We start from the raw sequence: 224,096 nt of genomic DNA on the forward strand, positions 1-224,096 counted from the left end.
AGACCACCGACGTGCTCCCAACCCGGGAGATCCAGGTCCGGCAGTCGTAGGGCTCGGGCCGGAACAGGATCGGGCGCTTGTAGTCGACGTCGGTCTGGGCGACGACGAGGTGACGGCCCTCGCCCAGGTCGCCGCCGACCGCGACCAGCATCCGGATGCGTGCCTCCTGGAAGTACTCGAAGTACTTCACGTTGTTGACGTGCCCGTAGACGTCGACGTCGCTGAAGCGGACGTGCACGTCGTACTGGCCGCCGGGTGCCTCGAGGACCGCGGTCGCGGCGGGAGGGCGTACGGGCTCGTCGGGCTCGAGCAGCCGCGACAGGGACTCGCGCTCGCTGTCGTGGAGCCGGCGCGGACGCTCGGTGGCGAAGACGTAGGGCGTGAGGACGGTGCGGGCCCTCAGGTAGACGGTGCGCTCCCCCGCGGCGTCCTCGTCGAAGACCTCGTAGGCCATGGTGAAGCTGGCCGCGCGGATCTCGGTGACCCAGCACTCGATCGAGACGGGGTCGACGCCCAGCTCCAGCGAGCTGACGTAGGTGACCTCGTGCCGCACCACCACGACGCCCTCCGCGAGGTCCTCGGACCTGCTGTCGGGAGCATGGGTGCGGAACATGTCGACCCGCGCCTCCTGGAGGTAGTCGACGTAGGTGACGTTGTTGACGTGGCCGAGCAGGTCGAGGTCGGCCCACCTCAGCGGGCAGCGGTACAGATGGCGCACGCCACGATGCTCGCAGATCGGTGACGCCGGCAGGGCAGCGCGCGCCCGGGGTGGATCAGGAGGTGACGAAGTGCAGGCGCCCGTAGTACGCGGGGATGGACTCGCGGCGGGCCAGGCGCTCGATCCGGGTGGTGCGCAGCGCCGCGGGGAGGGCGATCGCGACGAGGGCCAGCGAGGCCAGGGCGGCGAGGCCGACGACGGCGAGGAGGAAGACGAGGACCGGGGTGGGGTCGAGGAGCTGCATGGTCGAACCTTTCTACAGATGTAGTTTCTACGTATGTAGAAGACTACTCTTCTACGCCTGTAGGGCAAGTCGGCCCTCGCGTGACCTCGATCACCGACGGAGGGAGGGCCGTGAGCCCCCGCAACGACGACCTCTCCCCGCGTCGCCGCGAGATCCTCACCGCGGCCACGACGGTGCTCGCCCAGCAGGGGAACCGCGGCCTGACGCACCGCGCCGTCGATCGCGCGGCCGGCATCCCGGAGGGGAGCTCGTCGGCGTACTTCCGCACCCGCGACGCCCTCCTCGGTGCGCTGGGCGACTTCGTCGCGGCGCGGCTCGCCCTCGACGTGGAGGCGCTGGGCAGCCGGCTCACCTCGTGCCCGGGTGACCACGAGCGCGCGGTCGCCGAGGTGTCGCGCCTGTTCTCGCGGTGGCTGGAGCAGCCCGACCTGCTCGCCGCGCGGCTCGAGCTCACGGTCGCCGCCACCCGCGACCCCGGCCTGGCCGACCGCTTCACCCGGTGGCGTGACGACCTCGTGGGCATGGTCCGCGGGGTGCTCGTCGAGGCGGGCAAGGACGGCGAGGGCTCCGCCGAGACGCTCGTGGCGGCACTCGACGGGGTGCTCCTCGCCTCGCTCCTGCAGCCGCCCCGGCGACGCCGTACGTTCGTGGCCGAGAGCGTCGAGCTGCTGCTCGCCGGCATCGGCGCCGACCCCCCGGTCTCCTGATCCGGCCCGGCGCTAGGGTGCCGGGAGACAGCCTGACCGACGAGTAACCGGAGTTCTCCATGCCCGAGGCAGTGATCGTTTCCGCAGCGCGTACCCCGATCGGGCGTGCCAACAAGGGCTCGCTCAAGGACTTCCGTCCCGACGACCTCACCGCGCTCGCCGTGCAGGCCGCCCTCGACAAGATCCCCGGCCTCGACCCGCACACGATCGAGGACCTGCTCCTCGGCTGCGGCCTGCCCGGGGGCGAGTCGGGCAACAACATGGCCCGCGTGGTGACCACCCTGCTCGGCCTCGAGGTGCCCGGCGCGACCGTCACCCGCTACTGCTCCTCGTCGGTGCAGACCACCCGGATGGCCTTCCACGCGATCAAGGCCGGCGAGGGCGACATCTTCGTCTCGGCGGGCGTCGAGACCGTCTCCCGGTTCGCCAAGGGCACCTCCGACCACATCCCCGACACGCGCAACCCGCTGTTCGCCGACGCGGGCGCCCGCACCGACGAGATGGCCAAGGGCGGCCAGGACTGGCACGACCCGCGCGAGGACGGCCTGCTGCCCGACATCTACATCGCGATGGGCCAGACCGCGGAGAACGTCGCCCGGCTGCGCGGCCTCGACCGCACGGAGCTCGACGAGTTCGCCGTGCGGTCGCAGAACCTGGCCGAGAAGGCCATCGCCGACGGCTTCTGGGCGCGCGAGATCACGCCCGTCACCACCCCCGACGGCACGGTCGTCACCGCTGACGACGGCCCGCGCGCCGGCGTGACGTACGACGCCATCGCGGGCCTCGACCCCGTCTTCCGCCCCGACGGCGTGGTCACCGCCGGCAACTGCTGCGCCCTCAACGACGGCGCCGCCGCGGTCGTGGTCATGTCCGACACCAAGGCCTCCGAGCTCGGGCTGACCCCGCTGGCCCGCATCGTCTCCACGGGCGTCTCCGGGCTCTCGCCCGAGATCATGGGCCTCGGCCCGGTCGAGGCCACGCGCAACGCGCTGAAGCACGCCGGGATGACCATCGACGACATCGACCTCGTCGAGATCAACGAGGCCTTCGCCGCGCAGGTCGTCCCGTCCTACCAGGACCTCGGCATCGACCTCGACCGCCTCAACGTCAACGGCGGTGCCATCGCCGTCGGGCACCCCTTCGGCATGACGGGCGCCCGACTGCAGAACACCATGCTCAACAGCCTCGACTGGCACGACAAGACCACCGGCCTGATCACGATGTGCGTCGGCGGGGGCCAGGGCATGGCCATGATCCTGGAGCGCACCGCCTGACGGGTTCCGGCGTCCATCCGCACTAGGCTGCCGCCATGACCACGACGGGTGAGCCGCGCTGGCTCGACGACGACCAGCAGCGCTCGTGGCGCGCCCTGATGATGGGCATGACCCTGCTGGAGGAACGCCTCGACGACGACCTGCGGCGTGAGTTCTCCATGTCGCTGACCGAGTACGAGGTGCTCGTCCGGCTCTCCGAGCGTCCCGGGCGCGCGATGCGGATGGCACAGCTCGCCGACGCCATGGCGCACTCCCGCAGCCGCGTGACCCACACGATCGCCCGCATGGAGGCGGTCGGCTACGTCACCCGCGGCACGACGCCGGAGGACGGGCGCGGCGTCGTGGCGACGATGACCGAGAAGGGCTACGACCTCCTCGTACGCGCCGCCCCGTGCCACGTCGAGAGCGTGCGGCGCAACATCGTCGACCTCGTTCCGGCCGAGGACTTCGCCGCCCTCGGGCGGGTCTTCGACCGGGTCGCCGACCACCTCGTCACCCGGCACCCGGAGTCGGAGATCCGGCAGTAACGGCCCCTGGAGTCACCGGATGTCCGGTGACTCCCCTGCTCGGCACCCCAGATCCCGGGTGCGAAGCACGGAACTCGGGTGCACGGCTCGCGGCCTCGCTCGACCTGGCCGGGACCCTGCCGCCCGCGGGTTCCTCGCGGGCGGCTGCACGTCACGTCAGTCGCGGGTCAGGCGGCGGTGCGTGACGCGGTGCGGGCGGGCGGCCTCGATGCCCAGGCGCTCGACCTTGTTCTCCTCGTACGCCGCGTAGTTGCCCTCGAACCAGAACCACTTCGCGGGGTCCGTGTCGTCGCCCTCCCACGCCAGGATGTGGGTCGCGACGCGGTCGAGGAACCACCGGTCGTGGGACGTGACCACGGCACAACCCGGGAAGTCGAGCAGCGCGTCCTCGAGCGAGGAGAGGGTCTCGACGTCCAGATCGTTGGTGGGCTCGTCGAGGAGCAGCATGTTGCCACCCATCTTGAGCGTCAGCGCCAGGTTCAGCCGGTTGCGCTCACCGCCGGAGAGGACGCCGGCCTTCTTCTGCTGGTCGGGGCCCTTGAAGCCGAAGGAGGCGACGTAGGCGCGCGAGTTCATCTCGAAGTTGGCGACCTTGATGAAGTCGAGCCCGTCGGAGACGACCTCCCACACGTTCTTGTTGGGGTCGATGCCGCCGCGGCTCTGGTCGACGTAGGAGATCTTGACCGTCTGGCCGACCTTGAGGTCGCCCTCGTCGGGCTCCTCCTGGCCGGTGATCATCCGGAAGAGCGTGGTCTTGCCGACGCCGTTGGGGCCGATGACGCCGACGATGCCGGCGCGCGGCAGCTTGAAGGACACGTCGTGCATCAGCGTGCGCCCCTCGAAGCCCTTGCCGAGGTCGTCGGCCTCCAGCACCACGTCACCGAGGCGCGGACCGGCCGGGATGTTGATCTCGGAGGTGTCGATCTTGCGCATCCGGTCGGCCTCGGCCGCCATCTCCTCGTAGCGCGCGAGACGCGACTTGCTCTTGGTCTGGCGGGCCTTGGCGTTGGAGCGGACCCACTCGAGCTCGCGCTCGAGGACCTTGGCGCGCTTGGCGTCCTTCTGGCCCTCGATCTTGAGGCGCTCCTTCTTGGTCTCGAGGTAGGTCGTGTAGTTGCCCTCGTAGGGGTGCGCCTTGCCGCGGTCGAGCTCGAGGATCCACTGCGCGACGTTGTCGAGGAAGTAGCGGTCGTGGGTGACGGCGAGGACGGCGCCGGGGTAGGACGCGAGGTGGCCCTCGAGCCACTGCACGGACTCGGCGTCGAGGTGGTTGGTCGGCTCGTCGAGGAGCAGCAGGTCGGGCTGCTGCAGCAGCAGCTTGCAGAGCGCCACGCGGCGTCGCTCGCCACCCGAGAGGTTGTCGACCAGCACGTCCGGCGGCGGGCACCGCAGCGCGTCCATGGCCTGGTCGAGACGGCTGTCGAGGTCCCAGGCGTTCGCGTTGTCGAGCTCGGTCTGGAGGTCGCCGGTCTCCTGCATCAGGGCGTCCTGGTCGGCGTCGGGCTCGCCCATCTCCATGTAGGCGTCCTCGAGGCGCTTCATCTTCGCCTTGAGGTCGCCGACGGCCTCCTCGACGTTCTCGAGCACCGTCTTGCCCTCGCTCAGCGGCGGCTCCTGCTGGAGCATCCCGACGGTCGCCTCGGGGTCGAGGATCGCGTCGCCGTTGTTGGCGTGGTCGAGCTGCGCCATGATCTTGAGGAGCGAGGACTTGCCCGTGCCGTTGGGTCCGACGACGCCGATCTTGGCTCCGTGGAGGAACGAGAGGGTGACGTTGTCGAGGACGACCTTGTCACCGTGGGCCTTGCGCACGTTGCGCAGCGTGAAGACGTACTCAGCCATGCGGGCGAGCCTACGGGGAAGCCGGCCGAGGCGGACAATCGCACCCGGGCCGTCCTAGGCCGCCTGCGGCTCGGCGGTCTGCGGCGCCTGCGCGACGGGCTCGACGGAGGCCTCGGCGACCGGCTCGGCGACCGGCTCGGCGACCTGCTCGTGGACCGGCCTCGCGAAGCTGGTCGTGCCGTGGGTCAGGTCGTGCCCGACGGAGGTCGCGACGACCTCGAAGGACGTCTGCGGCCTGCCGTCACGCTCCCACAGGTCGGCCACGAGGCGACCGTGCACGACCACCGGGTCGCCGCTGCGCACCGACGCCGCGACGTGGCGGCCGAGCCGGTTCCACGCCTTGACGGTGTGCCACGAGGTGGTGCCCTTGACCCACTCCCCGCCGCGCAGGTGGGTCGGCGTGCAGGCGACCCGGAACGTCGCGACGGCGCGCCCCTCCGCGACCTCGCGGAGCGTGACGTCTCCGCCGACCCATCCGGTCAGCGTGATCTGGGTGTCGTACATCGGTGTCTCCTCGGGTCCGGCGGCGGTGGGTCCGCCGCGATGACCCAAGGCTCCGCAGCCGGACCGACACCCGTCGCGGGACCCGCGCCGATGCTGTGGAGAACGACCTGGGACAGCGTCCTGTGGACGCTCTGCGGCCAGGAACGGTCGCGACGCGTCCCTGCACGACGGGCGGCGGGCGACGGGCGACGGGGTCAGCGCAGCGCGGTGGTGAGGCCGTCGCGGACCGCGGCGTACGACGCGAGCTCGGCCTGGATCGGCGCGACGACGAGCTCGCCGGAGACCTCGGAGATCGCGTCGCGCAGCCTCCTGTCGGCGGCGCGGGCACGCTTGCGTGCGGTCGCCGCGACCAGCCACCGGCAGACGAGGGCCAGGAGCAGCCCCAGCAGGATCCCCCCGACCAGCAGCAGGGTCGGCAGCGCGAAACCGCCGACCTCCGGCGTGGGCGGCTCGGGCAGGCGGGCGTACGAGCCGACGGCCAGCAGCGCCAGCCAGCCGGCCCCGACGAGGGCGGAGAGGATGAGGACGTACTGCAGGACGCGGACCGCACCGGCCCAGGCGGGGATGCGCGCGGCGCCGAGGTCGGTGTCGGCGACCGCACGGTCGAGCCGGTCGCCGAGGTCGGGGAGCCGCGAGACGGAGGCCGCGCGCACGGCGGACGCCCACGAGGGGGCCATCCCCTCTCCGACCTGGTCGGCGAGCGCACGCACCTCGGTGTCGACCCGGGCACGTTGGACGCCCGTGGCCTTCGGGACCGACGTCCGTGCGGTGCCGGTGAGCTGCTTGCCCGCGGCGCCGAGGTCGAGGTGCAGCCGCTTCAGCGGGTCGGGCTTCAGCCGGGAGAACCAGGCGGTGACCGGCCAGCCGGTCGCGCGGTTGGCGCGCATCCGGGTCGAGTCGCTGACGGCCTTCACGACGGTCGGCACACCCGCGGCGTCGGCGAACGCGTCGTCGAGGGCGGCGACCCGCTCCTTCGACAGCGTCGGGACCTTGCCGCTCCCGACGGCCTCCTCGAGGCGCTGCGCAGCCGTGCGCACGTCGGCCTCGAGCCGGGACCGGGTCGACTTCTTCTCCGCGACCCGGGCGGCGATCATCCCGCGCAGCTCGTCCACGCCCCAGCCGTGGCGGGCGCTGACGGGGACCACGGGCACACCGGCGAGGCCGTCGGCGTCGAGCAGCCGGCGGACGTCCTCGACCATGCTCACCCGCCGGTCCTCGGGGACCGTGTCGATGTGGTTGAGCACGACGAGCATGACGTCGCGGTGGCCCGCGAGCGGCTTGAGGAAGCGGTCGTGGATCGCGGCGTCGGCGTACTTCTGGGGGTCGAGGACCCACACGAGCATGTCGGCGAGCTGGACGAGCCGCTCGACCTCGAGGTGGTGGGAGACCTCGGTGGAGTCGTGGTCGGGCAGGTCGAGCAGCACGACGCCGCGCAGCTCGACGTCCTCGTCGGCCTTGGACAGCATCGAGTCGCGGGTGACCTGGTGGCGGGCCGGGATGCCGAGCCACTCCAGCAGCTCCTCCGCGCCCTGCTTGCCCCACACGCACGCGGTCGCCCACGACGTGGTGGGACGGCGTACGCCGACCGCGGCGAGCTCGATCCCGCTCAGCGCGTTGAAGGTGGAGGACTTCCCCGAGCCGGTCGCACCGGCGAGGGCCACGACCGTGTGGTCCGCGGACAGCTTGAGCCGGCTCGACGCGCGCGCCGCGACGGCGGCGGCCTCGTCGACCACGGCGTCGTCGACGCGTCCGCGCGCGCCCTCGGCGGCACGTTCGAGGCCGTCGACGCGGGCACCGACGTCAGAGCTCCTGGTGACCAGCTTCTTGGCCCCTTCGAGCAACGACGTCATGACTCCCTCACGGTCCCGGTTGGCTCCACCTGCGCCACCAGCCTAGGGGGCGGAGTCGCCATCCTCCGACACCCGGGCCTCCTCCGGATGCGCCTGGGTCGCGGCGTAGCGCAGGTCGTCGACCTTGCGGGCCGCCGCACGCAGCCGCTCCGGCGCCTCGGGCGAGATCTCGAGGCTGTCGAGCAGGTCGGTGTAGCGGCGTCGCTCGGCGTCGAGGAGGTCGCTCATCGAGGCCTCGAGCTGGCGGCGTGCGCGCTCGGCGAGGGAGCGTACGGCCTGGTCGCCGAAGACGGCCTCGAGGAGCTTCTGCCCGAGGACCGCCGAGCCTCCGGCGATCCCCGCCTCCGCGCCCACGAGCATGCCGCCGGTGTGGGCGAAGACGACGACCATCAGCGCCACCGCCAGGCCGTTGACCCCGAACGCGAGGAAGCGTGCGGTCGAGCGCTTGTCGGCCCCCTCGGAGCGGACCATCTCCAGCACGTCGGACTGCCAGTCGCGCACGGCCCGCTCGGCGCGGCGACGGAAGTCCCGCGACGCGCGACCGAGGTCCTCCCCCGCGTCGCGCAGCAGGACCTGGCCCGCGGCGGTGCTGCGCCACGACGCCTCGGCGCGCTCGGCGGCGGCCTCGGCGTGCTCCAGGATCAGGGTCTCGAGCCCGGACTCGACGGCGACGGTCACGCGCTCGGCCTGCTGCGGCTTGCCCTTCACGGCGTTGACGACGCGGTCGCGGATCCACCCGACGCGGGTCTCCAGGGTGCGCAGCAGCTCGCCGGTGCCGACGAACTCCTGCCACCGGGCGAGCACCTCGCCGCGCAGGAGGGTGCCGTCGGCGGACGCCTCGCCGACCGCGGTCACGGCGCGGTCGTAGGCGTCGTTGGCGTCCTCACGGAGCCGGCGCACGGCGTCGACCTGCTCGGTCGCGGCGTCCGCGACGGTGTGCGTACGCCGGCCGAGGGTGCGGATGGCGCCGTCCAGGGTCTGCTGGACGACCGCGCTGCGGGCCTCCTGGTCCTGCGCGAGCGCGCTGAGCCACTGGCGGATCTCGATGATCGACGAGGCGGGCAGCAGCCCCATGTCGGAGACCTCACCCTCCTCGACGACGAAGAGCGGCGAGTCCTTGAGGCCGCGGCTCGCGAGCATCCGGGCCAGGTGGGTGGAGATCGTGTCGACGGCCTCGGGCGGCGTGCGGTCCAGCACGATCGCGACGGCCGCCGACCGCTCCGCGGCCTTGCGGAGGAAGTCCCACGGCACCTGGTCGGCGTACCGGGCCGCGGAGGTCACGAAGAGCCACAGGTCGGCGGCGGCGAGCAGCTGCGCGGCGAGGAGCCGGTTCTGCTCCTCGACCGAGTCGATGTCGGGCGCGTCGAGGACGGCGAGGCCGGGCTCCATCACCGGGGACGGCACCAGCTGGAGGGCGGCGGGGTCGTTGGTCTGGCGGTCGACCCGTTCGAGCTCGGGCAGCAGGCGGTCCTGGCCGAACCACTGCGCGTCGGCCGGGTTGTGCACCAGCACGGGCGACCGGGTGGTGGGCCTCAGCACGCCCGGGATCGTCACGCGGGTGCCGACGAGCGAGTTGACGAGCGTCGACTTGCCGGCGCCGGTCGACCCGCCGACGACCGCGAGCAGCGGTGCGTCCAGGGTCATCAGCCGCGGGATGACGTAGTCCTCGAGCTGGTCGACCATCTCGGCGCGGGCCGTTCGCTGGTCGTCGGCGCCGGGGAGCTCGAGCGGCAGCCGTGCCTCCTGCAGCGCTCCGCGCAGGCGTACGAGGGCGGTCACCATCGCGGTCGTGGTGTCACCCGCACGCCGCCCGGCCGCCGCCGGCGCCCCCTGGTCGTCGGTCACGGCGGGCTCGTCGTGGTCGTTCATCGCGTGGGCACCACCTGTCCGGGGAAGGAGATGTAGGGGCGGATCCGGCGGAGCTCCTCGACGTGCTCCTGGCCGCGCACCGAGAAGTCGCTCGGCGCGGTGCCGCGGAGGTAGCGGTGGTGGAGGTAGCCCAGCTCGATCGCGGCCGCCTGGTAGGCGCGCATCCCGCGCTCGGCCTGGGTGCCGCCCTGCTGGCGGGCCCACCGGCGTGCGTGCCTCCGCGCGCGGAGGTCGATGAGCCACGGGATGTCGGTGGCCGGCAGCAGCCCGCGGTCGGCGGCGTCCTGCAGGGCCTGGGTGAGCAGCGGGCGCTCGGAGCGGCGGCGGTAGACGGCGAACGCGACGACCCCGACGAAGGCGGGGAACATCAGCGTGCCGTAGACGACGAAGAAGTGACCCGTGCCGGACAGCGTCGAGGAGTTCCACAGGCCGTGCAGGAACGCCGCGACCGCGAAGCCGGCGAGGGGAGCGAGGACCCGCACCCAGAGGTGCCGCGACGCGATCGCCAGGCCGACGCCGATGCCGATGAAGGCCGTGAAGAACGGGTGGGCGAAGGGGCTGATGAGGCACCGCAGGATGAAGGTGCCGGTCAGTGCGGTGGTGCCACCGGGGCCGAGCCCGTCGGTGCCGTCGTAGGCAGCAGCGAGGTAGAGGATGTTCTCGGTGTAGGCGAAGCCGATGCCGACCATCCCGGCGTACACGATGCCGTCGAGCACGCCGTCGAGCTCGTGGCGCCGCCACCACAGGAGCAGCATGAGGAACGCGCCCTTGGTCGCCTCCTCCGTCAGGGGGGCGACGACGGCGAGGCTGTCGCGCTCGCTCGCCCCGCCGGCGACGCCGATGCCCTGGAACACCAGGGCGGCCGCGGTCGCGACGAACGCGCCCCACAGCAGACCGGCGACCAGCAGGTTGCGCGGCTCCGGCTCGTAGCGGTCGAGCCACATGAAGCAGCCGACGAGCGGGCCCACCGGAACGGCGGCCAGCAGGGCCGCGAGCGCGAGGGAGCCGGGCGCACCGGACAGCGCGACGACGAGGGCCATCGCCAGGGCGCCGAGGAGGACCAGGATGCCCACCACGACGGTGAAGGCGACACTGTCGCGACGTCCCCGGTGCATGGTCCGACCCTAACGGAGCAGCGACGAGCGTCACTGCTCCGCCGCACCCCCTCGGAGGGGCGCCGAGGGCCTCGGTCGCGCCCGCACGCGCGTCGTACAGTGGCGGCGTGAGCGAGCCCACTGCCGAGAACCCTGCTGAGAACGTCACCGAGAGCACCGCCGGGACCGCTGGACCTGCCGCGTCCGACGAGCCGAGGACCGAGTCGCACGACCCGGCCGTGCCCGCGGCGTACGCCGCCTTCATGCGCACCGGCTGGGGAGACCGTGAGCTCGACGTGCCGCGCCACCCGGTCGCCGACCTCGCCGCGGCCCGCCGCTCCACGCTGGCCGCGGCCTTCCCCGACGACCGTCTCGTCCTGCCGGCCGGCACCTACAAGGTGCGCGCCAACGACACCGACTACCGGTTCCGGCCCGACACCGCCCACACCTACTTCTCCGGCAACCAGACCTCCGACGCGGTGCTGGTGATCGAGGACGGGGAGTCGGTCCTGTACGCCCGCCCGCGGTCCGAGCGCGACACCGACGAGTTCTTCCGCGACCGCCAGTACGGCGAGCTGTGGGCGGGCCGCCGCCCGTCGGCGCAGGAGATCTCCGACTCCCTCGGCATCGAGGTGCGCCACGTCAAGGACCTGCCGTCGTTCGACGACGACCGCAAGACCCGCGACCTGACCACCGACGAGGACCTCGCCCGCGTCGCCGACGAGCTGCGCCTGGTCAAGGACGCGTGGGAGATCGGCGAGCTGCAGGAGGCGTGCGACGTCACCGCGCTCGGGTTCGAGGACTCGGTGCGCGACTGGGACCGCGTGCTCGAGTTCGGCGAGCGCTGGATCGAGGGCACGTTCTTCAGGCGTGCCCGTGCGATGGGCAACGACATCGGCTACGACTCGATCTGCGCCGGGGGCTCGCACGCCACGACGCTGCACTGGATCGACAACACCGGCCGGATCGAGCCGGGCAAGCTGGTCCTGCTGGACATGGGCGTGGAGGGCCACAACCTCTACACCGCCGACGTGACCCGCACCCTGCCGGTCGACGGGCGGTTCACGCCGGTCCAGCGCGACCTCTACGACCTGGTCCTGAAGGCGCAGCAGGCCGGCATCGACGCCGTACGCCCCGGGGTGCCGTTCCTCGCGGCCCACCACGCGGCGATGGAGGTCCTCGCCCACGGCCTCGACGACATGGGCCTGCTGCCCGTGTCGGCGCAGGAGGCCCTCGACCCGGAATCCAAGGTCTACGCCCGCTGGACCCTGCACGGCACCTCGCACATGCTCGGCATGGACGTCCACGACTGCGGCCGCGCGTCCGCCGACATCTATCCCAAGGGCGAGCTCGCCGAGGGCATGGTGCTCACCGTCGAGCCGGGTCTCTACTTCCAGGAGGACGACCTGCTCGTCCCCGAGGAGCTGCGCGGCATCGGCATCCGGATCGAGGACGACATCCTCGTCACCGCCGACGGCAACCGGAACCTCTCCGCCTCGCTCCCCCGCACGTCGAGCGACGTCGAGGAGTGGATGGGCCGGCTGCGCTGAGGTGGAGTGCCACCACTACGACGCGCAACGCTGCCGCTCCTGCACCCTGCTGGAGGTCCCCCGGGCCCGCCAGCTCTCCGACAAGGAGGCGCACGCGCGGTCGCTGGTCGACTCGCCGGTGTGGTTGCCGACGGTCGCCGGCGCCGAGGCCGGGTTCCGCAACAAGGCCAAGATGGTCGTCGGCGGGACCGTCGGGTCACCGACGCTCGGCATCCTCGACCGTGAGCTCGCCGGGGTCGACCTGCGCGACTGCGGGCTGCACTCCTCCGGGGTCACGGCGGCGCTCGACCGGATCGGCGCGTGGGTCGGCGACGCCGGCCTGGTGCCGTACGACGTCGCGACCCGTCGCGGTGAGCTCAAGCACGTCCTGCTGACCGAGTCGCCGGACGGCGAGCTCATGCTCCGCCTCGTGATGCGGTCGACGGCGCTCGAGGCGCGCGTACGCTCGCGGCTGTCGTCACTGCGCGACGCGGTGCCCGGCCTGCGGGTCGTGACGATCAACGTCCAGCCCGAGCACAAGGCGGTCCTCGAGGGCGAGCGCGAGGTCGTGCTCACCCCGGAGGCGACGATGCCGATGAGGCTCGCGACCGGTGTGACGCTCCGGCTCGGTCCGCGCTCGTTCTTCCAGACCAACACCCCGATCGCCGAGGCGTTGTACGACCAGGCGCGCGCGTGGGTCGACGTGCTGCCGGGCGTGCGGACGGTCTGGGACCTCTACTGCGGCGTGGGCGGCTTCGCGCTGCACCTCGCCGGTGCGGGCCGCGAGGTCGTGGGGGTCGAGGTGTCCGACGAGGCGATCCGCTCCGCAGCCTCCTCGGAGGTCGCCGGCGCCACCTTCGTGGCGGAGGACGCGACCGCATGGGCGCTGCGCCAGGAGTCCGCGCCCGACCTGGTCGTCGTCAACCCGCCCCGGCGCGGGATCGGCGCCGACCTCGCCGGCTGGCTCGAGTCGTCGGGCGTGCCGCACGTCGTCTACTCGTCGTGCAACGCCGAGTCCCTGGCCCGCGACCTGGCGACGATGCCGTCCCTGCGACCCGTCGAGGCCCGCGTGCTGGACATGTTCCCGCACACCAGCCACTACGAGGTGCTGGTGCTGCTGTCGCGGTGAGGTCAGCCGCGACGGACCTTGGGGCTGCGCCCCACGCTCTTCATGCTCACGCCTCCACGGAAGGCGTCGTCGACGAAGCCGGCGACGTTGACCGAGCCGTCGGGCAGCGGGGTGAACGTCGTGCGGCTGACACCGGCTGCGACCTGCACCCACTCCGGGGATCCGAGGCAGGCCGTGGGCGCCGAGGCCGTCACGGTGTCGGCCACCCGTCGTAGCGGGCCCGCACGGTGCGGCACGGCTTCGTCCCGGAACCGGAGGTGACCGTGACCTCGTCGGCGAAGACGGCCGAGGTCCCGCGACCGGGGTAGAGCTCGGCGGAGACCTCCCCGCCGAACGAGGCGACCGAGAGGTCGTAACGGCCCTTCGCCGTGAGGATGCGGAAGTCGACCGAGGTCTCCTGGGGGGCGACGAGGTCGCGGAGCTGCACGGTCACGGTGAGCCGCTTCCTCGCGTGGTCGATGGTGGTCCGCACGACGTCCGACCCGGTCTCCGCGGGTGCGTCCAGGAGGAAGGGACCCTCCGTCGGCTGGCCCTCGACCAGCTCGCCGAAGACGGCGCCCATGTTGATGGCCCTCGCGTCCCCGACGACGTCCTCGACCGTGAGGCTGGCGGCGTGGGCGGAGGCCGGGACGATCGCGGCTGCGGGCAGGAGGACGGCGAGGATCCGCGTGGCGAGTCGAGTCACGGAGCGAGCAGTAGGCCACGGCCTCCCACCTGTGACCCGAACCACGGAATCCCCCGGACGAGCCGCGGGTTGTGCCGGACGTGCGTGCCCCGACGACCGTCCCCACGTCCGTGGGTGAGCTGCTGACGCAGCGTCGTGCCGTGGACCTCGCGCGTACCCAGAGCGCGCTGTGTCGCCTCTCCCGTGCCGTCGCCTGACCACGTCTGCCTCCACGCAGGCGCCACCACTGCGTCCACCCCGCCGGCACCCCGCGACCGCGGGGCGGCGTCGCGAAAGGTTATCTTTTCAGTATGAATACTTTTATTCAGGAGCGACAGCGGCCCACCCGCCGCTTCACGCTCCCCTCGTTCGGCGTCCAGGTCCTGATCGGCCTGGTCCTCGGTGTCGTCCTCGGACTCGTCGCCCGCAGCATGGGTGCGGACGGCGTGGACGCCGCGAGCGGCGAGGTCGACCCCAACTGGCTCACCGAGACGCTGTCGACGATCGGCGGCACCTTCGTGACGCTGCTGCGCGCGGTGGTGCCTCCGCTGGTGTTCCTCGCGATCGTCGCCTCGATCGCCAACCTGCGCGACGTGACCGGTGCGGCGCGGCTGGCGTGGAAGACCCTCATGTGGTTCGCGATCACGGCCCTCGTCGCGGTCGTCATCGGCATCGTGCTCGGCCTGGTGCTCCAGCCCGGCGACCACACCAGCGTCTCGTCGGACGCGGCGTCGGCGCCGGGCACGACGGGCTCGTGGCTCGACTTCCTCACCGGGCTCGTGCCCGCGAACGTCCTCGGCCTCGAGGGCTACGACAACGGCGACGGCTCCGTGGGCTTCTCGTTCAACGTGCTGCAGATCCTGGTCGTCTCGATCGCCGTGGGGATCGCGACGCTGAAGGTCGGCGAGGCCGCCGAGCCGTTCCTCGCCTTCGTGCGGTCCGCGCTCGCTGTCGTGCAGAAGGTCCTGTGGTGGATCATCCTGCTCGCCCCGATCGCCACGATCGGGCTGCTCGGCAACGCCGTCGCCAGCTATGGCTGGGACGCCCTCGGCTCGCTGGGCATGTTCACCGTCGCCATCTACGTCGGCCTCGCCCTCGTGATCGCCGTCGTCTACCCGACGATCCTGCGCCTCAACGGCCTCTCCGTGCGGCAGTTCTTCACCGGTGCGTGGCCGGCGATCTCGCTGGCCTTCGTGTCCCGGTCCTCGATCGGCACCATGCCGCTCACCGAGTCGGTGACCGAGCGCAACCTCGGCGTGCCCCGGGCGTACTCCTCCTTCGCGGTGCCGCTCGGCGCGACCACCAAGATGGACGGCTGCGCATCGATCTACCCCGCGATCTCGGCGATCTTCGTCGCGCAGTTCTTCGGGCTCGACCTGTCGGTCACGGACTACCTGCTGATCGCGTTCGTCTCGGTGATCGGCTCCGCCGCGACCGCCGGCGTGACCGGCGCGACAGTGATGCTCACGCTGACCCTGTCGACCCTGGGCCTGCCCCTGGAGGGCGTCGGGCTGCTCCTGGCCATCGACCCGATCCTCGACATGGGCCGTACGGCGGTCAACGTCACCGGCCAGGCGCTGGTCCCGACCATCGTGGCCAAGCGCGAGGGCATCCTCGACCAGGACGTGTACGACGCCCCGCGCGGAGGTCGCAACGCTTGGCGGGAGTCGGACGCGGACGTCGCAGGACAGCCGGCGACGGCCTCCGCCTGAGACATTGGACGAAGGTTCACCCTGGGGTCCTGCGGTCTGGACCTCAGGGCGAACCTGCATCGAACGTGCCCGACTTCGCCCGAAGCCACGGCGAAATCTGATCGTCCGCGTGGTGCACGGCCGGCGTCGGCGGAGCACCATCGGTGTCGATCCACGGGGAACTGGGGTACGAGGGCGGCTCGCGGGGGCGGGCCGCCCTCGTCGTGCGTCGTGGCACGCGAGTGGTGGCGCCCCCGGCAGGATTCGAACCCGCGGCCCAGTCATTAGAAGTGACTCGCTCTGTCCAGCTGAGCTACGGGGGCTCAGTCATCCACAAGTCAATCACGTGCCGCGCCCGGACGTGCACGCTCCACCTAGTGTTCACGGATGGCCGCGCACCACACCAAGGACAAGGGTGACCTGGGCACGGCCAAGGCGCACGCCGACCTCGTCGGACGAGGGTTCATGGTGCTGTTCCCCGCCACGGAGCACGCCGAGTTCGACCTCGTCGCGTATCGCGACGGGACCTTCCACCGGATCCAGGTGAAGTACCGATCGGCCCGGCACGGGACGGTGTCCGTCAGGTTCCGGTCGGTGTGGGCGGACCGTCACGGCACGCACACGAAGCCGTCGGACAAGGCCGAGGTCGACGTCGTGTGCGTCTACTGCCCGGAGACGGACGAGTGCTACTACCTCCGCCCCACCGACCACCGCGAGGCAGTCACCCTGCGCGTGACGCCCAGCCGCAACGGGCAGGCGCGCGGAGTCCGGTACGCGTCGGGCTTCCGCACGTTCCCCGCCCCGCCCGGCTGAGCGCGGAGGGGCGACACGCCCCGCGACCTCCCCGACCGGAGGAGCCGACCACGTCAGGATGTTCTCAGGCCCCGCCACGTATGAGGTTGCGGGGCCGTTCCACGTCTCGGGGCCGGTTCATGGGCCCTCCAGCGTCGTCGCGGTCCCCGGTGTTACGGCTCGGACCGGATGGGCGCGAACTTCCCTCCGCGGGGGTGGGAGGGCGCGGGAACCGTTCATGCCGGTCCACCGGGCGGGTACGGAGCCGCTCGACCGTCCCCCCACCGGATCGAGGCCCGATGTCCAACGACCTGTCCATGACCGTGTTCTCCGTGCTCGGCGTGCTCGGCGGCATCGCCGTGCTGCTCTACGTGATGACGGTGCTCGACCCGACGACGGTCCGCCGCGGCAAGGCGTCGCACCGGGCCACCCGCAAGTAGCCCAGGGCCTCAGCCTGCGGCGTACGCGTCGATCTCCCCGCGGATCCGCGCCTTCACGTCGTCCGGCGCGAACGACGCGTCCACGGCGACCCGGGCCAGGTCCGCGACGCCCTGCTCGTCGAGCTCGAGGAGGCCGGCCGCCACCTCGTAGTCGTGGTTGAGCGAGGTCGCGAACATCGGCGGGTCGTCGGAGTTGATGGTGACGGTGACCCCCGCGTCGACGAACGTGCGCAGCGGGTGGTCCTCGATGCGGTCGACCGCGCGCGTGGCGATGTTGGAGGTCGGGCACACCTCGAGCACGACGCCGGTGTCCGCGAGATGCGCGAGCAGCTCGGGGTCCCGGGCCGCCGAGACGCCGTGGCCGATGCGCTCCGCACCGAGCAACCGCAGCGACTCCCACACGGTCTCCGGCCCCGTGGTCTCCCCGGCGTGGGGCACCGACCGCAGCCCGGCAGCACGGGCGGCGTCGAAGTGCGGTCGGAACTGGGCGCGCGGCACCCCGATCTCGGGGCCACCGAGGCCGAAGCCGACGAGGGCGTCGGTGCGGTGCCGGAGGGCGTACTCCACCGTGGCGTCGGCGGCCGGGATGCCGGACTCCCCCGGGATGTCGTAGATCCAGCGCAGCACCAGGCCGAAGTCCCGCTCGGCGGCCACGCGCGCGTCCTCGATCGCCTCGGTGTAGTCCTGGATCGCGATGCCACGCACCACGGAGGTGTACGGCGTGCAGGTCAGCTCGGCGTACCGCAGGTTCTGCCCCTCGGCCATCTCGCGTGCGACCTCGTAGGTCAGCAGCCGGACGTCCTCGGGCGTGCGGACGAGGTCGACGACCGCCAGGTAGACGTCGATGAAGTGGGCGAAGTCGCGGAAGGTGAAGAACTCCCGCAGTGACTCGGGGTGCGCGGGCACGCCGGCGTCGGGGTGGCGCGCCGCGAGCTCGGAGACGATCCGCGGCGACGCCGACCCGACGTGGTGCACGTGCAGCTCGGCCTTCGGGAGGCCCGTGATGAAGTCCTGGAGGCTCACGCCCCGGAGTCTGTCAGTTGCCCGAGTCCGACCACGACTGGACGAGCGTCGGGAACTGCGAGACGTCGACGACCTCTCCGTCGACCAGCACGGTGGGCGTGGAGTCCACGTCGGCGTCACCGGCCGCGTCACCGGCCGCGTCGACCCAGCCCTCGAACGCCATGTCCTCGATGCCCGGCCGCACGGCGTCCTCGTCGGCGCCCGCCTCGACCGCCAGCGCGACGAGCTCGTCGTCGTCGAGGTACGGACCCCTCTCGGCGGGCTGGTTGTCGTAGAGCAGGTCGTGGTAGGCCTTCGCGACCTCCGGCCCGGACTCGTCGAGGACCACGGCGAACGCGTTGGCCGCCCGGGGCGAGTAGTCGCTGATGCGCGAGAGGAAGGGCAGCGGGCGGTACTCGACCGACGTCTCGCCCGCCTCGACCGCGGCGTCGAGCTGGTCGCCGACGGTCTGCTCGAGCTGACCGCAGAACGGGCAGAGGAAGTCCTCGTAGATGACGACGGACCTGGGGGCATCGGCGTCGCCGGTGACCAGGCCGAAGTCCTCGCTGGCCCCGGCCGGAGGGGTGTCGGGCTTGTCCGAGCCGAGGCTCGTGACGAAGAAGTAGCCGCCGACGAGAACCACCAGGACCGCTGCGACCACCCCGAACCGGGTCAGCTGCTGGCGGCGCTTCGCGGCCTTGCGGCGCTCCTCGGCGACGGCCTTCGCCCGCTCGTTGCGCGCCTGGCGCTGCTCCCGCCTGGCCTGCGCGGCGGCCTTGTCCTCGGGGGTCCGGTTCTTCTTCTGCGCCATCGAGCTTCCTTCGTCCGTCCTGTGCTGAGGATCCGTGGTGACACCCGAAGGTTATGAGGTGAGCCTGAGTCGACCCTGAGAGCGGCCCACGTCGTGGTCGGTGACGGTCGGTAGGGTGGCTCGTCGTGAGCGACAGACTGGTGTGGATCGACTGTGAGATGACGGGCCTCGACCTCGGGGCGGACGCGCTGATCGAGGTCGCCGCCCTGGTCACGGACTTCGAGCTCAACGTCCTCGGTGAGGGCGTCGACGTCATCATCAAGCCGTCGCAGGAGTCGCTGGACCAGATGGTCGAGTTCGTCCGGTCGATGCACGAGAAGTCCGGCCTGCTCGACGAGCTCGCGTCCGGCACGACCCTCGCCGACGCCGAGGAGCAGGTGCTCGCCTACATCAAGGAGCACTGCCCCGACGGCAGCCGACCCCCGCTCGCGGGCAACACGGTGGCCACCGACCGGTCGTTCCTCGCTCGCGACATGCGGGCGCTCGAGTCCTTCCTGCACTACCGCATCGTCGACGTCTCCTCCATCAAGGAGCTCTCCCGCAGGTGGTACCCGCGGGCCTACTTCGCGGCGCCGACCAAGCGGGGCAACCACCGTGCGCTCGCCGACATCCAGGAGAGCATCGAGGAGCTGCGCTACTACCGCGAGGCCGTCTTCGTGCCCCAGCCCGGGCCGGACAGCGCGCGGGCGCGCGAGATCGCGTCGCGTCACGGTGGGCAGCTGACCGGTCTCGGCCCGGACTCCGGGGGCGATTCCAGCCCCACGGCCTGAGTGCCCTACACTTCTCGACGTCCTTCGCGTTCGCGCGGAGCTCGATGGTGGGTATAGCTCAGCTGGTAGAGCGCCGCCTTGTGGTGGCGGATGTCGCGGGTTCAAGTCCCGTTACTCACCCCAACGAGATCGAGGCCCCGGCTCCCGAGCCGGGGCCTCGGCCGTTACCGGAGCACCTCCGGCAGCCGTACGCCTCGCCCGCGCGCCGACGTACGCACCGGCGAGCGCCAGCGCCGCCGCGACCGCGACGGCCGGGCCGCTGCCGTACGAGGAGCGCAGCACGTCGAGGCCCGCGGAACCGACCGCCTGGCCCACCGCGAGCGCCACGAAGAGCACCGCGGTGCCCGAGCCGCCCGCATCCGGCGAGACCGCGCGTGCCCACAGGATCAGCACGCCCGACAGGCACATGTAGCCACCGCCGAAGAGTGCCATCGCGACGTACGCCGGCCACGACGCCGCGAGCACGATCGCGAGCGCGAGGAAGGCGTGCGCGACGACGGCGACGCCGACGAAGAGGGCCCACGCGCCGCGCAGGCCGAGGCGCTGGACCGCCACCCCCGTCACGGGCCCGAGGAGGCCACCCAGCCCGAGGGCGATCCACAGCCAGCCCACCCGCTCCTCGGGGACCCCGCCGTCCGAGACGGCGACCAGGGGCCCGAAGCTCCAGACGAGGGCCGAGCCTGCGCCCACCACGGCGGCGGCGGTCGCCGGGACGCGCAACCCGCCCGACCACCAGCCCGGGGTGCCCCGCTGCCCGCTCCGCTCCGCGCCACGTGCCGGTCGGCCGACGAGCACGAGCAGGAGGACCGCCGACCCGGCACAGATGGCCGCCATCGCCCCCCACGCGGTCGCGACGCCCACGGTGGCGAAGGCGACCACCCCCGCGCCCGCCACCCCGGCGGCCGTGCCCGAGTTGACCAGGGAGTGCGCGGTCTCGCGTGCGCGCTCCGTCACCAGCTCGTCGACGAGCCGGACGAGGGCCGGGGAGGCGAGACCCGCGCCCGTACCACCGACGAAGACCGCACCGACGAAGGTCGCAGGCTCCGTGGCGACGGCGACCCCGAGGGAACCACACGTCGCGGCGACGCCCGCGACGGCGAGGGTGGTCCGCGGCGCGTGGTCGCCCCAGCGGGCGGCGAGCACGGCGGCGAGGGCGTACGAGACGAACTGTGCCGAGGCCGCCGTGCCGACGACGTCCCCGAGGGCCGGGCGCTGCTCCACCAGCCGCGGCGCGAGAAGGCCGACGCCGAACCGTGCCATCCCGTAGGTCGAGGCGATGACCAGCATCCCGGCCAGCGCGACCGCCCAGCCCGAGGCGGAGCGCTGCGCATCGGGCGACGTCGGGACCATAACGATCGTTATAGCAGAACGGTCGTTATAGTCGTGTCGTGCCCACCACCACCCGCGACCGGGTCCTCGACGCCGCCGAGTCGCTGTTCTTCAGCCGCGGCATCGCGGTCACCGGGGTCGACCGGGTGGCGGACGCCGCCGGCGTCGCGATCGCGACGCTCTACAAGCAGGCCGGCAGCAAGGACGGTCTGCTCGCTGCCGTCCTCGAGCGACGGCTGGCCGACTGGACGGCCCACTGGGACGCCGCGCTGGCCGCCGCTGCGACCGACGAGGACCGGCTGCTCGCGCTGTTCGACGCCCTGGTCAGCTATCGCGCACAGGCCCGGCCCACGCAGTGGTGCTGCTTCCTCGCGACCGCGTCCGAGCGTCCGCGGCAGCCGGGTGCCGACGTCGTCCAGGACCTGCTGGACCGCGACACCGCCCTGCTCACCCGACGCCTGCGCGAGCTCGCCGAGCCCCTCTCCGACGACCCGGACGAGCTCGCGGCCCAGCTGCTCGTGGTCTACGACGGGGCGCTCGCGAGCCTGCTCCGGCAGGCGCCGGACGACGCGCTCGTGCGGGCGCGACGCGTCGCCGCGGCCGTGGTGGGCGCCGTGCGCCGTCCGTGATGCCCCGCCTCACGCCCGCGGTGCCGGCAGCCGGATCCTGAGTCGTCGTCCCGTGATCGGGTTGGCCGCGGCCACCTCGTCCATCGCGTCGATGATGTTGCGCAGGTTGATGATGAGCGCGCCGTAGACCGGCCACTCCGCCGACCGCTCGGTGCGTCGCATGTCCTCGCTCAGCGCCACCAGACGCCCCCGCGCGCCGACGAGGCCCTCCGGGTCGGCCTCGACGGCGGCGCGGCCGACGTCGGCGAGCACGGAGATCCAGGGGTCGGCGAACGCCTCCCCCCAGGTCTCGCGGTGGGCGCTCTGGCCACCGAGGGTGCGCGCCAGGCTGCGGGTCTCCGCGACGGCTTGCTCGAGGCGGCGCAGGAGCTCGTGCCACTGGCGCGGGTCGCGCATGCTGCGCGCCGAGCGCCGCGGGTTCATCCGCGCGCTCTCCTGCGCCTGGCGCACGAGCGCCCACGCCTGGTCGAGGTCCTGGTCGAGGTCGCGGGTGCGGTCGATCCACCCGGTGACGTCCTCGTCCTGGCAGCCGTCGCCCAGCCCTCCGGCGATGTCGACGAGCAGCATGCCGATCCCGTCGTCGACGGCGTCCAGCGCCTTGGCCGCCGTGTGCCGGCGCAGCGGCGGCCACACCATCACGTTGACGAGCAGACCCACGACGACACCGATCGCGGTGTCGTAGAGCCGCGAGAGCAGCATGACGTCGTCGTCGAAGCCCGTGGTCAGCACGACCAGCCCGGTGGTGGCGATGGTCGTCGCCTCGGCGCCGAGCCAGGGCACGGACCCGAGCACGAGCGCCACGACCAGGAGCAGGGTGATGGCCCACGTGCTGAGGCCGAACGCCTCACCGACCAGCGTCGCCAGGAGGACCGCCACCACGGTCGCCGCGACCTGCTGGGCTCCCTTGGAGAACGTGCGGTAGACGGTCGCGTGCACGACGAGCAGCGCCGCCCACGGCGCCAGGAACGGCTGCGGCAGGTCCAGCACGCTCGCGGCGATCACCCACGCCGCCACCGCGGCGAGGACGGTCTTGGCCAGCTGCAGGACGTCGTTCCACCAGATCGGGTCACTGATCCGGTCGTCGATCCGTTCCCTCAGCCCCCGGCTCGATCCCTCCCCCATCACGCCTCCTCACTCCCCCGCCGAACGACACTACGGGCGCCCCGCGACACGCGCTCACCCGTGGGGATGTGCTCGCCTGCGGCACCGCTCCAGGGGCTACGTTGAGGTGGTGCAACCCACCAGCAGCAGCTACGACGTGGTCGTGGTCGGCGGCGGTCACAACGCGCTCGTCAGCGCGGCGTACCTCGCCCGGGCAGGCCTCTCGGTGGTCGTGCTCGAGCGCCTCGGGCACACCGGCGGCGCCGCCGTCTCGGTGGAGCCCTTCGCCGGCCACCCCGCGCGCCTCTCGCGCTACTCCTACCTCGTCAGCCTGATGCCCGAGCAGCTGATGGCGGACCTCGACCTCGACGTACGCCTCGCCTCGCGCACGACCGCGTCCTACACCCCGTGGACGCGCGGCGACCGCTCCGGCGGGCTGCTGGTGGAGCGTCCCGAGGGCGAGGCGACGCGCGCGTCGTTCCGCGAGCTGACCGGTGACGACGCGGAGCACGCCGCGTGGCAGGACTTCTACGGCGACGTCGGCCGTCTCGCCGAGGTCGTCGCCCCCACCCTCATGCAGCCCCTGCCCCACGAGCGCGACCTGCGCTCCCTCGTCGACGAGCGGACCTGGGCCGACGTCGTCGAGCACCCGCTGGGGCGGGCGATCACCGCGCGCTTCAGCGACGACACGGTCCGCGGCGTCGTCGCCACCGACGCCCTCATCGGCACGTTCGCGTCGCTCGACGACCCGTCCCTCATCCAGAACCGCTGCTTCCTCTACCACCTCATCGGCAACGGCACCGGCGAGTGGCGGGTGCCCATCGGTGGCATGGGCGCGGTCACCGACGCGCTCGCGCGCGCAGCCCTCGACGCCGGCGCGGAGATCGTGACGGGGGCGGGCGTCAGCGCCATCGTCCCGGGTCCGGACGGCGCCGAGGTGGCCTTCCACGACAGCTCCGGCGAGCACCGCGTCACCGGACGTCGGGTCCTCTCGGGGGTGGCGCCGTGGGTCCTGCGGATCCTGCTCGACGAGGGCGAGGACCCCGACACGAAGCCGTCGGGCTCCCAGCTGAAGATCAACGTCCTCCTCGACCGGCTGCCGAGGCTGAGGTCAGGCGTCGACCCCGGCGTGGCATTCGCCGGGACGCTGCACCTCGCCGAGGACTACTCGCAGCTCGAGCGGGCGTACGCCGCCGCCGCGGGCGGTGCCGTGCCCGACCCCATGCCGGGTGAGGTCTACTGCCACTCCCTCACCGATCCCTCGATCCTCGGCGACCGGGCCGGCTCGGCACACACGCTGACCTACTTCGGGCTGCACACCCCGACCGGGCTCTTCGACGCCGACCCCGGCGCCAAGGACGTCGCCGTGCAGCGCGCGCTCGCGTCCCTCGACGCCGTCCTGGCCGAGCCCCTCGCCGACTGCCTGGCCCGCGACGCCGACGGCAACCCGTGCGTCGAGGCGAAGATCCCGCAGGACGTCGAGCGCGACCTCGCGATGCCCGGCGGGCACATCTTCCACGGCGACCTCGAGTGGCCGTGGGCACCGCACCGGGCCCGGCTCGACACCCCGGCCCAGCAGTGGGGCGTCCACACCGAGCACGACACGGTCCTGCTGTGCGGCTCGGGGGCGCGCCGCGGCGGGGCGGTCTCCGGGCTCGGCGGCCACAACGCCGCCCAGGCGGTCCTCGCCGAGCTGTGAGCGCAGGGGTGGTCCCGATTTCACCTGTCGGTCGCGACGGGGTAGTGTTCCTCTCGCTTCACCGCCTGCGCCATTAGCTCAATTGGCAGAGCAGCTGACTCTTAATCAGCGGGTTCGGGGTTCGAGTCCCTGATGGCGTACACGAAGCTGAGAGCCGGCCCCTCGGGGCCGGCTCTCGGCGATTTCCAAGCGGTACCTCGAGCGGCGCGACACCGACTGGGCCGGCGTCCCCTTCGCGTCATGAGCGGCCATATGACCGCTCATGATGCGGAATTCCGTGCGACGAGCGACCACATCGGCTCATGAGTCGACCGAGCTCTCAGGCGCCCTTCCCTCGTCTCTTCGTCGCCGGTCCCGTCATCCTTCGGTCTCCCACCGGCACCGGTCCAGTCCTGGGTCGCGCGGAGGTCGTCGGCCGTTCACGCAGCGCCCCCCTCCGGGTCACCCGGCTCCACTCTCATGCGTCGCGGACGGCGTACGTCGTCCCCGCGCCGTCGGCGCGGGCAGCCCGTGAAAGGGAATGATGAATCCGACCGTGGCCCCCAACGGCCGACCGCGACGCCTCGCCTCGATCCTGGTGTCGACCGGCGTCGCCTCCGTGCTCCTCGCGAGCACGACCACCCTCGTCGCCAGTGACCCGGCGGTCGCCGCCGTGTCGACCGACCCGCTCATCAGCACCACCGACACGACGTGGCGCTACCTCGACGACAACACCGAGCCGCACCGCGGTGCCGCCGACGTGCTCGCCTGGACCGAGGCGTCCTACGACGCGTCCTACTGGAAGTCGGCCACCGGATCCTTCGGCGCGATCCGCGGTCAGCTCGGCTCCGTGAGCGGCTACACGCCGACCACCCTGCTCGACCAGTACGTCGACGGCACCAGCGCCCCCAACGTGCGACGTTCTTCTTGCGTACGACGTTCGACGTCGACGCCGCGACCATCACCGGTATCGAGGGCCTGGCCGCCGAGGTCGTCTTCGACGACGCGCTGCGGGTCTACGTCAACGGCAACCGCGTCTACAACGCCGTGGACGAGCGCGCGACCGACACCACGAAGAACCTCCAGTTCGCCGGCGACTCGGGCGGCGCCCCGATCACGGGGAACTTCACCATCGCGCCCGAGGCCCTCCGACCCGGCATGAACACCGTCGCCGTCGCCCTCTACCAGGACCGGGAGACCAGCAGCGACATCTACTTCGACTTCAAGGAGCTCGTGCCCGTCCTGGCCGAGGCTCCGGCGATGCCCCCCTCGCGCGTCATCCTGACCCCGACCGAGGACACCAGCCGGTCGCAGTCCTTCTCCTGGCTGGCCGGCAACGAGGGCGAGACGGTCGGTCGCGTCCAGGTCCAGGCAGCCGACGGCGGGCTCACTCGTACGCTGCGCGGCTATCCGCAGGGCGCTGTGAACAACAACCCGCTCGAGCACTTCTCGGCGACCGTCTCCGGCCTCGAGCCCGGCACCGAGTACCGCTACCGCGTCGGCAACCCGGCCGCCTGGAGCGAGTGGTTCACCTTCACCACCGCGGACCCGTCCGTCACCGACTTCTCCTACATCTACTACGGCGATGCGCAGATCGGCCTCGACTCCACCTGGCCCGAGGTCGTCGACCAGTCGCTGGCGACCGCCCCCGACGCGATCGGGTCCGTGCACGCGGGAGACCTCATCGACACCGCCAGCAACGAGACCCAGTGGATCAACTGGTTCAAGGGCATGGAGACCGCCGCCGCGACGAAGAACATCATGGCCGCGCCGGGCAACCACGAGTACTCCGGCGACAAGCAGCTGAAGGCGTGGAAGGCCAACTTCGAGTACCCGCTCAACCAGCCCACCACCGAGACGATCGGCGACATGGCCGAGCTGGCCGTCGGCGACGACGAGGTCGCCGCCCAGTACCGCGCGTACTTCGAGCACTGGTCGGAGCTCGCGGCCGAGACGGTCTACTTCGCCGACTACCAGGGCGTCCGCTTCATCACCGTCAACGCCACCCGCGACGCGGCGTTCCTCGCTCCGGACGACCTGCCCGCCTGCACCGTCGCCGCCTGCCCGTCGACCAGGGTCGGCGACCTGTGGACCGAGTTCCAGGCGAACTGGCTCGACCACGTGCTGTCCACGTCGGAGTCGAAGTGGAACGTCGTCACCTTCCACCAGCCCGTCTACTCGACCAGCGCCGGTCGCAACGAGCCCGTGCTGCGCAAGTACTGGGTCCCGGTGTTCCAGAAGCACGACATCGACCTCGTGCAGATGGGCCACGACCACACCTATGCGCGTGGCTACAACAACGACGACCGCACCGCGGACCCCGGCATCACCGACGGCCCGGTCTACATCGTCTCCAACTCGGGCGCCAAGCACTACGAGCTCGAGACCGACGAGCGCAACGTCTGGACGCTCAACGGCGCCACCCAGGTGCTCCGAGGCGCCGGCGTGACGACGTACCAGGTCATCGAGGTCTCGAAGGACCAGCTCGTCTACACGTCCTACCTGGCCGAGAAGACCGCCGACGCGACGACCGGCCTCCCGATCGGCGCCGTCTACGACGAGTTCACCGTCACCAAGACCGACGACGGACGGAAGTGGGTGACCGAGGCCGGCGTCGCCGCGCCGGTGCCGGCCCCCGAGCCCACGCCCGTCCCCACGCCCGTCCCCACGCCCGATCCCTCACCGACCCCGGCGCCGACCCCGGTGCCTTCGGCCCCGCAGGTCGTGGCACCGGCGCCGCTGCTGAGTGACGTACGTCCGCGCGTGTCCCACCTGCGCGTGGGCCGCAAGGCGGTGGTGGACGTACGCGCGACCGCCGCAGGCACGGTGCGGATCACCGCGAGGCGCGGCAAGGTTCGGGTCGTGCGCGCGGTCGAGGTCGACGGCGCGGGGCGGACGTCGGTGAAGCTGCCGCGACGGCTCACCAGCAGGCCCGGGCGCGTCGTCGTGCAGGTGGTGCTGACGCCCGAGGCGACGACCGACCTCCCGTCGCGCTCCACGGTCCACATGGTCGTATGCCGCTGACCCCGGCCCCGGACGCGTCGAGCCGGTCCCCTCCGGGGGGACCGGCTCGACGTGTCACAACGTGGTGGTGCAGCTACTTGAAGATGCTGTACCCGCCCGGGCCGACCGCGAGGCCGACGATGATGAGGACGATCCCCCACAGCATCTGACCCCGGATCAGCGAGACGATGCCCGACACCACGAGGATGACGGCCAGGATCCACAGCAGAAACATCATGAACATGCTCCCTTCAGTTGTGTCGCCAACCTAGCCCTCGCGGCGCGGCGCCGAAAACCGGCCACACCCCTGGGGAGGGCGGGTCTCAGCCCTCTTCGCGCAGGCGCGGCGGGGTGAAGCCGTCGGGCCGGAACCCGGTCTTGTCGGCGTAGAACTCCCGCAGCACGTCCATGTCGGCGCCGACGTCCCCCGTCGGGTGGAAGGTCGGTCCCCAGCCGACGGTGCGCGACGGCGCGTCGAGGAAGGCCAGGGTGATCGGGAGGCCGGTCTGCCGGGAGATCCGGTAGAAGCCCGACTTCCAGTACTCCGCGCGCGAACGGGTGCCCTCCGCGGCGATGCCGAGCAGCCACGGGTCGTCGCCCTCGGCCTCGACCAGCAGCTCCTTGACGGTGGCCGCGGGGTTCTTCCGGTCGAGCTCCACCGCACCCGTGCGGCGCAGCAGCCAGCCGAGCGGACCGACGAACAGCTCCTGCTTGACCAGCAGGCGGATCGTGATGCCGTACCTCCACGCGAGGAGCATGGTCAGCACCCAGTCCCAGTTGGACGTGTGCGGCGCACCGACGAGCACACCGCGCTGCGGCACCTCCCCGACGGCCTTCCACCGGGCGGCGCGCAGCAGCAGCCCGGCGAGGTGGCGGCGGAAGCTCCTCATGCGACGGCCCTCACAGGTACAGCCCGGTGGAGCCGCCCTCGAGGCGCTCGGCGGCGACGGCGTGGACGTCCCGCTCGCGCATCACGACGTAGACCTCGCCGTGCACCTCGACCTCGGCCTTCTCGTCGGGGTCGAAGAGCACCCGGTCGCCCACCTCGACGGCGCGGGCGTGCGGGCCGACGGCGATGACGCGGGACCAGGCGAGGCGGCGCGCGCCCATCGCCGCGGTCGCGGGGATGACGATCCCGCCGGTGGAGCGGCGCTCGCCGGCCTCCTTGTCGACCTCGACGAGCAGGCGGTCGTGCAGCATCTTGATCGGGGCGCTGCCCGGCGACATGCCGTTCAGCTCGCGACCCTGCGGACGATGGCGAACAGGACCACGACGCCGACCACGGCACCCGCGACCTTGAGGATGTTGTCGGTGCGCGGGGCGCCCGTGTCGAGGTCGACGAAGCTCGACTTCACCGTGGTCACCTGGCGACCGACGATCGTCTTGGGGTGGGCGCGGTGCGCGAGCTGGTCGATGGTCGAGGCGAGCCGCTGGCGCGTCTCCTCGATCTCGCGCTCGAGCGCGCTCATGTCCTGGGTCACCCGGGAAGGCTATCAATGCGCCGGGGATCGAATCCCCAGGGCAGCTCGAGCCTGTGGGCGGACATCAGCTGCTCGTCGGTGAGCACGTCGAAGGTCCTCCGGTCGGCGACGACCACTCCCTCGCTGAGCACCACGCTGCGCGGGCAGAGCTCGAGGGCGTACGGCAGGTCGTGCGTCACCATCAGCACGGTCACGTCGAGGCTCCGCAGGATCTCGGCGAGCTCGCGACGCGAGGCCGGGTCGAGGTTGGAGGACGGCTCGTCCAGCACGAGGACCTCCGGCTCCATCGCCAGGACGGTGGCCACGGCCACCCGCCGACGCTGGCCGTACGACAGGTGGTGCGGTGGCCGGTCGACGAAGTCCGCCATCCCGACGCGGTCGAGCGCGTCCATCACCCGGCGGTCGAGCTCGGCGCCGCGCAGGCCGAGGTTGGCGGGCCCGAACGCGACGTCCTGGCGGACGGTGCCGAGGAAGAGCTGGTCGTCGGGGTCCTGGAACACGATGCCGACGCGTCGGCGGATCTCCTTGAGGTGCTGCTTCTCCACCGGCAGGCCGCTGACGGTGACCGTTCCCTTGCCGTGGCCGCTCGACGCAGCGCCGAGGATGCCGTTGAGGTGGAGCACGAGGGTCGTCTTGCCGGCGCCGTTGGGCCCGAGGAGGGCGACGCGCTCCCCCTCGTGCACGTGGAGGTCGACGCCGAAGAGCGCCTGGTGGCCGTCGGGGTAGGCGAAGGCCAGCCCGCGGACGTCGAGCACGGGGGTGCTCACCGGCGCTCCGCCTGGGGCAGCGCGCCGTCGTACCCGCGCGACAGCATCGCGAGGTGGACCCGTTCGCCGCGCTCGTAGGAGCGGATGAAGAGGGCCCCGAGCGAACGCGCGAGCACCGGCCAGTGGCGCGGCGAGCGCGGGTCGCAGCCCCGAGAGCGCAGCGCCGTCATCATCCGCCCGAGCTCGGCGGTGACCACGTCGAGGTAGCGGATCATGAAGCCCATGATCTGCACGACCAGGTCGGGCACCCGCAGCCGCTGCAGGCCGCGCAGCAGGTCCTGCGGCTCGGTGGTCGCGGCGAGGGTGAGGGCGGCGAGGACGCCGATGCTTCCCTTGACGAGCAGCGCGACGCCCGCGACCAGACCCGGCTCGGAGACGCTGACACCGAGCACCTCGGTGCGCGGGCCGTGGGAGATGAACGGCACCAGCAGCGCGAACACCGCGAACGGGACCTCGATCACCATGCGCGGCAGCAGGTAGGTCAGCGGCACCCGGGACAGGAGCACCACGGCGAGCAGCACCGCCGCCTCGACGGCGAACACGGCGTACGCCTCGCGCGGGGTGGCGACGACGACCAGCATGAAGGCCAGGAGTCCCAGCACCTTGAGGTGCGCCGGCGCCCGGTGGACGGGGCTGTGGCCGTGGAAGTGGAGGCGGTGCCCGTGCCCCGCGCCCATCAGTCCCTGCTGTCGGCGGGCTCGCGGCGACGGATCAGCCAGAACAGCCCGGTGCTGAGCAGGAGCATCACGAGGACGCCGATGACGCCGGCCACGCCGCCGCTGAGCCGGGCGTCGTCGATGCCGGAGGTCTGGTAGTCGGCGAGCGGGCTGTCAGCCGTGGCGGAATCTTCCGCCGAGTCGATGAACCCGGTCTGCTCGGCGACGTGCTCGAGGCCGTCGGGGTGGGCGCTGGCGTAGTAGCTCGCGACGCCCGCCACGAGCAGGCTGACGAGCAGGGCGACGACGAAGAAACGCGTGCCGGAGGTGCGGGTGCTCATGCGACCTCGACCTCCCGGGTCACGAGCTCGCGCTCGGCGGTCAGCGGGCGGGCGCCGTGGACCAGGTCGGGACGCGTCGCGACGACGCTGGCGACGACGAGCCCGGTCACGACCGCCTCGCCGATGCCGATGAGCGTGTGCCAGCCGAGCATGGTCACGGCCACGGCGCCGAGGTCGACGGGGGCGTTGCCGCCGACGGCGAAGAGCCCGGTGAACACCAGCGCGGCGACCGGGACGCTGAGGAAGGCGCCCGCGGCGGCGGCCGGCGCGACGACGGAGAGCCGCTGGGGCAGCACGCGGCGCAGCAGCGCGAAGACCGCCCAGCCGACCGCGACCGTCACGATGCCGATCAGGGTGATGTTGGTGCCGAGTGCCGTGATGCCACCGTCGGCCATCAGCAGCCCCTGCACCAGCAGCACGACCGACAGGCAGAGCACGGCCGTCCACGGCCCGACGAGGACCGCCGCGAGCGCACCGCCCATGAGGTGACCGCTCGTGCCCGCGCCGACGGGGAAGTTGATCATCTGGGCGGCGAAGACGAACGTCGCGACGAGGCCCGCCATCGGGGCGGCACGGTCGTCCAGCTCGCGCCGCGCGGCACGCAGCGACACCGCGATCGCAGCGGCTGCCACGACCCCGGTCGCCACCGAGGTGGGGGCGTCGAGGAACCCGTCAGGCACGTGCACGTCGGTTGCTCCTGTGCTGGTTTGATGTCTGGTGGCCGGCGCGGACACCCCCCGATGCCGGCCGGCACCCTCCGACCTTATTGCAATCGTCTTGCAACAACCACTCCCGACCACGTGCACAGGAGATCGAGATGTCCGACCGCCTCTCCCCCGGCGACGCCGCGCCCGACTTCACCCTCACGAGCGACACCGAGGAGCAGGTCACGCTGTCGGACCTGCGCGGCACGAAGGTGATCGTCTACTTCTACCCGGCGGCGATGACCCCCGGCTGCACGAAGCAGGCGTGCGACTTCTCCGAGTCCCTCGACTCGCTGCGCGGGGCCGGCTACGAGGTGCTCGGCGTGTCGAAGGACAAGCCGGCCAAGCTGGCGAAGTTCCGCGAGCGCGACGCCCTCACCCTGACGCTGCTGTCCGACGAGGACCTCGCCGTGCACCGGGCCTGGGGCGCGTACGGCACCAAGAAGCTCTACGGCAAGGAGGTCGAGGGCGTGATCCGCTCGACGTTCGTGCTCGACGAGGACGGCGCGGTCGAGCTGGCGCAGTACAACGTGAAGGCCACCGGCCACGTCGCCAAGCTGCGCCGGGACCTGGGTCTCGACTGAGCACGCCGCACGTGCGGCGGTCCTGGCCCCCGGTCAGCCGTCGCGAGGGCCGCACCCGCCGCACGTGTGAGGATGGGCCCGCGCGCTCGTAGCCCAATTGGCAGAGGCACCAGGTTTAGGTCCTGGCCAGTGAGAGTTCGAGTCTCTCCGAGCGCACTCGACCTAAGTCTGCTCTTCGCGCCGATCGTTCCCGTGTGACCCCCGTCACCACTAGGGTCCGCGCATGGATTCCGCGCTGACCACGGTCGGACTGCCCCTCGCGCTCGCGATCATCATGTTCGGCCTCGGCCTGGACCTGACGGTGGGCGACTTCAAGCGGGTCGGACGCACCCCCAGGGCCGTCGCCGTGGCGCTGGCGTGCCAGGTGCTGCTGCTGCCGGCGATCTGCTTCGGGCTCGTCGTCGTCCTCGACCTGCCCGCCCTGCTCGGCATCGGCATGCTGCTGCTCGCGGCCTCGCCGGGCGGGACGACTGCCAACCTGTTCAGCCACCTGTTCCGCGGCGACGTCGCGCTCAACATCACGCTGACCGCGATCAACACGGTGATCGCCGTCGTCACCCTCCCCCTCATCACCGGCCTCGCGATCGCGTACTTCGACCGCCAGGACGACGTCTCGATGCCGCTGGTGGAGATCGTGAAGGTGTTCGCCCTGATCCTGCTCCCGGTCGGCGTCGGCATGCTCGTCAACCAGCGGGCGCCCGGCTTCGCGCGCCGCATGGACAGGCCGGTACGCATCGGCTCGGCCGTGATCCTGGCCGTCCTCGTCCTCGGCATCCTGCTCGACCAGATCGAGGACGTCGGCGACTACCTCGCCGACGTCGGGCTCATCGCCGCGCTGTTCTGCGCGATCAGCCTGGTGGTCGGCTACGTCGTGCCCAAGGCGTTCGGGGTCACCGGCCCCCAGGCGATCGCGTCCTCGATGGAGGTCGGGGTGCACAACGCCACGCTCGCCATCTTCGTGGCGGTCGAGGTCCTCGACGAGGTCGAGATCTCGGTGCCGGCCGCGGTCTACTCGCTGGTGATGTTCCTCTTCGCCACGCTGTGGGGCATGTGGGTCAGCAGGCAGGTCGGCGCGCGCGAGGACGTGTCAGTCGGCTGACAGGTCCGCCGCGACGTGGGGCGCGAGCTCGCGCAGCGCACGCCCCCGGTGGGAGATCCGGTCCTTCTCGGCCGGGTCCAGCTCGGCGGAGGTGAGGCCCTTCCCGTCCGCGTCGGCGGCGTGCTCGTCGGCCACGAAGAGGACGTCGTAGCCGAAGCCGCCGCTGCCGCGCTGCTCGCGGATGATCCGGCCGTCCATGCGGCCCTCGACCACACGTTCGCGGCCGTCGGGCATCACCCAGGCGACGGCGCACGCGAAGTGCGCCCCGCGGCGCTCGTCGGGGACGTCGTGGAGCTGGTCGAGCAGGAGCCGGTTGTTGCGGTCGTCGGACTTGTCCGCGCCCGACCACCGTGCCGACAGCACGCCCGGCATCCCGTTGAGCGCGTCGACGCACAGGCCGCTGTCGTCGGCCACCGACGGCAGGCCCGTGGCCGCGGCGCCGGCCCGGGCCTTCAGCAGCGCGTTGCCCTCGAACGTGGGCTGGTCCTCGACCGGCTCGACGTAGCCGTCGACGTCGGCGATGCCGAGCACCTCGACGTCGGGGACGTGCTCGGCGAGGATCCGCTGCATCTCGAGGATCTTCTTGGCGTTGGCGGACGCGAGGAAGACCTTCATCGGGCGAGTGCCTCCTGCTGCAGGCGCGTCAGGTCGGCGCAGCCCTTCTCGGCCAGGGCCAGCAGGGCGTCGAGCTCGGTGCGGTCGAAGGCGGCGCCCTCGGCGGTCCCCTGCACCTCGACGAACTTCCCGTCGCCGGTCATCACCACGTTCATGTCGGTCTCGGCCCGCACGTCCTCGACGTAGGGCAGGTCGAGGCGCGGCACGCCGTCGATGATGCCGACGCTGACCGCGGCGACCGACCCGGTCAGGGGCTCGCCGGTGAGCGCGCCGTTGCCGCGCAGGTGGGCGACGGCGTCGGCGAGCGCGACGTAGGCGCCGGTGATGGCGGCGGTCCGGGTGCCGCCGTCGGCCTGGAGCACGTCGCAGTCGAGGACGATGGTGTTCTCGCCGAGCGCCTGGTAGTCGATCACCGCGCGCAGCGAGCGTCCGATCAGTCGCGAGATCTCGTGGGTACGCCCGCCGATGCGGCCCTTGACCGACTCGCGGTCCGACCGGGTGTTGGTCGCGGCCGGCAGCATGGCGTACTCGGCCGTGACCCAGCCCAGCCCCGAGCCCTTGCGCCACCGGGGCACGCCCTCGGACGCGGAGGCGGCGCACAGCACCTTGGTGCCGCCGAACTCGACCAGCACCGAGCCCGCCGCGTGGTCGAGCCAGTGTCGGGTGATCGTGATGGGGCGGAGCTCGTCGTCGGCGCGGCCGTCGGCGCGGGCGCCGGACGTGGGGGCGGCAGAAGTCATGCCACGACCCTAGACGGGCGGGCGGACAGGGACGGACGTGGCTGAGCCGGGTCCGGTCACCCCCGTGTGTCACCGGCCCCGGCTCGAAGCCCCTCCCCCAGTGGGACCGTACTGCTGCGCGGCCCACGCCGCGCGGCTCCCTCCGCGCGGTCTGGTCCACCCAGCCTCCGCCCTGCCCCCGGCGGGCGCATCCACCCACGGGTCCGGTCGGGCAGACCAAAGTAGGTCGTGCGATGGCTACCCTGAGCGCCGTGGAGACCCGTCCGGACACCCAGCCGGACACGTATCTGGACACGCATCTGGACACCCAGCCCGCGCTGAGCTGGGTGTCGCACGCGTGGCGGTACGCCGTGTGCCTCGCGTTCTCGTTCGCGGTCTGGCAGACCGCCGCCGGCACGGAGTGGCGCGAGAACCGGCCCTTCTTCTACTCCGAGGTCGCCCTCGGGGTCGTCTCGTTCACCCTCGTGCACCACCGTCGCCGGGCCCCCGTCCGGGTGGCGCTCCTGGTGGCGGCGGTGAGCGCGTTCTCCGGCCTCGCCGCCGGTCCGGCGACGCTCGCGGCCGTCTCGGTCGCCACCCGGCGCCGCGTGAGCGAGGTGGTGCTGGTCGGCGCCACCAACATCGTGGCCGCCCAGGTCTGGACGACGCTCGCGCCGATCGAGGACCAGGACTACCTCCTCACCACCCTGGTCAACCTCGTGGTCAACGCGGGCGTGATGGGCTGGGGGCTCTACATCGGGTCCCGCCGCGAGCTGCTCTGGAGCCTGCGCCACCGCGCCGAGCAGGTCGAGCTCGAGGAGGAGCTGCGGCTGACGCAGGCCCGCTCCACCGAGCGCGCGCGCATCGCCGGGGAGATGCACGACGTCGTCGCCCACCGGATCACCCAGGTGTCCATGCAGGCCGGCGCCCTGGCCTTCCGCGACGACCTCGACGTCGACCGGCTGCGCGAGGGCCTCACCCAGATCCAGCAGCAGGCCAACGACGCGCTGCACGAGCTGCGCGACGTCCTCGGCGTGCTCCGCGAGAACGACACGAGCCCGCCCACCGCGCGCCCGCAGCCGACGTACGACGACATCGCGGCGCTCGTCGACGAGGCGAGGGACCTCGGGCTGGACGTGGACTACGTCGACGACGTCGACGTCAGCGCGAGCGTCCCGCCGGCGACCGGCCGCACCGTCTACCGGATCGTCCAGGAGGGCATCACCAACGTCCGCAAGCACGCGCCGGGCGCCGGGCTGACGATCCGCTCGTCGGGCGACCAGCGGCACGGCATCACGGTGCGGCTCACCAACCCGCTCGGCGAGCGGCGCAGCGCTGCCCCCGGCGCCGGTCTGGGCCTCGTCGGGCTGCGCGAGCGCACCGAGCTGCGCGGCGGTCGGCTGGACCAGCGGACCGAGGGCGCCACGTTCGTGCTGGAGGCTTGGCTACCGTGGACCGCGTGATCCGCGTGCTGCTCGTAGACGACGACCCGCTGGTCCGGTCGGCCCTGTCCCTCATGCTGGGCGGCCAGTCCGACATCGAGGTGGTCGGCGAGGCGCCGAACGGCGAGGCCGGCCTGGCCCTGGTGGGCGAGCACCGGCCGGACGTCGTCCTGATGGACATCCGCATGCCCGTGATGGACGGCCTGGAGGCCACGCGGGTGCTGCACTCCCGGCCCTCACCGCCCGCGGTGGTGGTCCTGACGACCTTCGACGCCGACGACCACGTCCTCCGTGCGGTCGCCGCGGGCGCCGACGGCTTCCTGCTCAAGGACACGCCTCCCGGCGACATCGTCAGCGCGATCCGCACGGTCGCCGCCGGTGACCCGATGCTCTCTCCGTCGGCCACCCGCAGCCTGGTCTCCCGGCTGCGCAGCACCACGCCGACCGATCGGACCTCGACGGCGGCCGACCGCCTGACCGTCCTCACCGAGCGCGAGCTCGAGGTGGCCGTGTGCGTCGGTCGCGGGCTCAGCAACTCCGAGATCGCCTCGGAGCTCTACCTGTCGATCCCGACGGTGAAGTCGCACGTCTCCCGGCTGCTGACCAAGCTCGACAGCACCAACCGGGTGCAGGTCGCGATGGTCGTGCACGACGCCGGCCTCGTCTGAGGCCGCGCCTCAGAGCTCGTAGGTCGCGCCGGGCCGCGCGAGCTCGACCGGGCCCGACCACTCGGCGCGCGCCTCCGCCTCCGCGTCGGCGGCGTCGTGCCACGGCGGGACGTGGGTGAGCACCAGCCGCTCAACGCCGGCCCGCGCGGCGGTGCGCCCGCAGTCGGCGCCGGTCATGTGGAGGTCCGGGGGGTTGTCGTCGCCGCTGCGGAACGACGCCTCCGCGAGCAGCAGGTCCGCACCCGCGGCGACCTCGTCGAGGGCCGGGCACGGGCCAGTGTCGCCGGAGTAGACGAGCGTGCGGCCGTCGGCGGTGACCTTGAGGGCGTACGCCGTGACGGGGTGCACGACCTCGCGCGCCTCGACCCGGAAGGGCCCCAGCTCGACCGCGTCCCCCGGCACGCCGGAGTGGTCGACGAAGGCGAACTCCTCCGTCATGCCCGGCTCCGTCGGGAGGTCGTACGCCCGCGCCATCCGCTCGGCGGTCCCGGCCGGGCCCCAGACCGGGATCCGCGGCTGCGCGCCGGTGGGGTGGTACTTGCGCATCACGTAGTAGCCGCAGAGGTCGAGGCAGTGGTCGGCGTGCAGGTGGCTGACGAAGACGGCGTCGATCGTCAGCGGGTCGACGTAGCGGTGCAGCTGGCCGAGGGCGCCGTTGCCGAGGTCGAGCAGGATCCGCCACGTGCGGGTCTCGCCGCCCGACGTGTGCTCCGCCTCCACGAGGTAGCAGCTGGCGGCGGACTCCGGCCCGGGGTAGGACCCGGAGCAGCCGACGATCGTCAGTCTCACCGGATCCCTCCGGCGAACTGGCTCGCCCCGAGCAGCTCGGAGCCGAGGAAGCGTCGACCGATGGTGGCGAAGTCCTCCGGGCTGCCGGTGGTCGCGAAGGTGTAGTCGGCCTCGCCGCTCTCGCGCATCAGGCCGGTGCGGGCGAGCATCTTGTAGACGTCCTTCGCGCACTCCTCGGCCGAGCTCACTAGGGTCACCTCGTCGCCCATGACGTAGGAGATGACACCGGTCAGCAGCGGGTAGTGCGTGCAGCCCAGGATGAGGGTGTCGACGCCCGCGGCGGCCAGCGGGTCGAGGTAGTCGTGGGCGGCCGCCAGGAGCTCGTCGCCGCCGGTGACCCCCTGCTCCACGAAGTCCACGAAACGCGGGCAGGCCCGGATGTGGAGGTCGAGGTGGGGTGCGGCGGCGAACGCGTCGTCGTACGCCATCGAGCTGGCCGTCGCGCGCGTGCAGATCACCCCCACCTTGCGGTTGCGGGTGGCCGCGGCGGCGCGGCGGGCGGCGGGCAGGATCACCTCCACGACGGGCACGTCGTAGCGCTCGCGGGCGTCGCGGAGCATCGCCGCGCTGGCGGAGTTGCAGGCGATGACCAGCGCCTTCACGCCCTGGGCGTAGAGGTGGTCGAGGCACTCGAGGGCGTACTCGCGCACCTCGCCGATCGGCTTCTGGCCGTAGGGCTGACGTGCCGTGTCGCCGAGGTAGACGACCGACTCGTGCGGCAGCTGGTCGATGACCGAGCGCGCGACCGTGAGGCCACCGAAGCCGGAGTCGAAGATGCCGATGGGCGCGTCGGCGCTCGTCTCGGGCGTGGGGGTCGGCACAGGCAGCAGGCTAGGCGGTCCGGAGGGCACGGGTCACGCCATCGGGGGCGTCGGCCCGGTCACACCGCGGCGGGCGGGTTATCGTCGGGCAGTGCTCCGTCGATCCCGGGTGACCGCGCCCCTCGTGTCCCTGCTCGCCTCCACCAGCCTCGTGCTCGCCGCCACGCAGGCGTGTGCGGCGACGCCGGCCGGGGACCTCGCGCGGCCCGCCACCTCGGCGGCGTCGCCGTCCGGGGCGTCGACCGCGGTCAGGGCCGCGACGAGGGCGGACGCCGAGTCGGTGCTCGCGATCTCCATCGACGGCATGAGCGTCGCGTCGATCCGCAGGCTCGGGAAGAAGAAGCTGCCGAACCTCTACCGGTTCATGCGGGCCGGTGCCTCGACCCTCAACGCGCGCACCGAGCGCGAGATGACGGTGACCCTGCCGAACCACACCGGGATGGTCACCGGGCGGCGCATCGACGCCGCGACGGGTGGGCACGGCGTCACCTGGAACGACGACAGGCCCACGCCGAGCACCGTGCAGGCCGCAGCCGGCCACGACGTCGCGTCCGTGTTCTCCGCGGTGGACGCCGCCGGGGGCTCGACGGCGCTGTTCGCCGCGAAGACGAAGTTCAGCCTGTGGCAGCGCTCGTGGCCTGACGCCATCGACCGCACCACGATCGACCTCGACAACAACCGTCTGGTGACGTCGCTCATCGCCGACCTGCCCACGGACCGCGACTTCCGCTTCCTGCACCTCTCCCTCCCCGACAACGCCGGCCACAAGCACGGCTGGATGTCGAAGCCCTACCTCAAGGCAGTACGCCAGTCCGACGCCCTCGTCGGTCGCGTCGTGAAGGCCGTCGACGCCGACCCCGTCCGCCGGGCGGGCACGACGATCCTGCTGACCAGCGACCACGGCGGGCACGGTCCCTCGCACGACCGGGCGACGGTGCTCGACAACTACCGCATCGCCTTCATGGCGCGCGGGTCCGCGGTGGGACGCAACGTCGACCTCTACGCGATCAACGCGACCTACCAGGACCCGGGCACCCGCCGCACGGTCTACGGCCAGCGTCGCCCCCCGGTGCGCAACGGGATGATCGCCAACGTGACGCTCGACCTGCTCGACCTCCCGCCGGTCGAGGGCAGCGAGTTCGACGTCGAGATGGACCTGCGGCTCACCGCCCCCTGACGGCCGCGGCCTCGCGCTCGAGCGGCCAGGGGTTGAACCGGCAGCCGCCGGTCCCCTTGGACTGCTGCATCATCACCGGCGCCTTCCCGCCACGGCACGAGGCGTGACCGAGCCCGAGCCAGTGGCCGGTCTCGTGGTTGACGACCATGTGCCGGTAGTCGCGCAGCGACCGGCCGGCGGCGTTCCACGCGGGTGACGCCTGCGTCCACCGGGTCTGGTTGATGACCACGTGCCGTCCGACGCGGCACGACCAGTGCGCGGAGCACCCGGAGGAGAACGACGGCAGGGTGCCGGCTGCGGCGAGGACCAGCGTGAACTGACCGCCCCGACGGACCCGGCGGAGCTCGACGCCCCCGGCGCGCCAGCCACGCGGGTCGTCGAAGGTCTCCTGCGCCAGCCGCCGGAAGTCCTTCAGCGACGCGGTGATCCGCCCGCGGGTGGTGACGGAGTACGTCACCCGCCGGCGGACCGGGACGGCGTACCCCTCGGCGGTCTCGGGGTGGGTCACGCCGGGCGTACGCCGGCGCAGGTGCCCCTCGTCGTGCGCGGCCTGCGCCGGGGCCGCGAGCAGGCCCGGCAGCAGCGATATGACGACGAGGACGGCGGCCAGGACGGCGAGGACGCGGGCGACCCGGGGCATGGGGGGAGCCTAGGCCCAGAGCTGGCCGTCGAGACGGTCCTCGGCCTCGTCGACGGTGCCCTCGTAGGCGCCGGTGGAGAGGTACTTCCAGCCCCCGTCGCACACGACGAAGACGATGTCGGCCCGCTCGCCCGCCTTCACGGCCTTGGCCGCCTGACCGAGCGCGGCGTGGAGGATCGCGCCGGTCGAGATGCCGGCGAAGATGCCCTCGAGCTCGAGCAGCTCCCGCACCCGGCGCACGGCGTCGCGGGGCCCGACGCTGAAGCGCGAGTCGATCAGCGAGGCGTCGTAGAGCTCGGGGACGAACCCCTCGTCGAGGTTGCGCAGGCCGTAGACCAGCTCGCCGTAGCGCGGCTCCGCGGCGACGATGCGCACGTCGGGCTTGGCCGTGCGGAAGAACCGCGAGACGCCCATGAGGGTGCCTGTCGTGCCGAGGCCGGCGACGAAGTGGGTGATCTCGGGCAGGTCGGCGAGGAGCTCGGGACCTGTGCCCTCCTCGTGCGCGAGGGCGTTGGCGTCGTTGCCGTACTGGTAGAGCATCACCCAGTCGGGGTGCTCCCCCGCGATCCTCTTCGCGACCCGGACGGCCTCGTTGGACCCGCCCGCGGCGGGCGAGGACACGATCTCCGCGCCCCACATCCGCAGCAGCTGCCGGCGCTCCTCGGAGGTGTTCTCCGGCATCACGCACACGATGCGGTAGCCCTTGAGCTTCGCGGCCATCGCGAGCGAGATGCCGGTGTTGCCGCTCGTCGGCTCGAGGATGGTGCATCCGGGACGCAGCGTGCCGTCCTTCTCCGCGCGCTCGATCATCTTGAGGGCCGGCCGGTCCTTGATGGAGCCGGTCGGGTTGCGGTCCTCCAGCTTGGCCCAGATCCGGACGTCGGGGCTCGGGGAGAGCCGCGGCAGCCCGACGAGCGGGGTGCCGCCGACGGACTCCAGCAGGCTGTCGAAGCGCATGGCCCCAGCATGACATCCACCGATCGGTGGATGGCCACGAGCGCCGGTTGCCCGATGTGCGAGACGGCCCGCGCGACGAGGCTGGACGCATGATCTCGATCTCCCACCTGCGCAAGGCCCACGGCTCCAAGATCGCCGTCGACGACGTCTCGTTCGAGGTCGCCGAGGGCGAGGTCCTCGGCGTCCTGGGCCCCAACGGCGCCGGCAAGACCACCACCGTCGAGTGCGTCGCCGGCCTGCGCGTCCCCGACGCGGGCACGGTGCGCGTCGCCGGGCTGGACCCGCTGGTCGACCGCGACGCCCTCACCCGGCTGCTCGGCGTGCAGCTCCAGGAGAGCCGGCTCCAGCCCAAGATCACCGTCGGCGAGGCACTGCGCCTGTGGTCGGCGCTGTACGACGACCCCGTGCCGTGGGGCGGCCTCCTCGAGCGGCTCGACCTGGTCGACAAGGCCGACACGACGTTCCGCGACCTGAGCGGCGGCCAGCAGCAGCGGCTGTCCATCGCCCTGGCGCTCATCGGCCGTCCCCGGGCGGTGATCCTCGACGAGCTCAGCACCGGCCTGGACCCGCGGGCCCGGCGCGAGGTGTGGCAGATCGTGCGCGACCTCCGCGCCGACGGCGTCACGGTCCTGCTGGTCACCCACTCGATGGAGGAGGCACAGCAGCTGTGCGACCGGATCGCGATCATCGACGCGGGACGCGTGCGCGCCCTGGACACCCCGGACGCGCTCATCGCCGGCGCCGCTGCCGCCACCGTCACCTCCTTCACCGCCGACGACGCGGTCGACCTCGAGGCCCTGCGCGCGATGCCGTCGGTGTCCGCGGTCCGCGCCGACAACGGCCGGATCGTCGTCGAGGGACGTGACGGCGCAGCGCTCGCGGTGCTGGAGGGGCTGCGTCGGCAGAACGTCGTGCCCGCCGCGCTCCGGGTGGTCGACGGCACCCTCGACACCGCCTACCTCCAGCTCACCGGCCCCAGCACACCCGAGGAGTCCCGCGCATGAGCCCCACCGCCACCACCTCCCCCACGGCCGCGGTCGTCCGCACCGAGGCGACCCTCTTCGCCCGCGAGCTCGGCTCGCTGTTCTGGATCCTGCTCTTCCCGACGCTGCTGCTCGTGGTCATCGGCCTGGTGCCGGACTTCCAAGAGCCCAACGCGTCGCTGGGAGGTCAGCGGATCATCGACCTCTACGCCTCGGTCGTCGTCGTGCTCGCGATGATCATGGCTGCGATCATGGCGATGCCGCCGGTGATCGCGGGCTACCGCGAGAGCGGGGTCCTGCGTCGGCTCCGCACGACGCCGATGCACCCGGCAGCCCTGCTCGGCGCGCAGATCGGCCTGCACGCGGTCGCCGTGCTCGCGTCCGTCGTGCTCGCCCTCGGCACCGCCCGGGTCGTGCACGACGTCCGGCTCCCGGGCCACCTCGGCTGGTACGCCCTCGCCCTCCTGCTCGCCACCGCATCAGCGTTCTCCGTCGGCGCCGTCATCACCGCGGTCTCCTCCAGCACCCGCGTCGTGCAGACGGTCGGCACCATCGTCTTCTTCCCGATGATGTTCACCTCGGGCGTCTGGATGCCGGTGCAGACGATGGAGGGCTGGCTGCGGGTGACGGTCGTGTCCACGCCGCTCGGCGCGGCCTCGGAGGCGCTCAACGACGCGTTGCAGGGCATCCGTCCGGAGGTCGTCGACCTCGTCGTGATGGGCGGATGGACCGTCGCGCTCTCCCTCGTCGCGATCCGGCTCTTCCGGTGGGAGTGACGCACGACTGTCAGGATGACGGCGTGGACGACGACCTCAGGTGGCTGCACCGGATGCCGTTCGTCCTGCTCGCGCTGGCCACTGCCGTCGCCACGACCGCGGCTCCCTCGCTCGGCGCGGCGGCCGTCGACGTACGCATCACGCTCGTCGGCAGCCTCGTCACCGCGATCTGGATGGTCGCCACCCCCAGGCCGAGCGCGCTCCACTGGGTCGGACGCACGGCTCTCGCGTTCGTGCTCTGCTGGCTCAACCCGCTCTACGCGATCTTCGCCTTCTTCGGGTTCATCGACGCCTACGACTCGTTGCGCGGCCGCTGGATGTACGTGGGCCTGCTGGCGGTCGGCATCACCCAGGCGGGCTCCCAGTCGGGCGGCCTCCCGCCACGGGACGCCGTCCAGCTCTGGGTGTTCCTCGCACTGGTCGGCGTCAACGCCGGGCTCGCGAGTGCCTTCATGAGCATCTCGCTCAAGACCGAGCGCCGGACCGAGGACCTCGAGCGCCTCAACGCCGAGCTGGAGACGGCGCTCGCGGAGAACCAGGCGCTCCACGCGAGGCTCGTCGAGCAGGCCCGGGCGACGGGCGTGCAGGAGGAACGGGCCCGCCTGGCCCGCGAGATCCACGACACGACGGCCCAGAGCCTCGCCGGGATCGTCACCCAGCTCGAGGCCGCTGTCGGCGGCGAACGCCACGAGCGTGCTCTCGCCCTCGCCCGGCACGCGCTGGCCGAGGCACGCCGGTCGATGCTCGACCTGTCCCCGTCCGACCTCGACGGCGCGAACCTGCCGGACGCCGTGCGCGGCGTCGTCACCGCCTGGTCGACCGAGCACGGCGTCCGCGCCGAGGCCGTCGTCGTCGGCGATCCCGTCCCACTGCACCCGGAGGTCGAGGCGACGGTGCTGCGCATCGCCCAGGAGTCGCTCACCAACGTCGCCAAGCACGCCGCCGCCGGCCGCGTCGGGGTCACGCTCTCCTACGACGGCGACGAGGTGGTGCTCGACGTGCGCGACGACGGCGCCGGCTTCGATGTCGACGCGCCCACCGGCCCGAGCTCGTTCGGGCTGCGCGGCATGCGCCAGCGGGTCGCGCGGCTCGCCGGTGACCTCACCCTCGAGTCGCGCGCCGGCCGCGGCACGGCCGTCTCCGCCCGCCTGCCCGCACTCGCCCGGGAGGCGGCGTGAACCCGATCCGGATCGTCGTCGTCGACGACCACCCCGTCGTCCGCGACGGCGTGCGCAGCATGCTCGCGGCGGTCACCGGCTTCGAGGTCGTCGGCGAGGCGGCGAGCGGGCCCGAGGCCGTCGACCGGGTGCTGGCCACCGAGCCCGACGTCGTCGTCATGGACCTGCGGATGCCCGGCGGCGGGGGCGTCGACGCCGTGCGTGAGCTGCGGGCCCGCGGATCTCGTGCCGCGGTGCTCGTGCTGACGACGTACGACACCGACTCCGACACGGTCGCGGCGATCGAGGCGGGGGCGACGGGGTACCTGCTCAAGGACACCCCCGCCGAGACGCTCTTCGACGCCGTCCGGGCGACCGCGGCCGGCGAGACCGTGCTGTCCCCCGCCGTGGCCTCGCGGCTCGCCTCGCACGTGCGCCGCCCCGCCGCGTCAGGCGTGCTCAGCGCCCGCGAGCGCGAGGTGCTCGCCCTGGTGGCGCGGGGCCGGTCCAACCGGCTGATCGCGGACGAGCTGTTCGTCAGCGAGGCGACGGTGAAGACCCACCTGGTGCACGTCTACGAGAAGCTCGGCGTGAGCGATCGCGCGGCCGCCGTGGCGACGGCGTACGAGCGCGGGATCCTGGGCTGACCGGGATCGGTCAGCCGCCGGCGACCGCCGGCAGCACGACGACCTGGTCGCCGTCGGAGAGCTCGGCCTCGAGGCCGCCGATGAAGCGGACGTCCTCGTCGTTGATGTAGACGTTGACGAAGCGGCGCAGGTCGATCGACCCGGACTTGTCCTCGACCAGGCGGTCCTTGATGCCGGGGTGGTTGCCCTCGAGGTCGTCGATGAGCTCCGACAGGGTGCCGCCGGCGGCCTCGACGGCCTTGGCGCCGTCGGTGTAGGTGCGCAGGATGGTCGGGATCCGGACCTCGATGGCCATCAGGGGGTGCTCTTCTCTCCAGTCGTGATCGTGACCTCTTCCTCGGTCACGACTCCGTCGATGATTCTGTACGACCTGAACTCCACGGGGCCGTCGATATTCCCCCCGTCCTCGTCGAACAGCTCACGCGTGCTGACGAGCACGTAGTGCGCGTTGGGCTCGCTGGCCAGGTCGATGTCCGTACGGCTCGGGTAGGCCTCGGTCGCGGTGTGGGAGTGGTAGACGACCACCGGCTCCTCGTCGCGGGCGTCCATCTCCTTGTAGAGCTGGAACAGCTCGGTGGAGTCGAACTCGTAGAACGTCGGGCTCCCGGCGGCGTTGACCATCGGGATGAACCGCTCCGCGCGGTCGCTCCCCTCGGGGCCCGCGACGACGCCGCACGCCTCGTCGGGGTGGTCGCGCCTGGCGTGCGCCACGATGGCGTCGTGGATCTCCTGGTCGATGGTCAGCACGCCGCCAAGGGTAGGCCGGGCCTCGATGCGGGTCGCACACGTCTCAGGACATAGCCTTCGCGACGTGTCGTCGTCCCGGACCGACGCGCCGCTGACCCGGCGCGGGATCCCCCTCGAGCGGGACCTGCGGGTCCTCGCCCTCGGGTCGTTCGCGAACCGCTTCGGCGCTGGCGCGGTGATGACGACCAGCGCGCTCTACTTCACCCGGCAGGTGGGCTTCTCGGCCGCCGAGGTCGCCTTCGCGCTCGCGGTCGCGGCGGTCGTCGGGATCGTCGTGCAGGTGCCCGCCGGGCAGCTGGGCGACGCGCGCGGCCCCCGTCGCACGCTCACGTTCTTCATGACCGGCGCGGCGCTGACCAGCGCGCTGCCCGTCCTGGCCCGCACGCCGTGGCAGCTCGCGCTGCTGCTCGGCCTGCTGGCCCTCTTCGAGCGGTCGGCGGGGTCGGTGCAGCAGGGCGTGATCGCGCAGCTGGCCACCGGTGGGCGCGGCGTGCTCTTCAAGGCCTACCTGCGGGCGGTCACCAACACCGCCATCGGCCTGGGCTCGGTCTTCGGCGGCGCGGCGCTCGTCGTCGACGAGACCTGGGCCTACGTGTCGGTCTTCGTGCTCAACGCGGTCTTCACCGCCTTCGCCGCGTGGAACAGCACCCGCCTGCCCGAGCTGCCGGCGTACGTCCGCGTCGAGGGCGAGCCCCGGCTCGCGGTGCTGCGCGACTGGCCCTACGTCGTGGTCGTGGCGCTCACGGGCCTGTTCTCCCTCCACTTCTTCGTGATGGAGCTCGGCCTGGCGCTGTACATCTCCGAGCGCACCTCGGCGCCGCCGGTGATGGTGGCGATCCTCCTGGTGCTCAACACGGCGTGCGTGGCGCTCTTCCAGGTGCGCCTCTCCCGCCGCGCCGACTCGGTCGAAGCGGGCGCCCGCGCGCTCGTGCGGGGCGCGGTGTGGATCGCCGCCGGCTTCGCCATCGTGGCGCTCGCCGACCGCGGCGACGCGACGTTCGCCGTGGCCGTGCTGGTCGTCGGCTCCCTGGTCCACGTGGTGGGCGAGATGATCGGCTCCGGGGGCCAGTGGGGGCTCCAGATGGGGCTCGCCCCGCACGAGCGGCAGGGCCAGTACCAAGGCTTCGCCGGGCTGGGCTTCAGCGTGGTGGCCGTCATCGGACCGCCCCTCGTGACCCTGCTGTGCGTCCAGATGGGCGAGACCGGGTGGCTGGTGCTCGCGGCACTGATGCTCGCGATCGCCCTCGTCTCGGTCCCCGTGTCGCGGTGGGCACTGGCCTCGCGTGAGCGCTACGGCGTGCTCACCCACTCGGGCTGACGGGGGCGCCGGGCGGCGCAGGGCCGCGGAAGAGAACTTGATTGACGTCAATCAAGTGTCCGACGGAGGGGTGTCGTCGCCTGTGGACGAAGCCCTCCGGCCCGGGGCGACCTGCTGTGCTGGTGTCCATGGCGCCCCACGACCGTTCGATCCCCCGCTCCGGTGCGATGTTCTCGCGGGCGAGCCTGGCGAAGGCCGACCTCGCGACGAACCTCGCGATCCCGCTGTTGGCCGAGGGCGGGTGGGCGGCCCTGACCCTGCGCGCTATGGCGCACGCGTCCCACGTGACGCCCCAGGCGATCGCCGCGTGGTTCCCCTCGGTAGCGGCGATGCAGGCGGCGGTGGCCGGCCGCTACGGGGACCGATGGATCGCCGAGCGTAGCTACCTCGCTCGCCGGCGGCTGCTCGAGCTGCAGCCCGCGCAGACGACACCCGACGCTGTCGTCGCGGCCCTGCTGCCGCAGTCGCGGCTGGAGGAGGTGTTCGACGGCGTCTGGCTGACGATCCTCGAGGCGAGCCGCTGGGACGACGGTCTCGGTGCGGCCGTGGCGCACGTCCTGGCCCGCGAGAAGGAGGTGGTCCATGACCTCGTCAGCACGTCGCAGGACCCCGGGCCGGTGCTGGAGCAGGTGCGCGGCGTACGCGCGGCCCGCGTCGTTCACACCCAGATCGCCGCAGGGAGGCCGTCGGAGAACACCTCGGGCTCGGCGGGGTAGGAGTCCGAGAGCCCGCGCGCGTGGCGTACGGCCGTCCACGCGACCGCGCAGGCGTCGAGCAGGTCGTCCTCGCCGAAGCCAGACCCGCGGAACCATGCCGGGGCCACGATCCCGTGCGCGGCGAGCGCCTCGCGCCGGGCACGTACGCCGTCGGGGTCCTTCTTGCGCGCGAGCACCGGGGCGCCGGCCATCCGGGCGAAGCTCACCTCGGGGTGCACCTCGATCACCCGGTGCCGGGACGCCCGCGCACCCAGGCGTCGACCTGGAGCACCTTCTCGCGCAGGGCGTACGCCTGGGCGCTGACGCTGGTGCCTCCGTCGGTGGCGGCGAGGTTGGCAGCCCGCGCCTGCTCGTAGGTCGCGGCCTCGAGCGCGGCGCGCACCGGCGTGCTGAAGACCGAGGACGCCTTCCCGGTCAGCGCGCGGCGGGCCTCGGCATCGGCGCGGCGGCCGGCGGCGTCGGGCAGCCCGATGGGGATGTCGATGGCCACGACCACGACGTCGTGCTGCTCGCGGACGAGCGCGACGAGCGACTCGATGGTGGCGGCCACGAAGACGGCCGGACGGCGCTCGGTGTCGAGCACCACCCCCACCCAGCCGCTCGGGCACGCATCCACGCCGAGCACCGGTGCGGGCGGCGCGAGCACGGGCGGCGCGTCGGTGTCGTCCTGGCCGGCGGGCGGGACGAACCTGGCCTCGCGCTCGTCGGCGAGCGCCGCCTCGATCCGCCCGAGCATCAGCTCGCTCATCGGTGGCAGGCCGGAGAGCGGCCACCACCGGACGTCGCTCGACTCGTCGTCGGCCACGTGCGCCTCGCCCTCGAGCCAGGTGCAGGCGAAGGTGAGGTCGAGGTAGGTGGCCCGGTCGCCGTTGGCGTGGACGATCTCGCCGTGGACCCCCGTGGCGGCGAGGCGGTCGACCCGGACGACCACCCCGGCCTCCTCGAGCGCCTCGCGCGCGGCGGCGACGGCGGGCTCCTCGCCCGGCTCGGGGATCCCGGTGACGGGGGTCCAGGCGCCGTTGTCGGCGCGCTTCACGAGCAGCACCTGGTCTCCGCGGCGGACCACGGCGGTGACGCCGGGCAACCACAGCGGGTCGTGGCCGATCTTCTCGCGGATGGAGAGGACGAACTCGGGGACCGGGCTCACCGGGCGCCCACGCCGGCTCGGGTCACGAGGTCAGGGCCTCGATGATCGTCTCCTGGAGGTAGCCGACCCACTCGTAGATGTCGTGCGCCTGCGCCCGGGGGTCGTCGTCCGGCAGGGAGTGCCAGTAGTCCTCGTCCCCGGCCTTGACGCCCAGCCTCGTCGCGAGCGCCAGCCGGATGTCGGTGAAGGCGCGCATCCAGGTCTCGGCGTCGGCGCGGCTGAGCTCGACGTCGATGACGAGCCCGTCCTCGGTCAGCTCCGGCGGCAGGCCGGCGTCCTCGAGGGTGTCGATGATCAGCCCCGACGCGGCCGCCTTGCCGTCGCGCAACCCGCCCTCGGTGAAGCGGCGGAAGTCCGAGGCCGCCTCCTCGTCGTCGGGGTAGGCCGTCGGGAAGAGCCGGGCGAGGACGGGGTCCTCCGGGATCGTCGTCGCGCCCGAGAACTCCGCCATCATCGCCTCGAACGGGTCGGCGGCCGGCGCCGCCGGCTCGGCACGCTCGTTGCGCAGCAGCTCGACCATCTGCGACGCCAGCGAGCGCAGCAGGTCGGCCTCGAAGCCGCTGAAGGTGGCGATGACCGCCCCGGACTTCCGGTGGTGCTCGAAACCGCTCACCTCAGGAGGCCTTCTCCATCGTCGCCCAGAGGCCGTACTCGTGCATGGCCTGCACGTCGCGCTCCATCTCCTCGCGGGTGCCGGTCGAGACGACGGACCGGCCCTCGGTGTGCACCTCGAGCATGAGCTTCTCGGACTTCGCCTTGTCGTAGCCGAAGTACTTCTGGAACACGTAGGCGACGTACGACATGAGGTTCACCGGGTCGTCCCACACGAGGGTCACCCACGGCTTGGCCAGGAAGGTGATCTCGTCGGGAGTCAGGGTCGGCTCGACCTCTACGGGACTGGCGGCTGACACGGACCCATCGTGGCACAGTACGTGTCGTGACCGGCCCATCCCCGTCCTCGACGGCGCTCCTGACCGACCACTACGAGCTGACGATGGTCCAGGCCGCCCGGCAGTCCGGGACGGCCGGGCGACGCTCGGTCTTCGAGCTGTTCCCACGGCGGCTGCCGCAGGGTCGACGCTACGGCGTCGTCGCGGGTGTCGGGCGTGCCCTGGATGCGCTGGAGGACTTCCGCTTCGACGCCGCGACGCTCACCTCGCTGGAGGGCGTGGTCGACGCCGGCATGCTCGACTGGCTCGGGTCCTACCGCTTCTCGGGGGACGTGTGGGGGTACGCCGAGGGCGAGGCCTACTTCCCGCACTCACCGCTGCTGGTGGTCGAGGGGACGTTCGCCGAGGCGGTGCTGCTCGAGACGGTCCTGCTGTCGATCTACAACCACGACTCCGCGATCGCGTCCGCCGCGTCCAGGATGACCCTCGCCGCGGGCGAGCGGCCGTGCATCGAGATGGGCGCGCGGCGCACCCACGAGGAGGCGGCCGTCGCGGCCGCGCGCGCGGCGTACGTCGCGGGCTTCGAGGCCTCCAGCAACCTCGCTGCGCGGGCGAGGTACGGCGTGCCGTCGACCGGCACCGCCGCACACTCGTTCACGCTGCTCCACGACGCCGAGGCCGACGCCTTCCGCGCTCAGGTGCAGACGCTGGGTGTCGGCACGACCCTGCTCGTGGACACCTACGACGTGGCGGAGGCCGTACGCCTCGCCGTCGAGGTGGCGGGCACCGGACTCGGCGCCGTCCGCCTCGACTCCGGCGACCTCGGGGAGGTCGCGCGGGAGGTGCGGGCCCAGCTCGACTCGCTCGGTGCGACCTCGACGCGCGTGGTGGTGACGAGCGACCTCGACGAGCACGCCATCGCCGCCCTGGCCGCCGCGCCCGTCGACGCCTACGGCGTCGGCACCCAGCTCGTCACGGGCTCGGGCCACCCGACGTGCGGCTTCGTCTACAAGCTCGTGGCCCGCGAGGGCGACGGCGGCGAGATGGTCTCGGTGGCCAAGAAGTCGCACGACAAGACGTCCGTCGGCGGCCGGAAGTACGCCCTGCGCCGCCGCGACGCGCGCGGGACCGCCCGCGCGGAGGTCGTCGGCATCGGCGCGGCGCCCGCGGACGATGCCACCCCCGAGGGCTCCAGCGACCGCGCCCTGCTCGTGCCGCTGGTGCGCGACGGCGAGGTGGTCGGACGGGCGACGCTCGAGGAGGCACGCGCACGCCACCGCGCCTCGATCGCCGAGCTGCCGCGGGCCGTCACGATGATGAGCGCCGGCGAGCCAGCGATCCCCACGGTGTTCGTCTGAGCAGTCGTCCGGTCCCGGGCCGCGCTAGTCTCCCGACATGGCACGAGCGCTGATCGTGGTCGACGTCCAGAACGACTTCTGCGAGGGCGGGTCCCTCCCGGTCGCCGGGGGTGCTCGCGTGGCGGCGGACATCCACGACGTCCTGCAGCACTGGCACTCCCGCGCGGCGGGCGGGCCGGCGTACGACGTGGTGGTCGCCACCAAGGACCACCACATCGACCCGGGCGACCACTGGTCGGTGAAGCCCGACTTCGTCGACTCGTGGCCGGTGCACTGCAAGGTCGGCACGGAGGGGGCGGCGTTCCACCCCAACCTCGACCCGCAGCCCTTCGACGAGGTGTTCTACAAGGGCGAGCACGCCGCGGCCTACTCCGGGTTCGAGGGGCGTACGGCCGCGGGCGAGGCACTGGGCGACTGGCTGCGGGCACGGCAGGTGTCCGAGGTCGACGTGTGCGGCATCGCGACCGACCACTGCGTCCGGGCGACCGCGCTGGACAGCGCGAGCGAGGGCTTCGCGACCCGGGTGCTCACGGCGCTGTGCGCGGGGGTCGCCGAGGACTCCACCGCGGCCGCGCTCACCGAGCTGGGCACCGCGGGCGTCGAGATCGCCTGAGGCGCTGCGCCCTCAGCACCACTTCTCGGTGACGGTCCGCAGCACCTTGATGGTGCGTGCGGTCCCCTGGCCGAGCGCGTTGAACTGCCTGGAGGAGAGCAGCTTCGAGGTGTGGATGTCGCCCCCGAGCAGGACGTGGGCGGCACGCCCCTCGACGACGACCGTCTCCTCCGCGTGCTCGAGCGCCTGGACCTCGGCGACGGCCGCGGCGCTCGGCGCACTGGCGTACAACGTGACGTAGTGGTTGCCGATCTCGCCGTCGTGGCCGGCGTGCACCTCCTCCGCGCGGGCCGTCAGTGCCGCGAGGTCCCGCGTGGTGAAGACGATCGTCGGCACGTCGAAACCGGCCTCGGCCGCGTAGGCCTCCTCCAGCGCGGCCCGGACCTTGGCGACGGAGCGAGCGGGGTGGGTCAGCCGGACGTTGCCGGTGTTGATGTACGTCTCGACGTCGGTGCCGCCGGCGGCCTCGGTCGCGGCCTTGATCGCGTCCTTGCGGAACGTGCGGTTGCGGCCGAGGTTGATCGCGCGGAGGAAGGCGACGTAGGTGGGCACGCTCCGATCATGCCCGAACGCGGGGGGCGGGAGTCAGCCCTTCTTGCACTGGGTGGGCGGGGTGACGGCCGGGTCGAAGACGTACTTCGGGGGCACGATGCTCGAGTCGTCCTGCGACTCGCGCATCGTCATCGCCCACCAGCCGGCCTTGCGCGTGTCGAAGGCGGCGCGCTGCTGCTTGGACAGCTTCTTCCACATGCCCCGGACGTCGAGGCCGACCTCGATCAACGGGCCGTGCGGCGAGAGCACGCCCTGCGCCTCGGTGTCGTAGGAGACGTCGGGCAGCGCGGTGAACAACCCGCGCGGCATGCCCGCCACCACGTCCTCGAACGGGACGGACATGACCACGTCCTCCCCGTCCAGCTCGAGCGCCCGCGACGTGCTCAGCGGCCAGCCCGGGTCGAGCTCGGCGGGCAGGGCCCACGTACGGGCAGGGTCGTCGCTGATGTCGGCCCAGCAGTCCGCGGCCGCGGGACCCCAGACGTCGCTGTTGAAGAAGGTCCGCCCGTTGATGACGAGGTAGTCGACCTGCTGGACGTTGCCGTCGATGGCCGAGTCCATGGCGACCTCGCTGTAGCCGGTCGAGGGGCTGTAGCGCCCGTCGAGGTCGAAGATGCGCTCACCGCCGTCGGCGGGGTTCTTGGTGAGGAGCTGTCCGTGCCACTCCACGATGCCCATGCGGTCGACCTGCTCGACCATGCTCTCGAGCTGCTGTCCGAGCAGCACGGTCGCCGTGGGCTCGCTCGGTGTGGCGGCTCCCGTGCCCCCGCAGCCGCTGAGCGTCACCAGGATGCCGGCGCCCAGCGCGGACATCCATGCCGTGGTGTGACGACGTGCCACGTCTGCCTCGATCCATCAGTGGCCAGCACGGTGCTCGGCCTCGCCACGAGGGTAGGGATCCGCGCGGGGCCGTGTCCGACGATTACGAGATCTTTGCCACAGTCTCAGCCGGCCATCCAGCCGCGGGCCGCCGCGACGACGGCGTCCGTCAGGTCCGCGACGACGGACGAGCCCAGGCGCCAGTGCTGCCAGAACAGCGGCACCTCCGGTCGTCGACCGGGCACCAGCTCGACCAGGTCGCCGCGCCCCAGCTCGTCGACCACGTCGGACTCGGGCAGCAGGCCCCAGCCCATGCCGATGCGGACGGCCCGGTCGAACTCGCGCACCGACGGGACGTAGGTCACCGGCGGGGCGAGGTGGCGACGGGTGAGGCGGCGGATGAAGTCGTGCTGCAGGGAGTCGTTGCGGTCGAAGGCGACGATCGGCGCCTCGGCGAGCGTGGCGGAGCCGACGCCGTCGGCGAAGTGGGCCGCGTGGAAGTCGCGGGTGGCCACGGCGGCGTACTTCAGGCGACCGAGCCGCACCACGCGGCACCCGGGCACCGGCTTCGGCTCCCCCGTGATGGCTGCCATCACCTCACCGCGACGCAACCGCTCGGCCGTACGCGTGTGGTCCTCGCGCACGACCTCGAAGACGACGCGGTGGCGGGTCTGCACCTCGGCCAGCGCGTCGACGAACCAGCCGTAGAGCGCGTCCGCGTTCACCGCGATCGGGAGGGAGGTGTACGCCGTCCCGTCCGCGTCGTCCTCCTCGACGAGCTCGGCGACGGCCTCGCGCTCCAGGACCTCGGTCTGCGTGGCGAGCCGGACCAGCACGAGACCCGCCTCGGTGGCCTCGAGCGGCTTGACCCGGTGGAGCAGCACGCGGCCGATCCGGGTCTCCAGCGCCTTGATCCGCTGGCTCACCGCGGAGGGGGTCACGTGCAGCTCGCGGGCGGCCGCCTCGAAGGTCCCGAGCCGGACCGCGACGGCCAGTGTGCGCAGGGCCACGGGATCGAGCTGGGTGACGTCTCTCATACTTAGCGATTCTAATCATTCCTCAGAATCGTTCGCTGGATTGAGGCACCTGGGCGGCCTACCGTTGAGGCATGTTCCAGGTTGCACTCACCGGCCTCCTCACCGGACTCGCCCTCATCGTCGCCGTCGGCGCGCAGAACGCCTTCCTCCTGCGCCAGGGGATCCGCGGCGAGCACGTCCTGCCCATCGTGCTCACGTGCCTCGTCTCCGACGTCGTCGCGATCACGGCCGGCGTCGCCGGGTTGGGCGTCGTGCTCGAGCGCTGGCCGGGCGTCCTCCCGGTGGCCCAGGTGCTCGGTGGGCTCTACCTGATCGCGTTCGGCGTGCACGCCGCGATGCGCGCCTGGAAGCCCGGCGCCCTCGAGGCGGGCGAGGGCACCGCCCTCACCCCGACCAAGGCCGTGCTGGTCACGCTGGCGCTGACGTGGCTCAACCCGCACTTCTACCTCGACGCCGTCCTCATGCTCGGCACCGTCGCCAACAGCTTCGGCACCGACCGGTGGTGGTTCCTCGCCGGCACGCTGGTCGCCAGCCTGCTGTGGTTCTTCGGCCTGGGCTACGGCGCCCGGCTGCTGCGCGGGCTCTTCGCGCGGCCCAAGGCCTGGCGCGTGCTGGACTCGGCGATCGCCGTCGTCATGGGCACCCTCGGCGTGGGGCTGATCGTCCACTGACGGTGTCGGGCGTGAGCGTGGTCACGATCCGTGGATCTACATAGTTTCCCTATGTAGTGTCGACGTCGTGAGCGCTGATCTGTCCCTGCTCGCCAGCGACCTCGTCGTCCTGGCCTCGCGCCTGACCCGTGCGGTCCGCCGCGAGGTCGACCACCCGGCCGGCGCCCGCGCCCTGTCCCTCCTGGACGAGCACGGGCCATCCGGCGTCACCGCGCTCGCCGCCGCCGACCGCTGCAGCCAGCCGACCATGACCGCGACGGTGAAGGTCCTGCGCGAGCAGGGACTGGTCGACCGGCACCCGCACCCGACGGACGGCCGGGCGCACGTCGTCGCGCTCACCGAGGCCGGGCGCGCCGAGCTGGCGCGCATCCGGCACGCCAACGCCGAGCTCGTCACCGCGCGGCTCGGCGCGACCCACACCGCCGAGGAGGTGGCGATCGCCGTCGCGGTCCTCCGGGACGTCCTCGACCTCCGCCCCGGCCCGAGCGACCAGGAGGACGCCACCCCGTGACCGGCCCCACCACCCGCACCGCCCCTGCCGACTCCACCGGCACCAGCGCGGCGCCCTCGATCCTCCGACAGCCGCGCGCCGTGTGGGCCGTCGCCTTCGCGTGCGTCATCGCCTTCATGGGCATCGGCCTCGTCGACCCGATCCTCAAGGAGATCGCCGCACAGCTCCGGGCGACGCCCAGCCAGGTCTCGCTGCTCTTCACCAGCTACATGGCCGTCATGGGCGTCTCGATGCTGGTGACCGGCGTGGTGTCCAGCCGGATCGGGCCCAAGCGGACGCTCCTGGCCGGCCTCGCGCTCATCATCGTCTCGGCCGCCCTGGCCGGCATGTCCGACAGCGTCGGCGCCGTCATCGGCTTCCGCGCCGGCTGGGGGCTCGGCAACGCCCTCTTCGTCGCGACCGCCCTCGCGACCATCGTGAGCGCCTCGGCCGGGTCGGTCGGTCAGGCGATCATCCTCTTCGAGGCCGCCCTCGGGCTCGGCATCGCCTCGGGCCCCCTCATCGGCGGCGTGCTGGGCCAGGTGTCCTGGCGCGGGCCGTTCTTCGGAGTGTCGGTGCTCATGACCATCGCGCTCGTCGCGACGGCGTTCTTCCTGCCGTCGACCCCGCCGACCGGACGGCCGACCTCGCTGCTCGACCCGTTCCGTGCCCTGCGCCACCGCGCCCTGCTGCTGCTCGCACTCGTCGCGATCTTCTACAACCTCGGCTTCTTCACCCTCATGGCCGCCGGACCCTTCGCGCTGCCGTCGTACTCCATCATGGGCATCGGCTGGACGTTCTTCGGCTGGGGGCTGCTCCTCGCCCTCACCTCGGTCTGGCTGGCCCCGGTCCTGCAGCGCCGCTTCGGGACGCTGCCGACCCTGACCGCGGTGCTGGCGCTCTTCGCCCTCGACCTGGCTGCGATGGCGCTCGGCGCGGACCACGAGCCGGTGGTCACGGCCGGCATCGCGCTGGCGGGCGCGTTCCTCGGTGTCACCAACACCCTCGTCACCGAGGCCGTGATGGGCGCGGCACCGGTCGAGCGGCCCGTGGCGTCCGCTGCGTACTCGTTCGTCCGCTTCACCGGCGGCGCGGTCGGCCCGTTCGTGGCCCTCAAGCTCGCGGAGCGGGTCGACCTGCACGCACCGTTCTGGTTCGGCGCGGGTGCTGTCGCCGTCGGCGTGGCGGTCGTCGCGCTGGGGGCGCGGACCATCGCCGCCGCCCTCGACCGGAGCCCGGCCCCGCACGGCGTCACCGAGGCCGAGAGCGAGCTCGTCGGCGACCTCGCCTGAGCGGACCGGGTCACTCCCCCGCGAGGGCCAGCCCCTCCTCGGCCAACGCGTCGCGCAGCCGGGTGATCGCGATCGGCCCGACGCCGTGCATCGCGGAGAGCTGCCCCGCCGAGTACGCCGTCACCTGCGCGAGCGTGGTGACCCCGGCCTCGCGCAGGGCCCGGGTGGCGGGAGCGCCGATGGTCCGCGGCAGCGGCGTGCCCGTCGTCCGCGGCGCGCGCACCCGCGGCTCGGGCAGGGTCGCGTCGACGACCGCCTCGCCCCGCGGGGACAGCAGGTAGCCGATCGCCAGCGACTCGGTGAGGCCGAGCTCCTTGAGCTTGCGGACGTCCTTCTTGAAGTCCTGGGTCTCCCGCCCGACCTGTGCGGCCAGGTCGGGGGCGCGGACCGTGGGGTTGAGGTCGATCAGGTCGAGCGTCGCGCGCGTCCACGGCCCGACGGGCGACGACGCGTCGAGCCGGTCGAGGCGGGCGTTGATCGCGGCGAGCTCCGCCTCGTCGGGGACGGTGGCCCGCAGCGCCTCGCGCGGGTCGGGGCCGGCGTACGCCAGCCCGATCCGCCACGCCGGGTCGTCCGGACGCGCCGCCAGCGCCTCCTTCAGCGCCGTGAGCGACGTTGCGCCTGCGCGACGCGCGTCCTCCGCGCGCAACCGGGCCGGGCTGACCTGCTCGACCGAGGTCACCTCGATCAGTCCGACGCTGGTGCGCATGCGGGTGCCGACGACGACCCGCGGCCTCGCCCAGCGCCGGAACGCCAGGTCGATCGCGCCGGCCTTGATGGCGGCCAGCTCGGCCGGGCGGATCATCATGGGAGCAGCCTAGGAGAACCCGCCGAGCGGTGCGTGAGCCACGTTTCCGGGCCGGAAAAGGTGTCTCACGCACCGCTCGAGGTCATGGCGTCACAGGTTGCCGCGCTTGTCCTGCTCGCGCTCGATGGCCTCGAAGAGCGCCTTGAAGTTGCCCTTGCCGAACCCGAGCGAGCCGTGGCGCTCGATGAGCTCGAAGAACACCGTCGGCCGGTCGCCGAGCGGCTTGGTGAAGATCTGCAGGAGGTAGCCGTCCTCGTCGCGGTCGACGAGGATGCCCCGCTTCTGCAGCTCCTCGATCGGCACGCGCACCTCGCCGATGCGCGCGCGCAGCTCCTCGTCCTCGTAGTAGGAGTCGGGGGTGTTGAGGAACTCGACGCCGTTGGCGCGCAGCGCGTCGACGCTCGCGATGATGTCGCCGGTCGCGACCGCGAGGTGCTGGGCGCCGGGGCCGCGGTAGAACTCGAGGTACTCGTCGATCTGGGACTTCTTCTTCGCGATGGCCGGCTCGTTGAGCGGGAACTTCACGCGGTGGTTGCCGTTGGCGACGACCTTCGACATGAGGGCGGAGTAGTCGGTGGCGATGTCGTCGCCGATGAACTCGGCCATGTTCACGAAGCCCATGACGCGGTTGTAGAAGTCGACCCAGTTGTCCATCTCGCCGAGCTCGACGTTGCCGACGATGTGGTCGAGGGCCTGGAACAGGCGCTTGGGCTGGTCCTCCTTCTTCCCCCAGCGCGGCTCCACGGCGACGTAGCCGGGGAGGTACGGCCCGGCGTACGCCACGCCGTCGACGGTGCGCTGGACCAGCGTGTGGCGGGTCTCGCCGTAGGTCGCGATCGCGGCGATGCGGACGGTGCCGTGCTCGTCGCTGACGTTCTCCGGCTGGCGGAGGACGGTCGCACCGGCCTTGACCGCCTGCGCGATGCACTGGTCGACGTCGGGCACCTCGAGGGCGATGTCGACGACGCCGTCGCCGTGCTTGGCGTGGTGGGCGATGAGGTCGCTGTCGGGCGACACGGCGCCGCTGACGACGAACTTGATCGAGCCGGACTTGAGGACGAACGACTTGTGGTCGCGGTTGCCGTTCTCCGGGCCGGAGTAGGCGATGAGCTCCATGCCCCAGGCGGAGGCATAGTAGTGCGCGGCCTGGGTCGCGTTGCCGACCACGAAGCAGATCGCATCCCAGCCCGTGACCGGGAAGGGGTCGGAGTCGGCGTCGTACTCGACGAGGCCGACGAGCTGCTGGAGCTGCTCGAGCGAGAGGTCGGCCTTCATCTCGTCCACGGTCAGGGCGCCACCGGTCGAGGCGATGTCAGTCGTCATGGGCGTCACCCTCCCAACCGCGGGCAAGGTGTGCAACAGTACGACGAAACGCTGGGCAAGTTGTCCAGCCGGGGAGGCGCAGATGGACGAGATCGACGGCAAGGTGATCGATCTGTTCGCCACCGAGCCGCGCCTCGGCGTGCTGGAGGCCAGCCGACGGCTCGGCATCGCGCGCGGCACCGTCCAGGCCCGCCTCGACAAGCTGGCCGCCGCCGGCGTCATCACCGGCTGGGGACCCGACCTCTCCCCCGACGCGATGGGCTATCCCGTGACGGCGTTCCTCACCCTCGAGATCCGGCAGGGATCCGGTCACGACGCCGTCGCCGCGCACCTGTCCGGCATTCCCGAGGTCCTCGAGGCGTTCACCATCACCGGCGCGGGCGACATGTGGGCGCGGGTCGTCGCCCGCTCCAACGCCGACCTCCAGCGGGTGATCGACCTCGTGCTCACCGAGCCCGGCATCGAGCGGTCGACCACCGTGATCGCCCTCGCGACGCAGATCCCCTACCGCGTGGTGCCGCTCGCCCGCGAGGCGACCTCCCGCACACCGCTGCGGCCCTGACGGCTGCGGCCCAGGCGGCTGCGGTCCCGGTGCTCAGCGCAGCCGGTCGCCGACCTCGCCGGCCGCGGCGATCACCTGCGGCGCGACGACGTCCTCGTCGATCGCCCCGTCGAGCGTCACGATCCCGACGCTCGCCCGCAGCCCGTCGACCCCGCGGACCGGGGCCGCCAGCCCGCGGGCGCCGGACTGCAGCTCGCCGCTCGTGACGGCGTACGAGTCCTCGCCGTCGAGCAGGCCGATGGCCTTGCCGGCCGCGCCCTGGGTCAGCGGGTGCCGGGCCCCGACCCGGTAGGACACGTGGAAGTCGGTCCAGGTCGGCTCGACCACCGCCAGCGCGAGGGCCTCGTCGCCGTCGGCGACCGTGAGGTGCGCGGTCGAGCCGATCGACTCGGCGAGCCGGCGCAGGACGGGCATCGCCAGGTCGCGCAGCAGGGGCTGCACGCCACTCGCGAGGTGGAGCACCCCCAGCCCGACGAAGAGGCGCGAGCGCGCGTCGCGGCGTACGAGCCCGTGCTGCTCGAGCGTGCTGATCAACCGGTAGACGACCGTGCGGTTGACCTCGAGGCGGTGCGACAGCTCGGTCACCGTGAGCCCCTCCGGGCTGCCGGCCAGGACCTTCAGGACCCGGAGGCCGCGATCGAGCGTCTGGGAGGTCTCCGAGGCCATCCACCCACTATGTCAGGACTTCAGGAGGTCTGGCGGACGGCCCACTCGCGGATCCGGTTGATCCGCTCGTGCAGCTGCTCGGCGTTGGCGACCGCGGCCGGCGGACCGCCGCACTCCTTGCGCAGGGCGTTGTGGGTGATGCCGTGGGCCTGCCCGGTGCGGTGGTGCCAGGCCGCGACGAGGCCGTTGAGCTCGCGGCGCAGGACGCCGAGCTGCTGGTGGGTGCTGAGCTCCTGGACGGAGTCGACCACGCGGTCGCCCACCCCGTCGGACCTCTGCTTGCGGGCCCGCTCGCTCTGGCGCGAGTGCAGCAGCTCGCGCACCTGGTCGGGCTCGAGGAGACCGGGGATGCCGAGGAAATCCATCTCCTCCTCCGACCCGACGTGCACCTCGCCCGAGTGCCCGAACTGGGCGCCCTCGTAGAGGACGTGGTCGAACGACGCGGTCGAGCCGAGCGCCTCCCACGACATCTCGAGCTCGTCGGAGGCCGACTCGCCCTGCTGGGCCTGGGCGAGCAGGTCGTCCTCGGCGGCGAAGATGTCGTCCTCGTCCTGCACCCGCCGACCGAGCACGTGGTCGCGCTGGGCCTCCATGTCGGAGGCGAACTCGAGCAGGTGCGGCACCGACGGCAGGAAGACCGACGCGGTCTCACCGCGCGACCGGGCACGTACGAAGCGTCCGACGGCCTGGGCGAAGAAGAGCGGGGTCGACACCGTGGTCGCCCAGACGCCGACGGCCAGTCGCGGCACGTCGACGCCCTCGGAGACCATCCGTACCGCGACCATCCAGCGGTCCTCGGAGTGGGTGAACTTCTCGATCTTCTTCGACGAGCCCTTCTCGTCCGAGAGCACCACCGTCGGCGTCTCGCCGGAGATCTTCTTCAGCAGGGCGGCGTAGGCGCGCGCCGACTCCTGGTCGCCCGCGATGACGAGGCCGCCCGCGTCCGGGACGTGCCGGCGTACCTCGGACAGGCGCGTGTCGGCGGCCTCGAGCACCGCCGGGATCCACGAGCCGCGCGGGTCGAGGGCCGTACGCAGCGCCTGGGCGTGCATGTCCTTGGTGAGCGGCTCCCCCAGCCGGGCGACGACCTCGTCGCCGGCGCGCGTGCGCCACTGCATCTCGCCGGAGTAGGCCATGAAGAGCACCGGGCGTACGACGTGGTCGGCGAGCGCGTGGGCGTAGCCGTAGGTGTAGTCCGCGGCCGAGGTCGGGATGCCGTCGTCACCGGGCGCGTAGCTCACGAACGGGATCGGGTTGATGTCGGAGCGGAACGGCGTGCCGGTGAGCGCGAGTCGTCGGGTGGCCGGGTCGAACGCCTCGCGCACCCCCTCGCCCCACGACAGCGCGTCGCCGGCGTGGTGGATCTCGTCGAGGATCACGAGCGTCTTGAAGCGCTCGGTGCGGATCCGCATGGCGAGCGGGTTCACCGCGACCCCGGCGTACGTCACCGCGATCCCGACGTAGTCGTCGGACGTCCGGCCCTTGCCGGCGGAGTAGGTCGGGTCGATCGGGATGCCGGCGCGCGCGGCGGCCTCGGCCCACTGCGTCTTGAGGTGCTCGGTCGGCGCGACGACCGTGATCCGGTCGACCACGCGACGGCTCAGCAGGTCGGCGGCGACCGTCAGCGCGAAGGTGGTCTTGCCGGCACCGGGGGTCGCGACCGCGAGGAAGTCGCGGGGCTGACGGGACTGGTAGGTGTCCATCGCCGCCTGCTGCCAGGCACGGAGGGAGGGCGCGGTGCCCCAGGCGGCCCGGTCGGGCCACGCGGGGGGCAGCGGCGCGTCGGGGCGCCCCGTCACTCGCCGGAGCCCGAGCCGTCGTTGCCGCCGGAGCCGCCGCCCGGCTTCATCTGCTCCCAGATCTCCTTGCACTCCGGGCAGACGGGGTACTTCTCAGGGGACCGCGAGGGGACCCACACCTTGCCGCACAGGGCGATCACGGGGGTGCCCATGACCATCGCCTCGGTGAGCTTGTCCTTGGGGACGTAGTGCGAGAACCGCTCGTGGTCGCCCTCGTCCGTGGGCACCGTCTGACGCTCTTCGACGGTCTGGGTGCCGGGAGAGAAGCCGATGGTGCTCATGATGGGAGAGCCTAACCGGCCGTCCAGAGATAGACCTGCTCGACGTCGGTGTACGCGCCGGGAACGACGTCGTACCCGACCGCGCCGAACGCGACCCCGCGCCCGCCCGGCGCCGCCGAGACCGATGCGAGCTCGTCGCCGTCGACGAACCGGTCGACGTCAGCGTCGACGTGCGTGGGGAGCCACCGGGGAGCACGGAGGAGCCGGCGGTCGGTCCCGCCGACCGGCTGGAGCCGGACGGTGCGGTCACGCCCCACCCACGCCCATCCGCTGGCGTCGGCCGCGAGCGAGACCTGTGGACTCCACTGGTCGAGCGGGCGCATGCCGGAGACCTCGAGGGGCCGGCTCTCGCGGTAGCGGTCGCAGTAGCGGTCCTCCACGACGTACCGGCCGTCGTCGGACACGCTCGAGACCTCGCTGCGGCAGTAGTCGGGCGACGCGGGGAAGTCGCCGCTCGCGACCGCCGTCCGCAGGACCGTGTCCCAGATCCGCAGGGTCGCGCCGTCGACGAGGGCCAGGAACCTGCCGTCGGGCGACGCCGCCCGGAAGCCGGTCACGCCGAGGTCCTCGACGACCCCGGTGTCCGCGTGCCACCTGCGAGTGGCGCCGCCGTCCGCGAAGGTCACCGTGCGTCCGTCCCGGCCCAGGCTGGCGGGGCGTACGACGTCCTGGGGGGCGGCGACGGGGACGGCCTGCGACGTGCCGGCGACGCGGTCGCGCAGCCACGTGATGCCCGTGTCGGGGTCACGGAAGAGCACGAACCTGCCGGTGCCCGACACCCGGACGTCCGACGCGCCGACAGGAGAGCCGCCGGCGTCGACGCTCACCAGCTCCGTACGGCCGGTCGTGGCGTCCCACGCGTACGCCCGCGGCCGGACCCGTCGTTCGGCCGACCTGTCGCCGCGCACGAGGTTCGTCGCCGTCGACAGGTAGACCACCGCGCGGGCGTCGTCGGAGACTGCGGCGCTCCATGCCGGGGCGTTGGCCGGTCGCGCGTCGACACCGCGGCTGACCAGGACCGTGCCGCGCTCGGCCGCCTGCCGCCGCGCGTCGAGGACCACGGTCACGGGACGGCGCACGGCAGGCGCGACGGCCTTGCTCCACACCCGCAGCCGGACGGCCGTACGCCCGTGGGGAGCCCGGCCGACGAGGTGCCCGCGGGAGATCCGCAGGCCTCGTGGCAGCGTGCGCACCGCCTCGGCCCGGACCCCGCGCACACCCCGAGGGCTCAGCGGTACCCGCACCTGACGCCCGCTGATCGCCGGCCAGGTGGCCTTCTCGGCGATCACCATCCGGCCGGCCTGTCCGACGAGGGAGGTCGGATCGTAGGCGTCGTGGTCCGTCAGGTCCTCCGCGGTCGGCACCTGGCCGCGCACCCCACCGCAGACCGGGTCGTTGCCCACGCACGACGACGCGAGCATGCCGGCCCGCCGGACCCACCTCGGCACCTCGGGTCCGCGCCCGGCCAGCACCCCCTCGAGCACCTGCTGTCCCTGGACCTCACGCTGCTTCTCCAAGGGGTCGCCCAGCAGCCAGAGCGCGCCGAGGTGCCGACGCGCGGCAGCGTGGCGGGAGCCCGACAGCCGTCGCGCAGCCTCGCGCGCGGCGACGGCGCCCTCCGAGTGCCCCCCGAGCACGAGCATGGTCCATGGGCACGTCTCGGCGGACCTGTCCAGGGTGCGGAGCGCCCGCCGGGCGTGGCCGCGCCAGCCCTCGAAGTGGGGGTGCCGGAGCCCTTGCCGGCGGATGTCGTCGAGGTCGGCGAGCGAGAGCATCGGCGCCGGTGCCGCCACGGCCGTCACGGACACGCGCTGGCCCGGCACCCGCCGCAGCTCGCGGACTGCGGCGTCCCGCGCCTGCCCTCCGGCCCAGACGACGCGGACGTCCGGGCACCCACCCGGCTCGGTGAGCGCTGCCGCGGCCGACGCCGGGGCGGTCGTGACGGTCAGCAGCCCTGCCAGCAGTGCAGCCGCGAGCGCTGCTGGGCCCGTCCGTGCGACGCTGGTGCGCACCTGTCCGTCCATGTCGTCCACCCGTGATCCGTTCCGCGCGCCCTTGCGCGCACCCGGGAGACGCGGACGGCACCGGGAAAGTTGCGTGGAGCCCCGATCAGTTCAGGTCGGGGTCGACGGGCCGGTTCACGTGCCAGGCGAGCATGCCGGGCTGGCGCCTCATCACGTCGCGCCACAGCACGTCGGGGTCCATCCCGAAGGCGTCGCCGGCCTCGCTGGTCACGACGTACCAGTCGCCGCGCCCGACCTCGCCGTCGAGCTGCCCGGCGCCCCACCCGGCGTACCCGGCGAAGACCCGCATGGCCGTCAGGGAGCCGTCGACCAGCTCGGTCGGTGTGTCGAGGTCGACCATCCCGAGCAGCCCCGCCACCGGACGCCACCCCACGGGAGGTTCCTGCGGGTCGCGGAGGCGCGCGACGGCGAGGGCACCGTCGGTGCCCACGGGACCGCCGCGGAAGAGCACCTCGGGCTCCGCGACGACGTCGCGCCACGGCTCGAGGACGTCGGCGACGAGGACCTGCGAGGGCCGGTTGAGCACGACGCCGAGGGCGCCCTCGTCGTTGACGTCGAGCAGCAGCACGACCGTGTCGGCGAAGTTGGGGTCCTGCAGGGCCGGTGTCGCCACCAGCAGCATCCCCGATGCCAGCTGCTGCATGCGTCCCACTATGGCAGGAGACCGGTGCCGCGGGTCAGCCTCCCCAGGGAGGGGCGGAGCCCACCCCGGCGGCCGGGACTACTTGGCGAAGGTGACGTTGCCGTTGACCGCGGGGACCAGCTCGACCCACACGTGCCCGGCGGGGACGACGAGGTCGCCGTCCTTGGTCGACAGCTCGATGGCGCCGTTGAGGCCGTCCTTGGACCAGGTCCCCCGGATGACGCGACCACCGTGGAAGAGCATCGCTGCACCCTTGCCCTCGAACTTCGTCTCCGGCACCGGGTAGCCGGCGGGGTCGCGGTAGCCCGCGTCGCCGACCTTGACCCGCAGCACCAGCACGGAGTCGGCCGGGAACTGGTCGCCCTGCGCGGCGTACGAGTCGGTGTTGACGTAGCCGCCCTTCTGGAACGCCCAGCTCGTCGAGTGCGCGCCGAAGTCGGCGGTCAGCGTGGTGGCCTTGCCGCCCTTCGGCAGGTCGGCCTCGGTGCCCCACGGGAGGTACGGCGGGGGCTCCTCATCGGCCTTGAGCCGCTTGGCGATGTCGGCGAGCCCGGCGAAGAGGTTGTACGGGGCGTAGCGCGAGGTCTCGCGGTAGACGCCCGCGTCACCCTCGGTGATCCACGGGATGCCGGCGCCGTTGATGCGCTTGATCGTGATCGGGGCGGCGCCGCTGGTCACCACGGTCGCGCCCTCGGGGACGATGCCGATGTCGCTGGCACGCATGGAGCGGACCGGGCCGATGGCCTTCGGGACCTTGGAGTAGTAGAACGCGGCGAGGCGGGTGTAGCCGCCCTCGACCAGCTCCTCGACGACCATGTCGGCCGCGCCGAGGCCCACCTGCGGGGCACTCGAGGAGGTGTTGTCGACCTTGGTCACGATCACCGGGTGTCGGGGGGCGTCCGTGGTGCGCTCCAGGCCGGTCAGCGGCCAGTAGGTGGGCTCCGGCGGCTCGCTGGTCTCGGCGGCCGTGGGCTCGGGGCTGCTCGGCTCGGCCGTCGGCTCGTCGTCCCCGCCGCTGCAGCCGGCGAGGAGCAGCGAGGCGGCGACGAGCGCGGCGACGGCTGCCCGGGACGGGGAACGGTGGGGACGGTGACGCACGGTGGAGCTCCGATCGAACGGGGGTGTCGATGCCTTGCAGTGTGGGGGCGCGCCTCCCCCGATCGGGGAAGGCGCGCCACAGGGTAGATCAGCAGGATGTGCCTACCAATCCGAGCCTGTCACCCGGGTGTCGCCCGGGGATCAGGCGCGGCGCAGGGTCCCGCCGAACCACTGCGACGTCCACGGGACGGCCACCCGCACCCGCTGCCCGGAGCCCGGCGCGTGCACCATCACGGCGTGCCCGCGCGCCCAGCGCAGGAAGATCGCGGCGTGGTAGACGCCGCTGCTGCCGTGGAAGAACATCAGGTCGCCGGCGCGCATGTCCTTCTTCGCGATCCGGCGGGCGAACCCGGCCTGGGCACCCGACGTGCGCGGCACGCTGAAGCCCGCGCGGCGGAAGCTGTAGTAGACGAGGCCCGAGCAGTCGAAGCGGTCCGGACCGGCGCCGCCGTAGCCGTACAGGTCTCCGCGCTGGCGCATCGCGGTGTCGCGGGCGCTGAGCACCCGCTGCGCGACCCGGCGCTTGGCCGAGCGGTGCTTCTTCGTGCCCTTCGTCTTCGAGGTGGTGGTCGTGGTGACCTGGGTGTCGCCGCCCCCGTGGGACGCGGCGGTGGCGGGCAGGGCCGTCATCGTGGATGCGGTGAGGCCCAGCCCGGCGAGGGCGAGCGCGCAGGCTCGCGCCGTACGAGTGGTCGCAGGCATGGTCGTTCCTTTCCCACGCCTGTGAGGTGAGCTGTCGGGTTGGGTCTGGAAAGTGCCCCGCCCCCACCCGTCTCGACGGGTGGCGGCTTCACCCCGAGCCGATCGCAGATCGGCGTGGAACCTGTGGGTCCCCCACTCCTGCCCTCGATGTCTCGGGGGGTCGTCCCGGCCGGGCAGGACTCGGCGTAGTCCGGGACGGTTGGGTCTTTCGACCGCACCCCAACGTGACAGACGGGTCCGGTGCCTTCAAGTTGGCACCCGCCGGGATCAGCCGAGCTTGCGCCCGCCGTCGACGTACAGCGTCTGCCCTGTGATGAACGACGCATCGTCGCTGCACAGGAACGCGGCGGCTGCGGCGATGTCCTCGGGCTGGCCGACCCGGCGTACGGGCGTGGCCTCGGCGTTGAGCCGCTGCAGCTCCTCCGGCTCCATCTTGAGGCGGCGGGCCGTGGCGTCGGTCATCTCGGTGACGATGAAGCCGGGCGCGATGGCGTTCGCGGTGATGCCGTAGGGGCCGAGCTCGATGCCGAGGGTGCGGGTGAGGCCCTGGATGCCCATCTTGGCGGCGGAGTAGTTGGCCTGGCCGCGGTTGCCCAGCGCCGAGACGCTGGAGAGGTTGAGGATCTTGCCGTACTTCTGCTCCACGAACCGCGCCTGCGCGGACTTGGTCATGTTGAAGACGCCCTTGAGGTGGACGCCCATCACGAGGTCCCAGTCGTCCTCGGTCATCTTGAACAGCAGGTTGTCGCGGGTGATGCCGGCGTTGTTGACGAGGATGTGGATGCCGCCGAGCTCGTCGACCACGCGCTGCACGGCGGCCTCGGCCGCGGCGGAGTCGACGACGTCGCAGCCGACGCCGACGGCCCGGGCACCGTCGACCAGGTCGAGCCGGCCGGCCGCCTCCTGGGCGGCGGCCTCGTCGAGGTCGAGGATCGCGATGGAGGCGCCCTCGCTGGCGAAGCGCTGGGCGATGCCGAAGCCGATGCCTCGGGCTGCTCCGGTGATGACGGCGACGCGGCGGTCGAAACGACCCATCTCGGTGACTCCTAGGTCTGTGACTCGGGTGACTGGCTGTCGCCTCGGAGGGTAGCCCTCACCAGATCCAGGCCCGCACCTCGGTGGTGGGCAGCACCTCGCGCCACGACTCGCGGCGGCCCAGCCGCGTCAGCACCGTCTCCTCCCGCCCGACCGGGTCGAAGAGGGAGAGCACGGCCCGGTCCGGCCAGGAGCCGCAGTCGGTGCGCTGCAGGGCCAGGAGGAGGTCGTCGCCGCGGGTGCCGAGCAGTGTCGCCGGGCTGTCCGGACGTCCCGGCACGCGCACGACCCGGACCCGGCCCCGCGCGTCCTGCCGCGTGAGGATGCCGCCGCCGCACCCGGCGTACGACTCGTACCAGCTGCGCCCCTGGACCGTGCGCACGTCGGCGTCGCCGAAGATGCCGACCCCGTTGTCAGCGGGCTCGCCGCGGTGCCGGGCACCGAGCCGGGTGGACCGGCCGTCGAGGGCGATGGCCCGCAGCTGCTGCACCTCGGCCCGCTTGCCGGAGATGCAGCCGGCGAGGACGCGGCCGTCCTCGAGCCAGCGCACGGGACGGCAGTCGCCGGGCGTGGCCACGCTGCTGCTGGTGCGCGCGACCGGGTCGACGACCCACCAGCGACCGGCACCCCCCTCGCTCGTCACCAGCGTGCCCCCGTCGGGCGAGGCGATGGCGGAGTTGTCGGACCGACCGGGGATGCCGGTGCGGACGCCGGCCCACGACAGCAGGGCGACCCTGCCGGCCCGCCGCTGGGCGGGCCAGGTGCTCATCAGGACTCCCCGACCCGTCGGGTCGAGCCCGACGGTGCTGGCCTGGCGCGGCAGGGGCACCTCGCGCGCGGATCCGGTGACGACGTCGTACGCCACGGCCAGGTCCGTCTCGGGGCCGCGCGAGACGCGCAGCAGTGCGGTGTGCAGCTCGGGGCGCCAGTCGGCGAGGACGAAGTCGCCGCGGAACCAGCCGTCGCGGTCCTCGTGGACGTCGACCGACCAGACCGGGTGCCGGTCGCCGTCGGGGGTGATCACCTCGAGCGACCGGGCGAGGCCCTCGGCCCGCAGCTCCTCGAACCTGCCGCGGGAGACGACCGCGAGCACCGACCCCGGTCCGAGCTGGTCGACGGTCACGGTGGCGGTGGTCGGCACGGGCGTCGGTCGCGCGCGCTCGGCGTCCGGGAGCGCCGCGCCGGCGGGCGCGGCGGTGCTGACGAGTCCGGCGCAGGCGAGCGCGGCAACGAACGATCGGATCCTCATGTGTCCCCCTCGGTGTCTGCACAGGGAGACGTCGCACTCAGCCGTCTGGTTGCGTCAGCGCGTCGCGCAACCGCTGGGCGTACGTCGCGGCCTCGCCGTCGGCGTACGTCGTGCGGGGCCAGAAGAAGCCGCGCAGCCCGTCGCCCTTGGTGCGCGGGACGACGTGGAGGTGCAGGTGCGGGACGGACTGGCTGACCGTGTTGTTGATCGCCACGAACGAGCCCTGCGCGCCCAGGCCCGCCGTGACCGCCACCGCGAGCCGCTGGGCGGCCTCGAGGAAGCCGTCGCGCAGCCCCGCCGGGAGCTCGGGCAGCGTCTCGACGTGCTCGCGGGGCACGAGCAGCACGTGGCCCTTGAAGACCGGACGGGTGTCGAGGAAGGCCACCAGGTCGTCGCTCTCGAGCACGACGTGGCCGGGCAGGTCACCGGCGATGATCCGGCAGAAGACGCAGTCGTCCATGCCCGGCATCGTGGCACGCCGCTCCGACACCGCCCGGCGCTCCGGGTGCTCCAGGCGCTTCCGGGGACGGAGGGCTCAGGCGACGGTGAGCGCGACCTCGATGTTGCCGCGGGTGGCGTTGGAGTAGGGGCAGACCTGGTGCGCCTTCTCGACGAGCTCCTCGGCGACCGCGCGCTCGACGCGGGGCAGGGTCACCTCGAGGGCGACGGCGAGGCCGAAGCCCCCGGCGCCGTTCTCGCCGATCGACACGTCCGCGACGACCTCGGACTCCGAGACGTCGGCGCCGGACCCGCGCGCCACCGTCCGCAGGGCGGAGTGGAAGCACGCGGCGTAGCCCGCGGCGAAGAGCTGCTCGGGGTTCGTGGCACCGCCCTGGCCGCCGAGCTCCTGCGGGACCCGCACGTCGACGGCGAGCAGGCCGTCCGTGCTCTCGACCCGACCGTCGCGGCCCTCACCGGTGGCGACCGCGCTTGCTGTGTACAGAGTCTTCATGCCCACAAAACTATTGCGTGCAATTGAATTGCGCAAGGCGTACGATGTGTGGCATGGCCGACACGATCGACTACCCGCAGCTCGCGCTCGACGACCAGATCTGCCTGCCGCTCTACGCCACGTCGCGGGCCGTCACGCGCCGCTACGCCGACCTGCTGTCCGAGGTGGGCCTCACCTATCCGCAGTACGTCTGCCTGCTGGCGCTGTGGGACGCCGACGCGCCCCTGGCCGTGGGCGAGCTGGGCGCCCGCGTCCACCTCGACTCCGGCACCCTCACCCCGTTGCTCAAGCGCCTGGAGCAGGCGGGGCTGGTGACCCGCACCCGAGACGCGGCCGACGAGCGGCGCGTGCGCATCTCCCCCACGGAACGGGGGTGGGACCTGCGCGCGCAGGTGGCGGACGTGCCCGCACGGCTGGTCGCCGGCCTCGGCGTGACCGAGGGGGACGCGCGCACCCTGCGCAGCCTGCTCGACCGGTTGCTCACCGGCCTCGAGGCGCCCGCGCGCTGACCAGCCCCGTCGTCGGGGTGGGGCGCAGGCCCTCCCGCTCTGCCTAGGGTCGAGGAGGTGCAGACGTTCCTCCCCTACCCCGACTTCGCGGCGTCGGCCCGCGCGCTGGACCAGAAGCGGCTGGGCAAGCAGCGCGTCGAGGCCATCCAGGTCGTTCGCGCCCTGACCGTCCCCGACTACGCCTGGCGCAACCACCCGGCCGCCCTGATGTGGCGGGGCTTCGAGGAAGCACTCGGCAGGTACGGCTTCGCGTGCTGCGAGGCGTGGCTCGAGCTGGGCTTCGGCGACACCTGCGCGGCGACCATCGCGGCGGACCTCGCGGCGGCGGGCGTGAGGACGGTGCGCACCCAGGACGAGCTGGCCGGGGCCGGCGCGCTGCCGCCGTGGCTGGGCGACCCCGACCTCCACCTGAGCCACCGCTCCGCACTGGTGCGCAAGGACCCCGACTTCTACCGTCCGCTCTTCCCCGACGCCCCCGACGACCTCCCCTACGTCTGGCCGGTCCGCTCCGAGGCAGTCGTCGAGGCCGAGCGGCGCCGTGCTGAGGCCGCCGTACACCGCGAGCAGCGGGCCGCCGAGCGCCTGCTCGCCGAGGCGGAGCGGGCGAGGAAGCGGCGCAGCCGGGCCGCGAAGAAGGCCTGGGAGACGCGGCGGCGCAACCAGCGCGAGGGCTAGCCTCGCCGCATGATCCTGCCGGAGGTGCGCGACCCCCGGCTGGTCACCGAACGCCGGGGCGGGACGCTCAGCGACGAGCACAACCACCTGCTGGCCCTGTGGGCGGCGAAGTGCGCGGAGCACGTGCTGCCGCTCTTCGAGGCCGAGCGGCCGGACGACCCGCGGCCCCGCGAGGCCCTCGCGGCGGTCCGCGCGTGGGTGCGGGGCGAGCTGGCGATGATGCGGACCCGGGCCGCGGGCGGGCAGGCGATGGGCGCGGCCCGCGACCTGCGCGGGGCGGCGCGGTTCGCGGCGTACGCCGCCGGTCAGGCCGCTGTGGTCGCCCACGTCCCGGAGCACGACCTGGGCGCGGCGGCGTACGCGATCAAGGCCGTGGTGGCCGCTGCGCCCGAGGGGCAGCAGGAGCCCGCGCGGCTCGCGGAGAACCGCTGGCAGCGCGATCGGCTGCCCGACGCGGTCCGAGACCTCGTGCTGCAGGACCAGGCCCGGCGCAACGACATCTGCTGGCGGGTGTTCGACGTCTAGGGTCGGGCTCGTGCGCATCGTCTCCCTGATCCCGTCGGCCACGGAGATCCTGTTCGCGGTCGGCGCCGGCGACGACGTCGTCGGCGTCACCTTCGAGTGCGACCACCCGCCCGCCGCGCGCGAGCGTCGCGTCGTGTCGACCTCGGCCTTGCCGGAGGGCCTGTCGCCCCGTGAGACCGACGACTTCGTCGCCGCGGCCGTCTCCGCGGGCGAGGACCTCTACCGGCTCGACGCCGGTGCGCTGGCCGAGCTGGACGCCGACCTCGTCGTCACCCAGGATCTGTGCGCCGTCTGCGCGATCGACGTCGGGACCGTCGACGAGGCGCTGGGGTTCCTCGGGTGCCGCGCAGAGGTGGCCACGATCGATCCCCACACGCTCGACGACGTGCTCGCCTCCATCACCGAGGTGGGTCGGCTCACCGGACGGCAGTCCGGTGCCGCCGGCCTCGTGACGTCGCTGCGCACGCGACTCGCCGCGGTCGAGGCGCGCGTCTCGGGTCGTCCGCGACCGCGCGTGCTGGTGCTGGAGTGGACCGACCCGCCCTTCGCGCCCGGCCACTGGATCCCCGAGATGGTCGCCCGCGCGGGCGGCGAGCCCGCGCTCGGTGTCGCCGGCACCCGGTCCACCCGTATCACGTGGGAGGACGCCGTCGACTCACGCCCCGACGTCGTCGTGTGCGCCCCGTGCGGCTTCGACCTCGACGGCAGCGCCGCGCTTGCCGCGGAGGTGCGCGACCGGTTCCCGGGCGTACCCGTGTGGGCCGTCGACGCCGACGGGCAGTTCGCCCGACCGGGACCGCGCCTGGTCGACGGGGTCGAGGCGCTGGCCGCGATCCTGCACCCGGACCCGGACTCAGGCGTCGTGCCAGGTCACGACGTCGTCGAGGTCGGCGCGTGAGGTGCGGAAGCCGTTGACCGGGTGGTCGAGGTCGGCGTACCCGAACGAGATCCCGACCACCACCTTGCGGTACTCCGGCAGCCCGAGGTGCTCGCGGAGCAGTGACGGGTAGCCCGCCAGCGCGGCCTGGGGCGCCGCGGCGATCCCGAGGGCCTGCGCACCGAGCAGGAACGCGTTGACCCACAGCCCGCAGTCGATCGCGCCGTAGGTGCCGAGCTCCTCCTCCGTCGTGACGACGGCGACGTGGGGCGCGTCGAAGAACTCGAAGTTGCGAAGCATCTGCTCGAGGCGGCGCTCACCGTCCTCCTTGGCGATCCCGACGCTGTCGTAGAGCTGGAACCCGCACTCGCGCCGGCGCTGCTGCTGGACACCGGTGTACGCCGCCGGGAACGCGAAGTCGGGCTCCTGCGGGTGCGCCATCACGTGCTCGGCGTACGCCGCGCGCAGGCGCGCGGTCGCCTCGCCGCGGGTGACCTCGACCCGCCACGGCTGCGTGTTGCACCACGAGGGGGTGCGCTGCGCCAGCGTCAGTAGCCGCTCGACGTCGGCCCGCGGCACCTCGTCCGGCAGGAACTGGCGACAGGTCCAGCGCTCGTCGAGCAGGCGGGCGAGGGTCTCGAATGCTGTCGTGCTCACCGCGCCATCCTGCCGCCCGCCCCCACGGATCTGGCCAAAACCGCACGCGCGGCGGCGCGCTCGCCCACCATGGACGTCGCCATGCCACGTCTGTCCACGCCCCGCGCCCTCGCCACCCTGCTCCTGCTGGTGGCCGCCGCTGCCGCACCCACGACCGGAGCGGCGTCGGCCGCCGTGCCGACCGAGCGGCACCGCGCCGAGCGCGCCTCGACGCTACCCGTGTGGGTCGCACCGGCCGAGCCGCATGCGGAGAACCCGACCAACCCGCTCGCGCACCGGCTGTGGGGCGTCTACCGGGGGCCGCAGGACCAGGTGTGGCGGCCGTACATGTCGTCGAAGGGCACGGCCCGGACGGCGCTGGCGGCCATCGCGGAGCGCCCTCGGGCGAAGTGGTACGCGAGGTACCTCCCGGACAACCAGGTCCGGTCCCGGGTGGTCGACTACGTCGCCTCGTCGCAGGCCGGCAACCCGGAGACGCTCTCGCAGATGGCGGTCTTCCGGATGCAGCCGTGGGAGGGCGAGGCGTGCAAGCGCCCCACCACCGCAGCCGAGGCCGCGAGCTACCGCACGTGGATCCAGGAGCTGGCCGCCGGGATCGGCGATGCGCACACGCTGGTCGTGATGCAGCCCGACGGCCCGTTCCTGCTGTGCGCCCCCGACCGGGCGGTGAAGTCCGAGCTGCTCACGTGGGCGACGCAGACGCTGAGCGCGCTGCCGAACACGAGCGTCTACATCGACGCGGGCGCCGCCGACTGGTGCCAGAACGGGACGGCGCAGGAGTCGTGGCGGTGCGCGAAGATCCTGCAGCTCAGCGGAATCCAGTACGCCCGCGGCTTCGCCCTCGACTCCACCCACTACACCGGGCCCGTCGAGAACATCGACCGCGGCATGGAGATCATCGCCGAGCTGGTCGCGCTGGGCTACGAGGCACCGCACTTCATCGTCGACACCGCGAAGTCCGGTCGGCCGACGATGTGGCGCGACATGATCTCGGCGACGCCGAAGGGCCTGCGCAACAACGCCCGCACGTGCACCACCCGCGCGATGAAGCGCTGCGTCACGCTCGGCATCCCGCCCACGCCGCGCCCGGCCGACCCCCAGTGGGGCCTGCCCGAGCCGCAGCGCGCCCAGGCCGCGGCGTACGTCGACGGGTTCGTCTGGTTCGGCCGCCCGTGGCTCTACAACCAGGCCGACCCCTTCGTGAAGAAGCGCGCGCTCGCCATGGCCGCGAGCACGCCGTGGACGGACACCGGCCCGCGCTGAGGCGCGGAGCCCGACACCCCGGGACACGCCCCGCTTTCACGTCACGCACTATCCGAAAACGTGCGTCAGGTCGCGGGGCAGGTCACTAGATTCGGCGCACTTCGACACGCCAGGGGGACCGCACATGCGTCGCGTCATCATCACCGTCCTGCTCGTCATCTGCTCCGTGACGCTGCACCCGTCGGCCACGAGCGCGGGGACCGGCGACGCGGCGGCATCGCACCGCGGGTCGCTGCTCGCGAAGGCCCGGGTACGCGTCACCCTGACCACCTCGACCCCGTGGGTGAAGAAGGGCGACGACGTGTCGCTGAAGGGTCAGGTCAAGGGCGCCCGGGGTCGGCAGGTCGTGCGGATCATGCAGCGCACCAAGGGCTCGCGCAGCTGGGTGGTGGAGGCGACGAAGAAGACCAACCGCAAGGGGGCCTTCCGCCACCGCGAGGACATCAACACCGGCGACCGTTCCTACAAGGCCTGCGTCGGCGGCGCCTGCAGCAAGCCCGTCACCGTGCGGATGGGCACGCCGCCCAAGAAGTCGACCTCCGTCGCGATCGCGGCCGTCTCGCCGACCACGGTCGAGGCCGGCCAGGCCTTCACGGTCTCGGGCTCGGCCAGCTCCAACCTCGAGGGACGCACCGTGCAGGTCGAGGCGTACGACTCCGGCACCGACGCGTGGAGCCCCATCGGTTCGGCGATCGTGCGAAGCGGAGCGTGGACCGGCTCCGCGTCGGTCTCGACCGCCGGGAGCGCGGTGCCGCTGCGGGCGTCGTTCGCCGGTGGGATCGGCCTGGCACGTTCGAGCAGCACCGCGACCTCGATCGCCGTGTACGGCTGGTTCCACCTCCGCAACCGGGAGTCCGTGTCCGACAGCAACGGGCTGACCGGCGGCTCGTACAACGTCAACGGCGTGACCTACCCGCAGTCCGTCGGCGTGTGGTTCTTCAGCTCGCGCACGTCCTACGTCGAGTACGACCTGTCCCGCTCGTGCACCCGGTTCGCCGCGACCGTGGGGGTGGCCGACTACTCCCCCAGCGACGAGAAGGTCGCAGGCGCCCTGATCGTCGACAACGTGACGAAGTGGAGCCGCACCGGGATCGGGCTCGGTCAGTCCTACCCGCTCGACATCGACATCACCGCCGGGCTGCGCCTGCGCATCGAGGGCACCCCCGAGGTCTACGGCAGCGACGCCGACCTGATCTTCGGCGACGCCCGCGTGTACTGCGCGCCCTGATCGGCACGTGCGCCGCGCACGTGCGGCGGATGTGACCGCCCCACGCCGTCTCCGGGGGCCACATCCGCCGCACGTGCGGCGGGCGCGGCCGCGAGGCAGCCACACCGTCGGAGCAGGGGGTGCGGGTGGCGAAGCCCCCGCCCGCCGCGCGAAGCGCGGCATGACATGACGAACCGACGTGGCCTGCGCGTCAGCGCAGGCACACGTCGGCCAGAGGTGAGTGGAGCTGCGGGGAATCGAACCCCGGTCCTCGAGCGTCGAACCAGGTCTTCTCCGGGTGCAGTCTGTGCTGTCGCTTTTCTCAGCCTCGGCGCTCGCACAGACACGTCGCCGACAGGCTCAGTCAGGATTGAGTCCCGGTCACCCCTCCTGACAGAGAGTGACCAGCAAGTCTCCTAGATGAGGCCTGGGTCCGGGACGGAGACGGATGCCCGGTCAGACCCTTCGATCACTGCTCAGGCAGCGAGAGCGAAGTCGTTGCGCTCAGAGTTGGCAACTATAGGTTTCCAGCGATCGTTTACGAGATGACGCTGGCTTCTCGACCCGCTTCCCCTGGAACTAACGTCCCAAGTCGAAACCGATCAGCCCCTCTTGTGTTGTCAATGCCGACCCCACAGCAGCGGTGCCGACAGGGACAGTCTAGGTGGAGGAACCGACAGACCGCGAACGCTATTCCGTCGGGGCCGTCGGGGCCGCCGGCCGGAGCGGCTCGACCTGCCACTCGCCGTCGTCGAGTCGCCAGACCTCGCGGTCGTTGCCCTCGGCGATCTGGGCGGGGACGTCGTGGTCGTACTCGAGGCCACCCGCGCTGACCGCCTCACCGTGCCGCGCCCAGCCGAGGCGGTAGTCCTGCTCGATCTCGGCGCGCTGCTCGGGCGTGGCGTCCTCGGGGTACGCCATCCCCTCCGCGGGCACCTCGATGTCCGCGTCGGCCAGCTCGCCGTCGGCGGTGATGGTGAAGATCCGCTCGTTGGTCATCCGGTGCCCGGCGCGCACGAGCAGCGAGCCGTCGTCCTGCCAGCGGAAGCGTACGGACCAGCCGGCTCCCTTGACGTGGCCGTCGGTGTGGTCGGCGACCGCGGCGTCGGGGAGGAACAGGCCCCAGGCGGCGAAGTAGCCGGCGAAGGCGTCCTGCTGGGCGGTCGCACGTCCCTCCCCCGCGCCGTCGACGGGAGCGGTCACGGGCTCGTGCAGGCGCACGCGCGTGATGCGGTGCCCGTCGACCTCCGCCACCTCGAGCGGCCGGTCGTCGACGAGGACGACGTCGCCGACCTCGGCCATCCGCGCGAGCCGGTGCAGGACGTAGCCGGCGACGGTCTCGTAGGGGCCGTCGGCCAGCTCGACGCCGGTGCGCTCGTCGAACTCCTCGATCGTGAGGCCCGCGTCGACGGTCGTCGGGTCGCCGGCGGCCGCGATCTCGGCGTCGGTGTCGTACTCGTCGTGGATCTCGCCGACGAGCTCCTCCATGAGGTCCTCGAGGGTCACGATGCCGTCGGTGCCGCCGTACTCGTCGACGACGAGCGCGATGTGCGCGCCGAGGCTGCGGAGCTGGTCGATGGAGGGCAGCACGCGGTTGGTGCGCGGCAGCACGGGCAGGTCGCGGGTGATCTGGGCGACGGTGGTGGCGGTGTCGTCGGCGCGGCCGAGCACGTCGCGCAGGTGGAGGTAGCCGAGCACCTCGTCGAAGGACGAGCCGGTGACGGGGTAGCGCGTGTAGGGCTGCTCCACGATGATCGCGGTGGCCTCGGCGAGGCTGATGTCGCCGCTGAGGAACACCACGTCGCCGCGCGGCTTCATCACCTCGCTGAGCGACCGGTCGCCCGCCTCGAAGACGTCGTCGACGAGCTTGCGCTCGCCCTCGGGGATGTCCTCGTGCCCGGAGATCATCATCCGGAGCTCCTCCTCGTCGACCTCGTCGCCGGCGGCGTCGGGGTTGCCGCCGAGGAGTCGCACGAGCAGGTTGGTCGAGAGCGAGAGCAGCCAGATGACCGGCGTCATGACCCGGGCGAAGGCGCCCAGCGGCGGGGCGAAGAGCTTGGAGACCCCGACCGAGCGCTGCAGCGCGAGGCGCTTGGGCACGAGCTCGCCGAGGACGAGGGAGAGGTACGACACGACGAGCGTGGTCACGACCAGGGAGACCGTGTCGGGGGCCGGTGCGCCGAGGCTCTCGAACGCCGGCGCGAAGGACGGCGCGAGCGTCGAGGCACCGAACGCGGCCGAGAAGAAGCCGGCCACGGTGACGCCGATCTGGACGGCGGAGAGGAACCGGTTGGGGTCGCGTGCCAGCGACGCGACGGCGTGGCCGCGGCCGCCCTCCGTCTCCATCCGGTCCACCTGGCCGGCGCGCAGCGAGACCAGGGCGATCTCCGTCGCTGCGAACACACCACCCACGAGGATGAACGCGAGGACGAGCAGGACGTCGATCCAGGTGCCGGACACGGCGACAACCTATCCGGACGCCACCAACGCGGCACCCGCCGCCGCGACGGGGTAGTGGAGCGGGACCATGCTGAGCCGGTCGGCCAGGCCGAGCGAGGCGAGGAACGGCGAGCCCTCCCCCAGCGCCCGCAGCTGGCGTACGACCTCGACGCGCAGCGGCTCCCCGACCTCGCTGACACCGCCGCCGAGGACGATGCGCTCGGGGTCGATGGTGAGGCCGAGGGCGCGCACGGCGCTCGCGACGCCCCAGCAGAAGCGGTCCCGCACGGCGATCGCCTTCACGTCGCCGGCAGCCGCCGCGGCGAACAGGTCGGCGGCCGGCGGACCGTCCGGGGTCGGCCACGCCCGGGCGAGCGCGCGACCGGACGCGATGGTCTCCAGGCACCCGGTCTGGCCGCAGCCGCACTCGGCGCCGGCGGGGTCGACCGGGAGGTGCCCGATCTCGCCGGCCGCGCCGTGCTCGCCACGGCGCAGGCGGCCGTCGATCACGAGCCCGGCGGCCAGCCCGGTGCCGACGCTGAGGTAGACCACGTCGTCCGCGCCCGACAGCGCCCGCGCGGCGAGGGCGGCCGCGTTGACGTCGTTCTCGAGCACGACGGGCACGCCGAGACGGTCGGCGAGCAGGTCGCGCAGCGGCAGGTCGTCGCCGTTGACCCCGAGGTTGACCGCGTGCCGGAGCATGCCGCGACCGACGTCGACGAGACCGGGCACACCGACCCCGACCGGCAGGGTGAGCGGCTCGCCGACGTCGCGCCGCAGGGCCTCGAAGACCCGCTCTGCCGTGTCGACGACGCCCTCGGCGCCCGACCGGGTCGACTCGCGGACCTGGGCCAGGATCGAGCCGTCCTCGGCGAGCACGACGCCGTGCGTCTTGGTCCCGCCGATGTCGAGCCCGACCGCCCGCGTCCCGGCACCTCGGGCGTCCCTGGGGGCGATCACCGCGTCCACCCTGCCTCTCGCAACACCTCGACGACCGTCGCGACCATCGGACTCGACGAACCGCGCGTGCTGATTCTCGCAAGGCCGACGTCGTAGGCCGCAGGCCAGCCCCACTCCACCACCACGGCCGTCCGGCTGGACCCGGCCAGCGCCCGGAGGAACGCCAGCACGTCGGGCCGCCGGTGCGCGTCGCGCACCTGCACGACCAGGGGTACGCCGGCCGGCAGGCCCTCGGGCACGCCCCCGGCGGAGAGGTCCGCAGGGGCGACGCGGGCGTCGGGTGCGATCCCCCACGGCACGTCGCCCACCGCGATGTTGGCGACGGTCTCCACGCTGACGACGGCGGCCCCGGTGAGGTCGGGGAGGTCGCCCTCGACGACGAGGGCGGACGCGGCGGCCGCGCGCTGGCGTACGCCGTCCGGCGCCTCCGGGGCGGTCGCGACGGGCAGCCGTCGCATCCCAGCGACCCGCGCCGCCGCGTCGGCGAGCCGATCCGGTGACAGGCGGCCCTCGTCGACCGCCGCGACGACGGCCTCCTGGACCTCCACGACGAGCGAGGCGGGCTTGTCCGGTCCGATGCAGAGGAGGTCGCAGCCGGCGACGAGGGCGCGTACGGCCGCCTCGGGGATCCCGGTCGCGGCCGACGCGCCGGCCATGTCGAGCGCGTCGCTGACGATCACGCCGTCGAAGTCGAGGACGTCGCGCAGCATCGCGAGCACGACGGGGCTCAGGGTCGCGGGGCGTTCGGGGTCGAGCGTCGGGACCACGATGTGCGAGGTCATCACCGCGACGGTGCCCGCCTCGACGGCCGCGTCGAACGGCACCAGCTCGCGGGCGGCGAGGGTGTCGGCGTCGACGTCGATGCGGGGCAGGTCGAGGTGGCTGTCGGTGGCGGTGTCGCCGTGGCCGGGGAAGTGCTTCGCGCAGGCGCCGACGCCGGTCGACTGCAGGCCCCGGGTCCACGCGGCCACGTGGGCGGCGACCTGCTCGGGGTCGGCGCCGAAGCTGCGCGTGCCGATGACGGGGTTGTCGGGGTCGCTGTTGACGTCGGCGTCCGGGGCGAGGTCGAGGGTCACCCCGACCGCGGCGAGCTCGTGGCCGACCCAGCGGCCGACGGCCTCCGTCAGCCCGAGGTCGGCGCCCCCGCCGAGCGCCGCGGCGCCGAGGACCGGGCTGGGCTCGCGGGTGTGGAGCCGGCTGACGTCGCCGCCCTCCTCGTCGACGGCGACCACCGCGGCCGGGTTCGCGGCGGTGATGGCCGCGCTCAGCGCGGCGAGCGCCTCGGGACCGTCGGCGGTGTTGCTGCCGAAGTAGCAGATGCCGCCGAGGCCCTGCTCGAGGAGTCGCCGGTAGTCGTCGGGGAGCGTGGTGCCCGCGAAGCCGGGCAGCAGCACCTGCAGCGCGAGGGTGCGTACGGCCGTCGTCACCCCTTGACCGCCCCTGCGGTCAGCCCGCTGACCATCCGGCCCTGCACGACGAGGAAGAAGATGATCACCGGCACCGCGATGAGCGTCGAGCCGGCCATGATCCCGCCCCAGTCGGTGCCGCTGTTGACATCGGTGAAGGTCGACAGCCACAGCGGCAGGGTGCGCTGGTCCTCGCGGGTCATCACGACCAGCGCGAGCGTGAACTCGTTCCAGGCCTGGATGAAGCCGAAGACGCCGGTGGCGACGAGGCCGGGCGCCAGCAGCGGGAAGGTGATGCGGAGGAAGGCCTGCATGCGGGTGCAGCCGTCCATCATGGCTGCCTCCTCGAGCTCGTAGGGGACGCCGGCGACGAAGCCGCGCAGGGTCCAGATGGTGAAGGGCAGGACGCCCGCGACGTAGACGATCGTCAGGCCGAGGACGGTGTTGAGCAGCTCCATCGTCTCGAGCATCTTGTACTGGGAGATGAACAGCCCCTCGACCGGGATCATCTGGATCACGAGCAGGGTGACGATGAACGACATCCGGCCCTTGAACCGGAAGCGCGAGACCGCGACGGCCGCCACGAAGGCGAAGGCGAGCGCCACCACGATCGTCAGGCCGGTGACCATGAGGCTCGTCCTGAGCGCGTTGACGAACTGGTCGGTCTCGAAGACGGTGCGGAAGTTGTCGAGGTCGCCGCCGAAGGGCACCCACGTCGGCACCGGGTTGCGGATCTCGTTGCGGTCGAGGAAGGAGCTGTTGACCATCCAGTAGACGGGGAAGGCGGCCACCACGAAGGTGACCACGCCGACGAGGTTGGCGCCCACGCGGGCGGGACGGGTGGTGGATCGCGACATCAGGCCTCGGTCCTCTCCTGGCGGATCATGGACCAGACGTACGGCGCGGTGAGCACCACGGTGAGCGCGAGCATGAAGATCGCGACCGCCGCAGACGTGCCGAAGTCACCGCCGCCGATCCCGAGCCGGTAGATGTAGGTGCCGAGCAGGTTGGTGTCGGTGGCGCTGCCGCCGGCCTTCTGGAGGATGTAGATCTGCGCGAAGACCCGCAGGTCCCAGATCACCTGGAGCAGGCCGACCACCATCAGCACCGGACGGATGCTCGGCACGATCACGTGGCGCAGCCGCTGGGCGCGGCCGGCTCCGTCGATCTCGGCCGCCTCGACGAGCTCGTCGGGCACCTGCATCAGCGCGGCGTACACCGTGAACGCGACGAAGGGGACGCTCATCCAGACCACGACCACCGTCGCGACGAAGTAGAACGAGAGCGGCCTGAGGAGCCAGCCGTGGCCCTCGAAGTCGCCGCCGAGCGCGGTGAGCAGGTAGTTGATGACGCCGTACTGCGTGTCGAAGAGCCACTGCCACACGGTCAGCGACGCCACCACCGGCATCGCCCAGGCGAGCAGGAGGCCGGTCTGGGCGAGCAGCCGTACGGGGGTCGACATCGCGCGCATCACCAGGGCGAGGCCGACGCCGAGCACCATCGTGGCCGCCGCGTTGACCAGGCAGAAGACGATCGTGCGGAGCGTGACGCGCCACAGGTAGGCGTCGGTGAAGAGCTGCTCGTAGTTCGCGAGCCCGACCCACTCGGGCGGCTGGCCGAACTGCTGGGCGAGGCCGAACTCCTGGAACGACAGCAGCACCTGCCGCACGAGCGGGTAGCCGAGGGCGAGCCCGAGCGCCAGCACGGCGGGGGCGACGAGGAGGTACGGCAGGGAGGAGGCAGCCCGGCGGCGGTCCGGTCGGCGCGGGCGGGCCGGGCGTACGGGAGCGGTGCGGGTGCCGGTCACGGACACCGTCGCCTCCTCTCGCGCGGACGTGGTCGTCATCATGCTCGCTCTCACGGGTCGGGGGCAGGCCTCGGCGGGGGCAGCGATGGTGCCGCCCCCGCCGGAGCCGTCTGTGGGTGTGCCCTCCTGGGGTGGAGGTCAGCCGTTGAGCTGGCCGCTCATCTGCTCGTCGGCCTTCGCCGCGAGGTCGGCGACGTCGCCGCCCTGGGCGATCGCGCTGAACAGGTCCTCCAGCGCGCGGGAGCCCTCGACGTTGGCCCATCCGGGTGCGGCCGGCGTGAGCTTGGCGTTGGACGCGGCCTCGATGGTGGCGGCGGCGTACTCGTCGTCACCGAGGAGGGAGGCGAGCGAGTCCTTGGCCGGCGTGAGGCCGGCCTCGGCCATGATCGTCTGGTAGTCGTCGCTCAGCATGAGCGCGACGGCCTTCTCCGCCAGGTCCTGGTTGGCCGACTTGGCCGCGATGGCGATGTCGGAGCCGCCGAGCAGCACGGGAGCGGGCTCGCCGTCGCTGCCGGGCAGCGCGAAGACGCCCATCTGCTTGGCGAACGTGTCGGGGCAGCCGGTCTCCGGGTCCTCGATCAGGCCCTTGACCCAGCCAGGGGTCGACATCATGCCGACCTCGCCGGCGCAGAACGGCGTCCAGGGGTCGGCCTCGTTGCCGTCCTTGGGCGCGCCGGACGCCTCCATGAAGAGCCGCTGGGCGGTCTCCAGTCCCGTGATCGACTCCGGGGAGCTGAGAGCGGGGGTCCACTCGCCCCCCTCCTCGGTGGCCAGGTCGCCGCCGGCGTCCCAGACGAACGTCGCGCCGTTGCGCCAGTCCTGCCCGGGGAACCAGAAGCCGGAGAAGTTGGCCGGCTTGGGGTTGGCCTCCTTGAGCGCGATCGCCGCGTCGACGAACTCGTCCATCGTGGTGGGCACCTCGAGGCCGGCCTTCTCGAGGAGGTCCTTGCGGTAGAAGATGTACTTCGAGCCGGCGTAGTAGGGCACGGCGTACGTCTCGCCGTCGACCGTCGCACCCTCGACGAAGCCCGGCAGCAGGTCGTCGCCGCCGAGGTCGCCGAGCATGTCGGTCATCGGCGCGAAGGCACCGGCCGAGGTGAAGGTCGGGGCCTGGGTGTTGCCGATCTCGACCACGTCGGGCGTCTCGGACTCGCTCGAGAGCGAGGTGGTGAGCTTCTCGACCAGGCCGTCCCACTCCTGCTGCTCGATCGTCAGCGTCGAGCCGGGGTTCTGGTCCTCGAAGGTCTCCTTCAGCCAGTCGCGGGCCTCCTGCGGGGTGTCCGTGCCGTTGAGCCAGACCCGGATGTCGGCGGTCTCCGGACCGCCGTCCGCGCTCGACGAGCCGCCGTCGTCGTCGCTGCCGCACGCGGCGAGCGTGGTCAGCGCGAGGGCGGCGACCGCCGCGCCTGTCAAGGACTTCTTGATGCGCACCACTGTGTTCCTCTCATCGATGGACCGAGCTGGTTCGGGGGTTGGTTCGGGGGTTGGTGTTGCCGGGTGGGCACTGCTGACCGGGTCGCTCACGAGACGCCCAGCTCTCCGGCGAGCACGAGCACGACCGCTCCCACGACCACGACGTCCTCGCCGAGCTTGGAGGTGCGGACGGCCAGCCCCGTGGAGCTGATCGGCATCGTCCGCTCGCGGATGGTGCGGTCGGCCGCGTCGAGCAGCGGTCCGTCGAGCAGCTCCGCGGGGCCGCTCAGCACGATCTCGTGCAGGTTGAGGGCGGCGACGACGGGCGCGAGCACCTCGCCGAGCCGGGTGCCGACGTCGGCCAGCACCGAGGGCCCGTCCACGCCGGGCTCGGCGACGCTGCGGCGCAACGTGGGCGCGGACAGCAGCGTCTCCAGGCATCCGGTACGCCCGCACGCGCAGGTCTCGCCGGACGGGTCGACCACGACGTGGCCGATCTCGCCTGCGGCGCCGAGGTGGCCGTGGAGCAGCGAGCCGCCGAGGACGAACCCGGCGCCGACACCGGTGCCGACGCGCAGGACCATCAGGCCGCCGTCGCCGGACTCACCGAAGGTGTGCTCGCCCAGCACGGCGGTGTTGGCGTCGTTGGCGACGAAGACGGGCAGCTCGAACGCCTCGGCCAGCCGGGCTGCCAGCGGGGTGTCGGTCCACGCGAGGTTGGGGGCGTCGATCACGGTGCCGAGCGTGTCGACGACACCGGGGCTGCCGACCCCGATGCCGAGCACGGGGCGGTCGGTCATCGCGACCAGCTCCGCGGCGAGGCGCTGGACCAGCTCGACGGCCTGCTCGCCGACGGCGCCGTCGACGTGCACCTCGTGGCGGGCCACGACGGTGCCGGCGAGGTTGACCACCGCGCCCGACATCCGGTCGGTCTCGGACAGGTCGAGGCCGATGATGTGGTGCGAGTCCGCAGCCAGGCCGACCAGGGTGGGCGGCTTGCCCACCCGGCTCTCGGCGGGGGCGCCGAGCTCGCTCACGAAGCCGTCGGCCAGCATCTCGCCGACCAGGTCGGAGACCGTGACCCGCGTGAGCCCGCTGGCCCGCGCGAGGTCGGCACGGCTGGCCGGACCCTCGCGGAAGAGCTGCTGGAGCAGGAGCGAGCGGTGGTGGCGGCGGGCGTCCTCCTGGAGGAGCTTGCCCTGGGGCCGGAGCGGGCGGCCGACGGGTGTGTGCGGGGTCACATTAGTTAGTTCAGCGCACTTACTTATCTGTCGTCAAGCCCCTCCGCCCCACTTTCACCGGGTCGTCTGGACCAGCGGTGCGTGAGCCACGTTCTCGGGCCGCAGAACGTGGCTCACTCACCGCCCGCAGTCCTCAGCGGTGCGTGAGACACGTTTTCGGGCCGCAGAACGTGGCTCACTCACCGCTCGGGGGACCGAGCAGCGCCAGCGGGTTGTCCCAGCACACCGCGCGCAACCACTCCTCCCCCAGCCCGAGCCGCTCGAGCGCGTCGAGCTGGGTGGCGTACGGGTAGGGGATGTTCGGGAAGTCGCTGCCGAGGTGCACCTTCCCGGCGAGGCCGAGGTCGCGCAGCCGGGGCAGCAGCGCGGAGGGGTACGCCCCGCCCATCTCGGTGAAGAAGTCGGTGAACGCCATCGTGGTGTCGAGCCCGACCCGCTCGTACGCCTCGGCGAGCGCGAGGAACTCGGCGTATTCCGGCGCGCCCGCGTGGGCGATGACGAGCCGCAGCCGCGGGTGCCGTCGCAGCAGCTCGGCCACCGGGACCGGCCCGGTGTGCTCGGTCGGGACCGGACCGCTGCCGGCGTGCAGCACCACGGGCGTACCCGTCTCGGCGACGACGCCCCACGCCTCGTCGAGCAGCGGGTCGGTGACGGTGAAGGCGCCGACCTGGACGTGCACCTTCCACACCTCGACGTGGCCCGGGGACGGTGCGCTGCGCCGCCGGACGTACGCCGTCACGTCGGGCTCGGGGAAGAAGGTGCCGCACACGGCCGCCTCAGGAACGCGCGCGGCGAAGCCGGCCGCCCAGACGTTGAGGAACTCGGCCATGTCGGGCTTGTGGGCGTACGGCAGGGCGGTGAAGCGGCGTACGCCGAAGGAGCGCAGCGTCTCGACGAGCACGTCGTCCCCGTCGCGGTAGTGCAGGGGCCACGGCCGGCCGATGAGCGGACCGGCGGCGTCGAACTGCGCGCGCACCTTCGCCATCACCCGCGGCGGGAGGAAGTGGGTGTGCAGGTCGGCCAGCCCGGGCAGCCCGAGCCGGTCGGCGAACGCGCGTGGGTCGGTCGTCACCGCAGCACCCGCGCGCCGTTGGCCGCGAGGACCGCGATCAGCTCGTCGGCGTAGCCGCGCTCGCGGATCGACTTGAAGTCGTTGGTCACCACCCGGTTGAGGTGCTCGCGCGAGACGCTCAGCAGCAGGACGCCCATCGGCCCGGCGAGCTCGAGGTCGGCGCCGTCGAGGTTCACCAGACCGCGCTTGCGGACCTCGACCGTGTGGCACGGCACCTGCCACGCCGGCTGGGCGGCCCCGTCGGGGACGAACGCGATCTGCCGGCCGGTCACGTCGACGACCCCGACGTGGGCACCGAGGCCCGCGCCGAGCAGGCCCTCCCCCACGACCTGGGCGTTCCAGCGGCCGTACGGCGGCGCTCCCGGCGCGAGGTCGGCCGGCGGGACCGCGCCGGGCTGCTCGAGCTTCTTGTTGAACCCGACGACGAGCAGGATCGCGAGGACGACGGCGAAGACGAGCCCGACCGCGAGCGGGACGAGGAGGAACAGGACGGACGCGTCCACGGCAGTCAGGTCGGTCCGCGACGCTCAGTCGCGGTGGCCCTTGAGCCGGCGCTGGACGGCGTCGACCTTCTCGCGGTTGGCCTGGCGCTCGGCCAGCGTGTGGCGCTTGTCGTAGGCCTTCTTGCCCTTCGCGAGCGCGATCTCGACCTTGGCCCGGCCGTCCTTGAAGTAGAGCGCCAGCGGCACGATCGTGTAGCCCTTGTCGGTGATCTTGCGCTCGATCTTGTCGATCTCCGAGCGGTTGAGCAGCAGCTTGCGGCGACGGCGGGCGGAGTGGTTGGTCCAGGTGCCCTGGCTGTACTCCGGAATGTGCACGCCGAGCAGCCACGCCTCGCCGTTGTCGATCTCGGCGAAGCCGTCGACGAGCGAGGCCCTGCCCTGCCGCAACGACTTGACCTCGGTCCCCATGAGGACGAGCCCGGCCTCCCAGGTGTCCTCGATGTGGTAGTCGTGGCGCGCCTTCTTGTTCTGCGCGACCATCTTCTGGCCCTGCTCCTTCGCCATGGGTCCATTGTCCCAGAGCGTGTCCAGCCAGTTCGTCCGCGCGGTCGCGCGAGCGGTCAGAAGAACTGCATCGGGTCGACGGCGGTGCCGTTGGCCATCACGGTGAAGTGCAGGTGGCAGCCCGTGGACCAGCCGGTGCTGCCCTCATAGCCGATCACCTGACCCTGCTCGACGGTGTCGCCGACGCCCACGGTGTAGCTGGTGGCGTGGTTGTAGATCGTGGCGATGCCGCGGCCCGCCAGGGCGCCGTTGTCGATGACCAGCCGGTTGCCGTAGACGCCGCTGAAGTAGGAGGAGACGACCTTGCCGTCGGCGGCCGCGCGCAGCGGCGTGCCGCAGCCACCGCCGAAGTCGACGCCGTCGTGCAGGCCCCAGTAGTGGTAGATCGGGTGGGTGCGGTAGCCGAAGGGCGAGGTGACGTATCCGTCCGTGGGGTGCATCAGCACCCCGGTCGCGGGGCCGCTCGCCCCGGCCTGCGACCGCGCTCGTGCGCGGCGCAGCGCCGCGAGGGCCCGCTTGCGCAGCATCTCCTCGATCTTCTCCTGCTCCTTCTCCAGCTTGCGGAGCTTGGCGAGGTCCTTCTGCCGGGCCTCGCGGGCGCCGACGCGCGCGTCGCGGCGCTCGAGGACGAGGCTGACGACCGAGTCCTTCGCGGCCTGCTGCTCGGCCTCGAGGCCCTGCATGAGGGCGAGGTGCTCGGCGGCCGCCTCCCGCTTGACCGCGACCGCGTCGCGCGCCTCGCTGACCTGGACCTCGCGGACCTCGAGCAGCACCTCGGCGGCCTTCAGCTCGTCGTACTCGCGTGCCTCCTGCCCGATCACGACGTCACGTACGCCGTCGCGGCGGGTGAGCTCCTCGGTCGAGTCGGCGTCGAGCAGCGAGGCGAACGCGATCAGCTCGGGGTCGCCCTCGGAGTACATGTCGGCGACCGTCCGAGCCACCTTGGCGCGCTGCGCGTCCCGGTCGACGCCTCCCTGGGCCAGCGCCGCCTCCGCCTCGGCGAGCTCCTGCTCGGCCGTGGCGAGCTCGGCCTGCATCTGCGCGTCGGCCTCCTGCGCGACCTCGACCTTGCCGCGTGCGGTGGCGAGCCGGGTCTTGGCGACACCGAGCTGCTCCTGCGCGGCGGCGAGCCGCTCGCCGGCCTTGCGCAGCTGGGCGCTGGACTCGTCGAGGTCCTGGTGCGCGCCCTTGAGCTCGCGCTCGACCTCGTTCTTCTTGTCCTTGAGGTCGTCTGCATGTGCTGCGGACACGCCCAGCGCCATGACCGCGACGAGTGCGGCAGCCATGCGTCGGTGAGCAGTGCGGGGGAAGGAACGCACCGGGGAGCCTTTGCATCGGGGAAGCGGGGAAGGTGACGTCCCGGCCGGCTCGGCCGGGGCGACGCCTAGACGCTAACCTCCGCGACTCAGACTTTGAGGTATTTCCGCGTCAGCACGAGTGTCGGCAGCAACGTCAGCACCGGACCGAGGATCGCGATGGCGAGCGCGGCCACCCGGAACTCGGCCCAGCCGATCCACGGGACGAACCTGAGGTTGGACGCGAGGTCCCCGATGGCGAAGTGGAGGAACGCCGCCAGCGCCCCTCCGGCGAGCGCCACGCTGATCAGCGCGGTGACCAGCGCCTCCAGGAGGAACGGCAGCGCGATGTAGAGCGTGGAGGCACCCACCAGGCGCATGATGCCGATCTCCTTGCGGCGCGCGAACGCCGCCAGGCGGATCGTGTTGGCGACGAGGAGCAGCGCGGCCAGCACGAGCAGCGCCGCGGTGCCGAGGGCGTACGTGCGCATCTTGGTGATCGTGGTGAGGATCGGCCCCACCTGCTCGCGCAGGTCACGGACCCGCGAGACGCCGTCGAGCCCCTGCACGGCGCTCGTGATCCCCTCGTACTGCTCCGGGTCCTCCAGCGTGATCCAGATGGTCTGCGGCATGTCCTCCGCGGTCAGCGCCGGGTTGTCGCCGGAGAACAGCTCCTCGCCGTAGAGCTCCTTGGCCTTCTCCAGCGCGACCTCGCCGGACTCGAAGCGGTAGCTCGAGACCTCGGGGTTGTCGTCGACGACGGCCTCGATCTCGGCCTTCTGCGCGTCGGTCACCGGGTTGGGGCAGACCGGGTTGGAGTCGTTGAGCCGACAGAGGTAGACGGTGATCTGGAGCTGGTTGCCGAAGTGGTCGGCCGCCCGGGTCGCCTGCTGCTGGAAGAGCAGGCCGATGCCGACGAGCGTGAGCGACACGACGAGGGTGAGGATCACCGCCAGGTGCATCGTCAGGTTGCGGCGCAGGCCCTGGCCGAGCTCGGAGTAGACGTAGCGAAGCTGCATGGAGTGGGGGCTCTCGATCCGTTCTGGGTCGGGTCTGGGTGAGGTCCGGGTCAGCTCTGGTGGCCGTAGACGCCCTGCGCCTGGTCGCGCACGACGTGGCCGTTCTCGAGCTCGATGACGCGCTTGCGCATCTGGTCGACGATGCTCGAGTCGTGCGTGGCCATCACGACGGTCGTGCCGGTGCGGTTGATGCGGTCGAGGAGCTTCATGATCCCGACCGACGTGGTGGGGTCGAGGTTGCCGGTGGGCTCGTCGGCGATGAGGATCATCGGCCGGTTGACGAAGGCCCGCGCCACGGCGACGCGCTGCTGCTCGCCGCCGGAGAGCTCGTCGGGCATCCGCTCGCCCTTGCCGCCGAGACCGACCAGCTCCAGCGTCTCGGGGACGACGTCCTTGATCTCCTTGCGCGACTTGCCGATGACCTGCAGCGCGAAGGCGACGTTCTCCGAGACCGTCTTGTTGGGCAGCAGCCGGAAGTCCTGGAACACGGTGCCGATGTCGCGGCGCAGCCGGGGCACCTTCCAGCTCGCCAGCCGGTTGATCTCCTTGCCGGCGACGTAGACCCGGCCCTGGGTCGGACGGTACTCGCGAAGCACGAGTCGCAGGAAGGTCGACTTGCCCGAGCCGGACGAGCCCACGAGGAAGACGAACTCCCCCTTCTCGACGTCGACGGAGATGTTGTCGAGCGCCGGGTGGGGGTGGCCGGGATAGGTCTTGGTGACCTTCTCGAAGCGAATCACGGCGTCGAGGCTACGTGAGGGGTGGACGCGATCGGCGAATCCCGGGCGCGCCGCAACCTGTGAGGCTGCACGCACGTGTGGGGTGGGTGAGGACGCCGACAGGGGCGCCCTGACGAGCCGGACGAACGGGGACAGCGGCATGCCGGACGCAGCCGAGCGCGACTTCGAGGAGTTCTACGCGGCCACGTGGCCGCGGACGCTCGCAGTCGTGTACGCCCTCACCGGGGACCGGGGGTCCGCCGAGGAGATCGCCCAGGAGGCCTACGTCAAGGCGTGGTCGCACTGGACGAAGGTCTCGCGCTACGACCAGCCGGCCGCCTGGGTCCGCCAGGTCGCGACCCGTCTGTCGGTCAGCCGCTGGCGCCGCGGCAAGGTCGCCGCCGCGTGGCTCGCGCGGAACCGGACCGAGCAGGTGTCACCCGCGCCGGACGAGACGTCGACCGCGCTGGTCCAGGCCCTCCTGCGGCTGCCCGAGGCCCAGCGGCGCGCCATCGTCCTGCACCACCTCGCCGACCTGCCCGTCGACGAGGTCGCTCGCATCGAGCGATGCCCCGCCGGGACCGTCAAGGCCCGCCTCTCCCGAGGGCGCACCGCCCTCGCCCACCTGCTCAGCGACGACCCGGCTGACGAGACGAACGGAGCCCCGACCCATGTCTGACCTCGACCAGCTCGACCGCGCGTTCGACGCCCTGACCCGCGACCTGGCCCACACCCCCGGACCCGGCGCGGTCGCCGCGATCGCCACCGCGCGGAGGCGAGGGCGTACGCGCGTGGGAGCCGTCGCGCTCGCGGCGCTCGTCGTCGTGGGTGGCGGGCTGGCCGTGCCACGCCTGGTGTTCCCCGAGGGTGGCGTGGCCGCCCACGGCGGGTCGGCGCGCTTCGACCGGGCCGCGCTCGCCCGGGCCACGGACGGCTGGATCGGCGAGTGGGAGGACTGGGAGCGCTACTCGCCCTGGGGTGGCGGGGGCTTCGGTGCGGCGTCGTGCTCGTCGCTCACCGGGCCCGGCGGGCAGTCGGCGCCCGAGCCCGCGAGCACGGGCTCCTCGCGCTTCGTCAGCCACTCCGGCGCGTCCGCCGTCCTCGTCGTGCAGCAGTTCTCCGACGCCGGACGCGCCGCGTCCGCGCAGGCCCTGTCGAACCCGGCTCCCGACACCTGCGGATCCACGACGACCTACGACGTCGACGGGGTCCAGGTCCGCCACGACTCGATGGCACCCGAGGGCGACTCGGTCGACCAGATGTGGCTCGGCGACATCTGGAGCGTGCAGATCGGGACCGGCCGAGCGCAGCTCGAGCTGGTCAACGACACGGGCACAGCGGACGGCGCCGTCGCCGAGGACGTCGCCGAGGCCCTCGTCGCCGGCCTGCGCGACGGACGGACGCAGTCGGGCATGAGCGAGGTCGAGCCGGTGCCGGAGGGAAAGGGACAGCTGCCCGCGTGGCCCGACGTCGACCTCGAGGGCGCCCTGCACGGGTGGCGGTCAGCGTCCCGGATGAGCGCGACGGCGACGCCGAACACGCCCTGCCTCGACGAGACGCTGGGCTCCGGTGGGGTGTCGTCCACCGGCGGCGGCACGCCGCGCGGGTTCACCCACCGCATCGTGGGCTTCGACGACGACTCGACCGGGCCCGCCCTGGTGGAAACCATGCTGGCGCAGCTCCGCGCGTGCGTCGACGCCGACATGCAGGTCGAGACGCTGCCCAACGGCGTCCACCTCGCGACCTACGACTCCGGCGGAGAGGCGGGTCGCGGCGCCCTGTGGTTCGCGGCCTCCGAGGACCGGGCGGGTCTCGTGGCGGTCGACGGCGCCGGCCGCCCGATGCCGGTGGGGACACGGGAGGACGTGGCGGACGCACTGCACGAGATCCTCCGCCTGCCGTGGAAGTGACGGTGCGCGAGCCTCAGAGAGGCATGGCCTCCACGGCGTCCTTGGCCTCCTTGAGGCCGACGCCGGTGCGCTCGCGGTAGACCTTGATCGCCTGGATGGTCTTACCGGACCGGCGCAGCTCGCGGACCTCGCCCATCCAGCCGTCCGTCGCGACGTCCGCGGCGGCCGCGGCCACAGCACCGGCCGGCGTCGCGGCCAGCTGGGCCAGCTGCCCCTCGAGCCGGGCGACGCGCTGCTCGAGGGCGGCGAGCCGGGCGCGGGCGGAGTCGTCCCCGTCCGGACCGATCACCTCGGGCTTGCTGAAGAATCCCATGGCGTCAGCCTAGGACCTCAGGCGTCGACCTTCTCCGCACCCCGGCGCCAGCGGATGCCGGCCTCCATGAAGTCGTCGAGGTCGCCGTCGAAGACCGCGCTGGGGTTGCCGGACTCGTAGCCGGTCCGCAGGTCCTTGACGATCTGGTAGGGGTTGAGGACGTAGTTGCGCATCTGGTCGCCCCAGCTCGCTGCGACGTCGCCCTTGAGGTCCTTCTTGAGCGCGGCCTCCTCGGCCTTCTTCTGCGCGAGCAGCTTGGCCTTGAGCACCACCATGGCGGACGCCTTGTTCTGCAGCTGGGACTTCTCGTTCTGGCAGGACACGACGATGCCGGTCGGGATGTGCGTGAGGCGGACCGCGGAGTCGGTGGTGTTGACCGACTGGCCGCCGGGGCCGCCGGAGCGGAAGACGTCCACGCGGACCTCGTTCTCGTCGACCTCGATCTCGTCGGTCTGCTCGAGCACCGGGACGACCTCGACCGCGGCGAAGGACGTCTGGCGCCGGCCCTGGTTGTCGAACGGGCTGATCCGCACGAGGCGGTGGGTGCCGGCCTCGACCGACAGGGTGCCGTAGGCGTAGGGCGCGTGGATCGCGAACTCGGCGGACTTGATGCCCGCCTCCTCGGCGTACGACACGTCGTAGACCTCGACGCCGTACTTGTGCTGCTCGGCCCAGCGCGTGTACATCCGCATGAGCATCTCGGCGAAGTCCGCGGCGTCGACGCCACCGGCGCCGGAGCGGATCGTCACGATCGCCTCGCGCTCGTCGTACTCACCGGAGAGGAGCGTGCGGATCTCGAGCGACTCGACGGCCTTCTTGATGCGGCCCAGCTCGGCCTCGGAGTCGGCCAGCGTCTCGGCGTCGCCCTCCTCCTGCGCCATCTCCACCATGAGCCCGAGGTCGTCGACCCGGGTCTCGAGGGAGGTGAAGCGGTCGAGCTCGCCCTGCAGCGCGGACAGGCGACCGGTGACGCGCGTGGCGTTGTCCTGGTCGTCCCACAGGTCCGGGGCCGCGACCTGCTCCCCCAGCTCGGCGATCTCCGCGCGCATCCGGTCCAGGTCGAGGACCTGACCGATGGTCTTCATGGTCGCCTGGAGCTGCTTGATCTCTACGTCGAAGTCGATGCCTGCCACAAGGAGCAAGGGTACGGGCTGGGCGGCGGAGGTCAGAACTGCAGGACGACGCGGCCGTTGCCGCCGCGGCCCGCGGTGCCGGCGCCCTGTCCCCCGTTGCCGGCCGCGACCGGGCCGGTCACCCCCGTGACGTTGGCACCGCTCGCGCCGCCGGTGTAGCTCGACCCGGCTCCGCCGGCACCACAGACGTCCGCGACGCTGCCGGCGAGCAGGGAGCCGCTGCGGACCCCGCCCGAGCCCCCGCCCGCGTAGCCTCCGCCACCACCGCCCGAGCCCGCGCCCGCCCGCGGCACGCCGTTGGCGCCGTTGCCGCCTGTGGCCGGCACGTTGGCTCCGCCCGTGTTGCCCGGCGCTGCGGTCGGAGTGAGTCCTCCGCCGCTCCCGCTGCTGCCGGCCGCACCGGGCGTCGTGGGCCCGCTCGGAGAGCCCGACGCGCCGCCACCGCCGCCCGCCGAGAAGGAGTTCAGGGTGTAGGTCACGCTGGCGTCCCCGCCGGCGCCTGCAGTGGCGGCCGACGCGCCCCCGTTGCCCGGATTCGACGAGTTGGCGTTCTGGGCGGACACCGCCCCTTTGCCGCCTCCGCCGCCTGCGACCGCGATCGGGGTGCCGGCGATCAGGACGGCGGACCCGCCGCCTCCGCCGCCGCCGACGATGTTCGTGCCGCGGCCACCGGCTCCGCCTGCGCCGTAGCCGCTCCCCGAGGTGCCGGCCGTCGCGGCGTTGCCCGCTCCGTCTCCGCCTCCACCGCCGACCACCACGGTCAGCGTGGTGCCGGAGGGGTTGGAGGGCAGGGTGATCGTGCCCTGCACGCGGGCGCCGCTCCCGCCGGTGTAGCCGGCACTGCCGCCTCCGCCACCGCCGACGATGTCGAAGACGATGGTCCGGTAGCCCGCCGGGATGGTGACGGCGAAGGTGCCGGGGTCGGTGTAGGTGTTGGTGAAGCTGGCCGCGAACGCCGGCGCTGTGGCCGCGACCGAGATCGCGGGAACGCTCCACGCGACCCCGCGCGTGAACGTCCGGCGACTCACCTCGCGTCGGCGTCCCGGGTCCTGCTGGCGCTCCACTGTCTTTCCCCCTTGGTGGACAACTCGTTGCCACTGCAACGATCAGTCTACGAAAAGGTAACAGCGCGGACGTGATCCGGGGCCTGTACCCGGATCACGCCCGCGCTGGCGTGAGGTGCGCGATCAGCGCGTGCAGAGCACCTCGGGGGTGCCCACACCGACCGTGGCGGCCGGCGTGGCGCTGGTGGTCGCGTCGATCTTGATGCGGAAGGCGCCCGTGAGGTCGAACAGCTCGTCGGCGACGATGGTGCCGACCGAGAGCGAGTGCGAGGCCAGGGTCGAGCCGTCGGCGGACACGGTCACGGCGCCGCTCGAGCCGCTCTCGGAGGCGTCGGTGAGCGCGAAGGTCGCACGCATCGAGGTGCACTTGCGACCGAGGGTGTACTCGATCGTGGACGGCGTGCCCGCGGTCGTGGTCGCCAAGCTGGCGCCGTAGTACTCGGTGCCGACCGTGATGCCGGCCGGCGCGAAGTTGGTGGCGACCGGCGTGCGGTAGGCCAGCTTCTCCCAGCGGTAGACCTCGACGCCGACGGACTTGCTGAAGCCCTTCTTGATGCCCTTCGAGGCGGGCTTGAGGACGCGGTACTCGCGCGAGCCCGGCGTCGACGGCTTGTCCGTGAGGACGTACGTGCCGTTCTTCTTCACCTTCGCGCTGCCGGTGACGGTCCACTTCTTCTTGTTGCCGACCCGCTGCTGCAGGACGACCTTCTCGCCCGCGGCCTTCGGCGTGACGCGGCCACGGACCTTGACGGTGTCCTCCTTCGCGACGGCGACCTCGATGTTCGCCTTCGCGGTGACCGTGTAGGTCTTCGCCTTCGCGGGAGCGGCCGTGGCGGGCGCGACCAGCGCGAGCGAGCCGGCGGTGAGGGCCGCGGCGGCGGCCAGGGCGGTGATGCGGTTCATGGGGTTCCCCGTCGTCTGGGGCCCGGTGGGGCCCGTTCGGTCAGGGAGATGCGGCGGATCAGGGGAAAGTTGCCACCGGACCCAGCAGAATTCCGGCGTGGGCCGGGACAGACGCCGTGCCCGCGCTCAGACGCACCCCCGCAGGGGTGGTGAAGAGGACCTCGCGCTCGCCCACCTGCACGACCGCCTCCGTCTCGCCCGTGTTGACGACGACGAGGAGGTCGCCGCGCCGCATCGTGAACAGCCGCCCCTCCACCGAGCACGACACGTGCCCGAAGGACGGGTCGGTCAGCTGCGGGAGCTCCCGGCGCAGCCGGGCGAGCCGGCGGTAGCAGTCGAGGACGACCGCGTGCCGGCCGGTGGACCGCTCCTCCCAGTCGAGGCGGGAGGCGCGGAACGTCTCGGGGTCCTGCGGGTCGAGGACGTCGGCGGGGTCCCAGCCCATCTTGGCGAACTCCTCGATCCGGCCCTCCGCGGTCGCCGTCCCGAGCTCCGGCTCGGGGTGCGAGGTGAAGAACGCGAAGGGGGTCGAGGCCGCCCACTCCTCCCCCATGAAGAGCATCGGCGTGAACGGGCCGGCGAGCGTGAGGAGCGCGGCGCAGGCGAGCTGGTCGTCGTCGAGGTGCTCGGCGAGGCGGTCGCCACGGGCGCGGTTGCCGACCTGGTCGTGGTTCTGGTTGGCGACGACGAGGCGCCACGTGGGCATCGTGTCGGTGTCCACCGGCTTCCCGTGCTCGCGCTCGCGGAACGACGACCACGTGCCGTCGTGGAAGAAGCCCCTCTCGCACACCTTCGCGAGCGCCTCCAGCGGCTCGAAGTCGGCGTAGTAGCCGGTGGTCTCCCCGCTCAGGGCGACGTGCACGGCGTGGTGGAAGTCGTCGCTCCACTGGGCGTCGAGGCCGTGGCCGCCGGCCTCGCGGGGGCGTACGAGCGTCGTGTCGTTGAGGTCGGACTCGGCGATCAGGGTCAGCGGACGGCCCAGGTGCGCGGACAGCGCGGCGGTCTCGATCGCCATCTCCTCGAGCAGGTGCACCTCGGAGGTGTCGCTGAGCGCGTGCACGGCGTCGAGCCGGAGGGCGTCGACGTGGTAGTCCTCGAACCACATCCGCACGTTGTCGAGGATGTAGCGCCGCACCTCTGCGGAGCCCTCGCCGTCGAGGTTGACCAGGTCTCCCCAGGTGTTGCGCCCGTCCTTGAGGTAGGGCCCGAAGCGGGGCAGGTAGTTGCCCGACGGCCCGAGGTGGTTGTGCACGACGTCCTGCACGACGCCGAGGCCGGCCGCGTGGCAGGCGTCGACGAAGCGCCTGTAGGCGTCCGGGCCGCCGTACTCCTCGGAGACGGCGAACCAGCCGACGCCGTCGTAGCCCCAGTTGTGGGTGCCGTTGAAGGCGTTGACCGGCATGACCTCGACCAGGTCGACACCGATGTCGAGGAGGTGGCCGAGCCGCTCGATCGCCGAGTCGAGCGTGCCCCCGGGCGTGAACGTGCCGACGTGGAGCTCGTAGATCACCGACCCGGCGAGCTGGCGCCCGGTCCAGGCGTGGTCCTGCCACTCGTACGTCGTCAGGTCGCGCCGCGAGAGGGCGTGCACGCCGCCCGGCTGACGGTGCGAGCGCGGGTCAGGCAGCGCGTCGGTGTCGTCGTCGAGGACGTAGCCGTAGTCGACGTAGTGCGGGCCCTCGCTCATCGGCGGCAGGGCCTCGGCGGGGGTCCACCAGTCGTCGGCCCCGCGCTGCATCTCGACGAGCCCGCCGCCCGCGTTGTCGCCGCAGAGCAGGCGGACGCGCTGCGCACGCGGCGCCCAGACGTCGTACGGCCCACGCACCGCGGTCACCGGTCGGCCCTCACGAGCAGCGCGACGGGGTGGACGGCGAGCAGGTCGGCCAGCCGGCCGTCGGTGTCGAGACCGGTGAGCAGGTCGTGCCAGCGACCCTCGGGCAGGTCGAGGACGGTGTCGCCCCAGCCGCCGGCCGCTGCGAGCCCGACGGGGAGCCGGGTCGCGACGGTGATCGCGCCGCCCCGGTCGAACGCGACGACGTGCCCCGCCCTGTCACCGGTGGCGGTGACGGCCGCGTACTCGGTGAAGAGCTCCGGGCGGTCGCGGCGCAGCGTGAGCGCGGTGCAGGTGACGTGCAGCTTGGTGGCCGCGTCGTCCTCCGCCGTGCCCGCGAGCACCGCGGCGCGGTGGTCGAAGTCGACCGGCCGGCGGTTGTCCGGGTCGACCAGCGAGGTCTCCCACAGCTCGCTGCCCTGGTAGACGTCGCAGACGCCCGGCATCGTGATCGCCAGCAGCTTGGCGGCGAGGGAGTTGGACTGGGCGGGCTCGTCGATGCGCGTGGCGAGGTCGACCAGCACCTGCCGCACCTCGTCGGACTCGAAGACCGCGTCGACGGCGGCGTGGACGGCCTTCTCGTAGTCCTCGTCGGGCTCGGTCCACGTGGTCCGGTCCCCCGCCTCGCGCATCGCCTTCTCGGCGTAGCCGTGCAGCCGCTCGGGCAGGTCGGGCAGGTGGTCGGGCGTCCAGGCGCCGAGCACCGCCTGCCACAGCAGCGACCCGAAGCCCTCGTCCGGGACGGGCGCGAGCCGCAGCAGCTCGTCGAGCGCGCGCTCCCAGTGGCCGGGCTCCTCCGCGAGGGCCGTGATGCGGGCGCGTACGTCCTCGCCGCGCTTGGTGTCGTGGGTGGACAGCGTGACCATCGCGTCGGGCCAGTCGCGCTGGCGCGCGGCCATCGCGGCGTGGAAGTCGCCGACGCTCAGGAAGAAGACCGACGGGTCCCCGCCGACCTCGTTGAGCGAGGTGAGCCGCGACCAGCGGTAGAAGGAGCAGTCCTCGACGCCCTTGGCCATCACCATGCCGGAGGTCTGCTGGAAGCGTCGGGCGGGCTGGCCCCACTCGTCGTGCAGCAGCGGCTCGAGCACGTCGAAGGTGGCCGCCAGGTCGGGCCGCTCCTCGCGAGCGCGGGCGAACGCCTGGTCGAGGTGGTCGCGGCCCTCGGGCAGGTAGGAGCGGTAGACCGGGAAGCAGGCGAGCAGCTCCGCGACCGCGTCGGCCACCCCGTCGTCGTCGGCGCTCTCGGTGCGCGACTCGAGGACGCGCCCGACCTCGCGGGTGATCCGCAGGACCTCGGAGTGGAGGATCCCGTCGGCGACGGCGCGCTTGTTGTCGTGCACCATCCGCTCCCAGTCGACGGCGGTGCCGCGCAGCCGGTCCTCGAGGGCGGTCAGTGGCGCCTCGCCCGCCGGATCGGTGAGCACGCGGTCGATGAGCGCGAGCGCGTCGTAGCCGGTGGTGCCGGAGGTCGCCCAGTCGGCCGGCAGGTGCTCGCCCGGCTCGAGGATCTTCTCGACGAGGACGTACGCCCCGCCCGTGAGCGCGGCGAGGTCGTCGAGGTAGCGCTTGGGGTCGCGCAGGCCGTCGGGGTGGTCGACCCGCAGACCGTCGACGAGGCCCTCGTCGAACCATCGCTTGATCTCGACGTGCGTCTCGGCGAAGACCTCGGGGTCCTCGACGCGGACCGCGGCGAGCGTGTTGACGGCGAAGAAGCGGCGGTAGTTGAGGTCCTCGTCGGCCGCGCGCCAGCTGACCAGCTCGTAGTGCTGCTCCTCCAGCGTGGTGGTGCCGGGCGCCATCGGGAAGCGCTGGTCGTGGTAGACGACCTGGCCCTCGCCCGTCGTGCCCGTCTCGATCCGGATCGCGTCCTCGTCGTCGTCGCCGACGACGGGGATGAGGATCCGGCCGTCGCCGGCCGCCCAGTCGACGTCGAAGGCGTTGGCGTGCTCGGAGCCGCGGCCCAGCCGCAGCACGTCCCACCACCAGGGGTCCTCCGCGGGGGTCGCGACCCCGACGTGGTTGGGCACGATGTCGACCAGGACGCCCATCCCGAGGCGGCGTGCCTCCGTGGACAGGGCGTCCAGTCCTTCCGCCCCGCCACGCTGGGGGTCTACGTGGTCGAAGGCGACGACGTCGTAGCCGTGCGTGCTGCCGGGCTCGGAGGCCAGCAGCGGCGAGAGGTAGACCCAGTCGACACCGAGGTCGTGGAGGTACGGCAGCACCCGCGCTGCGGCGTACAGGTCGAAGTCGGGGCTGACCTGGAGCCGGTAGGTGCTGCGGGGTGTCCTCACGGGGCCTCTGTTCCCGTCGCGGTGCTCAGCGATGCGGACACCGAGCGGTCCGTCTCCTCAGGCTCGGGCTCGACGTGCTCGCGCAGCACGAGCGTCGACCGCTCGCCCATCGGCACGGTGGCGCCGGCCGCGACGGTGCCGCGCTCGTCGGCCACCCCGCCGGTGTCGATCAGCACGTCCCACGCCTCGGCGTACTCCGCGGGCGGGAGGGTCACCTCGCACTCGCCGTCGGCGTTGAACCACAGCACGAAGTGGTCGTCGGTGATCGGCTTGCCGCGGGAGTCGCGGGTGTTGATGGCGTCGCCGTTGAGATACATCCCGAGCTGGTTCTGCCCCGAGCCCCAGTCGCCCTCCTCCATCGCGCGGCCGTCGGGGTGCAGCCAGACGATGTCGTCGAGGCCGTTGTCGTCGACCGTGCCGGTGAAGAACTGCCGGCGCCGGAAGGTGCGGTGCTCGCGGCGCAGCCGGGACACGGCGGCGGTGAACTCGACCAGGCCCTGGTCGGCGTCGTCCCAGTGGACCCAGGTCAGCTCGTTGTCCTGGGCGTAGCCGTTGTTGTTGCCGTCCTGGGTGCGGCCGAGCTCGTCGCCGTGCAGCAGCATGGGTACGCCCTGGCTGAGCAGCAGCGTGGTGATGAAGTTGCGCTGCTCACGCGAGCGCAGCGCCTGGATGTGCTTGTCGTCGGTGGGGCCCTCGACGCCGTGGTTCCACGAGCGGTTGTGGCTCTCGCCGTCGTTGTTGTCCTCGCCGTTGGCCTCGTTGTGCTTCTCGTTGTAGGACACGAGGTCGCGCAGCGTGAAGCCGTCGTGGGCGGTGACGAAGTTGATGCTCGCGAACGGGCGGCGACCGGAGTTCTCGTAGAGGTCGGAGGACCCGGCCACGCGGGAGGCGAACTCACCCAGCGCCGGCTCGCCGCGCCAGAAGTCGCGCACGGTGTCGCGGTAGGCGCCGTTCCACTCGGTCCACTGGGGCGGGAAGCCGCCGACCTGGTAGCCGCCGGGGCCGACGTCCCACGGCTCCGCGATCAGCTTGACCTGGCTGACCACCGGGTCCTGCTGCACGAGCTCGAAGAAGGTCGAGAGCTTGTCGACGTCGTAGAACTCGCGGGCCAGCGTGGAGGCGAGGTCGAAGCGGAAGCCGTCGACGTGCATCTCGGTGACCCAGTAGCGCAGCGAGTCCATGATCAGCTGGAGCGAGTGCGGGTGCCGGACGTTGAGGGAGTTCCCGGTGCCGGTGTAGTCCATGTAGTACTGCAGGTCGTCCTCGACGAGGCGGTAGTAGGCCGCGTTGTCGATGCCCTTCATGCTCAGCGTCGGGCCGAGATGGTTGCCTTCCGCGGTGTGGTTGTAGACCACGTCGAGGATGACCTCGATGCCCGCGGCGTGGAGCGCCTTGACCATCGCCTTGAACTCCTGGACCTGCTGGCCCAGGCCCTGGGTGGAGGCGTACGACTCCTGCGGGGCGAAGAAGCCGATCGTGTTGTAGCCCCAGTAGTTGCGCAAGCCCTTCTGCACGAGCGCGTCGTCCTGGACGAACTGGTGCACCGGCATCAGCTCGATCGCGCTGACGCCGAGGCGGGTGAGGTGCTCGACGACGGCCGGGTGCGCGATGCCGGCGTACGTCCCGCGCAGCTCCTCGGGCACCTCGGGGTGCAGCTGGGTGAGGCCCTTGACGTGCGCCTCGTAGATCAGCGTGTCGTGGTAGGGCGTGCGGGGGCGGCGGTCGCCCTCCCAGTCGAAGAACGGGTTGATCACCACGCCGAGCATCACGTGCTGCAGCGAGTCGTCGTCGTTGGTGGTCTCGGGCTCGTCGAAGTCGTAGGAGAAGACCGACGGGTCCCACTCGTACTCGCCGACCGTCGCCTTGGCGTACGGGTCGAGCAGCAGCTTGTTGGGGTTGCAGCGCAGCCCCTGCTCGGGGTCCCACGGGCCGTGGACGCGGAAGCCGTAGCGCTGGCCGGGCTGCACGCCGGGGAGGTAGGCGTGCCACACGAACGCGTCGACCTCGGTGAGCTCGACGCGGGTCTCCACGCGCTTCGTCTCGTCGTCGGGGTCGTCGCCGATCAGGCACAGCTCGACGCGCTCGGCGACCTCGCTGAAGAGCGCGAAGTTCGTCCCGCTTCCGTCGTAGGTCGCACCGAGGGGGTAGGCCGATCCGGGCCAGGTCTCCGTCATGCGCTCGACGCTACCGGCGACCGGTCGGTAGCCCCTCTTCGCACCACTCCACGGGGTGGGGGCGGTGGCCACCGTCACCCGGTCCTGATCGTCACCGCCGCCGTGCTGCTCGCTCCGACCACCGGCCTGCTCGGCGAGCCGGGGATGGTCAGGGGCAGGTCGAGGGGCGCGCGGAGCCGGACGGTGACCGAGCGGCCGACCGGGTCGACGCGGACGCCGACCTGGATGCCGGGGTACCTCCCGCCCGCGTCGGCGCGGGCGAGGTAGTCGCGCACCGCCGACTCGACCGCGGCCGCCTGCTGGGTGAGCCGTTCGCCGTCGAGGCCCTGCTCGTAGATCCCCGCAGAGCCGAGGTCGGCGCCGTGCAGGGCGGCGCCGTCGGCCAGGTTGTCGAGCCCCTGGCGCTGGAGGTAGGCGGCGGACGCGTCGACGACGACCACGATCGCCATCAGCAGGATGCCGGCGAACCCGATGATGAGCAGCGTCACCTGTCCCTGCTCGTCCCGCCGGCTCGTGCGCCTCACCCGCCCTCCCCCGGTGCGGCCTCGACGTACTGCCCGATCGGCACGGTGTGGGTCGCGTCGAGGGAGAAGACCGCCGCGCCCTTGCCGAGGATCGCCGGGAAGAACGGGAGCTCGACGCCCGAGTCGACCCGCACCGTGATCACGGACGTGCCGGCGTGGCAGTCGTCGCCCGGCGCCTGACAGGTGACGGTCACCCGCGCCCGCTGGCCCGGCGTCCCCTGGTCGGCGAGGACCTGACGGACCACCGCGCTCGCCCTGGCCTCGCCCGTCGCGTCGTCGGGGGCGAGGGCGTACGCCCTCCCCGCGGCGCGCGCCGCCGCGCTGGTGGCGAAGGCGCCCTGCTGGACCTCGAAGACGGAGATCACGACCCAGATCAGCGGGACGAGCAGGATGATCGCGAGCCAGCTGAGCTCGACGAGGGCCGAGCCGCGGTCGTCGCGCACCCGCCTCACGGTGATGCTCCCTGTTCCGCGTCCTGCCCGGCGACCTGTCCGGCGACCTGCTCCGCCACCGCGTGCCCGGTGACCCGCACGTGGACACCCGCTCCGCCGAACCCGAGGAGGCCGACGTCGGCCTCGACCACGGCCTCGTAGCCCGGCACCCCACCGACGAGGGCAGGGCGGACGCTCACGGTGCGGACGAACTCCTGCGACAGGGCACCGCTGACGAGCTCCTGCACCTTGTCCTCCCCGGCCGGGCCGGACGAACCCGCCACCGCGGCGTGGCGGGCACCCTCGGCCGCGGCCGAGGCCAGGGTGTTGCGCACGTGGAGCACCAGGGCGAGCTGGAGGATGCCGACCACCAGCGGCAGCAGGACCAGCAGGACGAGGACGAAGTCGACGACCGCTGCCCCGCGCTCCTCGTCGCGGGCGCGTCGGAGCACCGGCCTAGCCGCTCACCATCGAGAAGGCCCGCTCGAGCAGGGCGCGCAGCTCGTCGCCGACGAAGGGCGTCAGGGCGGCGACCACGATGGCGGTCATCAGGGTGACCATCACCCAGCCCGGCACGTCGCCGCGGTCGTCGCGTGGGCGTGCCGCGAGGGCGTACAGGTGTCCCGAGATCGGTTGCATGAAGGGTGTCCTCTCGTGGTGGAACGGGCTCGTGGGGGCGGGTCAGGGCGTGGTCAGGCGCAGGCCGAGCACGCCGGGGTAGAAGGCGAACAGGATCGTCACCGGCAGCACGAAGAACACGACCGGCGCCATCATCGCGATCTCCTTGCGGGCGGCCGTCTCGATGAGCAGGCGCCGCCCGGCCTCGCGGACGTCCGCCGCCTGGGCGTGCAGGACGTCGGCGAGCGGGGTGCCGCGCTCCATGGCGACCGTGATGCCGGTCGCGAACCGGGCGACGACCGGCAACCCGGTGGCGCGGGCGAGCGACTCGAAGGCGACGCCCACCGGCTCCCCCGTGCGGATCCGGGCGAGGACCTGCGCGAGGTCGTCGGACAGCGCGCCGTGGCTGCGGCGCACCACCCGGTCGAGCGCCGACACCGGGCTCTCCCCGGCCGCGACCGAGAGCGCCAGGAGCTCGGCGACGGTGGGGAACTCGGTCAGGACCTGCCGCTCGCGCTCCTTCACCTGGCTGCTCAGCCGGTTGTCGCGCAGGAACACCCCGCACACGAAGCCGAGGACGCAGAACACGATCCCCGAGCCCGCACCGCCGACCCCGCCGAGGGCGCGGAGAAGGACGACGGCGGCCGCCGCACCGAAGCCGACGAGGCCCCACACGACCTGCTCGATGCGGAACTCCTGCACGGTGCGGTCGAGGCCCGCGCGCTGCAGGCGGCGCCGCACCGACGCGGTGCCGCCGAGCACGCGCTCGACGAGGTCGGCCGCAGAACGCAGCACCGGACCGAAGATGCCCGCCGCCGCGGACGTCGGCGATGCCGCGGCCGACCGCAGCACCGGCGTGTGGTCGCGCTCGGGCAGGTCGCGGAGGTAGGGCAGCACACGCACCGACAGCTGCGGGCGCCGCAGGACCTGGAGCCTCAGCACGACCAGGAGCAGCCCCGCGCCCGCCACTGCGCCCAGCACTCCGCCCCAGAGCGCCGTGCTCACGACAGGATCCGCTTCTCGACGGGCAGCCGACCGATCCGCATCATCGCGGCGTACGCCAGCACGCAGACCCCGAACCCGATGCCGAGGACGAGGACGCCGCCGGGCGTGGCGTACTGCCGGATGGCGGTGGTCTGGAACGACATGAGCAGCAGCACGATCCACGGCGCCGAGACCGCGAGCCGGGCCCCGTTGACCGTCCAGGCCTGTCGTGACTCGAGCTCGGAGCGGGTGCGTGCGTCGTCGCGGAGGAAGCCCGAGAGGTTGCGCAGGAGACGGCCGAGGTCGCCGCCGCCGACCTCGCGGGCGAGGCGCAGGCCCTCGATGACCCGGTCGCCGACGGGGTCCGCCAGCCGGTCCTTCAGCCGGTCCAGGCACTCGCCGAAGCGGCCCGTCACCTGGTAGTCGAGGGCGAACTGGGCGAAGTCGGCGCGCAGGGCCTCGGGACCGGTCGTGCCCAGCGCCGCCACCGCGTCGGGCAGCGACAGGCCGGCGCGTACGGCGCTGGCGAGGTTGTCGACCGCCTCGGGCCACACCTCCGCGAACTCCCGCAACCGCCGGGCTGCCCGCTGGCGCAGCACCGCGACGGGGAGGTAGGCCGCCATCGCCGCGAACACGAAGGCGACGGGCATCGTCCGTGACACCGCCTGCACCAGGGCGAAGGCGACCGCGAACAGCACCACGCACAGCGACAGGACACTGGTCGACGTCACGTCCGAGAGCCCGGCGCGACCGAGCAGACGACCGAGCGCCGTCGACGTCGGCGTGGCGGGCCGCGGTGCGCGCGGCAGTGCGAAGGCCGACCAGACCAGGAGCAGCCCGACACCGATGCCGAGCCCGACCAGCGCGCCCATCAGCCGACCCCCTCCTCGGCGAGCAGCGCGTGCACGTCGATGCCGACGCGCTCGTAGCGCTCGGGGCTGGCCGGGACCCCACCCGTGCGCCGCAGCCCGGACGCCTGACGGACGAAGATGGGCTCGACCTCGATGACGTCGGCCTCCACGCGCCCGGGCACCGACACGATCTCGTTGACGCGGCGTACGCCGTCCGCGCCGAGGCCGAGGTGGACCACGAGGTCGACGCTCGTGGCCACCGTGGGCACGACGAACCGCGCCGAGATGTTGTCTCCGGCGAGCAGCGGGAGGGTGCACATCTTGACCAGGGCCTCGCGCGCGCTGTTGGCGTGGAGGGTGCACATCCCCGGCAGGCCGGAGTTGAGGGCCAGCAGGAGGTCGAGGCACTCCGCGGCACGCACCTCGCCGACCAGGATCCGGCTCGGGCGCATCCGCAGCGCCTCCTTGACCAGGTCGCGCAGCACGATCTCGCCGGTCTGCTCGAGCCCGGCCTGCCGGGTCTGCATGGCCACCCAGTCGGGGTGGTTGAACCGCAGCTCGAAGACCTCCTCCGCACTCACCACCCGCTCGCCACCGGGCACGGCGGCGGCGAGGCAGTTGAGCATCGTGGTCTTGCCCGCCTGCGTGCCCCCGGCGACGAGGATGTTCATCCCCGCGCGCACCGACGCCTCGAGGAACCGCGCCGCCTGCGGCGTGAGGCTGCCGAGCGCGACGAGGTCGGAGAGCCGGTGGGCGCGCAGGAGGAACTTGCGGATGTTGACGGCGGTGAAGCCGCGGGTGATGCCCTCGAGCACCACGTGGAGCCGGTGCCCCTCCGGGAGCATGGCGTCGACGAACGGTGTGCTGATGTCGATCCGGCGGCCGCTCGACTTGAGCATCCGCTCGACGAGCTCGTCGACCTGCGCGGCGTCGAGCCGGAGGTTGGTCAGCTCGTGGCGACCACGACGCGCGATGAAGACGCGGCTGGGGTCGTTGATCCAGACCTCCTCGACCTCGGGGTCGTCGAGGAAGGGCTGCAGCGGGCCGAAGCCGGAGACGCGCGCGACGAGCTCGCCGACCACCGCGCCGGGATCGGGGACGGGGGCGACGGCGCCGGTCAGGCTGAGCTGGTCGTGGTCGGCGACCACGTCCTCGGCGATGCGGCGTACGAGCGCGGCCTCGCGCTGCGGGTCGACGCCCTCGCGGCGTACGCGCTCGCGGACCTGGCCGTCGAGGCGCTCGACGAGCGCCTCGTGCGCAGGGTCCGGAACGACCGGACCCGCGCTGAGGGGTCGCTCGACGCGATCGACTGCCATGGTGCCCTGCTTCCCGAGATGGTGCTGAGCGTCAAGTTACCCATGACCCAGCACCCTCAACCAGAGGGCAGGCAAAGACTGTGGAGAACCGGATCAGCGGCCGGATCTGCACACGTGTCCGCGACGTTGCCCCCGGATCGGCGGATCAGGGGCGAGAAGTCGGACACGTGTGGCGTCCGGACAGGCGCGAGGGGCCAGGCCCCGGCGTCCTCGCGCTCAGGTACCGGTCTCGAGCCGGAAGCCGACACCGCGGATCGCGACCACGCGCTCCCCGGCCTCGGCGGCCTCGAGCTTGCTGCGCAGGCGCCCGATGGTGACGTCGAGCGTCTTGGTCGAGCCGTACCAGTTCTGGTCCCACACCTGGTTCATCAACGTCTCGCGGGGCACCACCTTGTCGTGGTGGGAGGCGAGGACGGCGAGGACGTCGAACTCCTTCGCCGTCAGCGCGATCTCCTTCTCGCCGAGGTGCACGCGACGCGAGGCGGCGTCGATCTTGAGGCCGGAGGAGGTGGTGACGGTGGTGTCGTCCTGGGCGGGCACGTTGCCGCTGCGACGGAGCAGGGCGCGTACGCGGGCGAGCAGCTCGGCGAGCCCGAACGGCTTGGCGAGGTAGTCGTCGGCGCCGACGTCGAGGCCGACGACGCGGTCGAGCTCTCCGGCCCGGGCGGTCACCATGATGATCCCGCCGAGGTAGCCGCCGGAGCGCATCTGACGGCACACGTCGATGCCGTCCATGTCGGGCAGACCGAGGTCGAGGATGACGACCGCAGGGGCCTCGTCGACGACGTAGGACACCGCCTCCGCGCCACCCGAGACGCGGTTGACCTCATAACCCTCACGCTCCAGGGTGCGCATCAACGGGACGGCGATGTCTTCCTCGTCCTCAACCACCAGCACGTCGTGCACCATGGCGACGAGCATAGAGGGGTCGACCTCAGTTGGTGGCGTGAATCCCGGCATCGGCGACGGGGGTGACCACCGTCTGGGCCGGCTGCGCCGGGGCGGGCTCGCCCTGGCCGAGCACGACACCACCGGCAGCGAAGATCACTGCGACGGGGATCAGGAGGATGCGGGACATGGGTAAAGCATGCGATTCCGACTTCCACGACAACCCCTCAGAGTGGTCACAGGAGGTAAATGTTTCAGAAGCGTTCGGAAGCGATCGGGCATGAACCCACATCGGGCCCCGCGGTCCTGAAGTCGCCGCCACCACCGAGCGTGTCGCGACCGGAACACGGGCCTCAGGCGTCGAAGACATCGCCCAGCTCGGCGACCCGTTCGAGCACCTGCTCCATCGAGAACTGCTCCAGGGCCAGCTCGTCCTCGGCCCCCTCCTCGACCTCGTCCCACGTCAGTGGCGTCGCGGCTGTCGGCCGCTCCCGGCCGCGCAGGGAGTAGGGCGAGACCGTCGTCTTGGACCCGGAGTTCTGCGACCAGTCGAGGAAGACCTTGCCGGGCCGCTTGGCCTTGGTCATGGTCGCGGTGACGAGGTCGCCGTGCTCGGTCTGCAGCTCCTCGGCCACCTCCTTGGCCAGCGCCGTGGTGCCGTCGCTGTCGAGGCTCTTCCTCCCGGTGTCGGGAAGTGGGGCGTACAGGTGCAGCCCCTTGCTGCCGCTCGTCACCGGCGAGCAGGTGAGGTCGCGGGCGGCGAGCGCGTCGCGGACCATCAGGGCCACCCGCGCGCACTCGTGCAGCCCCGCGGGCTCGCCGGGGTCGAGGTCGATGACGAGGCGGTTGGGGTTGCGTGGGACGCCGTCGCCGTCGACGGTCCACTGGTGCACGTGCAGCTCGAGCGCGGCGAGGTTGGCCAGCCAGGTGAGGGTGGCGAGGTCGTCGCAGATCGGGAAGCGGATCGTGCCGTCGCCCTTGCCGCTGCGCGAGCCGGTGGTCGACACCTCGGCCGTACGCACCCACGACGGCGTGCCGGGCGGGATGTTCTTCTCGAAGAAGCTCGACCCCTCCACCCCGTGCGGCCAGCGGATCCGGGTGACCGCCCGGTCCTCCAGGTGCGGCAGCAGCACCGGCGAGACCTGCGCGTAGTAGTTGAGCACCTCGCCCTTGGTCGTGCCGGTGCGCGGGTAGAGCACCTTGGCCAGGTTGCTGATCTTGAGGGAGCGGCCCTCGACGTCGACCTGCACCTCGTCGGTGGGGCTCATGCGAGGTCCTCCGGCGACAGGTCGTCGCGGACGCCCTGGAAGGACGGCTGGCGCAGGCGCTCGTAGCCGAGGCCGTGGGTGTCGATGTCGACCACGACCCGCGGCTCGACCCAGAAGGTGCCGGCGGCGTCGACCCGCGGGACCTCGTCGGCGAACGGGCTCGACCCGGCGGCGTACGGCTCCAGCAGCGCCGCGAGCCGGGTGCTGGTGGCGCCGGCGATCCCGCTGCCGACGCGCCCTCGGTAGAGCAGTCCCTCGGCGGTCTGTTCGCCGACCAGCAGGGAGGCGAGGCGGTCGGTCGTGCCGACCTGGGGCCGCCAGCCACCGACGACGAACGAGCCGCGGTGCCGGTGGGCGAGCTTGCGCCAGTCCTCGCTGCGGGCGTCGAAGCGGTAGCGGGACGTACGCCGCTTGCTCACCACGCCCTCCAGGCCCTGCTGCAGCGTGGCCTCGAAGAGCATGTCGCCGTCGTCGTACGCCGCCGGCACCTGCCACGTCGAGTCCGCCAGTGGCAGCCCCTCGAGCAGTGCGCGCCGTTCCTCCAGCGGCCGCGCCGTGAGGTCCTCGCCGTCGAGGCGGAGCAGGTCGAACACCATGAGCGTGGCCGGGATCGTCCTCACCAGCCGGGCGACCTCCGTGGCGTTGCGCAGGTGCATGCGGTGCTGGAGCACGCGGAAGTCCGGGACGCCGCGCTCGTTGAGCGCGATCACCTCGCCGTCGACGAGGAGATCGCGGGTCCGCAGCGGCGGGTCGCTGAGCTCGGGCCAGGCGGGCGTGACGTTGTTGTCGTTGCGGCTGGTCATCCGCACGGCCCCGTCCTGCACGTCGACGAGCACGCGGACGCCGTCCCACTTGACCTCGTGGAGCCACTGCGCGCCGGTCGGCACACGGTCGGTCTTGCTGGCGAGCATGGGGCGCACACGCGCAGTCTGGCATCCGCGCGCACACGCGCGGACCGTCCGGATGAGTGGAGACGCCTGTCGCCGACGAGGGCTATCGTCGGGGCATGCGCGCGATCTGGAAGGGTGCCGTCTCCTTCGGGCTGGTCAGTGTCCCGGTGAAGCTCTACGCCGCCACCGAGAGCCACGACGTGTCGTTCCGGCAGGTCCACGCCAAGGACGGCGGCCGCATCAAGTACCAGCGCGTCTGCTCGCTCGACGGCGAGGAGGTGGCCTACGCCGACATCGCGAAGGGCTACGAGACCGAGGACGGCGAGATGGTCATCCTCACCGACGACGACATGGCCGAGCTGCCGTCGACGTCGTCGCGCGAGATCGCGGTGGAGAAGTTCGTGCCCCGCGAGCAGATCGACCCCCTGCTCTTCGAGAAGTCCTACTACCTCGAGCCCGAGGGCGCCGGCGCCAAGCCGTACGCCCTGCTTCGCCAGGCGCTCAAGGACGCCGACCGGATGGCGGTCGTCACCGTCGCGCTGCGTCAGCGGACCACGATCGCGGTGCTGCGCGTACGCGAGACCGAGGCCGGCGAGGTCATCGTGCTCCAGACGATGATGTGGCCCGACGAGGTGCGCGTCCCCGACTTCAAGGTCGAGGTCGACGACGCCAAGCCGCAGGAGGTCAAGATGGCGCAGATGCTCGTCGAGACCCTCGCCGGCGACTTCGACGCGACCGAGTTCGAGGACGACTACGCCGGCGCCGTCGAAGCCCTGGTGAAGTCGAAGATCGAGGGCGGCGAGATCAAGCGCACCGAGACCTCGACGAAGACCTCCGGCGAGGTCGTCGACCTGCTGGCCGCCCTGCAGAAGTCGGTGGCCGCCGCCAAGACCGCCCGCGGCGAGGACGACTCCGACGCGGGCTCCGACGGCTCCGACTCGAAGCCGGCGAAGAAGGCCGCAGCCAAGAAGTCCACAGCGAAGAAGACGGCCGCCAAGAAGGCCCCCGCCAAGAAGGCGGCGGCGAAGAAGTCGACGACCAAGAAGACGGCCGCCAAGAAGCAGGCCAAGAAGGCGAGCTGACCGCTCGCGCCCGACCACCCCAGCGGTGAGTGACGCAGGTTCTGCGCGCCCGGAACGTGCCTCACGCACCGCCCGCTGGTCCAGCGGTGGGTGACGCAGGTTCTGCGCGCCCGGAACATGTCTCACGCACCGCTCGACCGCCCCGGCGGTGGGTGACGCAGGTTCTGCGCGCCCGGAACATGCCTCACGCACCGCCCGACCTCCCAGCGGTGAGTGAGCCACCTTTTCGACCCGCGGAACGTGGCTCACGCACCGCTCAGCCGGCGCGCGGTACGCCCGTGAGCTCGCGCAGCCGCGCACCGATCTCGGCGGCCACCGCGACGGCGAGGTCGCGCGGGGACTCGTCGTCGACCTCGGGCACGACGTGCTGCACGACCCCGTCGGCGAGCAGGTCGACCGCCCGCACGCGCTGACGGGCCGCCATCTCCGGGGCGTGGTCGACGTCGCCGTGCACGATCAGGCTCGCGCCCTCGGGCGGGAGCGGCGAGAGCCAGGCGTGCTCGGTGGCGATCACGCACCGCGCGGGCAGGAACGCCAGCGCCCCTCCCCCGCAGCCCTGGCCGAGGATCACCGAGACGCTCGGCACCGTCAGCGTGGTCAGCGCCGCGATGCAGCGCGCGATCTCGCCGGCGAGCGCGCGTTCCTCCGCGTCGGGCGAGAGCTCCGCGCCGGGGGTGTCGATGACGCTCACGAGCGGCAGGCCGAGCTCCTGGGCGATCTTGATCCCGCGCCGGGCCTCGCGCAGCGCGCCCGGGCCCATGGCGTGGCCCGGCACCTGGCGGGAGCGGTCCTGGCCGATCACGACGCACGGCTGGTCGTCGAGCCGGGTCAGCGCGACGAGGACGGTCGAGTCGCGCTCGCCCTTCTCGGTGCCGCGCAGCTGGAGGGTGCCCTCGGCGCCGTGGGCGAGCAGGTCGCGGACGCCGGCCCGGTCCGTACGCCGGGTGCGGCTGACGCTGTCCCACGCGGTGTGGTCGCCGATCGGGCGGGGCGACCGTGCGGGCAGCCGGCCCTGACCGGGGGCGTCGACGAGCACGGCGAGCGCGCTGTCGACCATGGCCGGCAGGTCCTCCGCCGCGACCACGCCGTCGATGACGCCGGACGCGGCGAGGTTCTCCGCGACCTGGACGCCGGGGCGGAACGGCCGCCCGTTGAGGCCCTCGTAGACCTTGGGGCCGAGGAAGCCGACCAGCGCACCGGGCTCGGCGACGGTCACGTGGCCCAGTGACCCCCACGAGGCGTACACGCCGCCGGTGGTGGGGTGCCGCAGGTGGACGAGGTAGGGCAGCCCTGCGGCACGGTGGTCCATCAGCGCGCGGGAGATCTCGACCATCCGGACGAAGGCGGGCGTGCCCTCCTGCATGCGGGTGCCGCCGGACGCGGTGCTCGCGAGCAGCGGCAGGCCCTCCTCGGTGGCCCGGCGGACCGCGGCGGTGATCCGGTCGGCGGCGGCCCGGCCGATCGAGCCGGCGAGGAAGCGGAACTCGTTGACCACGACCGCGACCGGACGGCCGCGGACCTCGCCGCGACCGGTGAGCACGGACTCGTCGGTACCGGCCTTCTCCGCGGCGGCCTCGAGCTCGGCGCGGTAGGCCGGGTCGGCGTACGACAGGTCGACCGGCTCGTCCCACGAGGTGAAGGTGCCCTCGTCGAGCACCAGGTCGAGCAGCTCGTGGGCGGTCCAGCGGCGGGCCGTCGTCGGGGAGCCCACGGCGCTCACGCCCCGCCCCCGCCGACCCACGCGCGGATCTCGTCGGCGTGCTGGTCCAGCAGCGGCGGCGCGGTGTGGTCGCGCCGGGTGACCTCCTCGCCCGCGGCGTCGAAGAACCGCAGCGGCGGCCCGGGCAGCGTGATCTCGCCCAGGGTCGGGTGCTCGACGTCGAGGAGCAGTCCCTGGCTGGCGACCTGGTCCCACTCGTAGACCTCGTCGAGGGTGCGCACCTTGCCGGCGGGGACGCCGACCTCGGCGAGCCGGGCCAGCAGGGGCTCGGAGTCCCAGTCGGCGAACGCCTCCTCGACCAGGCGGATGACGTCCTCGCGCCGCGCGACGCGCTCCCCGTTGGTGGCGAGGCCCTCGGCGTCGGGGTCGAGGCCGAAGCCGGCGCAGAACTTCTTCCACAGCCCCTCGCTGCCGAGCGCGATCTGCACGGCGCCGTCGCGGCAGCGGAACAGCCCGTAGGGCGCGATGGAGGGGTGGTGGTTGCCCTGCGCGCGTCCGACCTCGCCGGCCACGGTCCAGCGGGTGCCCTGGAAGGCGTGCACGCCGACCACCGACGCCAGCAGCGACGTACGCACGACCGTGCCCCTGCCCGTCGACGCCCGCTCGTGGAGCGCGGCCAGCACGCCGTAGGCGCCGTACATCCCCGAGAGCAGGTCGGCGATCGGGACGCCGACGCGCTGCGGGTCGTCGGGGCCCGAGCCGGTGAGGGACATCAGGCCGGCCTCGCCCTGGGCGATCTGGTCGTAGCCGGCACGCCCGCCCTCGGGGCCGTCGTGCCCGAAGCCGGTGATGGACAGGACGACGAGCCGCGGGTTGCGCCGCATGAGCTCCTCGATGCCGAGGCCGAGCCGCTCGAGGACGCCGGTGCGGAAGTTCTCGACGAGCACGTCGGCCCGCTCGACGAGCCCGATCAGGACGTCCCGGTCGGTCTCGTCCTTGAGGTCGAGCGCGATCGACTCCTTGTTGCGGTTGGTGCAGAGGAAGTACGTCGACTGCCGCGCGTCGTCGTCGCCGACGAACGGCGGCCCCCAGCCGCGGGTGTCGTCGCCGCTGCCGGGCGCCTCCACCTTGATCACGCGGGCGCCGAGGTCGCCCAGCATCTGGGTCGCGTGGGGGCCGGCGAGGGCGCGGGTGAGGTCGACGACGGTGAGGTCGGCGAGGGGGCCGGCGCCCGGGAGGGTGTCGGAGGGGGTGGTCTGCTGGGTCATGGGGTCACCATCCGGGGAGGACGAGGGCTGCCCAGACGAGCAGCGGGCCGACGAGGGTCACGATCGCGCCGTAGGCGAGGATCTGCTTGTAGTAGGTGTTCTCGTCGATGGTGTCCGGCTTGTTGGCCAGCATCAGCGCGCCGTTGGTGCTGAACGGGCTGACGTCGACGATGGTCGAGCTGACGGCGAGGGCCGCGACGAAGAGGCCGGCCGACAGCCCGCCCTCCGCGACGAGCGGGATCGCGATCGGGACGATCACGGGCAGCAGCGCGGTCGAGGACGCGAACGCGGAGACGACGCCGCCGACGTAGCAGAGGATCAGGGCACCGATGGCCGCGGCACCGAGGCCGGCGGCCCAGTTCCCGACGAACTCGGGCGACCCGGCGGTCGTGAGGATCGTCGCGTAGGTGCTCACGCCGGCCACGAGGAGCACGGTGGGCCAGGCGATCTGCTTGACGGTGTCCTTGTAGGCCTTGGGCGTGAGGATCGAGAGCACGACGGCGGCGGTGATCGCGGCGAAGCCGATGTTCTTGTCGAAGGCCAGCGCGACGACGGCCACGGCGAGGAAGGCGAGCAGGGTCAGGACGTGCTCGAGCCGGCTGCCTGCGTCGTCCGGGTTGGGGGTGCCCGTGGTCGGCGTGGCGCCGGTGGCGGAGCGCGCGTCCGAGCGGTCGGGGCGCCTGGGGCCGCCCACGGCCGCGGTGCCGCCGCCGGCGGACACGAGCTCACCGTCGGCGTCCATCCGCATCGTGACCAGCTTGCGGCCGCCGAGCACGACGAAGAGGATCGCGGCCATCACGGTGTTCACCAGGAGGCTGGAGAGGAAGATCGTGAGGTGGGAGGAGCCGAGCCCGGCGTCCTCCATGACGGAGTTGGTGATCGTGCCGTAGATCGAGATCGGCGAGAACCCGCCGGCCTGCGCGCCGTGCACGACCATCATGCCCATCATCAGCGGGCTGATGCCGTAGCGGCCGGCGAAGCCGAGGGCGATCGGGCCGATGATCGCGCAGGCGGCCGGGCTGGCGGCGCCGATCGCGGTGATCACGGCGGTGACGGCGAACATCACCCACGGGATCAGCGCGACGCGGCCACCGACGGACGACACGGCGGTGCGCACGATGAGGTCGACGGTCCCGTTCTGCCGGGCGATGGCGAACAGGTAGGTGACGCCGATGAGGGTGAGCACCAGGTCGGCGCTGATGCCGCCCAGGATCTCCTTCTCGTCGAGGCCCAGGGAGTACATCCCGACGAGCCACGCGGCGACGTAGGCCAACGCTCCCATGTTGATCGGCAGCAACGTGCCGATCACGAACAAGGCGACCAGCGCGATGATCGCGATCCATTCCGGACCCATTGAACAACCTCCGAGTCTGTGCCAGGAACGGCGAGGGCGGGGGTGGCCGTCGTCACGTTCTGGCCCAGTGGCCTAGCCAATAGGACAATGGGCCGGTCGTCAATAGGGTGGGTGCCATGTCGGAGTCCTCGTTCCCTCCTCGTCTGCTGCGCACGCGGCTCTACGAGCAGGTGGCCGGCCAGATCTCGGCGTGGATCAGCGACAACGGCCTCGGCGCGGGCGACAAGCTCCCCCCGGAGCGCGAGCTCGCCCAGCGCCTCGGCGTCAGTCGCGCGACCCTGAGCCAGGCGCTCGTCGCGCTCGAGGTCGTGGGGGTGGTGGAGGTACGCCACGGTGACGGCACCGTCGTCACCTCGGGGCACCAGAAGTCGACCCGCATCGTCGAGGCGATCCGCAGCCACGCCGACCGCCTCCCGGAGATCATCGAGACCCGCGACGCGCTGGAGACCAAGATCGCCTCGCTGGCCGCGGTCCGGCGCACCGAGGAGGACCTCGCCCGCATCGACGACGCGCTCGCCTTCATGGCCGCCGACATCGAGGCCGGCGGTCGCGGCGTCGAGGGCGACGAGCGCTTCCACGGCGCCGTCACCGCCGCGTCGCACTCCCTCCTGCTCGCCCGGCTCATGGACGAGATCGGCGACCTGATCAAGGAGACGCGCATCGAGTCGCTCGGCCAGCCCGGCCGCCCGCAGGACTCGCTCGCGGGCCACCGCCGGATCGCCGACGCCATCCGCGCCGGCGACCCCGCCGCGGCCTCGGAGGCGATGCACGCCCACGTCGCGATGGTCAGCGACGTCGCCCTGCTCCGCGAGCAACCGTGACCCCAGCCGAGATCGCCCTGGTCCTCGCCACCGGGCTGGGCGCCGGGGTGCTGTCCTCGACCGTCGGCGTGGCCTCGCTGCTCAGCTTCCCGGTCCTCGTCGGGCTCGGCCTGCCCCCGGTCGTCGCCAACGTCTCCAACACCCTCGGACTCATCCCCGGCGGCATCGGCGGTGTCGTGGGCTACCGCCAGGAGGTGCGCGAGGCGGGACGGGTGGCGTACGTCATCGTGGCCGTCTGCGCCATCGGGGCGGTCCTCGGCGCCGCCCTCCTCCTCGGCCTGCCACCGGGCGTGTTCGAGGCGATCGTCCCGTTCCTCATCCTCTTCACCTGCCTGCTCGTCGGCGTCCAGCCGCGGGTCGCGGCCTGGCTGCGCGCGCGACACGAGCGCCAGCACGGCGAGCAGCTCGCCGAGCGACGGCACATGTCCCCCCTGACCACGTTCTTCGCGACCGTCACCGGCGTCTACGGCGGCTACTTCGGCGCCGGGGCGGGCGTGATGATGGTGGCCGTGCTCGGCCTCGGCACCGACCTCGAGCTGCGCGTCGTCAACGGCCTGAAGACGCTGTCGCTCATGGTCGGCAACATCGTCGCCGGGCTCATCTTCGTCTTCGTCGCCGAGCCGCGCTGGGACGTCGCCGCCCTGCTGGCCGCCGGGTCGCTCGTCGGCGGCTACGTCGGCGCGCGCATCGGGCGCAAGCTCCCCGACTCGGTCTTCCGCTGGGCGGTCGTAGCCGCCGGCATCGTGGCCGCGCTGCTGCTCCTCTGACGGGCAGCAGCCGCGGTCACGACAGGAGGCCGCGCACCACCCGCAGGCCGACCGACAGGCGGGCGAGCTCCGCGGTCTCCTCGCGGCAGATCTCCTCGAGGGTGGCCGCCGCCCGCAGGACCATCTCCTCGTCGGCGTTCTCCCACTCCGCGACCCGCGCCGGTGCCGGGTCGTCGGCGCTGGTGGACTCCAGCACCTGCGCGGTCAGCTGCTGGTGCACGCCGTAGAGGTCGTCGCGCACGGCGGCACGCGCCATCGTCTGCCAGCGGTCGTCGCGCGGCAGCGCGAAGATCCGCTCGACGAGGGCCGGCAGCCCCAGCCGCTCGCCCAGCGCGAAGTGGACGCGTGCCACCTCGACGGGGTCGAGGTCGAGACGGTCGGCGGTCTCCACGATGCCGAGCAGGGCGTACGCCGGGGCGAGGACGGCGACGCGCGAGGCGAGGTCGTCGGGGACGCCCTGGTCGGTGAGCCGCTTCTGCCGCGCGGTGTAGTCGTCGAGCTCGATGCCGCTCATGATCCCGGGCAGCTCGGCCATCACGGCCTGGACGGGGCCTCGGAAGAAGTCGACGGTCGCCTGCGAGTCGAGCGGTGGCCGGCGGTTGGTCACCAGCCAGCGCGACGCGCGCTCGACGAGGGTCCGCATCTCGATGCGCATCCGGGTCTGCCGCTCGGCCGGGACCCGGTTGTCGAGCGCGGCGATCTCCTGGCGCAGCGGGAGGGAGCCGAAGATCTCGCGGGCCACGAAGTTGGCGCGGGTGAGGTCGGCCGGGCTCGCGCCTGTCTCCCCCGCCAGCCGCGGCCAGAAGGTCATGCCCGCTCCGTTGACGAGGTCGTTGACCACCTGCGTCACGATGATCTCCCGACGCAGCGGGTGCTCCTCCATGGCCGCCTCGAGGTCCGGCTTCATCCGGCTCGGGAAGTAGGCCAGGAGGTCCTCGCGGAGGTAGGGGTCGTCGGGCAGGTCGGAGGCGACCAGCTCGTCGGCCAGCACGATCTTGGTCCAGGCCATCAGCACCGAGAGCTCCGGACCGGACAGCGCCTGCTTGCGGTCGAGCCGGCGCCTCACCTGGCGCGTGCTCGGGAGGCCCTCGAGGTCGCGGTTGAGGACGCCCCGCTTCTCCAGCGCGCGCATCCAGTCCTCGTGGACGTGCAGCAGGGACGGGGCGTGCGCCTCGGCGTTGGCGAGGGCGAGGTTCTGCTCGTAGTTGTCGCGCAGCACGAGCGCGCCGACCTCGTCGGTCATCTCGGCCAGCAGCGAGTTGCGGGCGGGCTCGTCCATCCCGCCGGTGCGGACGATCCGGTCGAGCAGGATCTTGATGTTGACCTCGTGGTCGGAGGTGTCGACGCCGGCGGAGTTGTCGATGAAGTCGGTGTTCATCCGGCCGCCGGAGCCGCCGCAGCCGAACCGGGCGTACTCGACGCGCCCCAGCTGGGTGAAGCCGAGGTTGCCGCCCTCACCGATGCAGCGGGCGCGGAGGTCCTCGCCGTTGACGCGGATCGCGTCGTTGGCCTTGTCTCCCGCGTCGGCGTTGGTCTCCTCCGACGCCTTGACGTAGGTGCCGATGCCGCCGTTCCAGAGCAGGTCGACCGGGGCCAGCAGGATCGCCTTCATCAGCTCGGCGGGCGTCATCGCGGTCACGTCGGCATCCAGGCCCAGGGCTTCGCGCGCCTGCGGCGAGACCGGGATCGACTTGGCCGAGCGCGGCCAGACCCCGCCGCCCTCGGAGATCAACGAGGCGTCGTAGTCCTTCCAGCTCGAGCGCGGCAGCTCGAACAGGCGCCGGCGCTCGGCGTACGACGTGGCCGCGTCGGGGTCCGGGTCGACGAAGATGTCGCGGTGGTCGAAGGCGGCCACCAGCCGGGTGTGCTCCGAGCACAGCAGGCCGTTGCCGAAGACGTCGCCGGACATGTCGCCGATGCCGACGGCGGTGAAGTCCTCGGCCTGGCAGTCGACGCCCATCTCGCGGAAGTGGCGCTGCACCGAGACCCACGCGCCCCGCGCGGTGATGCCCATCGCCTTGTGGTCGTAGCCCACCGACCCGCCGGAGGCGAAGGCGTCGCCGAGCCAGAAGCCGTAGTCCTTGGCGACGCCGTTGGCGATGTCGGAGAACGTCGCGGTGCCCTTGTCGGCGGCGACCACGAGGTAGGAGTCGTCACCGTCGTGGCGCACGACGTCGCGCGGCGGCACGGTCTCGCCGTCGACGAGGTTGTCGGTGATGTCGAGCAGGCCGGAGATGAACGTCTTGTAGCAGGCCACTCCCTCGGCCAGCCAGGCGTCACGGTCGGCCGGGTCGGGCAGCTGCTTGCAGAAGAACGCGCCCTTCGAGCCGACGGGCACGATGACGGTGTTCTTGACCATCTGCGCCTTGACCAGGCCCAGCACCTCGGTGCGGAAGTCGTCGCGTCGGTCCGACCAGCGCAGGCCGCCGCGCGCGACCGGGCCGAAGCGCAGGTGCGAGCCCTCGACGCGGGGGCTGTAGACGAAGATCTCGAAGCGGGGCCGCGGCTCGGGCAGGTCGGGGATCGCCGACGGCTCGAGCTTGAACGAGATGTAGGGGTGCGGGTCGCCGTCGGCGGTCCGCTGGAAGAAGTTGGTGCGCAGGGTCGCGCGGACCAGCGTCCGGTAGGAGCGCAGGATGCGGTCGTGGTCGAGGCTGACGACCTCGTCCAGCGCCTTGGCGAGACGCTCCTCGACGGCCTCCACCTTGGCCACGCGGGCCTCCGCGTCGTGGTCGAGCCCACGGTCGCCCCGACCCGGGTCGAAGCGCGACTCGAAGAGGTCGACGAGCAGCCGGGTGATGTCGACGTTGCTGCGGAGCGCCTCCTCGATGTAGTCGAGGGCGAAGGGCGAGTTGCCCTGCTTGAGGTACTTGGCGTACGCCCGCAGGACGGTCGCTTGCCGCCACGTCAGGCCGGCGGCCAGCACGAGCCGGTTGAAGCCGTCGATCTCGTTGTAGCCGTTCCACACCGCGGTCAGCGCCTCGGCGAAGAGGGTCCGCTCGTGCGGCGGGAGCACGCGGCCGTGGCGCAGGCCGAACTCGTAGATGTAGGACGGGCGCGCCAGGCCGGCGAGCTGGTAGGGACGCTCGTCGACGACCTCGACGCCCATCGAGGTGAGCATCGGCAGCATCGTGCTCAGCGACAGCGGCTCGCCGACGCGGAACACCTTGAGCCGCGACTCGCCGCGGCGGTAGGTGCCGGTCTGCTGGTCCTGGTCGAAGAGCGCGAGGTCGATGCCCTCGTCGCCCTCGATGGCCTCGATCCGGCCCAGGTCCGCGGACCCGCGCCTCGGGTCGTAGTCCTCCTTGTAGGCCTCGGGGAAGGCCTCGGCCCACTCGCGGGCGAGCTGCGAGCCGCGGTCGACCCCGTGCTCGGCGACCACTGCGGTGATGAAGTCGTCGCGCCAGGAGCGCGAGGCCTCGATCAGCCGGCGCTCGAGCTCGGGGACGTCGATCTCGGGGATCTGCTGGCCCTTGGGCGGGTGCACGACGAAGTGCACGCGCGCGGTGGTGGACTCGTTGACGCGGGCGGTGAACTCGACGTGCTCCCCGCCGAGGTCGTCGCTGAGGATCTGCGAGAACTTCTCCCGCACCGCGGTGCTGTAGCGGTCGCGCGGCAGGTAGACGAGGACCGAGACGTAGCGGCCGTAGGTGTCGCGGCGCACGAACGCCCGCAGCTGGCGCCGTTCGCGCGCGCTCATCACGTCCTGCGCGACGGGGGCGAGCTCGGCGGGCGAGGTGTGGAACAGCTCGTCGCGCGGGTAGTTCTCCAGCGTGTCCATCAGCGCCTTGCCGGCGTGGCTGCGCGGGTCGAAGCCGGCGTGGCGCATGACCTCGCCGACCTTCTCGCGCAGCACCGGGATCCGGGTGACGGACTCGGTGTAGGCGGCGCTGGAGAACAGGCCGAGGAAGCGGCGCTCGCCGACGACCTCGCCGTCGGGGCCGAACGTCTTGACGCCCACGTAGTCGAGGTAGGCCGGGCGGTGCACGGTGGCGCGCGAGTTGGCCTTGGCCAGGACGAGGAGCGTCTTCTCGCGGGCCTTCGCCTTGGCGATCGGGGGCAGCTTGGCGAACGCGCTGGACAGGTCCTGGTCGTGACGCAGGATGCCGAGGCCGGTCCCCTGCACCGCGCGCAGCCCGCACTCGTCGGGGGCGTCCTCGGCGGACTCGAGCTGGTACTCGCGGTAGCCGAGGAACGTGAAGTGGTCGTCGGCCAGCCAGGTCAGGAAGTCGCGGCCCTGGCGGATCTCGCGGTCGGGCAGGGGCGGCGGGTCGGTCTCCAGCTCGGCGACGACGGAGAGCGCCTGGGCGTGCATCTTCTCCCAGTCCTCGACCGACTCCCGCACGTCACGCAGCACCCGCTGCAGGCTCTCCGCGATCTCGGCGGCCTCCGCCTCGTCGGTGCGGTCGATCTCCACGTGCATCCACGACTCCGCGCCCTCGCGGTCGGCCTGCGGCTCCTGGGCGTGGACGTGCTGGAGCTCCCCGGTGATGGCGCGCTCGACGTGGAACTGCGGGTGGAAGACGGCGTGCACCGTGTGGCCGAGCCGGTGCAGCTCCATGGTGACCGAGTCGACGAGGAACGGCATGTCGTCGGTGACGACCTCGACCACCGAGCGGCCGGAGGCCGACCACCCGGAGTCGGCCATCGTCGGGGTCACGACGCGTACGGCGGCGGTGCCCTGCGGACGGTCGGACCCGAGCTCGCGGTGGGACTCCACGGCGCCGAAGAGGTCCTCGGCGGAGCGCTCGGCGACGTCCTCCGGTGCGACGTGGCGGTAGTAGGCACGGAGCAGGTCGCCCCACTCCGGGCGTACCGCGGTCGCTGCGTCGAGCTGCTGGTCCTTGGTCTCCTCAGGCGTCGCCACGCTCCGACCCTAGAACCCCGGTGTGACCGTCACAACACGGGGTCGTACCCGCGAGTCACCTGTGTCGTTGGGACATGATGGGCGCCGGACGGCGGGTCCGTCCCGACCGATTTACGGTCCCTTCACCGACACAGAATGCGGGTGGTCACGATGAGCACGAGGCTCACCAGGAAGCTCACCTACGACGCCTCCGCCGAGGCCGTGGCAGCGATGCTCGACGACGTCGCGTTCCGTGAGGAGGTGCTGGCGCGGCAGAAGGTCACCCACGGCTCGGCGTCCGTCGACGGCGACCTCGTGACCATCGAGCAGGTGCGGCCCTCGCACGGCCTGCCCGGCTTCGCGCAGAAGATCGTCGGCGACGAGATCCGCATCGTGCAGAAGGAGACCTGGACCTCCCCCACGTCCTGCGACGTGGAGATCTCCATCCCCGGCAAGCCCGGCGAGGCCACCGGCACCATCCGGCTCGTGGAGTCCGGCGGCACGACCACCGAGGAGGTCGACCTCGACCTCTCGGTGCGGGTCCCCCTGGTGGGCGGCAAGATCGAGGGCCTCGTCGCGGGACTGTTCAGCGACGCGCTCGACATCGAGCAGCAGGTCGGCCGGGAGTGGCTCGCGCGGGGATGACGGTCCTCGCCGAGTCCTACGACGCGCTGGCGTCGGTCGTCGCGCCGCTCGACGACGACGCCGCCTGGCGCCCCACGGGGTGCGTCGGGTGGGCCGTGCGCGACCTCCTGTGGCACCTCCACGCGGACGCGGTGCGCGCGCTCGTCGCCGCGCACACGCCCGCGGACCGGGCAGCGGACTGCGACGCGGTCGCCTACTGGCGCAGCTGGGGAAGTGACCCGGGCGCCGACGAGCGCAACCGCAGGCTGACGCGCGTCGAGGCGGGGCTGCACGACTTCGCGGCACTGCGCGAGCGGTGGCTCGAGGCGTCCGCCGCTGCCGTACGCGCGGTGTCGGCGCTGCCCGTCGACGCGGTTGTCGCGACGCAGGGACACGCGATTGCCGCGTCCGACCTGGCGAGCACGCTCGCCGTCGAGGCGACGCTGCACCACCTCGACCTGGTCGCGCACCTCGCGGGCGCGGTCGGGCCGTCAGCCGCGGGGCTGGTCGAGGTCCGTCGGGTGGTCGAGGCGCTCGTCGGCCGGGACCTGCCCGGCTGGAGCGACGAGCGGGTCGCACTGGTCGGGACCGGGCGCGCCGTCCCCACCGACGCCGAGCGCACCGTCCTCGCCGACGTGCGCCTGCCGCTCTTCAGCTGACCCGTCCCCCGCCTCGTGGTCCTCGCGCGAGCGGCGCCACACGACGATCCCGAGCGCGACGAAGGGGCCGAACGCGAGCAGGAGGGTCAGCGCCTGCTCGTAGGGGTGCAGCGCGCCCATGTGGAGGGGTAGCACGCGGTCCATCCTCCCATCCCGCCCCGAGGCCCACTCATGAGGTGGTGTGGTCGCTCGTCGCACGAGTATGCCCCCTCATGAGCGACCATATGGCCGCTCATGAGGGGAAATGGCCGACCCCTCAGCCCTGGTGCGGGTAGAGGTGCTCCGTCGGCGGCACGAAGTTCTCCTTGATCGAGCGCGGCGAGGTCCAGCGCAGCAGGTTGACCGCGGCGCCGGCCTTGTCGTTGGTGCCGGACGCGCGACCGCCGCCGAAGGGCTGCTGGCCGACGACCGCGCCGGTGGGCTTGTCGTTGATGTAGAAGTTGCCGGCGGCGAAGCGCAGCGTCTTGCGCGCCCACGCGATCGCGGCACGGTCCTGCGCGATGATCGCGCCGGTGAGGGCGTACGGGGCGAACGACTCCATCTGCGCCACGACCGACTCGAACTCCCCGTCCTCGTAGACGTGGACCGCCAGGATCGGACCGAAGTACTCCTCGGAGAACATCTGGTCGGTCGGGTCGGTGGACTCCACGATCGTCGGGCGCACGAAGTAGCCGACGGAGTCGTCGGTCTGACCGCCGGCGAGCAGGGTGAGGTGCTCGGTGCCCTCGACGCGGGCGATGGCCTTCCGGTGCTTGGCGAACGCCCGGTCGTCGATCACGGCGCCCATGAAGTTCGACAGGTCGGTGACATCGCCCATGGTGAGCGCCTCGGTGTCGGCGATGAGCTGGTCCTTGATCTTCACCCACACCGACCGCGGGACGTAGGCCCGCGACGCCGCCGAGCACTTCTGGCCCTGGAACTCGAACGCGCCCCGGATCATCGCGACGCGCAGCACGTCCGGGTCGGCGGACGGGTGGGCCACGATGAAGTCCTTGCCACCGGTCTCGCCGACGATGCGCGGGTAGGCGCGGTAGCCGGTGATGTTCTCGCCCACGGTGCGCCACAGGTGCTGGAACGTCGGGGTGGACCCGGTGAAGTGGATGCCCGCCAGGTCGCGGTGGGCAAGGGCCACCTCGGAGACCGCGAGCCCGTCGCCGGGCAGCATGTTGATGACGCCCGGCGGCATGCCGGCCTCCTCCAGCAGCTCCATCGTCAGCGACGCGGCGAGCTGCTGGGTCGGGGACGGCTTCCAGATGACCGTGTTGCCCATCAGCGCCGGGGCAGTGGGCAGGTTGCCGGCGATCGCGGTGAAGTTGAACGGGGTGATCGCGTAGACGAAGCCCTCGAGCGGGCGGTGGTCGGTGCGGTTCCACAGGCCCGGGCTGTTGGCGATCGGCTGGTCGGTGAGGATCTGCTTGGCGTAGTGGACGTTGAACCGCCAGAAGTCGATGAGCTCGCACGCCGCGTCGATCTCGGCCTGGAACGCGGTCTTCGACTGCCCGAGCATCGTGGCGGCGTTGAGGCGCTGGCGCCAGGGACCGGCGAGCAGGTCGGCGGCCTTCAGGATGACCGCGCACCGCTCGTCGAACGGCATCCCCGCCCAGCCGGGCGCGGCGTCGGCCGCAGCCGCGATCGCGTCCTCGGCGTCCTTGGACGTGGAGTTCCGGAGCGTGCCGAGCACGTGGGCGTGGTCGTGCGGCTGGACGACCTGCACCTCCGCGCCGCCTCCCTCGCGGCGCTCACCACCGATCACGGCGGGGAAGGTGCGCTGCGTGGTCTCCTGCCGGGCGAGCTCGGCGACGAGGGTCTCCCGCTCCGCGCTCCCCGGGGCGTACGTCAAGTTCGGCTCGTTGGTGGGAGCCGGAGGAAAGGTGATCGCGTCCATGTCGCTGATCGTGCCAGAGACGCCACGCGCGCCTCAAAGCAGCGGCGGCGGGCTGCTCGGGGGCGGCGGTCAGGTGAGCCCGAGGAGGTCGCCGACCTCCTGGGTCGCCCACCACGCCAGGTCGTCGTCGGGGTCGGCGTCGTCGTCGCTGTCGACGTGCACCGCGACCACGTCGCGCCAGGTGGCGGGCGCGTCGGCGGTGGCGGTCTCCGCCACCACGACGACCCGGCGCCTCTGGCCGTCGGGGAGGTCTGCGACGAGCCCGGCCGAGACGTCCGCGGCGTCCATCAGCGCGGCGTACTCGGTCTCCTCGGCGTCGTCGGCGGCGATGACCGGGTCGAGGACCCGCGGTCCGTCGCCGGCCCAGTCCTCGGCGAGCAGCGCGAGGGTGGTCGGGAGGTAGCGGCGGGTCACGTCTTCTCCTTCTTCCGTCCTCGGGGAGCCCGCGGCCGGGCGTCGGACGCGGAGTCCTTGAGCTCCTCCAGCGCCTCGAGCACGCACTGGCCCAGGACGTCGGCGTCGGGCACGGCGTCGCGGTCGGTGGTGATGCCGTAGAACACGCCGCCGTCGTAGGACGTCACGCCGATCGCGAGCGGGTGGTCGGGCAGGAGCGGGTGGACGGGGTACGACTCCAGCATCCGCGCGCCGTCGGCGTAGAGGGGGAACTGGGGGCCGGGCACGTTGGTGATCGACACGTGGAAGCCGCTGCGCAGCTCGGCCGCGGCCAGCCGGGACCCGAGGGCGTGGAAGGTCGTCGGGGCGAAGCCGGAGATGCCGGAGAGCCGGCGCGCCGACACCGCCCGACCCTGCTCGCCGTGGGCCTTGAGGTCGTAGCTGACCTGGTGGAGACGTACGACCGGGCTGGGCTCGCCGATCGGGAGCTGCACGAGGTGCCCGGCGATCTGGCTGCCGAGGGACGTGGGCTCCAGCTCGTCGTCGATGACCGACATCGGCACCATCGCCTTGATCGTCCGCAGCCCGCCCATCGACTCGGCGCGGGTCATCAGCCACGCGCGCAGTCCGCCGGTGACGGTCGCGAGCACGGCGTCGTTCACCGTGCCGCCGTGCACCTCGCGGATCGCGCGGTAGTCGGCGAGCTCGGTGCGCACCGTGACGAACCGGCGCTGCTGGGACAGGCGCCGGTGGACGGGGGTCGAGTGCACCGGACCGCGCCCGGCCAGGGCGTTGGCGACCTCCGCCACGCGGGCGCCGGAGGACGCGGCGGCGCGGGCCAGCGACTCCGCGTTGGCGCGGGTCGTCATCCAGAGCGTGCTCGGGTGCTCGACGCTGTCGGTCACGGCGTTGAGCGCGGCGGCGACCGGGCCGGCCGTGCGGCGGGGGCGCCAGCCGTCGTCGTGCCCGAGGGTCGAGCGGTCGGGGGACGTGTCGAGCAGGACCTGGCCGATGTCGACGGTCTCGCGGCCGTCGACGAGGATCTGGTGGCTCTTGGTGAGGAGCGCGACGTGGCCGTGCTCGAGCCCCTCGACGAAGTAGCACTCCCACAGCGGCCGGCTGCGGTCCAGCGGTCGGGACGCGATCCGGGCGACCAGCTCGCGCAGCTGCTCCATCGAGCCCGGACGCGGGAGCGCGGAGCGGCGTACGTGGTAGCCGAGGTCGAAGGTCTCGTCGTCGACCCACGCGGGGTTGGCGAGCCGGCCCGGCACCGACTGCAGCCGCTGGCGGTAGCGAGGGACGAACGCGATGCGGTCGGCGATGAGCTGCACCAGACGGTCGTGGTCGAACCCGGACTCGCCGGGGTCGAAGACCTCGACCGTCGCGTTGTGCATCGGCGTCGTGGGGGACTCGGCGGCCAGGATGGCCAGGTCCCGCGGCCTGAGCCGCTCACTCATCTCTGGTGCCCTCTCGTCGATGATCTTGTCCCGCATGGGATTCTGGCAGAGGCCCGCAGACGGGTCGCAGCACCAGCCCCAAGGAGCAGCCAGTGTCCGGTCGCGGTCGTACGCGCCTCGCCCCCACCGTCCTCGCCCTCGTCCTCGCGACGACCCTCGCCGCCTGTGGCGGCGGCGGCGACGACAGCCCCCCGGCGGCCACGGAGTCCTCGTCGAGCGGGAGCGGGTCCGACGGTGACGCCGTCGCCGTGACGGTGACCCGCGACGGCGACTCGTTCACCCCCAACGGCGAGCGCGTCGAGCTCGGGATCGGCCAGACCCTCGACCTCACGATCACCTCCGACGAGGCCGGCGAGCTCCACGTGCACAGCACGCCCGAGCAGGAGATCGCCTACGACGAGGGCACCTCCGAGCACGAGATCACGATCGACCGCCCCGGGGTGGTCGAGGTCGAGAGCCACGACCCCGACGTGATCCTGCTCCAGCTCGAAGTGCGGTGAGCGTGGCACGTCTGGACGTAGGCGGCGCGATCGAGGCCCACGGGCTCGGCGGCGCGAAGGACCTCCCCATCCCGTCCGAGCTGGCGATCGCCGGCGCGGTCGCGGCTCTCGTCATCTCCTTCACCGTCCTTGCGGTGGCCTGGCGCGAGCCCCGCTACGACCCTGCGACCAGCGGCCGCCGGGCGCCGGCGTGGCTGGACCGCCTGGTCTCCTCCCCCGCCCTCGCGATCCTCGCGCGGGTGCTCGGCTTCGCGTTCTTCCTCTACGTCGCGGCCGCAGCCGTCTTCGGCAAGGACAGCCTGATCAACCCGTTCCTCGGCACGTTCTACGTGCTGCTGTGGGTCGGGATCGTGCCGGCGTCGCTGCTGTTCGGCGAGTTCTTCAAGGCGATCAGCCCGGCCCGGACGATCGCGATGCTGTTCGCGAGGATCTCCGGCGTGCCCGAGGGCGAGGGCCTGTACGCCTACCCGGCGCGGCTGGGCTACTGGCCGGCGGCCGTCGGACTGTTCTCCTTCGTGTGGCTCGAGCTGGTCTACCCGAGCTCGACCGACGTCGGCCCCGTACGGCTGTGGTGCGCGGCCTACCTCGGCATCATGCTGATCGGCTCCGCGGTGTGGGGCACGACGTTCCTCGAGCGGGCGGACCCGTTCGAGGTCTACTCCTCGCTCGTCGCGAAGCTGTCCGTCTGGGGTCGCCGCGACGGGGTGCTCGTGCTGCGCAGCCCGCTCGCCAACCTCGACACCCTCGCTCCGGCGCCAGGGCTGGTCGCGGTCGTGGGCGTGCTGTTCGGCAGCACGGCCTTCGACTCCTTCCGCGAGTCGACGCCGTGGCTCAAGCTCGTGCAGTCATTGTCGTCGGACCGCGTGCTGCCCGACACGCTGGCGCTCGTCGTCTTCTCGGTGGGCGTCGCGCTGGTCCTGACGCTCGCGACGATGGCGACCGGGGTCACCAGCGACACCCCGCGCCGCGCGCTGCCGGCGCTGTTCGCGCACTCGGTGGTGCCGATCATCGTGGGCTACATCGTGGCCCACTACCTGACCTACTTCGTGGAGTACGGCCAGCAGACGCTGATCCAGCTGAGCGACCCGTTCAGCCGCGGCGACGACTACCTCGGTACGGCGGACCTGCAGGTCAACTACTGGCTCTCCTCGCACCCGACGTTCCTCGCCGTGACCAAGGTCCTGGCCGTGGCGCTCGGCCACGTCGTGGGGGTGGTGGCCGCGCACGACCGGGCCATCAAGCTGTTGCCCCGACGCCACCAGCTGACCGGTCAGCTCCCGCTGCTGGTCGCGATGGTGGGGTTCACCATCGGAGGTCTGTACCTGCTGTTCGCGGCGTGACCGGGCGGCTCGAGACCGGGCCGTAGGGCCAGCCGGCCGGCAGCTCCTGGGTCACGGTCACGGACTCGCAGCTCCCGCGGGGGTCGATGACGTCGAGCGGGTCGCGCCATCCCACGTAGATCACGCTGTCGGCGGTGCCGCTGTCGCCCTGCTTCGGGTCGTCGCAGTGGATCCGGTCCTGCTGGCCGTCGGGTAGCACGTAGATCGTGTCGTTGCCCTGCTCGCCGAAGACCTTGTCGGCGCCGGGACCGAGGAACACGAGGTCGTCGCCCTCGTCGCCCTTGATCAGCCAGTCGTTGCCCTCGCCGTCGATGAGCACGTCGTTGCCGGGCCCGCCCTGGATGGCGCCGTCGTCGCCCGGGCCCGCGTCGATCCAGTCGTTGCCGGCGCCACCGACGTGCTTGTCGGACCCCTCCCCGCCGACGAGCCGGTCGTCGCCGTCGTTGCCGCCGAGGAGGTCGTCGCCGGCCTCGCCGTAGACGATGTCGTTGCCGGTGCTCGCGTTGAGGATGTCGTCGCCCTCGCCGCCGTAGATCTCGTCGTCGCCCTGGCCGCCGTCGACCTTGTCGTCGCCGGCACCTGCGCTGACCCAGTCGTTGCCGGGCTGGGCGGTGATCCAGTCGTTGCCGTCGTCGCCGGAGATCGTGTCGTGGCCGTTGCCGGCGAAGATGACGTCGTCACCACCCTTGGCCGTGACCCGGTCCTGACCGCCAAGGGACATGATCCGGTTGGCGCGGCTGTTGCCGCTGATGACGTCGTCGCCCGTCGTGCCCATCTTCTTGGCGTGAGCGGGTGATGCAGTGATCACCAACGAGAGGGTGACGAGGGCGAGGCCGGCCGAGCGCATGGCGTCCACGATGGGAGTCTCCTGATAGATGGACCCCCATCTTAACGAATCCTTGAGAAAACGTAGAAACAGTCAAGAAGATTGAGGACGGCGCAGTCGGCGCCTGCCGCCCGCCTCGGGCGCCGCGGGAACGGTCGTCGGGAACACCGCGTCAGCCAGGGCGGACAGCCCTCCCACGAGCGCGGAGTCGCCCAGCTCGGCGAGCGGACGACCCGACACGAGCGCTCGGTCGACTGCGGAGCGGTCCTCGGGGAGGAAGTGCAGCCCGGCCACCCGGCTGAACCCCTCGACCATCCCCGCGATCTCCTTCTCGGACCAGCCGATGGAGGGACGCATCCGGTTGACGACGACCCGGACCGGGATGCCGGCGCCCCGCTCCCGCAGGTCGACGAGCCCACGGGCCAGGCGGGCGAGCCCGACCGGGTCGGCCGCACCGATCACGACGACCTCGTCGGCCCGCTCGAGCGCGGTGACGGTGAGCGCGTTGCGCCCGGCGCGACCGCCGAGGTCGGGGCCCGGGTCGTCCTCGAGGCAGAACCCGGTGTCGACCACGACGTGGCCGTGGCCGACCGCCCGCTCGAGCAGCTGGTCGACCTGCGCGGGTCGGACCTCGCGCCACCGGTCGGCACGCGGCAGCCCGGTGACGACCGCGAGGTGCTCACCGATGCCGCGGCAGACCGACGCGAACCGCTCCTCGAGTTGTCCCGCGGCCGCGAGCCGCGCGGCCGACAGCAGGCCGGACACCTCGTCGAGGATGCCCAGCTGCTGGGCCACCGCCCCGCCGTAGGGGTCGAGGTCGGCGAGGACCACCGCGGCGCGGCGCCGCGCGACCTCCCAGGCCAGGTTGGTGGCGACGGTGGTCCGACCGGGCGCACCGGCCGGCCCCCACACGACGACCAGGCGGCCGGTGTCGTCGTCGTCCTGGCCCACGACGTCGACGGCAGGCTGCTCGTCACGGACCCGGGTGTCGGCGCCGTCCTCGACGCTGGTCACCACGGCGGGCAGGGTGGCCAGCTCGCCCGAGCCGACCACCGCGGTGATGCCGAGCCGCTGCGCGTGCTCGCGGACGTCCAGGTCGTCCGAGCGTGCCGTGGTGACGGCGACGGCTCGTACGGCGTACCGCCGCAGGTGGGCGGTGCTGGCCGGGTCGAGGCCAGGGGCGTCCAGCGCCACGACGGCGACGTCGGCCTGACCGCTCGTGACGGTGGCGAGCAGGTCGTCGACGTCGACGCACCGCTTGAGCACCACCACCCCCGGGTGCGCCTCGAGGTCGGTGAGGACCGGCGACTCCCACGGCTCCCCCGCGGCGAGGAGCAGGACGCAGATCACCGTGAGCCCCGCCCCACGACGCGGACCCGGTCGTCGCCGCCCGCTGCCAGGACGAGGCCCAGCGACTCCTGGTCCGCCTCGGGGACGGCGAGCACCAGCTGGCGACTGGTCGCCGAGGCGAAGGCGTCGGAGACGACCGGCGCGTCGAGCACCGCGACGTCGGCGAGCACGAGCTCCGCCGTCCCCCGCGCTCGCCGGGCCGTGGCGGCACCGTCGTCGATGACCCAGACGTCGACCCTGGACCCTCGCACCAGGTCCGTCGGCACGTGCTCTGCGGACACGGCGATCGACACCGACACCGTGTCGTCGGCGACGTCCTCTCCCAGCGCGGCGGCCGGCACGAGCTCGCCGCCGGCGAGCGGACGCGTCAGGGTGAGGGCGGCCGGGAGCTCGGCGTCGACGGCGAGGTAGCGGTCGCGGTCCGCCTCGTCCGCGAAGCGCACCCGCGTCGCGCGGAGGTCGTCGGCCGTGAGGGTCTGGCCCGGCGCGAGGTCGGAGGTGGCCGACCAGACCTGGGTCATGTCGTCGGCGCCCGACAGGATGCGCGCCCCGGCGACCACCGACCCCGCCACGAGCACCACCCCGACCCACAGCCGCGGATCGCGCCAGCCCGCGGTGCCGGCGCGGGTCGCCGCGGGCACGTCGGGCGTACGGGAGGGGCGGGGCGACGTGCGTGGCGAGGTCCGAGACGTGTTCCGAGGCACGGCGCCATCATTGCCGCACCGGCGCGACTTCACACCTGTCCCTCCACAGGCCCGGCCGGGCGGCGACGGGAGGCATCACGCCGGTGGCACGATGGGGCCATGGCCGACGACCCCCGCTTCCTGACGCTCGCCGACGTCGCCGAGGTGCTCAACACCTCCGGCGCGCAGGTCTACGCGCTCGTCCGGCGCGGGGAGCTCCCGGCCATCAAGATCGGCGGTCGCGGCCAGTGGCGGGTCGAGCGGGCCCAGCTGGAGGAGTTCATCCAGCGGATGTACGCCGAGACCCGCGACTTCGTCGACCGGCACCCCTTCGTGGAGGCCGAGGCCGCCGGGACGCCCGAGCAGGCGCCGACGGACTGAGCCGGGGCCGGGCCGCGGCCCGCGTCGGCCTCAGCCCACCTTGCCGTCGAGCTCGACCTCGACGACCTGCTCCTCACCGCCCCGGACGACCGTCATCTCGACGGCCTCGCCCGGCAGGTGGGTGCGGATCGCGACGATGAGCGCGATGCCGTCGCTGACCGGCTGGTCCCCGACCCGGGTGATCACGTCGTCGGTCTCCAGCCCGGCCCGCGAGGCGGGGGTGTCGGGCATGACCTCGGTGATCGTGGCACCCTCGGAGCTCGGGTCGCGGCCCGTGCGCACCGTCGCCCCGATCACGGGGTACTCCGCGCGGCCGGTGCGCAGGATCTGGTCGACCGTGGTGCGCACCTGCTCGATCGGGATGGCGAAGCCGACACCGATGTTGCCGGCCTCGCCCGACGCGCCGCCGTTGGTCGCGATCGCGGAGTTCACGCCGACGACCTCGCCGGCGAGGTTGACGAGCGGACCGCCGGAGTTGCCGGGGTTGATCGCCGCGTCGGTCTGGACGGCGTTGATGTAGGACGACTCGTCGTCGGACTCCCCCGAGGTGGTGACCGGTCGGTTGAGCGCGCTGACGATGCCGGACGTCACGGTCTGGCTGAGCCCGAGCGGCGCGCCGAACGCGACCACCGGGTCACCGACCAGCAGCACCTGGGAGGCGCCCAGGGCGGCGGGCTCGAGGCCGGCCGCGCCGTCGACGCTCAGCACGGCGAGGTCGTAGACCGCGCTCCGGCCGACGACCGTCGCCTCGTGCCGCTCCCCCTCGTGGTCGATCACCACGATCGGGCCCTCGTCCTCGGCGGCCGAGGCGACGACGTGGTTGTTGGTGACGACGTGGCCGTCGCGGTCCAGCACGAAGCCCGAGCCGGTCGCCCCGGCAGCCTGGCCGTCGAACTCGGCGACGATCTGCACGGTGCTGGGCAGCAGCGCCTGCGCGACCGCCGACACCGAGCCGTTGTCGGCCTCGAGGGGCGCCGCGGTCTGGGTCCGTACGCCGCCGAGGCCGTTGTCGTTGGTGCCGCGCTGGGAGGCGAGCTCGTCCTGGATCGCCCCACCGGCGAGGCCGCCGAGGATGCCGACCACGAGGGCCAGCGCAGCCAGGGCGGGCCACACCCACAGCGGCAGCTTGCGCGACGGCGCCGCCGGGGCGTACGCCGGGCGCGGCTGCGGGCCGGGGCCGAAGTAGACGGTCTGATGCGGTCCGGGTCCGGGAGGCGGCGGGGTCGTCGGGTACGGCGTCGTCGGCGCGGCCGGCTCGCCGTAGGCGCCCGGGTGGGGCGGAGGGCCGGCGAGCATGCCGTCACCGGTCTGCCCGACGGGCTCACGCTGCTCGGGAGCGGCCGGGTGGCCGTACGCCCGCCCCTCGGGCTGCGCGGTCGGCTCGATCGGCGCGGTCGGCTCAGCAGGCCCGGCGGACGTGACGGGCTCGGCAGGTCCGGCGGACGTGACGGGCTCAGCGGGCTCGGCGGGCGTGACGGGCTCGGCGTCGCGGGAGCGCCAGCCGGCGAGCGGCTGGGTGGGTTCCTCGGCGGGCCACGCGGGCTGCTCGTCGGCCGTCGGCTCCTGCTGGGCCGGGGTCGGGTCGGGGCTCTGGTCGTCGGGCCGGTGCTCGTCGCTCACGGAGCGATCTTCTCCCGGATCGCCACGAGCCGCTCGGCCAGGGGCGTCCGGGAGGGTGAGACGGGCCCGCGCGTGGCCCGGTCGTCGACGTTGACGGCCGGGGTCGCGGGACCGGTCGGCCGGCTCAGGTCGGTGACCGGGGGCCGGGGCTCGATGCGCGGGGTGCCGGCGACCCCGAGGGCCAGCACGCCCACGACGCAGGCGCTCGCGGCGCCGCCGCCGATGGCCACCAGGCCGCGACGCGGGCGCGGTGCGGTCGGGAAGCGCGGCGCGGCGAGCGAGCCGCCACCGGGCTGCGACGAGGGGCAGCGGCCGATCAGCGTCGACTTGAAGTCGTGCGAGGGCGAGCACGTGGAGGGGCCGAGGGACAGCTGGGCGAGCTGGGTCTTGACCCAGCCCTCCTGCTCGACGAGGTCACGGCAGGCGTGGCAGGCGTGGACGTGGTTCCAGCAGCGCTCCTCCTCGTCCGGCGCGAGCCGGCCGTCGAGCAGCGCGCTGACGCGCGGGCCGAGGTGCGTCATCAGGACACCACCCCGCGGTAGCGCTCGCGGCCTGCGGCGGGCTCGCGGTGCGCGAGGGCCTTGCGCAGCATGGTGCGGCCACGGTGGATGCGCGAGCGGACGGTGCCGAGCTTGGCACCCATGATCTCGGCGATCTCCTCGTAGCTGAGCCCCTCGACGTCGCAGAGCACCACCGCGGCGCGGAAGTCGGGGGGCAGCGTGGCCAGGGCCGACTCGATGTCGTCGTCGAAGGTCTGGTCGGCGAGGGCCAGCTCGGGGGCCGGCGCAGTGCTGGTCAGCCGCGCGGCGCGCTCGTCGGAGAGGGGGTCGAAGCGGATCCGCTGCTTGCGCCGGGCGCCGTCGAGGAACAGGTTGGTCGTGATCCGGTGCAGCCAGCCCTCGAACGTGCCGGGCGTGTAGGAGTCGAGGGAGCGGAAGACGCGCACAAAGACCTCCTGCGTGAGGTCCTCCGCGTCCGGCCGGTTGCCGGTGAGGCGGTAGGCGAGGCGGAACACGCGGTCGGAGTGCTGCTCGACGACCTCGTCCCACGTCGGGACGGCGGTGCTCGTGTCGACCTGATCACCCACGGGTGCTCCCTGGTTCGTCTTCCTCGACCGCAGCTGCAACGGTTCGCTGTCCTTCCTGACGCTAGGGATGCCGCCTGAGAGTTCCCTGTGAACCTCATGCGCTCCGGCCAAGAAACGCGGTCCGGATCACTGCCTCCAACGAGCGAGGTGCCGCGTGTGTTCCCGGCCACGTGGGGCGGCCGCTGCGCGATAGAGTCGCCGCGTGCCGAACACAACCGCGCCGATCAAGACCGCGAGCTGGTCCTACGCCGAGTCGTTCGTGGTCGAGGACGAGATCCTCGCCGCGGCCCGCAGCCGCGCGGAGGAGGTCGGGGTCACCCCGGTCGGGTCCGGCGTCGGGGCCGCGCTGCGCTTCCTGGCCTCCGTGCTCGACGCCCGCGCGGTGGTCGAGATCGGGACCGGCACGGGCGTCTCGGGCCTGTGGCTGCTGCGCGGCATGCGCGCGGACGGCGTGCTGACGACCGTCGACATCGAGGCCGAGCACCAGCGCCTCGCCAAGGAGACGTTCACCGAGGCCGGCATCCCCGGCAACCGGGCGCGCACCATCGCCGGGGCGGGCCTCGACGTGCTCCCCCGGCTCACCGACGGGCACTACGACCTGGTGTTCTGCGACGGCGACAAGCGGGAGTACGCCGCCTACCTCAAGGAGGCGCTGCGCCTGCTGCGTCCCGGCGGGATCGTCGCGTTCGACAACGCCCTGTGGCACGACCGGGTCGCCGACCCCGCCCAGCGCGACGAGGAGACGGTCGCGATCCGCGACCTGGGTCGCAGCATCCTCGAGCACGAGGCGCTGGTGCCCGTCCTGCTGCCGGTCGGCGACGGCCTGCTCGCCGCGAAGAAGGAGTGGGCTCCCGAGGCCTGAGCCTGCTCAGCCCTGGGCGCGCGGGGCGGCCAGGAAACCGTCCCGGCCCTCGGCGACCGCGACGACGTCACAGGCCTCGACGAGGATCGGCGGGGCGCCGACGATCTGCGACCCCGGCGACTCGTCGGCCCCCGCGGTGAACGTGCGCTGGAACTCCTCGCGCGCCCCGTCGGTGGCGAAGACGTAGCAGCCCTCGAACCACTCGCCCGGCACCTGGCGCCAGGTCTTGTGGCGCAGCCCCGCCATCTGGCTGAAGCGGGCGTGCGAGGTCTCGGCGACGTAGGCCGCGAGCCGCTCCTCCGTGCCCTCGGGCGCCCCGACGAGCGACCAGCGGACGGTGAGGCCGAGCATCAGCCGATCCCCGCCAGGGGGTCGTCCGAGCCGAGCCAGGTCAGCAGCAGGCGCGCGCCCCAGCCGCTGGGCCCGGCCGTCCACTCGTAGCGGTCGGCCGGCGACTCGGCCGCGGAGGCGAAGTCGATGTGCGCCCAGGGGACGTCGCCGGCGAAGTGCTGGAGGAACAGGGCGGCCGTGATCGCACCCGCGCCACCGGCGGCGTTGTCACCGTCGGCGATCCGGGAGGCGACCTTCTCCTCGTAGTCGGCGACCAGCGGCATCCGCCAGGCCAGCTCGCCGGACGTGGCGGCGGCGGACGCGACCTGCTCGGCGAGCGCCTCGTCGTTGGCGAAGTAGCCGCCCGTCCACTGGCCGAGCGACACCTTCATCGCGCCGGTGAGGGTGGCGATGTCGACCAGGGCGGCCGGGGCGATCTCGCTGACGGCGTACGCCATCGCGTCGGCCAGGACGAGGCGTCCCTCGGCGTCGGTGTTGTTGACCTCGGAGGTGCGGCCGCCGAAGTGGGTGATGACGTCGCCGGGACGCATCGCCGAGCCGCTGACGGCGTTCTCCGCCGCGGGCACGAGGCCGACGACGCGCACCGGGCAGTCGACGTCGCGCAGCGCGGCCATCGTCGCGATCACCGCGCCGCCGCCGCTCATGTCGCGCTTCATCGTCAGCATGCCCTCGCTGGGCTTGATGTCGAGGCCGCCGGTGTCGAAGGTGATGCCCTTGCCGACGAGGACGACGGTCGGCATCGACCGCGACTTCTTGCTGGCACCGCGCGGCGTGTAGTCCATGCGGATCAGCCGGGGCTCGTTGACCGACCCGCCGCCGACGGCGAGGATCCCGCCGAAGCCCTCGGCCTCCAGGCGCGCGGCGTCCCAGACGGTGACGTCGAGGCCGGCGGCCTCCCCCACCTCGACGGCCTGCTCGGCCAGCCAGGCCGGGGTCTTGAGGTTGGCCGGGACGGTGGCGAGGGCGCGCGAGCGCCAGCCGGCCCCACCGTGCGCGATCGCGCGGGCGAGCTCGTCGTCGGCGCCGTCGTCGGAGACGTCGGCGAGCACGATCCGCGCCACCGGCCGCTCCTTGGGGCCGGTCGAGCGCCAGTGGAAGGCGAACGAGCCGAGCATCGCACCGACGACGAAGGCCTCGAGCCCGTCGTCGGGGGCGATGGCCGCGAGCGTCGTGACGACGCTGGCGCGGTCCTTGGTCGCTCGGGCGAGCGTCGCGCCGGCGCGGCGGAAGTCGGTGACCGATGCCTCCCCGACGCCGACCAGGAGCACCAGGCCCACCGACTCGGCCGCGGCGCCGCCGACGGGGACGGTCGTGACCTCGCCCGTACGGCCCGTGGCGCGGGCGGCCTCGAGGGCGGCGAGCAGGTCGATCCCGAGGGCCTCGGCAGCCTCGTCGGCGCCCGGGCCCAGGAGCGGTCCGTCCTCGTCGGGGAGGACCGGGAAGGCCCAGACCTCAGCCCCGCCGATCTGGTGCGGCAGGGCGGGGCTGAGGGCGAACTCCGGAGGAGAGACCTGCGTCGGCAGTGCAGTCGCGCGCACGATCAGCCGACGACGTCCTTGAGGGCGTCACCGAGAGACGTGGCCTCCTCGGCGTTGAGCTCGACGACCAGTCGCCCACCGCCCTCCAGCGGGACGCGCATGACGATGCCTCGTCCCTCCTTGGTGACCTCGAGCGGTCCGTCGCCCGTGCGGGGCTTCATGGCGGCCATCGGCGCACCTCTTCCTGTTCAGCCATCAATGGATGTGGCTCTTCACATGACGATCGGAGCGGCTGTGTCGTGCCTGGCCGCCCCGATCGGCGTCGTACGACTCCATTATCCCTCATGACCCGCGTGATCGGCACCACAGGTCGCTCCGAGCCCGGATGATCGTCGGGCAGACTTCCCCCATGACGACCTCGACCACCGGCACCGGTCCCGACGCGCCTCCCGTCCTGCTCCACGTCGAGGACGGGATCGCCACGATCACGCTCAACCGGCCGGAGGCGATGAACGGGCTCGACGTCGCGACCAAGGACCTGCTCCGCGCGAGCGTCGAGCAGGTCGCCGAGGACCCGGCCGTGCGCTGCGTGGTGCTGACGGGCAGCGGACGCGCCTTCTGCGTGGGCCAGGACCTCAAGGAGCACCTCGCCGGGCTCAAGGGCGAGGCCGACGTGCCCCTGTCCGACACCGTCGAGCGGCACTACAACCCGATCGTCCAGGCCGTCGCGACGATGCCCAAGCCGGTGATCGCCGCCGTCAACGGCGTGGCCGCGGGCGCCGGCGCCAGCCTCGCCTTCGCCGCCGACTTCCGGATCCTCGTCGACACCGCCGGCTACAACACGTCCTTCGCCGGGGTCGCGCTGTCGTGCGACACCGGATCGAGCTGGACGCTGCCGCGGCTGGTCGGCCGTGCCCGCGCGATGGAGCTCCTCTACTTCCCGCGCACCGTCTCGGCCCAGGAGGCGCTGGAGCTCGGCCTCGCCACACAGGTGGTGCCGGCGGACGAGCTGGAGCAGGCCGTCGGCGAGCTCGCGGCCCGCCTCGCGTCCGGCCCGACCGTCGCCTACGGCTCGATCCGCCAGGCGGTGGCGTACGCCGCGGGCCACTCGCTGGAGGACTCCCTCTCCTTCGAGGCCGACAAGATGGCGCTCACCGGCGGCACCGAGGACCACCTGGCCGCGGTCGACGCGTTCGTCGCGAAGGAGAAGCCCGTCTACCGGGGCCGGTGACCACCCCGCGCCGGGACGGTCGCCGGGATGGTGGCCGAGATGGTCCGCTGCGAGAGGCCGGTCGTACGACCTCGCGGAGCGGCCGTCCGCAGCGGACTACCCCTGACGGGTGCGGTGGGCGTGCAGCACCCGCAGCAGCTGGCGCGGGGCCTGCACGGTCATCCGGTGACGCGAGGGGCGGGCGGGGTACTCGACGGTCAGGGCGGCACCGCGGAAGTGGCGGTTGAACCACATGGTCATGGTGCCGTGGCACAGGCCGCCGCAGTCCAGGCGGGTGCGCGGCAGCCGCAGCCCCCGGGCGAGCCTGCGGGCGAAGCGGGGGTCCTTGGTGTCGGTGTCGACCCCGTTCAGCGGCTGGTGGAAGCTGATCACCCGCATCGGGTCGACCTCGCGCAGGAAGCGCATCACCGCGCGGGTCTCCGGCTCGCTGCCCGGCCTGCGCCCGGACTCGTGGCTGCCGTCGAGGTCCTTCCACCGGAAGGGGAAGTTGCGGTTGAGGTCCACCCCGCGGGCGTTGCGGCGCGAGCCGCGGGCGAGCCCGTCGGGGTTGTAGGTCGGGACGACCCACAGGTCGACGCCACGGACGGCGCGGCCGTCGCGCAGCGTCTCGAGGATCCGCCGGGTGTGCGGCTCGTTGCCGTGCATGGTGGAGACGAGCACGATGCGGCGCGTGCCGGGCTCACCGAGCCGCCAGGCGCGGATCGGACGCCCCTGGACCGAGTGGCCCAGGGTGCGGACCTCGACGACGGCGGGGCGCTGGGGATCTGCCTCGACGGCTGCCGCGGGCGCCACGGCGGCGAGCACCCCGGCCAGCAGCCCCAGTGCGGCGGCGTGCGCCCCGAGGAGGCGAGGCATCAGACCGCGGCGTCGAGGTAGGCGTAGGTGAAGACGAGCACCCCGACCAGCATGCCGAGGTGGGCGAGCAGGGACAGGCCCGGCCCGTCGCTCCACGAGTCGCCGGTGACCTCCGGGACGTGACGTCCCCTCGCGGGCAGCCAGCGGGCCAGGATCAACAGGCCGCAGATGGCCGTCACCCACCAGAACGCGATCGCCGCGATGCCGAACAGCGGGCCGTCGAAGAAGGAGTCCTCGGGGGCGACGAGCACGGCGACCCACAGCACGAGGGCGATCGTCCCGGCCACGAAGTGCACGACCGGGAGGCGGCGGCTGATCGAGAACCGGCCGGCCGCACCCTCGCCGCCGAGGCGCAGTCGGGTCAGCACGACCGCCACGGCGGCCAGCGCCGTGAGGATCCAGACGACGATCGGGAACGACATGACCGGGGAGTCTGCCCTAGTCGCGCGGGGGCTCGCCAGACGAGTCCGGCCCGCCCGCCCAGCGCTCGGGCCGTGCCTCGAGCTCGGTGGCCAGCCGCGCGAGGAGCGCGTCGACCTCGGACATCCGGTAGCCGCGCAGCGCGAGCGGGAAGCGCACCCGGCGCAGGTCCTCGGCGCCGACCGGCCGGTCGACGGGCAGCGCGAGGTCGGGTCGGTCGTCGTGGGCGGGCGGCATCGAGCCGCCGTGGCCGGCCGCCACCAGGGCGATGCCGCCCATGACGAGCACCACGAGGATCGCGAACAGCCACATCATCGGCGCACTCCTACTCGGGTCGCTTCGGCGCCGGGGTGGGCCAACGGTCCTCGCGGGCTGCGACCATCAGGGCGACGGCCTCGTCGACGTCGTCGGTGAGCACCATCATGTCGAGGTCGGTGGCGTTGATCTTGCCCTCGGCGAGCGCGGTCTCGCGCAGCCAGCCGATCAGGCCGCTCCAGTAGTCGGTGCCGAGGAGCACGATGGGGAACGACGTGACCTTCTGCGTCTGGACGAGCGTCAGCGCCTCGAAGAGCTCGTCGAGGGTGCCGAGGCCGCCCGGCAGGACGACGAAGCCCTGGGAGTACTTCACGAACATGGTCTTGCGCGCGAAGAAGTAGCGGAAGTTGATGCCCTTGTCGACCCACTGGTTGAGCCCCGACTCGAAGGGCAGCTCGATGCCGAGGCCGACGCTGATGCCGCCCGCCTCGCAGGCGCCCTTGTTGGCGCCCTCCATCGCTCCGGGACCGCCGCCGGTGATCACCGCGAAGCCGGCCTCGACGAGCTTGCGGCCGGCCTCCTCGGCGACCGCGTAGTGGGGGTGGTCGGCCGGGGTGCGCGCGGAGCCGAACACCGCGATCGCCGGGCCGAGCTCGGCGAGCGCACCGAAGCCCTCGACGAACTCCGCCTGGATGCGCAGCACGCGCCACGGATCCGTGTGGACCCAGTCGGTCGGCCCGCGGGAGTCGAGCAGCCGCTGGTCGGTGGTGCTGCCCTCGCGCACCTGTCCGCGGCGCTCGACGACGGGACCGGACATCCGGTCGTGGGTGCGGTCGGTCATGCCAGCCACTCCTTGAGGATCCGCTCGCAACGCTCGACGTGCTCGGTGGGCACGTGCTCGTCCTGCTTGTGGGCGAACATCGGGTCGCCGGGGCCGAAGTTCACCGCCGGGACGCCGAGCCTGGTGAACTGCGCGACGTCGGTCCAGCCGAACTTGGGGTTGACCTCGCCCCCGACGGCCTCGACGAACGCCTGCGCCGCCGGACGGTCGAGGCCGGGCATCGCACCGGCGGCCATGTCGGTCACGGTGACGTCGAAGCCGTCGAAATAGTCGCGGACGTAGGCCTCGGCGTCTGCCTCGCTGCGGTCGGGGGCGAAGCGGAAGTTGACCTCCACGACGCACTCGTCGGGGATCACGTTGCCGGCCACCCCGCCCCGGATGCCCGTGGCGTTGAGCCCCTCGTGGTAGGCCAGGCCGTCGATCTCGGGCTCGCGGGCGACGTAGTCGTTGAGCCGCGCGAGCACCGGCGCGGCGAGGTGGATGGCGTTGACGCCCTTCCAGCTGCGCGCGCTGTGCGAACGCTCACCGGTCGTACGCACGTCGACGCGCATCGTGCCCTGGCAGCCCGCCTCGACCGACGCGTTGCTCGGCTCCATCAGGATCGCGAAGTCGGCCTCGAGCAGCCCGGGGTCGCTCTCGGTGAGCTTGCGCAGGCCGTTGTGGACCGAGTCGACCTCCTCGGCCTCGTAGAAGACGAAGGTGAGGTCGCGGTTGGGGCTCGTGACGTCGGCGGCCAGCTTGAGCATGACCGCGTCGCCGCCCTTCATGTCGCAGCTGCCGAGCCCGTGCAGGACGCCGTCCTCGAGCCGGGCGGGCAGGTTGTCGTTGAGCGGCACGGTGTCGAGGTGGCCCGCGATCACCACCCGCTCGGTGCGGCCGAGGTCGGTGCGGGCGACGACCGTGTGGCCGCGCCGGGTGACCTCGAGGTGCGGGAGCGCGACCAGGGCCGCCTCCACCGCGTCCGCGATCTCCTGCTCGTGGTGGCTGACGGAGAAGATGTCGACGAGCTGCCGGGTGAGCGAGACGACGTCGGCCGAGAGGTCGAGGGTTGCCATGGGCCCGATTCAACCAGCCGCGCGTCAGCGCCCGAGCCGACGCCCGGTGGCCCGGGTCGTGCGCAGCGCTCCGAGCAGGTCGCGGTCGAGCGAGCCGTAGCCGGTACGCGTCCACGCACCGAGGTCGAGGCGGTAGTAGTGGACGGTGCGATCACCCTGGATGAGGTCGAGGACGTCGTCGGGCTCGCGTCCTGCCCGGACGTCGGCGGCACACGCGTCGCAGGCGGGTACGTCGACCTCCCTCTCGTCGTCGCGCCACGTGACCCGTGTCGTCGGGCCGTCGTGCAGCGGGTTGAACCAGCAGCGGACCGGCGGCTCCCACGCCGACGGCTTGCGCTGCTCGGCGCGTCGCCGTGCGTCGTCGCCGCGCCGGGCGAGGACCAGGGCGCCGACGACGTCGGCGGGGGCGGGTTCTTGGGACAGGATCGACCGCGCGGCGGCGTAGTGGTCGAGCGCCTGCTGCCACGCGGCGAGGGCGTGGGCGGTGCCGGACGGCTCGCCGCGCCCGATCGCCTCGCCCAGGGCGAGCACCTCCGCGTCGGCCTGCTGCCGCAGGCGGCGGTCCTCGGCGCTGCGGATCGTGTGCAGGACGGTGCTGGGCAGCGTGAACCCCCGCGGGCGGGCCCGGCGCCGCCGCCGGAGCACGACGACACCGGCGACGAGGGCGGCCAGCACGGCCACGATGCCCGCGCCGCCGAGCACCTCGGAGGCCTGCACCCCGTCGTCGGCGGTCCAGGAGTACTTCTCGTCGTCGGGGATCTCGTCCCACAGGGTCTGGGCGTTGCCGTCCTCCACCAGCTCGGCGATCCGGACCACCTGGTCCGCCACGTCGGTGCCCACCTCGTGCGCGGCGACCCTGTCCGCGTAGAGCGTCCCGGGCTGGTCACCGTAGGCGTCGACGGTGACCTGGGGCGAGGCGTACCGCTCCCACCCGACGTAGGTGGCGTCGCCGCCGCGACTGTCGTGGATCCAGGCGCTGAGGCTGCCGAAGCTGCCCTGGAAACGGTCGTCACCGTTGGACACCTCGACGAGCACGACGTTGAGGTCGGCGCGGTCCGTCGCCGCGACGGCCGCCTCGATGCGTGCCTCGTCGTCGGCGCTGATGTCGTGGCTGCGGGCGAACACGGGGTCGATCCACACGCCGTCGCCGTCGAGCTCCTGCTCGATCTCGGCGATCGTGTCGTCGCTGATCTGCTCGCTGCTCATCAGGAGACCTTCCGTCGTCGCGACCCGACGTACCACCGCAGGAGGGCGAACAGCGGCAGCACGATGAACGTACCGAACAGGCCGGCAGCGGCGATGCCGCCGCCCACCCCGCCCCAGTAGTCGGAGTCGTTCGGCTCGGCCGGCGCCGTCGGGAGCGCCTCGGCCTCCCACGCCGCCATCTCGGCAGCGACGCGGATCAGGGCCGGACCGGGCTGGCCGTCGGTGCGGGTCTCGACGTAGTGCGTCTCGAGCCCGACGGCCACGGACTCCCGGTTCCCGTTGTCCCACAGCACGACGTAGTGGCCCTCCTCGCCGACACCGGTGCTCCACTGGGCCGCCGCGCCGCTGGTGGTGTAGCCGTCGTCGGTGGTGTCGGGATAGGTGAGGTAGGCGATGCGAGCCGGCACCGGTGACTCCGCGAGGATCGCCTCGGCACGGCGTACGTCGTCCTCGGGCAGGCGGTCGGCGAGCAGGGGGTCGATCGCGACGAGGGAGTCCTGCGCGAGCAGGGACCGGACGGCGTCGCCCGGCGCCGGCACCTCGTCGGTGCGGCCGAAGACCTCGGCGCGCCGTTCGACGTCCCGGGCCTCGCGCTCCTCCTGCCAGTCCTGCGTCGTCGTGGCGAGCAGCACGCCGACGACCGCGCCGACGGCCACGCCGGCCGCCCACCCGGCGACCCGGCGGATCCGGATGGGGCGCTGCGCCCGTGAGCGCCGCGTCATCGCCGGGCCTCGCGGTCGGCCAGCACGTCGCGGGCCAGGAAGTCGGTGATCGCACCGAACCCCGTGCGCGCCCAGACGTCGTCGCGCTCCCAGTAGGGCTGCGCGCCGCGGCGGGCGGGCAGGCGGAGGTGCTCGGGGGTCCCGTCGTGCACCACCGCGCTCGCGCACGCGGCGCAGCACGGCACCTCCACCTCGCCCTCTCCGAGCCGCCACCTCGCGACGCTGCCGGCCTCGGGGTGGCGCGGGTCGAAGAAGCAGGTGCGCAGGGCAGCACCCTTGCCACGGGTGCCCCGGGCCAGGTCGCGCGACCCGGTCCGGGCGAGCACCTGCGCGCCGATGAGGTCGGCGACGTCGGACGAGTCCAGCAGCGGCTCGACGGCGTCGCGCGCGGCGAGCGCCCGGCCGGCCGTGTCGCGGTCGCGCACCTCCTCCCAGTCCGTCGCCGATAGTGCTCGGCCGAGGGCTTCGACCTGGGCCCGGGCGATGCGCCGCTCGGCGTCGGCGGACGGGACCGCGGGGACCTGCTGCGAGGGCTTCCGATCGCGGCCCGGGCCGCCGGTCCCTCGCCCGCCCGGCCGCTTCCCGGGTCGGTCGTCGAGCACAGGACGGCGACGGGGCCACCCGCTCAGCGTCTGGCCGAGCAGGAGCGCGACCACCAGGCCGGCGAGGCTGCCGACGAGGGCCGAGAGGCCGGCCGAGGCGGTGCGCACCTCGACGAACTCGTCGATGCCCGGCCGCCACCCGGCGACCGCGTCGAGACGCACGGCGCGCTCCGCGAGCCGCTCGGCATCCTCCCCGGCCAGCGTCGCCGGGTAGTCGTCGCTCGCCTCCTGCCGCCCGACCTCCACGATCTCCTCGGCGGTCAGGACGGTCGCCTCCGCGAGCACCGTGGGGGGCGGGTAGACGTAGCCCTCGGTGCCCTGGGGACCTGCGAGGGCGGCGATCGCCTCCTCGAGGGCGTCCTTGTTGGCATAGGCCGCGAGGCTGAGACGCGACGGGTCCGCGTCGAGCCCGAAGGACCACACCCGCTGGGCGCCGTCGGTCATGTCGATGACGTAGAGCCCGTCACCGAGCCGACGGTTGAGCAGGCCGGCGAGGGCGTCGCCCGCGGCGGTGGAGTCGTCCGGCAGCCCGTCCGGCGTCTCCACGAGCGCGACGTAGACCGGGAACGGCGTCTCGCGCACCAGTGCGGCGATGCGGTCGTGCGCGTCCTGCGCCTCGCCCGAGCCCACCACGCGGTCGACGACCACGCCGTCCTCGCGCAGCGCATCGGCGAGCGCGTCGATGTCGCTGGGTGCGTCCATGTGCCCCTCCCCCTGTGGTGCTCGTCCCGCCCCGCATCTACCCCCGTCAGGCGCGGCTCACACGCACCCCGACCTCGCCGGCGTCGTCGTAGACGACGGAGGTGGCCAGCGTCTCCTCGGCGATGAGGGCCTCGTGGGTGCGCGCCGCCGAGAGCGTCGCCTCGGGGCCGGCGATGGTGAGGTCGATCCGGTCGCTGACCTGGAGGCCGGCGTCCTTGCGGGCCTGCTGGACGGCCCGGACGAGGTCGCGGGCGGTGCCCTCGGCCTCGAGCTCGGGCGTCACCGCGGTGTCGAGGACGACGAAGCCCCCGCGCGGGAGCATGCCGATCGCGGTGTCGTCGTCCGCGGTGCCCGCCACCGTCTCGAGGGCGTACTCCCCCTCGACGAGCGCGAGACCGCCTGCGGTCACCGTGCCGTCCTCCGCGACCGACCAGTCACCGGACTTCGAGCCCTTGATGGCCAGCTGGACGTCCTTGCCGAGCCGGGGGCCGGCGGCGCGGGCGTTGACGGTGAGGCGCTGCGAGACGCCGTACGACTCCGCCTCGGGCGCGTCGCTCGCCAGCAGCGTCACCGACTTGAGGTTGAGCTCGTCCGCGACCAGCGAGTCGAAGCCGGTGAGGTCGGCGTCGCTGACGACGGTGAGCCCGGAGAGCGGCAGCCGGTTGCGGAGGTTGGCGGCCTTGCGCAGCGCCGACCCGGCCGAGCAGACGTCGCGCACGGTGTCCATCGAGGCGACCAGCGCGTCGTCGGCCGGCAGTGCCTCGGCGGCGGGCCAGTCGGTGAGGTGCACCGACCGCTCGCCGGTGAGGCCGCGCCAGACCTCCTCGGTCGTCAGCGGCATAAGCGGCGCGGTGACGCGGCAGACGACCTCGAGCACGGTGTAGAGGGTGTCGAAGGCGTCGGCGTCCTCGTCCCAGAAGCGGTCCCGCGACCGGCGGATGTACCAGTTGGTCAGCACGTCGAGGAAGCTGCGGGTGGAGTCGCAGGCCGCGGCCACCTCGTAGTTGTCGAGCTGGTCGGTCATCGCCGCGACGTGGTCGCGCAGCTTGGCCAGGATGTAGCGGTCCATCGGGTGCGCGCTGTCGGTGCGCCACCGCGCGTCGTGACCGGCCCCGCCGGCGGCCGCGTTGGCGTACAGGCTGAAGAAGGACCAGCTGTTCCACAGCGGGATGAGCACCTGGCGCACGGAGTCGCGGATGCCCTGCTCGGTGACGACGAGGTTGCCGCCGCGCAGGATCGGGCTCGACATGAGGAACCAGCGCATCGCGTCGGCGCCGTCGCGGTCGAAGACCTCGCGGACGTCGGGGTAGTTGCGCAGGCTCTTCGACATCTTCTGACCGTCGTTGCCCAGGACGATGCCGTGGCTCAGGCACGTCGAGAACGACGGGCGGTCGAAGATCGCGCCGGCCAGGACGTGCATCGTGTAGAACCAGCCGCGGGTCTGGCCGATGTACTCGACGATGAAGTCGCCGGGGAAGTGGTGGTCGAACCAGTCCTTGTTCTCGAACGGGTAGTGCACCTGGGCGAACGACATCGAGCCCGAGTCGAACCACACGTCGAGGACGTCGGTGACGCGACGCATCGTCGACCTGCCGGTCGGGTCGTCGGGGTTGGGCCGGGTCAGCTCGTCGACGAAGGGTCGGTGCAGGTCGGGGTTGCCGTCCTTGTCACGCGGCAGCCGTCCGAAGTCGCGCTCGATCTCCTCGAACGAGCCGTAGACGTCGACGCGGGGGTACTGCTCGTCGTTGGACTTCCACACCGGCACCGGGCTGCCCCAGAAGCGGTTGCGGGTGATCGACCAGTCGCGGGCGTTCTCCAGCCACTTGCCGAACTGGCCGTCCTTGATGTGCTCGGGGACCCAGCGGATCTCCTGGTTGAGCGCCAGCAGGCGCTCCTTGACCCGGGTCACCTCGACGAACCAGGACGACACGCCCTTGTAGATCAGGGGCTGCCGGCAGCGCCAGCAGTGGGGGTAGGAGTGGTCGTAGGTCTCGCGGCGGACCAGGACGGTGCCCGGGGTGACCGAGCCGGTCTCGCCGGCGCCCTTCGTGGCGGCCTTGAGGTGGTCGATGACGTGCAGGTTGGCGTCGAAGACCTGCATGCCCTCGTAGTCGGTGACCGGGAAGGTGAAGCGCCCGTCCTTGCCCACCGGCATGACGGCCTCGATGCCCTCGCGGTCGGTGACGACCTTGTCGTCCTCACCGAAGGCGCCGGCGGTGTGCACCAGGCCGGTGCCGTCCGTGGTCGTGACGAACTCGGCCGGCACGAGGCGGAAGGCCCGCTCGTGGCCGGCGTAGTAGGAGAACGGAGGGGCGTACTCCAGTCCGAGGAGGTCGCTGCCCTTCCCGCGCCACGTCACCTCCGGCTCGTCGCCCAGCTCGCGGGCGTACGACGCCAGGCGTGCCTCGGCGAGGAGGTAGCGCTCGGGGCTGCCGGTCGGGCCGTCGGAGCTGACCACGACGTAGTCGATGTCCTCGCCGACCATGACCGCGAGGTTGGACGGCAGGGTCCAGGGCGTCGTCGTCCAGACCAGGACCTTGACACCCCGGAACGGGCCCTCGGTGGTGACGTCGTACCCCACGGTGACCGCGGGGTCCTGCCGCACCTGGTAGACGTCGTCGTCCATGCGCAGCTCGTGGTTGGACAGCGGCGTCTCGTCCTGCCAGCAGTAGGGCAGCACGCGGAAGCCCTCGTACACCAGGCCCTTGTCGTGCAGCTGCTTGAAGGCCCAGATGACCGACTCCATGAACTCGGGGTTCATCGTGCGGTAGTCGTTGTCGAAGTCGACCCAGCGCGCCTGCCGGGTGACGTAGTCGCGCCACTCGCCGGTGTACTTCAGGACCGACTGGCGGCAGGCCTCGTTGAACTTCTCGATGCCGAGCTCGACGATCTCGTCGGTGGTCTTGATGCCGTTGAGGCGCATCGCCTCGAGCTCGGCCGGGAGGCCGTGGGTGTCCCAGCCGAAGCGGCGCTCGACCTTGTGCCCGCGCATGGTCTGGTAGCGCGGGATGAGGTCCTTGACGTAGCCGGTGAGCAGGTGGCCGTAGTGCGGCAGGCCGTTGGCGAACGGCGGGCCGTCGTAGAAGACGAACTCGTTCTCGCCGTCCGCGCCGGCGTCGCGCTGCTCGACGCTCGCCCGGAAGGTGTCGTCGGAGGCCCAGTAGGCGAGCACCGCCTCCTCGATCTCCGGGAAGCGAGGGCTGCTGGCGACGGTGGTGGCGTCGGTGTGCGAGACCTTCGGGTAGGCCATCTGGGGTGCTCCTCGCGGTGCGTCGTTCGTGTCGGTCTGCTGACACGAGGACGACGTCTGCCGCGGTACCACCTCGCTTGGGGTCCGGGGACCCCCCCTTCGTTGCGGCTGTGTCGGGCCTACCCGTCGGGTTCTAGTGGGGCCGCGGCCGGATCGCCGCACCTGTTCTTCCCGAGGCTCGCCGCTGATGACGGCTCCAACGCCTGCGGCGATCGTACGGCGCGGGTGCGGGGGCCCGCCAATCGGTCGTCGGGCGGGTGGATCCGCCCGCCCGCTGCGGTAGTCCAGTGAGTAGTGGCTGACTCCTCGGGGTAGTCCAGTGAGTAGTGGCTGCCCACAGGGCTGGAGGACCACCACACCTCACTGGACTACCCCGCCGCAGCCGCGACGGGACGGGCGGGCCCACCGGGCGGGCCCGACCGGGCGGGGACGTCAGGCGTACGCGGTCAGGCCACGTCGCGGTAGCGGAGGAAGCGCCGGCGTTGGCGGGCGTCCAGCGCTCGGCGACGGGAGACCGTGTGGGTCGGGGTCCACCAGCGCGGCGGTTCCAGCGTCCACTGCCGGACACCTGTCCGTGCCGACGCCCGCGTCGCGGCCTCACACAGCCGGCGGGCGAACGCGTCGATGTCGCGCCAGTCGGTCGCGAACATGGCGACCGGCTCCAGCCCGAGGGCCCTGAACTCGGCATCCTGGACGTTGTCCTTCGACGCGCCGACGAGGCTGAGGTGGCTGTCGCCGTGGTACAGCCCGACCAGGCCGCTGACGGGGTCGACAAGGTCCGGCGTGCCGACGTGCTGACCCTCGAGCGTGAACACCGGGCGGTTGGTGAGCGGACGCGGCAGCCCGGCCCGCCTCGTCCACACGCCGCGCATGCGCGTCTCGCGCGGCGACCACGAGTTCTCGTCGGCCTCCCCGAGGGCGTCGCGCGCTTGCTGGATGCCGGTGACCGGTCCGAGCCCGGCGACGTGGGCCGAGACCTCCTCGAGCGACACCAGGTCGGAATAGCACGCCATGTCGATGGCCTCGACCGCAGCGGTGAGCCCCTCGGCGTACCTCATCTCGAACGTCACCGAACGCACGGCCCGCGTGAGGGGCACCCCGTCGACCACGACGATCTCGTCCGGGTGCAGGAACTCCTGGCTCACGCTGAAACCCGGCTGCGCCCACAGGTGCCGGCGCGCGACGAGGGGTACGTCGCGGAGGGTCGAGCCGTCGACCGTGCCGTCGAACCACCGCGCCCGTTGCCAGTCCAGCGCCGCCCAGCCCGTGACCGCCTCGTCGGCGGCGAGGACCGCGCTGGCCTCGAGGGTGCGCTGGTGGGACGAGACCGGCACGTGGGCGGGTACGACCAACCCGCGACTGGACGTACGCCACCGGGGGCCGCGCGCCTGCCCCCGCGTGGGACCGTCGACGCCCGCGCGGTCGACCCTGACCGGTGCCACGAGCTCCGGTCTGGTCGGGTGGGCGGGAGGGACGTACACGCGGTGAGCGTTCCCGCTGCAGACGACCCCTATCGGTCGTCCACAGGGCAATGTCGGCGGATCCGTCGGGGTAGTCCAGTGAGAAGTGGCTGCCGGGACGACCGTCAGCCAGCCACTTCCCACTGGACTACCCCAGATGGGCGCGGGCAGTGGCGCCGGCAGGGGCGGGCGGAGGGACTGGCGGAGGGGCGGGCGGACCTGGCCGTCAGCGCCGGCGGGCCACGAAGGGGACGACCCGGGTGCAGCCGGGCGTGGTGCGGACCACCACGCCGGTGACCTTGTGATCGGCGAGGGTGACGACCTGGACCGCGGTCCACCCCTTGCCGACGCGGCGGGCGACGGCCGCGGCACCGGAGCGCGGGAGGCGTACGACGTCGCGCAGCCGCGCGCGTACGTCCGCGGGGCTCGAGCACGTCCCGACCAGTGCGACGAGCGAGCGCACGCGACCCTTCGCGTCCACGCGGAGCCTGACCCCGTCGCCGGTGAACCGCCCCGCGTCCGGTCGACCGCTCGCCCGGACGGCCGCCACCGGTGAGGAGCCGTCGTAGTCGGGGTCGCCGCGCTCGTCGCGCGCCCGCAGCGACAGGGTGGACCGGCCGCGCGGGGCGGTGACCCGGGCGACGACGGGCCGGACCTCGTCCGCTGCGAGACCGGTGACCTCGAACGGCTCGATCCGGACCGCGCCGGAGCCGGTGACGGTGGTGGTCGCGCTGGGCAGGACGTGGGACGTCACGAGCACGATCGCCGGGGTGGGCCGTCCGGCGAGCACGGTGGTGCGCTCGGTGGAGCCCGCCGCGCCCGCCGCAAGGTCGGCCTCGGCGCCGGAGTAGGCGATGGCGGTGGTCCAGCCGTCGCGCATCCGGTCGGTGACCTCACGCTGGGTGGTGAGGGAGACGTCGAGGCAGGTGTAGTCGCGGGCGAGGTCGGCGAAGACCCGAGTCTCCGTGACCGGCCTGTCGTAGCCGTCACCGATGGCCGTGGCGGTCACGGTCTTCTCCGGCGCGCACTCGCTGCCGGAGGGTGACCACCGGCCGAGGTGCCAGGTCACCGAGACCTCGGAGAAGGCGGGTACGGCGCTGCCGAGGGTGGCGGTGAGCTCGACCTCGCCGGTGCGCCAGTCGGTCTCGGCCGAGACGGCGCGCAGGGTCCGGGCGCCGTCGGCGGTCGTGGGCATGCCCGGGACCCGCGTGTCGAAGATCGTGTGCTGCCCGACCTCGACGGGGACTGCACCGGCGGGCGTGGCCAGCAGCCCCGCGAGGGCGGTGCAAGCAGCGACTGGCGCGAGGGCCCCCCGGATCCGCATGGACGGAACGTAGCACCGGCCGGCCGTCGCGGAACGGCGTTGCGCAATGGCGTTGCGCGAGCTCGCCGAGGACCGGTTGGCTGGTCCCATGGCGAACCCCGGGTACGACGGCATGTGGCTCCCCGACGACCAGGACCCGCGGATGCAGGACCTGCAGCCGACCCGGGGCGAGAGGGCCTGCCTGGTCGGCTACCTCGAGCACTACCGCCAGACGCTCGCCCTCAAGTGCGACGGCCTCACGGCAGAGCAGCTCGCGACCAAGGCGGTCCCGCCGTCCAACATCTCGCTGCTCGGGCTCGTGCGGCACATGGCGCGCGTCGAGCAGAGCTGGTTCCGCCGGGTGATCGAGGCGCGGATGGACCTTCCGCGCCTGTTCGCGGGCGAGGACGAGGACGCGGGCTTCGACTTCCCGAGCGTCGACGACGACCTCGTCCGCGCCAGCCACGCGCTCTGGCAGTCGGAGATCGCCTACGCCCGCGACGTCCTCGACCGCACCGACCTCGACACGGTCGTGGACGTCCACGGCGAGCCGACCGAGGTCCGCGACATCATCGTCCACATGGTCGAGGAGTACGCCCGCCACTGTGGGCACGCCGACCTGGTGCGCGAGTGCATCGACGGTCGCGCGGGCCAGTGAGGGCGTACGCCCCTCAGCGCTTCAGCCTGGCGGTGAAGCCGGTGGTCGCGGTGCACCTCGCCGGCCCGAAGTAGGAGAACTTCCCGACGGCCTTGGTCCGGCTGACGAACTCCAGGTCGAGGTAGGCCGTGTAGGCGGCGTCGCCTCCCTGGTTGCCCTTCTCCGTCCCGACGACCTCGTTGTTCCTCGGGATCGACGTGGTCTCGAAGCTGTAGGTGTTGTTGGTCGTGGTCGGGATGCCCGGGTAGCCGCCGCAGGTCGTCTGCGTGGAGATGCGGAAGCCGCGCACCTTGCCGCCGCGGACGGTGAAGTCGGCCCCACCTCCCGTCCAGGAGCCCACCTTGGGCGGTGCCGGCGCGGGGCGGGTGCGCAGCTTCACCTTCGACCTGCCGACGACCTCGCCCTTCTCCGTGACCGCGATCTTGAGCGTCGCCTTCGGCTTGGTGAGGCGTGCCCAGACGTACCCGTCGCTGTCGTCCTGGCCCTCCAGGGCGCCGAACGAGGCGGGACGCACCTTCACGCCCTTGCCGGCCCCGACCACCGCCACGTCGCGTGCGTCGATGCCCTCGGGCGAGGCGTTGGCGACCGTCACCGGGACCCGCGTCCAGACCTTCTTCACGAGCCGGTCACGCCTGGGTGCCTTCACCGTCAGCTGCGGGGTGGCCTTCTGGACGTCCAGCAGGCTCACGAAGGCGTCGTAGGGCTGGGTGCCCTGACCGGCGTCGACGAGCAGGACCGCACAGTTCCACCCCGCGGCGCTCGCCAGGTCCGGGGTGTCCTTCTTGTCGTAGAGCAGGATGTCCGGGATGTTCGTGTAGGCATACGCGACCGTCGCCTCCTCGATCGTGCAGCTGCTGGCCTGCAGGGTCCCGAACCCGAGCAGCGTGCGTACGTCCTCCGACCCGCTCGGCGCACCCAGCGCGGTGTCCAGGTCGTAGTGGTACGTCAGCGCGTCGGTCTCCCAGTGGTAGCCGTAGTCGATCGTCACCGACAGGCTGCCCGCCGGCATCGAGAACTGGTGCTGGGGCGCGGTGCTGGTCGGCATGCCTGCCACGCGGTTGGCCGGGCCGAAGGTCGCGGTCGCGCTGAGCAGCTGCTCGGCGGGACCGGCCTTCCGGCTCGCGATCTCGCCGTCGACCGGGAACGAGCGGCCCACGAGGTCACCTGCGGGGTCGGCGGCCGAGCCAGGGGACGCGGTGACGACGGCGGCCAGCGCGGTGCCGAGTCCGATGGTGGTCACGATCGAGACGAGCCGACGCATGTGTTCCTCCCCCAGTGGTGCCAGCCGCTCCCGACCGGTCGAGGCAGTGTGCCCCGTCCCCCGGCGCGTCGGAACCCGTGCGGCCCCAGACGCGGAACATTCCTACTTAGGTCGGACCGTAGTCTTGCCGCGTGACTGCTGCTTCCGGCTACGCCCTGCTCACCCTGCACCCCGGCCCCGACGGCGACACCGTCCTCGACGCCTGGTTCCCCTCGCCCGTGCTCGGCGCGACCGAGGGAGACGCACCGGCGGAGCTGACCGCGCTGGAGGGCACGGACGACGTGCGAGGCGTCCGCGCCGAGGTGCGGCTCGTCGAGATCGCCGACCTGGACGCCGCCCCCGCGTCGACCGAGGACGTCTGGCTGCGGCTGCACCTGCTGTCCGCGCGCCTCGTCAAGCCCCACGGGCAGAACCTCGACGGGATCTTCGGCCTGCTGACCAACGTCGTGTGGACCTCCGCCGGCCCCTGTGCGGTCGAGGGGTTCGAGGCCACCCGCGCCCGGCTCCGGGCCACGGGCCAGAGCGTCACCGTCCACGGCGTCGACAAGTTCCCGCGGATGGTCGACTACGTCCTGCCGACGGGCGTACGCATCGGCGACGCCGACCGCGTCCGCCTCGGCGCCCACCTCGCCGAGGGCACCACCGTCATGCACGAGGGCTTCGTGAACTTCAACGCCGGCACGCTCGGCGCCTCGATGGTCGAGGGCCGCATCTCCGGCGGTGTCGTGGTCGGCGACGGCTCCGACGTCGGCGGCGGCGCCTCGATCATGGGCACCCTGTCGGGCGGCGGCAAGGAGGTCATCTCCGTCGGCGAGCGCTGCCTGCTCGGCGCCAACGCCGGCATCGGCATCTCGCTCGGCGACGACTGCGTCGTCGAGGCCGGCTGCTACGTCACGGCCGGCACCAAGGTCACCGTCACGGACATGGACGGCAAGCCCGCGGTCGTCAAGGCCGCCTCCCTCTCGGGCGTGGACAACATCCTGTTCCGCCGCAACTCGGTCAGCGGCGCCATCGAGGCAGTGCCGTGGAAGGGCGAGGGCATCGCCCTCAACGCGGCCCTGCACGCCAACTGACGATGCCGTCCCTGCGGACGGTCGCCGTCGGCGCGGTGGTCGCGCTGGGCGCTGCCGCCACGGCCGTGGTGCTCGTGGACCGGGGCGCCGTCCCGCCGCTTCTCGCCAGCACCGGCTGCACCGCCGAGGTCGACGGGCACACCGTCGACGTCGACCTGGAGCAGGCCGAGAACGCCGCCCTCATCACCGCGATCTCGGCCCAGCGCGGCATGCCCGCCCGCGCGGCGAGCATCGCGCTCGCCACGGCGTACCAGGAGTCGAAGCTCTACAACATCGACTACGGCGACCGTGACTCCGTCGGCCTGTTCCAGCAGCGGCCGTCGCAGGGCTGGGGCAGCGTCGCCGAGCTGATGGACCCGGTGTACGCCACGAACGCGTTCTACGACGCGCTGCAGAAGGTCGACGGCTACGAGGACATGGAGATCACGGTCGCCGCCCAGGAGGTGCAGCGCTCGGCCTACCCCGACGCGTACGCCGACCACGAGGAGGACGGGCGGGCGCTGGCCTCGGCGCTGACCGGCAACTCACCCCGCGCGTTCTGGTGCGAAGTCCCGGGTGACGCCGACGAGGTGGGTGACGAGATCGACCAGACCGGGCTGGTGCCGCGCGCGACCGTGGTCCGCGAGGACCTCGAGTCCCGCTTCGGGACGCTCTCGCTCGGCGGGTTCGAGCCGGGTGGCGTGTCGAGCGGCCACATGGAGGGCTCGGCGCACTACGAGGGTCGCGCCATCGACGTGTTCTTCCGGCCGATCAACGCCGAGAACCGCAAGCGCGGTTGGGCGATGGCCTCCTACCTGGTCGCCAACGCCGACCGGCTCGACATCTCGACCGTCATCTTCGACGGTCGGATCTGGCAGGCACGCCGCTCCGACGACGGCTGGCGCGACTACCGGGTGCCGTCGTCCTCCGGGGGCGACCGGGCGATCCTGGAGCACCGCGACCACGTGCACGTCGACGTGTTCGACTGAGGATCTCCGGGTCCGCTCGTGCCTTGTCGCTTTCACCGCTCGAGCGGTTGGCCGGGCCCGGTCGATGTCTGGTTTCCTTGACGCATGCCCCAATGTCTGATTTATTTGACATGTCAAACAACTCAGACAGGGGGACCCGGTGAGCAGGACGACGAGGTGGCTCGCGGCGCTAGGGGCCGGTGCGGCCGTGGGAGCGGTGACGGGCGGCATCGCCAGCTGGTCCCGGACCGGCGGGTGGGAGTGGGTGACGGTGCTCGTCTTCGGACTGGCGACGGCCCTGCCCGTCGCTGCCATCATGCTGGCGTGGTGGTCGAGCGACGACGACGGGGGCGAGGACTCGATCGAGCTCGACTGGATGCGACGTGCCCACTCCGGCACGTTCCTCGACATCCTCGTCTTCGCCGGGAGCCTGACGTTCCTCTGCACCGTGCTCGACCTCCCGCTCCCCCGGATCGACACGGTCCTGTGGTTCGCCATGCTCGACGCGGCGCTGCGGATGATGCTGCTCCGGCGGCGGGAGGCGTGAGGTGCAGAACCGCCTCAAACAACTGCGCGAGTCCGCAGGGATGTCGCAGGCCGAGTGCGCCGGCGCGCTGTCGGTGACCCGGCAGACCGTCATCTCCATCGAGAAGGGCCACTTCGACCCGCGGCTCTCCTTGGCGTTCCGGATCGCCGCCCTCTTCGAGGTCAGCGTCGACGAGGTCTTCAGCCCCGACGAGTGATCAGGCGGAGAGCCGCGCGACGGCGGCGGCGACCCGCTCGTCCGTCGCGGTGAACGCCACGCGTACGTGCTCGCGGCCGGCCGCGCCGTAGAACTCGCCGGGCGCCACGAGGATGCCCTCCGCGGCGAGGTCGGCGACCGTCGACCAGCAGTCCTCACCCCGGGTCGCCCAGAGGTAGAGCGACGCCTCGGAGTGGTCGATCCGGAAGCCGCGGGACTCGAGCGCGTCTCGCAGGAGCGCGCGGCGCGCGGCGTACCTCGCGTGCTGCTCGGCGACGTGGTCGTCGTCGGCGAGCGCGGCGATCATCGCCCGCTGCTGGGGGCCGGGCATCTGCAGGCCGAGGTTCTTGCGCACGGCGAGCAGCTCGCCGACGAGGGCGGGGTCGCCGGCCAGGAACGCGCAGCGGTAGCCCGCGAGGTTCGAGCGCTTGGACAGCGAGTGGACCGCGAGGACCCCGTCGAGCGACCCGCCGTTGACCTGCGGGTCGAGGATGGACAGCGGCCGCTCCGCGGGGTCGTCGGACCACGCGCACTCGATGTAGCACTCGTCGGAGACGAGGATCGTGCCGCGATCGCGGCACCAGTCGACGACCTTGCGGAGGTGCTCGAGCGGCAGCACGCGACCGCTCGGGTTGGCCGGGCTGTTGAGCCACAGCAGCCGCGGGGTGCGCGGGCCGAAGGCGGTGAGCGAGTCGGTGGCGATGCTCTCGGCGCCGGCGAGGGCGGCACCCACCTCGTAGGTCGGGTACGCCAGGGCGGGGTAGCCGATCAGGTCGCCCGGGCCGATCCCGAGGTGCAGCGCCATCGACCCGATGAGCTCCTTGGAGCCGGTGACGGGCAGGACGCCGTCGAGCCCGAGGCCGGTCACGCCGTGGCGGCGCGCGAGCCAGTCGATCGCCGCCTGGCGGGTGGCCTCGAGGCCGATCGTGGTGGGATACCCCGGCGAGTCCGCCGCCGCCCGCAGCGCGTCCTGGACGACCGCGGGCGTCGGGTCGACGGGCGTGCCGACCGACAGGTCGACGATGCCGTCAGCGTGCGAGCGCGCCGTGGCGGCGTACGCCGTGAGCTTGTCCCACGGGAAGTCGGGGAGCCGGTGCGAGACCGGCCCCGACGTCACTCGTCGTGCTCCTGCGGGGGCAGCGCGGCGACCAGCTCGTGGTCGGCGTCGATGACGCCCATCTTGGCGGCGCCGCCGGGCGAGCCCAGGTCGTCGAAGAAGTGGACGTTGGCGTCGTAGTAGCCCTTCCACTCCTCCGGGGTGTCGTCCTCGTAGAAGATCGCCTCGACCGGGCAGACCGGCTCGCACGCACCGCAGTCGACGCACTCGTCGGGGTGGATGTAGAGCATCCGCTTGCCCTCGTAGATGCAGTCGACGGGGCACTCATCGACGCACGCGCGGTCCTTGAGGTCGACGCACGGCTGGGCGATGACGTAGGTCACCAGGTCCTCCTGAGCACGGATGGGGGTACGACGCGGATCACTCTAGTATCCGGCAGGTGCCCGCCACGCCAGAACCCCATGCACGCGAGACGTCGACCGGGCGCCACGCGCTCGGCCCGCACGTCGTGGGCCAGCGGATCGTGGTCCGGCACCTGCTCCCAGACGGTCGCGCGACCGACGTCCTCGGCACCTGCACCGCGTGGGGCGAGGACTCGCTGACGATCGACCCGGACCGTGCCCGGGACGGTACGCCGGGCGAGGGGCCGGTGACCGTACGGCTGGCCGACGTGGTCACGGGCAAGCCGGTGCCGCCGCGCGCGTCGGTGCGCTCACGCGTCCCGGCGCAGGAGGTCGAGGAGCACGTCGCGGCCCTCTGGTCGTCGGTGACGACCGAGCCGCTCGGCCGGTGGCTCCTGCGCGCCTCTCCCCCGCACGGCGGCCGGCTGCGCCGGCGCGGCAACTCGGCGCTCGCGATGGAGGCGCCCGCGATCGGGTGGGCCGACGCGGCACACGGCGTACGGCGCTTCTACGACGCCATCGACCAGCAGCCGCTCGTCCAGGTCCAGCTGGGCTCGGACGTCGAGCGGGTCCTGGCCCCGCTCGGCTTCACGCCGATGGGTGACGGCGACGCCCACGCCCAGCTGGCGTCGGTCGCGCGGGCCCTGCGGTCCGTGCGCTCCGTCGCCCCCGAGGTGGTCGCCGAGCTCGACGAGTCGCCGGGGTCTGCGGTCGTCACGGTCGGCGGGGGCGCCGCGACCGGGCGCGGGGTGCTGTCGGGCGACTGGCTGCTCGTCGAGTCGCTGGCCGTCGACCCGACCGAGCGCCGGCGCGGGCTCGCCACCGCCGTCCTCGCCGAGGTCCTCGACTGGGGTGCCGCCCTCGGCGCGACCACCGCGCTGCTGCACGTCGAGACCCCCAACGCCGGGGCGATCGCGCTCTACGAGCGGCACGGGTTCGTCACCCACCACACCAACCGCTACCTCGTCGGTCGCTGAGGCGCCCCGACCCGAAAACCGGTTGTCCACCGGCCGCGCCGTCGCGCACGATGCTCCCGACGAGCGTGGGGCGTGACGCACCCCCTGCAACCCGGCAGCGAGCCGCCCGTCCGCGCGTGCGGCGTACCGACGAGAGGCCGGGCACTCCCAGGAGCCAGCCCGGCGAAGGTGTGGTGGCACCGCGACCTCGCCCCCGCCCACACCTCCAGGGCCCACACCCACTGGAGGTCGTCATGAGAACTCTCTGCACATCGCTCGCCACCGCCGAGCCCGGCTCACCCGTGACGCTCGAGGGGTGGGTCCACCGGCGGCGCGAGCTGGCCCGCGTGACCTTCCTCGTCGTGCGCGACCGCACCGGTCTGGCGCAGGTCGTGCTGCCCGCCGGCACCCGCGTGCCGCCCGAGGAGACGGTCGTACGGGTCACCGGCACCGCGACACCCAGCGCGCAGGCGCCCGGGGGCGTGGAGCTCACCGACGCGGTCGTGGAGGGGTTGACCGAGCCGGCCGCGACCCCGCCCGCCGAGCTGTGGCGGCCCCGGCTCGACGTCTCGCTGCCGGTGCTCCTCGACCATGCCCCGGTGCTGTGGCGCCACCCGGCGCAGCGCGCCCGCTGGGAGCTCGCGGCCGCCTCGCTCCGCGGCTTCCGCGCGACCCTCGACGCCCTCGGGTTCACCGAGGTCGCCACCCCGAAGCTCGTCGGGTCGGCGACCGAGTCGGGGGCGAACGTCTTCGCGATCGACTACTTCGGCCGCCCCGCCTACCTCGCGCAGAGCCCCCAGTTCCACAAGCAGCAGCTGGTCGGGGTCTTCGAGCGGGTGTACGAGGTGGGACCGGTCTTCCGTGCCGAGCCGCACGACACCGTGCGCCACCTCGCCGAGTACCGCTCGCTCGACGTGGAGCTCGGCTTCGTCGAGGACCACCGCGACGTGCTGTCCGTGCTGCGCGAGGTCCTCGCCGGGATGGTCGGTGCCGTGGCCGCGGCCGGCGACGCCGTCGGGCGTACGGGCGCCCGGCTGCCGGTCGTGCCCGAGGAGATCCCGGTGATCCACTTCGCGGACGCGCTCGCGCTCGTGGGTGCGCCGGCCGACGAGCCCGACCTCGCCCCCGAGCACGAACGCGCCCTGGGGGCGTGGGCGCTGGCCGAGCACGGCAGCGACTTCGTCGCGGTCGAGGGCTACCCGATGGCGAAGCGGCCGTTCTATACGCACCCGTGGCCCGGGGACGGACGGTGGTCCAACAGCTTCGACCTGCTGTTCCGCGGGATGGAGCTGGTCACCGGCGGCCAGCGCCTGCACCGGGCGTCGGACTACGAGGCGGCGATCCGGGCGCGCGGCGAGGACCCGGCGGCGTACGCGGCGTACCTCCAGGCGTTCCGGCACGGGATGCCTCCCCACGGGGGCTTCGCCATCGGGCTCGAGCGCTGGGTCGGCCGGCTGGTGGAGGCGGCCAACGTCCGCGAGGTCACGCTGTTCCCCCGCGACCTGCACCGGCTCGCGCCGTAGGGGCTACTCGTCGACGGCGTCGGGGTTGGTGCAGATGACCGTGTCGCTGGGGGTGTAGGTCGTGCTGAACACCTCGTCCTCACGGGTCTCGGTGTTCTCGCCGACCGGCTTGAAGTAGCGGACCACGTCGATGTCGAAGCCGCCGTAGCCTTGGTTGGCGTGGCAGGTGAGGCTGTCGATGCGGCGCACCTTCGGCTCGGTCAGGTTGTAGCGGGCGCCGGTGGTGGTGGTGATGTCCCAGTACTTCGTGGAGTACATGTTCACCGTCACCGCACCCGACGACGACGGCGTCGAGTCGGTGAAGACGGTGTCGATGAGCACGCCGTAGGGGGTGTCGTTGGTGAAGCGGAGGTCGACGGCACCCCACGCGACGGTGGCCTCGCGCCCGACCGGGTAGCGGTCGATGTAGAACGAGTGGGGCTTGTGCTCGACGTCCTCGAGGCCGGCGAAGAACATCGCGTTGAACAGCGTCGTCGCCATCTGCGAGACACCGCCGCCGAGGTCCTGGACGAGGATCCCGTCGCTGATGACGTAGCCCTTGGTGAAGCCGTTGGCCTCGGTGCGCTCGCCGACGGTGTCGTTGAGCGAGAAGGTCTCGCCGGGCTTGAGCAGCGTGCCGTCGATGATCTCCGCGGCCCGCCCGATGTTGACGTTGCGGTACTCCGCGTAGGGGAAGTAGGTCGTGAAGGTCGAGACGCGCTCCTTGACCTTCAGCGCGCGGGCCTGCTTGGTCGTGAACTCCGGCTGGGCGACCTGGGCGTCGAGCGCGAGCGTACGTTCGCCCTGCGGCTTGGCGACCACCTCGAGGAAGCCGGACTGGAGCTGCTGCTCGTCGAAGGTCACGCCGGGCTTGGCCGGGACGACCTTCGGGCGGCCGTCGACCAGCGCGACGCTGGCGTCGACGGGGGCGCCGGTGGTGATCCGGGCGCCCACGACCTCGGTGAGCTTGGCCGGGTCGAGGGTCGGCACCAGCTCGCCGTTGGTCGGCACGAGGCTCAGGGCCGCGGTGTAGTCGGCCGGCGCCACCTTGATGTTCGAGCCCTCGAAGCCGAGGGTCACCGGGGCCGCGACCGCCGGTGACGCGAAGGAGTCGAGGGCCTCCTGCACGTCGGAGGCGTCGATGTCGGGCTGGACGTCGGCCATCTCGAGGGCGACGACGTCGGGCGTCTCCTCGAGGAAGGCCGCCTCGAGCGCCGTCAGCGTGTCGGCCGGGTCGAGCGCCTTGCCGGTGCGGGCGTCGACGGTCCGGATCTGGTCGCCCTCGAAGGTGATCGCACCGTCCTTCGCCGGCTGGCCGTGCTGCTCGTCCAGGCCCTGGAGGTAGGTGTTGAAGGTCGCGGTGTCGACCTCCACCTCGGCGACGAAGTCGTCGCCCCCGGTGAAGTAGTTCCACAGCCGGACCGGGTCCCAGCTCCGCTCCCCGCCGGCCTCGGCGACCGAGGCCTCGTAGTCGACGCCCAGGCCCAGCTCGGCGGGGTCGATCGCCACCGGGGTGCCGTCGACGGTCGTCTCGATGTCGCGGGCGACGCGGTCGGCCAGCCCCGCCCGGAGCCGCTCGGCGGCCTCGCCCTGCGGGTGCCCGCCGATGCGGACGCCGGAGACGGTCGTGTTGCGCGGCACCTTGTCGCCGGCGACGTAGTGGGCCGCGGCGTAGGCGCCGCCGAAGAGCACGCCGAGGCCCAGGACGAGCCACAGCACGACCTTGGCGCCCGCCTTCTCACGAGGCTGGGCGTCACTTCCCTGGTTCTTCGGCACGCGGCGAGTGTAAAAGGGCCACCCTCGAACTCCCGGATCCTCGGCGCGCCCCGAGACTCACCACGGCGGCGATGAGCAGCACGGCCGAGCCGGCCAGGAACGACCACCCCGCGGCGTCCGACCCGACCAGGAAGCCGCCGCCCGGGCGCTCGAGGGCACCGCGCAGGACGGGCACGCACCAGCCCAGCGCGAACGCCAGGCGTACGCCCCCGGCGGGCAGCCACGCCAGCACGACGAGCGCCGTCCCGAGCGCCAGCGCGAGCCCCCACCAGTAGTCGTGGAGCACCGTGCCGGCGGCGCCGGACCCGACGCCGACGACCAGCGCCGCGACCGCCGCGACCACGGCCCTCACAGTCCGGCGAAGAGGTCCTCCTCGAACCCGTCGTCCCCGACCTTGCCGGGCGTGCCCTTGACGAGGCGGTAGAACTCGTCGGTCCACGCGGCGTGGCCGCTCTCCGCACCGGAGAAGAAGTGGCCGTCCTGCTCGACCTGGGTCGCGTGCTTGCGCAGCGCGTCCATCTTGCGCTGCACCGTCGAGGACCCGTCGACCCGGGCGCTGATCAGCTCGTCGGGCGTGACGAACGGCGGCAGCTTGCCGTCGGGCTCCATGCCCTTGAAGGTCTCGGTGTCGCCGGACGCGCGCAGCTGGCGCAGGCTCTCGCGCATCCGCGACTCGCTCATCGCGGTCCAGTAGATCTTCGCGATGTCGTGGGGCTCGCCGAGCTCGAGCTTGTACGACGGCGCGGCGGCCAGCTGCGCGGCGTACATCGCGACGCGGTGGGCCTGGATGTGGTCGGGGTGGCCGTAGTTGCCGAACTGGTCGTAGGTCACGAGCACCTGCGGGCGCACCTCGCGGATCACCGTCACCAGCTCGTCCGCGGCCTCGTTGAGGTCGGCGGTCCAGAACGCGTTGTCGGGCAGCGACTCCGCCGGGATCGCGTGGCCGTCCTCGTGCCAGGCCATGCCGGAGTCGTGGAAGCGGCCGTAGCCGCCGAGGAAGCGGTGGTCGGTCACGCCGAGGACCGCCATCGCCTCGTCCAGCTCGCCGCGGCGGTGGTCGCCGAGACCGCCGTCCCTCTCGAACGCGAGGTGCTCGAGCTCGGGCACCAGCACCTCGCCCATCTCGCCGGCGGTGCAGGTGACGAGCGTGACGCCGACGCCCTCGTCGACGTAGCGCGCCATGGTCGCGCCGGTGCCGATGCACTCGTCGTCGGGGTGGGCGTGGACGAGCAGCATCCGGTGCTCGGGGGTCTTCGACATGTTCCTCAGCCTAGGTCGGGGCGCTTGATCCGCTTCGGCGCCGTCGGCAGGTCCAACGGCGGGAGGGGGCCGCTCTGTTCCTGCCCCCGGCCCTCGACCCGGCCCTCGACGCGGCCCTCGACCCGGTCCTCGTCCTGGTCGAGCCAGCCGTCGTGCGTGTCGACCAGCACCTCGAGCATGAAGGCCGGCGCGTCGCTGACCACCGCCCACGGGTGGTCCTCGTCGTCGTCCTCCCCCGCGAGCCGCTCGCGCTCGGCGCTCGCCTCGAACCCGTCCGCCCGCAGCCGCGCGACGACCGCCAGCGCGTCGTCCTCGTCGAAGAAGATGGCCCTCACGGGGACCATTGTCCCGGTAGTCCGCTGCGAACGACCGCAACGGAGCGCGGTGACGCCGGCCATCCGCAGCGGACCGTGCCACAACTCGTCCACAGCGGCGCACGTGATCCGGCCCTCCACAGCCTGCCGCCTCGTGTGTCGCCCGGCGCATCCTCCAGACCTTGGACTGCTGCCATGGACCTCCACCACTGGGACCCCAGGTGCGGGCGACCGGACGACCTCATCGCCCCCGTCGCGCTGGACGCGACGGGCGAGCGCGGACCGACGCGTCACCAGGCTGCGGGCAGCAGGTGGCGGCAGACTTCGAGCGGACGGTACGTCCCGGCCGACGCACCAGAGCACGTCGAGCAACGCATCCTCGAGCAGGGGTCGCGCGTGAGGTCCTACGGCGCGGTGACTGCGTGGGCAGCCTTGCGCTGGCAGGGTGCGCGCTTCTTCGAGGGCCGTGCGCGCCTCGATGGTGGACCGCTCCCGGTGCCGATCGTCACCGGCGGTCACGACCTGAGACCGGACCCGCGGGTCGCAATCTCGAAGGCCCAGCTCGCGCCGGACGAGCGAGACCTCGTCCACGGAATCTGGGTCACGTGTCCTCCGCGGGCCTTGTTCGACGAGCTGAGGAGGCACGGTGAGCTCCGCCAGGCCGTGGTGGACATCGAGATGGCGGTCGCCGCCGGCCTCGTGACGGTCAACGGCTTCCGCGCCTACGTCGCACAACGCAATGCGTGGCCCCGGGTGGGGCTGGCCCGTCACGCCTCCGCCGCCGCTGGGCTCGGCTGCCGCTCGCCCCAAGAGGTACGGATGGCCCTGGTGTGGATGTGGGACGCGGGACTGCCGCGGCCGCGGTGCAACGTCCCCGTGTTCGACCGGCAGGGCCGGCTGATAGCCATCGTGGACCTGCTCGACCCCGTCGCGGGTTGCGTCGGCGAGTACCAGGGCGCGGACCACAAGGACGGTCAGCGTCACCGGCAGGACGTTGCGCGCGAGCAGTCCCTGCGAGACCACGGACTCGAGTGCTTCGAGGTGGTCGGCGGGGACCTCGCTGATCGTGACCTGACCGTGGCTCGCATGCTGGCAGCGCGTCGCCGATCGCGTTTCGCGCCGGCCGAGGGACGTGCGTGGACGCTCGACACCCCGCCGTGGTGGGCGCCGTGGGCGGCTGGACGCGGTCTGTGATCCACCGACTCAGCGATAGTCCGCTGCGAACAGCCGGTCCAGTGGCGTCATCGACCGGCCGTTTGCAGCGGACTGCTCGGGAGGGGGCGGGTGGCTAGTGTCGGGAGCATGACGACCGCCTCGGAGCCGCCGTTCGTGCAGGGGGTGCACCTGCAGCGCACGGACGAGAACGTGCGGGAGATCGAGGCCCTCACGGGTCTGCTCGGTGAGCCGACCGGCCTCGGGGGGCTGCTCGACGACTTGAAGTACGACGTACGCCGCTCGCGGGTGCCGCGGCTGCTCGGGCGGGCGGTGCGCGAGGCGTACCGCTGGGACGACCACGACGAGCGCGACCTGCAGTGGTACCCGCAGGGCATCTCCACCTCTGCGGACTCCTCCGACACCGAGGCCTTCGTGACCGCGACCGGCGAGAGCCGGCGGGTCGTCGTGACGACGTGGTACTCGACCGGGCGCGACGGGGTGAAGCGCGGGTCGCGGGTGACCTTCGTGGACCTCGACTCCGGGAAGTACCGCCACGTCCTGCTCGTCTCCCCCGTCTTCGACAAGGCCGGCCGACTCACGCTGCGACCGATGAGCATCCACGCCGGCGGGATCGTGTGGGCAGGGGACCACCTCCACGTCGCGGCCACCAGCCGCGGCTTCGTGACCGCGCGGGTCGACGACATCATGCGCGTGGCCGGCGACGACGACCACCCGGACCGCTTCGGCATCGAGGGCTCCTCGCTCTTCTCCTTCGGCCACCGCTACGTCCTGCCGGTGCGCTTCACCTACCAGGCGTACGCCGACGAGGGCCACGAGAAGCTGCGCTACTCCTTCATGTCGCTCGACCGGCGCTCGGACCCGCCGGCGCTCGTGGCGGGTGAGTACGCCCTCGACCCCGACGCCACGACCCGGCTGGCGCGCTACCGGCTGGACCCGTCGACGTGGCAGCTCGCCACGGGTGACGACGGGTTCTCCCGGCCCCTGGCGATCGACGAGGGAGGCGTACGCCAGATGCAGGGCGCGGTGATCGCCGCGGGTCGCTACCACGTGACGGTGTCCCACGGCCCGTGGATGCCGGGCACGGTGTGCGCCGGCCAGCCGGGCTCGATGCGGGTCCACCGGCTGGCCCTGCCGATGGGCCCGGAGGACCTGTCCTACTGGCCCTCGACCGACCGTCTCTGGTCGGTCACCGAGCACCCACGGCGACGCTGGATCGTCGCGATGGACCGCGGCTGGTTCGACTGAGGCGGGTGCGGCTGATCGGACGGGGTCAGGCGCGCGGCTGCATCGCCAGCTGACGGCTCTGCGCCACCAGCCGACCGGCCGAGTCCCAGACCTCGCAGTCCTCCTCGAACATCCCGCCCGCGACGTTGCGGGTGCGGTGCGAGACCTTCAGCCAGCCGGGCGCGGGGACGGCGCGCACGTGCACGGTCAGCTCGAGGGTCGGCGCCCAGCCGGGCCGGCCGAGGTCGAAGGTCACCGGCGGCAGCGCGTCGCACACCATCAGCAGCCCGACCGGGTCGACCTCGTGCCCGTCGACCATCCGGAACCAGGCCTGGATGTGGCCGTTGCCGCTCGGCGCGCCCATCGCCCACCCGACGCACGCGGGATCGAAGCGCATGTCGAAGCGCTCCATCACCGGCGCGACCCGACGGGTCTCCTCCGGCGCGAGGGAGCCGGGGACGCACTCCTCGAGCGGTGGGAGCATCGGCTCCACCGCGGTCGTGCCCACGTCCGACGGCATCGCGGCCAGGTCGCCGTAGGTCGCCAGCACGCTGATCCGGGTGGTCCCCTCCTGAGCCAGTTCCGCGGCGACGGTCGCGACGGAGCCGCCCTCGCGCAGCACGCGGGTGGAGACCTGCGCGGGCCCGGGGCGGGAGGCGGAGAGGTAGTAGGCGCTCACCGACAGCGGGTGCGGCTTGGCGGGCACGGACCGGGCGATGGCCGTGCCGACGACGCCGAGCAGGTAGCCCCCGTTGACGCCACCGCCCACCACCCAGCCGGGGTCGAGGTCGGCGGCGAACCGGCCGTCACCGGCGTCGGTCAGCGCGGTGTGGGTGTCCCACTCGGAGGGGGCGGCGGAGGGGGTCGCGGAGGACATGGAGCGAGCCTAGGACCGGCTCGGCCGGCGCGGTCCGAGCCAGCCGGTGACCTGCGGCACACCGCCCTCCCAGCCCAGGCGGGCGGCGTACATCGCCCGCTTGCCGCGCTGGCGCGGCTTGTGGTCCCACTTGCCCGTGCCGCGGCACGGGAGCAGGGTGTCGCGGCAGGTCCAGCCGTGCAGGAACGCCAGCACCTCGCCGTCGCGCCCCTCCACCAGGTCTGCCCCGCCCGGGCCGCACAGGCCGGTGAGGTCCTGGTCGAGCAGCATCCCGCCCTCCGCCGCGGACCAGTCCAGCAGCGTGAGGGAGCGCAGCCAGCGGGTGCGGTAGCCGCATCGCGTCCAGTCCCCCTCGGAGGCGAGCATCACGTAGCCCTCGGGGCGCTGGGTGAGGACCGGGTTCTCCACGACGCCGTCGGAGCGGAACAGCTCGACGCTGGTGGTCCCGGTGGCCACCGCCTGGCCGTCGGGGGTGAGCGTGACGATGCGGACCGTCGAGGGTCGACGGTCGGTCTTGTAGAGGAGGTAGGGCGTCCCGTCGGCGTCGCGGAAGAAGGACGGGTCGATGACGCCCGCGCGCGGCAGCGTCGGGTCGCGCGGGAGCAGCGGGTCCTGCGCGGTGGGGGTGTCGGCGTAGGACGGGCACACCAGCGGCGCGCTGCCGACCGGGCGGAACGGGCCGCGCGCCGAGGCGGAGCGGGCGACGCCGATGCAGCGTCCGTGCTCGCCCATCCCCTTCACCGGGGTCGCGTAGTAGAGCAGCCAGCGTCCGCGGACCCGGGCCACGTCGACGGCCCACACCCCGCCCTCGCGCGACCACGTCGGCCGGTGGGTGAGCAGGCTGCCGCCCCGGCGCCACGGGCCGTCGGCGTCGCGCGACCAGGCGTGCGGGACACGGTCGCCGGTGGCGTACGCGACGAAGCCGCCGCCGGGTGTCGCGACGACCGCGGGGTCGGGGAAGTCGACGTCCAGGACGGGGCGCGGGACCGGCGGCTCCGCCCCCGCCGGCGCGGCGAGGTGGAGCAGTCCGGCGGTCAGCAGCAGCACGAGCAGGCGCGCTGCTCCCCGGGTCGGCACCGGGGGACGGTACACCGCGCCGGCGCGCGGGGTCAGGGACGCAGGGTGGCCGGGAGCCGCTCGAAGCCGCGCAGGATGCGGGTCTCGCGCCGGCGGGCGCCGGTCTCGAGCCGGAGGTCGGGGAAGCGGTCCCAGACCGCCCTCAGCCCCACCTCGCCCTCCATCCGCGCGAGCTGGGCGCCGAGGCAGTGGTGGCGGCCGGCGGAGAAGGCGATGTGGTCGCGCGCGTTGGCCCGCCCGACGTCGAAGCTCACCGGGTCGTCGAAGACCTCGGGGTCGCGGTTGGCGCCGCCGAGGATCGCGGTGACCATCGAGCCGGCCCGGACCGGCTGTCCGGCGAGCTCGGTGTCGCGCACGGCCATCCGCCCGGTCAGCAGCACGGGCGGGTCGAGGCGCAGCGTCTCCTCCACGACGTTGGGCCACAGCGCGGGGTCGGCGACGACCCGGGCGCGCTCGTCGGGGTGGTCGCGGAGGAGCGCGATGCCGTTGCCGAGGAGGTTCACGGTCGTCTCGAAGCCGGCGGCGAGGACCAGCCCGGCGGTCGCCTTCAGCTCTGTCTCCGACAGCCCCTCCCCCTCGTCGCGGACCGCGACGAGCTGGCCGAGGAGGTGGTCGCCCGGGTCGTGGCGCAGTCGGTCGAGGTGGCCGCCGAGCCAGTCGTCGAACTGCGCGAGCGCGCGCGTCACCGACCGGTAGCGGCGGTAGCCCAGCCCGAGGTCGAGGCTCGGGGCGGCGCCGGACCCGAACTCGAGGACCCGGGCGCGCTCGGCCTCGGGCACGCCGAGGATCTCCGCGATGACCGTCACCGGCAGCTGCGCGCAGTAGGCCTCGACGAGGTCCACGGGTCCGGACGCGCGGGTCTCGAGCCGGTCGAGGAGGTCGGCGGCGATCTCCCCGGTGCGCGCCCGGAGCCGCTCGACGGCGCGCATCGTGAACACGCGCGTGACGAGCCGGCGGTAACGGGTGTGGTCGGGCGGCTCGGTCACCAGGAGCGACGGCGGCTCGACCGGGTGCAGCGTCGTCGGCGCCGCCCACCGGGCGACGCGTCCGATCGGCCCCTGGTCGGTGGGCAGGCCCGTACGGAAGTCGTCGCTGGTCAGGAGGTGGCGTACGGCTGCGTGGCTGGTCGCGACGTAGCCGATCCGCGAGCGGTAGAGGGGCCCCCGCGCCCGGATCTCCTCGACCAGGTCGAAGACCTCGTCGGTGCCGCGCGAGCCGACCCGGATCAACCGCGCCTGCAGGTCCCCCTGCGCGGCGGCGCGGCGCAGGAACACCGTCGGCAGCGCGTGCGCCACGCCCCAGTGGACGCTCGCCCGGATCTCACGGCTCACCATGCCTGCAGCCTAGGCTCGCCGTCATGTGGCTCGCGGTGGACCTCCTGCTCGTCGGCGTCTTCGCCGTGATCGGCCGGCTGAGCCACTACGGCACCCTCACCGTGGGCGGCTGGTGGACGACCGCCTGGCCGTTCCTGGTGGGCACGCTGCTCGCGTGGGCCGCGCTCGCCGTCGCCCGTCGTCCTCCGACCGCGATCTCGTCCGGGGTCGCGGTGTGGGTCGGCGCACTCGTCGGCGGCATGGTGCTGCGGCAGGCGAGCGGTCAGGGCACGGCCACCGCGTTCGTCGTCGTCGCCACCCTCGTCCTCGGCGCCCTGCTCGTGCTCCCTAGAGTCGGTGCACGTGCCCGACGCTGATGCCCGACCCCGCTCCTCCGCACTTCCCTTCGCCGTCCTGGTCGCGGCCGTCGTCCTCGTCTCGATCAACCTGCGCCCGGGCGCCTCGTCGGTCGGCCCCGTCCTGGAGGAGGTACGCGAGGGGCTGGGCATGAGCGCCGGTGTCGCCGGTGCGATGACGGGCTTCCCCGGGCTGGTGTTCGGGCTCGTCGGGGCCCTGGCCGTCCGGTTCGCGCGCCGCGTCGGGACGACCGCCGGCATCGCGATCGGCCTCGCCCTCGCAGCACTCGGCCTCCTGCTGCGCGCCACCACCGCCGACGTCCCGCTCTTCCTGGTCCTCACCGTCGTCGGCCTGGCCGGCATGGCGGTGGGCAACGTCCTGGTCCCGGCGTGGATCAAGGCGCGCGGCCACGCGGTCGCGCTGATGACCGTCTACGGCACCGGGCTCGTCGTCGGCGGCACCATCGGCCCACTCGTGACGGCGCCGGTGTCGGAGGCGGCGGGGTCGTGGCGGGCCGGCCTCGGGATGTGGGGCGTGCTGGCGGCCGTCGCGCTCCCGCTGTGGGCGTGGCTGACCCTGCACGAGCGGCGCTCGGCGGCCGAGCTCAGCGTCTCCGGCGACGCTCCGCCGAGCGGGCCCATCACCCGGTCGCCCACGGCCGTCGCGCTCGCCGTCCTCTTCGGCGTGCAGTCGATGCACGCCTACGTCCAGTTCGGCTGGTTGCCGCAGGTCTACCGCGACGCGGGCATCTCCGCCACGCACGCCGGGGCGCTGCAGGCGCTCCTGTCCAGCATCGGCATCGCCGGTGCGCTGGTCCTGCCCACGATCATCGACCGGGGCCGGGGACTGCGGGTGCTCGCGACGTCCTTCGGCGTCTTCGTCGCACTGGGCTACACCGGTCTGCTGCTCGCGCCCGCGACCGTGCCGTGGCTGTGGGCGGTCGTGCTGGGCTATGCCGGTCTGGCGTTCCCCTTCGCGATGGCGATGATCACCGCACGCACACGGCACCCGTCGGTCACCGCCCAGCTCTCCGGCTTCATGCAACCGGCGGGGTACGCCCTCGCCGCCATCGGGCCCTTCCTCGTCGGCGTCATCCACGACGCGACGGGCGGCTGGACCCTCGTGCTGGCGCTCCTCGCGCTCACCTCCGTGCCCCTGACCGTCGCCGCGCTGCGCGTCGCGCGACCCACCTACGTCGACGACGAGATCTGACGGGCCTCTGTCAGGATCTGCCCGTGAGGCAGTGGGTCGTGGTCGTCGGCGGGACCAACATGGACGTCGTCGCGCGCAGCTCCGGGCCGTTCGTCCCGGCGACGAGCAACCCCGGCCACACCCGCATCTCCCCGGGCGGCGTCGGCCGCAACATCGCCGCCAACCTCGGCCTGCTCGGCGCACCCGTGCGCCTGGTGTCCGTGGTGGGTGACGACGCCTTCGGCGAGGAGGCGCTGCGGGTGACGGCCGCGTGCGGCGCGGACGTCGGGGCCGTACGCCGCGCGCCCGGACGCACCGGCACCTACACCGCCGTCCTCGACGGCGACGGCGAGCTGGTCTCCGCCGTGTCCGACATGGCGATCACCGACGACCTCGAGCTCGACACCCTCCACCTCGACGACGCGGCGATCGTGGTCGTCGACGGCAACCTCGCGCCGGCACAGGTGGCGAAGGTCAGGCAGGCGGCCGCCGGCACGGACGTGCCGGTCGCCTTCGAGCCGGTGTCGGTCGCCAAGGCGGCCCGGCTGTCCGACCTCGTGCGCGACCTGCTGCTCGTCACGCCCAACGCCGACGAGGTCTCTGCCCTCACCGGCCGTCCCGTCGCCGAGTGGCGCGCGTCGGTCGCGGACCTGCACGACCGCGGGGTCGAGCACGTGTGGCTGCGACAGGGTGCTCAGGGCTCGTGGATGTGCACCCGCGGCGCCGACCCCGTCCACCTCGCCGCCGAACCAGCCACCGTCGTCGACGTCACCGGCGCCGGGGACGCGATGCTCGCCGCCTGGGTCGCGGCATGGCTCCGCGGCGCGGACCCCGTCGCCGCCGCCCGCGACGGCCACCACGCAGCCGCGGCCACGATCGGGAGCACGCACACCGTCCGGCCGGACCTGGCCGACTTCCTGAGGGAGCAGAGTTGAACCTGACCGTCACCGACGAGGTCCGCGACGCGCTCGCCGCCGGGCAGCCCGTCGTCGCGCTGGAGAGCACGATCATCAGCCACGGGATGCCCTACCCCCAGAACGTGGCGATGGCCCGCACCGTCGAGGGCATCGTCCGTGACCACGGTGCCGTGCCCGCCACCATCGCCGTGCTGCACGGCAGGCCGACGATCGGCCTGTCGGCCGACGACCTCGAGCTCCTGGCCTCCGACGACTCGGTCGTCAAGGTCTCCATCCGCGACCTGCCCTACGTCGTCGCCCGCGGCCTGCACGGCGCGACGACGGTCGCGTCCACGATGCGGCTGGCCGCCCTCGCCGGCATCGGCGTCTTCGTGACCGGTGGGCTCGGTGGAGTCCACCGCGGCGCGGAGACGTCGTACGACGTGTCGGCCGACCTCACCGAGCTGTCCACCACCTCCGTCGCGGTCGTGTGCGCCGGCGTGAAGAGCATCCTCGACATCGGCCTGACCCTCGAGAAGCTCGAGACGCTGGGGGTCCCGGTGCTGGGCTACGGCACCGACGAGTTCCCGTCGTTCTTCTCGCGGTCCTCCGGCTTCGGTGCACCGATGCGGGTCGACTCCCCGGCGGAGGTCGCCGCGCTGATGCGGGCCAAGTGGGACCTCGGTCTCGCCGGCGGCGTCGTCGTGGCCAACCCGATCCCGGCCGAGTCCGAGATCCCTGCCGACGAGATCGGCACCATCATCGACCGTGCCCTGGCCGACATGGACGCCCTCGGCATCTCGGGCAAGGACGCGACGCCCTACCTCCTCGGCCGCATCGTCGAGATCACCGACGGTGCGTCGCTGACCGCCAACATCGCCCTCGTCGAGGCCAATGCGCGCCTCGGTGCGGCGATCGCGCGGGAGCATGCCGCGCGCTGACGCTGTCGAGCCGTGCTTGGATCGGCCCATGGCCTCCCGACTGACCGAGATCTCGCTGGACTGCCACGACCCCGACCGGCTCGCTGACTTCTGGGCCGGCGTCCTGGGCTGGGTGGTCATCCACCGCGAGCCCGGACTGGTGGAGATCGGGCCCGACGGCCGCGACGACGCCGACCTGCTCGAGGCCGTACGCTCCGGCCCGGTCGCGCCCACCCTGTTCCTCGCGCAGGTGCCGGAGGACAAGGTCGCGAAGAACCGGGTCCACTTCGACGTCTCCCCCGTCGACGTGTCGCAGGACGAGGAGGTCGAGCGGATCCTCGCGCTGGGGGCGACCCGCGCCGACATCGGCCAGTCCGGCGAGGAGTCGTGGGTGGTGCTCGCCGACCCGGAGGGCAACGAGTTCTGCGTGCTGCGCAGCCTGGCTCCGGAGCACTTCTCGCTGTGACCGGGCTCGCCGTCGAGCTGCCGATCGGGACCGAGCGGCTGCTGCTGCGCCCGCACCGGATGGACGACCTCGACGACCTCGTCGCGTTCCACGGCGACCCCGACGTCGTACGCCACGTGCCGTGGCCCGTCCGTGACCGAGCGGCCACCGAGGAGACCCTGCGGGTCAAGCTCACCCAGACCGAGCTGCTCGCCCACGGCCAGTGGCTGGTGCTCGCCGTCGACCTCCGGTCGACGCGCACCGTGATCGGCGAGGTGCTGCTCAAGTGGGCGTCGGAGGGCCAGGGCGAGATCGGCTTCGCGTTCGCGCGTCCCCACCAGGGGCAGGGGTACGCCGCGGAGGCCGCCCGCGCGATGCTGCGCCTCGGCTTCGACGTCCTCGGCTTCCACCGAATCGCCGCGGTCGTCATCGACGGCAACGAGGCGTCCGCGCGACTGCTCGGCCGGCTCGGCTTCCGACAGGAGGCGCGGCTGGTGGACGGCGTGCACTTCAAGGGAGCCTGGGCCACCCAGCTGGTCTTCGCGATGCTCGAGGACGAGTGGCGTCAGGTGACCACGACCTGATGGCGCTGCGCAGTCGTGCTCAGTCGTTCGCCGGCGGCACGCTCGCGCGTGGGATGGCGCGGGTCAACGCACGACACCCGTGGAGCCACAACGACCACTTCCATCCCTGGATCCTCCGCAACCTCCCGGACCGGCGGCGAGCGGCGCTCGACATCGGCTGCGGTGAGGGCGCGTTGGTCGCCTCCCTGGCCCCGCACTTCACCACCGTCGTCGGCAACGACGTCGACCCGGGCATGCTCGCAGCCACCCGCGCTCGGTGCTCCGCCCTGCCGAACGTCACTGTGACGGGCGAGGCATGGGCGGGTCTGCCCGGACCGTTCGACCTCGTCACGATGGTCGCGGTGCTGCACCACCTCGACGTGCCTGCAGCACTGACGCACGTGGCGTCCTCGCTGGCGCCCGGCGGGCGGTTCCTCGCCGTGGGGATCGCCCCGCCACGGTCCGCCCGCGACCACGCGTGGGACGCCGCATCGATCCTCACCAACCCCGTCATCGGCTTCGTCAAGCACCCCCGGGCGGATCGCAGCGGGCCCCGTCCGACGCCGTACCCGGTGGTCGAGCCCACCCTGGCGCTCGACGACCTGCGGCGACACGTCGAGGACGTGATGCCCGGGGCTCGGGTGCGCCACCGTCTCGCGTTCCGCCACACCGTCGCGTGGACCCGACCGGCGTGAGGGTGGTGCGGCCCTGCCGGGCCGGCTGGTGGCCAGCCGCCCGACAGGGCCTGACCGAGAGAACCCCACGCCTCCCGATCTGAGTGTCAGGTGGCCGAAGGGGCCGTCCTGATACAGCGGCCTACCCCCAGGGCGGGTCGGGGTCCGTCGAAGCTCCGGCGACCGGGCCTTCCGCGTCGCCCGCGCACGGGTGAGACAGACCTGTCCCTCGATAACGAGATCGATTACCATTCCACGGTGATCACAGCTCCCGTGGTGTCCTCATGAGCGGATCGACCCGTCAGGGCGCGCTGCCGTCCACCTCGGAGAGGGGGACGGGCCGGCCCGGTGGGCTCCCCCTCCAGGTCTACGTGGTGTTCGCCGCGATGGCGTTCCTCGTCGTGGCGCAGCAGTGGCTCGTCCCGCGCCTGGACAGTCCCGCGCTCGCGACGTGGAGCACGATCTTCGTCGCGATCGTCGTCCAGTCGATCCCGTTCCTCGTCGGCGGCGTCCTGCTGGCCGGCGTGATCTCGATCCTCCTGTCCGAGCGCGCCCTGCGGCGCCTGGTCCCGGCCAACCCGACGCTGGGGGTGCCCGTCGCCGGTCTCGCGGGCGTCGCGCTGCCCGGGTGCGAGTGCGCCTCCGTGCCCGTCGCCAGCAGCCTGATGCGACGCGGGGTGGCTCCGGCGGTGGCGCTGACCTTCCTTCTCGCCGCGCCGGCGGTGAACCCGGTCGTCCTCGTGTCGACGGCCGTCGCCTTCCCGAACCGGCCCGAGATCGTGCTGGCGCGCTTCCTGGCCTCGTTGCTCACCGCCGTCGCCGTCGGCTGGCTCTGGCTGCGGTTCGCCGGCCGGGTGCCGATCCTGCACCGCAGGAGCGCGCACGACCACGACCAGAGCACCACCCAGGCCTTCCTCGGCAGCGTCCGTCACGACTTCATCCACGCCGCGGGGTTCCTCGTGCTGGGAGCGATGATCGCCGCGGCCATCAACACCTTCGTGCCCCGCTCGATCATCGACGGCGTCGCCGGCAACGTCGTGCTCGCGGTCGTGTCGATGGCGCTCTTCGCCTTCGTCGTGGCGCTGTGCTCCGAGGCGGACGCGTTCGTCGCCGCGAGCCTCAGCGCGTTCTCCGACACCGCCAAGCTGGTGTTCATGGTGGTCGGGCCGGCCATGGACGTGAAGCTCGCCTCGATGGAGTCCGGTCAGTTCGGCGGGGCGTTCGCGCTCCGGTTCGTCCCGCTGGTGGTCGGCGTGGCGGTCCTGTCGGCCGTGGGCATGGGATGGTGGCTGCTGTGAAGCGCGCGACCCAGAGCCTGCTCCTGGCCGTCACCGGTGCGGTCCTGCTGCGCATGGCGGCGGGCGACAGCTACCTGCGCTACGTGAACTCCTGGATGCGGTGGCCGCTCCTGGCCTGCGGCGCGTTCCTCGTGGTGCTGGCGCTGGTCGACGTCCTGCGCCAGCAGGGTTCCCAGGACGACGACCACGAGGCGCACGTGCCGAGGGCCGCGTGGCTGCTCTTCGCGCCGTCGCTGGTGTTCTTCCTCGTCGCTCCCCCGGCGCTCGGCGCCCACTTCGCCGAGCGCGCCCAGAGCGCGGTCGTGCCGGTGGACACGACCACGGAGGTCGACTTCCCTCCGCTGCCCGAGGGCGACCCCGTGCCCATCGTCCTCGACGAGGTGCTCCTGCGTGCGGCCTACGACGACGGCGCGACGCTGGCCGACCGCCCGCTCGAGCTCGAGGGCTTCGTCAGCCGCGACAAGGCGGGCACGTGGTTCGTCACGCAGTTCGGGATGAACTGCTGCGCCGCTGACGCCACCGTCATGCGCGTCGCGGCGACCGGGGTCGACGCGCCCGCCGACGACCAGTGGGTGCGGGTGGTCGGGCGCCACGTCGCCGGTACGGGCGACGGCGGCCGCGGCACGCCGGAGGTCGTGGTGGAGGACCTCGAGCTCATCGAGGCCCCGAAGAATCAGTACCGCTGACGCGGGGCCTGCGGGCCCTGCGCTCAGAGGCCGCAGGACTGCGTCAGGTACGCCGCGAAGGCCTCCTCGCCGGTCGCGACGAAGGCATCCGGGGCGCCCACCGCCGCGGGGTCCAGGCCGAGACCGACGAAGTCGTACAGCCCGCCGATGAGGGTGTAGTAGCCGCTGCGGGCCGGCAGGGACACCGCGGCCGGCACCCCGGTCTCGACGAGGGCCTGCGCCGCCTCGCGCAGGTCGTCGGTGTCGGCCCGGCCGCGCGAGTACGTCCGCTGCAGGTCGTCCACGCGGCGGAACTCCGCGCAGAACTCCTCGTCCGTCGGCACGGCGACCTTGCCCGTGAAGGGCGGGGTGGTCGGACCGGACGGCTGGCCGTCGGGGACCTCGTCCGGCTGTGCAAACCCGGAAGTGTCCGAAGTGTCCGAGGGGTCCGGGGTGGCGGCCGGTGCAGTGTCGCCCGCGGGCCGCTGGACGAACACGATGAGCCCCACGATGGCGACCACGGCCACGGCGAGGACGGCCCGCGCCGACGACGCGGACCGCTGGGCCCCGGATGGTTCGGCCACGTGCTCACGCCCCCTCGGCTGTTGGTCGGTGGACATGATCGCACCGGGCGGCGCGACGTCGGCGGCCGTCACGGTCCGCGGACGCACAGGGGCCGGGCCACCTCGACGGTGGTCCCGGCCCCTGCAGGACCGTCAGCCGATGGCGGCAGCCATCTCGTTGGGCTCCTCCGCCATCTGCGGAGAGGTCGCGACGACCTCGCCGGAGGTGAGGTCGACCGCGTGGACCCGGCGCTCGGCCGGGTCGGCGACGTAGGCCGTGTCGCCGTCGACGATCAGGGCCGGGTGCGGGTTCTGCCAGTCCTGCGGGCCCTCCCACGCCTCGACCACGGGCCAGGAGTCCCCGACCTCGCCGGTCGCCGGGTCGAGGACGTGGATCGCGCCGTCGGTGCCGAGGACGTACGCCAGGTCGTCCGGCCCCCGCACGACGCCGCGCCAGGTGTACTCGACGCCCTCGGGCAGCGCTGCCGTCTCGAGCGTGCCTGCCTCGGTGTCGATGAGCGCCACCGTGTCGAGCAGGTAGCCCTCCGCGTCGGGGTCGGCGTTGTAGTCGCCGACGACCAGCGGGCTGCTCTCGGCGACGTACGCGTTGCCCATCCGACCGAACTCGTCGGGAGCCTGGAGCTTCTGGAAGGCGCCGTCGCGGAACAGCAGCGCGCCGTCCTCGCAACCGAAGACGACGGTCTCGCCGGCGGCGGTGCCCTCACCGTGGATGCCGGGGCACTCGTCGGACGAGGCGACCTCGCTCCAGTCCTCGCCGTCCGCCTCGAGCGCGACCGCGCCCGAGCGCGACTCCTCGTCGCCGACGGTGGTCACGAGCGTGCCGTCCTCCAGCACGATGGAGACCCCGTGGTGCGGCTCGGGCGCGTCCCAGGTGGTGGTGTCGGGGAGCTCGTCACCGGCCGCGGCGAGGTCGGCGGTCCGCATGACGGTCGTCCGGCCGGTGCCGTCGTCGTACAGGACGGTACGCCCGCCGTGCCGCACGACGTGCCCGGCCGCCTCGGCCTCGAACACCCGGTCCGTGAGCGCGGGTGCGGCGGTGTCGAGCACCTGGAAGCCCTCGCTGGTCGTCAGCATGAGGTGCTGGCCGTCGCCGGCCGGGTTGAGGCGGGTGAACTCCTCGGTGTCGAACTCCTCGACCACCTCGAGCGTGGCGGCGTCGAGCACGGCGACGCCGTCCTCGTAGGTGACGGCGACGCGCGCGGTCTCCGCGGGCGCGGAGGAGGTGGTCTCCCGGGTCGGCTCGGTGGCGGCGTCGGAGGTGTTCTCCCAACCGCAGGCGGCCAGCAGCACGGTCGCTGCTGTCGCGCCGGCAGCCGCCCGCAGGGCGGCCAGGCTCGGCCGGCGGGGGGTGTTCTCGTGGGTCACGGTGCTTCCCTTCTGTCGGTGGCCTGTCTCAGGACAGGCCGTCGGTGATGCGCTCGGTGTTGGCGCGTTGCATCTCGAGGTAGGTGGGCGCACCGCCGTCGCGGTCGGTGAGCGACTCGGTGTAGAGCTCGACGACCTCGACGTCGATGCCGACCTCGTCGGCGAGGACCCGGACGAGCTGGTCGGGCTGGGAGGACTCGGCGAAGATCGTGCGGACGCCCGCGTCCTCGATCGACGAGGCGAGGCCCTCGAGGTCGGCTGCGCTGGGTGACGCGAGCGTGGTGCCACCGGGGATGACGGCACCCACGAGCTCGAAGTCGAAGCGTTGGGCGAGGTAGCCGAAGACGTGGTGGTTGGTCACCAGGCTCCGCTGGGCGTCCGGGATCGATGCGAACGCCCCGCCCATCGCCTCGTCGAGGGTCGCGAGCTCGGCCCGGTAGGCGTCGGCCCCCTCCCGCACGGTCGCCGCGTCGATCCCGTCGATCTCGACCAGCGCCTCCTCGAGCGCATCGACGACGTCGACCATCCGGGCGGGGTCGGTCCAGAAGTGCGGGTCGGGCGCGCCGCCCGCCGCCTCCTCGGAGTAGGCGACGACGTCGACGTGGTCCCCCGCGACGAGAACGGGCGCCCCCGCCTCAGCGGCCCGGTCGAGGTGCTGCACCAGGCCCTCCTCGAGCCCCAGCCCGTTGGAGACGACCAGGTCGGCGTCACGCAGCTCGCCGGCCTGTCGGGCGGAGATCTCGAACGAGTGGGGGTCGGCGTCCGGCTTCATCAGGGTCGTGACCCGCGCCGCGTCGCCGACCACCTCGGAGGTGACGTCCCCCAGGATGTTCGTCGTCACCATGACGTGGGGGCGGTCGTCGGACTCCGCGGTGCAGCCTGCGAGGGCGCCGGTGGTCGCGAGCAGTGCCGCCAGCGCGGCGCGGGCCCGGCGGGCGGGTCGGTGGGCGGGTCGGCGTCGGGTCATCGGCCGACCTCCGCGAAGACGTCGGGAGCGGTCGGCGTCGACAGCTCCCGTGCGACCCGGGCGCCGTCGGCGTAGTCGAGCTCGAGCACCCGCGACCCGACCGGGTCGTTGACGTAGGCGCGCTGGTCGTCGACCACGAGCTCGACCCCGTCGAACGAGGGCCGTGAGCCGGGACCGGAGGTGAGCAACGGCTCCGACGCGGCGACCTGCTCGCCGGACCCGGCGAGGTAGATGCGGACCCGACCCGTCCTGTCGAGCGCCACCACGTGGCCGTCCTCGTCGTCGGCGGCGACGACCTGCTGGAGCCGGGTGCCGGCGTCGAGGAGCTGCCAGGCGCGCTCGCGGGTGTCGAGCAGCCAGATGCCCGACGGCCCGGCGAGCCCCGCGACGGTCGGTCGCCCCTCGCGCGTCCGGAGGTCCGATGCCTGCGGGGCCGCGGTGCCGCGCGGGTACGCGATCCGCTCGGCGACCCACTGCTCCTCCTGCTCGGTCCACAGCAACGCTCCCTCGGCGCAGCCGATGACGAGGCCGACCGCCGTGGTGAGGGCGCCGCGCGGGTCGGTGCACCGCTCTGCGGACCCGGCGACCACGTCCCCGTCGCCGTCGTGCTGCCGCACGGTCGAGGCACGCCCCGCGTCGTCGGGCACGGTCACGACGGCCCCGTCCCCGAGCGGGGCCACGATGCCGTCGTGGCGGCCGACGTCGAGCCGCCAGCGCTCGCGTACGTCCCCGTCGGCGAGGGCCTTGTTGTCGAGCAGGACGGCCTCGCCCGAGCCGCGGAAGAAGACGCCGGTGCCACCGGCGGTGGACAGCGGGCCGGGGGTCACCTCGGGCGCGCCGTCGCCCGTCACGGTGCCGAGCAGGCCGGGGTCGGACCGGTAGTAGTGGAAGTGGTCGCCGTGGTCCCACGTCCACATGCCGCTGTCCACCACCTCGAGCCCGTCGTCCGTGGTGACGAACGCGTAGCGGCCGTCGGTGGCTGCTGCGGCCGGCGCGGCGACGCGGCCGAGCTCCTGCGCGGCCCCGTCGACGAGGTCGAGCATGCCCACGGCGCCGGCGCGGTCGACCGTGAGCAGGTGCAGCGGCGGCTCGGCCACCTCCTCCGCGCCCGCGATCTCCCCGTGGTCGTCGGGCGACCCGCCCGACGAGGAGCTGGCGGACGACGCCCGGTCCTGCTCCTCGGCGGGGCCGGTGTCGTGCGAGCACGCGGTCAGGGCCAGCGCGGCCACGGCGATCGGGAGTGCGGTGCGGGGCTTCACGAGACACCTCTCTGGGGGACGGCGGCCGACGCGCGGTCGGCCGGCCGGTCGTGGACGGCAGCACGGGCGTCGCCGTGGCCGTCGTCGCGGAGGTCGCGGTCGCGCCACCGGTCGACGAGGCCGCGCAGGAGCGCGGAGGACGTGGCGAGCAGGATGGCGGTGCACGCGATGGAGGCGCCGGCGGCCGTGGCGGCGTACCAGGACACCAGGAGCCCGACGAGCACGGAGAGGGTCCCGAGCGCGGAGGCGAGGACCATCGTCATCGGGATCCGCCGTGTCCACCGGTTGGCGGCGACGACCGGGCCGAGGAGCAGTCCGACCACGAGCAGGGTGCCGACGGCCTGGTACGACGCGACGACCGCCACCGTCACCAGGCCGACGAGCGCCACCTGCGCGGCGCCGGGACGCACGCCGAGGGTGTGCGCGATCCGCGGGTCGAACGCCGTCACCACGAACGAGCGGTGGAAGGCCGCCGCGACGACGAGCGTGACCACCAGCGCGGCGGCGAGGAGCAGCACGTCGCTGTCCTGCATGGCGAGGACCTCGCCGAAGAGCAGCGCGGTCGCGTCGGTGGCGAAGCTCGCGGAGTGGGACACGATGATCACCCCGAGCGAGAGCATCCCGACGAAGAGCAGGCCGATCGCGGTGTCGTACGACAGACGCCCGCTGCGCTGCATCGACCCGATCGCCGCGCTCATCACCGCGGCACTCACCGCGCCGCCGAGCAGCACCGGGGCGCCCAGGACCGTGGCCAGCGCGACGCCCGGGAGCATCCCGTGGCCGATGGCCTCGCCGAGGAACGCCATGCCGCGGACGACGACCCACGTGCCCACGACGCCGCAGACGACGGCGACCAGGGTGCCGCCGACGAGCGCACGCACCATGAAGTCCGCACTGAACGGGTTGCTGAGGAGGAGCACGGCAGGACCATACCCATAATGAGAACGATTACCAATCGCTGTACAGTGCGGGCATGCCCTCGCCCGCCGTGCTCACCGCCCACGACCTCCACTTCGCCCACGACGGCAGGGACGTGCTCCACGGCGTCTCGGTCGCGTTGCGCAGCGGCACCGTGACCGCGGTCGCCGGGCCCAACGGGGCCGGCAAGTCGACGCTCGTCGAGCTGCTGGCGGGCGTACGGTCGCCCCGCCGCGGCGTCGTGACGTGCCGCGGCTCGCTGGCGCTCGTCGTGCAGCGACCGGCCGTGCCGGACACGCTGCCCGTGACGGTCCACGACGTCGTCGCCATGGGCACCTGGTCGCGGCGGCGACGGCTACGACCCACGGCGGGCGCGGTCGCCGCGGCCATCGACCGGGTGGGGCTCGCGGGTCTCGCCGACCGCCCGCTGGCCAGCCTGTCCGGGGGCCAGCGACAGCGCGCGCTCCTCGCCCAGGGGATCGTGCAGCGGGCCGACGTGCTGCTGCTCGACGAGCCGGCGGCAGGTCTCGACAGCCGGAGCCGCGAGCGTACGCGGGCGGTGCTCGCCGAGGAGGCGGCGCGCGGCGCCGCGGTCGCCTGCGTGACCCACGACGACACCAGCATCGAGCAGGCCGACGTCGTCGTGCGCCTCGAGGACGGACGGGTGCTGTGAGCCGACGCGCCGCCGGTGCGGCCGGTACGTTGGAGGCATGCCCACCGAGACTGCGCCCCGGGCGTTCGGCGAGAAGGGTCGTCGTGACACGAGGCAGCGCCGCGCCCTGCGCGACCACCTCGCCGCGACCGACGCGTTCACGAGCGCGCAGCAGGTCTACGACGACCTGCGGGCCTCAGGCGACCGGGTCGGCCTGGCGACCGTCTATCGCACGTTGCAGGCCATGGCCGACGCCGGTGAGGTCGACACGCTGCGCACCGACGACGGCGAGACCCTCTTCCGCAAATGCGGACCGCGTCACCACCACCACCTCGTGTGTCGCAGCTGCGGCGTGACCATCGAGATCGACGGGCCCAGCGTGGAGCGCTGGGCGTCGAAGGCGGCCGACGACCACGGGTTCTCCGACGTGACCCACGTGGTCGAGCTCTTCGGTCTCTGCCCCGCCTGCACCAAGGCCGCCGGCTGAGCCGCCCTCCCGTCCGCCCCGTGGACGACGTCCCCCGGCGGCCGGAGTCAGGGCGTCATGCCGGACACCGCTGGTCGAGGTAGGCCGTGAAGGCCGAGTCGGCGCCCTCCACCGCCGTCGACGCCGCGCCGACCGCCTCCGGGGCGAGATCCATCCCGATCGACTCGTAGATGCCCGCGAGGACGGCGTGATAGCCGGTCCTGGCGGGCAGATCCATGGCCGGCGGGACGCCCACGGCGAGGAGGTCGTCGGCCGCCTCCTGCAGCGGCTCGGGGGCGGCCTCGCCCCCGCCGACGAAGGCGGCCTGGCTGTTGGCCAGCGCGACGAACCCCGCGCAGAAGTCCTCGTCCGTCGCCTCCGCGGGAGGCCCCACGTCCGCCGCTGCGTCCTCCGGGGCCGCCGGCGTCGTCCCGGCACCCGACGGCTCCTCCTCGGCGCTCGGTCCCAGCACGAACAGCACGAGCAGCACCGCGACGAGGAGCACTCCCCCGAGGACGTACGACCGTGGCGCCGGGGGTGTGCCCGCGGTCCCCTGCCGCTGCGTGCGCTTCGCCATGGGTCGATCCCATCACGGAGAGGGCGTCCGCGACGGGACCGGTCGGCTGGTCGCGCTCCTCGCGCGTGCGGCATGATGGCCACCGGTCAAGAACGCGGCCGCCGAGGACGGGCACACAAGGGGTAGTCGGTGCTGAGCGACGCATCGAGGAGCATCACCGAGTTCAGCGAGCTGTCGTCCGCGCTCGCCGAGGCACCCGACGAGGACGCCCGCCTCAAGCTGGCGGTGGAGGCGGCCGTGGCGCTGGTGGAGCGCTGCAGCCACAGCGGCATCACCATTAACCGCAAGCGCCGGCTGCTGACCCGCGTCAGCAGCGACGACGTGGTCCAGCGCGCCAACGAGCTGCAGCACGAGATCGGCGAGGGCCCGTGCCTGGACGTGCGACGCGACCAGAACACGCTGGTGAGCACCGACCTGGCCCAGGACCAGCGCTGGCCGGTGTGGTCGCGGCGGGTGCACGACGAGCTCGGCGTCGGCTCGATGATGTCGCTGCTGGTCTACACCGACCGTGAGTCCTTCGGTGCCCTGAGCCTCTACGCCCACGACGGAGAGACGTTCGACGCCGACGACGTGGTCGTCGGCCAGGCGATCGCCGCCCAGCTGGCGATCACCATCACCGCCGAGCGCGAGATCGACCAGCTCGGGCTCGCCATCCACAACCGCCTCGTCCTGGGCCAGGCGCAGGGCATCCTGATGGAGCGGCTCGACATCACCGCGGACCAGGCCTTCGACTACCTCCGCCGCGCGTCCAGCCACACCAACCGCAAGGTCGTCGAGATCGCCGCGGAGATCGCGAGCACGCGGCGGCTCGTGGACATCGACTGACACGTCTCACCCGGTCCACTCGTGACGCACGATTCGGTGGACGTACGCGAGGACGGCCTCGACGTCGTCGGTGGTGGGCTCTCGCAGCACGAGCCTGGAGGTGCGGGCGATAATCCGTGTCATGGGAGCTCCGGTGAGGACGACGCGCGAGGCGTGGATCGAGCAGGGCTTGACGATGCTCGCCGAGGGAGGGCCCGACGCCGTCAGGGTCGAGCCCCTGGCGAACGCGCTCGGGGTCACCAAGGGCGGTTTCTACGGCCAGTTCGCCGATCGCCAGGAGCTGCTGGTCGCCATGCTGGACGCTTGGGAGAAGCAGGCCGTCGACGACGCCATCAGCGGCTTGGGCTCGGGCCCCGGCGACGACCCGCGGGAGAACATCCGCCTGGCGGGACTGGCGACGATGTCGCACCGGCGGATGCGGCCGATCGACCTCGCCGTGCGTGAGTGGGCCCGCCGCGACGACGAGGCCGACAGGCGACTGCGCCGAGTGGACCAGCGGCGCATGGCCTTCCTGCGGTCCCAGTTCGCGCAGCTGTACGACGACCCGGAGGAGGTCGAGGCGCGGAGCCTGCTCGCCTTCTGCCTCGCCGTCGGCGAAGGCCTGCTCGCCACCGGTCGCCGAGGGCGGCAGCGGGTCGTCGACGACGCCCTGCGGCTCGTCACGGGCTGAGCAGGTCACGAGGACCAGCCGCTCCCCGAGGTCCGCGCGAAGGCCTCGTGAGGGCGTCGTACGCGTCGCGGAAGACCGAGCGCTTGATGGCGGACGTCGTCGTCCGGTCCTTGCCGATCAGCGGCTCCACGACCTGGACCGCCGCGTCGAGCAGATCCTCGATCGGCGCCGTTCGGTCGACGATCCCGGCATCTCGAGCGGCCGTGGCGTCGTAGCGGCGCCCGGTGGTCATCATGGCGAAGGCCGTCGGCGTCGAGAGCTTCGCGGTGACCAGTCGCGCCAGGCCGTCCGCGAACGACAGGTGCAGGTCCACCTCGGGCAGGCACACGTACCCGCGCTCCGTCCGCATGACCCGGTGGTCGTGCGCCAGGGCGAGCATGGCGCCGGCACCGAAGGCGTGACCGTTGACGGCGGCCACCGTGGGCACGCCGAGGGTCAGCAGGTCGGCCAGCACCGCCTGGACGCGCGCGAGGTGGGCGTCGAGCTCGGAGGCATGCTCACCGATCCACTCCACGTCGAGCCCGTTGCTGTAGAACCTGCCGCTCCCGACCGTCACCAGTGCGGCCGGCCCGTCATGGACGCCGATGCGTGCGATGGCGCTCTCGAGGAACGTCAGGTTGGGGGGCGACAGACGGTTCTCGTCGTCGCCCAGGTCGAGGACCCAGACGGGGCCGTCGTGGTGCAGTCTCACGGTGGTGTCTCCTGTCGGTCGATCATCGGGAAGCTCAGGGCGCGGACCGCGTAGACCGCGGTCGCGAGGCTCGCCAGGGCCATCGCCGTCGCCAGCCCCTGCGTGGCGTCCACGAGGGACCGTGATGCCCCGAGCCCCGACCGAGGGCCGGCAGGGGGCGAGCAGAGGGTGATGGCCGCGGCGCAGGAGGCGACCCCGACCGCCCCTCCCACCTGACGCCACGTCTGGGTGACGGCTGCCCACCTGGCGGGGACGAGGGACGTCGCCGAGCAGCCCAGGGCGACGTCCACCGCGGTGAGGAGGACGAGGCTGATCCCGAACCCCTGCGCCGCGACCCAGGCCGCCGACCACGACGTCGACGGCGACTCGGGATGCAGCGCGGCGGCGCCGAAGCAGAGCGCCACGAGCCCCAGGCCACTCGCGGCCACGACGGAGTCGCCGAGGCGTCGCCTGAGTCGGTTCGTGACGGCGTTGCCCGCGAGGCCCGCCGCCAGACCGGGCAGCAGGACCAGCGCGATGTCCGCGCAGTCGGCACCGTGCAGGGCGGACGACAGCAGCGGGACGAGGAAGAAGGTGATCGCCACCGTCAGGCTCGCCACGGCTGCGACGCAGGTGGCGCACCAGTACGACCTCCGCGCCGCGAGACCTGTGGGTCCGGCTGGCCACGTGGCGCCGTTCCTGACGCGCCCGCCGAGCGATGCCATCGCCACGCAGAGCAGCCCCGCGACCGCCGCGGCGAGTGGCACGTCATCGAGCGAGTCGGCCACGGCCGACTGGGCGAGGCCGCCCACGACGAGCACCAACCCGACGGCACGGGTCGCCATGCGGAGCCCGTTCCCGACGGGCGCGTCAGTCGGCTGCCACACCGGAAGTCGTCGCGCCGTCATGACAGACCCGGCGATCACGAGCGGCACGTTCGCCCAGAAGATCACCGGCCACCCGGCGACGTGGAGCGCCACCCCGCCGACGAGCAGGCCGAGGGGTGCGCCGAGGGTGACGACGCCGGCCCACACCGCGAGGGCTCGTGAGCGTTCGGTCCCGGTGAACACCCGGGCGACGGTGGAGGAGGACAGCGGGACCAGTGCTGCGGCTCCGAGCCCCATCACCACCCGGGCGGCGACCAGCGACTCCGTCCCGGTCGCGAGCGCCCCCCAGGTGGAGCCCGAGGCCAGGCACGCGCCGCCGACCACCAGCGGCACTCGAGGTCCCGCGCGGTCCGCCCACGTCCCGCACGCGATGATCAGCGCCGCCAACGTGACCGTGTAGGCGTTGACGATCCACTGCAGCTCGTGCGGCGTCGCATCCACCTGACGCGCCAGCTCGGGCAGGGCCACCGCGAGGCTCGTGCTGCCCATGCTCACCGCCAGCGCGCACGCACAGAGTCCGACGCGGACCCGCCACCGTCCGACCGCGTCCGACACCATGATTTATACGGTACCGTATTTTACTCGGCCCCGACCCCGAGGAGTGCGCATGCTCAACGTCTTCGTCCGACGCAACTACCTGACCGCACTGAGAGCGCTGGAGGACGGCGACCTCGACACCCTGCTGAAGAACTTCGGCCCGGAGTGCGAGCTCACCTACGTCGGAGGTGGCGGTCTGCGCGCACACCGCCTGACCGGTCGCGACCTGCGCCAGTGGTTCGAGCGCTACATCGGCGTGGTCGTCGAGCGCCGGGTGCAGGTGACCCGGTTCGCCTCGTCCGGCCCCCTGTGGCGCAGGCAGGTGGCTGCGCACGTCCTGATCAGTGGCCGGCTGGCCGACGGCACCGCGTACCGCAGCCAGTTCTCGCACTTCCTCCTCGTGCGGAACGGACGGATCGTGGACGACCTCGTCCTGGAGGACGCCGCGGCATGGGCGGCGCCCCACGCGTCCACAGCACCACCACAGGGGGCGGTGGACCTCGCGGCGAAGCTCGCCACGATCGACCGGCACTGGTCGCCCGGCATCGTGGCCGAGGCCAACGACTGGCAGCTCAAGCTCGTCAAGGTGTCAGGGACGTTCGTCTGGCACGACCACGAGGTCGACGAGGTCTTCCTCGTCCTGAGCGGTCGACTGACCATCGAGCTCGAAGGACGAGACGACGTCCCGCTCGGACCGGGAGAGCTCCTCGTGGTGCCGCGGGGCGCCCGGCACCGGCCGGTCGCAGGCGACGGCGAGTGCGCGATCATGCTGATCGAGCCCCGAGGCGTGGTGAACACCGGCAACGCCGGCGGCGAGCTGACCGCGCCGGAGCGGTGGCTGTGACGCCCCGTCGGCTCACCACGTGCACCACAGCCAGACCCCGACACAGATCACCAGCATGGACGTGGCGTTGACGAACAGGTTCGACCCGAAGTCACGCGCACGGACGTGCATGCCGATGGCCGCCGCGAAGTAGACGACCAACGCCGCAGAGGTGACGAACGCCAGGCAGGGGACGACGAGACCCGCCAGGAGGCCCGTGGCGGCCAGGCCCTTGACCCAGGTCAGGACGACCCACAGCGAGCGCGGGAAGCCGACGTCCTCGAGGCAGCCGCGCACGAAGCCGACGGGTCGCACGCACATGGCGGCATCCGCGGCCTGGATCGCCGCGAGCACCACGACCGGCCACGCCGGGTCAGGCAGTGCGGGCATGACGCCTCCTTCGTGCTCCAGGGCCTGGTCCGCCCGGTGTCGCGCACCCGCCCCACGAGTAATATACGGCGCCGTATGGTTAAGTGCCACATATGTGCTCCCCCACTCCAGACACCATCAGGACCACGAACACCACGTTCGCGGCCGACGACGGCACGACGCTCCATGGCGCCTTGTTCCACCCACCGGCCGACACCGTCGGAGCCGTCGTGGTCGCGGGTGCCATGGCCACCCCGTCGCGCTCGTACGCAGGGCTCGCGACCTGGCTGGCGTCGAACGGCCTCGCGACCCTCACGTTCGACTACCGCGGCAGCCTGGACCCGCGGGGCGCGGCGGGTCGAGGAGCAGACACGCTGACGTGGTCGCAGGACGCCGCCTGCGCCCTCGAGCACCTCGCGGTGAGCCATCCCGACGTCCCGCTGACGTGGATCGGCCACAGCTTCGGAGGACAGGTCCTTCCGTTCGTCCCGGCACGACCTCCTGGACCAGGTCGTCCTCGTCGCCGCCGCGTCGGGCTACTGGCGATGGCTCCGGCCGCGCGTCAGATGGATCGCACCGGTCGTGTTCCGCGGCCTCGTCCCCATCACGACACGCATCGCGGGACACTTCCCCGGCGCGCGGCTCGGAGTCATCGGCGACCTGCCCGCGGGCGTGGCGCGCCAGTGGTCGCGCTGGTGCATGTCACCGGCGTACTACCGGGTCGACGTCCCGCACCTGCACGACCGTACGGCGGAGGTGACGGCGCCGATCCTCGCCGTGTCGCTCGCGGACGACGAGCTGGTGACTCCCCGCAGCCATCGCGAGCTCGAGGCGTGGTTCGCGTCGGCGCCGATCGAGCGGTGGCACCTCACCGCGGCGGAGGCCGGGGTCCCGAGGATCGGCCACGGCGGCTTCTTCCGCCCCTCCATGTCCGCCGCATGGGAGTCGGGCCTCCTGGACCGGCTCCCGCGCGCCTGACGAGCGCGCACCGTCACACACCTGCCCGCACGTCACGCCGGGCGGGGCGGGGGGGGGGGGGGCCGCGCCCGCGGGGGCGGGCGCGCCCCCGGCGCGCGGCCCGGAGTCTTCGGCGCCCGGCCGGCGGGCGTGGCGCGCCACCGGTCCCCCTGGAGCCCGACCCCGGCGCCCCCCCCCCCCGACCCCCCCCCCCCTCACGACCGAGGAGCACCATGAGCAACGACCCGTCCACCGACTCATTCGCCGATCGGGTCACACGCGAGCCGAACCTGCCGGCGGCGGTGACGTCCGGCTCCCGGCTCGACCCCGTCGACTACGCCGACGCGTTCCGCACCACCAGCGCCGCGACACACGGTTGGTCGTCGCGTCGCTGGGCGGAGCACGTCCTCGCCTCGGCCCGGCCGCTGACCCGCGCCCAGCTCGTCGCCGGGTGGCTGACCCTCGGGCTCACGGTCGCACCCGGCCGCGCCGAACGGGTGCTCGGCTGGACTGTGCAGTCGCAGGACATCGACCGCACGCTGCTGGGCGCCCGATCGGTCCTGGGCATGCGAGCCGAGCTGGTCTTCGCCCGCCACCAGGACGCCTGGTGGTTCGGCACCCGCCTCGCGCTGGACACCGCCCTGGCGAGGGCCGCATGGAGGACGGTCGAGCCGATACACCTCGGGGCGGTCCAGCGACTGCTCGAGGATGCGAACGCCCGGCTGGTCGTCGACGGCGACTGAGCCCCGGGCCAGGACCGCGATCTAGGGTGGCGTCCCCGACGGCGAACACGGCCCTCCGCACCTCCCAGCGCACCATCGACGAGCTCGACAAGGACCCCTCGCATGAGCACCTCTCCCTCCGCCTCCCCCACCGCGTCCGCGTCCGCCTACGTCTACGACGCCGTGCGCACGCCGTTCGGCAGGTTCGGTGGCGCCCTCGCGAAGACCCGTCCGGACGACCTGGCCGCCGGCGTGCTCCGTCAGGTGCTCGCCCGGACCGGCCTCGACCCGGCCGGGATCGACGAGGTCGTGCTGGGCAACGCCAACGGGGCCGGCGAGGACAACCGCAACGTCGCCCGGATGGCGTCGCTGCTGGCGGGGCTGCCGGTCTCCGTGCCGGGGACGAGCCTCAACCGCCTCTGTGGCTCGTCGCTCGACGCCGCCATGGTGGGCTCGCGGACGATCGAGACCGGAGACGCCGACATCGTGCTCACCGGCGGCGTCGAGTCGATGACCCGCGCGCCGTGGGTGCTGCCCAAGCCCGAGCGCGCCTTCCCCGCCGGCAACGGCGAGCTGGTCTCCACGACCCTCGGCTGGCGGCTCGTGAACCCCCGCATGCCGGCGGAGTGGACGGTGTCGCTCGGCGAGGCCAACGAGCAGCTGCGCGAGATGCACGACGTGTCGCGCGAGCGGCAGGACGCGTTCGCCGCCCGCTCGCACCAGCTCGCGCACGCGGCCTGGGAGGCCGGCTTCTACGACGACCTCGTGGTGCCGGTCGACGGCGTCGACCTCACCCGGGACGAGGGCATCCGCCCGGACTCGACCATCGAGTCGCTCGGCGCGCTGAAGCCGTCGTTCCGTCCCGATGGGACGATCACGGCCGGCAACGCCTCCCCCCTCAGCGACGGTGCGTCCGCCGTGCTCCTGGGCTCGGCGTCGGCCGCCGACCGCATCGGCCGGGTCCCGGTCGCGCGCATCGCCGGCCGCGGCACCCACGCCGTCGAGCCGCAGCGCTTCGGCTACGCCCCGGTCGAGGCCGCGAACAGGGCGCTCGCCCGCGCCGGCATCGGCTGGTCCGACGTGGGCGTCGTCGAGCTCAACGAGGCCTTCGCCGTCCAGTCGCTCGTCTGCGTCGACGCCTGGCTGGGCCAGGGCCTGCGGGACGCGGAGATCGTCAACACGCGCGGCGGCGCCATCGCCCTCGGCCACCCGCTCGGGGCGTCGGGCGGTCGCGTCCTCGGCACGCTCGCGGCGGCCATGCGCGCCGACGGGCACCGCTGGGGCGTGGCCGCGATCTGCATCGGCGTCGGCCAGGGCCTCGCCGTAGTGCTGGAGAACGAGGACGGCTCATGAACGCCGCCCCGCGCCGGTGTCTCGAGGACCGTCACACGTTGAAGCGGTACGAATCGGGCACTTTCGGCCGGTTCTCGAAAGTAGTCGAAAATCCCCTCTGACCTGCACAAACACCGTCCCACGTGTTGCGGTGGCAGATCGCCAGTTGGGGTCGTTTTCGGTGCTGGTAAGGGCAGATTGAGGGCAGAACAAGGGGACACCACAGCAGGACAGGCAGGAGTAACACCGCAAGAGAACCCGCTATAGACGGCACAACCGTGCCCTGGGCCGCAGCGGTCTCGAGGACCTGTGCCTCCCAAGCGAAAGGTCGCAAGTTCGACTCTTGCGCGCTACGCGACCCCGGTCGTCCGTCGTGGGCGGCGCTCAAGGACGATCGGCATGGCGAGCCCATGCAGGAGCACACTCCCGAAGACGACGAGGGCGGTGACGCCCAGAACTGTGTACGCCTCGGTCGGATCGGCCAGCTGGTTGAAGGCGAGCAACCCAAAGACGATCGACGTCGTGCCGCGCGGTCCGATGACCCCGACCATGAGTCGTTCGCGCGGGGAAAGGGACGACCCGACAAGGGCGATCAGCACTGGAGCGGCTCGCACGACGGTCAGGACGGCGAGGCTGAAGACGATGACTGGGAGGTCGACATACCCGCTGGTCAGGACCAGGACCACGACGTTGCCGAAGACGAACCACATCGCGATCGACAGCAGCGACGTGACGTCGTCGAGGAGGCGGTGGTCGTCGGCCGCCGACGCGCGGCTGTCGTGCGGTCGATGACGCCGGTGCACCTGTCGGAAGGTGACGCCGCAGACGAACGCCGCCACGAATCCGTTTCCGGATGCCACGACCGCCACGGCGTACACCAGCACCGGGAGGACGAGGATCGCGATCGTGGACGACTGCGGGCTGGTCCAACCCAGCTGCTGGGCACGCGCCAGCAGCCACCCCGTCGCTGTCCCGGCCGACGACCCCACGAGCACCGCGATCACGACGGCCTGCACCGCGCCGACCGCGGGGCCCTCCTCGTGGCCACCTCCGACGGTGCCGGCGAGCAGCAGGGCGTAGGCGAACACCGGCGAGACGATGCCGTCGTTGTATCCGCCTTCGATGTTGACGACCTCGCGCACGTTGCGCGGCAGTCGGCGGTCGCGCAGCAAGGTCTCCGCCGACGCGAAGTCGATCGGCACGACAGCGCACGCCAGGACGAGTACCGCTGCCCACGACAGGTACGGAAGCAATCCGACGCCCACCGCGAGACCGGCCGCGATGCTCACTGGCAGGGCCAACGCGAGCAGTCTCGTCACCGCGCCCAGGTCACTTCCGAGCAAGCGTCCTCGACGGACCTCCGTGGCGTCGACGAAGAGCAGGACGGCGAGCACGATCTCCGCCACCGTGGTGGTCAGGCCGGACTCCAGGACGTCGGCGAGGCGACCGTGGGTGAAGAGCCCGACCACCATCCCCGCCCCCGTCATGACCAACGGAGTACGGAGGTAGACGCGCTCCAGGAGCGTGGAGCACAGGCACCACGCAAGCGCGATGACCCCGAGCGCGATCAGGCTTCCCTGCACCAGCCCAGTGTCCCCCATCCCGATCGGCTGGGCTCAGGACGCGGTCACGGCGGCAGCGCCGACGGGCCTCGCACACAACGGAGTGCCCCCGACCCGCTGGCGTCCGACGCGCGTGGCGAGCGTCGGCACGCCGGAGACGGCTTCGCGGAGCCCGTGAGCGAGCGTGCGGCGACGCGTGACGTCCTGGGGCGTCGTCACATACTCAAGGATGCGGGACGTCGTGTTCTGGCCAGCGCGGATGAACGGCCGCACGTGGGTCTCGTAGGCGGCGAAGGCCCCATGGTGGTGGGACTGCGTCTGCAGCGAGTGCGCGAGCACCGACGCGTCCAGGAGCGACGCGTGGGCGCCGAGCCCGGACAACGGGTCGACGCAGTGCGCGGCGTCACCGATCAGGACGGCACGACCGGTCGACCACGTGGGCATCCTGACCTGGGTGAAGCGGCTGATGTACGGGTCGACGGTGGCAACGGCGTCGGCGACCTCGTCGAGGTCGTGGCCGAGCTCGCGCACGAGCTGCGCGCACCTCGCGGACAGGTCCCCGGGATCCTTGTGGGCGCCGTCCGGAAGCTCCATCGCCGCCAGCGCCAGGGTGGTGCGTGGGTCCGGGTAGGGATAGATCTGCCACGCGACGCCGTGGCGGCTGGCAACCACCGCCGTGTCGGCGGGCGTCCGGGCCCGGACCTTGAACCAGATGTGAGCGAGTCCGTTGCGGTAGAGGTAGGGCTGGTCGGGACCGAACATGAGGCGGCGGACCGTGGATCCGATGCCATCGGCGCCCACGACAAGGTCGTAGGACTCCCGGGAGCCGTCGTCGAAGGTGGCGGTGAGCCCCCAGGCGGTGTGGTCCAGCGCGGAGAGCCGCAAGCCGATCTTCATGATGGCGGTGCCGGGGATCATGTCCCGGACGCCCGCCACCAGCTCGTGACGCACGGCGAGTCGCATGTCACCGCTGGAGAAGTGGGTCCGCCTGACCCGGTTCTTCCCCCAGCGCATGGACACGCGGGGACTGGGAGCGCTGGACGACCTGACGAGGTCGTCGGCGCCCATCGTGGACATCATCGCCTGGGCGGTCTCGTCGAGCTGGAGGAGGAAGCTCTCCGGCACGCTCGCGGTGGGCTCGACGACGGTCACCTGCCAGCCGGTGCGGTCGAGGTGCCAGGCCGCGGCGCTGCCGGCCAGGCCGGCGCCGACGATCAGGACGGATCCGGGTCTCATGTGGTTTCTCCGTGAGTCAGGGGTCAGGGGTCGGGGGTCGTCCGGCAGGCGGCCGGGGCGGGTCAGTGGTGCTGCTGGGTGACGTCGACGTCGCGCGGGGTGAGGACGAAGACGAGCGCGGCGACGGCGAGGAGCGTGATGCCCCCGACCAGGCTGGTGACCTCGAGCGCGTGGGTGAACTCCACCGCCGCCGCCTGCGCGATCGCCGGCTGCCCGAGCTCGCCGGCGATCGCCACGGCGTTGCCGACCGACTCGCCCGCGGCGTCGGCCAGCTCGGGCGGGAGGCCGCCGAGCACGCGGTCGCCCTCGAGGCCCACGCGGTAGAGCAGGGCGGCGACGCTGCCGAGGATGGCGACGCCGAGGACGTTGCCGAAGTCGTAGGACACCTCCTCGATCGCGGCGGCGTTGCCGGCGCGGTCCTCGGGGGTGCCGGACATGATCATCGCCGAGCCCAGCGCCAGGGCGCCCGTACCGGCACCGACCATCACCAGCGCCACGAGGACCGTCGGGTAGTGCAGCTCACCGGGCGCCGCGAAGATGAGCACCATGCCGACCGCGGCGAGCGCGAGCGACCCGGCGAGGACGTTGCGGGCGCCGAGCCTGGCCGCCAGCCACGGTGAGACGCCGGCTGCGACGGCGCCCGCGAGCGCCGAGGGGACCAGTCGGACGCCGGCCTGGATCGGGCTGTAGCCCTCGACGAGCTGCATCCACTGCGCCAGGAGGAGCATGGCGGCGGCCAGGGCGAGGACGGCGCCGAGGGCAGCGACCACGCCTGCGGTGAACTGCGGGCGGGTGAACAGGCGCAGGTCGAGGAAGGGCCGGTCGCTGGCCAGGCACCGGCGGACGAACAGTGTCAGCAGCGCCAGGCCGACCGCGAGGGCGGCCCAGCTCTCCGGGACCAGCAGGCTCTGCTCCTTCGCGAAGTGCTTCAGCGACCAGATCAGCGCCACCATGCCAACGAGCGACTGCAGCGCCGCGACCACGTCCCACGCACCCGGACGGGCACTGCGGGCCTCGGGCAGCAGCAGGAGCGCGGCCACGAGTGCGGCGAGCATGAGCGGGACGTTGATGAGGAACGCTGAGCGCCACGAGAAGGCCTCGAGCAGGGCTCCACCCACGAGTGGGCCGATGGCGGCTCCGATGCCCGCGACCGAAGCCCACAGGGCGAGTGCGGTGGCCCGCTCCTTGGGGTCCTGGAAGACAGTGCGCAGCATCGACAGGGTCGTGGGCATGATCATCGCTGCGCCGAGTCCGAGCAGCGAACGGATCGCGATGACCGCCTCGGCGGAGTCCGCGAGGAGGGCGAGCGCGGAGGCGGTGCCGAACACCCCGTAGCCGGCGACGAGCATCTTCTTGCGGCCCCACCGGTCGCCGATGGCACTCACCGACACGAGCACGCCGGCGAGCACGAGGGAGTAGCTGTCGACGATCCACAGGAGCTGGTTCGACGACGGCCGCAGGTCCTCGGCGAGGTCGGGGATGGCGATGTTGAGGATGGTCAGGTCCATCACGATGACGAGCAGGCTGAGCGACAGCACTCCTGCTGCGGCCCACCGACGGGCTCGGGTCATCGAGCCCGCCTGGGGGGCGAGGTCCGGCGCCGGGCCGGGTGACGGGTGGCTGGACTGGGCGGTCATCGCGGGTCCTTCCGGTCGAGCTCGAACAGTGCCGCCAGGCCGCGCCGGAGCGTGTCGACCGGCGGGGCCTCACCCGTGAGGGCCGCCTGCCACGTGGCCCCGCCGATGAACATGACGACGCTGTCAGCCGCGCTGGTCCCCAGCGAGGGGGTGAGGACCTTCGCCAGGCCCTCGAACCAGCGGTCCGTCAGCGGTCGGAGCCTGGGGTCGAGCACTGCCGAGGCGGTCAGCATCGTGTCGGCGCGCACCAGGTGTGGGTCCGCGAGGTAGTCGTGCAGGCCCTGCGCCATCACGCCGACGGGATCGGCGGCGTCCTCCATCGCGAGGGCCATCTGCTCGACGTAGGCCTCGATGTCGCGCGAGAGATGCTCGAGCGCCGCTGCCCTGAGGTCGTCCAACGTCGCGAAGTACTGCGTCGTCGACCCCAGCGGCACCTCGGCACGGTAGGCGACCTTGCGGTGCGAAAGCCCCGCAGTGCCCACCTCCGTCACCAGCTCGGCCGCCGCCGTCACGATCTCCTGCCTGCGGCGCTCCGGGTCCCGGCGCCGTCGTCCGTCCTCGACCATCGAGCACTTCCTTTCTGTACCTGTGTACATGTACGACTGTACAGGAGCGGGCCGCGCCCGCCAAACGACGGCACACGGCGCTCAAAGCCTCAGCGCGACGGTGGTGCGGGCTGCGTCCCGGATAGGCCGCTCGCCCGGAGGAGGACGCGGTTGGAAGGCACGACGGCGAGGGTGGCCGCGATCATGAAGAGGCCGGCGACGACGAACATCCCTTCCACGCTCCACGCTGCGAGGAAGCCGCTCAGGGCCTGCGAGAAGGGGTCGAACGCCAGCGAGGCGAGCACCATCAGTGCGGAGACGCGGCCGAGCATGGAGCGCGTGGTCGCCATCTGGACCCAGGTGGCGTTGACGGCACCGGTCAGGCCGATCGCGGCACCCATGAGAGCAGCGATCGCGATGACCGCGAACACGTTCCCGGCGAGCCCGATAGCGATGAACCCGAGCCCGCTGAGCAGGTAGCTGGCGATCAGCAGCACACCGGGACGCGCGATGTCGTGCTTCCTGGCGGCGACGACCGCCCCCACGAGCGCGCCGACACCGAAGGCCACCATGATGGCCGAGTAGTAGAGCTCGGGGAGCTCGAGCGACTCCGACACCAGAAGCAGGAACCCGATGCTCGCCGGGCCGCTCACCGCCACGTTGGTCGCCACCAGCAGCAGGACGTTGGCCCGCACGACAGGCTGGGTCCATCCGTAGCGGAGACCGGCCCAGATGCGCTGGAGCTCGCTCTCACCCGACGGGCCGTTATCGGTGTGGAACGCCAGCCGCACCGTGCAGAACAAGAGGGCTGCCATGACGTAGAGACCGAGACCGACCGCCGTGGCGACCACCGGGCTGCCGACCTGGAGGACACCGCCGGCCATCAGCGAGCCCGCCATGAAGGTGGCCATCTCGGTGCCCTGGAGCAGGCTGTTGGCCTTGAGCAGCGCCGCGTCGGGCACCAGCCGCGGTACCGCGGACATCGAGGCGGGCGTGCTGAAGGCGTCGACGAACCCGAATAGCACTGCGACGACGAACAGCACCGGCAAGGACAGCGAGCCGGCGACGAGCTGCGCCAGGACCACGACCAGGCCGCCCGCCTGCGCGATATTGCCCGTGCGCAGGATGACCTGCGGCGACACCCGATCTGCGAGCGAGCCGCCCACGATCATGAAGATCAGGCGCGGGATGGCGTTGCTCATCAGCAGGGCACCCGCGTAGGCGGGACTCCCGGTCTGCTCGAGGGCCAGCCACGTCAAGAAGACGAAGAAGTAGTTGTCAGCGACCTTGGCGAACACGTCCGCGGCGAAGAAGCGCACGAAGTTGCCGTCCCGCAGGAGGTCCCGCGCCGTCGCGCTGCCCGCACCCCGTTCCGCACTCCCGCCCACGGGCGACTCCCCTCGACCTCGCGCACCCGGTCCAGCGGTGGTGTCCGGCGCTTCATGTACAAATGTACATCAACGGGTCACCCGCGCCAGGCGATGGTCGTCGGTGACGCGGTGCGCGCGACGACCCCCATGCGGCGCAGCACGCGGCCGCCGCCGTCGAGGCTGAACCCCACGACGGTGTCCGTGACCTCGTTGGCGACGAAGAGGCGGTGACCCGTGGGGTCGACGCCGAAGAAGCGGGGACGGATGCCTTCGGTGGACACCCAGCCGACGGGCTCCAGGTGACCGCTGCGACGCACCTCGAAGACCCCGATCGTGTCGGGGTCGGGTCCACCCGGGGTGTTGTCGCCGGCACCGCTGCGGTTGGACGCGTACACGTAGCGACCGGAGGGGGACACCGCGATCTCGGCCCCACGAGTGTCGCCGACGAAGGTGGGCGCGTGCGACGGCACGACCTGCGTGGCCTCGAGGGTACCGGCCGAGGAGTTCCAGTCGAACGTCGTGACGGTCGAGCGGAGCTCGTTGACGAGGTAGGCGTGGGGGCGGTGGGGATGGAACGCGATGTGGCGGGGTCCCTCGATCTCGCGGACCTGCGCCCAGCCCGGGTCGTTGAGCGAGAGGGCGCCGGTCGTCGCGTCCAGGGCGGCGACGAAGACGCGGTCCACACCACGGTCGGCGACGGCCAGCCACCGGCCCGTCGGGTCGAAGACGACGTGGTGGGGGTTAGGTCCCAGCTGCTGGGTCTTGTGCGGCCCCGGCGTGCCGGGGAGCTCCAGGGTGGAGGTCACGGCGCCCAGGCTGCCGTCGGCGTTGCGCGGGAGGACGAGCACGGCGCCCGGTGCGGTCAGGAACGCCACGACGAGCCAGCGGCCCGACGGGTCGATGGCGAGGTGGACCGGGTTGGGCCGCCCGCAGTCGACGGTGTCGAGGAGGCTCAGGGTTCCGCTGCGGGGGTCGACCGCGAACGCGCTGACCTTGGTCGAGTCGCCGTGCACGGCGTAGAGGAAGCGCTGGTCGTCGCTGAGGACGACGAAGGACGGGTTGACCGGCACCGCGTCGGCCGGGGTGGGGGTCGTCGGGTCGTTGTCGTCGGCGGTCACCGTCTGCAGCAGCTCCCACGGACCCCCGTGCCCGGCGGGGACCCGCCAGACCGTGATGCCGGCTCCGCGAGCATTGCGTTGGCGGGTCGTGCGCGACCCGACGTAGGCGATCAGGTCGCGGCGCGGATGCCGCGCACGGGGCACGGCAGCCGACGCGGTGGCAGCGGTGCCGGCGATGCCGGCACCGGCCGCGGCGGCGCCGACGAGGACGGAGCGTCGGGTGGATGACGGATGGGACATGGGGACTCCTCGGTCGCCCCGCGGACGGCTGGGTTCAGCCGGCCTCCGCGAGGATCCGCCTCAGGACGTAGGGCGTGATGCCGCCGTGGCGGACGTAAGCGGCATCGCGTTCGGTGTCCAGGCGCAACCGCGCCCGGAAGGAGGTGGTGGTGCCGTCGCCCGTCGCCGTGACCGTGACGCTCTCGGGACGCCGGCCGTCGCCGAGGTCGGCGAGCCCGTCGACGGCGTACGTCTCGTGGCCGGTCAGCCCGAGACTCCCTGCCGACTCGCCCGGCTCGAACTGGAGGGGCACGATCCCCATCCCGATGAGGTTGGACCGGTGGATCCGCTCGAACGACTCGGCCAGCACGGCGCGCACGCCGAGCAGGGCGGGGCCCTTGGCGGCCCAGTCGCGCGAGGATCCCGAGCCGTAGTCCTTGCCGCCGAGGACGAGCAGTGGCACGCCGGCCTGCCGGTAGGCCATGGCGGCGTCGTAGACGCTCTGCACCTCGCCGGTCAGCTGGTTGCGGGTGGATCCGCCCTCGACGCCGGGGACGAGCTGGTTGCGGAGCCGGACGTTGGCGAAGCAGCCGCGCATCATCACCTCGTGGTTGCCCCGGCGCGAGGCGTAGGTGTTGAGCTGGAACCGCTCGACGCCCAGGCCGGTCAGGTACTGCCCGGCCGGGGTGTGCACCGGGATGGCGCCGGCGGGTGAGACGTGATCGGTGGTGACGGAGTCGCCGAGCTTGACCAGCACGCGCGCCCCGGCGATGTCCTGCAACGGCGCGGGCTCGCGCGTCATGCCGTCGAGGTAGGGCGGGCGGCGCAGGTAGGTGGAGTCCTGGTCCCACGCGAAGGTGTCGCCGACCGGCGCGTCGAGGGCGGTCCACCGCTCGTCGCCGGTGAAGACGTCGGCGTACGCCCGCGTGAACATGTTGGCCTCGACGGTGGCGTCGATGACGTCCTGCACCTCGCGCGACGAGGGCCAGATGTCGGCGAGGCGCACCGGACGACCGTCGTGGTCGTGCCCGAGCGGGTCCCCCACCAGGTCGGTGTCCATCGTGCCTGCGAGGGCGTACGCCACGACCAACGGCGGCGAGGCGAGGTAGTTCATCCGCACGTCCGGGTTGATCCGGCCGTCGAAGTTGCGGTTGCCCGACAGCACCGAGACGACGCTGAGGTCGTGCTCGTGCACCGCCTCGGTGATCTCCGGGACGAGCGGTCCTGATGCGCCGATGCAGGTCATGCAGCCGTAGCCGGTGAGGTGGAAGCCGAGCTGCTCCAGGGCGGGCATCAGCCCGGCGTCCGTCAGGTAGTCGGTGACCACCTTCGACCCCGGGGACAGGCTGGTCTTGACCCACGGCTTGCTGCGCAGCCCCCGCTCGGCCGCTCGCTTCGCCAGGAGACCTGCGGCGACCATGACGGAGGGGTTCGAGGTGTTGGTGCACGACGTGATGGCGGCGATCGCGACGGCACCGTGGTCGACCGTGTGCCGCTCGTCGCCCAGGGTCACCGACACCTCGCGACGCGGCCTGTCGGGGAGCCGAGTGACGACGTGGTGCGACGGCGCGGGCTCCGGCTCGTCGTCGTCGATCGCCGGCGGGTCGCTGGCCGGGAACGACTCGGCCGACGCCTCGTCCGCCCGTGAGGTCACCCCGTCCTGGGCCGGCGACAGGCCGAGGACGTCGGGCAGCGCGCGGCGGAAGGACGGCTGGGCCTCGGTGAGCAGGACGCGGTCCTGGGGGCGTCGCGGTCCGGCCATCGACGGGACGACGGTGGCGAGGTCGAGCTCGACGGTCTCGGAGTACGCCGGCGCGTGGTCGGGGTCGAACCACAGGCCCTGGTGGCGGGCGTACGCCTCCACCAGCGCGACCCGCGTCTCGTCGCGGCCGGTGAACCGGAGGTAGCGGATGGTCTCGGCGTCGATCGGGAAGTAGGCGCAGGTGGAGCCGAACTCCGGGCTCATGTTGGCGATCGTGAGCCGGTCCGGGAGCGTGGTCGCCGAGACACCGGGGCCGTAGAACTCCACGAACTTCCCGACGACGCCGTGCTGCCGGAGCCGCTCGGTGATGGTGAGGACGAGGTCGGTCGCGGTGGCGCCCTCGGGCAGGTCGCCGTGGAGGCGGAACCCGACGACGCGCGGCAACCGCATCGACAGGGACTCCCCCAGCATCACGGCCTCGGCCTCGATCCCGCCGATGCCCCAGGCGAGCACTCCCATGCCGTTGACCATGGTGGTGTGCGAGTCGGTCCCCAGGCACACGTCCGGGAACAGCCACCCCTCCTCCGCCGTGACGACGCGCGAGAGGTACTCGGCGTTGATCTGGTGCATGATCCCGGTGCCGGGCGGGACCACGGCGAAGTCCCGGAGGGTCTCCTTGCCCCACTTGAGGAACCGGTAGCGCTCGGAGTTGCGGCTGTACTCGATCTCGACGTTGCGGGCGAACGCGTCCGAGCGGCCGAACACGTCGGCGATGACCGAGTGGTCGATGACGAGCTCGGCGGGGATCTGCGGGTTGACCAGTGCGGGGTCCTCCCCCAGCTCGACCATCGCGTGCCGCATCGCCGCGAGGTCGACGACGGTCGGCACGCCGTTGGTGTCGTGGAGGAAAGTGCGTGACGGGGACAGGTCGAGCGCCGCGTCGTGGTCGGGCTCGTGGCCCCCGGCCCAGTCGAGGAGCAGCTGGACCTGCTCGGCCGTCACCCGGTCCCCGTCCTCGTGGCGCAGCAGGTTCTCCAGGACGACCCGCAGGCTCCAGGGCAGCGCGTCGACGCCGAGACCGGCGAGGCTGTGGACCTGGTAGGTCAGACCGTCGACCTCCAGCTCTGCACGGGTGCGGAACGAGTCGCGGGAGCTGATCTGGCTGGGGCGGGTCATGCGGACACCTCTCCGGCAGTGATGTCGGCGGGGAACAACGGTGTGGCGAAGGTGTTGACATGGCCGCCGTCGACGACGCACCGGGCCGCCGCCTCACGCCACCGGGCGTAGTGCGGCGCCTCTCGGTGCGCGACCCGGAAGGCGTCCTCGTCGACGTAGACCTCGTGCAGGACGAACCGGGTCGGGTCGTCGACGCGACGATGCACGTCGAACCGCAGGCAGCCGGGCTCCTCGCGCAGGGATGCGCGGGAGTTGGCGCCGATCGCGTCGACGAACTCGTCGATGCGGTCGGGGTGGACGGTGAGGTCGACCAGGACGGTGAACATCAGCGGGCCGCCCGGTCGAGCATCGAGTCGTCGAGGTCGACGCCGCAGCCGGCACCGAGGTCGCGGAGGTCGGCGAGGGTCTTCTCCGGCAGCCGTACGCCGGCCGCGCGGCCGGTCGACTCCGCGCGGGCCTCGATCTCGCCCGGGTAGAAGATCTCGTCCACACCTGTCGCACGCGGGACCGACTTCGTCGACGCGATGAGGTCGTCGATGCGGTCGCCGAAGGATCCGTCGGGCAGGACGGCGTCGATGCGGAGCGCGACGACCAGGTGGCCGCACCCGGACCGCTGGTCGGGCACGTAGGGGCCGTTGACGTCGGTGGCGTAGCCGGACCCGGTGAGGACTCCGGACAGGACGTCCATCATGAACGAGATGCCGTAGCCCTTGTGGCCCCCCATCGGGGCGAGGAGGCCGTGGACGGCGACGTGCGGGTCGGTCGTGGGGACGCCGTCGGCGTCGAACGCCCACGTGTCGGGGATCTGCTCCCCCCGCTCGGCCGCCGCGTAGATCTTGCCGCGGGCGACGCCCGTGTTGGCGATGTCGAGGACGACGGGCGGGTTGCTGCCGCCCGGCGTGGCGACCGACCACGGGTTGGCGCCGACGGTCTTGACGGTGCCGCCCCAGGGCGCCATCGCGGGGCTGCCGTTGGTGGTGAGGATGCCGACGCACCCTGCCCGGGCCATTCGGCGGGTCCAGTAGGCGGCGGTGCCGAAGTGGTTGCTGTTGCGCACGGCCACGACGCCGACCCCGTGCTGCTCGGCGCGCGCGACGGCGACGGTGCACGCGCGGTCGGTGACGACCTGTCCGACCCCGTCGTGCCCGTCCAGCACGGCGACGGCTCCGGCGTCGACGACGAGCTCCTCACGGGTGACGGCCTGCATGGCGCCGGACCGCAGTCGGGCGACGTACCAGGGCAGGCGGAGCATGCCGTGCGACGGGTGCCCCCACAGGTCGGCGGTGACCAGGCTGTCGCTGACCAGGCGGGCGTCGTCGCTCGGCACGCCCAGCGACTCCAGCACGTTCGCGCCGAACTGGGTGAGGGCGCCTGGGTCAGCGGTGACGGTCACGGGTGAACCTCCGGTGGGGGATGGTGACGGGTGGTGGTCGGTTGCGGGTGGCCCGGCCGTCACGTGGACGACGACACGGACCAGTAGGAGCGCCTGTTGGCGAACTCGCGCAGCCCGGCGTCGGCCAGCTCACGGCCGTGGCCGCTGCGCTTGGTGCCGCCGAACGGCAGCCGCGCGTCGGAGGCGACCATGGCGTTGATGAACGCTGCTCCGGTCGTCACCTCGCGGGCGAACGCGCGGCCGCGGGCCGGGTCTCGGGTCCAGACGCTGAGCCCGAGACCGAAGTCCGTGGCATCGGCGAGGCGTACGGCGTCCGCCTCGTCCGCCGCGACGCTCACGGTGGCGACCGGTCCGAAGGTCTCCTCGTCGAACGCGACGACGCCCGGACCGTCGACGGCGAGCACGGTCGGCTGCACGTAGCAGCCGTCGCCCTCCACGGCCTCGCCGCCCGTGAGCAGGCGGGCGCCTCCAGCGACCGACTGCTCGACCTGGCGCAGGACGGCGTCGCGCAGGTCGGTGCGCGCCATGGGGCCCATCTGCGAGGCCGGATCGGTGGGATCCCCGACCCGGAGGGCCTGCACGCCCTCGACGAACAGCCGGGTGAACTCGTCCGCCACCGGCGCCTCGACGATGAACCGCTTGGCGCACACGCAGCTCTGGCCGGCATTGGTGAAGCGTGCCCGCACGGCCGTCGCCGCAGCCTCCGCCACGTCAGCGTCCGCGAGGACGACGAAGGCGTCGGAGCCGCCCAGCTCGAGCACGGCCTTCTTGACCGCCCGCCCGGCAGCGGCACCGACAGCCTCGCCGGCACGGTTGCTCCCGGTGAGGGTCACGGCGGCGATGCGGTCGTCGGCGATGAGCCGTTCGCAGACCTCCGGGACGCGATGCTCCTCGACCACGATGGTCGTGAAGACGCCGCGGGGCAGCCCCGCCTCCTCGAACGCGCGCTGGAGAGCGAGCGCGCTGCCGGTGACGTTGGGCGAGTGCTTGAGCAGGACGCCGTTCCCGGCCGTCACCGCGGGGATGGCGAAGCGCATGGCCTGCCAGAAGGGGAAGTTCCAGGGCATCACCGCGAGCAGGAGGCCCATCGGCTCGTGGGCGACCCATGCGTCAACCCCGTCGATCTCGACGTGCTCGTCGGCCAGGATGCGCTCCGCGTTCGCGGCGTAGAACTCCGCCGTGACCGCCGACTTCTCGATCTCGCTGGCCGCCTCGGACAGCACCTTGCCCATCTCCTGCGTGATGAGGCCGGCGTACTCGTCCTTCCGTGCGCGGAGGTGCTCCGCCAAGGTGCCCACCAGCGCGGCGCGATCGGCCACGGCTGCGCGGCCCCACGCGCGGGTGGCCTCGTGCGCGGCCTGCAGCAGGACGCCGAGGTCCTCGTCGGAGTGGGACTCGTAGGTCGCCAGGTCCTGACCGGTCGCAGGGTTGACGGTGATGATGGTCATGTCATGGTCCTCAGGTGGCAGTGGTCGTCAGCTCGTGGACTGGCCGCCGCGGTCGCTCTCCGACAGGTGCTCGAAGGTCTCGCCGGTGGCGGTGATGGTCCGGGTGACGTCCCGTCCCCCGTAGACCCAGTAGATGCGCATCAGCGAGTCGCCTCGGTTGAGGAAGCGGTGCGGCACGCCGGCCGGCACCCACGTCGCGTCCCCGGCGACGAGGTCGAACCGCTCGTCACCGATCTCGGCTGTCGCCAGCCCCTCGAGGATGAGCACGGACTCCTCCACGTTGTGGCTGTGCAGGGGCAGGCCCGTCCCGACCTGGAAGCTGGTCTGGCCGGTGGTGACCCGGTTGGTCTCGCAGTTCCACCGGCCCACGTACGGGATTGTGGTGACGCCGTTGCCGCGGTCGAACGGCTCCACCTCGTCCGGGCGGATCAGCAGGTTCGGGGGGGTCGGCTCGGTCATCGGGTCAGTCCTTCTCTCGTGCGACGGCGGTCATGTGGCGTACCTGGCTCTCAGGTCCGCGACGTGCTCTGGCGACAGGGGTCTGGTCGCGTGGCCCCTCAGCAGGAGGAAGAGCCGTGCGGTCTCCTCGAGCTCCTCGGCGGCGTCGGCCGCGGACGCGAGGTCGCTGCCCGCCACGACGGACCCGTGATTGGCGACGAGGAAGCTGCTGTGGTCGAGCGCCGTCTGCTCGGCGAGCGTCTCCAACGACGTGTCGCCCGGCGCGTGGTACGGCAGCAGGGGCAGCCGGCCGACACGCATGACGTAGTACGCCGTGAGCGGCGGCAGGACGTCGGCCGGGTCGACGTCGGCGAGGCACGAGATCGCGACGGCGTGCGTCGAGTGCAGGTGGACGACGGCGCCGGCGGTGGGCCGGGACCGGTAGACCGCTGCGTGGAGGAACGCCTCCTTCGACGGCTTCGCGCCGTCGACGTGCCGACCGCTCGAGTCGATCACCGAGAGCGCGTCGGCGTCGAGGGCGCCCAGGCTGACGCCGGTGGGCGTGAGGAGGATGCGGTCGTCGCCGACCCTGGCGCTGAGGTTGCCCGTGCGGCCGAAGGTGAGGGAGCGCGCGAACAACGACGCCCCCAGTGCCACGACCTGCTCGGCGACCTCCCGCTCCGGGCTCATGCCGTGCCCCCCGCCGCGCGCACGAGCAGGTCCTCGGACCCGAAGTTGCCGGACTTCAGGAGCAGGGCGACGCCGTCGCCCGTGAGGCACCACGGGACGCCGCGGTCGGCTTCACGGTCGACCATGACGCTGCGGACGCCGAGGGCCTGGACGACTGCGCCGGAGGTCTCGCCGCCGGCCACCACGACGCGTCGTGCGCCCTGGTCGACGGCCGTGCGGGCGAGGTCGCCCAAGGTGCGCTCGAGGTGGTCGGCGGTGTCGGGCCCCATGGCCGTGCGTGCGCGCTCCCGGTCCTCGGGACCCGCCGACGAGTAGACGAGCACCGGCCCGCGGTCGAGGTGCTCGACCAGCCAGTTGGTGGCCTCGCGGCGCATCTGGCCGGGGTCGGGCGTGGCGGAGGGGTCCAGGCGGTACGCCGGCATGACCTCCGCCGCTCTGGCCACCTGGGCCAGCGTGGCCGCCGAGCAGGACCCGGCGAGGACGACGGCCGCTCCGTCCGGAAGCGACGTGCCGGGGGCGGCGGTGCCGGCCTCGGAGGCGATCAGCGAGCCGAGCGCGCCGGCGAGCCCGGCACCACCGGTGAGCAGGCGCAGGCCCGCGGTCGCCTCGGCGATCACGCGCAGGTCCGAGTCGTCGATCGCGTCGGTGACGACGTGACGTACGCCCACCGTCGCAAGCTCCTCGAGCGCCCTCCGCGTGGCGTCCACCCCGTCGCGCACCGCAGGGAGGGCGAGCAGTCCCACAGCACCCTGGGTCTGGCGGCCCAGGACGGCGACAATGTCGGAGTCGGTCATCGGGGTCAGCGGGTGGTGTCGCATGCTCGACTCGCTGAGCAGCTGGTCGTGCACGAAGAGGTGCCCGCGGTACATCGTGCGTCCGTGCTCCGGCGACGCGGGGCACATGACCGTGCTCGTCTCCTGGAGGCTGCGCAGCATGGCGTCGGCCACCGGCCCGATGTTGCCGTCGTCGGTGGAGTCGAAGGTCGAGCAGTACTTGAAGTAGACCTTCTCCACCTCCTTGGTCACGAGCCAGGCCAGCGCGTCCATCGACTGACGCACCGCCTCCGTGCGCGGGACGGTCCTCGTCTTGAGCGCGATGACCACGGCGTCGCACCTCGGCAGCTCGGTGCCGACCTCGGGCACGTCGAAGAGCAGCGCGACGTCGAGGCCGGTGCGGCGCAGCGCGGCCGCGACGTCCGAGCCGCCGGTGAAGTCGTCGGCGATGCAGCCGATGCGGATCACGGCTGATCGCCGACCTCTCCACCGGCGCCGTTGACGAGGCCGGAGACCTTGTCCGCGGCCAGGTGCGCGGGGCTGAGCACCGGGACGGTGATCCGCGCCTGCTGCATCGCCACCGTGATCGCGTCGAGGGCCGGTGACATGGAGTACTGGGCCAGCACGACGACGTCGACGGTCGGCGCGAGCGACACCGCGGCCTCCGCCAGGGCGCGTAATGCGCCGTCGCGGTCGCCGGCGGCGGTCGCCCGGGCGGCGTCGTCGACGACGACGGACGTCACCGACGAGTGCAGCCCGCCCGAGCGGAGGACGGTCCCGAGGCGCGCGACGGTGTCGTCGGCCGAGGACGAGGCGGTGGCCAGCACACCGACCGTGGCAGGGGCGAGACCCACCACCCGGTCGAACATGGCCTGGTCGGCGGCCACCACGGGCACGTCCCCGTCCTTCGCCGCGGCGACGGGTCCGTACATCGAGCAGGCGAGCTGGACCGCGTCCGCGCCCGTCGTGAGGGCGTAGTCGATCAGCGAGGCCATCCGCCCGTGGAGCTCGTCGGTCAGCCCGCCGGCCTCGTTGGCCTCACGGACCAGCCTGTCGTCGAGCAGGTGCCACAGCTCGACGTCGGGTGACGTCTCGGCGAAGGCGGCCTTGACCGGCTCCATGGAGGCAGCTGTGGCGTGGATGACGGCGACGACCGGTGAGTGGGACATGACTCCTGGTTCCTTCGATGGGCTCGACGGGGATCCGGCGCGGATCACCCGGCCTTCCGGATCTCCTCGACCACCGCCGCGGTGAACTCGCTGCACGACGCCGAACCGCCGAGGTCGCGGGTGGACACGCCGTTGCGGACGGTCGCGGCGACGGCGTCCTCGATCGCGCGGGCCGCCAGCGTGAGCCGGGGGTCCTCGTGGCGCGAGGCGAGCCACTCCAGCAGCATCCCCGAGGACAGGTTCATCGCGATCGGGTTGGCGAGGTCCCGGCCGGCGATGTCCGGTGCGGAGCCGTGAGCGGCCTGGGCCATCGCGTGGGTGTCGGAGGAGTTCACCGAGGGGGCGATGCCCAGGGAGCCGGCGATCTCGCCGGCGAGGTCGGACAGGATGTCGCCGAACATGTTCTCGGTCACGATCACGTCGAACTCGTCGGCCCGGCGGACCAGGTGCACCGTCATCGCGTCGATGTGGAAGTCGTCGACCTCGATGTCGGGGTACTGCTGGCCGACCTCGCGGCACACGTCGCGGAACAGGCCGGTGGTCATCTTCAGCACGTTGGCCTTGTGCACGATCGTGACCTTCTTCCGGCGCTGTCCGGCGAGGCGGAACGCCGAGTGGGCGATGCGTTCGGTCGCGGCACGCGTGATGATCCCGTGCATGATCGCGACGTCGGCGGTCGGCATCATCTCGCCGGTGCCCGCGAAGGTGTTGCGGTCGGCGTAGAAGCCCTCGGTGTTCTCGCGGGCGATGACCAGGTCCGTCCCCTCGACGACGGCGTTGCCACCCTCGAACGCCTTGGCGGGACGGATGTTGGCGTAGAGCCCGAAGTGCTTGCGGATCGTGCCGCTGGGGTTGAGCTGGCTCTTGTACGGCTCGGGGTAGGCCGCGCTGTCGTGCGGACCGAGCAGCCACCCGTCGAGGTCGTCGAGCGCCTTCAGCGTGGACTCCGGCGTGTGCGAGCCGTGCTCGTCGATGGCGCTCGCGCCCAGCGGCAGCTCGTGCCACTCGATCGGCTCGACGCCGACGGCCGTGACGGCCGCGTCGACCATGGCCACGGAGGACGGGACGATCTCGGGGCCGATGCCGTCGCCCAGGAGGACGCCGAGGCGGTAGGTGCGGTCGGGCTGGGTGGTGGTCACGATCGTGGCCTTTCGGTACGTGCGGACCGGGTGGGTCCGGATGCAGGGAGACGTGGCGGAGGTGGCAGGCGAGGGCGAGGTGGCGGTCAGGAGACGGTGAGGAGGTCGCGCTCCTCGGCGCTCAGCTCGACCTTCTCGGCGTAGAGCAGGGCGCCAGCGGGCTCGAAGACGAGCTGCACGCGGCCGGAGAGGCCGGGACGCTGGCTCTCGACCTGCACCACCTGGTGGCCGAGGCGGACGTCGTACTCGTAGTGGGATCCGACGTAGGACGAGGTGAGCACCTCGGTGTCGAGGCGGTTGGTGCCGGCGACCTCGGAGCCGGCAGGGACGACCTCGAGCCGTTCGGGGCGGATGGCGACCGTGACGCCCTGTCCGGGCGCGACGTCGAGGTCGGCATCGACGTGGACGGCCTCGCCGTTGGCCTCGAGCCGGACCGTGTGGACGTTCCCGGACGACTGCTCGACCTTGCCCTGGAAGAAGTTGCAGCGCCCCACGAACGCGGCGACCTCGGGGGTGGCGGGACGCTCATAGATGCTGTGCGGGTCGGCGACCTGCATCATGTGGCCACCCGACATGACGGCGATGCGGTCGCTCAGGGCGAGGGCCTCGTCCTGGTCGTGGGTCACGTAGACGGTGGTGATGCCGAGGTCGGTCTGCAGCCGCTTGAGCCACGCACGGGCCTGCTCGCGGAGCTTGGCGTCCAGGTTCGACAGCGGCTCGTCCAGCAGCAGCATCGTGGGCGAGTAGACGAGTGCGCGGGCCAGGGCGACGCGCTGCTGCTGTCCGCCCGAGAGCTGGTGGGGGTAGCGACCGCTCAGGTCGGCGAGGCCGACCTTGTCGAGCGCGTCGTGGATGAGGGTCTTCTGCTGCGCCTTGTCGACCTTGCGGATGTTGAGCGGCAGGGCGAGGTTCTTCGCGATGGTCATGTGCGGCCACAGGGCGTAGGACTGGAAGACCATGCCGAGGTTGCGCTCCTCGGGCTGCAGGAAGACGCCCTTCTCCTGGTCGACGAACGTCGTGCCGTCGACGGTGATCGAGCCACCGGTCGGGCGCTCGAGACCGGCGATGCAGTTGAGGGTGGTCGACTTCCCGCAGCCGCTGGGGCCGAGGAGGGTGAAGAACTCGCCGTCCTCGATGGTGAAGGTGTTGTCGTGCAGGACGGTGTTGTCGCCGAACTGCTTCTTGAGGTTCTTGACGGCGAGCTCAGGCATGGTGCTTTCCCTTCATCAGCAGCCCGGCGAGGGCCACGAAGACGGCGGTGATGATGATCTGGATGGAGGCGAGTGCGGCGACCGAGCCGGTGCGGCCCTGCGCCCAGAGCTCGAGCATGGTCGTGCCGAGGATGTTGGAGTCGGCGGAGCTGAGGAACACCGCGGGCGAGTACTCCTTCAGCATGATCACGAAGGTGAGGACGAGGGCGCCCGCGAAGGCGGGGGTGACCAGCACGCGCAGGACTCGGAAGAACGTCATGAGCCAGTCGGCGCCGGACACGCGGGCCGCGTTGTCGAGCTCCTGGCCGATCTGCATGATCGACGGGGCGACCGAGCCGAACGCGCTCGGCAGCGCCCGTAGGCCGAAGGCGATGATGAGTGCCCCGAGCGTCCCCTGGAGCAGCGTGCCGGACCCGAAGGGAGCGAACGCGAAGGCCCAGAAGAAGCCGATGCCGATGATGATGCCGGGCACCGACTGCGGGATGAGGGCGAGGTACTCCACTGCACGGCCGAACCGGAAGGTGGAACGTCGGGCGACCATCACGGCCATCACCGCGAGGCTGCTGACCAGCACCGAGCCGACGCCGGCCACGATCAGGCTGTTGACGATCGACTGCCGGTAGGACTCGAACTGGAAGACCGTCTCGTAGTTCTTCATCGTCAGGAAGTCGAACGGGTTGCGCAGCGGCGTGAAGATCAGCGTGAACGACCGGAACACCAGGCCGAGGATCGGGATCAGCGCGCCGAAGACGACGTAGAAGGCGATGAACCCGACGCTGACGTACTTGACCCACCCGAGCTCGAGCTTGCGGGGACGGGTCGCCTTGCCGCGGACCGAGACGAAGCGGGCGGCGTCCTTGAGGAGCTTGGCCTGCAGGGCGACCAGGCTGATCGTGACGAGCAGGATGACGACCGACGCCGCACCCAGGACCGTGTAGTCCGGGTCGACCGACTGCAGGCCGTTCTTGTAGAGGAAGGTCGAGAAGACGCTGATGCCGACGGGCTGGCCGTAGAGGAGCGGGACCGACAGCGTCTCGACCGACATGGAGAAGATCAGGATCGAGCTGTAGACGACCGGCGGACGCAGCATCGGGACGATGACCTGGAACAGGATGCGGACCGGGCCGGCCCCGCAGACCTGCGCGGCCGACTCCAGGGAGGCGTCGGACTGCCGCAGGGCGTTGGCGCAGAAGACGTACGCGATGGGGGCGAGCGCGACGGCCTCGGTGACGGCCATGCCGGGGATCGAGTAGAGGTTCCACGGCACGCCACCGAAGGCCTGCTCGAACTGGACGCTGATGAACCCGGCGGGGCCGTACATCAGGATCCAGCCAAAGCCGAGGATCAGCGAGGAGATGAAGAACGGCCACTGCATCGCCAGGGCGACGAGGCGGCCCCCGGGGAGGCGGGTCCGCACGACGACGACGGCCATCGGGACGGCGATCACGATGCTGAGCACCGTGGTCAGCGCCGCGAAGAGCAACGTGTTCCAGATGACCTCACCGAACCCGGAGTCGGTGAACAGGGCGCGGTAGCCCTCGAGGGTGAGGACGCCCCCGTCCTCGTAGAGCGGGCGGTCGATCACGCTCTGGATGAGCGTGGGGACGACCGGAGCGAGCACGAGGATCGCCAGGACCGCCAGGACGCCGTACATGGTGAGCTGGTCGCGGCCGATGCCGAGGGGCCGGCGGTAGCGCGGTGTCCTGAACTCGGGCGGCTGGTCGTGTGACGCCGGGGGCGGCGTCTCGGTCAGGGTTGCCATGCGTGGTGCTCCGATCGTTCCGTCACTGGCGGGAACAGGTGGACTCGGTGGGGGGACCGGGTGGACGTGAGGCGGGGCGGCGGGTCGGTCGACCCGTCACTCCTCCTCGGGGGCGGGCTCGACGTAGGTGTAGAACTTGTCGAGCCACGAGGTGACCTCGTCATCCGGGACGGACTCGTACGGCGCGAAGAGGACCTTGTCCTCGCCGACGGCGTCGACGACCTCCTGGTAGGTGTGCAGGCCAGGACCCTCGACGCCCTCGCGGTAGGACGACAGTCCGCCCTCGGCCACGGCGAACTGGCCCTCCTCGGAGAGGAGGAAGTCGACGAAGAGCTTCGAGGTGGCCGGGTGCGGCGCGTCGGCGGCGATGCCGATGCCGCGCGGCAGGATGGTGGTCCCGTCCTCGGGGTAGACGACCTCGACCAGGCCCTGGCTGTCGTCGACGACCGGGAACGCCGGTCCCCCGCTCACGAAGAAGCCGGCCAGGTACTCACCAGCGAGGATCTTCTCCATCTGCGTGCCGGACGAGGTCTCCGCACGGGTGAACGGAAGGACGCGCTCGAGGTCGGCCCAGCCGTCGGGGTTGTTCTCGGTGAAGTTGCGGGTGACCGTGAAGCCGAAGCTCGACTCGGGGTCGCGCACCGTGATCTTGTCCTGCAGGACGTCCTTGTTGGCCTCGGCGATGTCGGCCAGGCTGGCGATGCCGGTGGGCGCCTCGGGCATGAGCTCGGTGTTGTAGGCGATCGTCTGCGGGTCGGTCGACATCGCGTACACGTTCGGCAGGAGCGTCGCGAAGTCGGGGAGCTCGCCGAGCTCGGGAGACTCGTACGACTGCAGGGTGCCGTCGCGCTCGGCGAAGTCGGCCCAGGCGACCGCCGCGTTCGATACGACGAGGTCGACGGGCGAGGAACCCGTCGCCTGCTCGGCCAGGACGCGCTGGAAGACCTCGTCGCTGTCGAGGTCGTTAGCAGAGACCTTCTCGATCCAGGGGAACTTCTTCTGGAAGTCGCGGAAGATCGGCGCCCAGTTCTCCTCCGAGGTGTTGGAGTAGATCGTCAGCTCACCGCCCTCGTCCTTCGACGCCTCGATGACGTCCGTGGCGTAGGAGTCGGGGTAGTAGTCCGGCACCTCCTCGACGGAGATCTTGTTCTCGTTCGGCTGCTCGGCGGTCTCGCCACCGTCGCCGCAGGCGACGAGGGAGGCCATGGCGAACGCGCCGACGGCGGCCAGGGCGATGCGCTGACGCACCGGCGATCGGGTCCCGAGCCTGGACGTGGATGACTTCATGGAGTCCGCTCCTTGAGTGACGGATGCAGTGGTGTGACGACGACCACTGTGCTCGTTATAACCTGTAACCGTCAAGGGATCCGCACGAAGTTTCTCCGCCGGGCTCGCAACCGGGACTATCCAGGTGCCTATCAGCACGCTTCTGAGCAGGACTTTTACCGCACGACAGAATCGCCGCGGGGGGTTGGCTCGCATCCGGCATGCGCGACGCGCAGGTGCGACACAGGGGTGACACATACACGGTCGCTCGGCTACGTTTATAGCGATACCGACCGAGGAGAGATGCGATGACGGAGCCCGCCGGGGTCTACGCCACCAAGAGCGACTACGCCTACATGCGACTGCGCGACGGCATCCTGTCCGGTGAGTTCGAGCCGGGGACCGTCCTGCACCAGGCGACCCTCGCCAAGACGATCGGCATCAGCACCACGCCCCTGCGTGAGGCGATGCGGCGGTTGATGACCGAGGGACTCGTCGAGCTCGACGCGCACCGGGACGCCCGTGTGTCCGCGCTGACCGGCGAGGAGGCTCGCGACCTGCTGGAGGTGCGCCGCTCGCTCGACCCCCTCGCTGCGTCCCTGGCGGCGCAGCGCCGCACCAAGGACGACATCAAGGCGATGCGCGAGGCGGCCGCATCGTTGCACGCCCTGCCCAACCAGCCCAGCGTCGTCGACCTCGTGGCGCACCGACGCTTCCACGCCGCGGTCTACACGGCCTCGCACAACGACCTGCTGATCTCCACGCTGGACGCCCTCTGGGACAAGGCCGACCGCTACCGCCGCCTCGGACTCCAGGAAGAGCGCGAGCAGGGCGAGCGCGACCAGAAGGAGCGCGAGCACGCCGAGCTCCTCGACGCCGTCGTCCGGGGCGACAGCGACGGCGCGGCGGCGGTGATGCTGCAGCACATCGCCACCAGCCTGGGCGCGAAGGCGGTCAACCGCCTCGGGGCGGACCACGACGCGCCTCACCTGACCAGCCTCAGCTGACCGCACCACGCTCCCCCGTGTCGTCCTCACCCACCCGCGCGTGGCTGCCGTGGTTCTACGGACACACGTTCCTCATCCAGGCAATCACCTTCGTCCTGCGCCCGACCGCGATCTACCGGGCGCTCGAGCTCGACGTCCCCGCGCACTGGCTCGGCGCCCTCGGCGCGAGCTTCGCCATCGTCCCCCTCCTCCTCGCCGTGCCCAGCGGCCACGCCGCCGACCGGTTCGGTGAGCGACGGGTCATGCTCGTCGGGGCATGGCTGACGGTCGCCGCGGCGGCCGCCTTCGTGCTGGTCGGCGGCCACGTGTGGGGGTTGCTCGTCGCGAGCGTGCTGCTGGGCGTCGCCCACCTCGGCGCCGTCGTCGGGCAGCAGGCGCTGGTGGCCAACCGCACCGACCGGTCGCGTTACGACACGGCCTTCGGGCACTACACGTTCGCCGCGTCGGCTGGCCAGGCGCTCGGCCCGTTCCTCATCGTCCTCCTCGGCGGGCGGCAGGCCATCCCTCGCACCGACGCGATCTTCGCGAGCGTGCTGGCCATGAGCGTCGTGCTCCTGCTGCTCGCGCTCCTGCTGCCCCGGTTCGCTCAGTCCCCGCAGGGCCGCGCCGCGGCCTCGGACGGCTCCGTACGGTCCCTGCTTCGGCGCCCCGGCACCGTGCGGGCACTCATCGTCAGCTGCATCGTGCTCGCCGCAGTCGACATCAGCCTGGTCTACCTGCCCGTGCTCGGGAGTGAGCGCGACATCCCCGCCGGCACCATCGGCGCCCTGCTCGCATGTCGGGCACTCGCCTCCATGGTCTCCCGGTTCTTCCTGGGACGGCTGACGGCGATGGTCGGGCGTGGCCGTCTGCTGACGGGCAGCGTGGCGGTCTCGGCCGTCGGGCTGGCGCTCGTCGCCGTGCCGATGCCGACCTGGTCGCTGTTCGTGGTGGTGGGCATCGCCGGCCTCGGCCTGGGGGCCGGGCAACCCCTGACCATGTCGTGGCTTGCCGAGTCCACGCCGCCCGGGTTGCGCGGGCGCGCGATGTCCCTGAGGCTCACCGGCAACCGGCTGGGCCAGGTGCTGGTCCCGTCCGCAGCCGGTCTCGTCGCCGCCAGCTCGGGGGCGGCCGGGGTGCTGTGGCTCACCGCAGGGGGGCTCGTCCTCGCCGGCATCAGCTCGCGTTCCATCCCGACCCTCCCGCCACCCCCTGACCCCAGGAGCTCCGCATGACCGTTCCCGCCCCGCCCACCGCCTCCGTCGCGCCGGCCGGCACCCTCCGCGTCGTCATCAACCTCGGCAACCCCGTGCTCGCCCAGGGCACGGCCGAGGAGCCCCGCGGCGTCACCGTGGCCATCGCCCGCGAGGTCGCCCGGTGGCTCGGCGTGCCGCTCGAGCTCGAGTGCGTCGACGCCGCGCGCGAGGCGTACGCCGCGATCACCGAGGGCCGCGTCGACCTCTGCTTCCTGGCCAACGAGCCGGCCCGCGAGGAGGGCGTGGCGTTCACCGCGCCCTACGTGCTGATCGAGGGCGTCTACGTCACCGAGGGGGACTCCCCCCTCACGTCCTCGGACGAGGTGGACCGCGACGGCGTCCGCGTCGGCGTCCGGACGGGCTCGGCCTACGACCTCTACCTCACCCGGACCCTCCAGCACGCCGAGCTCGTCCGCGCGTCCGAGGCCACCGACGTGTTCGAGGAGGAGCACCTCGACGCTGCTGCCGGGGTGCGGCAGCCGATGGAGGACTACGTGGCCGGGACCGAGAGGCGCATCCTCGAGCCGGCGTTCATGGAGATCCGCCAGTCCGTGGGCCTGCCGCGCGCGCTCGACCCCGCCGCCGTCGCCGCCGTCGCCGCCTTCGTCGAGCACCTCAAGGCCACCGGCTTCGTCCGCGACGAGCTCGCGCGCAGCGGCGTGGACGCCACGGTGGCGCCGCCCGCTTGACCGTCCGTCGCGTCACTCGAAGAGCGCGCCCGGGTCAGCGCCGAGAGCATCGGCAAGCCCTCGGAATGCTGCTCGCCCTGGGATCCAGCTGACCCCGCTCGAGGCTTGCTGATGTTGACCCGGTGCAGGTTCGACGCCGCAGCAAGCTGCACCTGGCTGAGTCCTTTTCGCTGCCTGATCTCCCGCACCCGCGAGCCCATGCCGGCTGTCTCGACCTGCACCTCATCATCCGCACGCACGACTTCGTCATCGCGGCACGGGGGCTCAGACTGATGCGCTAGCCCTGCCCGACGTTCTGCACCCATCACCCAGAGGTCCAGCTTCCCGTCGACGCCTTGCGCCCAGATCGCGAGGTCTTGAGGCGTCTGCTGCGTGCGATCCAGCGCACCGTGCCGGGACGTCCACGCACGTCGAACAACCTGTCTCACGCTTCGATTCGCCATCTGCTCGCGTCATCCATTCACCTACGCCGGAGCGCACGCTGGACGCTCGCCCCCGAGCAAACGTTTGCCTGCCAGGAATTACGCCGACTCAGCTCTAGCGCGACCTGTCGGATGCCGCCGTCCCCCGGGCCAACTAGGCAAGTCTCAAGCGCCACACACCTCTTGCATTGCCGGCATCGGCCGCGTTCCGATTGTGCGGAACGAAGGTCAGGCGCCGGCAGGGTCCCCCACCACGTAGGTGGTCATGTCCGCCTCCAAGTCAGAGCCAGAGTTCCCCGGCACGTGCCCTAGTTGCGGCTCCCCCGTCGTCTACCGCGGGGTGGGTCGACGACCGATCTGGTGCTCCACTCGATGCCGCAACGATGCCGCGCTCCGACGGCTGGGCGCGCGGAAGGGCGCGATCGAAGTGCGCATCGTCCAAGTTCCCCGTACCGCACGCGGGCCCTTAGCCGGAGCAGGCTTGGACGACGAGATCTCTGCCCGCCAGCCGACAAGCAGACGGGCCGCTCCCCCGACTCCCGAGCAGGCTTTGTGGGCCATCCGAAACGACGCTGACGCCGTAGGCGCACTTCTCTCGCATATCAACCGTCGTCAACTAGACGGCAGCCTGTTGATGCCCCAGTGGCTATACGTGCGGAACGGCATCCGTCTGATCGCGCAAGACCTTGGACCTGACCTTGAGCGGCCCGCTCCCTGGAGCTCGATTCACATCTCCGCCATCGGGTAACACCAAAGCCAGATTCGCCAGGCCTCGACACCCGCTGCTAGTCCCTTGGTGCGACCGTTCGCCAGGCGTCGCCCGCGAAGAGCTCACGACCCCTCGATACCTGACCGGTGAGACGTGCAAGAAGACGGAAGTGGAACCCGACGTTGGGGGGATTCGCTCGTTCCACAACGAGTCGCTGATTGTCGACCTGCTCCACGATCTCCAACAGTGGATCAGGCATCCAACCGAGCGTGACCTGCTCAGTGTCGGTGACCACCTGAGCTTTGGGATTTACGGGATTCGAGTGCTCCGCGACCAGGTGCAAGGGCTCGCCGTGCGTCAGGCCAGTGATTCGGTTCTGGTTCTCCTGCGGTAGGTGCCGGACGCCATGTGTAAGGAAAGTGAAGGAGACGTCGTCACCCTGCGCGGCGTACGGAGCCGGCAACAGTTCGACCGTGTCCCCGACTCTTTGGCCGTGCGAGCGAAGCAGAACTTCAAACGGCGCCGCGTCCGCGGTGAGCCCGAGTGCCTCGAGCGAGGTTTGACGATCCGGCCTCCGAGAGGAGATCACCCGCTCCGCGAAGAGCGGAAACAGCGTCTGCGAGTGCACTGGGCCCTCGACGGCACGCGCCATGCCCGGGAGCGGCCGGAAGTCGTCACGACCGACCTCGCGCTCGAGGTACGAAAAGCAATAGCCGCGGTCTTCGTCAGTGAGGAAGCCGACTGGCCGATACCGTCGGTCGTGCGGGTCCCGCACCGTCACCAGCAAGCGAGTGATGGCTCGGAGAGGGCGCTCGGCCGGGGCCGGCATGACAAGAGAAGTCACGGCGTCAGCCTCCTTTGGTTCGTCTCTAGCAGATTACAGAGGAACGTACGCCGAGGGTCCGACATCGATGGGATGGCAGAAACGATCTCCTCGACCTGAGAGCGCGTGACAAGCGACAGTCGGTGGAGCCAATCATCGGCCGATGGACCGGCCAGCTGTACTGCCGAAAGCGCCAGATCGACCAGCGGCAGCCTCGCGCCGTCTTCGAACCGTCCCGCAAACCCGCGCTCGGCGTAGCGAGTCGGTGTGGTGGTCTCAAGCCTCTCATCCTGCGTGCCTGAGGCGAGAGCGCTGCCGTGATCAAAGGATGCCGCTAGGGCTTGCCGGCCGTCCTCCTCGCAGGTAAGCATGCCCCAGTTGATCGCGTGCCTGTCGGTATTGGCGATCCAAGCGTCGAAAACCAGATAGCCGGAGAACACGTCGATGCCTGTGCGAGATTCGCAGCCGCTCCCGGGCGGACCCGCCGAGTCCGCGAGCACTTGGGCAATGTTCGCAAGGTTGTGCCCAATACGGTTACGCGGGCGCTCGTCCAGAGCGCACGAAACGTAGCCCTCGTACTCCGACAGGAGCGTGTCTCCTGACTCCATAGACCATCCGTTGGGAGTCACGTTTCTCGAGATGATGCCCGTGTCCTCAAGTCCGCGGGCGAGCTCGACTTGAGCGGCGGGAAGGCCGATCAACACCGCGAGTTCGGCAGCCATCTTCTCCGACCAGTCATCGAACCGCCGATAGCTTGCCGACTTAATGGGCTTGAACAGCCACCAATGGGCCTGCCCGTCGACCGTGATGTCATTTGGCGTCACGACCCAATCCTTGGGGTCTAAGCCGCGGGCTTCCTGGCTCATCACAGCCCAGGTTGAGATGTCCCAAACCTCAAACGGCAAAGACGAGCTCCTCTGCTTCGGCGGAGCGGGGCTTGGCGGCGCCCGCGTGATGCAGTCTAGGCGGCACGACGCGCGTCTAGTTGTCCCCGCGCTCGAGCCCGAGAGTCCACGCGATCACCGTCGAGGCCCGCCAGCGCACGTGCTTGCCGACCCGGAACCCCTGGGGGCCGTAGCCGCTGGTGCGCCAGGCGTACACGGTCTGCTTGGGCACGCCGAGGTAGTTCGCGACGTCTTCGATGGTCCACAGCTCGACGTGCTCCATCGGCGTTGTGGGGCGTTGGACCGGCAGCTTCGGTGGCACCGACCTTGTCACCTTGGTGGTGGCCCCACCGTCGTCGGAGTGCTCGAACAGCGCGGGCTGTTCATGGGTCTTCGTGTTGTGCGCCATGGCGCCACATCCCTCGGTGACTTCGCTCGTTGGATTCGGTCGGAGACCTATGGCTGAGGGTCGTTTGCGAGCGGTCATCGGGTGTCTGCTCAAGCGGAAGATTGAGACAGACAGCCGCGGACGGACGACGTCCACAAGCGACCGTCCGTCGGCCTCGACGCTGTCGGTCCTCGCGCGTAGCGTGGCGAGGCTTAGGGAGGAACACATGGCTTTCATCGCAGCGCAGATCGGGTCGCGAGATGGCTGAGGGGATCAGCCGTCGCGGTGACGCGTGGCGCGCTCGCTACCGCAACCCCGAGACCGGCCGCCAGCACGAGCGGTCGTTTGCCAATCAGGTCGACGCGGTGCGGTGGCGCCGTCAACAGCTCGACGCACTCGACCGCGGGCGGTGGGTCAACCCTGAGGCCGGCAAGGTGTCGTTCCTAGCGTACTTCGAGGCGTGGGGGCGCGACCAGCTGTGGACGGACGGGACCCGGCAGGCGATGGCGTTGGCAGCGAAGTCGACGACCTTCGCCGAGCTCGACCTGCGCCTGATCCGGCCGGGCCATGTCGAAGCGTGGGTGAAGTCGATGACAGTCCCCACCCGTACCCGCAAGCGTCCCCTCGCGCCGGGGACGATCAAGACTCGGTTCGTCAACGTGCGCACAGTCTTTAGGGCTGCCGTGCGCGACGGGATGATCGCGGTTGATCCGACGACCCAGGTGCGTCTCCCACGCCTTCGTCGGCGTGCGGCGGCGATGGAGATCCCGACGCCTGAGGTCGTCCGCAGCATCCTCGAGGCGGCCGATCCTCGCTTCCGCGCGTTCGTCGCGCTGTGCGCTTTCGCTGGCCTACGCCTCGGCGAGGCCGCTGCCCTGCAGCTCGGCGACGTCGACTTCCTGCGCCGCCAGGTTCACGTCCGTCGTCAGGTCCAACGCGGGGAGGGGGACGTCGACATCCGACTCCCGAAGTACAACTCCGAGCGCACCGTCCACGTCCCCGACGCGCTCCTGCAGGTGCTGTCCGAGCACGTCGCCTTGGGCCTGCCCTACGACTGGCTGTTCGCCGAGGTAGAGGACGTCCCCCCTCACCAGAACACGATCGGCTACCGCTGGCGCACCACTCTGGCCCGGGCGGGAGTTGAGGGGGTACGCCTGCACGACCTTCGTCACTTCTACGCCTCGGGACTCATCGCCTCGGGCTGCGATGTCGTGGCCGTCCAGCGCGCCCTGGGGCACGCGAAGTCCACCACGACGCTCACGACGTACGCCCATCTGTGGCCCACCGCCGAGGACCGGGTGCGTGACGCTGCAGCGCTCCTGTTCGACGAGGTCGTCGGTTCCGGCGCAAGGGCGGCGACGGGCGACGTCGGCTGAGCCGGAGGGCCAATGATCACGGTCTTCTCGGAGCACTGACGGTCGGTTTCGACCGCTCGGCGTCAGTGCGTGGACGCGTCTCAAGACCAAGTCGGCCGCTCTGGTGAGGGCACAGCGAGGGCAGAGCGAGCTTGAAACGGCGTCTAAATCGCTCTGACCCGCGGAAACGCAGTTCCGTCAGACGTTGAAGCGGAACTCCACCACGTCACCGTCGACCATCACGTAGTCCTTGCCCTCCATCCGGACGCGGCCGGCCTCGCGGGCCTTGAGCATGCTGCCGGCAGCCATCAGGTCGTCGAAGGACACGATCTCGGCCTTGATGAAGCCCTTCTGGAAGTCGGTGTGGATGACCCCGGCAGCCTCGGGGGCGGTGGCGCCCTTGCGGATCGTCCACGCCCGGGTCTCCTTCGGGCCGGCGGTGAGGTAGGTCTGCAGGCCGAGGGTGTCGAACCCGACGCGGGCGAGCTGGTCGAGGCCGGACTCGGTGATGCCCATCTCGGCGAGCATCTCGTGGGCCGTCTCGTCGTCGTCCATCTCGGCGAGGTCGGCCTCGAACTTGGCGTCGAGGAAGATTGCCTCGGCCGGCGCGATGATCTCGCGCATCCTGTCCTTGAGCGCCTCGTCGGCGAGCTCGTCGGCGTCGCAGTTGAAGACGTAGATGAAGGGCTTGGCGGTCAGCAGCGACAGCTCGCGGAGCAGGGACCGGTCGATGTCGGTCGCGATGACCGGGGTGCCGGACTCGAGGGCGTCCTTGGCCGCCTTCGCGGCCTCGAGGTTGGCCACGAGGTCCTTGACCTTGCGCGACTCCTTCTCCAGCCGGGCGATCGCCTTCTCGACGGTCTCGAGGTCGGCGAGGATCAGCTCGGTCTGGATGGTGGAGATGTCGTTGGCGGGGTTGACCTCGCCGTCGACGTGGGTGACGTCGTCGTCGCGGAAGACCCGGGTGACCTGGCAGATCGCTGCCGACTCCCGGATGTGGGCGAGGAACTTGTTGCCGAGGCCCTCCCCCTGCGAGGCGCCGCGCACGATGCCGGCGATGTCGACGAACTCGACCGTGGCGGGCAGCACCTTGGCGGACTCGAACACCTCCGCCAGCCGGGGCAGGCGGTCGTCGGGGACGCCGACGACGCCGACGTTGGGCTCGATCGTCGCGAACGGGTAGTTCGCCGCGAGCACGTCGTTCTTGGTCAGGGCGTTGAAGAGCGTCGACTTGCCCGCGTTGGGGAGACCGACGATGCCGATGGTGAGAGCCACGGGCGGGGAGTCTACGGCGGTCCGCCCGGCGCGCACGAAACGCGAGCGTGGACGCGACGAGGGGCCCGACCGACCGGTCGGGCCCCTCGCTCCTCGTGCGTCGGTGACGCGTCAGGAGCCGTAGACCGAACGAACCCCTTCACGGTCGGTCTCGGTCATGGAGAGGTTGCTCGAGGTGCCGTTGCACTGCGGGTAGTGCATGATCGAGGACGAGTCGTACGGCGTCAGCGGACGCCAGTTGTTGTCCTCGAAGCAGGTGCCGGCCTCGGGCCGGGTGTGCTCGTGGCGGAAGCCGAGGACGTGGCCGAGCTCGTGCGCGATGATGTTGGACGGCGTCCAGGAGCCCGAGGTCCAGATCGAGTCGTCCACCAGGACGTTCTGCTGCGACGACGGGCTGCTCGGGAAGAAGGCGCGTGCGATGTACTGCGAGGTCTCGATCGGCTCGACCGAGAAGACGACGGCGCTGTTGGACGTCGTGCAGCTGGCGTCCGCGGAGGACACGTAGGTGAAGTTCACGCCGCTCGACGCCGCCTCCCACTGACCGGCGCCGGACTCCATGGCGGACACCATGGCCGCCTTGTCGGACCCGAAGTCGTCGCTCACGCAGTAGGTGAGGTTCGCGGCCTGGCCGGCCGACCACAGGTCGTCGGCACCGCCGACGGTGTTGACCACGAGCGACTGCGAGTCGGTGTCGCGCGAGTTGACCATCTGCTCGTAGTAGTCGCGCAGCTCGCGGGCCGTGGCGATGGTCTCGTCGCCGTTCACGACGTACTGCCCCCCGACGTCCTGGAACGTCGCCGCCTTGAACTCCTGGAAGGTCGGCACGTCCTCCTGGGCACGGGCGGCGTTGGCCCCCGGTGCCATCGAGAACGCCAGGGCGGTGACCCCGAGCGTCGCGGTCGCGATCCGACTGATCCTGCTGTTCAACATTGCGTCACTTCTTCCGGTTGGGTACGGATTGGCCCTTCCAACCAACCCGGTCTAGACCGCGTTGAGAAGCCGACCGCTCGGTCAGGAAATTGCATTGCAGGAAGTTGCAGAACGTCATCGCGGTCGTAACGACCCGGCTGAACTGCACAAGTTCGCTGGTCAGCGGCGGTGTGACGGACCTGCAAGACTCACCCGCATGAGTGTCGAGGGGGAGGCTCCGATCGGGGCGGGAGCGGTGCTGCGTGCGCCGGAGCACCGGGTGTCGCCACGGGCGATCCCGTTCTGGCGGGTGTCGGCGCTGATCGGGGACGTCGTCCTCGTGGTCGTAGCGCTGGTCGCGTGGCTGGTGGTCCCGGGCGCACCGGGCTGGGTCGGCCTGGTCGTGCTGGCGCTGGCCGCCGGGTCGGTCGCGCACGTCGTGCTGATGCCGCGCATCCGCTACCGGGTGCACCGGTGGGAGGTCACCGACACCGCGGTCCACACGCGGTCCGGCTGGATCGGGCGGGAGAGCCGCGTCGCGCCGATCAGCCGGGTGCAGACCGTCGACTCCCGGCAGGGGGCCCTGATGCGCCTGTTCGGGCTCGCCTCGATCACCGTCACCACCGCGTCGGCAGCCGGTCCCATCACGGTCGACTGCGTCGACGCCGAGACCGCGCGGGAGGTCGTCGCCCGGCTGACGGCGATCACGGCCGCCACCGAGGACGACGCCACATGATCCCCGCCCCCGACGACGGGTGGATGCGGCTCAGCCCCCGCAAGCTCCTGCTCGACCCGGTGAAGGCGGTCGGCCAGGCGATCGTCCCGGTCGTCGTCGCGCTGGTCGGCATCAGCCAGAGCGACATGCGGTTCTGGCCGATCATCGTCCCGGTCGCGATCCTCGGCCCTGTCGTGCTCGGGGCGCTGCCGTGGCTCACGACCCACTACCGGCTCACCGAGTCCCAGATCCAGGTGCGCAGCGGCATCCTCAACAAGAACACGTCCACCGCGCCGCTCGACCGCGTGCGCAGCGTCGACCTCGAGGCGTCCCTGCTGCACCGCGTCCTCGGCGTCCAGAAGGTGCAGGTCGGCACCGGCGTCGACGACGACCGGATCACCCTCGACGCCCTCGCCGCGAGCGACGCGCAGGCCCTGCGCACGACCCTGCTGGGCCGACGCGCGGCCGCCGCGCCGCCATCCGCGGTCCGGGCCGGGGCCGGGGACGGGGACGGGGACGAGGCCGCGCGGCAGGCCACCGACCACGCCGAGGGGTACGCCGCGCCTGCCCCGGGCGTACCCGCGCAGCCGTTCCCGCCCGCGCCCGCCGCGCTCCTCGCCGCGATCGACTGGTCGTGGTTGCGGTTCGCCCCCTTCAGCCTCGGGCGCCTGGTGCTGCTCGCGGGTGCGGTCGGGGTGTTCTCCCAGTTCGCCGACGACCTGCCGATCTGGAACGAGGAGACGGCGACCTCGGCGTGGGCCTGGATCACGCAGTTCGCGATCGTGGCGGTCGTCGTCGTGCTCGCCGTCGGGGGGCTCGGGCTGTGGCTGGTCGTCTCGGTCGTCGGCTACGTGCTCCAGTGGTGGGGCTTCCGGCTGGTCCGCGAGCACGGCAACCTGCACCTGACCTCCGGGCTGGTGACGACCCGATCGATCACCGTCGAGGAGGCCAAGGTCCGCGGCGTCGAGATGACCGAGCCGGTGCTCATGCGCCTCGTCGGCGGCGCCGAGCTCTCGACCCTGGCGACGGGCGTCGAGGACGGCGTGACCCAGGTCCTGCCGCCGTGCCCGCGCGAGGTCGCCGTCGGCGTCGGCGGTGCGGTCCTCGAGCAGCCCGGCCCACTCACCCGCACGCTCGTCCGGCACGGCCCGAAGGCCCACCGGCGCGCGTGGTTCCGCCAGCTCCGCAACGCCCTCGACCTGGTCGTGGTCCTCGCGGTGGCGTGGTGGTGGTTCGACCTCACCTGGTGGTGGCTCGCCGCGATCGCCGTCGGCCTCCTGGCCCTCGCCGCAGCGGTCGGCGAGGCGTCGTACCGCCACCTCGGGCACGCGCTCGGCGAGCAGCACCTGGTCGCCGGCAGCGGCACGCTGGCACGTGTCCGCACGGTCCTCGAGACCGACGGCATCATCGGCTGGGTGGTCACCCAGTCGTGGTGGCAGCGCCGCATCGGGCTCGCGGACCTGACCGCGACGACGGCGGCGGGGGCCGAGAAGGTCGTGGTGTGCGACGTCCGGCTCGACGTGGCGGTGGCGCTGGCCGACGCGGCGACGCCCGGCCTGCTCACCGACTTCGTGCCCGAGCCGGCGACTGCCTAGAACCAGCCGGGCTGCATGTCGAGCGTGGTGGTGTCGCCTGCGGCCAGCAGGTCGAGCATCGCGCCCACCTTGGGCAGCTCCCAGCGGAAGAAGTAGCGCGCCGCGGCACGCTTGCCGTCGTAGAAGTCGCCCTCCCGGTCGCCGACGGCCACGAGCTGCTCGAGCCACATCCACGCGACGACGACGTGCCCGGCCGCCTCGAGGTAGACCGTGGCGTTGGCCAGGGTGCGCGCCGGGTCGCCGAGCCCGCCCAGCGCCAGGGTGACCTCGCCCAGTCGGCCGACCACGGCCTGCAGCGCCGCCGCGTGCTCGGCGGGCTCGCCGCCGAGGTCCGCTGCGCGGGCCGCCGTGTCGCCGATGCGTCCCGCCAGAGCGAGCAGGGAGGCACCGCCCCCGCCGAGCACCTTGCGCCCGAGCAGGTCCAGGGCCTGGATGCCGTGCGTGCCCTCGTGGATGGGGTTGAGCCGCTGGTCGCGCCAGTGCGCCTCGACGTCGAAGTCCCGGGTGTACCCCGAGCCGCCCAGCACCTGGATGGCCAGGCTGCAGCTCTCCTGCCCCCACTGCGAGGGCCACGACTTCGCGATCGGCGTGAGCACGTCGAGGAGCTGCCCCACGGCCAGCCGCTCGGCGTCGTCCGTCGCGGTCGCCTGCTCGTCCAGCAACCGGCTGCAGTAGAGGTTGAGCGCGAGGGCACCCTCGACGTACGACTTCTGCGCGAGCAGCATCCGGCGCACGTCGGCGTGCTCGATGATCGGCACCTGCGGGCCGGCGGGGTCGGCCGCGCCGAGGTGGCGGCCCTGCGGGCGGGAGCGGGCGTACGCCAGCGACTTGAGGTAGGCGGTGTAGGCCGTGGTCGTGGCCGACATCCCGACGCCGAGGCGGGCGGCGTTCATCATGTGGAACATGTAGGACAGGCCCTTGTGGGGCTCGCCCACGAGGTAGCCGACGGCACCCGGCGCACCGCCCGGGGTGAAGGCGCCGCCGCCGAACACCGGGGCCGTGTTGACGGTGCCCCGGTTGCCCAGCTTGTGGTTGATCCCCGCGAGCGCGACGTCGTTGCGCTCACCGACGGTGCCGTCGTCGGCGACGAGGTGCTTGGGCACGACGAACAGCGAGATGCCGCGCGTGCCGGCCGGTGCGTCGGGCAGCTTGGCCAGCACGAGGTGGACGATGGTGTCGCCCATCTCGTGGTCGCCCCCGGAGATCCACATCTTGCTGCCGAAGATCCGGTAGGTGCCGTCGTCTGCCGGCACTGCCCGGGTGACCACGTCGCCGAGGCTCGACCCGGCCTGGGGCTCCGACAGCGTCATCGTGCCGAAGAAGCGTCCCTCCAGCATCGGGCGCACGT

The 224,096-nt window shown here is 72.3% G+C and carries 228 protein-coding genes, 4 tRNA genes, 1 other RNA gene, 2 pseudogenes and 1 riboswitch (2 of these 236 cut by a window edge); of the genes and pseudogenes, 83 read left to right on the plus strand and 152 right to left on the minus strand.

Annotated elements, in window-relative coordinates:
- A protein-coding gene (locus tag F4692_RS01320; RefSeq protein ID WP_179617848.1) for an acyl-CoA thioesterase crosses the window boundary here: on the minus strand, window positions 1–718 show its 5' portion. It extends 140 nt beyond the left edge of the window; the window shows 718 of its 858 coding nt (coding positions 1–718); the start codon lies at window positions 716–718; the stop codon falls past the left edge of the window.
- A 55-nt stretch (window positions 719–773) separates the two neighbouring features.
- Entirely contained in the window at window positions 774–962 is a 189-nt protein-coding gene (locus tag F4692_RS01325; RefSeq protein WP_179617849.1) for a hypothetical protein, read from the minus strand.
- Between the two features lie 110 nt (window positions 963–1,072).
- Between F4692_RS01325 and F4692_RS21680 the strand changes: the two genes are divergently transcribed.
- From F4692_RS21680 to F4692_RS01340, 3 genes are read left to right on the plus strand one after another with little or no spacing between them, the layout of a single operon-like run.
- Window positions 1,073–1,669: a TetR/AcrR family transcriptional regulator gene (locus F4692_RS21680; protein WP_179617850.1), complete on the plus strand. Its 597-nt coding sequence runs from the start codon at window positions 1,073–1,075 to the stop codon at window positions 1,667–1,669.
- Window positions 1,670–1,728: 59 nt separating this feature from the next.
- Window positions 1,729–2,943: an acetyl-CoA C-acetyltransferase gene (locus F4692_RS01335; protein WP_179617851.1), complete on the plus strand. Its 1,215-nt coding sequence runs from the start codon at window positions 1,729–1,731 to the stop codon at window positions 2,941–2,943.
- A 35-nt stretch (window positions 2,944–2,978) separates the two neighbouring features.
- Window positions 2,979–3,470, plus strand: a complete 492-nt coding sequence (locus F4692_RS01340) for a MarR family winged helix-turn-helix transcriptional regulator (protein WP_179617852.1) — start codon at window positions 2,979–2,981, stop codon at window positions 3,468–3,470.
- Between the two features lie 156 nt (window positions 3,471–3,626).
- Here F4692_RS01340 and ettA read toward each other — a convergent pair whose 3' ends face one another.
- The 5 genes from ettA to F4692_RS01365 form a co-directional block, all read right to left on the minus strand.
- Window positions 3,627–5,309, minus strand: a complete 1,683-nt coding sequence (gene ettA, locus F4692_RS01345; protein WP_179617853.1) for an energy-dependent translational throttle protein EttA — start codon at window positions 5,307–5,309, stop codon at window positions 3,627–3,629.
- Window positions 5,310–5,363: 54 nt separating this feature from the next.
- A complete protein-coding gene (locus tag F4692_RS01350; RefSeq protein WP_179617854.1) occupies window positions 5,364–5,813 on the minus strand; it encodes a single-stranded DNA-binding protein in 450 nt (149 codons plus the stop codon).
- A gap of 194 nt (window positions 5,814–6,007) precedes the next feature.
- Window positions 6,008–7,663, minus strand: coding sequence for a YfjP family GTPase (locus tag F4692_RS01355; protein ID WP_179617855.1), 1,656 nt, complete (start codon window positions 7,661–7,663; stop codon window positions 6,008–6,010).
- Between the two features lie 42 nt (window positions 7,664–7,705).
- Window positions 7,706–9,508: a dynamin family protein gene (locus F4692_RS01360; protein WP_308645102.1), complete on the minus strand. Its 1,803-nt coding sequence runs from the start codon at window positions 9,506–9,508 to the stop codon at window positions 7,706–7,708.
- Window positions 9,509–9,528: 20 nt separating this feature from the next.
- On the minus strand, window positions 9,529–10,647 hold the full coding sequence (locus tag F4692_RS01365; protein WP_179617856.1) for a PrsW family intramembrane metalloprotease: 1,119 nt from the start codon (window positions 10,645–10,647) through the stop codon (window positions 9,529–9,531).
- A gap of 107 nt (window positions 10,648–10,754) precedes the next feature.
- On the opposite strand from F4692_RS01365, the gene F4692_RS01370 reads away from it, so the two are divergent.
- Window positions 10,755–12,176 (plus strand): aminopeptidase P family protein, encoded by a 1,422-nt coding sequence (locus F4692_RS01370; RefSeq protein ID WP_308645103.1) that lies wholly within the window; start codon window positions 10,755–10,757, stop codon window positions 12,174–12,176.
- 1 nt (window position 12,177) lies between these two features.
- Window positions 12,178–13,284, plus strand: a complete 1,107-nt coding sequence (gene rlmC / locus F4692_RS01375) for a 23S rRNA (uracil(747)-C(5))-methyltransferase RlmC (RefSeq protein WP_179617857.1) — start codon at window positions 12,178–12,180, stop codon at window positions 13,282–13,284.
- Window positions 13,285–13,286: 2 nt separating this feature from the next.
- On the opposite strand, the gene F4692_RS01380 is transcribed toward rlmC, so the two are convergent.
- Together F4692_RS01380 and F4692_RS01385 are read right to left on the minus strand one after the other, a co-directional pair.
- Window positions 13,287–13,490, minus strand: a complete 204-nt coding sequence (locus tag F4692_RS01380; RefSeq protein ID WP_179617858.1) for a hypothetical protein — start codon at window positions 13,488–13,490, stop codon at window positions 13,287–13,289.
- Window positions 13,475–13,969: a hypothetical protein gene (locus F4692_RS01385; protein WP_179617859.1), complete on the minus strand. Its 495-nt coding sequence runs from the start codon at window positions 13,967–13,969 to the stop codon at window positions 13,475–13,477. Before F4692_RS01385 ends, F4692_RS01380 begins: the two co-directional genes overlap by 16 nt.
- Before the next feature lie 290 nt (window positions 13,970–14,259).
- On the opposite strand from F4692_RS01385, the gene F4692_RS01390 reads away from it, so the two are divergent.
- On the plus strand, window positions 14,260–15,660 hold the full coding sequence (locus F4692_RS01390) for a dicarboxylate/amino acid:cation symporter (RefSeq protein ID WP_179617860.1): 1,401 nt from the start codon (window positions 14,260–14,262) through the stop codon (window positions 15,658–15,660).
- 225 nt (window positions 15,661–15,885) lie between these two features.
- Here F4692_RS01390 and F4692_RS01395 read toward each other — a convergent pair.
- Window positions 15,886–15,962, minus strand: a tRNA-Arg gene (locus tag F4692_RS01395).
- Window positions 15,963–16,026: 64 nt separating this feature from the next.
- On the opposite strand from F4692_RS01395, the gene F4692_RS01400 reads away from it, so the two are divergent.
- The gene (locus tag F4692_RS01400) at window positions 16,027–16,452 is read left to right on the plus strand and encodes a group I intron-associated PD-(D/E)XK endonuclease (RefSeq protein WP_179617861.1); all 426 of its coding nucleotides are present in this window, start codon (window positions 16,027–16,029) and stop codon (window positions 16,450–16,452) included.
- Between the two features lie 296 nt (window positions 16,453–16,748).
- On the plus strand, window positions 16,749–16,871 hold the full coding sequence (locus tag F4692_RS20810) for a hypothetical protein (RefSeq protein ID WP_257029424.1): 123 nt from the start codon (window positions 16,749–16,751) through the stop codon (window positions 16,869–16,871).
- Between the two features lie 9 nt (window positions 16,872–16,880).
- Here the strand turns inward: F4692_RS20810 and F4692_RS01405 are convergent, their stop codons facing one another.
- Window positions 16,881–17,894 (minus strand): adenosine deaminase, encoded by a 1,014-nt coding sequence (locus F4692_RS01405; RefSeq protein ID WP_179617862.1) that lies wholly within the window; start codon window positions 17,892–17,894, stop codon window positions 16,881–16,883.
- Between the two features lie 13 nt (window positions 17,895–17,907).
- Window positions 17,908–18,684: a DsbA family protein gene (locus F4692_RS01410; protein ID WP_179617863.1), complete on the minus strand. Its 777-nt coding sequence runs from the start codon at window positions 18,682–18,684 to the stop codon at window positions 17,908–17,910.
- A 125-nt stretch (window positions 18,685–18,809) separates the two neighbouring features.
- Here F4692_RS01410 and orn point away from each other — a divergent pair, with 125 nt between their 5' ends.
- A complete protein-coding gene (gene orn / locus F4692_RS01415; RefSeq protein ID WP_179617864.1) occupies window positions 18,810–19,454 on the plus strand; it encodes an oligoribonuclease in 645 nt (214 codons plus the stop codon).
- A 47-nt stretch (window positions 19,455–19,501) separates the two neighbouring features.
- Window positions 19,502–19,577, plus strand: a tRNA-His gene (locus tag F4692_RS01420).
- Here F4692_RS01420 and F4692_RS01425 read toward each other — a convergent pair.
- Window positions 19,566–20,804: an MFS transporter gene (locus F4692_RS01425; protein ID WP_179617865.1), complete on the minus strand. Its 1,239-nt coding sequence runs from the start codon at window positions 20,802–20,804 to the stop codon at window positions 19,566–19,568. The two genes, F4692_RS01420 and F4692_RS01425, sit on opposite strands and share 12 nt — an antisense overlap.
- Before the next feature lie 38 nt (window positions 20,805–20,842).
- Here F4692_RS01425 and F4692_RS01430 point away from each other — a divergent pair, with 38 nt between their 5' ends.
- Window positions 20,843–21,412, plus strand: a complete 570-nt coding sequence (locus tag F4692_RS01430) for a TetR/AcrR family transcriptional regulator (protein ID WP_179617866.1) — start codon at window positions 20,843–20,845, stop codon at window positions 21,410–21,412.
- A 9-nt stretch (window positions 21,413–21,421) separates the two neighbouring features.
- Here the strand turns inward: F4692_RS01430 and F4692_RS01435 are convergent, their stop codons facing one another.
- Window positions 21,422–22,534: an FUSC family protein gene (locus F4692_RS01435; RefSeq protein ID WP_179617867.1), complete on the minus strand. Its 1,113-nt coding sequence runs from the start codon at window positions 22,532–22,534 to the stop codon at window positions 21,422–21,424.
- A 109-nt stretch (window positions 22,535–22,643) separates the two neighbouring features.
- Between F4692_RS01435 and F4692_RS01440 the strand changes: the two genes are divergently transcribed.
- From F4692_RS01440 to F4692_RS01450, 3 genes are all read left to right on the plus strand, one after another.
- Window positions 22,644–24,212 (plus strand): phytoene desaturase family protein, encoded by a 1,569-nt coding sequence (locus F4692_RS01440; RefSeq protein ID WP_179617868.1) that lies wholly within the window; start codon window positions 22,644–22,646, stop codon window positions 24,210–24,212.
- 67 nt (window positions 24,213–24,279) lie between these two features.
- Window positions 24,280–24,352, plus strand: a tRNA-Lys gene (locus F4692_RS01445).
- 766 nt (window positions 24,353–25,118) lie between these two features.
- Window positions 25,119–27,215, plus strand: coding sequence for a purple acid phosphatase family protein (locus F4692_RS01450; protein ID WP_179617869.1), 2,097 nt, complete (start codon window positions 25,119–25,121; stop codon window positions 27,213–27,215).
- Window positions 27,216–27,288: 73 nt separating this feature from the next.
- On the opposite strand, the gene F4692_RS01455 is transcribed toward F4692_RS01450, so the two are convergent.
- From F4692_RS01455 to F4692_RS01490, 8 genes are all read right to left on the minus strand, one after another.
- Window positions 27,289–27,432, minus strand: coding sequence for a GPGG-motif small membrane protein (locus F4692_RS01455; RefSeq protein ID WP_179617870.1), 144 nt, complete (start codon window positions 27,430–27,432; stop codon window positions 27,289–27,291).
- Window positions 27,433–27,517: 85 nt separating this feature from the next.
- Window positions 27,518–28,084: a 1-acyl-sn-glycerol-3-phosphate acyltransferase gene (locus tag F4692_RS01460; protein WP_179617871.1), complete on the minus strand. Its 567-nt coding sequence runs from the start codon at window positions 28,082–28,084 to the stop codon at window positions 27,518–27,520.
- A gap of 10 nt (window positions 28,085–28,094) precedes the next feature.
- Complete coding sequence (locus F4692_RS01465; protein ID WP_179617872.1) at window positions 28,095–28,421, minus strand: GroES family chaperonin; 327 nt, start codon at window positions 28,419–28,421, stop codon at window positions 28,095–28,097.
- Window positions 28,422–28,426: 5 nt separating this feature from the next.
- On the minus strand, window positions 28,427–28,675 hold the full coding sequence (locus F4692_RS01470) for a DUF3618 domain-containing protein (RefSeq protein ID WP_179617873.1): 249 nt from the start codon (window positions 28,673–28,675) through the stop codon (window positions 28,427–28,429).
- A complete protein-coding gene (locus F4692_RS01475; RefSeq protein WP_179617874.1) occupies window positions 28,672–29,442 on the minus strand; it encodes an energy-coupling factor ABC transporter ATP-binding protein in 771 nt (256 codons plus the stop codon). The genes F4692_RS01470 and F4692_RS01475 overlap by 4 nt, the downstream gene beginning before the upstream one ends.
- Window positions 29,439–30,119 (minus strand): cobalt ECF transporter T component CbiQ, encoded by a 681-nt coding sequence (gene cbiQ / locus F4692_RS01480; protein WP_179617875.1) that lies wholly within the window; start codon window positions 30,117–30,119, stop codon window positions 29,439–29,441. Before cbiQ ends, F4692_RS01475 begins: the two co-directional genes overlap by 4 nt.
- The gene (locus F4692_RS01485) at window positions 30,119–30,439 is read right to left on the minus strand and encodes a PDGLE domain-containing protein (RefSeq protein WP_179617876.1); all 321 of its coding nucleotides are present in this window, start codon (window positions 30,437–30,439) and stop codon (window positions 30,119–30,121) included. Before F4692_RS01485 ends, cbiQ begins: the two co-directional genes overlap by 1 nt.
- On the minus strand, window positions 30,436–31,125 hold the full coding sequence (locus tag F4692_RS01490; protein WP_179617877.1) for an energy-coupling factor ABC transporter permease: 690 nt from the start codon (window positions 31,123–31,125) through the stop codon (window positions 30,436–30,438). Before F4692_RS01490 ends, F4692_RS01485 begins: the two co-directional genes overlap by 4 nt.
- Before the next feature lie 131 nt (window positions 31,126–31,256).
- On the opposite strand from F4692_RS01490, the gene bcp reads away from it, so the two are divergent.
- The 3 genes from bcp to F4692_RS01505 all read left to right on the plus strand — a co-directional run bounded on the left by bcp (window position 31,257) and on the right by F4692_RS01505 (window position 32,826).
- Window positions 31,257–31,727: a thioredoxin-dependent thiol peroxidase gene (gene bcp, locus F4692_RS01495; protein ID WP_179617878.1), complete on the plus strand. Its 471-nt coding sequence runs from the start codon at window positions 31,257–31,259 to the stop codon at window positions 31,725–31,727.
- An 82-nt stretch (window positions 31,728–31,809) separates the two neighbouring features.
- Window positions 31,810–31,883, plus strand: a tRNA-Leu gene (locus F4692_RS01500).
- Between the two features lie 67 nt (window positions 31,884–31,950).
- Window positions 31,951–32,826 (plus strand): bile acid:sodium symporter family protein, encoded by an 876-nt coding sequence (locus tag F4692_RS01505; protein WP_179617879.1) that lies wholly within the window; start codon window positions 31,951–31,953, stop codon window positions 32,824–32,826.
- On the opposite strand, the gene rdgB is transcribed toward F4692_RS01505, so the two are convergent.
- Entirely contained in the window at window positions 32,815–33,441 is a 627-nt protein-coding gene (rdgB, locus tag F4692_RS01510; protein WP_179617880.1) for an RdgB/HAM1 family non-canonical purine NTP pyrophosphatase, read from the minus strand. The genes F4692_RS01505 and rdgB overlap by 12 nt on opposite strands.
- Window positions 33,438–34,181: a ribonuclease PH gene (gene rph / locus F4692_RS01515; protein ID WP_179617881.1), complete on the minus strand. Its 744-nt coding sequence runs from the start codon at window positions 34,179–34,181 to the stop codon at window positions 33,438–33,440. Before rph ends, rdgB begins: the two co-directional genes overlap by 4 nt.
- Window positions 34,182–34,432: 251 nt before the next feature.
- On the opposite strand from rph, the gene F4692_RS01520 reads away from it, so the two are divergent.
- Together F4692_RS01520 and F4692_RS01525 are read left to right on the plus strand one after the other, a co-directional pair.
- Window positions 34,433–35,623, plus strand: a complete 1,191-nt coding sequence (locus tag F4692_RS01520; protein WP_308645104.1) for a sensor histidine kinase — start codon at window positions 34,433–34,435, stop codon at window positions 35,621–35,623.
- Window positions 35,620–36,270, plus strand: coding sequence for a response regulator (locus tag F4692_RS01525; protein ID WP_308645105.1), 651 nt, complete (start codon window positions 35,620–35,622; stop codon window positions 36,268–36,270). The genes F4692_RS01520 and F4692_RS01525 overlap by 4 nt, the downstream gene beginning before the upstream one ends.
- A 9-nt stretch (window positions 36,271–36,279) precedes the next feature.
- On the opposite strand, the gene F4692_RS01530 is transcribed toward F4692_RS01525, so the two are convergent.
- Both F4692_RS01530 and murI read right to left on the minus strand, forming a co-directional pair.
- Entirely contained in the window at window positions 36,280–37,059 is a 780-nt protein-coding gene (locus F4692_RS01530; RefSeq protein ID WP_179617884.1) for an MBL fold metallo-hydrolase, read from the minus strand.
- Complete coding sequence (gene murI / locus F4692_RS01535; protein WP_218858217.1) at window positions 37,056–37,886, minus strand: glutamate racemase; 831 nt, start codon at window positions 37,884–37,886, stop codon at window positions 37,056–37,058. The genes F4692_RS01530 and murI overlap by 4 nt, the downstream gene beginning before the upstream one ends.
- A gap of 85 nt (window positions 37,887–37,971) precedes the next feature.
- On the opposite strand from murI, the gene F4692_RS01540 reads away from it, so the two are divergent.
- Window positions 37,972–39,057, plus strand: coding sequence for an alkaline phosphatase family protein (locus tag F4692_RS01540; RefSeq protein ID WP_179617886.1), 1,086 nt, complete (start codon window positions 37,972–37,974; stop codon window positions 39,055–39,057).
- Here F4692_RS01540 and F4692_RS01545 read toward each other — a convergent pair.
- Both F4692_RS01545 and F4692_RS01550 read right to left on the minus strand, forming a co-directional pair.
- Complete coding sequence (locus F4692_RS01545; protein ID WP_179617887.1) at window positions 39,044–39,697, minus strand: DUF3152 domain-containing protein; 654 nt, start codon at window positions 39,695–39,697, stop codon at window positions 39,044–39,046. The genes F4692_RS01540 and F4692_RS01545 overlap by 14 nt on opposite strands.
- A gap of 9 nt (window positions 39,698–39,706) precedes the next feature.
- Window positions 39,707–40,654, minus strand: a complete 948-nt coding sequence (locus F4692_RS01550; protein WP_179617888.1) for a PLP-dependent cysteine synthase family protein — start codon at window positions 40,652–40,654, stop codon at window positions 39,707–39,709.
- Between the two features lie 89 nt (window positions 40,655–40,743).
- Here F4692_RS01550 and F4692_RS01555 point away from each other — a divergent pair, with 89 nt between their 5' ends.
- The 4 genes from F4692_RS01555 to F4692_RS21690 are packed head-to-tail and all read left to right on the plus strand — an operon-like array spanning window position 40,744 to window position 44,217.
- Window positions 40,744–41,658 carry an ABC transporter ATP-binding protein gene (locus tag F4692_RS01555; protein WP_179617889.1) on the plus strand — a complete coding sequence of 305 codons (915 nt, stop codon included), beginning with the start codon at window positions 40,744–40,746 and terminating at the stop codon, window positions 41,656–41,658.
- Window positions 41,655–42,413 carry an ABC transporter permease gene (locus tag F4692_RS01560; RefSeq protein ID WP_179617890.1) on the plus strand — a complete coding sequence of 253 codons (759 nt, stop codon included), beginning with the start codon at window positions 41,655–41,657 and terminating at the stop codon, window positions 42,411–42,413. The genes F4692_RS01555 and F4692_RS01560 overlap by 4 nt, the downstream gene beginning before the upstream one ends.
- Before the next feature lie 23 nt (window positions 42,414–42,436).
- Entirely contained in the window at window positions 42,437–43,591 is a 1,155-nt protein-coding gene (locus tag F4692_RS21685) for a sensor histidine kinase (RefSeq protein WP_179617891.1), read from the plus strand.
- The gene (locus F4692_RS21690; protein ID WP_308645106.1) at window positions 43,588–44,217 is read left to right on the plus strand and encodes a response regulator transcription factor; all 630 of its coding nucleotides are present in this window, start codon (window positions 43,588–43,590) and stop codon (window positions 44,215–44,217) included. Before F4692_RS21685 ends, F4692_RS21690 begins: the two co-directional genes overlap by 4 nt.
- A 10-nt stretch (window positions 44,218–44,227) precedes the next feature.
- Here the strand turns inward: F4692_RS21690 and F4692_RS01575 are convergent, their stop codons facing one another.
- On the minus strand, window positions 44,228–44,512 hold the full coding sequence (locus F4692_RS01575; RefSeq protein WP_179617892.1) for a MoaD/ThiS family protein: 285 nt from the start codon (window positions 44,510–44,512) through the stop codon (window positions 44,228–44,230).
- Window positions 44,512–44,964, minus strand: coding sequence for a M67 family metallopeptidase (locus tag F4692_RS01580; protein ID WP_179617893.1), 453 nt, complete (start codon window positions 44,962–44,964; stop codon window positions 44,512–44,514). The genes F4692_RS01575 and F4692_RS01580 overlap by 1 nt, the downstream gene beginning before the upstream one ends.
- Window positions 44,965–45,028: 64 nt before the next feature.
- On the opposite strand from F4692_RS01580, the gene F4692_RS01585 reads away from it, so the two are divergent.
- The gene (locus F4692_RS01585; RefSeq protein WP_179617894.1) at window positions 45,029–46,282 is read left to right on the plus strand and encodes an MFS transporter; all 1,254 of its coding nucleotides are present in this window, start codon (window positions 45,029–45,031) and stop codon (window positions 46,280–46,282) included.
- A gap of 128 nt (window positions 46,283–46,410) precedes the next feature.
- Window positions 46,411–46,998 (plus strand): TetR/AcrR family transcriptional regulator, encoded by a 588-nt coding sequence (locus tag F4692_RS01590; RefSeq protein WP_179617895.1) that lies wholly within the window; start codon window positions 46,411–46,413, stop codon window positions 46,996–46,998.
- On the opposite strand, the pseudogene F4692_RS20820 reads toward F4692_RS01590, so the two are convergent.
- The 3 genes and pseudogenes from F4692_RS20820 to clpS form a co-directional block, all read right to left on the minus strand.
- A pseudogene (locus tag F4692_RS20820) lies at window positions 46,941–48,145 on the minus strand (DUF429 domain-containing protein). The gene F4692_RS01590 and the pseudogene F4692_RS20820 sit on opposite strands and share 58 nt — an antisense overlap.
- Window positions 48,146–48,167: 22 nt before the next feature.
- On the minus strand, window positions 48,168–48,758 hold the full coding sequence (locus F4692_RS01605) for a DUF2017 domain-containing protein (protein ID WP_179617897.1): 591 nt from the start codon (window positions 48,756–48,758) through the stop codon (window positions 48,168–48,170).
- Window position 48,759: 1 nt separating this feature from the next.
- The gene (clpS, locus tag F4692_RS01610; protein WP_308645108.1) at window positions 48,760–49,056 is read right to left on the minus strand and encodes an ATP-dependent Clp protease adapter ClpS; all 297 of its coding nucleotides are present in this window, start codon (window positions 49,054–49,056) and stop codon (window positions 48,760–48,762) included.
- A 26-nt stretch (window positions 49,057–49,082) separates the two neighbouring features.
- Between clpS and F4692_RS01615 the strand changes: the two genes are divergently transcribed.
- Window positions 49,083–50,393 carry a nicotinate phosphoribosyltransferase gene (locus F4692_RS01615; protein WP_179617899.1) on the plus strand — a complete coding sequence of 437 codons (1,311 nt, stop codon included), beginning with the start codon at window positions 49,083–49,085 and terminating at the stop codon, window positions 50,391–50,393.
- A 37-nt stretch (window positions 50,394–50,430) separates the two neighbouring features.
- Window positions 50,431–51,006, plus strand: a complete 576-nt coding sequence (locus F4692_RS01620; RefSeq protein WP_179617900.1) for an isochorismatase family protein — start codon at window positions 50,431–50,433, stop codon at window positions 51,004–51,006.
- Window positions 51,007–51,018: 12 nt separating this feature from the next.
- On the opposite strand, the gene F4692_RS01625 is transcribed toward F4692_RS01620, so the two are convergent.
- The 3 genes from F4692_RS01625 to F4692_RS01635 form a co-directional block, all read right to left on the minus strand.
- Window positions 51,019–51,558 (minus strand): DUF1697 domain-containing protein, encoded by a 540-nt coding sequence (locus tag F4692_RS01625; protein ID WP_179617901.1) that lies wholly within the window; start codon window positions 51,556–51,558, stop codon window positions 51,019–51,021.
- Between the two features lie 33 nt (window positions 51,559–51,591).
- Window positions 51,592–52,371 carry a hypothetical protein gene (locus tag F4692_RS01630; protein WP_179617902.1) on the minus strand — a complete coding sequence of 260 codons (780 nt, stop codon included), beginning with the start codon at window positions 52,369–52,371 and terminating at the stop codon, window positions 51,592–51,594.
- Between the two features lie 131 nt (window positions 52,372–52,502).
- Window positions 52,503–53,414: a LysR family transcriptional regulator ArgP gene (locus tag F4692_RS01635; protein ID WP_179617903.1), complete on the minus strand. Its 912-nt coding sequence runs from the start codon at window positions 53,412–53,414 to the stop codon at window positions 52,503–52,505.
- 71 nt (window positions 53,415–53,485) lie between these two features.
- Here F4692_RS01635 and F4692_RS01640 point away from each other — a divergent pair, with 71 nt between their 5' ends.
- The 3 genes from F4692_RS01640 to F4692_RS01650 all read left to right on the plus strand — a co-directional run bounded on the left by F4692_RS01640 (window position 53,486) and on the right by F4692_RS01650 (window position 55,867).
- The gene (locus F4692_RS01640; RefSeq protein ID WP_179617904.1) at window positions 53,486–54,085 is read left to right on the plus strand and encodes a LysE/ArgO family amino acid transporter; all 600 of its coding nucleotides are present in this window, start codon (window positions 53,486–53,488) and stop codon (window positions 54,083–54,085) included.
- 67 nt (window positions 54,086–54,152) lie between these two features.
- A complete protein-coding gene (locus tag F4692_RS01645; RefSeq protein WP_308645109.1) occupies window positions 54,153–54,596 on the plus strand; it encodes a MarR family winged helix-turn-helix transcriptional regulator in 444 nt (147 codons plus the stop codon).
- Window positions 54,593–55,867: an MFS transporter gene (locus F4692_RS01650; protein WP_308645110.1), complete on the plus strand. Its 1,275-nt coding sequence runs from the start codon at window positions 54,593–54,595 to the stop codon at window positions 55,865–55,867. Before F4692_RS01645 ends, F4692_RS01650 begins: the two co-directional genes overlap by 4 nt.
- 10 nt (window positions 55,868–55,877) lie before the next feature.
- Here F4692_RS01650 and F4692_RS01655 read toward each other — a convergent pair whose 3' ends face one another.
- Both F4692_RS01655 and hppD read right to left on the minus strand, forming a co-directional pair.
- Window positions 55,878–56,675, minus strand: coding sequence for a hypothetical protein (locus tag F4692_RS01655; protein WP_179617905.1), 798 nt, complete (start codon window positions 56,673–56,675; stop codon window positions 55,878–55,880).
- A 90-nt stretch (window positions 56,676–56,765) separates the two neighbouring features.
- On the minus strand, window positions 56,766–57,998 hold the full coding sequence (gene hppD, locus F4692_RS01660; protein ID WP_179617906.1) for a 4-hydroxyphenylpyruvate dioxygenase: 1,233 nt from the start codon (window positions 57,996–57,998) through the stop codon (window positions 56,766–56,768).
- 82 nt (window positions 57,999–58,080) lie between these two features.
- Between hppD and F4692_RS01665 the strand changes: the two genes are divergently transcribed.
- The gene (locus F4692_RS01665) at window positions 58,081–58,560 is read left to right on the plus strand and encodes an Lrp/AsnC family transcriptional regulator (RefSeq protein WP_179617907.1); all 480 of its coding nucleotides are present in this window, start codon (window positions 58,081–58,083) and stop codon (window positions 58,558–58,560) included.
- A 33-nt stretch (window positions 58,561–58,593) separates the two neighbouring features.
- Here F4692_RS01665 and F4692_RS01670 read toward each other — a convergent pair whose 3' ends face one another.
- The 11 genes from F4692_RS01670 to F4692_RS01720 all read right to left on the minus strand — a co-directional run bounded on the left by F4692_RS01670 (window position 58,594) and on the right by F4692_RS01720 (window position 69,009).
- Window positions 58,594–59,226, minus strand: coding sequence for an IclR family transcriptional regulator (locus F4692_RS01670; protein ID WP_179617908.1), 633 nt, complete (start codon window positions 59,224–59,226; stop codon window positions 58,594–58,596).
- 20 nt (window positions 59,227–59,246) lie between these two features.
- Window positions 59,247–61,025: a DEAD/DEAH box helicase gene (locus F4692_RS01675; RefSeq protein ID WP_179617909.1), complete on the minus strand. Its 1,779-nt coding sequence runs from the start codon at window positions 61,023–61,025 to the stop codon at window positions 59,247–59,249.
- Complete coding sequence (locus tag F4692_RS01680; protein WP_179617910.1) at window positions 61,022–61,306, minus strand: DUF3039 domain-containing protein; 285 nt, start codon at window positions 61,304–61,306, stop codon at window positions 61,022–61,024. The genes F4692_RS01675 and F4692_RS01680 overlap by 4 nt, the downstream gene beginning before the upstream one ends.
- 11 nt (window positions 61,307–61,317) lie before the next feature.
- A complete protein-coding gene (locus F4692_RS01685; protein WP_257029565.1) occupies window positions 61,318–63,330 on the minus strand; it encodes a cutinase family protein in 2,013 nt (670 codons plus the stop codon).
- 85 nt (window positions 63,331–63,415) lie between these two features.
- Window positions 63,416–63,973, minus strand: coding sequence for a YqgE/AlgH family protein (locus tag F4692_RS01690; RefSeq protein WP_179617912.1), 558 nt, complete (start codon window positions 63,971–63,973; stop codon window positions 63,416–63,418).
- 78 nt (window positions 63,974–64,051) lie between these two features.
- Window positions 64,052–65,071, minus strand: coding sequence for a DUF3048 domain-containing protein (locus F4692_RS01695; RefSeq protein WP_179617913.1), 1,020 nt, complete (start codon window positions 65,069–65,071; stop codon window positions 64,052–64,054).
- Between the two features lie 141 nt (window positions 65,072–65,212).
- Window positions 65,213–65,773: a C40 family peptidase gene (locus F4692_RS01700; RefSeq protein ID WP_179617914.1), complete on the minus strand. Its 561-nt coding sequence runs from the start codon at window positions 65,771–65,773 to the stop codon at window positions 65,213–65,215.
- A 1-nt stretch (window position 65,774) separates the two neighbouring features.
- Window positions 65,775–65,969, minus strand: a riboswitch (cyclic di-AMP (ydaO/yuaA leader).
- Between the two features lie 71 nt (window positions 65,970–66,040).
- On the minus strand, window positions 66,041–66,808 hold the full coding sequence (locus F4692_RS01705) for an SDR family NAD(P)-dependent oxidoreductase (protein WP_179617915.1): 768 nt from the start codon (window positions 66,806–66,808) through the stop codon (window positions 66,041–66,043).
- Window positions 66,809–66,866: 58 nt separating this feature from the next.
- A complete protein-coding gene (locus tag F4692_RS01710) occupies window positions 66,867–68,057 on the minus strand; it encodes a hypothetical protein (RefSeq protein ID WP_179617916.1) in 1,191 nt (396 codons plus the stop codon).
- Between the two features lie 37 nt (window positions 68,058–68,094).
- Window positions 68,095–68,526, minus strand: coding sequence for an HIT family protein (locus F4692_RS01715; protein WP_179618967.1), 432 nt, complete (start codon window positions 68,524–68,526; stop codon window positions 68,095–68,097).
- A gap of 66 nt (window positions 68,527–68,592) precedes the next feature.
- Window positions 68,593–69,009: an organic hydroperoxide resistance protein gene (locus tag F4692_RS01720; protein ID WP_179617917.1), complete on the minus strand. Its 417-nt coding sequence runs from the start codon at window positions 69,007–69,009 to the stop codon at window positions 68,593–68,595.
- A 53-nt stretch (window positions 69,010–69,062) separates the two neighbouring features.
- Here F4692_RS01720 and F4692_RS01725 point away from each other — a divergent pair, with 53 nt between their 5' ends.
- Genes F4692_RS01725 through F4692_RS01740 form a run of 4 tightly spaced genes read left to right on the plus strand, consistent with a single transcriptional unit; the run spans window position 69,063 to window position 71,616 of the window.
- The gene (locus F4692_RS01725) at window positions 69,063–69,518 is read left to right on the plus strand and encodes a MarR family winged helix-turn-helix transcriptional regulator (RefSeq protein ID WP_179617918.1); all 456 of its coding nucleotides are present in this window, start codon (window positions 69,063–69,065) and stop codon (window positions 69,516–69,518) included.
- Window positions 69,519–69,575: 57 nt separating this feature from the next.
- Window positions 69,576–70,193 carry an MSMEG_6728 family protein gene (locus tag F4692_RS01730; protein ID WP_179617919.1) on the plus strand — a complete coding sequence of 206 codons (618 nt, stop codon included), beginning with the start codon at window positions 69,576–69,578 and terminating at the stop codon, window positions 70,191–70,193.
- 9 nt (window positions 70,194–70,202) lie between these two features.
- On the plus strand, window positions 70,203–70,718 hold the full coding sequence (locus F4692_RS01735) for a putative immunity protein (protein ID WP_179617920.1): 516 nt from the start codon (window positions 70,203–70,205) through the stop codon (window positions 70,716–70,718).
- A gap of 10 nt (window positions 70,719–70,728) precedes the next feature.
- Window positions 70,729–71,616, plus strand: a complete 888-nt coding sequence (locus F4692_RS01740; protein WP_179617921.1) for a cobalamin-binding protein — start codon at window positions 70,729–70,731, stop codon at window positions 71,614–71,616.
- On the opposite strand, the gene F4692_RS01745 is transcribed toward F4692_RS01740, so the two are convergent.
- A complete protein-coding gene (locus tag F4692_RS01745) occupies window positions 71,572–72,252 on the minus strand; it encodes a nitroreductase (RefSeq protein WP_179617922.1) in 681 nt (226 codons plus the stop codon). The genes F4692_RS01740 and F4692_RS01745 overlap by 45 nt on opposite strands.
- An 81-nt stretch (window positions 72,253–72,333) precedes the next feature.
- On the opposite strand from F4692_RS01745, the gene F4692_RS01750 reads away from it, so the two are divergent.
- Together F4692_RS01750 and F4692_RS01755 are read left to right on the plus strand one after the other, a co-directional pair.
- Complete coding sequence (locus F4692_RS01750; protein WP_179617923.1) at window positions 72,334–73,515, plus strand: glycoside hydrolase family 6 protein; 1,182 nt, start codon at window positions 72,334–72,336, stop codon at window positions 73,513–73,515.
- Window positions 73,516–73,639: 124 nt separating this feature from the next.
- Window positions 73,640–74,743, plus strand: a complete 1,104-nt coding sequence (locus F4692_RS01755; RefSeq protein ID WP_179617924.1) for an NPCBM/NEW2 domain-containing protein — start codon at window positions 73,640–73,642, stop codon at window positions 74,741–74,743.
- A 218-nt stretch (window positions 74,744–74,961) separates the two neighbouring features.
- On the opposite strand, the gene ssrA is transcribed toward F4692_RS01755, so the two are convergent.
- The 14 genes from ssrA to ftsE all read right to left on the minus strand — a co-directional run bounded on the left by ssrA (window position 74,962) and on the right by ftsE (window position 89,121).
- Window positions 74,962–75,332, minus strand: a transfer-messenger RNA (tmRNA) gene (gene ssrA, locus F4692_RS01760).
- 80 nt (window positions 75,333–75,412) lie between these two features.
- Window positions 75,413–77,182 carry a hemolysin family protein gene (locus F4692_RS01765; RefSeq protein WP_308645111.1) on the minus strand — a complete coding sequence of 590 codons (1,770 nt, stop codon included), beginning with the start codon at window positions 77,180–77,182 and terminating at the stop codon, window positions 75,413–75,415.
- A 9-nt stretch (window positions 77,183–77,191) separates the two neighbouring features.
- A complete protein-coding gene (locus F4692_RS01770; protein WP_308645112.1) occupies window positions 77,192–78,121 on the minus strand; it encodes an ROK family protein in 930 nt (309 codons plus the stop codon).
- Window positions 78,118–79,548, minus strand: a complete 1,431-nt coding sequence (locus tag F4692_RS01775) for a glycoside hydrolase family 3 protein (protein WP_179617925.1) — start codon at window positions 79,546–79,548, stop codon at window positions 78,118–78,120. Before F4692_RS01775 ends, F4692_RS01770 begins: the two co-directional genes overlap by 4 nt.
- On the minus strand, window positions 79,545–80,384 hold the full coding sequence (locus F4692_RS01780; protein ID WP_179617926.1) for a carbohydrate ABC transporter permease: 840 nt from the start codon (window positions 80,382–80,384) through the stop codon (window positions 79,545–79,547). Before F4692_RS01780 ends, F4692_RS01775 begins: the two co-directional genes overlap by 4 nt.
- On the minus strand, window positions 80,384–81,373 hold the full coding sequence (locus tag F4692_RS01785; RefSeq protein WP_179617927.1) for a carbohydrate ABC transporter permease: 990 nt from the start codon (window positions 81,371–81,373) through the stop codon (window positions 80,384–80,386). Before F4692_RS01785 ends, F4692_RS01780 begins: the two co-directional genes overlap by 1 nt.
- Before the next feature lie 99 nt (window positions 81,374–81,472).
- On the minus strand, window positions 81,473–82,765 hold the full coding sequence (locus F4692_RS01790) for an extracellular solute-binding protein (protein ID WP_218858121.1): 1,293 nt from the start codon (window positions 82,763–82,765) through the stop codon (window positions 81,473–81,475).
- A gap of 89 nt (window positions 82,766–82,854) precedes the next feature.
- Complete coding sequence (locus F4692_RS01795; protein WP_179617928.1) at window positions 82,855–83,988, minus strand: ROK family transcriptional regulator; 1,134 nt, start codon at window positions 83,986–83,988, stop codon at window positions 82,855–82,857.
- Window positions 83,989–84,163: 175 nt separating this feature from the next.
- Window positions 84,164–85,060: an amidohydrolase family protein gene (locus F4692_RS01800; RefSeq protein ID WP_308645113.1), complete on the minus strand. Its 897-nt coding sequence runs from the start codon at window positions 85,058–85,060 to the stop codon at window positions 84,164–84,166.
- Window positions 85,057–85,563, minus strand: coding sequence for a hypothetical protein (locus tag F4692_RS01805; protein ID WP_179617929.1), 507 nt, complete (start codon window positions 85,561–85,563; stop codon window positions 85,057–85,059). Before F4692_RS01805 ends, F4692_RS01800 begins: the two co-directional genes overlap by 4 nt.
- Before the next feature lie 24 nt (window positions 85,564–85,587).
- A complete protein-coding gene (gene smpB / locus F4692_RS01810) occupies window positions 85,588–86,067 on the minus strand; it encodes an SsrA-binding protein SmpB (protein ID WP_179617930.1) in 480 nt (159 codons plus the stop codon).
- Between the two features lie 56 nt (window positions 86,068–86,123).
- The gene (locus F4692_RS01815; protein WP_179617931.1) at window positions 86,124–87,353 is read right to left on the minus strand and encodes a peptidoglycan DD-metalloendopeptidase family protein; all 1,230 of its coding nucleotides are present in this window, start codon (window positions 87,351–87,353) and stop codon (window positions 86,124–86,126) included.
- Window positions 87,354–87,472: 119 nt separating this feature from the next.
- Window positions 87,473–88,381, minus strand: coding sequence for a permease-like cell division protein FtsX (gene ftsX / locus F4692_RS01820; RefSeq protein WP_179617932.1), 909 nt, complete (start codon window positions 88,379–88,381; stop codon window positions 87,473–87,475).
- A 50-nt stretch (window positions 88,382–88,431) separates the two neighbouring features.
- A complete protein-coding gene (ftsE, locus tag F4692_RS01825; protein WP_179617933.1) occupies window positions 88,432–89,121 on the minus strand; it encodes a cell division ATP-binding protein FtsE in 690 nt (229 codons plus the stop codon).
- 139 nt (window positions 89,122–89,260) lie between these two features.
- Between ftsE and F4692_RS01830 the strand changes: the two genes are divergently transcribed.
- Window positions 89,261–89,779 (plus strand): SigE family RNA polymerase sigma factor, encoded by a 519-nt coding sequence (locus F4692_RS01830; RefSeq protein WP_179617934.1) that lies wholly within the window; start codon window positions 89,261–89,263, stop codon window positions 89,777–89,779.
- Complete coding sequence (locus F4692_RS01835; RefSeq protein WP_179617935.1) at window positions 89,772–91,010, plus strand: hypothetical protein; 1,239 nt, start codon at window positions 89,772–89,774, stop codon at window positions 91,008–91,010. Before F4692_RS01830 ends, F4692_RS01835 begins: the two co-directional genes overlap by 8 nt.
- A gap of 13 nt (window positions 91,011–91,023) precedes the next feature.
- On the opposite strand, the gene F4692_RS20825 is transcribed toward F4692_RS01835, so the two are convergent.
- From F4692_RS20825 to ligD (F4692_RS01925), 18 genes are all read right to left on the minus strand, one after another.
- The gene (locus tag F4692_RS20825) at window positions 91,024–91,323 is read right to left on the minus strand and encodes a ribosomal protein L7/L12 (protein WP_179617936.1); all 300 of its coding nucleotides are present in this window, start codon (window positions 91,321–91,323) and stop codon (window positions 91,024–91,026) included.
- 17 nt (window positions 91,324–91,340) lie between these two features.
- A complete protein-coding gene (prfB, locus tag F4692_RS01845; protein ID WP_179617937.1) occupies window positions 91,341–92,456 on the minus strand; it encodes a peptide chain release factor 2 in 1,116 nt (371 codons plus the stop codon).
- Between the two features lie 32 nt (window positions 92,457–92,488).
- Window positions 92,489–93,520 (minus strand): glycine-rich domain-containing protein, encoded by a 1,032-nt coding sequence (locus F4692_RS01850; protein WP_179617938.1) that lies wholly within the window; start codon window positions 93,518–93,520, stop codon window positions 92,489–92,491.
- 123 nt (window positions 93,521–93,643) lie between these two features.
- Window positions 93,644–94,423 (minus strand): hypothetical protein, encoded by a 780-nt coding sequence (locus F4692_RS01855; protein ID WP_179617939.1) that lies wholly within the window; start codon window positions 94,421–94,423, stop codon window positions 93,644–93,646.
- Between the two features lie 58 nt (window positions 94,424–94,481).
- Window positions 94,482–96,257 (minus strand): malto-oligosyltrehalose trehalohydrolase, encoded by a 1,776-nt coding sequence (gene treZ, locus F4692_RS01860; protein ID WP_308645114.1) that lies wholly within the window; start codon window positions 96,255–96,257, stop codon window positions 94,482–94,484.
- Window positions 96,254–98,545 (minus strand): malto-oligosyltrehalose synthase, encoded by a 2,292-nt coding sequence (gene treY / locus F4692_RS01865; RefSeq protein ID WP_179617940.1) that lies wholly within the window; start codon window positions 98,543–98,545, stop codon window positions 96,254–96,256. The genes treZ and treY overlap by 4 nt, the downstream gene beginning before the upstream one ends.
- The gene (gene glgX, locus F4692_RS01870; protein WP_179617941.1) at window positions 98,542–100,719 is read right to left on the minus strand and encodes a glycogen debranching protein GlgX; all 2,178 of its coding nucleotides are present in this window, start codon (window positions 100,717–100,719) and stop codon (window positions 98,542–98,544) included. The genes treY and glgX overlap by 4 nt, the downstream gene beginning before the upstream one ends.
- A gap of 74 nt (window positions 100,720–100,793) precedes the next feature.
- Window positions 100,794–101,243 carry a Tad domain-containing protein gene (locus F4692_RS01875; protein WP_308645115.1) on the minus strand — a complete coding sequence of 150 codons (450 nt, stop codon included), beginning with the start codon at window positions 101,241–101,243 and terminating at the stop codon, window positions 100,794–100,796.
- Window positions 101,240–101,686: a hypothetical protein gene (locus F4692_RS01880; RefSeq protein ID WP_218858124.1), complete on the minus strand. Its 447-nt coding sequence runs from the start codon at window positions 101,684–101,686 to the stop codon at window positions 101,240–101,242. Before F4692_RS01880 ends, F4692_RS01875 begins: the two co-directional genes overlap by 4 nt.
- Before the next feature lie 5 nt (window positions 101,687–101,691).
- Entirely contained in the window at window positions 101,692–102,126 is a 435-nt protein-coding gene (locus tag F4692_RS01885) for a TadE/TadG family type IV pilus assembly protein (protein WP_179617942.1), read from the minus strand.
- A 4-nt stretch (window positions 102,127–102,130) separates the two neighbouring features.
- Entirely contained in the window at window positions 102,131–102,313 is a 183-nt protein-coding gene (locus F4692_RS01890; RefSeq protein WP_179617943.1) for a hypothetical protein, read from the minus strand.
- A 42-nt stretch (window positions 102,314–102,355) separates the two neighbouring features.
- Window positions 102,356–103,297: a type II secretion system F family protein gene (locus tag F4692_RS01895; RefSeq protein WP_179617944.1), complete on the minus strand. Its 942-nt coding sequence runs from the start codon at window positions 103,295–103,297 to the stop codon at window positions 102,356–102,358.
- A complete protein-coding gene (locus F4692_RS01900) occupies window positions 103,294–104,148 on the minus strand; it encodes a type II secretion system F family protein (protein WP_179617945.1) in 855 nt (284 codons plus the stop codon). The genes F4692_RS01895 and F4692_RS01900 overlap by 4 nt, the downstream gene beginning before the upstream one ends.
- Window positions 104,148–105,443: a TadA family conjugal transfer-associated ATPase gene (locus F4692_RS01905; protein WP_179617946.1), complete on the minus strand. Its 1,296-nt coding sequence runs from the start codon at window positions 105,441–105,443 to the stop codon at window positions 104,148–104,150. The genes F4692_RS01900 and F4692_RS01905 overlap by 1 nt, the downstream gene beginning before the upstream one ends.
- A 216-nt stretch (window positions 105,444–105,659) precedes the next feature.
- Entirely contained in the window at window positions 105,660–106,352 is a 693-nt protein-coding gene (locus F4692_RS01910; RefSeq protein ID WP_179617947.1) for a response regulator transcription factor, read from the minus strand.
- Between the two features lie 25 nt (window positions 106,353–106,377).
- Window positions 106,378–106,521, minus strand: a complete 144-nt coding sequence (locus tag F4692_RS01915) for a hypothetical protein (protein ID WP_179617948.1) — start codon at window positions 106,519–106,521, stop codon at window positions 106,378–106,380.
- Window positions 106,522–106,684: 163 nt separating this feature from the next.
- The gene (ligD, locus tag F4692_RS01920; protein WP_179617949.1) at window positions 106,685–107,599 is read right to left on the minus strand and encodes a non-homologous end-joining DNA ligase; all 915 of its coding nucleotides are present in this window, start codon (window positions 107,597–107,599) and stop codon (window positions 106,685–106,687) included.
- Window positions 107,596–108,510: a non-homologous end-joining DNA ligase gene (gene ligD, locus F4692_RS01925; RefSeq protein WP_179618974.1), complete on the minus strand. Its 915-nt coding sequence runs from the start codon at window positions 108,508–108,510 to the stop codon at window positions 107,596–107,598. The genes ligD (F4692_RS01920) and ligD (F4692_RS01925) overlap by 4 nt, the downstream gene beginning before the upstream one ends.
- A gap of 95 nt (window positions 108,511–108,605) precedes the next feature.
- Here ligD (F4692_RS01925) and ku point away from each other — a divergent pair, with 95 nt between their 5' ends.
- On the plus strand, window positions 108,606–109,571 hold the full coding sequence (ku, locus tag F4692_RS01930; RefSeq protein WP_179617950.1) for a non-homologous end joining protein Ku: 966 nt from the start codon (window positions 108,606–108,608) through the stop codon (window positions 109,569–109,571).
- A gap of 256 nt (window positions 109,572–109,827) precedes the next feature.
- On the opposite strand, the gene F4692_RS01935 is transcribed toward ku, so the two are convergent.
- From F4692_RS01935 to F4692_RS01945, 3 genes are read right to left on the minus strand one after another with little or no spacing between them, the layout of a single operon-like run.
- Complete coding sequence (locus tag F4692_RS01935; protein WP_308645116.1) at window positions 109,828–111,291, minus strand: carboxyl transferase domain-containing protein; 1,464 nt, start codon at window positions 111,289–111,291, stop codon at window positions 109,828–109,830.
- Window positions 111,288–112,499, minus strand: coding sequence for a CaiB/BaiF CoA transferase family protein (locus F4692_RS01940; RefSeq protein ID WP_179617951.1), 1,212 nt, complete (start codon window positions 112,497–112,499; stop codon window positions 111,288–111,290). Before F4692_RS01940 ends, F4692_RS01935 begins: the two co-directional genes overlap by 4 nt.
- A gap of 4 nt (window positions 112,500–112,503) precedes the next feature.
- A complete protein-coding gene (locus F4692_RS01945; protein WP_179617952.1) occupies window positions 112,504–113,853 on the minus strand; it encodes an SLC13 family permease in 1,350 nt (449 codons plus the stop codon).
- 116 nt (window positions 113,854–113,969) lie between these two features.
- On the opposite strand from F4692_RS01945, the gene F4692_RS01950 reads away from it, so the two are divergent.
- Window positions 113,970–114,674, plus strand: coding sequence for a FadR/GntR family transcriptional regulator (locus F4692_RS01950; protein ID WP_179617953.1), 705 nt, complete (start codon window positions 113,970–113,972; stop codon window positions 114,672–114,674).
- Window positions 114,671–115,441, plus strand: a complete 771-nt coding sequence (locus F4692_RS01955; RefSeq protein ID WP_179617954.1) for a sulfite exporter TauE/SafE family protein — start codon at window positions 114,671–114,673, stop codon at window positions 115,439–115,441. Before F4692_RS01950 ends, F4692_RS01955 begins: the two co-directional genes overlap by 4 nt.
- A gap of 16 nt (window positions 115,442–115,457) precedes the next feature.
- On the opposite strand, the gene F4692_RS01960 is transcribed toward F4692_RS01955, so the two are convergent.
- Window positions 115,458–120,308: an NAD-glutamate dehydrogenase gene (locus F4692_RS01960; RefSeq protein WP_179617955.1), complete on the minus strand. Its 4,851-nt coding sequence runs from the start codon at window positions 120,306–120,308 to the stop codon at window positions 115,458–115,460.
- A 150-nt stretch (window positions 120,309–120,458) separates the two neighbouring features.
- On the opposite strand from F4692_RS01960, the gene F4692_RS01965 reads away from it, so the two are divergent.
- Entirely contained in the window at window positions 120,459–120,932 is a 474-nt protein-coding gene (locus F4692_RS01965; RefSeq protein ID WP_179617956.1) for a DUF2505 domain-containing protein, read from the plus strand.
- Window positions 120,929–121,570 (plus strand): maleylpyruvate isomerase N-terminal domain-containing protein, encoded by a 642-nt coding sequence (locus tag F4692_RS01970; RefSeq protein WP_179617957.1) that lies wholly within the window; start codon window positions 120,929–120,931, stop codon window positions 121,568–121,570. The genes F4692_RS01965 and F4692_RS01970 overlap by 4 nt, the downstream gene beginning before the upstream one ends.
- Before the next feature lie 256 nt (window positions 121,571–121,826).
- Here the strand turns inward: F4692_RS01970 and pruA are convergent, their stop codons facing one another.
- The 3 genes from pruA to F4692_RS01985 form a co-directional block, all read right to left on the minus strand.
- Entirely contained in the window at window positions 121,827–123,455 is a 1,629-nt protein-coding gene (gene pruA, locus F4692_RS01975; protein ID WP_179617958.1) for an L-glutamate gamma-semialdehyde dehydrogenase, read from the minus strand.
- A 69-nt stretch (window positions 123,456–123,524) separates the two neighbouring features.
- Window positions 123,525–123,869 carry a DUF6912 family protein gene (locus F4692_RS01980; RefSeq protein WP_179617959.1) on the minus strand — a complete coding sequence of 115 codons (345 nt, stop codon included), beginning with the start codon at window positions 123,867–123,869 and terminating at the stop codon, window positions 123,525–123,527.
- A complete protein-coding gene (locus tag F4692_RS01985) occupies window positions 123,866–125,305 on the minus strand; it encodes a WS/DGAT/MGAT family O-acyltransferase (RefSeq protein WP_179617960.1) in 1,440 nt (479 codons plus the stop codon). Before F4692_RS01985 ends, F4692_RS01980 begins: the two co-directional genes overlap by 4 nt.
- Before the next feature lie 92 nt (window positions 125,306–125,397).
- On the opposite strand from F4692_RS01985, the gene F4692_RS01990 reads away from it, so the two are divergent.
- Together F4692_RS01990 and F4692_RS01995 are read left to right on the plus strand one after the other, a co-directional pair.
- Entirely contained in the window at window positions 125,398–125,805 is a 408-nt protein-coding gene (locus F4692_RS01990; protein ID WP_179617961.1) for a hypothetical protein, read from the plus strand.
- Between the two features lie 2 nt (window positions 125,806–125,807).
- On the plus strand, window positions 125,808–127,145 hold the full coding sequence (locus F4692_RS01995; protein WP_308645117.1) for a hypothetical protein: 1,338 nt from the start codon (window positions 125,808–125,810) through the stop codon (window positions 127,143–127,145).
- Here F4692_RS01995 and F4692_RS02000 read toward each other — a convergent pair.
- The 3 genes from F4692_RS02000 to F4692_RS02010 all read right to left on the minus strand — a co-directional run bounded on the left by F4692_RS02000 (window position 127,108) and on the right by F4692_RS02010 (window position 130,025).
- Entirely contained in the window at window positions 127,108–127,992 is an 885-nt protein-coding gene (locus F4692_RS02000) for a calcium-binding protein (RefSeq protein WP_257029575.1), read from the minus strand. The genes F4692_RS01995 and F4692_RS02000 overlap by 38 nt on opposite strands.
- 72 nt (window positions 127,993–128,064) lie before the next feature.
- Entirely contained in the window at window positions 128,065–129,321 is a 1,257-nt protein-coding gene (locus F4692_RS02005; protein ID WP_179617963.1) for a CpaE/TadZ family protein, read from the minus strand.
- The gene (locus tag F4692_RS02010) at window positions 129,318–130,025 is read right to left on the minus strand and encodes a CpaB family protein (protein ID WP_179617964.1); all 708 of its coding nucleotides are present in this window, start codon (window positions 130,023–130,025) and stop codon (window positions 129,318–129,320) included. The genes F4692_RS02005 and F4692_RS02010 overlap by 4 nt, the downstream gene beginning before the upstream one ends.
- 99 nt (window positions 130,026–130,124) lie before the next feature.
- On the opposite strand from F4692_RS02010, the gene F4692_RS02015 reads away from it, so the two are divergent.
- The gene (locus F4692_RS02015; RefSeq protein WP_179617965.1) at window positions 130,125–130,385 is read left to right on the plus strand and encodes a helix-turn-helix domain-containing protein; all 261 of its coding nucleotides are present in this window, start codon (window positions 130,125–130,127) and stop codon (window positions 130,383–130,385) included.
- A 30-nt stretch (window positions 130,386–130,415) separates the two neighbouring features.
- Here F4692_RS02015 and F4692_RS02020 read toward each other — a convergent pair whose 3' ends face one another.
- Genes F4692_RS02020 through sigE form a run of 3 tightly spaced genes read right to left on the minus strand, consistent with a single transcriptional unit; the run spans window position 130,416 to window position 133,092 of the window.
- Complete coding sequence (locus tag F4692_RS02020; protein WP_179617966.1) at window positions 130,416–132,005, minus strand: S1C family serine protease; 1,590 nt, start codon at window positions 132,003–132,005, stop codon at window positions 130,416–130,418.
- Window positions 132,002–132,526: an anti-sigma factor gene (locus F4692_RS02025; RefSeq protein WP_179617967.1), complete on the minus strand. Its 525-nt coding sequence runs from the start codon at window positions 132,524–132,526 to the stop codon at window positions 132,002–132,004. The genes F4692_RS02020 and F4692_RS02025 overlap by 4 nt, the downstream gene beginning before the upstream one ends.
- A complete protein-coding gene (gene sigE / locus F4692_RS02030) occupies window positions 132,526–133,092 on the minus strand; it encodes an RNA polymerase sigma factor SigE (RefSeq protein ID WP_374757288.1) in 567 nt (188 codons plus the stop codon). Before sigE ends, F4692_RS02025 begins: the two co-directional genes overlap by 1 nt.
- 202 nt (window positions 133,093–133,294) lie before the next feature.
- Here sigE and F4692_RS02035 point away from each other — a divergent pair, with 202 nt between their 5' ends.
- Window positions 133,295–133,954 (plus strand): O-methyltransferase, encoded by a 660-nt coding sequence (locus F4692_RS02035; protein ID WP_179617969.1) that lies wholly within the window; start codon window positions 133,295–133,297, stop codon window positions 133,952–133,954.
- A gap of 6 nt (window positions 133,955–133,960) precedes the next feature.
- Here F4692_RS02035 and F4692_RS02040 read toward each other — a convergent pair whose 3' ends face one another.
- The 3 genes from F4692_RS02040 to F4692_RS02050 are packed head-to-tail and all read right to left on the minus strand — an operon-like array spanning window position 133,961 to window position 136,013.
- On the minus strand, window positions 133,961–134,305 hold the full coding sequence (locus F4692_RS02040) for a hypothetical protein (protein WP_179617970.1): 345 nt from the start codon (window positions 134,303–134,305) through the stop codon (window positions 133,961–133,963).
- Window positions 134,305–135,843, minus strand: a complete 1,539-nt coding sequence (locus F4692_RS02045; protein WP_179617971.1) for a leucyl aminopeptidase family protein — start codon at window positions 135,841–135,843, stop codon at window positions 134,305–134,307. The genes F4692_RS02040 and F4692_RS02045 overlap by 1 nt, the downstream gene beginning before the upstream one ends.
- 2 nt (window positions 135,844–135,845) lie before the next feature.
- Window positions 135,846–136,013 carry a DUF3117 domain-containing protein gene (locus F4692_RS02050; protein ID WP_179617972.1) on the minus strand — a complete coding sequence of 56 codons (168 nt, stop codon included), beginning with the start codon at window positions 136,011–136,013 and terminating at the stop codon, window positions 135,846–135,848.
- Between the two features lie 179 nt (window positions 136,014–136,192).
- Between F4692_RS02050 and F4692_RS02055 the strand changes: the two genes are divergently transcribed.
- Entirely contained in the window at window positions 136,193–137,014 is an 822-nt protein-coding gene (locus tag F4692_RS02055) for an enoyl-CoA hydratase/isomerase family protein (RefSeq protein WP_179617973.1), read from the plus strand.
- Window positions 137,015–137,110: 96 nt separating this feature from the next.
- Here F4692_RS02055 and F4692_RS02060 read toward each other — a convergent pair whose 3' ends face one another.
- From F4692_RS02060 to F4692_RS02110, 11 genes are all read right to left on the minus strand, one after another.
- Window positions 137,111–137,869, minus strand: a complete 759-nt coding sequence (locus tag F4692_RS02060; RefSeq protein WP_179617974.1) for a M14 family zinc carboxypeptidase — start codon at window positions 137,867–137,869, stop codon at window positions 137,111–137,113.
- Window positions 137,869–138,291, minus strand: a complete 423-nt coding sequence (locus tag F4692_RS02065) for a hypothetical protein (RefSeq protein WP_179617975.1) — start codon at window positions 138,289–138,291, stop codon at window positions 137,869–137,871. Before F4692_RS02065 ends, F4692_RS02060 begins: the two co-directional genes overlap by 1 nt.
- Before the next feature lie 16 nt (window positions 138,292–138,307).
- A complete protein-coding gene (locus F4692_RS02070) occupies window positions 138,308–138,604 on the minus strand; it encodes a DivIVA domain-containing protein (protein WP_257029437.1) in 297 nt (98 codons plus the stop codon).
- 10 nt (window positions 138,605–138,614) lie between these two features.
- Window positions 138,615–139,385, minus strand: coding sequence for an LOG family protein (locus F4692_RS02075; protein ID WP_179617976.1), 771 nt, complete (start codon window positions 139,383–139,385; stop codon window positions 138,615–138,617).
- Window positions 139,382–140,440 carry a succinyl-diaminopimelate desuccinylase gene (dapE, locus tag F4692_RS02080; RefSeq protein WP_179617977.1) on the minus strand — a complete coding sequence of 353 codons (1,059 nt, stop codon included), beginning with the start codon at window positions 140,438–140,440 and terminating at the stop codon, window positions 139,382–139,384. The genes F4692_RS02075 and dapE overlap by 4 nt, the downstream gene beginning before the upstream one ends.
- Before the next feature lie 24 nt (window positions 140,441–140,464).
- Window positions 140,465–141,646 carry a hypothetical protein gene (locus F4692_RS02085; RefSeq protein ID WP_179617978.1) on the minus strand — a complete coding sequence of 394 codons (1,182 nt, stop codon included), beginning with the start codon at window positions 141,644–141,646 and terminating at the stop codon, window positions 140,465–140,467.
- The gene (locus F4692_RS02090; protein WP_179617979.1) at window positions 141,646–142,368 is read right to left on the minus strand and encodes a hypothetical protein; all 723 of its coding nucleotides are present in this window, start codon (window positions 142,366–142,368) and stop codon (window positions 141,646–141,648) included. The genes F4692_RS02085 and F4692_RS02090 overlap by 1 nt, the downstream gene beginning before the upstream one ends.
- Window positions 142,365–143,672: a hypothetical protein gene (locus F4692_RS02095; protein WP_179617980.1), complete on the minus strand. Its 1,308-nt coding sequence runs from the start codon at window positions 143,670–143,672 to the stop codon at window positions 142,365–142,367. Before F4692_RS02095 ends, F4692_RS02090 begins: the two co-directional genes overlap by 4 nt.
- Window positions 143,673–143,718: 46 nt before the next feature.
- Complete coding sequence (ileS, locus tag F4692_RS02100; protein ID WP_179617981.1) at window positions 143,719–146,922, minus strand: isoleucine--tRNA ligase; 3,204 nt, start codon at window positions 146,920–146,922, stop codon at window positions 143,719–143,721.
- Window positions 146,923–147,368: 446 nt separating this feature from the next.
- Entirely contained in the window at window positions 147,369–148,364 is a 996-nt protein-coding gene (locus tag F4692_RS02105) for a hypothetical protein (protein WP_179617982.1), read from the minus strand.
- 244 nt (window positions 148,365–148,608) lie between these two features.
- Window positions 148,609–149,706 (minus strand): hypothetical protein, encoded by a 1,098-nt coding sequence (locus F4692_RS02110; RefSeq protein ID WP_179617983.1) that lies wholly within the window; start codon window positions 149,704–149,706, stop codon window positions 148,609–148,611.
- Window positions 149,707–149,794: 88 nt separating this feature from the next.
- On the opposite strand from F4692_RS02110, the gene F4692_RS02115 reads away from it, so the two are divergent.
- Window positions 149,795–150,343 carry a DinB family protein gene (locus F4692_RS02115; protein ID WP_218858125.1) on the plus strand — a complete coding sequence of 183 codons (549 nt, stop codon included), beginning with the start codon at window positions 149,795–149,797 and terminating at the stop codon, window positions 150,341–150,343.
- Window positions 150,344–150,356: 13 nt separating this feature from the next.
- On the opposite strand, the gene F4692_RS02120 is transcribed toward F4692_RS02115, so the two are convergent.
- A complete protein-coding gene (locus F4692_RS02120; RefSeq protein WP_179617984.1) occupies window positions 150,357–151,604 on the minus strand; it encodes a hypothetical protein in 1,248 nt (415 codons plus the stop codon).
- A 131-nt stretch (window positions 151,605–151,735) separates the two neighbouring features.
- Between F4692_RS02120 and dapD the strand changes: the two genes are divergently transcribed.
- The 4 genes from dapD to F4692_RS02140 all read left to right on the plus strand — a co-directional run bounded on the left by dapD (window position 151,736) and on the right by F4692_RS02140 (window position 154,367).
- Window positions 151,736–152,677, plus strand: coding sequence for a 2,3,4,5-tetrahydropyridine-2,6-dicarboxylate N-succinyltransferase (dapD, locus tag F4692_RS02125; RefSeq protein WP_179617985.1), 942 nt, complete (start codon window positions 151,736–151,738; stop codon window positions 152,675–152,677).
- A 2-nt stretch (window positions 152,678–152,679) separates the two neighbouring features.
- Window positions 152,680–153,645 carry a VldE C-terminal domain-containing protein gene (locus F4692_RS02130; RefSeq protein ID WP_179617986.1) on the plus strand — a complete coding sequence of 322 codons (966 nt, stop codon included), beginning with the start codon at window positions 152,680–152,682 and terminating at the stop codon, window positions 153,643–153,645.
- Window positions 153,646–153,784: 139 nt separating this feature from the next.
- On the plus strand, window positions 153,785–154,171 hold the full coding sequence (locus F4692_RS02135; protein WP_179617987.1) for a hypothetical protein: 387 nt from the start codon (window positions 153,785–153,787) through the stop codon (window positions 154,169–154,171).
- Between the two features lies 1 nt (window position 154,172).
- Window positions 154,173–154,367 (plus strand): helix-turn-helix transcriptional regulator, encoded by a 195-nt coding sequence (locus F4692_RS02140; RefSeq protein ID WP_179617988.1) that lies wholly within the window; start codon window positions 154,173–154,175, stop codon window positions 154,365–154,367.
- Here F4692_RS02140 and dapC read toward each other — a convergent pair whose 3' ends face one another.
- Entirely contained in the window at window positions 154,368–155,483 is a 1,116-nt protein-coding gene (gene dapC / locus F4692_RS02145; protein ID WP_179617989.1) for a succinyldiaminopimelate transaminase, read from the minus strand.
- Window positions 155,480–155,806, minus strand: coding sequence for a ferredoxin (gene fdxA / locus F4692_RS20830; protein WP_179617990.1), 327 nt, complete (start codon window positions 155,804–155,806; stop codon window positions 155,480–155,482). The genes dapC and fdxA overlap by 4 nt, the downstream gene beginning before the upstream one ends.
- 56 nt (window positions 155,807–155,862) lie before the next feature.
- Between fdxA and F4692_RS21695 the strand changes: the two genes are divergently transcribed.
- Both F4692_RS21695 and aspS read left to right on the plus strand, forming a co-directional pair.
- Entirely contained in the window at window positions 155,863–156,801 is a 939-nt protein-coding gene (locus F4692_RS21695) for a GNAT family N-acetyltransferase (RefSeq protein WP_179617991.1), read from the plus strand.
- Between the two features lie 233 nt (window positions 156,802–157,034).
- Window positions 157,035–158,303 carry an aspartate--tRNA(Asn) ligase gene (gene aspS / locus F4692_RS02160; protein ID WP_179617992.1) on the plus strand — a complete coding sequence of 423 codons (1,269 nt, stop codon included), beginning with the start codon at window positions 157,035–157,037 and terminating at the stop codon, window positions 158,301–158,303.
- Window positions 158,304–158,306: 3 nt separating this feature from the next.
- Here the strand turns inward: aspS and F4692_RS02165 are convergent, their stop codons facing one another.
- From F4692_RS02165 to F4692_RS02180, 4 genes are read right to left on the minus strand one after another with little or no spacing between them, the layout of a single operon-like run.
- Window positions 158,307–160,058, minus strand: coding sequence for a VanW family protein (locus F4692_RS02165; protein WP_179617993.1), 1,752 nt, complete (start codon window positions 160,056–160,058; stop codon window positions 158,307–158,309).
- The gene (locus F4692_RS02170; RefSeq protein ID WP_179617994.1) at window positions 160,036–160,401 is read right to left on the minus strand and encodes a hypothetical protein; all 366 of its coding nucleotides are present in this window, start codon (window positions 160,399–160,401) and stop codon (window positions 160,036–160,038) included. Before F4692_RS02170 ends, F4692_RS02165 begins: the two co-directional genes overlap by 23 nt.
- 5 nt (window positions 160,402–160,406) lie before the next feature.
- Window positions 160,407–161,318 carry an N-acetyl-1-D-myo-inositol-2-amino-2-deoxy-alpha-D-glucopyranoside deacetylase gene (gene mshB, locus F4692_RS02175; RefSeq protein WP_179617995.1) on the minus strand — a complete coding sequence of 304 codons (912 nt, stop codon included), beginning with the start codon at window positions 161,316–161,318 and terminating at the stop codon, window positions 160,407–160,409.
- A gap of 5 nt (window positions 161,319–161,323) precedes the next feature.
- Window positions 161,324–161,653 carry a hypothetical protein gene (locus F4692_RS02180; protein ID WP_308645118.1) on the minus strand — a complete coding sequence of 110 codons (330 nt, stop codon included), beginning with the start codon at window positions 161,651–161,653 and terminating at the stop codon, window positions 161,324–161,326.
- Between the two features lie 474 nt (window positions 161,654–162,127).
- Here F4692_RS02180 and F4692_RS02185 point away from each other — a divergent pair, with 474 nt between their 5' ends.
- A complete protein-coding gene (locus F4692_RS02185; RefSeq protein WP_179617997.1) occupies window positions 162,128–162,826 on the plus strand; it encodes a hypothetical protein in 699 nt (232 codons plus the stop codon).
- 108 nt (window positions 162,827–162,934) lie between these two features.
- The gene (locus tag F4692_RS02190) at window positions 162,935–164,053 is read left to right on the plus strand and encodes a hypothetical protein (protein WP_179617998.1); all 1,119 of its coding nucleotides are present in this window, start codon (window positions 162,935–162,937) and stop codon (window positions 164,051–164,053) included.
- A 25-nt stretch (window positions 164,054–164,078) separates the two neighbouring features.
- Here the strand turns inward: F4692_RS02190 and F4692_RS02195 are convergent, their stop codons facing one another.
- From F4692_RS02195 to F4692_RS02205, 3 genes are read right to left on the minus strand one after another with little or no spacing between them, the layout of a single operon-like run.
- The gene (locus F4692_RS02195; protein WP_179617999.1) at window positions 164,079–164,909 is read right to left on the minus strand and encodes a thioesterase family protein; all 831 of its coding nucleotides are present in this window, start codon (window positions 164,907–164,909) and stop codon (window positions 164,079–164,081) included.
- A gap of 9 nt (window positions 164,910–164,918) precedes the next feature.
- Entirely contained in the window at window positions 164,919–165,986 is a 1,068-nt protein-coding gene (locus tag F4692_RS02200) for a glycoside hydrolase family 43 protein (RefSeq protein WP_179618000.1), read from the minus strand.
- Window positions 165,987–166,018: 32 nt separating this feature from the next.
- Entirely contained in the window at window positions 166,019–167,320 is a 1,302-nt protein-coding gene (locus F4692_RS02205) for a cytochrome P450 (protein ID WP_179618001.1), read from the minus strand.
- Window positions 167,321–167,343: 23 nt separating this feature from the next.
- Here F4692_RS02205 and F4692_RS02210 point away from each other — a divergent pair, with 23 nt between their 5' ends.
- The 9 genes from F4692_RS02210 (at window position 167,344) to F4692_RS02250 (ending at window position 174,329) form a co-directional block, all read left to right on the plus strand.
- Window positions 167,344–167,676 (plus strand): DUF3054 domain-containing protein, encoded by a 333-nt coding sequence (locus tag F4692_RS02210; RefSeq protein ID WP_179618002.1) that lies wholly within the window; start codon window positions 167,344–167,346, stop codon window positions 167,674–167,676.
- The gene (locus F4692_RS02215) at window positions 167,663–168,868 is read left to right on the plus strand and encodes an MFS transporter (protein WP_218858126.1); all 1,206 of its coding nucleotides are present in this window, start codon (window positions 167,663–167,665) and stop codon (window positions 168,866–168,868) included. The genes F4692_RS02210 and F4692_RS02215 overlap by 14 nt, the downstream gene beginning before the upstream one ends.
- Before the next feature lie 23 nt (window positions 168,869–168,891).
- Window positions 168,892–169,782 (plus strand): carbohydrate kinase family protein, encoded by an 891-nt coding sequence (locus F4692_RS02220; RefSeq protein WP_308645119.1) that lies wholly within the window; start codon window positions 168,892–168,894, stop codon window positions 169,780–169,782.
- The gene (locus F4692_RS02225) at window positions 169,779–170,684 is read left to right on the plus strand and encodes a pseudouridine-5'-phosphate glycosidase (RefSeq protein ID WP_179617619.1); all 906 of its coding nucleotides are present in this window, start codon (window positions 169,779–169,781) and stop codon (window positions 170,682–170,684) included. The genes F4692_RS02220 and F4692_RS02225 overlap by 4 nt, the downstream gene beginning before the upstream one ends.
- 28 nt (window positions 170,685–170,712) lie before the next feature.
- Entirely contained in the window at window positions 170,713–171,129 is a 417-nt protein-coding gene (locus F4692_RS02230; RefSeq protein WP_179618004.1) for a VOC family protein, read from the plus strand.
- Entirely contained in the window at window positions 171,126–171,692 is a 567-nt protein-coding gene (locus tag F4692_RS02235; protein ID WP_308645120.1) for a GNAT family N-acetyltransferase, read from the plus strand. The genes F4692_RS02230 and F4692_RS02235 overlap by 4 nt, the downstream gene beginning before the upstream one ends.
- Window positions 171,692–172,366 (plus strand): class I SAM-dependent methyltransferase, encoded by a 675-nt coding sequence (locus tag F4692_RS02240; protein WP_257029438.1) that lies wholly within the window; start codon window positions 171,692–171,694, stop codon window positions 172,364–172,366. Before F4692_RS02235 ends, F4692_RS02240 begins: the two co-directional genes overlap by 1 nt.
- Window positions 172,367–172,629: 263 nt before the next feature.
- Window positions 172,630–173,643 carry a permease gene (locus F4692_RS02245; RefSeq protein ID WP_179618005.1) on the plus strand — a complete coding sequence of 338 codons (1,014 nt, stop codon included), beginning with the start codon at window positions 172,630–172,632 and terminating at the stop codon, window positions 173,641–173,643.
- Window positions 173,640–174,329 (plus strand): TIGR03943 family putative permease subunit, encoded by a 690-nt coding sequence (locus F4692_RS02250; RefSeq protein WP_179618006.1) that lies wholly within the window; start codon window positions 173,640–173,642, stop codon window positions 174,327–174,329. Before F4692_RS02245 ends, F4692_RS02250 begins: the two co-directional genes overlap by 4 nt.
- A gap of 23 nt (window positions 174,330–174,352) precedes the next feature.
- Here the strand turns inward: F4692_RS02250 and F4692_RS02255 are convergent, their stop codons facing one another.
- From F4692_RS02255 to aztB, 5 genes are all read right to left on the minus strand, one after another.
- Window positions 174,353–174,892, minus strand: coding sequence for a hypothetical protein (locus F4692_RS02255; RefSeq protein WP_179618007.1), 540 nt, complete (start codon window positions 174,890–174,892; stop codon window positions 174,353–174,355).
- A 132-nt stretch (window positions 174,893–175,024) separates the two neighbouring features.
- Window positions 175,025–176,257: a zinc metallochaperone AztD gene (gene aztD, locus F4692_RS02260; protein WP_308645121.1), complete on the minus strand. Its 1,233-nt coding sequence runs from the start codon at window positions 176,255–176,257 to the stop codon at window positions 175,025–175,027.
- A 28-nt stretch (window positions 176,258–176,285) separates the two neighbouring features.
- On the minus strand, window positions 176,286–177,224 hold the full coding sequence (gene aztC / locus F4692_RS02265) for a zinc ABC transporter substrate-binding protein AztC (protein WP_179618008.1): 939 nt from the start codon (window positions 177,222–177,224) through the stop codon (window positions 176,286–176,288).
- A complete protein-coding gene (locus F4692_RS02270) occupies window positions 177,221–178,483 on the minus strand; it encodes an ABC transporter (RefSeq protein WP_179618009.1) in 1,263 nt (420 codons plus the stop codon). The genes aztC and F4692_RS02270 overlap by 4 nt, the downstream gene beginning before the upstream one ends.
- Window positions 178,480–179,403 carry a zinc ABC transporter permease AztB gene (aztB, locus tag F4692_RS02275; RefSeq protein WP_308645122.1) on the minus strand — a complete coding sequence of 308 codons (924 nt, stop codon included), beginning with the start codon at window positions 179,401–179,403 and terminating at the stop codon, window positions 178,480–178,482. The genes F4692_RS02270 and aztB overlap by 4 nt, the downstream gene beginning before the upstream one ends.
- A 53-nt stretch (window positions 179,404–179,456) precedes the next feature.
- Between aztB and aztA the strand changes: the two genes are divergently transcribed.
- Window positions 179,457–180,074 carry a zinc ABC transporter ATP-binding protein AztA gene (aztA, locus tag F4692_RS02280; RefSeq protein ID WP_179618010.1) on the plus strand — a complete coding sequence of 206 codons (618 nt, stop codon included), beginning with the start codon at window positions 179,457–179,459 and terminating at the stop codon, window positions 180,072–180,074.
- 37 nt (window positions 180,075–180,111) lie between these two features.
- Window positions 180,112–180,540: a Fur family transcriptional regulator gene (locus F4692_RS02285; RefSeq protein WP_179618011.1), complete on the plus strand. Its 429-nt coding sequence runs from the start codon at window positions 180,112–180,114 to the stop codon at window positions 180,538–180,540.
- 55 nt (window positions 180,541–180,595) lie between these two features.
- Here F4692_RS02285 and F4692_RS02290 read toward each other — a convergent pair whose 3' ends face one another.
- Window positions 180,596–181,096, minus strand: a complete 501-nt coding sequence (locus tag F4692_RS02290; protein WP_179618012.1) for a hypothetical protein — start codon at window positions 181,094–181,096, stop codon at window positions 180,596–180,598.
- A gap of 129 nt (window positions 181,097–181,225) precedes the next feature.
- Between F4692_RS02290 and F4692_RS02295 the strand changes: the two genes are divergently transcribed.
- Together F4692_RS02295 and F4692_RS02300 are read left to right on the plus strand one after the other, a co-directional pair.
- Window positions 181,226–181,921, plus strand: a complete 696-nt coding sequence (locus tag F4692_RS02295; protein WP_179618013.1) for a GAF and ANTAR domain-containing protein — start codon at window positions 181,226–181,228, stop codon at window positions 181,919–181,921.
- Between the two features lie 121 nt (window positions 181,922–182,042).
- Complete coding sequence (locus F4692_RS02300) at window positions 182,043–182,591, plus strand: TetR/AcrR family transcriptional regulator (protein ID WP_179618014.1); 549 nt, start codon at window positions 182,043–182,045, stop codon at window positions 182,589–182,591.
- Here F4692_RS02300 and F4692_RS02305 read toward each other — a convergent pair.
- Together F4692_RS02305 and F4692_RS02310 are read right to left on the minus strand one after the other, a co-directional pair.
- A complete protein-coding gene (locus F4692_RS02305; protein ID WP_179618015.1) occupies window positions 182,581–183,282 on the minus strand; it encodes an enoyl-CoA hydratase-related protein in 702 nt (233 codons plus the stop codon). The genes F4692_RS02300 and F4692_RS02305 overlap by 11 nt on opposite strands.
- Window positions 183,279–184,706, minus strand: coding sequence for an MFS transporter (locus tag F4692_RS02310; RefSeq protein ID WP_179618016.1), 1,428 nt, complete (start codon window positions 184,704–184,706; stop codon window positions 183,279–183,281). The genes F4692_RS02305 and F4692_RS02310 overlap by 4 nt, the downstream gene beginning before the upstream one ends.
- A 49-nt stretch (window positions 184,707–184,755) precedes the next feature.
- Between F4692_RS02310 and F4692_RS02315 the strand changes: the two genes are divergently transcribed.
- Complete coding sequence (locus tag F4692_RS02315) at window positions 184,756–185,529, plus strand: cupin domain-containing protein (protein ID WP_179618017.1); 774 nt, start codon at window positions 184,756–184,758, stop codon at window positions 185,527–185,529.
- Between the two features lie 12 nt (window positions 185,530–185,541).
- Here the strand turns inward: F4692_RS02315 and F4692_RS02320 are convergent, their stop codons facing one another.
- A complete protein-coding gene (locus F4692_RS02320) occupies window positions 185,542–185,898 on the minus strand; it encodes a DoxX family protein (protein ID WP_179618018.1) in 357 nt (118 codons plus the stop codon).
- Window positions 185,899–185,990: 92 nt separating this feature from the next.
- On the opposite strand from F4692_RS02320, the pseudogene F4692_RS21935 reads away from it, so the two are divergent.
- The 4 genes and pseudogenes from F4692_RS21935 to F4692_RS02330 form a co-directional block, all read left to right on the plus strand.
- Window positions 185,991–186,344, plus strand: a pseudogene (locus tag F4692_RS21935) (serine aminopeptidase domain-containing protein); the annotation flags it as partial.
- 115 nt (window positions 186,345–186,459) lie between these two features.
- Window positions 186,460–186,855 carry a hypothetical protein gene (locus tag F4692_RS20840; protein WP_257029439.1) on the plus strand — a complete coding sequence of 132 codons (396 nt, stop codon included), beginning with the start codon at window positions 186,460–186,462 and terminating at the stop codon, window positions 186,853–186,855.
- A gap of 212 nt (window positions 186,856–187,067) precedes the next feature.
- Complete coding sequence (locus F4692_RS20845; RefSeq protein WP_257029440.1) at window positions 187,068–187,577, plus strand: hypothetical protein; 510 nt, start codon at window positions 187,068–187,070, stop codon at window positions 187,575–187,577.
- Window positions 187,578–187,679: 102 nt separating this feature from the next.
- Window positions 187,680–188,909, plus strand: a complete 1,230-nt coding sequence (locus F4692_RS02330; protein WP_179618020.1) for a thiolase family protein — start codon at window positions 187,680–187,682, stop codon at window positions 188,907–188,909.
- A gap of 329 nt (window positions 188,910–189,238) precedes the next feature.
- Here F4692_RS02330 and F4692_RS02335 read toward each other — a convergent pair whose 3' ends face one another.
- From F4692_RS02335 to F4692_RS02420, 18 genes are all read right to left on the minus strand, one after another.
- Window positions 189,239–190,471: a cation:proton antiporter gene (locus F4692_RS02335; protein ID WP_179618021.1), complete on the minus strand. Its 1,233-nt coding sequence runs from the start codon at window positions 190,469–190,471 to the stop codon at window positions 189,239–189,241.
- 33 nt (window positions 190,472–190,504) lie between these two features.
- Entirely contained in the window at window positions 190,505–191,686 is a 1,182-nt protein-coding gene (locus F4692_RS02340; RefSeq protein ID WP_179618022.1) for an FAD-dependent oxidoreductase, read from the minus strand.
- Between the two features lie 62 nt (window positions 191,687–191,748).
- On the minus strand, window positions 191,749–193,323 hold the full coding sequence (locus F4692_RS02345) for an MFS transporter (RefSeq protein WP_257029445.1): 1,575 nt from the start codon (window positions 193,321–193,323) through the stop codon (window positions 191,749–191,751).
- Window positions 193,320–193,889, minus strand: coding sequence for a TetR/AcrR family transcriptional regulator (locus F4692_RS02350; protein ID WP_179618023.1), 570 nt, complete (start codon window positions 193,887–193,889; stop codon window positions 193,320–193,322). The genes F4692_RS02345 and F4692_RS02350 overlap by 4 nt, the downstream gene beginning before the upstream one ends.
- 89 nt (window positions 193,890–193,978) lie before the next feature.
- Window positions 193,979–195,256, minus strand: coding sequence for an MFS transporter (locus F4692_RS02355; protein WP_179618024.1), 1,278 nt, complete (start codon window positions 195,254–195,256; stop codon window positions 193,979–193,981).
- A 77-nt stretch (window positions 195,257–195,333) separates the two neighbouring features.
- The gene (locus F4692_RS02360; protein ID WP_179618025.1) at window positions 195,334–196,596 is read right to left on the minus strand and encodes a lactonase family protein; all 1,263 of its coding nucleotides are present in this window, start codon (window positions 196,594–196,596) and stop codon (window positions 195,334–195,336) included.
- A gap of 34 nt (window positions 196,597–196,630) precedes the next feature.
- Window positions 196,631–199,453 carry an aconitate hydratase gene (gene acnA / locus F4692_RS02365; protein WP_179618026.1) on the minus strand — a complete coding sequence of 941 codons (2,823 nt, stop codon included), beginning with the start codon at window positions 199,451–199,453 and terminating at the stop codon, window positions 196,631–196,633.
- Window positions 199,450–199,779 (minus strand): putative quinol monooxygenase, encoded by a 330-nt coding sequence (locus F4692_RS02370; RefSeq protein WP_179618027.1) that lies wholly within the window; start codon window positions 199,777–199,779, stop codon window positions 199,450–199,452. Before F4692_RS02370 ends, acnA begins: the two co-directional genes overlap by 4 nt.
- On the minus strand, window positions 199,779–200,846 hold the full coding sequence (locus F4692_RS02375; RefSeq protein WP_179618028.1) for an Ldh family oxidoreductase: 1,068 nt from the start codon (window positions 200,844–200,846) through the stop codon (window positions 199,779–199,781). The genes F4692_RS02370 and F4692_RS02375 overlap by 1 nt, the downstream gene beginning before the upstream one ends.
- A 59-nt stretch (window positions 200,847–200,905) precedes the next feature.
- Window positions 200,906–202,294, minus strand: coding sequence for an aldehyde dehydrogenase family protein (locus F4692_RS02380; RefSeq protein WP_179618029.1), 1,389 nt, complete (start codon window positions 202,292–202,294; stop codon window positions 200,906–200,908).
- 27 nt (window positions 202,295–202,321) lie between these two features.
- Window positions 202,322–202,753 (minus strand): cupin domain-containing protein, encoded by a 432-nt coding sequence (locus F4692_RS02385; RefSeq protein WP_179618030.1) that lies wholly within the window; start codon window positions 202,751–202,753, stop codon window positions 202,322–202,324.
- A gap of 30 nt (window positions 202,754–202,783) precedes the next feature.
- Window positions 202,784–203,422, minus strand: coding sequence for a 3-oxo-tetronate 4-phosphate decarboxylase (otnC, locus tag F4692_RS02390; protein WP_179618031.1), 639 nt, complete (start codon window positions 203,420–203,422; stop codon window positions 202,784–202,786).
- Complete coding sequence (gene otnK, locus F4692_RS21700) at window positions 203,419–204,663, minus strand: 3-oxo-tetronate kinase (RefSeq protein ID WP_179618032.1); 1,245 nt, start codon at window positions 204,661–204,663, stop codon at window positions 203,419–203,421. Before otnK ends, otnC begins: the two co-directional genes overlap by 4 nt.
- Window positions 204,660–205,364 carry a hypothetical protein gene (locus F4692_RS02400; protein ID WP_179618033.1) on the minus strand — a complete coding sequence of 235 codons (705 nt, stop codon included), beginning with the start codon at window positions 205,362–205,364 and terminating at the stop codon, window positions 204,660–204,662. The genes otnK and F4692_RS02400 overlap by 4 nt, the downstream gene beginning before the upstream one ends.
- A gap of 44 nt (window positions 205,365–205,408) precedes the next feature.
- Window positions 205,409–206,503 (minus strand): isocitrate/isopropylmalate dehydrogenase family protein, encoded by a 1,095-nt coding sequence (locus F4692_RS02405; RefSeq protein ID WP_179618034.1) that lies wholly within the window; start codon window positions 206,501–206,503, stop codon window positions 205,409–205,411.
- An 86-nt stretch (window positions 206,504–206,589) separates the two neighbouring features.
- On the minus strand, window positions 206,590–207,714 hold the full coding sequence (locus tag F4692_RS02410; protein ID WP_179618035.1) for an ABC transporter ATP-binding protein: 1,125 nt from the start codon (window positions 207,712–207,714) through the stop codon (window positions 206,590–206,592).
- Window positions 207,707–209,476: an ABC transporter permease gene (locus F4692_RS02415; protein ID WP_179618036.1), complete on the minus strand. Its 1,770-nt coding sequence runs from the start codon at window positions 209,474–209,476 to the stop codon at window positions 207,707–207,709. Before F4692_RS02415 ends, F4692_RS02410 begins: the two co-directional genes overlap by 8 nt.
- A 96-nt stretch (window positions 209,477–209,572) precedes the next feature.
- Window positions 209,573–210,763, minus strand: a complete 1,191-nt coding sequence (locus F4692_RS02420; RefSeq protein ID WP_179618037.1) for an ABC transporter substrate-binding protein — start codon at window positions 210,761–210,763, stop codon at window positions 209,573–209,575.
- A gap of 287 nt (window positions 210,764–211,050) precedes the next feature.
- Here F4692_RS02420 and F4692_RS02425 point away from each other — a divergent pair, with 287 nt between their 5' ends.
- Genes F4692_RS02425 through F4692_RS02435 form a run of 3 tightly spaced genes read left to right on the plus strand, consistent with a single transcriptional unit; the run spans window position 211,051 to window position 213,673 of the window.
- On the plus strand, window positions 211,051–211,749 hold the full coding sequence (locus F4692_RS02425; RefSeq protein WP_179618038.1) for a GntR family transcriptional regulator: 699 nt from the start codon (window positions 211,051–211,053) through the stop codon (window positions 211,747–211,749).
- Window positions 211,750–211,766: 17 nt separating this feature from the next.
- Window positions 211,767–212,963 carry an MFS transporter gene (locus F4692_RS02430; RefSeq protein ID WP_179618039.1) on the plus strand — a complete coding sequence of 399 codons (1,197 nt, stop codon included), beginning with the start codon at window positions 211,767–211,769 and terminating at the stop codon, window positions 212,961–212,963.
- Window positions 212,960–213,673 carry a transporter substrate-binding domain-containing protein gene (locus F4692_RS02435; protein ID WP_179618040.1) on the plus strand — a complete coding sequence of 238 codons (714 nt, stop codon included), beginning with the start codon at window positions 212,960–212,962 and terminating at the stop codon, window positions 213,671–213,673. Before F4692_RS02430 ends, F4692_RS02435 begins: the two co-directional genes overlap by 4 nt.
- A 1,207-nt stretch (window positions 213,674–214,880) precedes the next feature.
- Here the strand turns inward: F4692_RS02435 and F4692_RS02440 are convergent.
- The 3 genes from F4692_RS02440 to F4692_RS20860 form a co-directional block, all read right to left on the minus strand.
- Window positions 214,881–215,648 carry a hypothetical protein gene (locus F4692_RS02440; RefSeq protein ID WP_179618041.1) on the minus strand — a complete coding sequence of 256 codons (768 nt, stop codon included), beginning with the start codon at window positions 215,646–215,648 and terminating at the stop codon, window positions 214,881–214,883.
- Window positions 215,645–216,493 carry a HipA domain-containing protein gene (locus F4692_RS02445; RefSeq protein WP_218858128.1) on the minus strand — a complete coding sequence of 283 codons (849 nt, stop codon included), beginning with the start codon at window positions 216,491–216,493 and terminating at the stop codon, window positions 215,645–215,647. Before F4692_RS02445 ends, F4692_RS02440 begins: the two co-directional genes overlap by 4 nt.
- A 115-nt stretch (window positions 216,494–216,608) precedes the next feature.
- On the minus strand, window positions 216,609–216,920 hold the full coding sequence (locus tag F4692_RS20860) for a helix-turn-helix transcriptional regulator (RefSeq protein ID WP_257029451.1): 312 nt from the start codon (window positions 216,918–216,920) through the stop codon (window positions 216,609–216,611).
- 239 nt (window positions 216,921–217,159) lie between these two features.
- Between F4692_RS20860 and F4692_RS02455 the strand changes: the two genes are divergently transcribed.
- Window positions 217,160–218,275, plus strand: a complete 1,116-nt coding sequence (locus F4692_RS02455) for a tyrosine-type recombinase/integrase (protein WP_179618043.1) — start codon at window positions 217,160–217,162, stop codon at window positions 218,273–218,275.
- Window positions 218,276–218,452: 177 nt separating this feature from the next.
- On the opposite strand, the gene ychF is transcribed toward F4692_RS02455, so the two are convergent.
- Window positions 218,453–219,529: a redox-regulated ATPase YchF gene (gene ychF / locus F4692_RS02460; RefSeq protein ID WP_179618044.1), complete on the minus strand. Its 1,077-nt coding sequence runs from the start codon at window positions 219,527–219,529 to the stop codon at window positions 218,453–218,455.
- A gap of 111 nt (window positions 219,530–219,640) precedes the next feature.
- Window positions 219,641–220,459 carry a M57 family metalloprotease gene (locus tag F4692_RS02465; RefSeq protein WP_179618045.1) on the minus strand — a complete coding sequence of 273 codons (819 nt, stop codon included), beginning with the start codon at window positions 220,457–220,459 and terminating at the stop codon, window positions 219,641–219,643.
- A 196-nt stretch (window positions 220,460–220,655) separates the two neighbouring features.
- On the opposite strand from F4692_RS02465, the gene F4692_RS02470 reads away from it, so the two are divergent.
- Together F4692_RS02470 and F4692_RS02475 are read left to right on the plus strand one after the other, a co-directional pair.
- Window positions 220,656–221,174, plus strand: a complete 519-nt coding sequence (locus F4692_RS02470; RefSeq protein WP_179618046.1) for a PH domain-containing protein — start codon at window positions 220,656–220,658, stop codon at window positions 221,172–221,174.
- A complete protein-coding gene (locus tag F4692_RS02475) occupies window positions 221,171–222,748 on the plus strand; it encodes a PH domain-containing protein (protein WP_179618047.1) in 1,578 nt (525 codons plus the stop codon). The genes F4692_RS02470 and F4692_RS02475 overlap by 4 nt, the downstream gene beginning before the upstream one ends.
- Here F4692_RS02475 and F4692_RS02480 read toward each other — a convergent pair.
- A protein-coding gene (locus F4692_RS02480) for an acyl-CoA dehydrogenase (protein ID WP_179618048.1) crosses the window boundary here: on the minus strand, window positions 222,745–224,096 show its 3' portion. The gene runs 469 nt beyond the window's last position; only the last 1,352 of its 1,821 coding nucleotides appear in the window; its start codon lies off the right edge, out of view — the gene reads right to left on this strand; it ends in the stop codon at window positions 222,745–222,747. The two genes, F4692_RS02475 and F4692_RS02480, sit on opposite strands and share 4 nt — an antisense overlap.

The sequence above is a fragment of the Nocardioides cavernae genome (assembly GCF_013410035.1).
GTDB classification, from domain to species: Bacteria; Actinomycetota; Actinomycetes; order Propionibacteriales; family Nocardioidaceae; genus Nocardioides; species Nocardioides cavernae_A.

Coding starts and splice junctions, on each gene's coding strand:
- rdgB (WP_179617880.1), bottom strand. CDS start 33,441: ATGAAGGTCTTCCTCGCGTCCGCCAACGCCAAGAAGATCCTCGAGATG.
- F4692_RS02060 (WP_179617974.1), bottom strand. CDS start 137,869: ATGCCTCGCCTCCTCGGGGCGCACGCCGCCGCACTGGGGCTGCTGGCC.
- F4692_RS01635 (WP_179617903.1), bottom strand. CDS start 53,414: ATGAGAGACGTCACCCAGCTCGATCCCGTGGCCCTGCGCACACTGGCC.
- F4692_RS02420 (WP_179618037.1), bottom strand. CDS start 210,763: ATGAAGTCATCCACGTCCAGGCTCGGGACCCGATCGCCGGTGCGTCAG.
- F4692_RS02120 (WP_179617984.1), bottom strand. CDS start 151,604: ATGCGTCGGCTCGTCTCGATCGTGACCACCATCGGACTCGGCACCGCG.
- aspS (WP_179617992.1), top strand. CDS start 157,035: ATGAGAACTCTCTGCACATCGCTCGCCACCGCCGAGCCCGGCTCACCC.
- F4692_RS01715 (WP_179618967.1), bottom strand. CDS start 68,526: ATGCCGGGCATGGACGACTGCGTCTTCTGCCGGATCATCGCCGGTGAC.
- F4692_RS01390 (WP_179617860.1), top strand. CDS start 14,260: ATGAATACTTTTATTCAGGAGCGACAGCGGCCCACCCGCCGCTTCACG.
- F4692_RS02085 (WP_179617978.1), bottom strand. CDS start 141,646: ATGAGCAGCGAGCAGATCAGCGACGACACGATCGCCGAGATCGAGCAG.
- F4692_RS02300 (WP_179618014.1), top strand. CDS start 182,043: ATGGGAGCTCCGGTGAGGACGACGCGCGAGGCGTGGATCGAGCAGGGC.
- F4692_RS02050 (WP_179617972.1), bottom strand. CDS start 136,013: ATGGCCGCCATGAAGCCCCGCACGGGCGACGGACCGCTCGAGGTCACC.
- cbiQ (WP_179617875.1), bottom strand. CDS start 30,119: ATGGGCGCGGGGCACGGGCACCGCCTCCACTTCCACGGCCACAGCCCC.
- F4692_RS01485 (WP_179617876.1), bottom strand. CDS start 30,439: ATGAGCACCCGCACCTCCGGCACGCGTTTCTTCGTCGTCGCCCTGCTC.
- F4692_RS01750 (WP_179617923.1), top strand. CDS start 72,334: ATGCCACGTCTGTCCACGCCCCGCGCCCTCGCCACCCTGCTCCTGCTG.
- F4692_RS02205 (WP_179618001.1), bottom strand. CDS start 167,320: ATGGTGAGCCGTGAGATCCGGGCGAGCGTCCACTGGGGCGTGGCGCAC.
- F4692_RS20810 (WP_257029424.1), top strand. CDS start 16,749: ATGACCGTGTTCTCCGTGCTCGGCGTGCTCGGCGGCATCGCCGTGCTG.
- F4692_RS02240 (WP_257029438.1), top strand. CDS start 171,692: ATGGCGCTGCGCAGTCGTGCTCAGTCGTTCGCCGGCGGCACGCTCGCG.
- F4692_RS02290 (WP_179618012.1), bottom strand. CDS start 181,096: ATGGCGAAGCGCACGCAGCGGCAGGGGACCGCGGGCACACCCCCGGCG.
- F4692_RS02360 (WP_179618025.1), bottom strand. CDS start 196,596: ATGTCCCATCCGTCATCCACCCGACGCTCCGTCCTCGTCGGCGCCGCC.
- F4692_RS02075 (WP_179617976.1), bottom strand. CDS start 139,385: ATGACCGACCGCACCCACGACCGGATGTCCGGTCCCGTCGTCGAGCGC.
- F4692_RS01560 (WP_179617890.1), top strand. CDS start 41,655: ATGAGCCCCACCGCCACCACCTCCCCCACGGCCGCGGTCGTCCGCACC.
- F4692_RS01970 (WP_179617957.1), top strand. CDS start 120,929: ATGACGGTCCTCGCCGAGTCCTACGACGCGCTGGCGTCGGTCGTCGCG.
- F4692_RS02285 (WP_179618011.1), top strand. CDS start 180,112: ATGCCCACCGAGACTGCGCCCCGGGCGTTCGGCGAGAAGGGTCGTCGT.
- F4692_RS01435 (WP_179617867.1), bottom strand. CDS start 22,534: ATGGGGGAGGGATCGAGCCGGGGGCTGAGGGAACGGATCGACGACCGG.
- F4692_RS01720 (WP_179617917.1), bottom strand. CDS start 69,009: ATGAAGACTCTGTACACAGCAAGCGCGGTCGCCACCGGTGAGGGCCGC.
- ligD (WP_179617949.1), bottom strand. CDS start 107,599: ATGAGCCCCACCGACGAGGTGCAGGTCGACGTCGAGGGCCGCTCCCTC.
- F4692_RS02110 (WP_179617983.1), bottom strand. CDS start 149,706: ATGCGGATCCGGGGGGCCCTCGCGCCAGTCGCTGCTTGCACCGCCCTC.
- F4692_RS01705 (WP_179617915.1), bottom strand. CDS start 66,808: ATGGGTCGTTTCGACCGCCGCGTCGCCGTCATCACCGGAGCAGCCCGA.
- F4692_RS01350 (WP_179617854.1), bottom strand. CDS start 5,813: ATGTACGACACCCAGATCACGCTGACCGGATGGGTCGGCGGAGACGTC.
- F4692_RS02015 (WP_179617965.1), top strand. CDS start 130,125: ATGGCCGACGACCCCCGCTTCCTGACGCTCGCCGACGTCGCCGAGGTG.
- F4692_RS01640 (WP_179617904.1), top strand. CDS start 53,486: ATGTTCCAGGTTGCACTCACCGGCCTCCTCACCGGACTCGCCCTCATC.
- F4692_RS02190 (WP_179617998.1), top strand. CDS start 162,935: ATGACGACCGCCTCGGAGCCGCCGTTCGTGCAGGGGGTGCACCTGCAG.
- rph (WP_179617881.1), bottom strand. CDS start 34,181: ATGACTTCTGCCGCCCCCACGTCCGGCGCCCGCGCCGACGGCCGCGCC.
- F4692_RS02065 (WP_179617975.1), bottom strand. CDS start 138,291: ATGTCGTTCCCGATCGTCGTCTGGATCCTCACGGCGCTGGCCGCCGTG.
- F4692_RS01670 (WP_179617908.1), bottom strand. CDS start 59,226: ATGGCCTCGGAGACCTCCCAGACGCTCGATCGCGGCCTCCGGGTCCTG.
- F4692_RS01425 (WP_179617865.1), bottom strand. CDS start 20,804: ATGGTCCCGACGTCGCCCGATGCGCAGCGCTCCGCCTCGGGCTGGGCG.
- bcp (WP_179617878.1), top strand. CDS start 31,257: ATGTCCGACCGCCTCTCCCCCGGCGACGCCGCGCCCGACTTCACCCTC.
- F4692_RS01555 (WP_179617889.1), top strand. CDS start 40,744: ATGATCTCGATCTCCCACCTGCGCAAGGCCCACGGCTCCAAGATCGCC.
- F4692_RS02115 (WP_218858125.1), top strand. CDS start 149,795: ATGGCGAACCCCGGGTACGACGGCATGTGGCTCCCCGACGACCAGGAC.
- F4692_RS01550 (WP_179617888.1), bottom strand. CDS start 40,654: ATGCGCTTCGACAGCCTGCTGGAGTCCGTCGGCGGCACCCCGCTCGTC.
- F4692_RS01735 (WP_179617920.1), top strand. CDS start 70,203: ATGATCCTGCCGGAGGTGCGCGACCCCCGGCTGGTCACCGAACGCCGG.
- F4692_RS01835 (WP_179617935.1), top strand. CDS start 89,772: ATGTCTGACCTCGACCAGCTCGACCGCGCGTTCGACGCCCTGACCCGC.
- F4692_RS02415 (WP_179618036.1), bottom strand. CDS start 209,476: ATGGCAACCCTGACCGAGACGCCGCCCCCGGCGTCACACGACCAGCCG.
- F4692_RS01785 (WP_179617927.1), bottom strand. CDS start 81,373: ATGACGACCACGTCCGCGCGAGAGGAGGCGACGGTGTCCGTGACCGGC.
- dapE (WP_179617977.1), bottom strand. CDS start 140,440: ATGGCAACCCTCGACCTCTCGGCCGACGTCGTCTCGCTCACCCGGCAG.
- mshB (WP_179617995.1), bottom strand. CDS start 161,318: ATGTCGAAGACCCCCGAGCACCGGATGCTGCTCGTCCACGCCCACCCC.
- F4692_RS02195 (WP_179617999.1), bottom strand. CDS start 164,909: ATGTCCTCCGCGACCCCCTCCGCCGCCCCCTCCGAGTGGGACACCCAC.
- F4692_RS02210 (WP_179618002.1), top strand. CDS start 167,344: ATGTGGCTCGCGGTGGACCTCCTGCTCGTCGGCGTCTTCGCCGTGATC.
- F4692_RS01355 (WP_179617855.1), bottom strand. CDS start 7,663: ATGACGTCGTTGCTCGAAGGGGCCAAGAAGCTGGTCACCAGGAGCTCT.
- F4692_RS01655 (WP_179617905.1), bottom strand. CDS start 56,675: ATGATGATCCGCCCGGCCGAGCTGGCCGCCATCAAGGCCGGCGCGATC.
- F4692_RS01665 (WP_179617907.1), top strand. CDS start 58,081: ATGGACGAGATCGACGGCAAGGTGATCGATCTGTTCGCCACCGAGCCG.
- ileS (WP_179617981.1), bottom strand. CDS start 146,922: ATGGCCTACCCGAAGGTCTCGCACACCGACGCCACCACCGTCGCCAGC.
- F4692_RS01325 (WP_179617849.1), bottom strand. CDS start 962: ATGCAGCTCCTCGACCCCACCCCGGTCCTCGTCTTCCTCCTCGCCGTC.
- F4692_RS01505 (WP_179617879.1), top strand. CDS start 31,951: ATGGATTCCGCGCTGACCACGGTCGGACTGCCCCTCGCGCTCGCGATC.
- F4692_RS01340 (WP_179617852.1), top strand. CDS start 2,979: ATGACCACGACGGGTGAGCCGCGCTGGCTCGACGACGACCAGCAGCGC.
- F4692_RS02245 (WP_179618005.1), top strand. CDS start 172,630: ATGAGCGGATCGACCCGTCAGGGCGCGCTGCCGTCCACCTCGGAGAGG.
- F4692_RS01630 (WP_179617902.1), bottom strand. CDS start 52,371: ATGTCCGCGCTGGGCGCCGGCATCCTGGTGACGCTCAGCGGCTGCGGG.
- F4692_RS01985 (WP_179617960.1), bottom strand. CDS start 125,305: ATGAGTGAGCGGCTCAGGCCGCGGGACCTGGCCATCCTGGCCGCCGAG.
- ku (WP_179617950.1), top strand. CDS start 108,606: ATGCGCGCGATCTGGAAGGGTGCCGTCTCCTTCGGGCTGGTCAGTGTC.
- F4692_RS01365 (WP_179617856.1), bottom strand. CDS start 10,647: ATGCACCGGGGACGTCGCGACAGTGTCGCCTTCACCGTCGTGGTGGGC.
- F4692_RS02000 (WP_257029575.1), bottom strand. CDS start 127,992: ATGCGCTCGGCCGGCCTCGCCCTCGTCACCCTCTCGTTGGTGATCACT.
- F4692_RS02475 (WP_179618047.1), top strand. CDS start 221,171: ATGATCCCCGCCCCCGACGACGGGTGGATGCGGCTCAGCCCCCGCAAG.
- F4692_RS02025 (WP_179617967.1), bottom strand. CDS start 132,526: ATGACGCACCTCGGCCCGCGCGTCAGCGCGCTGCTCGACGGCCGGCTC.
- F4692_RS02090 (WP_179617979.1), bottom strand. CDS start 142,368: ATGACGCGGCGCTCACGGGCGCAGCGCCCCATCCGGATCCGCCGGGTC.
- pruA (WP_179617958.1), bottom strand. CDS start 123,455: ATGGACGCGATCACCTTTCCTCCGGCTCCCACCAACGAGCCGAACTTG.
- F4692_RS01700 (WP_179617914.1), bottom strand. CDS start 65,773: ATGCCTGCGACCACTCGTACGGCGCGAGCCTGCGCGCTCGCCCTCGCC.
- F4692_RS02230 (WP_179618004.1), top strand. CDS start 170,713: ATGGCCTCCCGACTGACCGAGATCTCGCTGGACTGCCACGACCCCGAC.
- F4692_RS01545 (WP_179617887.1), bottom strand. CDS start 39,697: ATGCCCCGGGTCGCCCGCGTCCTCGCCGTCCTGGCCGCCGTCCTCGTC.
- F4692_RS01815 (WP_179617931.1), bottom strand. CDS start 87,353: ATGGCTGCCGCACTCGTCGCGGTCATGGCGCTGGGCGTGTCCGCAGCA.
- F4692_RS01965 (WP_179617956.1), top strand. CDS start 120,459: ATGAGCACGAGGCTCACCAGGAAGCTCACCTACGACGCCTCCGCCGAG.
- hppD (WP_179617906.1), bottom strand. CDS start 57,998: ATGACGACTGACATCGCCTCGACCGGTGGCGCCCTGACCGTGGACGAG.
- F4692_RS02310 (WP_179618016.1), bottom strand. CDS start 184,706: ATGGTGTCGGACGCGGTCGGACGGTGGCGGGTCCGCGTCGGACTCTGT.
- otnC (WP_179618031.1), bottom strand. CDS start 203,422: ATGAGCCCGGAGCGGGAGGTCGCCGAGCAGGTCGTGGCACTGGGGGCG.
- F4692_RS01685 (WP_257029565.1), bottom strand. CDS start 63,330: ATGGACGGACAGGTGCGCACCAGCGTCGCACGGACGGGCCCAGCAGCG.
- F4692_RS01890 (WP_179617943.1), bottom strand. CDS start 102,313: ATGCAACCGATCTCGGGACACCTGTACGCCCTCGCGGCACGCCCACGC.
- F4692_RS01335 (WP_179617851.1), top strand. CDS start 1,729: ATGCCCGAGGCAGTGATCGTTTCCGCAGCGCGTACCCCGATCGGGCGT.
- F4692_RS01680 (WP_179617910.1), bottom strand. CDS start 61,306: ATGAGCACCATCGGCTTCTCTCCCGGCACCCAGACCGTCGAAGAGCGT.
- F4692_RS02330 (WP_179618020.1), top strand. CDS start 187,680: ATGAGCACCTCTCCCTCCGCCTCCCCCACCGCGTCCGCGTCCGCCTAC.
- F4692_RS02465 (WP_179618045.1), bottom strand. CDS start 220,459: ATGTTGAACAGCAGGATCAGTCGGATCGCGACCGCGACGCTCGGGGTC.
- F4692_RS02055 (WP_179617973.1), top strand. CDS start 136,193: ATGACGACCTCGACCACCGGCACCGGTCCCGACGCGCCTCCCGTCCTG.
- F4692_RS01915 (WP_179617948.1), bottom strand. CDS start 106,521: ATGTCCCGCATCCTCCTGATCCCCGTCGCAGTGATCTTCGCTGCCGGT.
- F4692_RS02445 (WP_218858128.1), bottom strand. CDS start 216,493: ATGAGCCAGGAAGCCCGCGGCTTAGACCCCAAGGATTGGGTCGTGACG.
- F4692_RS02350 (WP_179618023.1), bottom strand. CDS start 193,889: ATGGTCGAGGACGGACGACGGCGCCGGGACCCGGAGCGCCGCAGGCAG.
- F4692_RS01950 (WP_179617953.1), top strand. CDS start 113,970: ATGTCGGAGTCCTCGTTCCCTCCTCGTCTGCTGCGCACGCGGCTCTAC.
- F4692_RS02315 (WP_179618017.1), top strand. CDS start 184,756: ATGCTCAACGTCTTCGTCCGACGCAACTACCTGACCGCACTGAGAGCG.
- F4692_RS01940 (WP_179617951.1), bottom strand. CDS start 112,499: ATGACCCAGCAGACCACCCCCTCCGACACCCTCCCGGGCGCCGGCCCC.
- smpB (WP_179617930.1), bottom strand. CDS start 86,067: ATGGCGAAGGAGCAGGGCCAGAAGATGGTCGCGCAGAACAAGAAGGCG.
- F4692_RS02370 (WP_179618027.1), bottom strand. CDS start 199,779: ATGTTCACCGTCCTGGTCGACCTCACCGTCCACCCCGACCGCATCGAC.
- F4692_RS01620 (WP_179617900.1), top strand. CDS start 50,431: ATGGCACGAGCGCTGATCGTGGTCGACGTCCAGAACGACTTCTGCGAG.
- F4692_RS02470 (WP_179618046.1), top strand. CDS start 220,656: ATGAGTGTCGAGGGGGAGGCTCCGATCGGGGCGGGAGCGGTGCTGCGT.
- F4692_RS02400 (WP_179618033.1), bottom strand. CDS start 205,364: ATGTCCCACTCACCGGTCGTCGCCGTCATCCACGCCACAGCTGCCTCC.
- F4692_RS02345 (WP_257029445.1), bottom strand. CDS start 193,323: ATGACCGCCCAGTCCAGCCACCCGTCACCCGGCCCGGCGCCGGACCTC.
- F4692_RS01900 (WP_179617945.1), bottom strand. CDS start 104,148: ATGGGCGCGCTGGTCGGGCTCGGCATCGGTGTCGGGCTGCTCCTGGTC.
- F4692_RS02385 (WP_179618030.1), bottom strand. CDS start 202,753: ATGACCGAGCCGACCCCCCCGAACCTGCTGATCCGCCCGGACGAGGTG.
- F4692_RS01410 (WP_179617863.1), bottom strand. CDS start 18,684: ATGGCGCAGAAGAAGAACCGGACCCCCGAGGACAAGGCCGCCGCGCAG.
- acnA (WP_179618026.1), bottom strand. CDS start 199,453: ATGACCCGCCCCAGCCAGATCAGCTCCCGCGACTCGTTCCGCACCCGT.
- F4692_RS02130 (WP_179617986.1), top strand. CDS start 152,680: ATGCCGTCCCTGCGGACGGTCGCCGTCGGCGCGGTGGTCGCGCTGGGC.
- F4692_RS02095 (WP_179617980.1), bottom strand. CDS start 143,672: ATGGACGCACCCAGCGACATCGACGCGCTCGCCGATGCGCTGCGCGAG.
- ligD (WP_179618974.1), bottom strand. CDS start 108,510: ATGCTCGCCAGCAAGACCGACCGTGTGCCGACCGGCGCGCAGTGGCTC.
- F4692_RS02040 (WP_179617970.1), bottom strand. CDS start 134,305: ATGCTCGGCCTCACCGTCCGCTGGTCGCTCGTCGGGGCGCCCGAGGGC.
- F4692_RS02320 (WP_179618018.1), bottom strand. CDS start 185,898: ATGCCCGCACTGCCTGACCCGGCGTGGCCGGTCGTGGTGCTCGCGGCG.
- F4692_RS01690 (WP_179617912.1), bottom strand. CDS start 63,973: ATGCAGCAGCTGGCATCGGGGATGCTGCTGGTGGCGACACCGGCCCTG.
- F4692_RS01460 (WP_179617871.1), bottom strand. CDS start 28,084: ATGAGGAGCTTCCGCCGCCACCTCGCCGGGCTGCTGCTGCGCGCCGCC.
- F4692_RS01575 (WP_179617892.1), bottom strand. CDS start 44,512: ATGGCCATCGAGGTCCGGATCCCGACCATCCTGCGCACCTACACCGAC.
- F4692_RS01780 (WP_179617926.1), bottom strand. CDS start 80,384: ATGTCGCGATCCACCACCCGTCCCGCCCGCGTGGGCGCCAACCTCGTC.
- F4692_RS02070 (WP_257029437.1), bottom strand. CDS start 138,604: ATGATGTGGCTGTTCGCGATCCTCGTGGTGCTCGTCATGGGCGGCATC.
- F4692_RS20860 (WP_257029451.1), bottom strand. CDS start 216,920: ATGGCGCACAACACGAAGACCCATGAACAGCCCGCGCTGTTCGAGCAC.
- F4692_RS01855 (WP_179617939.1), bottom strand. CDS start 94,423: ATGAACCGCATCACCGCCCTGGCCGCCGCCGCGGCCCTCACCGCCGGC.
- F4692_RS02435 (WP_179618040.1), top strand. CDS start 212,960: ATGACCGTTCCCGCCCCGCCCACCGCCTCCGTCGCGCCGGCCGGCACC.
- F4692_RS02455 (WP_179618043.1), top strand. CDS start 217,160: ATGGCTGAGGGGATCAGCCGTCGCGGTGACGCGTGGCGCGCTCGCTAC.
- F4692_RS02340 (WP_179618022.1), bottom strand. CDS start 191,686: ATGAGACCCGGATCCGTCCTGATCGTCGGCGCCGGCCTGGCCGGCAGC.
- F4692_RS01590 (WP_179617895.1), top strand. CDS start 46,411: ATGGCGCCCCACGACCGTTCGATCCCCCGCTCCGGTGCGATGTTCTCG.
- F4692_RS02425 (WP_179618038.1), top strand. CDS start 211,051: ATGACGGAGCCCGCCGGGGTCTACGCCACCAAGAGCGACTACGCCTAC.
- F4692_RS02410 (WP_179618035.1), bottom strand. CDS start 207,714: ATGCCTGAGCTCGCCGTCAAGAACCTCAAGAAGCAGTTCGGCGACAAC.
- F4692_RS01710 (WP_179617916.1), bottom strand. CDS start 68,057: ATGAGGATCCGATCGTTCGTTGCCGCGCTCGCCTGCGCCGGACTCGTC.
- F4692_RS01455 (WP_179617870.1), bottom strand. CDS start 27,432: ATGATGTTTCTGCTGTGGATCCTGGCCGTCATCCTCGTGGTGTCGGGC.
- glgX (WP_179617941.1), bottom strand. CDS start 100,719: ATGACGGAGACCTGGCCCGGATCGGCCTACCCCCTCGGTGCGACCTAC.
- F4692_RS01465 (WP_179617872.1), bottom strand. CDS start 28,421: ATGTCGCCGGGCAGCGCCCCGATCAAGATGCTGCACGACCGCCTGCTC.
- F4692_RS01830 (WP_179617934.1), top strand. CDS start 89,261: ATGCCGGACGCAGCCGAGCGCGACTTCGAGGAGTTCTACGCGGCCACG.
- F4692_RS01910 (WP_179617947.1), bottom strand. CDS start 106,352: ATGGTGCACGACGTGCTGGTGGTTGAGGACGAGGAAGACATCGCCGTC.
- F4692_RS01945 (WP_179617952.1), bottom strand. CDS start 113,853: ATGGGTCCGGAATGGATCGCGATCATCGCGCTGGTCGCCTTGTTCGTG.
- F4692_RS20845 (WP_257029440.1), top strand. CDS start 187,068: ATGAGCAACGACCCGTCCACCGACTCATTCGCCGATCGGGTCACACGC.
- F4692_RS01905 (WP_179617946.1), bottom strand. CDS start 105,443: ATGGCAGTCGATCGCGTCGAGCGACCCCTCAGCGCGGGTCCGGTCGTT.
- ettA (WP_179617853.1), bottom strand. CDS start 5,309: ATGGCTGAGTACGTCTTCACGCTGCGCAACGTGCGCAAGGCCCACGGT.
- aztC (WP_179618008.1), bottom strand. CDS start 177,224: ATGACCCGACGCCGACCCGCCCACCGACCCGCCCGCCGGGCCCGCGCC.
- aztA (WP_179618010.1), top strand. CDS start 179,457: ATGCCCTCGCCCGCCGTGCTCACCGCCCACGACCTCCACTTCGCCCAC.
- F4692_RS20825 (WP_179617936.1), bottom strand. CDS start 91,323: ATGGGATTCTTCAGCAAGCCCGAGGTGATCGGTCCGGACGGGGACGAC.
- ftsX (WP_179617932.1), bottom strand. CDS start 88,381: ATGCAGCTTCGCTACGTCTACTCCGAGCTCGGCCAGGGCCTGCGCCGC.
- F4692_RS01400 (WP_179617861.1), top strand. CDS start 16,027: ATGGCCGCGCACCACACCAAGGACAAGGGTGACCTGGGCACGGCCAAG.
- F4692_RS02380 (WP_179618029.1), bottom strand. CDS start 202,294: ATGACCATCATCACCGTCAACCCTGCGACCGGTCAGGACCTGGCGACC.
- F4692_RS01755 (WP_179617924.1), top strand. CDS start 73,640: ATGCGTCGCGTCATCATCACCGTCCTGCTCGTCATCTGCTCCGTGACG.
- F4692_RS01725 (WP_179617918.1), top strand. CDS start 69,063: ATGGCCGACACGATCGACTACCCGCAGCTCGCGCTCGACGACCAGATC.